Here is a 227,735-nt window from a genome sequence, read left to right on the forward strand (position 1 = left end):
CGATGCCCCAGAGCGCGGCCACGTGGTCGAGGTTCTCCTGGAACACGCCGTCGACGCCGGTCGCGACCCACCCGTCGGGGGGCTCGCGATCGGCGGGACAGAGGGAGTAGTTCCCCTCTCCATCCATGATGACCTTGAACGTACGGGGGGCCATATCTGCCCCTTTCCACCGACTGAGAGCGCTCTCTGTTCAGAAAACACCCGTTCCACTGGAACGTCAAGAGGTGTACGTTCAATCCCTGAACAAGGGAGATCGTTCGATGGCCAACTCCTTGACGGCCCTGCGGGAGACCAACCGCCGCCTGATCACGGAAACGGTGCGTAAGTCCGGCGCCCTCACCCAGGCTCAGCTGGCCCGTCAGACGGGCCTGTCCCCGGCCACCGTCTCGACCATCGTCAGGGAGCTGCGCGACGCGGGGCTGGTGGAGATCTCCCAGGCCGGCGGGCGTCGCCACCTCATCTCCCCGGCCCGCGAGACCGGGCTCGTGGTCGGCGTCGACTTCGGGCACTCGCACCTGCGGGTGGCGCTGGCCGAGCGGTCCCACCGCGTGCTGGCCGAGGAGGCGATGCCGTTCGACGTCGGGGCTCGCGCCCCCGAGGGCCTGGCGGCGGCCGAACGCCTGATCATCGGGCTGCTGGGACGGGCGGGCGTGAGCCGTGCCGAGATCAAGGCCGTGGGGCTCGGTTTACCCGGCCCGATCGACCCGGAGACGGGGATCATGGGGTCGAGCACCATACTGCCGGGCTGGGCCGGCGTCGATCCCGCCGCTGAGCTGGGACGACGTCTCGGCGTGCCGGTCGTGGTCGACAACGACGCCAACCTCGGGGCGCTCGCCGAGGCCACGTGGGGGGCGGCCAAGGGGCGGCGCGAGGTGGCGTACATGAAGATCGGCACGGGGGTCGGGGCGAGCATCCTGATCAACGGGCTGCTCTACCGGGGCGCCACCGGGACGGCCGGGGAGCTCGGCCACATCACCATCGACGAGAACGGCCGGTTGTGCCGGTGCGGCAACCGCGGCTGCCTGGAGACGCTGGCCGGCGGCCAGCAGCTGATCGACCTGGTCCGGCCCACCCACGGGCCGGTCACGGTGTCGCGGCTGGTCGAGCTGGCGCACGGCGGCGACATCGGCTGCCGCCGCGTGATCGCCGACGCGGGCCGGCACCTCGGGGTCGCGGTGGCGAGCCTGTGCAACATCCTCAACCCGGGCCTGGTGGTGATCGGCGGGGCGCTGGCCGAGGCCGGTCCGCTGCTGATCGAGCCGATCATGACCGTGGTCGGCCGGCTGGCCATCCCGAGCGCGGCCCGCGCGGTCAATGTGGTGAAGGGTGAACTGGGAGAGCGCGCCGGAGTACTCGGAGCCCTCGCGCGTGTTCAGACCCCGAACGTGGAGAGCGCTCTCTAAAACCTTCACCTTGGGCCTTGACGACGTGTGAAGCCGGGCGCACAGTAACGGCATTCTGCGACTTCCCACGTCCCGAAAGGTTCCGATGGCAACCTTACGAGTCGGCAAACGCTCTCTGATCGGGTGGATCGCCGCGTTGCTGGTCCCGGTCGTGTGCATCGGCGTCGCCCATGCCGCCGTCCCGGCGACCCCCTCCGGCTGGACCCTCGTCTGGTCCGACGACTTCAACGGCTCGGCTGGCACGCTGCCCTCGTCCACCAACTGGATCATCGACACCGGCCACGGCTACCCCGGCGGTCCCGCCAACTGGGGCACCGGAGAGATCCAGAACTACACGTCCAGCACGAGCAACCTCAGCCTCGACGGCAGCGGAAACCTGCGCATCACCCCGATCGGCAGCGGCCAGAACTGGACCTCCGCCCGCATCGAGAGCCGCCGCGCCGACTTCAAGCCCGCCTCCGGCCGCATCCTGCGCATCGAGGGCCGGATCCAGATGCCCAACGTGACCGGCAACGCGGCGCTCGGCTACTGGCCCGCCTTCTGGGCCCTCGGCGCGCCCTACCGGGGCAACTACTGGAACTGGCCCGGCATCGGCGAGTTCGACATCATGGAGAACGTCAACGGGATCAACCAGGTCTGGGCCGTGCTCCACTGCGGCGTCTCCCCGGGCGGCCCCTGCAACGAGACCAACGGGCTCGGCGCCGCCCGCGCCTGCCCCGGATCGTCGTGCCAGTCGGCCTTCCACACCTACCGCTTCGAGTGGGACCGCTCGATCACCCCGAACCAGTTCCGCTGGTACGTCGACGGCGTCAACTACCACACCCTCAGCCAGAACCAGTTCGACGCCACGACCTGGAACAACATGACCAGCCACGCGGGCTACTTCCTGCTGCTCAACGTGGCGATGGGCGGCGGCTTCCCGAACGGCGTCGCCGGGTTCGGCACCCCCACCTCCGCCACCGTCAGCGGCCGGCCCATGGTCGTCGACTACGTCGCCGTCTGGCAGAGCGGCGCCGGCACGACCCCGCCCCCGTCATCGCCGCCCCCGACCGGCGGCGTGATCCAGGCCGAGTCGTACAACGCCCAGCAGGGCACCCAGCTGGAGACCACGACCGACTCCGGCGGCGGCCAGAACGTCGCCTACATCTCCAACGGCGACTGGCTGCGCTACTCGGTCAACTTCACCGGTGAGACCCAGTTCAACGCCCGCGTCGCCTCCGGCGCGGCCGGCGGGGTCAGCGGGCTCGTGCAGGTCAGACTGGGCAGCCCCACGGGCACGGTGATCGGGCAGATGTCGGTCGGCAACACCGGCGGCTGGCAGTCGTGGCGGACCGTGCCCGCCAACATCTCGCCGGTCAGCGGCACGCAGACCGTCTACCTCACCTTCAGCAGCGGCCAGCCGGCCGACTTCGTCAACCTCAACTACTTCAGCTTCTCCCGGTAGAGGTCGCGCAGCAGCGCGATCTCCGCCGTGTGGTGGACGAACTCCCGGTTCAGCCACCAGACGATCGAGATGAACGGCACCGTGGGGTCGAGCCCGGCAGGGAACTGGCTGAACCCCACGGTGTCGAGCTGCCCCTCCGTCAGCCCGTCGACGTCCTCCTTCCACCGCTCGACGCTCTCGAAGAGCCGCTTCTGGGCGTCGTCGGCCGTGTGGGGGATCTCCAGGTCGTCGAAGAGCATGCGCCGGTTGCCGAACGTCCAGTCCCAGCGCATCTCGAAGCAGGCGAGCAGGTGCGCCATCCGCCAGCCGATGCTGGTGACGGGCGGCGGGATGGGCTCGTGGGGGCTGAAGTCGGCGATCCAGTCGCCCTTGCCGTAGACGTCCACGTCGCCGTCGAGCCTTCGCCGGACCGTCCAGGAGTTGCCCGGGGAGGGCTCCCAGAAGTACTCGTCGTCGGTCAGGCCCTGGAGGCGGTCGCGGGTGAAGGTGAGAGAGGTCTCCAGCTGGTCGAGCAGCAGGCCGACCCGGTCGGTGCGCAGTTCCATGCCCGGGGCACTACCCCCGGACCGTCCACTCATGAGCGTCGAGGAACGACCGGTCGCCGACGAGATAGAGCAGGACCATCCGCCGGACCTGCTCCTTGTCGGTCGTGGACGTCGTCCTGATCACGCCGTCCTCCTTGAAGTCGACCTCGTAGCCGGGGGCGACCTGGATGAAGTGCTGGCCGTAGACGACCAGCGCCAGGAAGGGGTTCTGGGCCGACAGGGTCTCGAGCACGTCGTTGACCAGGTTGAGATCGGGGTCGTGGGCGACCACGCCGTCGCCGGTGTGCAGCTGCACGTCCCGGTACGCGCCCAGCGGCTCCCGGTTGTGGATCAGGTGGCGGCGGACGTCGTAGCAGACGAGCCCGTGCTCGCGGGCGAACGTGAAGGCGGCGTTCCCGACCTCGTCGCCGGCCTCGTCGGGCGCCGACACGAGCGCGCCGTCGACGACGGCCCCCGGCAGGGCGGCGGCCAGCGCCCGGCTGACCTCCTCGGGAAGCTGGGCCTTCCGGTACCGGTCCCTGGCCTCCTCCTTGGAGATCGGTTCGGGTTCGTACCAGAGGGCCAGCTCGAAGGTCATGCCTAGACGATAGGGCTAGATCTCCTGCGACCGGCTCCGGGCCGCCAGCGCCAGGTCTCTGACGACCTGGATCAGCTCGGCCGGGTCGAACGGCTTGGTCAGGTAGGAGTCGACGCCGATGCCGAGCCCCCGGCGCTTGTCGTCCTCCTGCGCCCGCGCCGTGATCAGCACGACCTTGACGTGGGTGGTGCGCGGGTCGGTGCGCAGCTTGGTGGCCGTCTCCCAGCCGTCGAGCCGCGGCATCATGACGTCGAGGGTGATCACATCGGGATCGACCTCTCTGACCCGGTCGAGGCAGTCCTGCCCGTCGAAGGCTGTATAGACATCGAAGCCCTCCAAGGTCAGATTGACCGCGATGAGCTGCCGGATGACCTCGTCGTCGTCGACGACCAGTACGCGCCCCAAAACCTCACCCACGGCCGCGAGGCTACCCGGGAGGGGCGGCGGGCGCGGGGTTTTCGGGGGATGTGTGCCCGGGCGCGTCGCATAACGGTGTGCGAAGAGGGTGTGGAGTGCTGGTAACCTAGGCTTGTTCCTGAGCCCCCTTAGCTCAGGGGATAGAGCACCGGCCTCCGGAGCCGGGAGCGCAAGTTCGAATCTTGCAGGGGGCACCGAAAACCCGAACCCTCACGACCCCGGTCGTGGGGGTTTCCTCGTTCTCAGGCCACGTCCCGGCACAACTCCTCCAGCGCCTCCGCCGAGTGCCCGTCGTGCCCCGCCTGGAAGGTGATCAGGTACTGCCCCGGCGAGCCCGCCAGTGAGAACACCTCGCAGTTGACCTCCAGTTCCCCGACGAGTTCGTGCCGGAAGCGCCGGGTCCTGCTGGGTTCGATCTGGACGTCGTACCGCGCCCACGCGTCCCGGAACTCCGGGCTCTGGTCGGTCAGTTCCTCGATGAGGCCGGCCACGCGGGCGTCGTGCAGGTTCCGGCCGGCGGTGGCGCGGAAGTGGGCCACCTTGGAGCGCGCGGTCGACTCCCAGTCGCCGTAGAACTCGCGCGCGATGGGGTCGAGGAACGTCGCCCGCAGCGTGTTGTTGCCGATCTTGGGCCGGCGGCGGAGGCCGCGCTCGTAGAAGGCCGTGGCCGACGGGTTCAGGGCCAGCGTCTCCATGTACTGGTTGACCACGAAGGCGGGGGTGCGGGGCCAGCTGTCCATCAGGCGGATCAGGTGCGGGCTGACCTCGTCCGACGCGCCGTCGGGCGGGGAGGCGCCCCGGGCCAGGGCGTACAGGTGGGCGACGGCGTCGGCGCCGAGGGTGAAGACCTCCGTCAGGGCGGCGATGACCTGGTCGGAGGGGTTGCGTTCACGTCCTTGTTCGAGGCGGACGTAGTAGTCGGTGCTGACGCCGATCAGCATCGCGACCTCCTCCCGCCGCAGGCCGGGGGTGCGGCGGGCGCCGGCGTCCGGCAGGTCGACTCGGGCGGGAGGGGTGATCTCGCGCCGGGCCCGGAGGAACTCGCCGAGCTTTCTGTCGGTTTCCATATAGGCACCTTATGCGCCTTATGTCTGGTTTGCCTGGGTGTACCACGGCCACCCTGGTTCTCCGGTTCCGGCTTACGTTCGGTGGCATGAACAGCAGTTTCCCGTCCGATCCGGGCCTGCGGGGGCTCATGGACGACTGGCAGGACCTGGCCGTCCTGCTCTGCGACCCGTTGATGAACGTACGCGCGGCCAACGATCTGGGCGCCGCGCTGCTGGGCGGGCTGAGTCATGCCGACAACCTGTTCAGGCTGGTCTTCCTCGACCCGGCGGCGACCGAGTTCTTCACCGAGTGGACGCACATCGCCGCCGCCGCGACCGACGTCCTGCACACCATCGTCGCCGAAGGCGAACACCCCGGCCTCGACGACCTGCTCGGCGAGCTCACCGAGGGCAGCGGGGACTTCCGGCGGATCTACGCCGGGCACGACCTGTCGTCGGACGCCCGCCGGGTCAAGCGCCTGCGCCACCCCGTGGTCGGCGAACTCACGCTCTTCTGCGACGTCCTCGACGTCGTCCGGCTGCCGGGTTATCGCGTGCTCGCGCTCCAGGCCGAACCCGGCAGCCCGTCGGAACACACGCTCAGTCTCCTGGGCAGCCTGGCCGCGACGGCCAGTTGAACGAACGACCGGAGGTCAACGTGACCATCGTCCATCCGTCCCGATCCATCCGCACGCGGTGCACCACGGCCACCCTGCTGCTGGTCCTGACCGTCCTTGCCGTCCTGATCACGCTGGACGCGATCGTCATGCCCCTCCACCCCTCCCTGTCCGTCCGGGGGCACGACCTGGAACTGCTCCTGATCGGCTCGGGCCTGGTGCTGACCGCCGGCGCGGGGGTCGGGACCTGGTGGGCCGTCGGCCGGGCGTTGCGGCCCATCAGGGCCATCCGGGGCGACATCGACAAGATCACCGAGAGCGACCTGGGCCGGCGGTTGCCCGTTCCGCCGGGGGCCGACGAGTTCGCCGAGCTGGTCCGGGCCGCCAACCTCACCTTCGCCCGCCTGGAGGAGGCGGTCGCCCGGCAGCGCGGGTTCGCCGCCCTGGCCTCCCACGAGCTGCGCAACCCGCTGGCGGGCCTGCGCGCCGAACTCGAGGACGCCATCGACCATCCGGAGGACACCGATCCGCGGCGCAGCCTGCGCGCGGCACTGGCCTCCGTCGACCGGTTGGAGACCATCGTCACCGACCTGCTCGCCCAGTCGAGCGTGGACGCCGCCGACACCGCCGTCCCGAACGAGCTCGTCGACCTCACCGAACTCCTCGTCCAGGAGACCGCGCGAGTGAACCGGAGCGGCCACGGCGTCCCGGTCCGGCTCTACGTCGAGGGCCACATGTGGATCTGCGGGTCGCGCGTCCAGCTCATCCGCGGCCTGACCAACCTGCTCGGCAACGCCCGGCGGCACGCCGCCACCTCGGTCCGGCTCAGCCTCACCACGGTCGGCGACCAGGCGGCCGTCGCCGTCACCGACGACGGGCCGGGCATCCCGCCCGCCGACCGCCAGCGGGTCTTCGAGCGGTTCGTCCGGCTGGACGACGCCCGCCGCCTCGACGCCGGCGGCAGCGGCCTCGGCCTGACGATCACCCGCGACATCGCCCACCGCCACGGCGGCAAGCTGACCTTGGAGGACTCCGTGGCGGGCGCCCGGTTCGTCCTGTGGCTGCCGCTGTTCGGCGCCGTCGCCGACACGTGCAAGGACCCTTCTGCGGTAGCCGGCTGATTCGTACATATGGTGATGAAATGGACAACGGTAGCAACAATCTCCTCGGCGACTTCCTGCGCGCCCGGCGTGAGTCCACCAGTCCAGCCCAGGCGGGCTTCCTGCACGCCCCCTCGCGCCGCACACCGGGGCTGCGGCGCGAGGAGGTGGCGATGCTCGCCGGAGTGAGCAACTCCTACTACATCCGGCTGGAACAGGGCCGCGAGCGCAATCCCTCCGCCCAGGTGCTCAGCGCCCTGGCCCGGGTGCTGCGGCTGGATCCCGACGCCACCGAATACCTCTACTCGCTGGCCCACCCGTGGGCCCGGCCCCAGCTGGAGACCGGGGTGATGGACCAGGTCAGCCCGAGTCTGCTGCGCCTGGTCGACCTGTCCCGGCACGCGCCCGCGCTGGTGCTGGGCCGCCGCTTCGAGGTGCTGGCCCACAATCCTCTCCTCGAGGCCCTGTACGAGGGCATGACGCACATCGACCACTGCGTGCGCATGATCTACCTCAGCCCGGTCGCGGTCGACTTCTATCCCGACTGGGAGAAGGCCGCCCGCGCCAAGACGGCCCAGCTGCGCACCGCCGTGGCGGCCGACCCCGACGACCCCTACCTCCGTGCCCTGGTGGCGGAACTGACCGTCCAGAGCGCGGAGTTCCGCCGCATCTGGGCCCTGCACGAGGTCCAGGCGCGCGGCAACGAGATCAAGGAACTGCGCCATCCCCGGCTGGGCGACCTCAGCCTCTCGTGGGAGGTGCTGTCGGTCAGCGGCACCGGGCAGAAATTCGTCACGCTGGCCGCCGAGCCCGGCAGCCACTCCGAATGGGCGCTGCGGGAACTCGCCCGCGAGGCCGCTCCGGCATCGGCCGCGTAAACCGCGAGCTGTATAGAGAAGTCGTGCCGGAATTGGCCGGCCGGACTCCGCATGACGCCTCTGAGCAGGGGTTCCGTCACGCGATCCGGCCGGCTTCGGCTTGTCACGGAACGGTAACGACGATGCTTTGTCGAAATATCAACTAACCGTGTCAAGGTACTTGACTACTCTCGGGCCTGCCTGAATTGGTAGTAGTTCGGAATCGGAGAAAGTCCCGATGGAACCCCTGCACCCGTACCTCCGCCCAGAGTCAGTCCAATGAGCGCGTCACCCCAGCCGGAGCCGGCCATTCTCCGCGCACGCGCGTACGCCAGAACCCATCACCTGCCCAGTCCTTCTCTGCTCGTCGACCTGCCAACGGTCTCCGCGGCCTACCGCGCGTTATCCGGCGCGTTCCCCGGCGCCGGCATCCTCTACGCGGTCAAGGCCAACGCCGCCCCCGAAGTGATCTCCACGCTGTTCGACCTCGGCTCGGGGTTCGACGTCGCCAGCATCGGCGAGGTCGAGCGCTGCCTCTCCCGGGGCGTCCCCGGACGGTTCCTCAGCTACAGCAACCCGGTCAAGAAGGCCGCCGACATCGCCGCCGCCTACCGGCTCGGCGTCCGCACCTTCGCCTTCGACAACCCCCGCGACCTGGCCCACATCGCGCGGTGGGCGCCCCGGTCGAACGTCTTCTGCCGGATCGCGGTCGAGCCGCCCGACGCGGTGATGCCCTTCGGCGGCAAGTTCGGCTGCGACCCCGACGCCGCCGCCCAACTGCTCGCCGACGCCGCGGCGAACGGGCTCCGGCCGCTCGGCCTGACCTGGCACGTCGGCTCCCAGCAGTGCAACCCCGACGCCTGGGACGTCGGCATCGCGGCGGCGGCGAAGATCGCGCTCCAGCTGGAGCCGGCCGGCGTCAGGCTGCCGATGATCAACCTCGGCGGCGGCCTGCCGATCTCGTACAACCCCACCCCCGCTTTTGGGAACCGGCCGCTCATCGAGGTGTTCGGCGAGGCGGTCAACTCCTCGGTCAACCGTCACTTCGGCAGCCGCAACCGCCCGCGCCTGCTGCTGGAGCCGGGCCGCGCGATGGTCGGGGCGGCCGGTGTCATCCGCTCGGAGGTGGTGACCGTCAGGGAAGGGCGGGCCGCCGACCACCGTCGCTGGGTGTTCCTGGACGTCGGCCGCTACAACGGCCTCGTCGAGACCGAACGCGAGGCCATCGCCTACCGGCTGCGCACCCCCGGCGTGACCGGTCCCACCGGCCCCGTCGTGCTGGCCGGGCCGACCAGCGACGGCGACGACGTCATCTACCAGCGTGTCCAGTACGAACTCCCCCTGGCGCTGGCGCCCGGCGACGTGGTGGAGATCCTGGACGCCGGCGCGTACACCTCCAGCTACTCGTGCGCCGCCGTGAACGGGCTGCCCGCGCTCCCCACGTTCTGCGTGGAGGAGCGATGACCGTCGCGATCGGCGAGTTCGCCGGATGTCACGTGCTCGCCGAGCTCCGGGGGGTCGACGCCGGCCTCCTCGACGACCTCGCCCACCTGGAGGTCGCGCTCAAGCGGGCGCTGGCCGCGGCGGGGGCGACCATCCTGGAGATGAGCTCGCACCGGTTCATCCCCCAGGGGGTCACCATCCTGGCGCTGCTGGCCGAGTCCCACGCGTCGCTGCACACCTACCCGGAGCACGCCGCCGTGTTCGTCGACGTGTTCACCTGCGGCACGGCCGACCCGCGCACCGCGGTCGACCTGCTCACCCACGAGCTCCAGCCCGGCCAGGTCACCGTCCAGGTGATCCGCCGGGGCGACCCGCCTTCGTCGGAGGTATCCGCATGATCACCATCAACGGCACCACCTGGGTCGCCGAGCCCATCGCCGACGGCATGGAACGGCTCTGGCGCGTCGACGAGGTCATCCACAGCGAGATCACGCCCTTCCAGACGCTCGACTTCGCCCGCACCGCCCACGGCATCACCCTGTTCGCCAACGGCGAGCGGCAGAGCAGCGAACAGACCCAGGAGGTCTACCACGAGGCGCTGACCGTCCCGCCGGTGCTTCTGGCCGACCGGGTCGAGCGCTGCCTCGTCATCGGATCGAGCGAGGGCGTCGCCTGCCAGATGCTGGTGGCCTGCGGCGCGACCCGGGTCGACCACGTCGACATCGACGAACAGGCGGTCAAGCTCTGCGCGAGCCGCCTGCCCTACGGCTACACGGAGAAGGAACTGGCCGCCGCCGAGGGCGACGAGGGCCCGATCCACGTCCACTACGAGGACGGCTACGCCTTCGTCGAGGCCGCCGTCGCGGCCGGCCGGACGTGGGACGTCGTCATCGTCGACCTCCCCGACGAGACCGACGACGGCCAGGCCCAGCACGACCGCCTCTACAGCCCCACGTTCCTGAACCTGTGCGCCCAGGCGCTGGCCCCCGGCGGCGTCATCGCCACCCAGGCCGGCTGCCCGACCATGTGGCGCCAGACCACGTTGCGCCGCTCGTGGCACAACTTCATCGCGGCGTTCCCGACGGTCGTCTACTTCGGCTCGGCGGCCCACGAGTGGGCCTTCATCAGCGGCCGCCGCGACGTCGTCGACCGCCCCCACGCCGTGATGACCACCCGTCTCCGCACGTTGCCGTACCGCCCGGCCAGCATCGACGTGCGAACCCTGGACGCCGCCCTCGTCCCCCCGCTGGAGATCCGGGGAAAATACCCGAAGCCCTGGCGGCGCCGTCCTTTCGGGGGCCCGTCACCCCGATCGTGACGCTCACGGTCGGCGGGGTCAGCGCGGTTCTCTGGCTCCCCGAAGGCTGACCGCCGAAGGGCCCCGGACCACGTCCGGGGCCCTTCTTCCGCCGGTCGCCCCCAACCGGAAGAATCCCCAGCTGATCACCAGGGCCGGGACCACGCCCACGACGGCGAGGACGACGCCGCCCAGGCGCTCGCCCCCGCTCCACCCGGTGGCGCCGACGCTGACGACCGTGAACCACAACGCCAGCCAGGAGATCCACCGGTTCGTGTCGGCCCGCAGCCACACGAGCGACGCGAGAAGCGCGATGGCCCCGCCGATGGCCACCGGGGCCGCGTACACGGTCCAGTTGCCGGAGTACACGATCCCGGCGTAGGCGAACGGGAGCCAGGCCAGCCAGCCGGCCCCGATGGCCACGACGACGGCGGCACGCGAGGCCGCGAAAGTTCTCACCCCTTCACCGTCGGAGGTGGCGGGCCGGGGGGTCAAGGCGTCCGGAGGTCTCACCTTCGTCCCCTATATCCTGCGGACTCAGGTCGGCGTCGTGATGGGGGTTCGCTTTGTCTGATCACCTGCTTTTCTCCTACGGCACGCTGCGGCTCCCGCAGGTCCAGCGGGCCCGGTTCGGCCGTGAGCTCGACGGCCGTCCCGACGCCCTGGCCGGGTTCCGCCTGGAGACGGTGAAGATCACCGACGCGTCCGTGGTCGCCGACAGCGGCAGTGACGAGCACCCCGTCGCCGTCCCCTCGCCGGACCCCGGAGACTCCGTCGAGGGCATGGTCTTCACCCTCACCCCCGACGACCTCAAGGCCGCCGACGCCTACGAGGTCGACGACTACCTGCGGGTCAAGGCCGACCTGCGGTCGGGGGAGAAGGCGTGGGTGTACGTCGACGCCGCGAGCGCCGAGCGGTTCCGCGCCACCCGGCTGCTGACCGCGCAGGCCAACGCGGTCACGCTGTTCGACGAGATCGTCCGGCGGGAGCTCATCGCGCCGGGGCGGACCGAGAAGGACCTCAGCGACGCCGTCCGCGACCTGGCCAACGAGATGTTCGGCACCACCCGCCACTGGCACAAGCGGATCGTCCGGTCGGGGCCGAACACCCTGCTGCCCTACCGGGAGAACCCGCCGAACCGCGTCGTCGAGGCCGACGACATCCTCTTCTGCGACTTCGGGCCGATCTTCGAGGAGTTCGAGGCCGACCTCGGGCGCACCTACGTCCTGGGCGACGACCCCGTGAAGCACCGGCTGGCGGCCGATCTGCCGGTCGTCTTCGAGGCCGGGCGGCGGTTCTTCGCCGCCGACCCCGGGATGACGGGCGCGCGGCTGTTCGCCGAGGTCGACCGGCTGGCCCGGGAGCGCGGCTGGGTGCTCGGGCACGTGCACGCCGGGCATCTCGTCGGTGAGTTCCCGCACGAGAAGATCGACGCCGACGACATCGAGTCGTACATCGCCGAGGGCAACACGACGCCGATGCGGCGCACCGACAAGGCCGGCCGGGTCGCCCACTGGATCCTGGAGATCCACCTGGTCGACGCCGGGCGCGGCTTCGGCGGGTTCTACGAGCAGCTGCTCGACCTCTAGCGGCCGGCCGTGAGCGGCACCAGCTGGACCTATGCACTCGTGACGCCGGACGCGCTGGTCACCCAGGCGCTGTCCCGGCTGTTGCACGCCTTCCGCCCGGCCGGACTCGATCCGGTCGCCGCCGAGCTGATCCGCCTGGACGCGGAGACCATGGTGCGTCTCTACGACGAATCGGCGCGCGGTCGCCCCATCACGCTGCCGCCGCACCGCGCCTTCCAGTTGTGGTACGCCCTCGGCCCGGCCTGTCTCACGATCCTGCGACACGACGGAGCCGACGCGTGTGCGGCGATGGGCCTGCTCAAAGGGGCCACCGATCCGGCCTCGGCCCGGCCCGGTTCCATCCGGCACACCGGCGAGAACATCCTGATGAACCTGGTGCACTGCCCGGACGACGAACCTTCCGCACTCGCCGAGCTGCACCAGCTGGTCGGTCCCCGGCACGCCGAGGCGCTCCGGCGCCAGGCCGCCAGGCCCGACGACCGGGTCCGTCTGCTCACCGCCGGCACCGTCGAGGCGTCGGCGCCCCTGTTCGGCGGCCCGCTCGCCCTGTCACTGCCGTCGGCGGTGAACCGCCTCCGCCTGCGGGTCGTGCAGCGCCTGGCGATCACCGGGATCGCCGTGCCCGGCCTGCTGCCCCTGCTGGAGAAGGCGCGCCTCGCCCTGCTGGAGGAGCGCGACGAGCTCACCGGCATCGAAACGAGCCCTGCCCGGACGGCCGCCGCCCGGGCGCGCGACGGCCGGACACGGGCGCTGTTGCGGGAGGCCACCCGCGTTGCGCGGAGCCCGGCCATGGAGGACGCCGTGACCAGGCTCTCCGACGTGCTCATGGGGTCGTCCGAGCGCTGGGCGACTCTCCTGGAGGCCATCCGCGCCGCGGAGGTCTACCTGTCGGACATGGAGAGTGCCGTGCTGGAACAGAGCCACTACGTCTGAGAGCGGCCGGCCGCGATCGTGTCGTAGTCGGGGATGCGCGCGGCGATCGGGTCGCCGGTGAAGTCGCCGACCCAGCCGTCGTCGTCGTGGAAGAAGCGGATGGCGGTGAAGTGCGGCCGGGTGCCCATGTCGAACCAGTGGGTGGTCTGCTTCGGCACGCTCAGCAGGTCGCCGGGCTCGCAGAAGACGGCGTGCACCCTGCCGTCGACGTGCAGGTAGAAGATGCCCGACCCCGCCACGAAGAAGCGGACCTCGTCGTCGTCGTGGGTGTGCTCGTTGAGGAACTTGGCGCGGGCCGAGGCGGCGACGTCGGCGGGGGCGTCGGGGCCGAGCTGGGCGACGTCGACGAAGGTGTAGTTCTCTTCGGCGACGACGGCGGCGACCTGGTCGCGGTAGGCGGCGAGCACCTCGTCCTGGGTCGCGCCGTCGAGGCCGTCGACGATCTCCCAGTGGCGCAGGCGGACGCCGATCTCCTTCAGGCTGGTCGCGATCTCGGCCTGGTCTTCGGTCCGCAGGAGGGTCTCGGGGACCGGGCCGTCGGTGTACACGGTGAGGTAGGTCATGGGCTTCGTCCCTAATCAGCGGCTATCTGCGTAAATCCTACTTGAAAAGTGGACAATACTCCCAGGGGCTGCCTAGCATCCGAGTGTGATTCACGCACGACTTCTCGGCGCATCCCTTCTCCTCGGCGTCCTGGCGCTCGCGGGCTGCTCCCAGGGAACCTCCACCACGACCACCTCCGCGCCCTCGTCCGCCGCCCCGGCGGCCCCGGTCGCGTCGCCCACCGTTTCCGTTCCGGCGAAGTTCGCCGCCGGGGGAGTTCGGGTCGCTCTCGTACGTCAGCTCTCGTCCGGCGACTACTTCGAGCAGTGGCTCGCGGGGGCGCAGGCCGAGGCGCAGGCCCTCAAGATCACGCTGGAGGTCTCCAGCGGCGACGGCAACAACGACAAGCAGGCGCTCAACCTGGAGCAGGCCGTCCAGCAGAAGGCCGACGCGATCATCGTCGACCACGGGTTCGCCGACACCGTCCAGCCCGCCATCAAGAAGGCCGCCGACGCCGGCGTCCCGCTGGTCGCCTTCGACGTCGACCCCGGCACGCCCAAGGCCGTCGCGCTGACCCAGGACGACCACCAGATCGCCGAACTGGCCCTCGGCGCGCTGAAGGCCGACACCGGGGGGACCGGCGACGTCCTCTACGTGTACGTCTCGGGCTTCGCCCCCCTCGACCGCCGCAACGAGGTCTGGACCCAGTTCAAGAAGGACAACCCGGGCATCAAGGAGGTCGCCCAGATCGGCGTGGTCAACAACTCCACCGCCTCGGCCGTGGCCGACCAGGCCAAGGCCGCCCTCCAGGCCAACCCGGGCGTGAAGGCGATCTTCGCGCCGTACGACGAGTTCGCCAAGGGCGCCGCCATCGCGGTCAAGGAGCTCGGCCTCCAGGACCAGATCAAGATCTACGGCGCGGACATCTCCACCGCCGACATCGGCGTCATCACCGAGCCGAACAGCCCGTGGGTGGCGACCGCCACGACCGACCCGTCGAACGTCGGCCGGATCGCGGTCCGGGCCGCCGCGCTGCTGGTCGCCGGGGAGCAGGTCGGCGCCGAGATCAAGATCCCGCCCGCCCTGGTCACCCAGAAGCAGCTGCGCGACGGCGGCATCGCCAACATCGAGCAGCTCACCGGCGCCGTGCCCGAACTGACCACGCCCGACGTCGCCCGGGTGCCCTGGGCCGCTCCGTGACCCGTCTGCTCTACCGGTACGGCCTGCTCGTGATCCTGGCCGCCCTGCTGGTCGTCTTCGCGGTGCTCCGGCCCGCCTTCGCCTCGTACGCCAACGCGCTGATCATCCTTCAGTCGGTGGCGATCGTCGGGGTGGTGGCGCTCGGGGTGACCGTGTCGATGACCACGGGCGGCTTCGACCTGTCGGCGGGCGCGGCGGTCGGCGCGGTCGTCATGACGACCGCGCTGACGATGGTCCGGTTCAACCTCACCGGCGGCACCGCCATCGTCGTCGGCCTGCTCACCGGGCTGCTGGTCGCGGGGGTGAACGCGCTGCTCACCGTGGTCGCGAAGATCCCCGACCTGGTGGCCACGCTGGGCACGATGTTCCTGTTCCAGGGCCTGGCCCTGATCATCACCTCCGGCACGTCGGTCGCGCCGGGCATGACCGTCGACGGCGCCCCCGCGCCCGGCCGCTACACCGAGGGCTTCGCCTGGATCGGATCCGGCAAGATCGGCTCGGTGCCGGTCCCGGTCGTCGTGTTCACGCTGGTCGCGGTGGTCGTCTACCTGTTCCTCGAACGCACCCGCTGGGGCGTCGCCCTCTACGCCATCGGCGGCAACGCCGAGGCCGCGCGCCTGGCCGGCATCCGGGTGGCCCGCTACCGGGCGCTGGCCTACGCCGTGTCGGGGATCTGCGCGGCCATCGCCGGGATCATGTTGTCGGCCCGGCTCGGCCGGGGCGACGTGGGCGCGGGCGACCCCTACCTGCTCCAGTCGGTGGCGGCGGCGCTGATCGGCTACGCCGTGCTCGGCGCCAACCGCCCCAACACCGTCGGCACGGTCGTCGGCGCCGTCTTCATCGGCGTGGTGATCAACGGCATGACCATGCTGAACGCCCCCTACTACACCCAGACCTTCGTCCAGGGCGCCCTGCTGGCGGGCGCCCTCGTCGTGAGCTACACCCTCAGGAGTTCCGTTGAGCGCCTATGAGCTGCTGACCGTCGACAACGTGCCCGGCTACCTGGCGAGCCGCCCCGCGCTGGCGGCGTTCGCGAACCCGGTCTCGGTCCGGGAGATCGGCGACGGCAACATGAACACCGTGTTCGCCGTGGAGGTCGAGGGCGGCCCCGGCGTGGTGCTCAAGCAGTCGATGCCCTACGTCCGGGTCGACCCGGCCTGGCCGATCACCCCCGACCGCAACCGCATCGAGGCGGCCGTGCTGGCCGAGCACGGCCGGGTGGCCCCCGGGCTCGTGCCCGCCCTGCTCGACGCCGACCACGACCGGCACGTCGTCGCCCTGGAGGACCTCTCGGACCACCGGGTCTGGCGCGGGCTGCTCAACGAGGGCGTGCGCACCGACGGGGTCGCCGCCGATCTCGGCCGGTACGTCGCCAGGGTCGCCTTCGGCACCTCGGTGTTCGGCCTGGGCAACCACCGGCACAAGGCCGCCCTGGCCGCCGCCGTCAACCCCGAGTTGTGCGAGATCACCGAGGACCTGGTCTTCACCGAGCCGTACATCGAGCACGAGCACAACAAGATCCTGCCCGCCACCAAGGCCGACGTGGCCGCCTACGTGGGCGACCCCGACGTGCGGACCGCGATCGGGCTGGCCAAGCTGGCGTTCATGACGCGCGCCGAGGCGTTGATCCACGGCGACCTGCACACCGGCTCGGTGCTGGTGAAGCCGGGCTCGACCCGGGCGTTCGACGTCGAGTTCGCCTTCTACGGGCCGGTCGGCTTCGACCTGGGCGCCCTGTGGGGCAACTACGTGCTCGCGGCGGCGCGCGGCTTCGTCCAGGGAGACGACGACCATGCCCGATGGGTGCTGGGGCTGGCCGAGGAGACGTGGGCGGCCTTCGAGACCGAGTTCCGGGCCCTGTGGCCGGAGCGGGTGGACCCCCGGATCTACGGCGACGGGGTGCTGGAGGGGTACCTCGGGCAGGTCAGAGCCGATGCCGCCGTGTTCGGCGCGGCCAAGGCGGCCCGGCGGATCATCGGGTTCGCCCGGGTCAGCGACATCGAGACGCTGCCCGAGGCCGAGCGGGCCGTGGCGATCAGGCGGTCGCTGCGGGCGGCGCGGCACCTGCTGACCGCCGAACCCGGCCGGGACCTGTTCGACCGGGTCGGCGCGTATCTTGAGGCAGATTCCTGACGCGAGCCACAGCCGGCCTTCGGCCGTCCGCGGCTCGCTCTGTCTAGCGAATCGCGATCCGGTAGGCCAGCAGCCACTCGACGCACTCGGTGACGTGCCGGGCCCGGTGCAGGGTGGGCGCCCACGTGTAGAGGCCGTGGTTGGCGACGATCACGGCGGGCGTCGCCGGGTCGTACACGGCCTCGAAGCGGTCGCCGAGTTCGGCCATGTCCTGGCTGTTCTCGATGACGGGGATGACCACCTCGTCGTCGTGGGCCAGGCGGCCGATGCCCTTGAGGGTCTCGACGTCCTTCAGGAGCACCCCCTTCGGCCAGTGGTGGGCGGCCACCACGGCGTTCAGGGCGTGGACGTGCACGATCGCGTCGGCGCCGGTCACCGCCGCGACCCGCGCGTGCAGCCCGGCCTCGGCCGAGGGGGTCAGCGGCTCGACGCCCGCCACCTCGACCGGTTCGCCCCGCTCGCCGACGACCGCGACGTCGGAGGCGGTGAGCTCGCCCTTGTCGAGGCCGCTCGCGGTGACCGCGAGCCGCAGCGGGTCGCGCGTGAGCACCTCCGAGAGGTTGCCGGAGGTGCCGCGCATCCAGCCGATGCCGGTGTACCTCGCGGACTCCACCGCCAGCCGCCCCCCGGCGGCCAGCACGTTCTCCCTGTTCATACGATCTCCTCGAAGCTCGTGACCACCCGGTGGCCGCCGAAGTCGGCCCGCTCGCTGGGCTCGCCGGGCCGCCGCAGCCCGATCGCCTGCCATCCGGCCGCCGCCGCGGCGTCGAGTTCCGCCGGTACGTCCGACAGGAACAGCAGGTCGTCGCTGCCCAGCGTGGCGGCGATGCGCTCGTAGGAGGCGCTGTCGCGTTTGGGGCCCGCGTTGACGGTGTCGAAGTGGTGCTCGATCAGCACCGACAGGTCGCCGTCGGCGCTGTGCCGGAACCACGGCCGCTGGCTGGAGACCGACCCCGACGAGAAGACGGCCAGGCGGGTCCCCCGGGCGTGCCACCGGTGCAGCGCGGGCGCGACGTCGGGGAAGAAGTGGGAGGTCAGGTCGCCGCTCGCGAACCCGGCGGCCCAGATCTGCCCCTGGAGGGTCTTCAGCGGGGTCGCCTTGACGTCGCCGTCCATCCAGCCGTGCAGGATGGCGACGGTCTCCTCGGTCGTCGCGCCGCCGGTCTCCCGCACCGCCTGGGCGACCTCGGGGTCGTCGCGGTGGGCGTCGATCCACGGGCCGAGGCGCGAGCGGGCGTAGGAGTAGAGGCCCACGTGCACCGACTCGGTCGAGCTCGTGGTGCCTTCGATGTCCAGCACGATCCAGCTCATCGGGTCAGAACCTCCACGAAGTCGGCGACGAAGCGGGCCGCGTCCACCTCGGTGATCACCTTGGTGGGCGGGGCGGGCTGGTAGGGGAAGGCTGGCGGCAGGCCGTCGTGGGTCCGCATCAGCCTGGCCCTGGCCAGGAAACCGTCGGTCCGTACGTTAACCGGCCCGTCGACCGACGCGGTCGCGAACGTGGGGTCGAGCAGGATGCCGGCCGCCAGGGGGTCGTGCAGCGGGATGATCCGCCGGCCCCACTCGTTCTGGTAGAAGTCCAGGTAGGCGTCGAGGATCTCGGTCGCGAACCGGGCGACCGGGGTGCCGGCGGCCCGCAGGGCGTTGATGGCCACCTCGTCGAGGATCGTGGTGGCGGTGACGTTCACGCCGACCATGACCAGCTCGTTGCGCGGGGCCGAGAAGACCGCGCTCGCCGCCTCCGGGTCGTTGTTGATGTTGGCGTCCACCATCAGCAGCTCGCCGGGCGGGGCGTACGGGCCCGAGCCGCCCATCAGCACGACCGAGCGGTAGCGGGTGAACAGATCGGGGTCGAGGCGCAGCGCCTGGCCCAGGTTGGTCAGCGGGCCGAGGGCCAGCAGGTCGAGTTCGCCCGGCTGCTCCCGGCCCAGCCGCACCAGTAGTTCGGCGGCGCTCTCGCCGGTGGTCTCCGGCAGGGGGCGGTCGTAGCCGACGTCGCCGAGGCCGTCCTTGCCGTGGACGTACCCGGCGATGTGCGCCGTGCCGGTCAGCGGTTCGGCCGCGCCCCGGGCGATCGGCACGTCGAGGCCGAGCAGGCCGTTGACGTAGGCGATGTTGCGGGCGGCGTCGGGCTCGACGCAGTTGCCGAACACCGAGGTGACCGCCACGATCTCGGCGTCGGGGCGGCCGGCCAGGTAGAGCAGGGTGTGGGCGTCGTCGATGCCCGTGTCGGTGTCGACGACGATGCGCCTGGTCATAGTGCTTGTCTCACATTCTCCGGGCGGAAGGCGCCCTTTTCGGTGACGATCCGGGTGACCAGGTCAGGTGGTGTCGTGTCGAAGGCCGGGTAGTGGCCGGTGACGCCGTGGGCGGCGGTCCTGACCCCGAGGACGTGCAGCACCTCGTCGGGGTCGCGGTGCTCGATCACCACGTCGGCGGGGGTGGGGGCCTGCGGGTCGGGGCGCTGGACGAGCGCGTGGAAGGGCACGCCGAACCGGTGCGCGGCCAGGGCGACGCCGAGCGTGCCGACCTTGTTGATCACGTGGCCGTCGAGGGTGACGCGGTCGGCCGCGACCAGGGCGACATCGGCGACGCCGTTGGCCAGGGCCGCGGCGGCCATGCCGTCGGTGATCACCGTGGGTTCGTAGCCCATCTCGACCAGGGTCGCCGCGGTCAGCCGCGCGCCCTGCAGGTAGGGGCGCGTCTCGGTGCAGACGAACTCCAGGTACTTGCCCTGCTCCTGGGCGGCCTGGACGGTCGCGATCAGGTAGTAGTCGGCCCAGCAGTGGGTCAGCACGGTCGAGCCGTCGGGCAGCAGGCCGGCGGCGTGCCGGCCCAGGGCGGCCGACCGGTCGCGGTAGGCCCGGTCGTGCGCGGTGGCGGCCGCTTCGACCTGCTCGGCCAGGTCTCCCTCTCGCAGCTCCGCGAGGATCGCGGCGACGGCGTCGCGGATGTGGTTGTTGGTGGGACGGGTGGCGACGAGCCGGTCACCGGCGGCCTGGAGCTCCTTGACGGCCACGTCGTAGGGCTGGTGCCGGACCGAACGGGCGGCCAGCACCATCGCGGCCGTGGTCGCGAACAGGGGGCCCGAGCTCTGCGTGACCATGGCCCTGATCGCCTGGGCGACCTCGTCGCTGGTCGTGCAGCGCACCCATCTCCGCTCGAACGGGTAGACGCGCCGGTCGAGGATCTCCACCGCGTCACCGGTCAGCCGCACCGAATTGGCCAGTTCAGGCGTGTTCATAGGACCTCCTCCGCCGCCGCGTCACGGCGGCCAGCACCAGCGCGGCCAGGGTGATCACATAGGGGGCGGCGTCGGCCGCCTGCTGCGGCAGGCCCGCGCCCTGGAGCCGGAACCCGAACGCCTCGGCGACGCCGAACAGCAGGCAGGCCAGCAGCAGCCGCCCGGGGTAGACGCCGCTGAGCATGACCGCCACCACGGCGATCCAGCCGCGACCGGCGCTCATGCCCTCGCTGAAAAGCGTCACGTTGCCGAGCGAGAGCTGCGCCCCGGCCAGCCCGCACAGCGCGCCCGCGACCAGCGTCACGCCGTGCTGGTAGCCGGAGACGCGCAGGCCGACGGCCTGGGCGGCGTCGAGGTGCTGGCCCACGGCGCGCAGCCGCAGGCCCGACCGGGTACGGGTCAGCCACGTGGCCATCACGACCACCAGCAGCAGCGCGACCGGCACGAGCGGCGACTGCTCTCTCAGTACGGGGACGTCGACGCCGAGCTCGCCCAGGTCGGGCAGGCCGGCCAGGTCGGGGGAGCTGTAGGTGCCGCCGCTGCCGAAGATCTGCCGCATCAGGAACGCGGTCAGCCCGAGCGCGAGCAGGTTGAGCCCGACGGCGACCACGATCGGGTCGGCCCGCAGCGCCACCGCCGGCCCCGACAACAACGCCGAGAAGAGCACGGTCGCCGCGACCGCGCCCGCGACGCCGGTCCACGCGCTGCCGGTCAGGTCGCTGACCACGACGGCGACGAACGCGCCCCACAACAACTGGCCTTCGAGGGCGATGTTGAACACGCCCGCGACCTGGCAGAGCAGCCCGCCGAGCGCGGCCAGCAGCACCGGCGTGGTGGCGGTCAGCACCCCGGCCAGGAACGACCACTCGAAGACGTTCACCGCGCCCTCCTCGCCCGCAGGGTCGCCAGCACCGCCACGATCACGATGATCAGCCCCTGCACGATCTGGGTGAGCTGGCTCGGCACCCCGGCCTCCCGTTCCATCCCCTGGCCGCCGACCTGCAGGAACGTCAGCAGCGCCACGGTGAGCGGCACCACGACCGGGCGGGCGCCGGCCAGCAGCACCGCCGCGACGGCGGTGAAGGTGTAACCGGGCGCGGTCAGCGCGCCGTCGACGAACCGGTGCGGCGGCCCCAGCACGATCAGCGCCCCCGCGAGCCCGGCGAACGCGCCGCCGCCCGCCAGCGCGAGCGCGGCCACCCGGCCGACCCGGACGCCGCCGTAGCGGGCGAACTCCCGGTTCTGCCCGGTGGCCCGGATCTCGTAGCCGAGGACGGTCCGGCCGTCGGCGTAGAGCCACAGGGCGGTGAGCACGGCGACCAGCGGCAGGCCGATGGTGAGGTAGCCGCTGCCACCGAGGGCGGGCAGGTGGGCCGCCTCGGGCAGCGGCGGGGTCTGCGCGATGCCGGTGTTCGGTTCGGCCAGCGGGAACCGTACCAGGTAGGAGGCCAGCGAGACGGCCGGGGCGCTGATCAGCAGCGTGCTGACGATGGCCGGGATGCCGAGCCGGGTGCTGAGCGGCGCGGCGACCACGGCCACGACCCCGCCCGCGACCGCCCCCAGGACCAGCGGCAGCACCACGGCCACCCCCGGCGGCAACGGCGCCAGCAGCGCGACGGCCGCGGCGGTCACCCCGCCCAGCGCGAGCTGCCCGTCGCCGCCGAGGTTGAACTCACCCGCGCGCAGCGGCAGGGCGAACGCGAGCGCCATGCCGAGCGTGGGCACGAACGCGGCGATCGTGTATTCGAGGTTCCCGTCGAAGAGCGCGCCTCTGACCAGCGCGGGGTAGGCCAGCGTCGGATCGACGCCGACCACCACCATGACGAGGGTGGTGAGGAGGAGCGCCCCGGCCAGGGCCACGACGGGCGCGGAGGCCACCACGCGGCGGGCGACGGCGGGCGCGCTCATGCGAACCCCCCGATCGGGCGCGCGGACCTCGGGTGGCCAAGCATCATCCGGTCGCTCCCACCATGGCGCGGCCGAGTTCGGTCTCGGTGGCGTCGCCGGGGAACTCGGCGACCACGCGGCCCTCGTACAGGACCAGGATGCGGTCGGCGAGGTCGCGGAGCTCCGAGAGTTCGCTCGACTGGAGGAGGATGGCGGCGCCCTCGTCGCGGGCCGTGCGCAGCAGGTCGTGGACACGTTCGCGCACGCCCACGTCGACGCCCTGGGTCGGCTCCTCGGCGACCACCACCTGAGATGAGCGGGTGAGCTCGCGGGCCAGCACCGCCTTCTGGGCGTTGCCGCCCGACAGGGCGCCGATCGGGACGTCGACCGAGGCGGCGCTGATGGAGAAGCGGTCGACCAGGTCGCGGGCGCGGGCCCGGACCTTCGCGCGGGGGAGGCCCCCGCGGGAGGCCAGGTCGCGCTGGGCGCCCATCAAAACGTTCTCAGCGACCGACATCCCGGGCGCGGTGGCGCGGCCGTGGCGGTCCTCCGGCACGTAGGCGACGCGCGGGTCGCGGCCCGCCAGGACGGGGGTGCCGGCCAGGAACACGCCCGGGACGGCGCCGCGCAGGCCCGTCACCGAGTCGACGAGCTCGCGCTGGCCGCTGCCCGCGACCCCGGCGAGGCCGACGATCTCGCCGGGACGCACCGCGAAGGAGATCCCCGACAGGCGGGCCACGCCGTCGGCGTCGCGGACGGTCAGGTCGCGCACCTCCAGCAGCGGCTCGCCCTCCGGCACGCGGGCGCGGCGGGGCGCGGGCGGGGTCAGCGAGCGGCCGATCATGGCGTTGACCAGTTCGTCCGCGTCGGTCTCCGAGGCGGTGAACCGGCCGGTCACCCGGCCCTGGCGGAGCACGGTCACCCGGTCGCCGACGGCCAGCACCTCCGAGAGCTTGTGGGTGACCAGCAGGATCGAGACCCCGGTCGCGGCGACCGTGCGGAGCACCTCGAAGAGGCGGTCGGTCTCGCCCGGCGTCAGCACGGCCGTCGGCTCGTCGAGGATGAGCACTTCGGCGTGGCGGTAGAGGGCGCGCAGGATCTCCACCCGCTGGCGCACCCCCACCGGCAGGCCGCCGACCAGGGCCGACGGGTCGGCGCGCAGGCCGTAGCGCTCGGAGAGGGCGGCCACCGCCTCGTTCGCGGCGGCGCGGTCGAGACGGCCGCGCCGGACCGGCTCCGCCCCGATCACGATGTTCTCGGCCACGGTCAGGCCGGGGAACAGCCGGAACCGCTGGTGGACCATGCCGAGGCCGTGGCGGATGGCGTCGGTGGGGGAGCGCAGCACGATCCGGTTCCCGTCGCGGCGGACCTCTCCGGCGTCGGGGCGGTGCAGGCCGTACAGGATCGACATCAGAGTGGACTTGCCGGCCCCGTTCTCCCCGACCACGGCGTGCACCTCGCCCCTGGCGACCGCCAGGTCGATGCCGTCGTTGGCGAGGACGGGGCCGAACCGCTTCGTCACTCCGACGAGTTCGGCGGCGTACATCAGCTCTGGAGCGGGTCCGCGACGGTGATCTTCCCGGCGACGATGTCGTCGCGGGTCTGCTTGACCTTCGCCACCACGTCGGGGCTGGCCGCGACCGTGCAGCCGGAGGAGGCCAGGTCGTCGCCCAGGGCGGTCACGCCCACGCCGCCCTCGGCCAGGCCGTAGACCTTCACGCCGCCGGTCTTGCCGCCGAAGATCTCCTTGATGGCGGCGTGCTCGGCGACGTCCACGTTCTTGAGGACGTTGTCGACGACGTTGCCGGGGCTCAGCGCGCACTGGTTGACGTCGACGCCGAACGCCTTGCCGCCGGACGCGGCGACCGCCTCGAACACGCCCGGGTTGCCGCCGGAGGCCGCCGCCGCGATGAGGTCGACGCCGCGTCCGGTGAGGGTCTGGGCCTGCGACTTGGCCCTGGCCGGGTCGCTGAACGGGTTGCTGCCGCCGACGTAGAGCGGGGTGCCCTGGACGCCGGGCTTGACCGAGGCCGCCCCGGCGAAGAACGGCTCGATCCACCGGTGCACGAACGGGGTGTCGAGCGCGGCGACCACGCCGATCTGGCCGCTCTTGGACAGCAGGCCCGCCTCGACGCCGGCCAGGTAGGCGGCCTCGTGCTCCTTGAACGACACGCAGGCCAGGTTGGGCGCCTGGTCCTTGGCGCACGAGTCGACCTGGAGGAACTGCTGGTCCGGGTTGGCCTTCGGGACGGTGTTGAACACGTCGTCGAAGGAGAAGCTGATGCCCACGATCACGGTCGGCTTGGCCCGGACGGCCGCGTCGACGTTCTGCGCGATGGAGGTGGGGTCCTTGCTCTCGTACAGCTTGAAGGAGGCGCCGAGCTCCTCGGCGGCGGCCTCGGCGCCCTTGACGCCGAGCTGGAGGAAGCTGTTGGTGCCGACCGGGTTGGGGGTGATCAGGATGATCGACTTGGCCGGAACGGCCTCTGCTTCGGGGGTGTTCTCGCCGCCGCCACAGGCGGCGAGGCCGAAGAGGAGGAGGGCTGCGGCGGCGATCGTGGAGGTGCGTCTCATGGGTTCCCGGTTCCGAGCTGCGGAGATGGTGCATCGAGAGCATATCTACACAATTCCTACCGGAACAAGCGGGTATCTCCCCTCGTTGACGTGCCGAGATATTGCATGGTTTCTTAGTAGGAAATGTAGGTAGTTTCGGGAGCCTTCATGACCATCACCCCCGAACGTGTCGACCATCGTTCTCCCCTCGTCCGGCTGGACGCCCTCTTCGACGAGGGAAGCGCGGTCCGCGACGGCGACCCCGGCCGCAGCGGGGTCACCGTCGCGCACGGCCGCGTCGGCGGCTCGCCCGTGATCGCCTACTGCACCGACGCCACCGTCATGGGCGGCGCGCTCGGCATGGCGGGCGCGGTCAAGATCGCGGCGGCCATCGACGAGGCCGTGGTGCGCCGCCGGCCCGTCATCGGCCTGTGGCACTCGGGCGGCGCGCGGCTGGCCGACGGCGTCGAGTCGATGGACGGCGTCGGCCGCATGTTCCAGGCCATGATCCGGGCCTCCGGCCGGGTGCCGCAGATCTCCGTCGTGCTCGGCCCGGCGGCGGGCGCGGCGGCCTACGGGCCCGCCCTCACCGACGTCGTCATCATGTCGGCGGACGCCCGCGTGTTCGTCACCGGCCCCGACGTCGTGCACACCGTCACCGGCGAGCGCATCGACATGGCCGGGCTGGGCGGGCCCGACGTCCACGCCAGGAAGTCGGGCGTCGTGCACGTCGTCACCGAGTCGGAACCGGCCGCCTACCTGCGGGCCCGCCGCATCACCGGGCTGCTGGCCCGGCCGGGCGCCTTCGACGTCGGCGAGGCGGGCGACGACGACCCGGACCTGGCCGCGCTGCTCCCCGTCCAGGTGCGCCGCGCCTACGACGTGCGCCCGCTGCTGCGCCGCCTGCTCGACGGCGGCGGCGACGCGCTGGAGGAGCTCCAGCCCAAATGGGCGGCCAACATGGTGGTCGGCTTCGGCCGCCTCGGCGGCCGGACGGTCGGCGTGGTCGCCAACAACCCCATCCGCAAGGGCGGCTGCCTCGACTCCCTCAGCGCCGAGAAGGCCGCCCGGTTCGTCCGCACCTGCGATGCCTTCGGGGTGCCGCTGCTGGTCGTCGTCGACGTGCCCGGCTACTTACCGGGCGTCGGCCAGGAGTGGGACGGGGTGGTCCGCCGGGGCGCCAAGCTGCTGCACGCCTTCGGCGAGTCGGTCGTCCCACGCATCACCCTGGTCACCCGCAAGTCCTACGGCGGCGCCTACATCGCGATGAACTCCCGCTCCCTCGGCGCCGACGCGGTGTTCGCCTGGCCCGGCGCCGAGGTGGCGGTGATGGCGGCCGAGCCCGCCGTCAACGTGCTGCACCGCAAGGCCCTCGCGGCCGCCTCCGACGAGGAGCGTGAACCGTTGCGCGCGGCCCTGATCGAGGAGCACACGCGCATCGCGGGCGGCGTCGACCGGGCGCTCGGCCTGGGCGTCATCGACGAGGTCGTCGATCCGGCCCGCACCCGCCGCCGCCTCATCGAGGCGTTCGCCGGCCTTCCGGAGACCCGGGGGCGGCACGGCAACATCCCCCTCTAACCCGCCTTGTGCAGCGACGCCATGATCAACTTCGCGAACGCGTCGATGGTCGTGTATCCGGTCTTCGGGCCCGAGTAGTAGAGCCACATCTGCACGTTGGCCGTGCGGACCACCAGCCTGGTCTGGTTGTACGCCCCCGCGTCGCGCGTCCACCCGATGGTCGCGTCGCCGATGCGCGCGCCGAGCCGCAGCTTGGTCGTCGGGTCGCGTTTGGGCTCGTCCTCCTCGGTGGCGCGGCTGGTGTCGAAGGTGAGCCGCGCGGTGGTCTCGGAGTCGAGCTGGACCTTCTGGATCTGGAGGTACTCCCCGCCCGCGGCCATCCACTGGCAGGCGTCGTTCGTCATGAACTCCTGCTTGGCCGCCGTGCCGAGCAGCTTGCGGATCTGCGCCTGGCTGACCAGGGAACACGCCTCGGGGTTGCTGGTCAGCACCGCCTTGCTCGGCGGCGCCGCGGTGACCTTGGTCGCGGTGGTCGTCGTCGGTCCGGAGGGCGTGCCCACGGGGGTCTCGCCGGGCGAGTTCAGGTAGAGCACGCCCCCGCCGACGCCCACCACGAGCACCGCCAGCCCGGCGGCCGCGAACGCGGGCGTGCGGCTCTTCTTCGGCTTGCGCGCCGACACCACGGTCGGGCCGGTGCCGCCGGCCACGGCCCGCAACTGGGCGGCGGCGTGCGCGGCCGGGATGCGGCGGGCGGGATCCTTGTCGAGCATCGCCGCGAGCACCGGGCCGAGCGGCCCGGCCCGCCGCATCGGCGCCGGTTCGTGCATCAGCACGGCCGCCATCACCGCGGCCGGGTTGTCGCGATGGAACGGCGCGTTCCCCTCGACCGCCGTGTAGAGCGTCGCCGCGAGCGACCACAGGTCGGACGGCGGCCCGTCGGGCTCGCCGCGCAGCCGTTCGGGCGCGATGTAACCCGGCGAACCCGACACCAGGCCGGTCTGGGTCAGGTTGACGTCGCCCGCGACGCTGGCGATGCCGAAGTCGGTCAGCAGCACCTGCCCCTGGTCGGTGACCATGACGTTCCCGGGCTTCACGTCACGGTGCAGGATGCCCATCGTGTGGGCGGCGGAGAGGGCGTCGAGCACGGTCGCGCCGATGGCGGCGGCCCGCTGCGGCGGCAGCGGCCCCTCGTGCCGGACGAGCGCCTGCAGCGTGCGCCCCCGGACCAGTTCCATGATGATCCACGGCCGCCCGTCTTCGAGCACCACGTCGTGGACGGTCACGATCGATGGGTGGGAGCGCAGCCGCGCCGCGGCCCGTGCCTCGCGGAGGGTGCGCTCGCGCATCTCGGCGAGCTGGGGTTCGGCGAGTTCGCGGGGGAGCAGCACCTCTTTGACCGCGACCTCCTGGCGCAGGAGTTCGTCGACGGCGTGCCAGACGGCGCCCATGCCGCCCTGGCCGATGCGGGAGAGCAGCCGGTAACGGCCGGCCAGCAACGTCACGGCACAAACCGTACTTCATCCGGCCTGGCGGAGGCGTTCGAACCCGTCGAGGAGGAGGTCGAGGGCGTACTCGAACTCGAACTGGTCGTCGCAGCCCGACCCGACGACGGTCTTCTCGTCGTGAGCCACCCGCAGCGCCATCTCGGCCAGCCACGGGAACGTGGCCGCCATGGCGTGCGCCGCCTTCTCCTGGGCGTCGGGGTCGGCAGGGGTGTCGTCGAACAACTCCTGGCTGAAGCCGAGGATCCGGCTGCCCAGGGCGTGGATCGCGTGGTGGACCTCGTCGACGCCGAACCCGCCCGCCCGGAACAGGCCGATGATCGAGTCCATGTACGCCAGCACCGCCGGCGTCGGGTTGCGCCGCCCCTCGATGGCCCCCGACGCCCACGGGTGCCGCAGCAGCGCCTGACGGGCGGCCAGGATGCGGCTCCTGATCGCCGGTTTCCAGTCGCCCTCGGCCGGGCCGAGTTCGATCTCCGAGACGACCGCGTCGATGATGCCGTCGAGCAGCTCGTCCTTGTTGGCGACGTGCTTGTAGAGGGCCATCGGCACCACGCCGAGTTCGGTCGCGAGCCGGCGCATGCTCAGCCCGTCGAGCCCGGCCTCGTCGGCCAGGGCCACGGCGGCCTCCAGAACCCGTTCGCGGCTGAGTCGAGCCAATGTTTCGTCGCCTCCTTGACGGGTGTACAGCGTACACCTATGGTCTAGGTGTACGCCGTACACCCACAGAGAGGGGAACCCCCGTGAAGGCGATTGTGCAGGACCGTTACGGCCCGCCCGACATCCTGGAGTGCAGAGACGTCCCGGCGCCCACCCCCGGGCCGGGAGAGGTGCTGGTCAAGGTGATGGCCGCGTCCCTTAACGCCCGCGACTGGCACGTGCTGCGCGGCGACCCCTACCTGGCGCGGCTGAGCTTCGGGTTACGCAGGCCCAAGGCGCCGATCCTGGGCACCGACTTCGCGGGGGTCGTCGTGTCGGGGGAGGGCTTCGAGCCGGGCGAGGAGGTCTACGGCGAGTTCGGCGGCGCGTTCGCCGAGTACGTCGCCGTCCCGGCGGACCGCGTCGACCGCAAGCCCTCGAGCCTCACCTTCGCGCAGGCCGCCGCGATGCCGCTGGCCGCCAACACCGCGTTCCAGGGGCTGCGCACCCTGGAGAAGGGGCAGACGGTGCTGATCAACGGCGCGTCGGGCGGGGTCGGCACGTTCGCCGTCCAGATCGCCAAGGCGCGGGGCGCGCGGGTGACCGCGGTGTGCAGCGCCAGGAACACCGACCTGGTCGCCGGCCTGGGCGCCGACCGCGTCGTCGACTACCGCAAGGAGGACTTCGCCCTGACCGGCGACCGCCACGACCTGGTCTTCGACCTGGTCGGCAACCGGTCGCTGCGCGACCTGCGCAAGGCCCTCGTGCCGGGCGGCACGCTGGTCATCTCGGGCGGCGGGGTGTTCACCGGCGGCAGCCTCTTCGGGCCGATGGGGCTCATGATCCGGGCCCGGCTGGCCGCCCGGTTCGTCAAGGACAAGATCCTGATCCTGGACGCCGTGCAGAGCCGCGCCGCCCTGACCGCCCTGCGCGAACTGGCCGACGGCGGTTCCCTGGTCCCGGCCGTCGACCGCACCTACGCCCTCGCCGACGCCGCCGAGGCCATCCGCTACATGGAGGTCGAGCACGCGAGGGCCAACGTCGTCCTCACCGTTCATGCGGCACCTTGACCAATTCCGGCACGAAACGACGACCTCGCCTCCCCGTCCGGGCGGACCCGGCCTGAAGATCATGAGGGCATGTCCTCGATGCGTCTCCTGATCGCCGCCGGAGCACTCGCCGCCGCCGCCGTCACTCCGGTCCCCGCGTCGGCCGCCGCCGCGCCGGGCGCCGTCACCTGTACGGGCGGGGAGATCGCCGTCACCATCAGCCCCGGCCTCACCCTCACGCCCCGGGCCCAGTGGCTGAGCCTGGCCGGCCCCCTCGGCCACTGCGTCGCCCCCGGCCATCCGGCGATCAGCTCCGGCGTGCTGCGCGCCCACGGCGCGTTCGACGGCGCCTGCCCCGGCCCGTTCGCCCCGGCCGACCTGGAACTGAGCATCACCTGGAACGACGGCTCGGTCAGCACGGTCACCGGGGCCAGGCTCCACGGCGACGTCAAGCAGTGGGCGCTGCTGCCCGGCACGGTCACCTCCGGCCCGTTCACCGGCGACCGCCTCGCCGCCCTCGGCCGGAGCCGGGGGCTGCCTGACCCGTGGGTCATCCCCTGCGTCGCCGGCGGCCTCAACCACCTGGGGACGGCCGTCACGGCCTTCGCCATCGGCTGACCGGTCCGCGTGGCCTACGCTCGGCTGAGCCCGGCCAGGAAGCATCCCCCCATGGTGACCGCACCCGACGGAGTCGAGATCTCCGTCACCCGCACCGGCACGGGTCCCGCCCTCGTCGTCATCGACGCGGCGGGCAACTACAGCGGCTTCCGCCCGCTCGCGGCCCCCGTCGACCTCCTGGCGGAGCACTTCTCCGTCTACGTGTACGACCGGCGCGGGCGCGGCGCGAGCGGCGACGCCGCGACGTACACGGTCGAGAAGGAGGTCGGCGACCTGGCCGCGCTGATCGACGCGGTCGGCGGCTCGGCCTGCCTCTACGGCATGTCGTCGGGCTGCCTGCTGGCCGTGCACGCCGCCGCCGCGGGCCTTCCGGTCAGGAAGATGGCCCTGTTCGAGCCGCCGCTGTCGTTCGACCCCGACCCGGCCTTCACGGCGGCGGTCCGCGACGTGCTGACCACGCGGGGCCGCCGGGCGGCGGTCGAGTTCTTCAACCGGGCCATCGGCGTGCCCGACGACCTCATCGCCGGGTTGCCCGCGGAGGCGTGGTCGGTGGGCCACACGCTGGTCTACGAGTGCCTGCTCCTGGAGACGGCCTCACCCGAACTGCTCGGCGCGGCCGACGTGCCGGCGCTGGTGATCGACAGCACCGGCAGCGCGGGCCCGCTGGCCGACATGGCCCGGCTGGCGGCCGGCCACCTGCCGAAGGCGACCCGGCGCACGCTGCCAGGAGAGTGGCACGGGGTGGCCGGAGAGGTGCTCGCGCCGGTGCTGCGGGAGTACCTTCTGCACGACTGACGACTGATGGAGAGCACATGAAGCCCGAACGCGTCCGGGGTTGTCTCATCGGCGGCGCCATCGGCGACGCGCTCGGCGCCCCCGTCGAGTTCGACTCGCTGGCCCGGATCCGCGCCACCTACGGCCCCGGCGGCATCGCCGACCTGACCGACGGACTGGTCACCGACGACACCCAGATGACCCTGTTCACCGTCGAGGGCCTCATCCGAGGTTCGGTCCGCACCAGGGAACGCGGCCACGGCGACGTCCCCTCGACGGTCCGCCACGCCTACCTGCGCTGGCTCGACACCCAGGACCATCCGGGACCCCCTTCGGGCGACGCCCTGCACCGCACCGGCTGGTTACGCGAGCAGACCTGGCTCTACGCCCGCCGCGCCCCCGGCAACGCCTGCCTGTCGGGCCTGCGCGGCCACGTCGCCGCCGACTCCAAGGGCTGCGGGACGGTCATGCGCTCGGCCCCCTTCGGACTCGGCCCCTGGCCGGCCGGCCAGGCGTACGAGTGGGCGGCCGAATGTTCGCAGTTCACCCACGGCCACCCCACGGCCACCGCCTCGGCGGGCGCGCTGGCGGCGATCGTCTGCCACCTGGTCGACGACACCACGCTGGAGAACGCCGTCGCGGCCACGCTCCCGCTCGTCGACGACCCCGCCACGGCCGACGCGCTGCGGGCCGCCGTCGACCTCGCCCACGCCGGGCCGCCGTCGGCCGACAAGGTCGAGTCGCTCGGCGAGGCGTGGGTGGCCGAGGAGGCGCTGGCCATCGGCGTCTACTGCGCCATCGCCGGCCGGTCGTTCACCGAGGCGCTCGTCCTGGCCGCCAACCATTCGGGCGACAGCGACTCGACCGCCGCGATCTGCGGCAACCTGCTCGGTGCGGAGGGCGTGCGCATCCCGCCCGCGTGGATCGACCGGGTCGAGGGCCGCGACACGATCGAGCGGCTCGCCGACGACTTCGTGAACGAGATGACCCGGGGCGGCGCCCCGCGCGACCGCTACCCCGGCCACTGACCTAGTACGAGTACTGCTGCGGCACGGGCCGGGGAAGGGTCTGCAGCGAGGTGATCCGGTTGAGCACCACGATGGCGAGGATGCCCGACAGCAGCGTCAGCGGGAAGAACAGCATCTCGACGAGCGCCGCGTTCCGCAGGTCGGGCAGCTCGGCGGCCCCGATCAGGAACCGGGCGACCAGGTTGGAGCCGAACACCGCGAGCACCCAGGTGACCCACCAGGTCATCGCCAGCCCGCCGGGCTTGCGGTGCTGCGGGTCGGAGGCGGTCCAGACGTCGTCCACGATCTGCTTGGGGAACCAGAACGACACGATCGGGACGATCCACGCAAAAATCAGCCAGGGCTTCCCGAGCCGCTGCCTGACGTGCGGCGCCAGGATCTCGGCGTTGGCCCTGACCCGGAACAGCCAGATCCAGTAGAAGAGGCCGGCCAGCAGCAACGTGCCGGCCTGGAGGAGCCCGGTGAAGTCGTAAAGGCTCGCGCTGTCCATGACCTCGGCGACGTCGACGCCGAGCGGACTCGCGACGAACTCCCCGATCTTCTGGTAGAGGTCGAGGCTGACGAAGACGGCGGCGGCCTCGACGAGCAGGTTGAAGGCGATCGCGATCGTCGCGACGACGGCGAGCCCACGGGCGGGACGGACGGGTTGGGGATACATGCGCAATCCTTGGATCGGGGAGAGAAAGAGCGCATAACGCTAACTTTCCGGGGCCCGAATCCAGGATTGCGGACGCGGTAATCGCGGCTTAGTGGTTCATTCGCCAGCGCGGGCGGCAGCCGTAATGGGCCACTTCATCCGGCGGCAGCGGATGCCGCAATTCCCATCGGACCTGACCGGACGTTCGCCCTCGTCGGACGGGTAGGTCATCGGCCCGGCGTAGAGATGGGCGGCGCGCCCTGTTTCGTCTCCCGGATGAACAAATGCACGGTCGTCTCACCGGAACGATAACGGTCGGCCGCCGGAGTCCCGACTGCGATTCCCACTGGAACAGCGGGTCCGTGATGGCGCGGTCGGCGAATAATGCACGACGGATTTGTCGATGGTCACGAAGAACACGTCGGCCCGCGCGTCCCGCACGAAGGCCTCCCGCATGTGCTCCGGATCGGCCGGATCGAGATGGCGGGATTGTGCCAAATCGCCGTGGGCGGCCAGGTGCCGCTGCCATCCTTCCGTGACGAGTTTCTCGTAGACGCCGGGCGCGAGTTCCGTCATGGCCGGCACCGTACCCAACCGGGCCGGTCTGTTCGGTAGCTTTCCGGGCAGAGGAGGGATCATGGGTGTACGCGAGGCCGACGACCTCTGCCGGGTGGCCGAGGGCCTGGTGCGCAATGCCCGCACCCTCCTCGCCGACCACGCCGCCGTCCAGAAGCAGGCCCTGGCCGCCCTCGACACGCTGCGCAGGCACACCGTCCGCGACGACCTCGCGCGCATGCCCGTCGCCCGGCTCAAGGACGTCACCGGCGGGCGGTTGCGCACCGGCATGCTCGAACGGTCCGGCATCACCACCGTCCTCCAAGTCCACGACCTGTCGGCCTACCGTCTCCAGGAGCTCCCGGGCGTGGGGCCGCAGACGGCGCGGCAGATCAGGGCGGCCGCCGACCAGATCGAGGAGGCCGCCCGTCAGCTGGCGAGCGTGCGGATCGAGCGGGGCGACTGGATGTCCGAGGCGCTCGTCGTCGCGGTGAAGCGGCTGCTCGACGCCGGGACCGAGGTGCCGTTCCACGTCAGGGCCGCCCGTGACATCGACGCCACATTCCGGCCGCTGCTGAAGGCCGCGCATCCCGCCCGGTCCCGCTGGCGGCTGGTCACCTCCGGCAGGCGGCGGCGGGCCGAGGCCCGCGAGGCGGTCGGGACCATCGACGCGCTGCTCGACGGCGCGACCCAGGCGGGCCGAGAGTTTCCGCAGGTCATCACCGATCTGTTGCGGCCGCCGTCGACGGGTCCCGAGGCGTGGGCCGACTTCGAGTACCGGTCGGCCGACTACTACTCCCTGCTCGCCGACCTCGCGGGGGAACGGGTCACCGAGGGCGTGCTGCCCGACGACGTCCTGGCCCGGGTGAACGCGCAGCCGCTCGACGACGCCTTCCGGCGGGTCTCGCTGCGCGGCTACCAGTCGTTCGGGGCGCGGTTCGCGCTCGCGCAGAAGCGGGTGATCATCGGCGACGAGATGGGGCTCGGCAAGTCGATCGAGGCCATCGCGGCGCTGGCCCATCTCGCCGCCGAGGGGGCGACCCACTTCCTGGTCGTCTGCCCGGCCAGCGTCGTCGTCAACTGGGTGCGCGAGATCGAGGCGCGCAGCACGCTGAAGGCGCAGAAGGTGCACGGGCCGCGCCGTGAGGCCGCGCTCGACGAGTGGCGGCAGGAGGGCGGGGTCGCCGTCGTCACGCTCGACGGGCTCCACCGGCTGACGCCGACGCCGGAGGTCGCGATGCTGGTCGTCGACGAGGCCCACTACGTCAAGAACCCGGCCACCAAGCGGGCCAAGGCGGTCGGGGCGTGGTGCCGTACCGTCGAGCGGGTGCTGTTCCTGACCGGCACGCCGATGGAGAACCGGGTCGAGGAGTTCCGCGCGCTGGTCGCGCACGTCGATCCGGGGCTGGAGATCAGCCAGGGCGGGCCGCAGGCGTTCCGCAGGTCGGTCGCCGCGACCTACCTGCGCCGCAACCAGGAGGACGTGCTGCACGAGCTGCCCGACCGGGTCGAGGCCGACGAGTGGGTCGAGTTCTCCGGCGACGACCTCGACGCCTACCGGCAGGCGGTCGCCGACCGGCACTTCCCGCGGATGCGCCGGGCCGCGTTCGCCCATCCGGCGACCTCGGCCAAGCTGAAGCGGCTGACCGAGCTCGTCGAGGACGCCGAGGCCAACGGGCTGAAGGTGATCGTGTTCTCCTTCTTCCGCGACGTCCTGACCGCCGTCGGGGAGGCCCTGGGCACGCCGCACAAGCTGACCGGCGACCTCGATCCCGATCAGCGTCAGGAGCTCGTCGACGCCTTCTCGGCCACCCGGGGGCACGCCGTGCTGCTCAGCCAGATCGTGGCCGGCGGGGTCGGGCTGAACCTCCAGGCCGCCTCCGTGGTGATCATCTGTGAGCCGCAGCTAAAGCCGTCGACCGAGACCCAGGCCATCGCGCGCGCCCACCGCATGGGGCAGACCCGGAAGGTCCAGGTGCACCGGCTGCTGGCCGTCGACTCGGTCGACCAGCGGCTGCTGGAGATCCTCGCGGCCAAGACCCAGCGGTTCGACGAGTACGCCCGCCGCAGCGATCTGGCCGAGTCGAGCCCGGCCGCCGTCGACGTCTCGGAGCAGGCGCTCGCGCATCAGATCATCGAAGAGGAACAACGCCGCCTTTTGGGTTAATGTTCATGAGCGCTCCCAACGCCACTCCTCTCAGATGGGGTTCCTGGGATGCGTTCCTCGATCTATCTCTCCTACGCGGCGTTCGTGCTCGTCGGGATCGGCGCCGCGGTCGGCGGGGTGTTGTTACCCGCCCAGATCGCCGACTACGAGGTCGACAAAGCCCTGATCGGGCTCGGCTTCTTCACCAACTCGGCCGGCTTCCTGCTGGCCGGGCTCACCAACGGCGCGCTCATCGAGCGGCTCGGGCTACGGCTGGCCCTCGTCGCGGGCAGCGCCGTGTTCGTGCTCGCCGCCGTCGTCACGGCGGCGCGGCCCTCGTTCTGGGTGCTGATCGCCGCCCAGTTGTTCTGCGGGTACGGCGTCGGAGTGCTCGAATCGGTGCTGAACGTGCACCTGGCGGCGCTCCCGAACGCGGCCACCCTGCTCAACCGGCTGCACGCCTTCTTCGGCGTCGGCGCGCTGGCCGGCCCGGCCATCGCGGCCGTGACCCTCACCCACGCCCCTTGGACCGCGATCTGGTGGGGCCTGGCGGTCGCGACCGCCCTCATGGGCGTCGCCTTCTACGCGACGTTCCCGGCGAGGGTCGTCCAGGAGAAGGAGGAGAAGACGGCCGGCCTGCTGCCGACGGCCCTGCGCAACCGGACCGTGCTCCTCGCGTCGGTCTTCCTCACCGTCTACCTCGGGGTGGAGATCGGGGTGGGCAACTGGGCCTACTCCTACCTGCGCGAGGTCAACCTGGAGAGCCACCTGATCGCCGGGTACGCGGTCAGCGGCTACTGGGCGGGGCTCACCGCGGGCCGCTTCGTGATCAGCCCGATCGCCGGCCGGCTCCGGCTGACCCCGGCGCAGACGTCGCTCTGGTGCTGCGTCGGCGTCGCCGCCTGCACGGTCCTGATCTGGCTCGGCGTGGTGCCGGTCGCCGGGTTCGTGCTGCTCGGGTTCTTCCTCGGCCCGCTGTTCCCGACCACGATGGCGATCCTGCCCGAACTGCTCCCGGCCCGCCTGGTGCCGACCGCCATCGGGGTGCTCAACGGCGGCTCGGTCATCGGCGGCTCGCTGCTGCCGTGGACGGCCGGGGCGCTGGGCCAGGGCGTGGGCATGCAGGCGCTGATGCCCTTCGCCCTCGTGCTGGCCCTGGTCCAGCTCGGCGTCTGGTACTACTTGTCGGCCCCCTCGTTGGCGCCGCGCACGAAGTAACGCTGGAACACCACGAAGATGATCGCGACCGGGATCGTCGCCAGCACCGCCGCGCCCAGCTTGAGCGGATACTGGTTGCCCGACCCGAGCGATCCGCTCACCAGCACCGCCAGGCCTCGCGGCAGCGTGTAGAGATCGGGGCTCTGCACCGCCACGAGGCTGTGGGGGAGCTCGTTCCACGAGCTCTGGAACGAGATGATCGTCAACGTGATCAGGGCCGGGCGGCCCATCGGCAGCACGACCGACCAGAAGGTCCGCCACGTGCCCGCGCCGTCGATCCGGGCCGCCTCCTCCACGCTGCGGGGGATCGACTCGAAGAACTGCTTCATGATGAACACGCCGCCCGCGTCGGCGATGATCGGCAGGATCAGGGCCGTGTACGTGTCGTACATGCCGAACTGCTTCAGCACCAGGAACTTCGGGATGAACAACACGACGCCCGGCACCGCCAGGATGGCGATCACGGCCGAGAACAGCGCCTTGCGGCCCCGGAAGCGCAACCGCGCCAGGGCGTAGCCGGCCATCGAGTCGAGCAGCACCCGGCCGAGCGTGATCGCGACCGTCACGACCAGCGAGTTGCCCAGCCACAGCGGCATGTCGGTGCTGAGGAACACCTTGTGGTAGGCGTCGGTGACGAACGGGTCGGGCACCGGGTTCAGCGGGTTGAGCGCCGCGTTCGGCTCGGTCTTGAACGACGCCGACAGCTGGATGACGAACGGGTAGATGAAGACCAGCGCGAAGAAGATCAGGATGAAGTAGCCGACGAACGTCGACGCCACGGTCCGCGCGCCGTGGTTGCCCCTGACGGTGGCCATCAGGCGTTCCTTTCCCTCAGCAACCACCGCTGCACGATCGTGAACAGCACGATGATCGCGAACAGCACGAACGAGATGGCCGTCCCGGTGCCGTACTCGAAGTTGTCGAACGCCTGCGTGTACGACAGGTACGCCGGCGTCAGCGTCGTCTTGCCGGGGGCGCCCTGGCTCATCACGTAGACCTGGTCGAAGACCTGCCAGGTCGAGATGATGCCCATGGTCAGCACGAGGAACAGGGTCGGTTTCAGCATCGGCAGCGTGACGTACCGCAACCGCTTCCACCGGCCCGCGCCGTCGAGCATCGACGCCTCTTCGAGGGTGACCGGGATGTCCTGGAGGGCGGCCAGGAACATCAGCATGAACGTGCCGGAGGTCGTCCAGATGACCAGGAGCATGATCGTCGACATCGCCACCGACGGACCGGCCAGCCAGTCCCACCAGCTCAGCCCGAACGGGCCGCCGTCGAGCAGCCAGGCCGGCGGGTTGTCCACGTCGACCAGGCCGAGGCCGCCGAGGGCCAGGTGCAGCAGGCCGCGCGCGTCGGCGAACCACTGCGGGCCCTGGATCCCGAAGAACGCCAGCAGGTTGTTCACCGCGCCGGAGCTGGCGAAGATGAACAGGAAGACCACGCTGATCGCGACCGAGCTGGTCACCGACGGGAAGAAGAACGCGGCCCGGAAGAAGCCCTTGCCCTTCAGCATCCGCGCGTTGACCACCAGCGCCAGCCCCAGCGCGAGCACCGTCTGCACGGGCACGACGATGCCGACGTAGTAGATGTTGTTGCGCACGCTGGTCATGAAGTCCTGCCGCGTCAGCCCCTCGTCGGTGAACAACTTCGCGTAGTTGTCGACGCCGACGAACGGCACGCCCGCCTTGAACGGGCTGCCCTGGCCGTTCCAGTCGGTCAGGCTGACCCACATCGCCATCAGGATCGGCAGCAGCATGAACAGGCCCAGGATCACGATCACCGGGGCGACGAACAACCAGCCCGCGATGTTCTCCCTGGCCTTGGCCGAGAGCCGCATGGGCGGTACCTCCTCTTACGCGGGATGACCGCGCCCGGCGCCCTCCCCGATGAGTGCCGGACGCGGAGTCGTGCCTACTCGCCGAGCGCGGCCTGGGTGTTCTTCTGCACCCGCGCGAGCAGCGTCTTGGGCGCGAGGGAGGTGAGCTGCTGGATGCCGGTGTCGAAGTCGGCCAGCACGCTGTCCATCTTCGGCGCGTTCACCGGGCCCTGGGCGTACTCGGCGCCGTTCACGAACGGGGCGTCGTTGGGGAACTCGGCGGTGTAGGCGTCCTTGGCCGACTGGCGCGAGGGCATGACGCCGAACGCCTTGGCGTAGGTCATCTGCTGCTCGGCCGTGGTCATCGCCTCGACGAAGCTGATCGCCGCCTCCTTGTTCTTGGACTTGGCGGCGACGCCCCAGCAGGTGGTGAACGACAACGTGCCCTTGCCGGCCGGCCCGGCCGGGAGCTCGTGGACGCTGTACTTCACGTCGGGGAAGTCGTTGGTCAGCGCGCCCTTGATCCAGTTGCCCTCGATCGTCATGGCCGCGGCGCCCTTGCCGAACGCCTCGCCGCCCCAGCCCGCGCTCAGCTGCTTGGGGTACTGGGCGGTCTTGTCCTTGACCAGCTTCTGCACGTACGTCAGGGCTTCGAGGTTCTCGGGGGAGTCGGCCGTGGCGGTCTTCCCGTCGGCGCTGGTGATCCAGCCGCCCGCCTGCACCATGAACGCGCCCACCCGGTCGCGCGTGTCGCCCAGCGCCAGCGGCGTGATGTCCTTGGCCTTCAGCTTCTCGCCGACGGCGGTGAGCTGGTCCCACGTGGTGGGGATGTCGGCGTCGGTCAGCCCGGCCTTGCTCCACAGGTCGGTGTTGACGATGAGCGCCAGGGTCGAGAAGTCCTTGGGCGCGCAGTAGAACTTGCCGTCGAAGGTGAAGGTGGTGCGCAGGCTCTCGTAGAAGTCGGTCGGGTTGGTGATCTTGTCGCCGTACGGCTCCAGCGCGCCGACGCTGGCGTAGTCGGCGAAGCGGCCGGCGTCCACGTAGAACACGTCGGGCGGGGTGTCGCCCGCGAAGGCCTGGCCGAGCTGCTGGCCGAGGTCCTGGGCGGGGGTGACGGTCGCGGTGTTGCCGGTGGCCGCGCCCCACGCGGCGGCGGCGTCGGTCACCGCCTTGGTCTCGGCGTCGCCGGAGGAGCCGATGAGCACCTGCAGCTGGGCGGGGCCCGCCGAGACCTGGCTGGGCTGCGCGGCCGGGTCGTCGGTCTCCTCGAAACCACTGCCGCCGCAGGCTGCGGAGGACAACAGGACGGCGCCGACGGCCGTTGACAGGGCCGCCTTCCGGACGTTGCTGCGCTTCATCGCGATTTCCTTTGTTTCTGTTCTCAGGTGGAGGGGGTCAGCCCGACGCGCGGACGACCAGGGAGGGCGGAAGCAGGAGGTACTCCGGAGACGCCCCCGCGCCTCCGTCGAGCCGGTGGGTGAGCAGCCGCAGGCAGCTCGACGCCACCTCCGCCAGCGGCTGCCGGACGCTCGTGAGGCCGATCGCCTTGGCGACCGGGGTGTCGTCGAACCCGACGACGGCGACCGGGCGGTGCGGATGGCCGCCCGCGAGCCAGGCGGGGCCGGGGGCACGCGCCACGTGCAGGGCGCCGAGCGCGAGCGAGTCGCTCGCGCAGACCAGGGCGGTGATCTCGGGGTCGCGTTCGAGCAGGTCGCGGGCCGCGTGTTCGCCGGGGGCGACGTCGTCCTCGGTCTCGCGGTGCAGCCCGGAGACGCCGAGGCCGACCTCGGCCAGCGCCCGCCGCCAGCCCTCGCGCCGGTCGTCGCCGACGCCGGAGCCCGTGGGCCAGCCGAGGAAGCCGATCCGGCGGTGGCCCTGGGAGAGCAGGTGGCGGGTGGCCGCCTCGGTGCCGGCGGCGCCGTCGACGTCGACCCAGCAGTGGGGGGCGGCGGGCTCGCTCCACGCCCGGCCGAAGGTGACGAACGGCACGCCGCGCTCGGCCAGCCAGCTCGTGCGCTTGTCGTCGTGGTGGGTGGCCATCAGCACGAACGCGTCGGGTTCGTACGCGCCGAGCAGGTCGTCGAAGGCGGCGGTCTCGGCGTCGTCGCCGTCGGCGGTGTAGAGCAGCACCCGGTAGCCCTCACGGGCGGCCGTCTCGGTGAGGCCGTGCAGGAACCGGTCGCCGACCGAGCCGTTGATGCCGTCCTGCTCGGGGTCGATGCGGGCGGCGATCAGCCGCGACCGGCCGGTCCGCATCTGCCGGGCCGCCTGGTTGACCCGGTAGCCGAGCTCCTCGACGACGTCGAGGACCCGGCGGCGGGTCTCCGCGCGGACCACCTCGGGGGTGTTCAGAGCGTTGGAGACCGTCTGGCGAGATACGCCCGCAGCACGCGCCACGTCGGCGATCGTCACCTTGTCGGCCATCTGTGCACCTTTCGGGGGGTTGAACGATCAAACGGAAGTAATGCATGATTTGATCGTTCAAGTTAAGGAATTGTTTCGCAATCTGCACCCCTGCTCTTGATCTGTCAAGACACAACTTCGTGAAGGACCACCGCGTGCCTGCCGACTCCCCTTCTGCCGCCGACGTCCGGCTGCAGCCGCTCCTGCACGACCTGGTCAGCACCGTCATGGCGCCCACGAGCGCGCTGAGCGGGGCCGACGGCCAGATACGGGCGGCCGGGGTGCAGGGGACCTTCCACGCCGACCGGCGGGTGGTCTCGGAGGCGGTCCTGCTGATCGACGGCCGGGAGGCCGAGCCCATCGCGCACGCCGCCGCCGGCCCCGGCCGCAGCCGGTTCACCTCGCTGGCGCGCTGGCTCGGCGACGTGCAGCCCGACCCGGTGGTCCGCGTCGACCGGCTGCGCGAGATCCGCGCCTACGGCATGACCGAGGAGATCACCATCGCCTCCACGGCCACCATGCCGGTGACGATGACCGTGGCGATGCGGGTCGACTGCGACCTGGCGGCCATCGAGACCGTCAAGTCGGGCCACGACGCCGAACCGGTGACCCCGGTCGCCGGCGAGCTGACCTGGGCGTCCGGCGGCACGACCGTCGCGATGACGGGTGAGGGCGCGCAGGTGCACGGCCGCGAACTGCGCTGGCGGGTGACGCTCCAACCCGGCCAGACCACGACGTTGTGCTGGCGGGTGATGGTGACCGACCCGGCCGCCGTCGTGGCGGCGCCCTCGGGCCCGGTCGAGTGGTCTGCGCTCAGGGTCGTGGCGGCCGACCGCCGGATTCCGGCACTGCTCGCGCAGAGCCTCGACGACCTCGCCGGCCTGCGCCTCACCGAGACCGGCCACCCCGCCGACACCTTCCTGGGCGCGGGCGTGCCGTGGTTCCTGACCGTGTTCGGCCGCGACAGCCTGTGGGCCGCGCGCATGCTGCTGCCGCTCGGCACCGACCTGGCCCGGGGCACCCTTCGGGTGCTGGCCCGCCGCCAGGGCGTCAAGCACGACCCGCTGACCGGCGAGGCCCCCGGCAAGATCATGCACGAGCTCCGCAGGGGCGAGTTCGTGGTGCCGGTGAACGGCCTGCGGCTCCCGGCCGCCTACTACGGCACGATCGACGCCACCCCGCTGTGGATCAGCCTGCTGCACGACGCCTGGCGCTGGGGCCTGCCCGACGGCGAGGTCGAGGCGCTGCTCCCGGCCATGGAGGCGGCCCTGGGCTGGCTCGCCGGCGACGCCGACCCCGACGGCGACGGCTTCCTGGAGTACATCGACGTCAGCGGGCGCGGCCTGGCCAACCAGGGCTGGAAGGACTCCGGCGACTCGGTCAGGTTCCACGACGGACGCCTGGCCGACCCGCCCATCGCCCTGGCCGAGGTCCAGGGCTACGCCTACGAGGCCGCCGTCAAGGGCGCCGCGATCCTGGACGCCTTCGGCCGCCCCGGCGCCGACGTCTGGCGCGCCTACGCCGCCTCGATGGCCCGCCGATTCCGCGAGCGGTTCTGGGTCGAGGGCGGTTACCCCGCTCTCGCGCTCGACCGCGACAAGCGGCCGGTCGATGCGCTGACCAGCAACATCGGCCACCTGCTCGGGACCGGCCTCCTCAACCACGAGGAGTCGGCCCGGGTAGCCTCCCTGCTCGCCTCACCCGAGATGTCGGCCGGGTTCGGCCTGCGCACGATGTCGTCGGCCGACAAGGGCTTCAGCCCGCTGTCGTACCACTGCGGCTCGGTCTGGCCCCACGACACCGCCATCGTGATCGCCGGCCTGGCCCGCGACGGCTTCGGCGCCGAGGCCGCCGTCCTCGCCGAGGGGCTGCTGGCGGCGGCCGAGCCGTTCGAGAACCGGCTGCCCGAACTGCTCTCGGGCGACGCCCGCGACGCGGTCGGCCGCCCGGTGCCCTACCCCGCCTCCTGCCGTCCGCAGGCGTGGTCGGCGGCGGCCGCCGTGGTGATCACCCACGCGGCGCTCGGCCTCCACCCCGACGTGCCGGGCGGGACGGTCGAGCTGCGCCCGATGACCGGCGCGCCCCTCGGCGCGGTCGCCGCTGACGGGTTCGTGGTCGCCGGTATGCCGGTGTCCGTATCGGTCGACGCCGCCGGGACCGCCGAGATCGATCGGTTGCCCGACCGATTCAAGGTGGTAACCACGGGTTAACCGGCTGACCGCACACTGGGCTCTCCCGATCTTCGACGCGCCCAGGAGCGTTCCATATGGCCGAGCCGGTGCAGCCGCCGCGCCCCGCGATGTTCTCCCTGACCGACACGCGGGACGCGGAGGAGGTCTCGGTACGCGGCCTGGTGTTCACCGGCCTCCTGCTGGCGGCGCTGGTCGCCACGTCGTGGATCCTGCTCACCGTGCCGACCGTGCTCACCGAGCAGTGGATCGTCGGCGCGACCGTCACGCTGACCGGCATCGTCGCCTTCTTCGGCCTCTACGCGTCGGTCAGGAAGATGCGGGTCGCCCTGGCGGGCGCGCTGTTCGTGGCCTGGCTGCTGCTGAACACCTACGCGTTCGTCATCGGCCCGCTCGACGACCGCAAGGAGTTCTGGGACACGCTGCGCCAGTTCATGACGGTCGCCGTCGCGTTCTACTTCGGCTCGGAGACGATCGTGCAGGCCACGAAGGTCTTCCAGGCCGGGAAGATCACCTCGGAGACCATCCGCCGGACCGGCATGGCGCCCGATCCGGCGGGGGTGCGGGCCGCCCTCAACGTGGACGCCGAACGCGCCCGCCGCAAGGGTTAACGCAGCCCGCGGAACAGGTCGTCCTCGACTCCGTCGGCGGCCGGGACCGTCGACCTGACCAGCGTGTAGGCCTCGCCCGAGAACATCGCGCGCTGCGTCTCGGACGGCAGGCCCAGGAAGAACGCGCTATCACCCTGGCTGCCGTGGGCGGTGATCGCCTTGATCTTGTGCTCGACGTAGCCGGACGTGTCGAGGATCGCGCTGATCTCCTCGTCGGGGGTGGTCCAGCTCTCGTACTCGTCCCAGCCCTCGGTGTCCATGCCGGCGGCGACCATGCCGTCGTACATGGACTTCATCCAGCTGCGCGGGGTCGCGGTGTAGTAGAACTTCGCCGGCACGCCGCTCAGCTCGACCGCCCGCGCCGCCACCCGGTGGGCCTGGATGTGGTCGGGGTGGCCGTAGCCGCCGTTCTCGTCGTAGGTGAGCACCACCTGCGGCCGGTACTTGCGCATCAGCTCGGCCAGCCGTTCGGCCGCCTCGTCGACCGGCACGTTGGCGAACGCGCGCTCGTCGTTGTTGCCGTCCCAGCCGTCCATGCCCGAGTCGCGGTAACCCAGCAGCTCCACGTCGGAGATGCCGAGGTGGGCCGCCGACTCCTGCAGCTCGGCCAGCCGGACCTTCGCCACCGCCGCGTCGTCGTGGCCCGGCTCGCCCGGTTTCACCCCGTCGGGCCCGTCTCCCTGCTCCCCGTTGGTGCACGTCACCAGCACCGTCCGCACGCCCTGGGCGGCGTAATGGGCGAACGTGCCGCCCGTTCCCATCACCTCGTCATCGGGATGGGCGTGCACGGCCATCAGTGTGAACATCTCATTACCTCCACGAATTGCTAGAACATCCCGCCCCCATGGGCGATTCCAGTTGCGTCACGAGCATCGAGGGCCATGAACTTTGACCGTCATCGGCGAGTCTCACTCCCCGAGAGACGTTTTCAGGACGAACCGACCACCCCCGGGGGAAACCGAATGACCCGCCCGCTGATCGCCGCCGCCGTGACCGCCCTGGCCGCGACCACACTCGCGTCGACACTCATGGCCGCACCGGCCGCCGCCACCGCGAAGACCCAGACCATTTACGGCTACGCCTGGGCGGACGGTTCCAACCATCTGCGCATCACTCCGGCCAAGGCCAAGCTGGTGACCCAGCACGGGGTGCGCCGCTACAAGCTGACCACCGTGCCGGGCGCGAAGGAGCGCCGCGTCTTCACCGACGGGGTGCGCTTCCGGCGCATCACCACCGCCTGCGACCTGAAGGAGACCGAGGGCCGGATCAGGCAGGACAAGAAGGGCCTGGGCACCACCGACTGCGACGCCCTCGACCTGAAGTTCGTGCTCAGCCTCGGCCCCACCCCGGTGAAGATCACCATCACGCCGTCGCTGACCACGGTCGCCGAGTTCCTCGCCGTCCCGACCAACCCGGTCACCGCCTACGGTCAGCTCACCCGCGTCGACGACCGCACGGTGCTGTTCAAGCGCTCCGGCAGGGCCGCCGTCAAGCTCCGCTACACCCATCTCGGTTTCAACCGCGTGACGAAGAGCTGCTCCGACGGCTGGACCGCGAACGTGCCGAACGAGGAGGCCGGCATCGGCACCAAGCCGTGCAGCGCGACGGCCTTCCGCAAGGCCATCAGGCACGCGGGCCCGGTGACGGTGAAGGTCTACTACCAGCCGGTCAGCGGTCATCTGTGGGAGGTCTGGGAGGCCCTGGGCGACTGACCCGCCACCGCGAACACCTTCGGCCCGAGCACGCGCACCTCGGGCCGGAGGCCGTGGCGGGCGAACACCGCCGACAACCGGTCGCCCAGCTCGGCCGGCCGCTCGCCGGGGGTCTCGTAGAAGAGGGCGAGTGAGCCGCCCGGAGCCAGCAGCGCCAGCAGCCGCTCCATCTCGGCGGCCGGATCGTGTACCCAGAAGTGGTTGACGTTGACCGCGAAGACGACGTCGAACTCGCCCTCGACCGACAGCCGCTCCAGCGCCTCACACCGGAAGTCGGCCTCCGGCACCCTCTCGCGCGCCGTTCGGATCGCGGTCTCCGACCGGTCGACGCCCAGATAACGGCCGGTCGTCAGCTTCTCCGTCACCAGCCGCGCGGCGGCCCCGCGGCCGCACCCGATCTCCAGCACCCAGGCGTCGGGCCGCAGATCGAGCGCGTCGACCGCGAGGGTCAGTCGTCCGGGAACCGCCATGCGGCCACGCTAACGAGCGCCACCGACATTCTTCGCCTGCTGCCCGTGGGCGCCCGCGCCGGTGAGCGCCCGCACTGACAACTCCGAATAGCGACCCGGGTCGGCCTTCTCCCTGCTCAGCAGCGTGCCGGCGACCGCGCACAGGAACGCGAACGGGATCGACACCAGCCCGGGGTTCTCCAGCGGGAACACCTGGAAGTCGACCGGCGGCGGCAGCAGCGAACGCGGCCCGCCCGACACCACCGGCGACAGCGCCACGAGCACGATCGAGCCCAGCAGGCCGCCGTAGATGCCGCAGACCACGCCGGTCGAGTTGAAGCGCCGCCAGAACAACGACAACACGATCGCCGGCAGGTTGGCCGAGGCGGCCATCGCGAAGGCCAGCGCCACCAGGAACGCCACGTTCATGTCGCGCACCAGCACGGCCAGGAACACCGCGAACACCCCGATGACGAACGCCGAGAAGCGCGCCACCGCGACCTCTTGCGACTCCTTCGGCTTGCCGAACATCAGCACGTGCCCGAAGAAGTCGTGCGCCAGCGACGTCGAGGACGCCAGCACCAGGCCCGACACCACGGCCAGGATCGTCGCGAACGCCACCGCGCCGATGAAGGCGAGCAGGATCTCCCCGCCGACCGGCCCGGCCACCGACTCGCCGACCGCCCGCGCGAGTTGCAGCGCGGCGGTGTTGCCCGACGGGTCCTGCGCGGTGATGGCCTCCTGCCCGACCAGCGCGGTCGCCCCGAACCCGAGCGCGAGGGTCATCAGGTAGAACGCGCCGACCAGGCCGATCGCCCAGTTCACCGACGTGCGGGCGGCGCGCGCGTCGGGCACGGTGAAGAACCGGCCGACGATGTGCGGGAGCCCCGCCGTGCCCAGCACCAGCGCGACCGCCAGACTGACGAAGTCGAGCTTGCCGACGATGCCGTCGGCGTCCTTCGCGTAGCGCTGGCCGGGGTTGAGGAACTGGCCGGGACGGCCGCTGCGGGCGTCGGCCGCGCCCAGCATCTCGCTCAGGTTGAAGCCGAACCGGCTCAGCACCAGGACGGTCAGCGCGGTGGTCCCGGCCATCAGCAGCACGGCCTTGATGATCTGCACCCAGGTGGTGCCCTTCATGCCGCCGTAGCTGACGTAGAAGATCATCATCATGCCGACGACCAGGATCGTGATGACCTTCGCGGCCTCCGGCGAGATGCCCATGAACGTCTCGCCCGGGTGGATGCCGAGCAGCAGCGACACCAGCGCGCCCGCGCCGACCATCTGGGCGACCAGGTAGAACACCGACACGGTCACCGTCGAGACGGCGGCGGCGGTGCGCACCATCGGCCGCCTGCCGCCCCGGTAGGACAACACGTCGGCCATGGTGAACCGGCCCGCGTTGCGCATCAGCTCGACCAGCAGCAGCGTCAGCAACCACGCCACCAGGAAGCCGATCGAGTAGAGGAACCCGTCGTAGCCCGACAACGCGATGATCCCGGCGATGCCGAGGAACGACGCCGCCGACATGTAGTCGCCCGCCAGGGCCAGGCCGTTCTGCGCGCCGGAGAAGGTCCGGCCGCCGGCGTAGAAGTCGTCGGTGCCCTTGGTGTTGACGCGGGCCCAGATCGTCACCCCGAGGGTGATCACGATGAAGACGGCGAACAGCCCGATGGTCATCGGCGCGTCCAGTTCTCGATGCGGTGGCGCTCGGCCAGGATGCGGCGTTCGCGCTCGCGTTCGGCCTGGCGCTGGCCGGCCTCGTCGCGCAGCTCGGCCGACAGCGGGTCGAGCATGCGGCGGGCGTAGCGGGTGTAGCGCCAGGCCAGCGCGAACGTCGAGACGAACTGCAGCACGCCGAGCAGCAGCGCGACGTTGACGTTGCCGATCGCGGGCAGGGCCATGAAGTCGCGGGCGAAGGCCGACAGAGCGATGTACAGGAAGTACCAGCCCAGGAACGCTCCAACGATCGTCAGCGCCAGTCGCCGGAACCGTGCTTTGAGCAGGCGGAACCGCTCGTCGGTCGCCAGCCCGGCCAGGTCGTCCGCCTGCACGGGGCCTCCATCAGGGGAAAGATCTCTTGCGGTGACCGTCCGTACACGAGTCACTCCGCACCGAGACCTCACCATAAAGGGGGTTACGCCGATTTTCCGGGGAACGCGGGAAAGTGGGTCAGGGAGTTGGTCGAGGCGATCACCCGGCCGCCCACGACGACGTGCCGGGGCGGGTTGTGGCGGGTCAGCGCCTCCCTGATCGTGGTCCCGTCGAGGACGACGAAGTCGGCCGGGGCGCCCTCGGTGAGGCCGTCGGTCTCCCGGCCGATCACGCGGGCGGCGGTGGTGGTGACCATGTCGTACAGGTCGTCGAGGCGGTTCGGGCCGAGGACGTGCGCGGCCAGGAAGGCGACCTCCAGCAGGTTGTGGCGGCCGAAGGGGTAGTAGGCGTCCTCGATGTCGTCCTGGCCGAGCGCGACCGGCACCCCGGCGTCGGTCAGCGGGAAGACCGGCAGGTGCAGCGGGCCGGTGTGCGGGTCGCTGACCAGGCCGAGGCCGGCCCTCGTGATCAGCCCGGTCAGCCGGCGCAGGTAGGGCTCGGGGTAGAGGGCCATCGCGCGGGCGTGCTGGGCGCTGGCCCGGCCCGCCATGTCGTGGGCGAGCAGTTCGGCGGCCAGCGTCTCGGTGGTGCGCAGGCCGGGGTCGCCCGCGTCGTCCACGAGCATCGCGACCCGCCTGCCGGTGCGCCTGGCCAGCGCCACCATGCGCCGCACGTGCTCGGCGGCGGCGGCGTCGGTGAACTCGATCCACGGGATGCCGCCGACCACGTCGGCGCCCAGGGCGACGGCCTCCTCGACGAGTTCCTCGGTGCCGGGGGCCTTCAGCAGGCCGTCCTGCGGGAAGGCGACGACCCTGACGTCGACGAACTCCCGGAACTCCTCCTTCAGCGCCAGCAGCGCCCGCACCCCGGTGAGCCCGGCGGCCGGGTCGACGTCGGCGAACGCCTGCACCGCCCGCACCCCGTGCCGGACCGACTCGACCAGCGCCGCGCGGGCCCGGACGGTGACGGCCTCCTCGGTCTGGCCGGCCTTCACGGCCGCGGCGCCGTCGATGGCGTCCATGGCCGCGCCCATGGTCCCGTTCGTGTACGCCGCCAGCGGCCCCCCGCCCGCCAGGTCGAGCGTGTGGACCTTGCAGAGGTGGAGGTGGGCGTCGACGAAGGGCTCGGTGACCAGGTTGCCCTCGGCGTCGAGGCCGGAGGCGGCGCCGGAGTCGGGGGTGATCGAGGTGAGGCGGCCCCGCTCGGCGGTGAGCGTCCATCGTCCGGGGCGGCCGCGCAGGGCGGCGTTGTGCACGGTCAACATGAGGGGACGCTAGGCGGTTGTAGCGTCGGAGAAAAGTTCTTCCGCGCCGGTGTCCATCCGGCGCCGGCCCGTTCGTCGTCATCCCGTCAGACCACGGAACAGAGGAGCACAGGCTCGTGAAATACATGCTCTTGATCTACAGCGGCGGCGCGGCGGGCGACTTCGAGGCCTGGATGGACTACGACAAGTCGGTCAAGGAGGCCGGCGTCTACGTCTCCGGGGAGTCCCTCACCGACGTCGCCCAGGCCACCACCGTCCGCGTCGACGGCACTGAGCGCGTCGTGACCGACGGGCCGTTCGCGGAGGCGCGGGAGGTCCTCGGCGGCTACTACGTCCTCGACGTGCCCGACAGGGAGACCGCCCTCGACTGGGCGGCCCGCTGTCCCGGCTCCTGGGAGGGCGGCGCGGTCGTGCTGCGGGAATGCGAGGTCTTCTGATGAAGTACATGCTGCTGATCCACGGCGCCAGCGAGAAGTGCACAACCGACGACTGGGTGGCCTACGGCAGGGCCCTCCAGGACGCCGGCGTCTACGTCGGCAGCGCGCCGCTGGCCGACGACAGCCTCACCACGACGGTCCGGGTCTCCGACGGCGGCGAGACCGTCGTCACCGACGGCCCCTTCGCCGAGGCCCACGAGGTGCTCGGCGGCTACTACATCATCGACGTGCCCGATCTCGACGCGGCGAGCGACTGGGCCGCCCGCTGCCCGGGGGCGCGCTTCGGCGGCCGGATGGTGGTCCGCCCGATCGTCGAGTTCCCCTGACGCCCGTGACCGGCGACGTCAACGCGTCGGTCGAGGCGATCTTCCGTGAGGAGCGCGGCCGGTTGCTGGCCGCGCTCGTCCGGCGGTTCGGTGACCTCGACCTGGCCGAGGAGGTCACCTCGGAGGCGATCGAGGCCGCCCTGATCCGGTGGCCGGTCGACGGGGTGCCGGCCAGCCCGGGGGCCTGGCTGATGACCACCGCCCGCCGCCGCGCCGTCGACCGGTTGCGCCGCGACCAGACGTACGCCGCCCGGCTGGCCCTGCTGCAGGTCGAGGCCGACCGGGCGGGGCCGCCGGTGGTCGACGGCGTGCTGCCCGACGAGCGGCTGCGGCTGTTCTTCACCTGCTCCCACCCGGCGCTGCCCGAGGCCGACCGGGGCGCGCTCACCCTGCGCTACCTGGCCGGCCTGACGACCGCCGAGGTGGCGCGGGCCTACTTGGTCCCGGTGGAGACCATGGCGAAACGCCTGGTCAGGGCCAAGAAGAAGATCAGCGGGGCGCGCATCCCGTTCCGGGTGCCGGACGTGCGTGAACTCCCGGCCCGGCTGCCCGGCGTGCTGCGCGCGATCTACTCGATCTTCACCGAGGGCTACGCCGCCAGCGCCGGGCCCGATCTCGTCCGCCACGACCTGGCCGAGGAGGCGCTGCGCCTGGCCCGCATCCTGCACCGCCTGCTGCCCGGCGAACGCGAGGTCACCGGCCTGCTGGCGCTGATGCTGCTCACCCACGCCCGCCGCGCCGCCCGGACCGGCCCCGACGGCGGCCTGGTCCTGCTGGAAGACCAGGACCGCTCCCTCTGGGACCGCGCCATGATCGACGAAGGCGAGCCCCTGGTCGTCGCCGCCCTGACCGGCGGCCCTCCGGGCCCCTACGGCGTGCAGGCCGCCATCGCCGCCCTGCACGACGAGGAGCCGACCGACTGGCCCCAGATCGTCAGCCTGTACGACGTCCTCCGGTCGCTCACCCCCTCGCCGGTGGTCGACCTCAACCGCGCGGTCGCCGTCGCCATGCGCGACGGCCCGGAGGCGGGCCTGGCCCTGCTCGACGACCTGGCGGGGGAGCCCCGGCTGCGCGGCCTGCACGTCTTCCCGGCCGCCCGGGGCGAACTGCTGCGCCGGCTGGGCCGCCCGGCCGAGGCGGCGCACGCCTTCCGCGAGGCCCTGGAGCTGGTCGGCAGCGAACCCGAACGCCGCCACCTGCGAGCGCGGCTCGACGAGGTCGGCGGCTAGTCGACCTCGGCGCTCCCGTTGACCCGCAGTTTGCGCCGGGCCCGCTCGTAGAACGACGTCGTGCCCAGCCGCACCACCCGGGCCGCCGCCCGGACCGCCGTGACGGTGATCCGGTGGCCGGGAGACAGGTGCCCGGCGATCGTCCCGTCGACCTCGACCGCGATGTGCCCGCTGGTCGGCAGCACCTCCAGCGTCACCTCCTCGTCGGCCGAGAGCACCAGCGCCCGGTTGAACGTCGAGTGGGCCGCCGCCGGCACCACGAGGAAGCCCTCGACGTTGGGGGAGACGATCGGCCCGCCGGCCGAGAAGCTGTAGGCCGTCGACCCGGTCGAGGTCGCCACGATCACCGCGTCGGCCGCCAGCCGGACGAACGGGTGCCCCGCCACCGACACCGCCACGGCCGCCATCCCGTCGCCGGGGTGCCGGACCAGCGCGATGTCGTTGAACGCCAGCACCTCGCCGTCGCCGGGGAGCTGGGTCCGCACGGCCATCCGCGCCTCGACGAAGTGCTCGTGGCCGTCGATCGCGGTCAGCGCCGGGGGCAGTTCCTCGACGTCGATCTCGGCCAGGAACCCGAGCTTGCCCAGGTTGACCCCGAGCACCGGGGTCGGCAGCCCGGCGATCAGCCGCATCGCCCGCAACATGGTTCCGTCGCCGCCGAGGCTGACCATCAGGTCAGACCGCGCGGCCAGTTCGGCGGGCCCGACGGGCAGGGCGCTGCAGTCGATCCGCCCGACCTCCTCGGGCAGCCCGACCACCGTCACGCCGCGCCCGCGAGCCCACTCGATGATCGTGTCGATGGCCTCTTTGGAGTCGCGGCGCGGATGCAGGACCAGCCCGACCGTGTTCACCATGCCCATCCGCCCACTTTAGGGCGGCATGATGGCCTGATGGGTGTGCGGCCGGTCTCCGTCGAAAGGCTCGTCGCCGAGCTGGCCGGGCAGATCGCCGACCGGCCCGGCCGGCTGCGGGTGGCCGTCGACGGCGCCGACGCGGCAAGGCCGTGGGAACTGGCCGACCTGATCGCCGAGAAGCTGAAGGTGCATCGGCACGTGCTGCGGGTGTCGGCCCGGGACTTCCTCCGGGCCGCCTCGCTCCGCTACGAGTTCGGCAGGCAGGACCCCGACTCCTACTACGACGGCTGGCTCGACGTGAAGGGCCTGACCCGGGAGGTCCTCCAGCCGCTCGAACCCGGCGGCACCGGCCGGGTCGTGCCCTCGTTGTGGGACCCGGTCAGAGACCGCGCCACCCGCGCGCCCTACCAGGTGCTGCCCGAGAACGCGGTCGTCGTCCTCGACGGTCCGCTGCTCCTCGGGCAGGGTCTGCCCCTCGATTTCTCCGTTCACCTGAGCCTCTCGAAGAAGGCGCTGGAACGGCGTACCGGCGAACAGTGGACGCTGCCCGCCTTCGAACGCTACGCCGATGAGGTGAGGCCGCAGGATTGGGCGGATGTGGTGGTTCGGGTGGATGATTCCCGACACCCCGCACTGGTAGAAATTGATCCATGAAAATCGGTGAGCTCGTCGCGGACTTCGCGCTTCCGGACGAGAACGGGGAGACCCGTCGCCTTAGCGAGTTCCTCGAAGAAGGGCCCGTGGTGCTCTTCTTCTACCCGGCGGCGATGACCTCCGGATGCACCGCCGAGACCTGCTACTTCCGTGACCTCGCCGCCGAATTCAAGGCGGTTGGAGCGGTCCGGGTCGGGATCAGCAAAGACAAGGTGAAACGGCAGAAGTTGTTCGCCGAGACCAACTCGCTCGGCTACCCGCTGCTGTCCGACGAAGACGGCGTGGTGGCCAAGCAGATGGGGGTGCGCCGGTCGGTCGCCGTGGGGCCGTTCGTCACCCGCCGTGTCACCTTCGTCATCGACACCGACTTCACGGTGCTCGACGTCATCCACAACGAGGTGATGATGACCGACCACGCCGACCGCGCGCTGAAGACCCTCAGGGATAGAGGCTGACGCGGTCGTCGACCTCGTGGTCGAACCCGCCCTCCAGGCCGACGCCGTGGGCGAGCGTGACGGTCCACTGCTCGTAGTACCACTCCAGGCTGTGCCCGCTGAACCGGAAGTTGGCCCGGTAGCGGGCCCGCTGGCCGGGGGCCAGGGTGAACAGCTCGACCGGCCGCCGGTCGCGCGGGTGGGAGGCGAACACGGCGGCGCGCGACACCCGGCCGCCCGGCTCGACGCGCAGACCGGCCATGGTCGCGGGCAGGGTCAGTTCGCGGAGCGTCTCGGTGCGCGGTGAGAGCAGCACGTCGTGGAAGACGACCTCTCCCGTGCAGGCCGGCAGCGGCACCCGATCCGGCAGCGACCCCCGCAGCGTGGCCGCGGCCGCACCGCGGCCGGCCTTGGACCAGCGAGTCAGCACCCGCTGCACCACGAGCATGGTGGCATTTTAGAGAGCATGCGCGTTCCCGCCCAGGCCGGTCTCGGCGCCATCGCCGTGGCCGCCGCCGCCATCCTCACCCTCGAGTTCTCCTCGGGCCTCGACCTGACCCGCCGGACGATCAGCGAACACCAGCTGGGGGAGCACGCCTGGTTGTTCGGGATCTCGGTGGCCCTGATCGCGCTGGGTTCGCTCGGCATCGGGGCGACCCTCGTCGCGCAGCGCCGCGCCCGCCCACCGGGCCTCGTCGCACTGGCCGGGTGGAGCCTCGGGCTGCTGGTCGTGGCCGCCTTCCCCAAGCACGACTGGTCGGTCGGGCCGTCGTTCTCCGGGTCGGTCCACCGGGTCGGCAGCGTGGTGGCCTTCGTCTGCCTGCCGGTCGCCGTGTTGCTGCTGGCCCGGCCGTGGCGCGACACGATGGCGCGGGTGGCGGCGGCGCTCGGGCTCGGGGCCGTGGTGTGGATCGCCGGGATCGTGCTGGTCGGCTACACCGCCGCCCGTGACGGGATCCCGTGGTGGCGGGCGATGCCGGTCGGGCTCGGCGCGGTGGAACGCGGGCTGGTGTTCACCGAGATCGCGGCGCTGGCGGCGTTGGGGATTTGGGCCATTGCCCGACAGGGGCGTAGGGCATAAATGGACCTATTCCATGCGGAACCGCGCTGATAGATTCCTCGTTTGCAAGATGGGGGATAAACGTTGCGCGATTTCCTGGACGCCGCATTCGGCTTTCCGGCTGTCCTGTTCAGCTTCGCGCTGATTGTGGTGATCGGATACTGGCTGCTGGTGGGCTTCGGCGTGGTCGACCTCGACGGTCTTCCGGCGGCCGAGGTCTCCGGGTTCGTGACCGCCGGGTGGTTCGCCGCGCTGGCCGGATCCGTCCTGTCACCCGGGCTCGGCTGGGCCGTCCTGGCCGCCGCGCTCGTCGTGGGCCTCGGCGCCGCGTTGCTGGTCCGCCGCCTCACGCCCGCGCCCGAGAAGGTGCCCTCACGGCACGACTTCGTCGGGCAGATCTGCGTCATCAGAACCCAGTCGGTCTCCACCGACTTCGGTCAGGCCGAGATCCGCGCCGCCGACGGCTCGGCCTCGGTCATCCAGGTGCGCCAGACCGGCGCCGACGTCTTCCGCGCGGGCGGGGCCGCGCTGATCTTCCAATATGACGCGGAAGGCGAGTTCTTCTGGGTCATGCCTTACGAAGGGGGCCTGTAGTTCATGGACGTCATCTCGGCGGGAGCCGGCATATTCATCGCGGTCGTGCTGATCGTCGTCATCGCGCTGGTGATCGTGGTCAGCCGGCTGTTCCGCAAGGTCGAGCAGGGCAAGGCCCTGATCGTGTCGAAGGTGCGCCGGGTCGACGTCACCTTCACCGGCGCCGTGGTCTTACCGGTGCTGCACAAGGCCGAGTTCATGGACATCTCGGTGAAGACGATCGAGATCGAGCGCTCGGGCCACGAGGGCCTGATCTGCCGTGACAACATCCGCGCCGACATCAAGATCACCTTCTTCGTGCGGGTCAACAAGACCGCCGAGGACGTCGTGAAGGTCGCCCAGGCGATCGGCACCGCCCGCGCCAGCGACGAGTCGACCCTCCAGGCCCTGTTCAACGCCAAGTTCTCCGAGGCGCTCAAGACCGTCGGCAAGCAGCTCGACTTCGTCGACCTCTACACCCAGCGCGACGAGTTCCGCGACCAGATCATCCGCGTCATCGGCACCGACCTCAACGGCTACTCGCTGGAGGACGCGGCCATCGACTACCTGGAGCAGACCCCGCTGTCCAAGCTCGACCCGGCCAACATCCTCGACGCCCAGGGCATCCGCAAGATCACCGAGCTGACGGCGATCGAGCACGTGCGGACCAACGAGTTCCAGCGCAACGAGGAGAAGGAGATCACCCGGCAGAACGTCGACGCCCGGGAGGCCATCCTCGAACTGGAGCGCCGCCAGGCCGACGCCGAGATCAAGCAGAAGCGCGAGGTCGAGACCATGCGGGCCCGCGAGGAGGCCGAGATCTCCCGGGTCCGCGCCGAGGAGCGCCTCAAGGCCGAGGCCGCGTCCATCAGGACCGACGAGCAGATCGGCGTCCAGAGCGAGAACAAGGCCCGCGAGGTGGCCGTCGCCGAGAAGAACCGCGAGCGCGTGATCGCCATCGAGAGCGAGCGCATCGAGAAGGACCGGCTGCTGGAGGTCATCGCCCGCGAGCGGGAGACCGAGTTGTCGCGCATCGCCAAGGAGAAGGAGCTCGAGGTCGAGAAGCGCTCGATCGCCGAGGTCATGCGCGAGCGCATCGCGGTCGAGAAGACGGTGGCCGAGCAGGAGGAGCAGATCAAGCGCCTGCGGGTCATCGAGGAGGCCGAGCGCACCCGCCAGTCGGTCATCATCGCCGCCGAGGCCGAGGCGCAGGAGAACCTGGTCAAGGACATCAAGGCCGCCGAGGCCGCCGAGGCCGCGTCCAAGTTCAAGGCGCGCGAGGCGCTGGTGCTGGCCGAGTCGCGCCAGCAGGCCGCCGAGCTCGACGCCCGCGCCAAGATCCGGCTCGCCGAGGGCGTGCAGGCCGAGGCCGCCGCGACCGGGCTGGCCGAGGTGCAGGTCAAGGAGCGCGCCGCCGCCGCGATCGAGAAGGTCGGCAAGGCCGAGGCGATCGTCGAGCGCGAGAAGGCCCTGGCGTCCGCCGAGGGCACCCGCGAGCGGCTGAAGGCCGAGGCCGACGGCGAGCAGGCCAAGGCCGTGGCCGCCGCGATGATGGTCGGGGAGAAGCTGAAGGCCGAGGCCGAGGGTCTCACCGAGAAGGCCGCCGCGCTGGCCGCGATGTCCGACGCGAGCCGCGTCCACGAGGAGTACCGCCTGCGGCTGGAGGCCGAGAAGGAGATCCGCCTGGCCGGGGTCGAGGTGCACCGCAGGGTCGCCGAGGCGCAGGCCGAGGTGCTGTCGGCCGGCCTGTCGAAGGCCAACATCGACATCGTCGGCGGCGACAGCGTCTTCTTCGACAAGCTCGTCGGCGCGGTGACCATGGGCAAGAGCATCGACGGCTTCGTCGACAACTCCGAGGTGGCCCGCACCCTCGCCGAGCCCTACCTGAACGGCGACGCCAGCCTCAGCGCCGACGTCGCCAAGATCGTGTCCGGGGTCGACTCGGGCGCCGTGCGCGACATGACCGTGTCGGCGTTCCTCGCCACCCTGATGAAGAACGGGGCCGCCCCGGCGATCACCCCGGTCGAGAAGTGACGGCACTCGACGCCGGCACCTACGAGATCCTCCGCGCCCGGCTGGCCGAACAGGCCAAGGAGCTGGCCGGCCGGGCCGAGGAGCTCAACACCCGGCGCCTCGCGGTGTTCGGCGGCTCGGAGATGCGGCTGGTGGGGACCGAGCGCATCCGTACCGAGAACAACTGCGTGCCCCGGGACGTGGTCTCCGCCGGCGACACCATGATCTTCGGCTACAACGTGTTCATCGGCCTGCGGCCGCAGACCAGCGTCTCCGACGTCTTCTCCTTCCACCACTTCTCGCGCGACGGCGACGCGTTCACCTTCTCGGGCTCCGGGAGCGTGTTCGGCGACCCGGCCTTCGAGAAGGACTTCGGCGAGCTCTACCGCTACTACAAGGACACCCGGCTGCTGCAGCTGCGGAAGATCGAGGGCAAGCTCCTGGCGATCTTCCAGACCGGGCCGCAGGACGTCCGGGTGCTGCGGTGGACGATGACCGCCGACGGCGCGCTGACCTACCTCGACTCGCGGGGCGAGCGCGACCACGTGCTGCCGCCCTCCCACGACTTCGAGTGGATCGAGACGACCCGCGACGACCACGTGCTCGGACGGCACCCGCACATCTCCATCGGCGGCGAGCTGTTCGTCGAGACCGTCGGCGGCGACCTCACCATCAAGGTCGAGAACAACACCGAGTCGGGCGAGGGCGTCTACTCCGAGCCGGTCACCGAGCGGCTGCAGAGCCTCGCCGACGCCGACGTGTTCCACGCGCGGGTCGGGCCGCTGATCCTGCTGAAGATCCGGCCCTACAAGGAGACCGACTGGCGTCACCTGGTCTTCAACACCCGGACCAAGAGCGTGACCAGGCTCGACGGGATCGGCCAGGCCTGCCAGCGGCTCCCGGAAGACCAGGGCGTCATCTTCCCCGGCGGCTACTACCTGACGACCGGCGTGGCCAAGACGTTCGAGACCGACGTGGCCGCGCTGGAGTTCGAGCGGGTGATCCGGAGCGAGGAGGACGTGCTCTACGTCTTCCACGCGCGGGAGGAGGGGCGTTACCTCCTGCTTCCGTACAACGTGATCCGCAAGGAGGTCGCCAACCCGCTGCCCTGCCACGGCTACTCGTTGTTCGACGACGGCACGCTGGTGGTGTTCCGGGCGACCTCCGACGAGCCGTCGCGCGTCCACCCCATGCAGGTGTGGGACACCCCGTTCGCGGTCGAGCCGGCCGCCCCGGCCGGCACCGGCCCGCTGGAGCGCATCGGCAACGGCGAGCTGGTCAGAGGTGTCTCCGACTGCCTGTCGGTGGCCCGCATGGTCGACGAGATGGCCCCCGCGCAGGCCGTCTTCGAGGCGCTGATCGCCGCCTGCGACCGCATCTCCGACGCCTACCACTGGCTCGGCGAACACGCCCTCGCCGAGCCGCTGGCGGCCCTGCGGGGCACCGCCGAGCAGGTGCTCGACGAGTTCGAGAACGTCCAGCGTCTCACCGAGGACGCCGCCAAGGCGGTGGCCGAGGCGCGCGAGCGCCTCGCCGCGATCCGCTCGACCGGCGTGACCCGCCTGGCCGAACTGCGCCGCGCCCAGGGCCACCTGGTGACCCTGCGCGAACGCCGGTACGCCGACCTCCCGGCCCTCGACGCCCTCGCCTCGGCCGTCGAGCAGCAGGTGACCGAGACCGCCGCCCAGGTGGTCGCCGACCTGCAACGCGACGACGCGTTCGCCGACTTCCACGTCACGGTCGCCGCCCTCGCGGAGGAGGCCGAGGCGATCACGACCGTGGCCCACGCGGCCCCGGTGGCGGAGCGGCTGGCCGCCCAGTCGGACGGCCTGGAGGCGCTGATCGAGGTGGTCGGCACGCTGGAGGTCGAGGCGACCGCCCGCACCGTCATCCTGGAGAAGGTCGGCGCGGTCCTCGCCGAGATCAACCGCGTGCGCGCCACCCTCGACGCACGACGGCGCGAACTGCTCGCCGCCGAGGGCCGGGCCGAGTTCGCCGCCGAGTTCGGCCTCCTCGGCCAGGCCGTGACGGCCGGGCTGACCGGCGCCGACTCGCCCGAGAAGTGCGACGAGCGCCTCGGCCGGCTGCTGCTCCAGATCGAGGGCCTGGAGTCCCGCTTCGGCGAGTTCGACGACTTCCTCGGCCAGCTCGAACGCAAACGCGAGGAGGTCTACGAGGCGTTCTCGGCCCGCAAGCAGACCCTCCTCGACGACCGGGCCCGGCGCGCCGACCGGCTCGCCGACTCGGCCGACCGCATCCTCGGCACGGTCCGCCGCCGCTCCTCCACCCTGGCGACCCTCGACGAGGTGAACGCCTACTTCGCCGCCGACCCCATGGTCGCCAAGCTGCGCGCGGTCTCGGCCGACCTGCGGGACCTCGGCGACCCGGTCCGCGCCGACGAACTCGACGGCCGGGTGCGCGCCGCCCGCCAGGAGGCCGGCCGCGCCCTGAAGGACCGCACCGACCTGTTCGACGGCGACACCGTGAAGCTCGGCCGCCACCGCTTCGCCGTCAACACCCAGCCCCTCGACCTGACCCTGGTGCCCCACGACGGCGCGTTGTCGTACGCCGTCACCGGCACCGACTACCGCGCCCCCGTGACGGGCTTCACCGACACCCGGCACTTCTGGGACCAGCTGCTCGTCTCGGAGACGACGGAGGTCTACCGGGCCGAATACCTGGCGGCGTCGTTGTTCCCGGTCGAAGGCGACGTGGCCGAGGCGGTCCGCCGGGCCGCCGAGTCGCGCTACGACGAGGGCTACGAGCGGGGTGTGCACGACCACGACACCGTGCGCATCCTCGACGTCGTCACCCGCCTGCACGCCTCGGCCGGCCTGCTGCGTCACCTGCCCTCGGCCCGCGCGACCGCGCAGTTCTTCTGGGCGCACGGAAACCCGTCGCCGGCCTGGGAGGTCAGGGCCCAGTCCCTCACCCGGGCCCGGGAGTTGTTCGGCGGCGGTCCGGAGGCCCTCGACGCACTGGCGGCCGAACTGGCGTCGGCGATCGAGGCCCATGGCTGCCTCGAAGGCCCCGCCTCCCTGGCCGCCGACTACCTGGTCGAGGAGCTGGCCTCCGCACCCGCGGGCTTCGTCACCTCGACGGCGGCCCGCTCGTTCCTGGACGCCTTCACCACGGCCCTCGGCCCCGAACGTTTCACCGCCTTCACCGCCGAACTGGCGACCCTCGACCTGCCCGCCCGCATCCAGCTCGCCCGGGCCTGGCTGGCCGCCTTCGGCAAGGGCGACGTCTCACCCGAGGTCGTGGCGTTGTTGTTGTGCGACCTGCCCCGCTACGACTCCGCCGCGACGCTCGACGGGGTCGTCGAGGGTCTCCTGGGCGCCCACCCGCGCATCCAGGGCCGCTCCCTGCCGCTGCGCCTCGACGAGTTCCTCGCCAGGACGCGGATCTTCCGGTCGGAGCGGGTGCCGGCGTACCGGGACTACCAGCGCAGACGCGCCGAACTGGTGGCCGGCGAGAAGAAGCGCCTGCGCCTGGACGAATACCGGCCCAAGGTCATGGACTCCTTCGTCCGCAACGGGTTGATCGACCAGGTCTACCTGCCGCTGATCGGCGACAACCTGGCCAAGCAGCTCGACCACGGGATGGGATTGCTGCTGCTCATCTCCCCGCCCGGCTATGGGAAGACGACCCTGATGGAGTACGTCGCCAGCCGCCTCGGCCTGGTGTTCGTCAAGGTCAACGGCCCCGCCCTCGGACACGAGGTGACCTCGGTCGACCCCGCCGACGCGCCCGACGCGACCTCCCGGTCGGAGGTCGAGAAGATCTCGTTCGCGCTGGAGATGGGCAGCAACGTGCTGCTCTACCTGGACGACATCCAGCACACCTCGCCCGAACTGCTGCAGAAGTTCATCTCCCTGTGCGACGCGCAGCGGCGGATGGAAGGCGTGTGGAACGGGACGGCGCGCACCTACGACCTGCGCGGGAAACGCTTCGCGGTCTGCATGGCCGGCAACCCCTACACCGAGTCGGGCCAGGTGTTCCGGGTGCCCGACATGCTGGCCAACCGGGCCGACGTGTGGAACCTCGGTGAGGTGCTGAGCGGGAAGGACGACCTGTTCGCGCTGAGCTACATCGAGAACGCGCTCACCGCCAACTCCGTGCTGGCTCCCGTCTCCGACCACGGAGAGGTCGAGAAGCTGGTGCGGCTGGCCCGCGGGGAGGGCAGCGCCGACCAGCTCGCGCACCCCTACAGCACGGTCGAGCTCGACCAGATCCTCAGCGTGTTGCGGAAGATGCTGCGGCTGCAGGAGGTGGTGCTGGCCAACAACCGGGCCTACATCGCGTCCGCCGCCCAATCCGACGCCAGCCGGACCGAACCTCCGTTCCTGCTGCAGGGGTCGTACCGGAACATGAACAAGCTCGCGCAGCGGGTGGTGCCGGTGCTGACCGACGCCGAACTGGAAGCCATCATCGACGACCACTACCTGGGCGAGGCGCAGACCCTCACCTCCGGCGCGGAGGCGAACCTGCTGAAGCTGGCGGAGTTGCGCGGGATGCTGACCGACCCGCAGAAGGTGCGGTGGGAAGAGGTCAAGGCGGCCTACCGGCGAGCCCGGGCGATGGGCGGCGAAGACGACGACCCGACCACCCGAACGGTCTCCGCCATCACCCACCTGGCCGACCGCCTCGGCGGCGCGATCACCTCCCTGAAGGACCGATGACCCCGCGCTCGGCCGAAGAGATCCGCGGCTACCTCGTCGCCCAGCTCAACGACGCGCTGCGCCGACCCGGCCTGTACGGCAACGAGATCGCCCTCCACGTCTTGTTCGACCACTACGCCTACGTGGAAGGCCGGGAGGACGTGTGGAAAGCGGAGATCGAAGCGATGCGCGAGCGGGGGGCCTTCGCGCCGACCGGCGTGCAGGGAGCGATCAGGTACGTCTTCGGCATCCCTGACGGAGAGCCCGCGGATGAGCACGCGGTGGCCTCGGTCTACGCGGAGTTCGCGAGATCCCAGGGGTGGTTGCGGACGGATCGGTCGCTGACCGCCGACGAGTACGCGTCGATGCGCGACGACCTGGCGGTCGTGTGCGACGGCGACCGGACGTTCACCGAGGTGCGGGACAGGTTCGGCGTGCCTTCGGTGTTCATCGGCGGAAGCAATTCCCGTTTCGGGAAGACCCTCGGCTATTGCTCCGAAGACGTTGCCGACCCCATGGTCTTCTTCCACTTCTGGAACGGACGCGGCCCCGCAGGCGAATGGGCCATGTATGAGGAACCGGCCCTGTTGGCGGCCCGCTGCGGCACCGGCAGGTTCGGCGACACCTTCACCTTCACCCCGATCGGCGCAAGCCGGACGAACCTGAAACTCTCCTGACGGCACCCCCGAACGCGCCCTACTTCTTTCCTTTCGGCGGACGACGCTTGCCCGCCTTTCCTCCGCCGAACAGGAAAGCTTTGATGCGCTCCTTGATGCCCTTCTGTTCTCCGCTCAGATTGCTCGGCGGTTCTTTGGACAACCAGGACAAGTACTGAAGGATGATCGCCTTCTGCGCGTTCGCTTCATGAGGTGAGGAGAAGACGGAGGCCAACTCCATCGCCATCTTCGACGTCAGCGGGTTCTTCTTGCCGTGGGCGCGCAGGCTGATCTCCAGGGCCTCTCGAAGCAGCAAGCGGGCATCAGCCGTCTCTTCCAGAGCATTGAGGGTGGAGGCGAGGTTGACAATCGCGTTGAGGGTGTCGGGGTGTTCGTCGCCGAGGATGCGTTTGCGGGCGGTGAGGACGTGTTCTTGGATGGTGCGGGCTTCGCCGAATTCGCCCAATGCGCGGAGGGTGGCGGCGAGTTGGCTGTTTGCGCTGATGGTGTGGGGGTGTTCGTCGCCGAGGATGCGTTTGCGGGCGGTGAGGACCTGTTCTTCGATGGTGCGGGCTTCGCGGAATTCGCCCAATGCGCGGAGGGTGGCGGCGAGGTGGGCGTTCGCGTTGAGGGTGTCGGGGTGTTCGTCGCCGAGGATGCGCTTGCAGGCGGTGAGGACCTGTTCTTCGATGGTGCGGGCTTCGCGGAATTCGCCCAATGCGCGGAGGGTGGCGGCGAGGTGGCCGTTTGCGTTGATAGTTAAGGGGTGTTGGTCGCCGAGGATGCGCTGACTTGCGGCGAGGACGTGTTCTTGCATGGTGCGGGCTTCGCGGAACTCGCCCAATGCGCGGAGGGCGGAGGCGAGGTTGGCGTTCGCGTTGAGGGTGTCGGGGTGTTCGTCGCCGAGGATGCGTTTGCGGGTGGTGAGGACGTCTTCTTCCATGGTGCGGGCTTCGTGCAACTCGCCCAATGCGCGGAGGGTGATGGCGAGATCGGCCTTGGCGATGAGGGTGTGGTGGTGTTCCTCGCCGAGGATGCGTTTGCGGGCGGTGAGGACGTGTTCTTGGATGGTGCGGGCTTCGCCGAATTCGCCCAATGCGAGGAGCGTGGCGGCAAGGTTGGCGTTCGCGTTGAGGGTGTCGGGGTGTTCGTCGCCGAGGAGTCGGCAGCGTGTCTCCACAACACGTTCTTCCAGAGCGCGGGTCTTTCGGTATAGCCCGGCCGCACGTATTAGCGTCCCCTGATAGGCCACGGCAGTGACGGTTTCCAGGTCCTCTTCTCCGAGTATCGCAGTGAAGGCGTCGACAAGTTCGTTCTGCACTTCGGTGGCCTGTGCCCAGTGGCCTTGCAGATAGAGCGCCTCGACGAAATCGCGGCCGGCTCGCAGGGTGTCCACATCATGCGCCCCGAGCTGCTCAATCCTGGCTCGATAGACTTCTTCTTGCGCTTGCCGCGCCCCGTGAACGTCGCCTCGGGCCAGCAGGATCAGACCTTGCGTGTTACGGCAGCGAAGATAGTCGGGAAGCCGCCTGGCCGAGGTCAGAGCATCCTCGACGACCGATGCCGCACGCTCCAGTCGCCCGCGAGCGAGGAGATAGCGGGCGATCCGATCCAGCAGGTCACTTGTTTTAGTGATATCGGCTTCGAACCGCTGAGCGTGCCCGGCACTGGCGAGCGCGTGGGCGAGCATCGTCTCGCAGGCAGGCCAGGAAGCAGGGATGCCGACCTCGCTGGGGAACATGGTGTTCATCGCGTCGAGGGCGATTTCCGCCCAGCGTGGTTGGTCGGCACCGAGTTCGGTTCGGGTGACGGCTTGCACCATCCGATGTATAGACATCAGGCCGTCGCCGGTCTTGGCCAGGGAGTATTCGCCGAGAGCCTTCGTCGCCGCGAGTCGCTTGAACGGATCCTCCAGTACCTCCGTCAACTCGGCAGGCATGCCCCCTACTGGGACGAGTTGGTCGAGCGGGATCGCTTCTGCCCCGAGGAAGGCGGCAAGGCGGAAGAGAGCTACGGCGGCCGGTGAGCGATCTGCCAGGCGGTCGAAGGACACCCGCCACGTCGAAGCGATCGTCTCTTGGTGATTGCCCGCCGCGAAGAGGGCCGGTGACTCCTTGCGGAGGTGGTCGAGGTATTCGGCAGCCGACATCCCGTCGGCGATGACACTCGCCGCCTGAGCCAAGGCCAGCGGAAGACACCCCAGAGCCTCCGCCAGCTCCGCCGCGGTGTCCGGGTCGGACACCCGGCCCCACTGCCTCAGATACTCCACCGCTGCGGGAACGGTCACCACGTCGAGGTGTCGCGCCTGCGCATGAGGCCACTCCGGCCTTCGGGAAGTTATGAGCACATGGCCGGTCAACTTGTCCGGAAGGAGTGGAAGCAGTTCCTTCGGGTCCTCGGCGTTGTCGAAGATCAATAACCAGTTCTTCCGCCCCCGCAGCGATTGGCGCAGGGCCGCGATGGCCTGGTCGTCGGTGTCGAACGGCAGGCCCAGTTCCTTCGCCAGCTCGACGTAGTCGCCCCGCAGCGTGGCCGGGTCTTCGGCGCGGATCCACCAGACCAGGTCATAAGACCCGCCATGCCGGAACGCGTATTCGATGGCCACCTGGGTCTTCCCCAGCCCGCCCAACCCGGTGATCGCCTGGATGGCCGACGCCCTCAGGTCCCGATGCAGATCCGCGAGGAGTTCGTCGCGCCCGGTGAAACGCGGGTCGGAGCGATGCCCCCGGAGTTCCCACACCTCCTGCTCCGCACCGGGAAAACGCACCGGCTTCGCCGACTTGTTGGGAAAGCCGGCCCGTGCGACCCGTTCCACCTGACTTTCCACGCCGCCGAGCAGCCGTCGCCGGGCCTCGTTCTCGTCGACGTCGCAGAGGTCGATCGGCTGCAGCGCGGCGACGGACCCCGCCACATCACCGTCGCGCAGCCGGATGGGTATCAGGGCCCGTTCCTTGCCCGCCAGTCCCTGGTGCTGAGCCGCCGTGCGCACGAGCGCTTCCGCGTCCTGCTCGGAGGACAGGAGGTGGAGGGTGTGGCGGCTGGTGGCCAGCGCCTTGTCGATCTCTTCTAGGCGGTTGTGGCCCGGCCGGATGTCCCACGCGGTCAGGATCACCCCGTATCCCGCCTTCTCCAGTTCGCACGCGATCCATTCCGCCCAGGCCACGTCGTCGTCGGCGTGGTGGATGAAGAAGTCTCGGGTGTACTCCGGGTCAGGCAAGGGGGCTCCCGGGGAATCTCGGATCACGTCGTTCTCGGGGCACGGAATCGGCCACGCCCGCGAGCAGCCGGCGGCGGGCCTCGTCTTCGTCCACGCCCGCCACGTCGATGTAGACCACCGGACCGAGCAGCGGCCCCGGGTCGCATTCGGCCACCCTGACCGGGATGAACGAGCGCGGCCGGCCGAGCAGCGTCTGGCGGTAGGCCGCCGTCCATTCGGCGCGGGTGAAGAGGGAGGCCAGGTAGTGGGGGGACAACACGCCCAGGGTCCGGCGACAGGTCGACAGGGCGTCGTCCATGGCCGCCATGAAGTTGTCTCCGGGCAGGAAGTTCCACGCCTGGATGACGGTCGTGTGGCCGGCCTTCTCCAGGGTTTCGGCGACCCAGGTCGCCCAAGCCTCGTCCTTGTGGTTGTACGTGATGAAGAAATCCCGCTGCTCCACCATCGGACCGATCCTCCACTGACGATGAGATGATCCCTGGGCAACATACCGTGACGTACCACGCGGTTCAGGCACGTTGACGGGGGCAGCCGACGTCCATGCGCTTTCACGCACTGGCATGTGACTACGACGGCACCCTCGCCGCCGACGGCCGCGTCGACGACGGCGTCGTCGAGGCGCTCGACCGGCTGGCCCGCTCGGGCCGGCGGCTGATCCTGGCGACCGGACGTCACCTCGACGACCTGCTCGACGTCTTCCCCCGCCTCGACCTGTTCGACCGCGTCGTCGCCGAGAACGGCGCGCTGCTCTACCGGCCGGAGGAGCGGGAACGGGTGCTGCTCGCCGAGCCGCCGCCGACCGCGTTCGTCGAGCGGCTGCGTGCGGCCGGGGTCGAGCCGCTGCACGTCGGCGAGGGTGTCGTCGCCACGTGGCAGCCGCACGAGGGCACCGTGCTCGACGTCATCCGGGACCTCGGGCTGGAGTTGCAGATCGTCTTCAACAAGGGCGCCGTCATGGTGCTGCCGCCCGGCGTCAACAAGGCGACCGGGCTCGCCGTCGCGCTCGCGGAGCTCGGGCTGTCGGCGCACAGCGTCGCCGGGGTGGGGGACGCCGAGAACGACCACGCCTTCCTCGCCGTCTGCGAGTGCGCGGTCGCCGTCGACGGCGCGCTCCCCGCGCTGAAGGAGAGGTGCGATCTGGTCGTCGGCGACGTGCCCGAACTCGTCCGGCTGATGGTGGACGAGGACCTCGCGCACGTCCCGCTCGACCGGCACGACATCCTGCTCGGCGACGACGTCACGGTCAGGGCCCACGGCGAGCGCATCCTGATCGCCGGGCCCTCGCACAGCGGGAAGTCGACCGTCGCGGCGGCGCTGGTCGAGCGCATCCATGAGGCGGGCTACCAGATCTGCCTCGTCGACCCCGAGGGCGACTACGCCGAAGGGCTCGGCGACGCCGTCGTCCTCGGCGACCCGCGGCGTGCCCCTACGCACGACGAGGTGCTGCAGATCGTCGGTGACGCCTCCAGGAGCGTCGTGGTCAACCTGCTCGGCGTGCCCATCGACGACCGGCCCGGTTACTTCGAGGAGCTGGTCATGCGGGTCGGGGCCGTGTGGGGGCGGGCCGGGCGGCCGCACTGGCTGGTGATCGACGAGGCGCACCACCTGCTGCCCGACGGCTTCGACCCGCAGTCGACGGCCGCGCTGGGGGCTCTGCTGGCCATCACCGTGCATCCCGATTCGCTCAGCGCGCCGGTGCTGGGGGAGTTCACCGCCGTCATCGCCGTGGGGGCCGAGCCCGGGGGCGTCCTGGACGCCTTCAGCCGGGCCGAGCGTCCCGGCGTCCCGGACGAACTGGAGACCGGTGAACTGCTGCTCTGGCGGCCGGGCGAGGATCCCGTCCAGGTGCGGCTGACCCCGTCGCGGAACGAACGCCGCCGCCACATCCGGAAGTACGCCGCCGGCACACTGGGCGATGACTCCAGCTTCTACTTCCGCGGGCCCGGCGACCGGCTCGATCTCAAGGCCGACAACCTCGACCTGTTCCTCCGGCTGGGCGAGGGCGTCGACGAGGACACCTGGCAGTTCCACCGCCGGCAGGGCGACTACTCGCGCTGGATGGCCGAGTGCGTCAAGGACGAGGAACTCGCCGCCGCCGTCGCCGAGGTCGAGCGGTCGGACGACGGCGTGGACGCCGGCCGGACGCGCATCAGAGAACTGGTCGAGGAGCGCTACACGGCCCCCGAATGACCCCGGGTCATGATGATCACATGGCATTGACGACGAGTTTCACGCAGTTGGTCGGGGTGCGGCAGCCGATCGTGTCCGCGCCGATGGCCTTCTCGGCCGGTGGCGAGCTGGCGGCGGCCGTCTCACGCGGGGGCGGGTTCGGGTTGGTGGGCGGCGGGTTCGGCGCGCGCGACTGGCTGGAGCGGGAGCTGCCGATCGTCGCCCACAGCACCCGCGAGCCGTGGGGCGTCGGCTTCGTCTGCTGGGCCGCCGAGGTCGCCGGGGTCGAGTACGCCCTGGAGTACAACCCTGCCGCGGTCCTGCTGTCGTTCGGCGACCCCACCCCGTTCCTGCAGCCGATCAGGCGGGCCGGGGCGCTGCTGATGATCCAGGTCACCGACCTGGCCGAGGCCCGCCAGGCCCTCGACGCCGGGGCCGACGTCATCGTCGTCCAGGGCACCGAGAGCGGCGGTCACGGCGCGCGGCGGGGCCGGTCGACGTTCCCCTTCGTGCCGGCGGTGGCCGACCTGGCGGGCGACACGCCGGTGCTGGCCGCCGGGGGCATCGCCGACGGGCGCGGGGTGGCCGCCGCGCTGGTGCTCGGCGCGTCCGGGGCGCTGCTGGGCACCCGCTTCCAGGCCACCGCCGAGGCGATCGTCGACCCGGCGATCACCCGGGCGATCGTGGAGAGCCACGGCGGCCAGACGGCGCGCAGCAGCGTGCTCGACATCGTCAAGGGCATCGACTGGCCCGAGAAGTACGACGGCCGGAGCCTCGCGCACCCGTACATCGACCGATGGCACGGCCGAGAGGACGAGCTCACCGGAGAGACGAGGCAGACGGCCCGGGACGAGATGGCCCGGGGCGCCGCGCCTCCGGCGGTCTGGGCGGGCGAGGCGGTCGACCTGATCGGCGACCTGCCCTCGGCCGAGGACCTCGTCGCCGCCCTGGCCGCGCAGGCCGAACAGGCGCTGGACCGGGTCGGGCGCTAAACCGGCGCGGCCCGCCACGACTCCAGGACCGCGTCGATGCGGTCGCGGATCTGGGCGCGGGCCGTCATCCGGGGCACGCCCTTCATCAGCAGTTCGTCGTAGGCCGTGTCCCTGTGCCGGACCGACGCCACCACCGCCAGCGTGATCACCGACTCGTCGAGGACCTTGGCCGCCGACGTGCGGCCCACGCGGCCGCTGCCGCGCACCGCCGCGTGGGCGGCGATCTCGTCGGCGCGGGGGCAGCCGGGGAACAGCCGCCGGATCTCGGCCGCCATCCGGCCCTGGAACTCGACGTCCTGGTGGGCGCGGCGGTCGGCGTCGCGGTCGCGGCGGCGGGCGCGCAGTTCCTCGTCCTCCAGGCAGAGGTCTTCGGCGCGGGCGAGCGCGGCCTCCTCGATGAGGACGCCGCGGCGTTCGAAGCGCTTGCGCCGGGAGTTGTACTCGACGACCACGGCCGACAGGCCGCTCTCCTTCTTGGCCCGGCGGCTGAGGGCCGCATTGCCGGCCGGGAGCATCACCAGATGGTCCATGTCGGCGCAGGTCAGGCAGTAGGGGGAGGCGTCTTCCATGATCAGGTAGGGGCCGGTGTCGCGGCAGCCGGCGCAGCGCCACGGCTCCTGGGGGACCAGCACCCGCAGGTCGGGCGGGCGGTTCTGGGTCTCGGTCAGGCGGCGGCGGCGCGCGTCGGACATCGCCGGGCTGATCCACTGCCGGTGGAAGCTGCGCTCCTGCTCCTCCGAGCCGTCGCGGGTGAAGCGCAGCGCCGAGCGGTCGCGGCTGCCCGAGACGTACGCGGTCTCCCCGGCGATCAGGCCCTTGTCGCCCGCCCACTCGGCCAGCAGCGCCGCCGCGTCGGTCATGCGGGCGGCGTCGACGGCGGCGAGTTCCTCCAGGGAGCCGGCCCGCCCCTGCCGCCAGCTCTCGACGTGGCGGTGGTGCACCCACCGCAGGCCCGTCAGCACGTCGACGACCGTCACGTATTTGCGGGTCGCCAGTGCGATCTCGGCCGCTTCCGCGACCCGTCGTCCGAGTCTCATCTAGCGAGGGCCGCCCGGTGGACGTCCCGGGCCAGCCGGGTGATCTTCGTGACGGAGTCGGACCAGCGGGAGGTCTGGGTGGTCAGGATGACCTCGATGTAGCGGTCGCCCGCGCCGACGACGCCGGTGGTGTGCAACACGGCGTTGGCGAAGTCGACGGGAGCCGGGGCCCGGTAGGAGGCCGCCGCGCCGTTGCCCTTGCAGCGGACCGGCGGGACCGAGCCGTAGCCCGACCAGCCCTGCTTGACCGCCCACGGCTTGGCGACGCCGCGCGGGATGCCGAAGTACTGGTCGAAGCCGTCGCTGCCGCACGGCCCGGCCTGACGGAGCTGGCCCATGATCGTGTTCCGGACGGCGGGGGAGGCCTGTTCGAGGATGTACTTGTAGACCTTGGCGATGTCGAGCGCGCTGATCGCGGTGTAGCCCCAGAAGCCGGGCTTGCCGGCCGGGGGCGGGCCCGAGTCGGTGAGCTTCAGCTTCTTCGCCACCCGCTGGATGATCTTCCCCTGGCCGCCGAGCGACCACAACTTCGTCGCGGCGTCGTCGTCGCTGACCCGCAACATCGGCTTGAGCAGGGCCAGGTTCGGCTTCTTCACCCGCTCCAGGTGGTCGATGGCGATCATCAGCTTCACGACCGACGCCGAGCGGAACCGCTTGTGGACGTTGCGGCTGACCGTCACCTTCTTCTGCAGCCGGTCGTACACGACATAGCCGGTCGTGACGCCGGAGGGCACGCTGACCGGCTTCGGCGCGAGCTCCGCGGTTTTCGCGGGGGCCGCCTTTTCGACGGCCGTCTTCACGACGGTCGTCCTCCCGACGGCCGCGTCGCCGCCGGGGGCGGCGGAACAGGCGGTCAGTAAGAGCAGGGATACGAGTAGCAGGCGCGGCACCCGGCCTACGCTAGCCGACCCCGGCCACGGCGATCGTCGCTTTCCCGCCAGGCGGCCACCCGGGGCGGCAGCGTCGGCACCACCCTGCGGGGGCGGTCGGCCGGGTTGGCGGTGTGGGCGGGGTCGCGGCCGAGGGAGTCGAGGGCGATCTCGACGGCCCGCTCCAGCTGGGCGTCGACGCCCATCGCGTACTCCTGCGGGGTGATGTCGACCTCCACGTCGGGGTCGGCGCCGTAGTTCTCCACCCGCCAGCCGACGTCGTCGAACGCGAAGGAGAACTCCGGTTGGGTGGTCAGCGTGCCGTCGGCCAGGCGGTGCCGGGGCCAGACGCCGACCACGCCTCCCCAGGTGCGTCTGCCGACCAGCGTGCCGAGGCCGAGCAGCTTGAAGGTGTGGCAGAAGATGTCGCCGTCCGATCCGGCCCACTCGTTCGTCAGGCCCACGATCGGGCCGCGCGGCGACTCGTCGGGGTAGGGGGCCGGGACGCCCCAGCGCGGGAAGTCGTAGCCGAGCCGCCGCCGCGACAACTTCTCCAGCAGCAGCGCCGACACGTTCCCGCCGCCGTTGAAGCGCACGTCGACGATGAGGGCCTCGCGGTCGTACTCGGTCAGGAAGCCCCGGTGGAACTCGGCGAAGCCCTCGGGGCCCATGTCGGGGACGTGGACGTAGCCGACCCGGCCCCCGGTGTGCTCGTGGACGAGCAGGCGGTTGGCGTTCACCCAGTCGCGGTAGCGGGCCGGCTGCTCGTCGCACAGGGCCCGCACGACCACCAGGTGGTATTCGTCGTCGCGTTCGATGGTCAGCTCGACCTCCTCGTCGGCGAGGTTGACCAGCAGCCGGCCGGGTGAGGCGTCGGGGCCGACGGGCATGCCGTTGATGGCGGTCACGACGTCGCCGGGGGCGACGTCCACCCCCAGGCGGTTCAGCGGCGAGGTGGCGAGCGGGTCCCACGGGTCGCCGGTGACGATGCGGCCGACGATGTAGCGGCCGTCCTCGTAGAGCCAGTCGACGCCGAGTTTGCCCTGCCAGTAGTGGGGGCGGTCGCGGTACTCGCCGCCCGACTCGAAGGCGTGGGAGGTGCCGAGCTCGCCCAGCAGCTCCCACAGCAGGTCGGAGAACTCGCCCCGGGTGCCGACCCGGTCGACCAGCGGCAGGTAGCGGGCGTAGACGCCGTCCCAGTCGATGCCGGCCATGTCCTCGTCCCAGAAGTTCTCGCGCTGGAGCCGCCACGCCTCGCGGAACATCTGCCGCCACTCCGCCTCGGGCGCGACCGACACCTTCACCCGGTCGAGGTCGATCCAGCCGTCGTTGCGGTCGGTCTCGTCGTCCTCCGACGGGCTCTCCCCGGCCTTGACGACGCGCAGCCGGTCGCCCGACCGGTAGAGCAGGGTCGAGTGGTCGCGGCCGAGGCTGAAGTCGGCGACGTCGGAGACGAGCTCCTCGGCCTTCTGCTTGGCGAACTCGTAGCAGTGCAGGGTCGAGCCGTGGTCGCCGACCACCGGGGTCGTGGTGTAGATGACCTTGCCCTTGAGCCCGGCGACCCGCTGGTAGCGGTTCTCGTCGACGGGGAAGGCGACGATCCGGTGGGTGAGGCCCTCGGTGTGGATCTCGAAGTCGGGTTCCTCGGTGTCCTCGTGGTCGAGCGGCCGGGGTTCCGGTACGAACGGCGACCCGATCCCCTCGCGCAGCGCCACGGCGTAGGGGCGGGTGCCCATCGGGAAACCCAGGTCGAACTGGAGCTCGTCGTAGACGGGGTTGAACACCCGCTGCCCGATGAAGTAGAGGTAGCGGCCCTCGGGGTCGAAGGCGGGCCGCCGGTCGACCAGCACCGGGTCGGTCGCCGGGGCGATCTCGCCGGTCTCGGCGTTGAACAGCTTGATGACGGTCGTCTGCCGGGCGACCGGGCACGCGTAGGCGAGCCAGGTTCCGTCGGGCGACCACGCCGGGTCCTCGATGGCGCCGAACGGGCTGGCCTCCACCTCGGTCACCGTCGCCCCGTCGTCGTGCAGTTCGACGACCAGCAGCTCGTTGCGGTGGTTGGTGACGGCGAACCGGTCGCCCCTGGGAGAGACCTCCAGCTCGGTGATGCGGCCGGTGTCGGCGTCGTCGAGCCGAATCGGGTCCTCGTGCGACAACACGACCAGCACCTCGCGGTCGGCGTCGTCGCTGGCCGCCGCGACCAGCCGGTCGCCGTCGTCGTCGAGCCAGGTCAGGAACCGGTAACGGACGCCGTCGGGCTCGCCGTGCTGGAGCACCGGGCCCTCCCAGCAGGCGAACGAGAACGCCTTCCCCCGGGTGGTGACGGCCAGCCGCGAGCCGTCGGGGCTGAGGGTCGCGCTGTCGAGGTAGCCCGCCGCCGGCACGAACCGGCGGTTGCGCTGGGTCAGCGAACTGCCGAGCCGCACGTCGACGCGGCGCGGCTCGTCGGCGTCCGGGTCGAGCAGGAACAACTCGGCGCCGCAGTGGTAGACCAGCCGCCGCCCGTCGGACGACAGGTTGCGGGCGTAGTAGTCGCCGTGGTCGGTGTGCCGGCGCAGGTCGCCGCCGTCGGGGGAGCACGAGTAGACGTTGCCGACGCCCTCGTGGTCGGACAGGAAGAAGACGCGGTCGTCCACCCAGCACGGCGAGGCGAGGTTGCCGGGCAGGGCGATCAGGCGGCGGAAGCGGCGCGTGCCGATCCACAGGTCGCCGACCGTGCCGCCCCGGTAGCGCTTCCAGCGGGCCGGGTCGGAGGTGTTGCGGCCGAGCACGATCCCGCCGGGCCCGTAGGTGATGGCGGAGGCGGGGCCGTAGGGCAGCGGCTCCGGCACTTCGCCCGGCACGACCCGGTGCAGCCAGCGGTAGCCGTGGAAGGGCTGGCCCTCGTCGCTGGTGTAGACGATCGCGCCGTGCGGGTCCCAGCCGGTGACCTGGCAGTCGGCGCCGTGGAAGGTGAGGCGTTCGGCGGCGCCGCCGTCCGCCGGCATGACGTACACCTCCTCTGGGCCTTCTTCGCGGCCGACGAAGGCGATCTGGGTGCCGTCGGGGGACAGGCGGGGGTAGGCGGCCTCGGCGACCCCGGCGGTCAGCCGGAAGGCGCGGCCGCCGTCGGCGTGCACCATCCAGAGGTCGTCTTCGGCGGCGAACACCACGACGTCGCGGAAGATCGTGGGAAAGCGCAGATAGCCGGCCATCCGTCCCTTCCTCGCACACGGGAACGGGCTCGGGGAACGGGTCGCCCCCTTCCCCGAGCCCTCACCTCAGACCCCCACTAGGCAGGTCAGTGGTGCTGACCACCCTGGCGCTGCTGATGCTGCTGCTGCGAGGAGTGCCCCGGCTGCCGGCTCTCCCCGCCGCCCATGCGGTTGCCCATCGAACCGCCGCCCATGCCCTCACGCTCGGGACGGTTCTCGCCGCCCTCGCGCTTGTCCTGCTTGGCCGCACGCTGATCCTTGATCGTGGCGCGCTTGGCCTTGCCCGAGACCTTGGGCTGGCGCTTCTGAGGCATTTCAGCCATTTTTTCCCCCGAAAGTGGCTTTGATGACGCTCTGTGTGCCATCGGTGACATTCATACCCATATGGGCGAAAGTAATCACACATGCGGTTTGTGTGAGAATGGTCGCCGACGATTGTTCTGGACTATTGTTCTGGAGGACGTGCGGTGACCCAGTTCGACCTGGCCACGCTGCATGAGGCGATCGCGGCGGCCGTTCCCGACCGGGAGTGCCTGGTGTGGCGCGACCGGCGCCACTCGTGGCGGGAGGTGACCGACCGCACCCGGCGGCTGGGTGGCCTGCTGCACTCCCGGGGGCTCGGGCCCGGCGCGCGGATGGCCGTCTACCTGCACAACGGCCCCGAATACCTGGAGGCCCTGCTCGGCGCCCACAAGGCCCGGGTGACCCCGTTCAACATCAACTACCGCTACACCGCCGACGAACTCGCCTACTTGTTCGCCGACGCCGGGCCGTCGGTCGTCGTCTTCCACGCCGCCTTCGCGCCGCTCGTCGCGAAGGTGGCGCCGCCGTCGGCTCTCCTGCTCCAGGTCATGGACGACACGGGCCTCCCCCTGGTGCCCGGAGCCCTCCCCTACGAGGAGGCGCTGGCCGCCGCGTCGCCCGATCCGGCGCCGGTCACCCCCTCACCCGACGACCACCACATCATCTACACGGGCGGCACGACCGGCATGCCCAAGGGCGTCGTCTGGCGCATCGGCGACCTGCTCGACGGCCCGGTCGGCGTGCGCCGCCGGGACGGCTCCGCGTTCCCGACCCTGTCCGCCCTGGTCGAGCACGCCGCCGCCAGCCGCCGCCGCATCCTCCCCGCCGCCCCGCTCATGCACGGCACCGGCGTCTGGTTCACCCTCAACGGTTGGTGCCTGGGCTCGACCGTCGTCATCGCCGACCGCGTCGACCGCTTCGACGCCCCGAGCCTGCTCGCCACCCTCGACCGCGAACGTGTCACCGGCACCGTCATCGTCGGCGACGCCTTCGCCCGCCCCCTGGTGGAAGAGCTCCAGAAGGGGGTGTACGACCTGCGCCTCGGCATGATCGGCACCAGCGGCGCCTTCCTGGGAGAGGCCCTGCGCGCCCGCCTGGCCGAACTGATCCCGGGGGTCCGGACCGTCGACACCCTCGGCTCCTCCGAGACCGGCAACTCGGCCGTGCGCATGGACGGCGGCCGGTTCGAGGCCGGCCCGTGGACGGTCGTGCTGAGCGCCGACCAGACCCGCGTCCTGTCCCCCGGCGACCCGGAGGAGGGCTGGCTGGCCCGCTCGGGCCCGATCCCGCTGGGCTACCTGGGCGACCCGGAGAAGACCGCCCGCACCTTCCGCACGATCGGCGGCGTGCGCTACGCCATCCCGGGCGACCGCGCGCGCTGGCGCGCCGACGGCACCGTCGACCTGCACGGCCGCGAGGCCACCGTGATCAACACGGCCGGGGAGAAGGTCTTCGCCGAGGAGGTGGAGGGCGTGCTGCGCGAGGTCGAGGGCGTGGTCGACGCCCTGGTGGTGGGCCGCCCCAGCGAGCGGTGGGGGCAGGAGGTCGTGGCGGTCGTCCAGACCGAGAAACCCGGCGAACCGGACGACGCGACGCTCAAGAGCGCGTGCGCCGCCCGGCTGGCGGGTTTCAAGGTGCCGAAGGAGTTCGTCAGGGCCGACGAGGTCCGCCGCCACGCCAACGGCAAGGCCGACTACGCCTGGGCGAGAGCACGGGTGTCGCCGTGACGTCGGCCGGATGGCGGTGTGCGCCGCCATCCGGCCTCGTTCACGCCTGGGCCCGGTCGGCGGGCTGCATGCTGAGCGGTTCGGCGATGTCCTCCAGGGACCGCCGGGCCGCCTCGACGCCGAGGAACCACTGCACCAGGCCGGCCGCGACCATCAGGCCCGCCCCGATCAGGTAGCCCACCGTCACCTGGCCGACCTGTTCGCTCTCCACGAGCCGGCCGAACAGCACCGGCCCGATGATGCCGCCGAGGCCCGTGCCGACCGCGTAGAACAGCGCGATCGCCAGCGCCCTCGTCTCCATCGGGAAGATCTCCGACACCGTCAGGTAGGCCGAGGAGGCCCCCGCCGAGGCGAAGAAGAAGACCACCATCCAGCAGACGGTCAGCGTCGTCGCGTTCAGGGCCCCGGCGTCGAACAGCAGGGCCGTGCCGACGAGCAACAGGCCCGACAGCACGTAGGTGCCCGCGATCAACGGCCGGCGGCCGATGGAGTCGAAGAAGTGGCCCAGCAGCAGCGGCCCCAGGAAGTTCCCGATCGCGATGGGGATCAGGTACCAGGGGGTCGAGCCGTCGGGAACGCCGAAGAAGGTGGCCAGCACCAGGGCGTAGGTGAAGAAGATGGAGTTGTACAGGAACGCCTGGCCGACGAACAGCGACAACCCGACGACGGTACGCCGCGGATAGCGCCGCACCAGCGTCATCGCGACCTCCGACAGCGGGGTGTGGTCGCGCTGGTTGACCGTGATCTGCCGGTCGGCCTTCGGGAGCTCCTGGTGCACCGACCGCTCGATGTCGGTGACGATCCTCTCGGCCTCCTCGTCCTTGCCGTGGATGAACAACCAGCGCGGGCTCTCGGGCACCAGCCTGCGGATCAGCAGGATGCCGATGCCCAGGATCGCGCCCAGCCCGAACAGCACACGCCACCCGATGTCCTCGGGCAGCACCTCCGGGTTGAGCAGCGGGATGGCCACCAGCGCCCCGAAGACGGTGCCCAGCCAGTAGGAGCCGTTGATGATCAGGTCGATCCGGCCCCGCAGCCGGGCCGGGATCAGCTCGTCGATGGCCGAGTTGATGGCGGCGTACTCACCCCCGATTCCGGCGCCGGTGAAGAACCGGCACAGGAAGAAGTACCAGGGCTCGAACGAGAACGCCGTCGCCACCGTGGCGGCCAGGTAGAGGGCCAGCGTCGCCAGGAACAGTTTCTTCCGCCCGAACCGGTCGGTCAGGTGGCCGAAGAACAGTGCGCCGACGCACGCGCCGAGCACGTAGACGCCCGCCGCGAGGCCCACTTCGGAATCGGTCAGGTTCAGCCCGCCGGCGTCGCTCGTCAGCCGGGGCCCGATCACTCCGACGATGGTGACCTCGAGACCGTCGAGCACCCACACGGTGCCCAGCCCGAGCAGCACGAGCCAGTGGAAACGCGACCATGGCAGTCGGTCTAACCGCGCGGGAATGTCAGTCGTGATCTGCTTCATGCAAGGCCAGCTACCCCAAGAAGGACTTGGGATTCTCCAGCGGTGCAGAAATGTCCACCGTCACTAATCGGCATTACCTGGAGTCCCTAACGCGGCGTGGCAGACTCCGTGGCACCGGCATTACCGGGAAATCGGCTGGGGGGTAATTAGCACAATGGGAACTGGGCGACTGCCGACGATCCGGTTACGCCGCCTCGCCGGAGAGCTGACCCGCCTGCGCACCGAATCCGGCTACAGCCGCGAGGAGGTCGCGAGCCACCTCGGTGTCGCGTTCTCGACCATCTACCGCATCGAGACCGGGCTCACCCGCCCCCGCGCCAAGACCCTTCGTGACCTGCTCGAACTCTACGACGTCGACCCCGCCCACCGGGCCGCCCTGGCCGACCTCGCCCGTGACGCGGGGGATCGTGGCTGGTGGCACGCCTACGGTGACGTCCTCCCCGGGCCCTACGTGGGGCTCGAATGGGAGGCCGTGTCGGTGCGCAACTACGAATCGGTGGTCATCCCCGGACTCCTCCAGACCGCCGACTACGCGCGGGCCGTCATCAGCGCCGCTCTCGAGGAGACCCCGAAGGCCACCGGCCGACGGGTCGCCCTGCGGCTCCAGCGGCAGCGCAAGCTCGACCAGCCGGACTTCGCGATGTGGGTGGTGCTCGACGAGGGCGTCGTCTGGCGCCGCGTCGGCGGTCCGCGGGTGATGGCCCACCAGCTCCGCCACCTGCACGAACTGGCCAACCGCCCCAACATCACGATTCAGGTGCTCTCTCTGCGCGGTGGCGCCTACCTCGGAATGGGCAGTCCGTTCAGCATCCTCAGCTTCGCCGGACCCGCCGACGGGGAGGTCGTGCTGCTCGAGAACCCGGGCGGCGAACTCTACCTGGAGGCGCCCGACCAGCTCAGGCGCTGCGCCCACATCTTCGACCACTTAAGGGCGGCGGCACTCAGCCCGGAACGGTCGTTGGAAGTACTCGAATCCGCAGAGAAGGAGATGACCTCGTGAAGTTCACCGACCTCGACGTTTCCGCCGCCACGTGGCGCAAGGCCGAGAAGTCCAACAGCCAGGGAGACCAGTGCGTGGAGGTGGCCCTGATGGGCCACGCCATCGCGCTGCGCGACTCCAAGAACCCGACCGGGCCCATCCTCGCGTTCACGCCGGGTGAATGGGACGCGTTCGTCCACGGGGTGAAGGGCGGCGAATTCGACCTTTAGTCGTCGACGAAGGCGGCGGAAAGGCATTTCTCGCCTTTCCGCCGCTTTCCGTCCGCCGGAATGGAAAAAGGTGGGGGGCCACGGGGGCCTCCCCACCTTCTTCGTCAGTTACGGACTAGATCTCGGAGAGAAGCCGGTTGGCGTCCCTTTCGAGGGCCGCGCGGAGCTCCGCGTCCTTGACATAGTCGCGCTGCGACAGCGTGCGGATGAAGCCGTTCAGCTCCGACCTGGCCGCCGACGGCTTGTTCAGGCTGAGGCTGTGCTGCGCGTCGCGCAGGTGGTTCAGCAGCGCGGTGGCGCCGTTGGCGGTGATCTTGCCCGCGTCGCGGAGCCTGGGGATCAGCGTCTCCAGGTCCTCGTACGACGTGGTCACCGTGAACTTGACCTGGGCGGTCGCGGTGCGGCCGGCCTTGTCCTTCACCGTGCCGACGAGCGTGTGCTCGCCCAGCGACAACTTCCACAACTCGACCGGCTGGCCGGGGGTGACCGGTTCGCCGTCGATGGTGGCGGTCATGGTGTCGATGCCCGAGCCCGCGTCGGCGCCGGTCACCACGGGGGTGACGACGTCGGCGGTGCCGTACTCGGTGGCGGTGACGCCGGTGATGCCGGCGGTCGGGTTGGTCTTGTCGATGCGCACCGTGAGCGTGCCGACCGGGGAGACGTTGCCGCCCGAGTCGGTGGCCCGGTAGAGGAACGTGGTCACGCCCTCGGTGGTGATGCTGACCGGGTTGTTGGCGTTCTGCCAGGTCTGGCCGCCGTTGATGGAGTACTGGCGGCTGGAGACGGTGCCGTTGTCGGTCGCCCCGACGGTGACGGTGACGTTGCCGTCGTTCCACCCGTTGGCGTTCGGCGCCGGGTTCGGCGTCGCGGTCACGGTCGGGGCGGTGGTGTCGGCCACGCCGCCGCCGACGTAGGTGAACGAGTCCACCTCGACGCCGCCGGTGGAGGTGACGTACAGCTGGCCGGTGCCGGTCGGGGCGTTGGCGAGGGAGGTGGTGACCTCCTGCCAGCCCGCGCCGGCCGGGATGGTGGCGGTGGCGAACGGCGCGGCCGTCGCCGAGTTCCAGCGCAGCGACAGGGTGCCGGCGCCGGAGGCGCGGACCTTCACGCTGTTGATGCCGGCGAAGTTCACCGGGTCGTAGGCGATCGAGTCACCCGGGTCGAGCGAGGTGATCTTGCCGAGGCCCGAGGCGTTCGGGTCGTCGGTGTCGACCGCGCCGGTGATGATGTCGGCGTGCTCGGCCTGCTGGAGCTTGGGGTTGAGGATGATGCTGGCCTCGCCCAGCGCCGGCGGGAGGCCGTTGGCCCCGTTGTCCCGGTAGGAGATCACGATGACGCCGAAGATGTTCTCGGTCTCACCGTGCTCGGGGGCGTTGGCCGGGGTCGGCCAGGCGCCGGTGCAGCCCGTGCCCAGGGTCTCCGGGTGGGCGTGGTTGTCGTGGCCGAGGCCGAAGTTCCACTGCATCCGGGAGCAGACCGCGTTCGGGCCGTCCTCGGCGTCGGTGGCCGACAGGTTGAACGGGATGGCCTGGCCCCAGTCGAAGAAGCCGCCGTTGCCGGGGGTGTTGACGCTGACCACGGGAGCGGTGTTGCCGACGGAGATCTCGACCGAGGCCAGCGCCGACTTGCCACCGGCGTCGGTGACCTTGAGGCGGGCGTAGTAGAGGCCGTTGGTCGCGTAGGTGTGGCTGACCTGGACGCCGGTCTTGTCGAAGGTGCCGTCGCCGTCCACGTCCCACTCGTAGGTGAGGGCGCCCGGCTCGGTGTCCGTCGAGCCCGAGGCGTCGAAGTTCACGGTCAGCGGCGGCGCGCTGGCCGAGGCCTTGTCGACCTTGATCTTGGGCTGCGGGGTCTTGTTGTCGGCCGCGTAGTCGATCCGGTAGAGACCGGAGTCGGGGTTGGCGCGGAAGAAGCCGTCGCCGTAGTCGAGGACGTAGAGCGCGCCGTCGGGGCCGAACTCGATGTCGATCGGGCTGTCGGTGATCGGCATGGCGGCCTGGGTCAGCGCCCTGTTCGGGAAGAACTGCTCGATCTTGGTGACGGGACCGTCGGGGCCGCTCAGGGTGAAGGCCGCGAGGTAGTCCTGCGAGAACTCGGCGAAGAACGCCTTGCCGTCCCAGTACTGCGGGAACTTGTAAGGCGAGGGGTTCGCGGCGTCGTAGTGGTAGATCGGGCCGCCCATCGGGCCCTGGCCACCCTGCGGGTCGAAGTCCGTCAGACCCGCCCACTCGGCCGGCTGGTGGGTGTTGTTGTCGCCGTAGTACAGGTCGGCCGGGACGGCCGGGGGCAGCTGCGCGATGCCGGTGTTGTGGCGCGAGCCGCTGATCGGGCCGGCGGCGCAGTCGAAGAACTCACGCGGCGTGTTGGTCGCGAAGTTCCAGTTGTTGTAGTTGAAGTTGTTGCCCGTGCAGTACGGCCAGCCCGCGTTGATCGGCTTGTTCGTCGGGGTGGTGTTCCACTCGACGTAGCCCATCGGGCCGCGGTCGGCGTTCGGCGCGCCGGCGTCGGGACCGTAGTCGGCCCACGACAGGGTGCCGGTCGACGGGTCGACGTCCAGGCGGAACGGGTTGCGCACGCCGGTCACGAAGACTTCCGGACGGGTCTTCTCCGTGCCGACCGGCCACAGGTTCCCGGCCGGGATCGTGTACGAGCCGTCGGCCTGGACCTTGATGCGCAGGATCTTGCCCCGCAGGTCGTTGCTGTTGCCGGCGCCGCGACGGGTGTCGTTGCCCGGGTTGACGCCGGGGGCGTCGTTGTTCGGGGCGTAGCCGTTGGCGCCCGGCGCGGAGGCCGGGGTGTTGTCGCCGGTGCCCAGGTAGAGGTTGCCGTCGGCGTCCCAGTCGATGTCACCGGCGACGTGGCAGCACTGGCCGCGCTGGGTCTCGACCTTGATGATGACCTGCTCGGTCGACAGGTCGAGCTTCTCGCCGTCCCACTTGAACCGGGAGAGCTGGTTGTAGCCCTTCCACTGGTCCCAGTAGGCGTCGGTCTGACCCGCCGGCAGCGTGTTCGGCGCCGAACCCGTCGGGGTGGTCGCGACGTAGGGCGGGGTCATCGTGCGCGGGGCGTAGTAGAGGTACACCCACTTGTTGGTCGCGAAGTCGGGGTCGAGCTCGACCGTCTGGAGGCCGTCCTCGGAGTTGTTGTACACCGGGATCGTGTTGATGATCTTGGTGATGCCGGTGCCCGGGTCGGTCAGGCGCAGGTCGCCGTTCCGGGCCGTGTGCAGGACGCGCAGGTCCGGGAGCACGGCCATGTCGACGGGCTCGCCGACGTTCTTGGTGAGGGTGATCTTCTCGTAGTTCGACCAGGTCACGGCCGGGTCGTCGGCGGCCTGCGCCGGGGCGCCGAGCATGCCTAACGGAAGCGCCAGGGCGGTCACGAGGACCCCCAGCGCCCTTCGGGTACGCTGCATGGAAGGTACTTCTCCTTGGACGAGGAGTATCGGTGACCGGACCGCCGTGCCCGCCGGGGCAACGGCGGATCCGCGCGGCGGTCCGGTAGAGAACAGGGCTGCGAAAACGGCGAACGGTTACTCGTAGTACCGGTCTTCGCGCATGTCGGCCCAGTTGTTCCAGCTCAGCTGGGCGAGCCCGAGAGACTGCGCCGGGTCGGCGCCGTTGGGGGCGTTGTCCTGCTCGTACATCGGGTGGTGCTTGTCGCGGATCTTGACCCGCTCGAAGAACTCCCGGTAGTTGATGTTGCCGGTGCCCAGCGGGACCATGTCGTAGCCGTTGGCGATCGCCGGGTTGACCTTGCCGTCCTTGATGTGGAAGAGCGGGTAGCGCTTCTGGTTGTCGCGGATCAGCGTGAACGGGTCGAAGATGTCCTGCACCACGGTGCCGTCGGCGGCGGTGTAGTTGCTGAACTTGTACTGGGCGACGTGGGCCCAGAACAGGTCCATCTCCAGGAAGACCAGGTGCTTGTCGGTCTGGCTGAGGAAGTACTCGAGCTTGCGGATGCCCGACGAACGGGTCGGCCGGCCGAGGGCGTCGAGCGGCCCGCTGTCGAGCAGGAAGTTGTAGGCGGCGTCGTGGTTGTGGGTGTAGAGCTTCAGGCCCGCCGCGGTCGCCAGCTCGCCCAGGGCGTGCCACTTGGCGATGGCGACGTCCCAGTCGGCCTTGTAGTTGCTGCCGGTCGGGTCGCTGCCCGTGCCGACGTGCTGCATGCCGAGGATGTTGGCGATCTCCAGCGTGCGCTTCCACCGGTCGAGGTCGGCGGTGCTGAGCGGCCACGAGCCGGGGATGAAGCCGTGGTTGCCCTGCGCCTTCAGCCCGTTGGCGTCGAGCCACGACCGCAGTAACGTCGCGCCGGCGACCGACTCGAGGTTGTTGCCGCCCTCGGAGTTGGCGTGCTGGGTGTAGCCGGCGAACTCGATCTGCTTGTAGCCGATCGCGGCGAGGGCCGCGAAGACCTCCTTGAAGCCCGAGGGGTGCGGGCTCGCGTTCGGGTCACGGCTGATGGCGTCGCGAACCGTGTAGAGGATGATGCCCCGCTGCGAGGCGGGAACCAGGGCGCTCCGGTCGTCGGGCAGCGCCGCGGCGGCGTCGGCCACGGGCACCTCCTCGGCCTGGGCGGTCGCGGGCAGGGCGAGCGGCAGCGCCGTGGCCGCGGCCACGCCGGTGGTCGCCGCCATGAACTGGCGCCGGTTCAGCCCCAGGTTGCGGCGCAGGGAGTCTTGTTGGGCATGCGTGTCGCTCACGCTTACTCCTCTTCGGTGAGGGACGCGTGCGCCGATCACGTCTCTGTGACTCTGTGTCGACCCGCAGGCTGCCACCGCCCTTGAGCTGATCGATGACATTGTTACTACGGGATATGAGGGGGGTCAACGGGCCCCGACCCCGGTTGTGATCCCCGCTCGGACCGTTCCCGATGTGTGTGGGAGCGTGTTCTTGCTGGCAGTCGCCGACAGTGCAACGTCACATGGGGCCCGGCGAGGCCAATTAATCTCGTCGATCGGCAGACTTCTGTTGACAAAAATCATAAGTCCCATCTATCGTCCCGAAACATGTAGGACATCTGTGGTTTCTCCTACAAAACGTCCGATGTATACCGGGTGACGGCTCCTCCAGAGCCGGGCTCCCTCCCCACCCCCCGCTATTCCGTGTCCTGGTGGATTCGGTTCGGTCCCTCCCGTCGTCGCGCCGAGTCGACGGGGTCGCCAGGGAATGCCACCCCGGCCTGGATCCCTCAGCCTGATTGTTCGGAAAACGCCGAGATCGCCGTACCTCTTCGTGAGGTACGGCGATCTCGGGTTGACCTGTGTGCTTACGTGCCCGACGACCCGCCGGTTGTTTCGCCGGCCGGTCGTCCGGCCGGATGTGTTCCCGCCGTGTTCTGGCCGGTGGGGCTCCGGGTGTGCCTGACCGTGTCTATTACCGGCCGGGGCGCCCGTCGATTTCGCCGCCCGGCCCGCGTTGCCTTTCCGCCTGTCCGTGCTGCCCGCGTCGCGGCGTGGAGCCGCGCGGCCGGTTGGCGCCGGGGGCGGTGCTCAGCCGTGGGCGGCGGGCGGCGCCGTGGTGGGCGGAGCCGTAACGGAGAGCGGTTGTCAGCCGCCGCAGGCGACGGCGAGTTCCTGGGTCGCCTCAGAGGTCTTGGTGGCGAACTCCGTGATCGCCGACGGGTTCGCCGGGTCGATCTTGAGGGTGGCCCACGTGTCGGCCATCTTGGTGAGCGACGACTTGAGGTCCCCGTCGGCCTTGCCGGCCAGGCCCTTCAGCTGGGTGGCGAGGGCCTGGGTCTCGGTGTTGATCCCGTCGAGGTTCCCGGCGGCCTGGCCGACCTTGGTGCTGTAGTCGGTGAACGCCTTCATGGCCTCGTTGCAGACCTCGGTCGTGTTGCCGCCGCTGCACGCGGTGACGCCCAGGAGAAGGGAGGTCGCACCGGCGACGAGGATGAGGCGAGCGGTCTTCATTGGGAGAGTGCCTTCCTAGTTGTCTTTGACGAGACGGGACACTAGGGAAGCCCGCTTGCGGCGGCCTTTCACGCCGCTTACAACTTTTACGCCCGCCTTATGCCCGAACTCTTACGCGGGCGGCCGCTCCGCCGCCGCCGGGGTCAGGTCGCTTGTGCAGAACGCACACCTGCGCGCCTCGATCGGTACGTCGCTCAGACACTCCGGGCACTTCTTCTCCGTGGCGACCTTGTCCTTCTCGAACATGGCGACCAGCCGGGTCATGGGGGTGACCACCAGCCAGTAGACGACCGCCGCGATGATCAGGAAGCTCAGCAGGGTGTTGAGGAAGTGGCCGTAGGCGAACTCGCTGCCGTTGACCGTGAACTTCAGCGCGCCGAAGCTCTCGCCGGCGCCGCCGGTGATCGCCTTGACCAGGGGAGTGATGAAGTCGGCGACCACGGCCTGGACGAGACCGCCGAAGGCGGCGCCGATGACCACGGCGACCGCCAGCTCCACGATGTTGCCGCGGAGGAGGAACTTTTTGAATCCGCTCATGGGCCCGCAGAGTACCCAATGAAAGGGCGCAGAATCCGTACGAAAGATTCGGCAGGCTTGCGGGAAGGTGAAGGGCGGGCCCGGCAACCGAGGCGATACGGGCATGAAACACATGCTTATTCTGGGAGCGCTCCCATTGACGGGAGCGCTCCCACGGGATATCGCGGGTTTTGCGCGGGGAGAAACGCGGATCGTGCGGACACGTGCGGGGGCCCGCACGATCGGTCTTTACCGTGCCGGGTCAGAACCGGAATTCGCCAGCCCGCGTTCCACGGAGTGGACCGCGGGGGGCTTTTCGCCGCTTTCCGCAAAGGTCGGATGGAATGGCCTCCCGCGCGGCCCTCAGGAGCCCGCTCAGGTCCCCTTGGCCGCGAAGGCGGCCGACAGCCGGTCGAGGGCCCTCTCCAGGCGGGTCTTGAAGGCGGGCGTGAGGACCTGCTCCCGCAGCCGGTCGTCGAGCTTCCTGCGGAGGTTGGCGACCGCGTTCGCGTCGTCGTTGGCGATCATGTTGCGCAGTTCCAGCCGCAGGTCGTCGGCCGCGTAGCCGGCGATGTGGCCGGTCTCGTCGCCTTCGGCCACCAGGCGGTCGAACTCCGCCGCCGCCGACGGCACGGTCGGGGCTCCGGGCGCGGGGCTGGCCAGCGGGATGGGGCCCAGCGTCGACCCGGGGCGCGGGGTGGGCCGCGGCGGCCGGGTCTTCGGCGGGGGTTTCGGCTCGTCCTCCGGGCCCGGCGGCGCGCCCGCGTCGGTCGCCTCGGGCTCGGCCGTCTCGGGGGCCGGGTCGAAAACGGGCACGCTGTGGTCGGCCGGAGCTCTGGCGGTGGCCTGGCTCGTGGGGGTGACGCTCAGGGTGATGTCGGCCGCCAGGCCCGCCGGGGTGCCCGGTTGCTGGACGAGCAGGACGCCCAGCGCCAGCACCCCCGCCACCGCCGCGCCCCATTTCACCCAGCCGGGCTCGCGTTCGGCCTCGCCGGGCATCAGGGCGGCGGCGACCTCGCGGGCACTGGGCCGTTCCGTCGGGTCAGGCGACAGACAGCGGCGGCAGAGGGCGGAGATCTCGTAGGGGAGGCCGGGCACGCCGTCGGGCCCCGGTGGGGGGCCGTCGCGGCGGGCCTGTTCGATGCCCTCCCAGGTCGTCTCGGGATAGGGCGGGCGGCCCTTGAGCATCTCGTACAGCAGAACGCCCAAGGAGTAGACGTCGACCGCGGGCGCGGCCGGTAACTCCTTGAGGCGTTCAGGGGCCACGTAGGGCGGGGTGCCGAAGTCCTTGACCAGCTCGTCGTCGGCCTCGCCGGCGAACGCGGCGATGCCGAAGTCGAGCAGCTTGGCGCCCTCGGGCGTGAGCAGGACGTTCTCCGGCGTCACGTCACGGTGCACGATGCCGCGTTCGTGGGCGGCGGCGAGCACCAGGGCCAGGCGGGCCGCGGTGGCGGCGGCCTCCTCCCAGGGGAGCGGGCCCTCGGCCAGGCGATCGGCCAGGGACCGGCCCTCCAGGAGGCGCATGACGACGTAGGCGGCCAGGCGTCCCCGGGGGGTGACCGTCTCGCCGTAGTCGTAGACCTCGATGGCGTCGGGGTGGATCAGCCGGGCGGTGGCCCTGGCCTCCCGGCGGATGAGTTCCCGGCCGGGGTTGTCGCCGTCGAGGGACGAGTCGAGCAGCTTGATGGCGACGGTCCGCTGGAGAGACTGGTCGAACGCCTTCCAGATGACCGACATGCCGCCCGTCGCTATCCGCTCCTGGAGCAGATAGCGACGGGTCAGGACATCGCCTTCGGCCAGCTCAGGTCGATTCACGGACGATCAGTTCCGTGGGCAGGACGGGGTTCCCCTTCGGCGACTCGCCTTCGGCGAGGGCCATGAGGAGCATCCGGGCGGCCAGGGCCGCCTGTTCCTCTACGGGCTGGCGGACCGTGGTGAGCGTCGGCGAGGTGTGCCGCGCGATGGGGGCGTCGTCGAACCCGACCACCGCGACGTCGTCGGGCACCTTGCGCCCGGCCCGCCGCAGCGCCTGGATCGCGCCGGCCGCCATCACGTCGGACGCGGCGAACACCGCGTCCAGCCGGGGCGCGCGTTGCAGCAGCCATTGCATGGCGTGCGCGCCCGAGGCGTGGGTGAAGTCGCCGTACGCGACGGGCATGTCGGTGACCCCCGCGTCGCGGAGGGTCTCCCGGAACCCGTCGAGCCGGTCTCTGGCCGCCGGGAGAGTCGGCGGCCCCGCGATCGTGGCGATCACCCGCCGGTTGCCCAGCAGCAGGTGCTCGGCGGCCTGGCGGCCTCCGTCGCGATTGTCCATGTCGACGTACGGGAGGTCCACGCCGTCCGGCGGACGCCCGGCACTGCGGACCGGGATCCCCGAGGCGGCGAGTGTCACGGCGAGCGGGTGGCGGGCCCGCGCCCCGATCAGGAGCACCCCGTCGACGGCCCCCGCCACGAGCGGCGGGGCGGCGATCGCGGCGGTCGCCGGAGTGGCCGTCATGACCACGAGGGGGACCCCGTGGCCGGCGAAGACCTCTTCGGCGGCCGACAGCAGCCGTGCGTAGTACGGCTCGGTGAACAACCGAGGCGTCTGCTCACAGACCACTGCGGCGACGATCTGGTCCGTACGGCGCGCGGTGGAACCCCGAGGGGCTCTCCGGCGGACGTACCCCAGGCGCGACATGGCGTCGTGGACCTGTCGCCTGGTGCTTGTTGTCACTCTGACCGAGCCCGTCAGGACTCGGGAAGCGGTTGCCGGGGAGACGCCAGCAGCGGCGGCTACCTCTGCGAGGGTGGGAAGATCGGCCATCCGGTCTCCTCAGGCCCGAAGTGTGTTACGCGGCGGCTTGGGAGCGCTCCCAAGAACGTATCACTGTTTCGTGCGTGTCAACAGAGGTTTCAAGTGGATGAAACCTTTCATCGATTTTCCGCCCACTTGCGCATGATCGCAGGCTAGAACACGTGCTCCGGAAGCGCATCATGGTTTGACCGAAAGAGTTAGGAGAGTTCGGTGAGTGGCAAGATACGGGCGTTCCGTAACCGTTCGCCCTTTAGCTGAACACTCCCTTATGCGGGTTTCGGTAGGGTCTCGCCCCATGACGACCTTCCGCCGGATCGCCGTGCCCGCCGTCGCGGCCATGGCGCTGATCTCCGGGTGTTCCTCCGAGAGCGGCACCGACGCCACGCCGCCCCCGGCCGCCACTTCCTCCGCCGCCGCCATCCCCACCGTGACGGCGTCGCAGGAGCCCCAGGCGAGTGAGCCGGTCGAGGAGCCGACGGCCACCGAGGAGCCCGAAGCCGTCGCCGAGACCGGTCCCAACGAGACCGACAAGACCTTCGCCGCCACCTTGATCACCCACAACCTGCAGGCTTACGACCTGACCGGCCTGGCCGGGACCGCCGCCGGCGACCAGTGGATCCGCGACTTCGCCGCCGAGATCCGGGCGGCGCGCGAGCCCGAGGTGGAGACCCTGAAGGGGTGGCTGGCCGACTGGAAGGTGGAGCCCCTTGAGCGCGGGAAGCCGATGCCGGGCCTGATCTCGGACAAGGACATGGCCGACCTGGCCGCGTCGGCGGGGGCGGTCTTCGACGAGCGTTTCGTGGCGTTGATGATCCAGCACCAGAAGGGGGCGCTGGCCCTGGCCGAGGAGGAGGCGACCGGCGGGGCCTACGGGCCGGGGGTGCAGATGGCCAACGCGATCATCGAGGCGGGGCAGAAGCACCTGAAGGAACTGCAGAAGTATCAGAAGTCGCTGAAGTAGCTTCTCGAATGGTGGAATGGGGCGGCTTTGGCCGCCCCTTTTTTTATGCTTTGTTGTTGTACGAGTAAGGAGGTCAGGTCTCGTAGGTGTCGAGCCTCGGGGGCAGGGCGTTCCAGGTGCAGAAGGCCGAGGACTCCTTGCCGTCCTTCAGGAACGTGATCCGCAACCAGTGGGGCTCCGTCCACGTCTGGAGTTCCCAGCCCTCCGCCGGGGTGGCCGACACGATCCGGCAGTCGGTCTCGCCCACGGCCACGGTCGCCCGGCCGCCTCTGAGGGTGAAGGTGTGCATCTTCTCCTCCGGTGCCCGATCCGCGGCCGGATTCGCGGCCGGGGTCTGCTGGGCGGGCCGCTCCGGGGCGCTCGGCGTCCGCGTCGCCGTCGGGCGGCTGCTCGTGGCCGGCTTCTTCCTCGGCCTGGGCGTTGGTTCGGATGTTGGGCCGGGCGTCGCGGTCGTGGAAGGGCGAGGTGAAGAGGGAGTCGGGGAGTCCTCCGGTGCGGGGGGACGGTCGCGCTGGACGCCCGACGCCAGGTCCGGGGCCGCGACCACCAGAGGGGTCAGCGGTTCTCCCTCTCCGAGGGCCGTGCGCAGGACGCCGCTCACGCCGAACCAGGCCACTCCCACGGCGAGGGCGGTGGCTCCGCACCAGGCCACGATGTACCCGATCGCACGCATATGGCGGCATTATCCCCGAAAGACCATTGATCCGTGTCGTAACGTGTGGGGCCATGGCGACGGTTCTGGTGGTGGAGGACGACGAGTTCGTCCGGTCGGCGATCATCCGCGATCTGGGAGGCCGCAGCCACGCCGTGCGCAGCGCCGGCGGCGCCCTCGACGCGCTGCGCGACATCGCGCACTTCCCGCCCGACGTGGTCGTGCTCGACCTGGGCTTACCCGACCTCGACGGGGCCGAGGCGCTGAAGATGTTGCGGGCCATCTCCGACGTGCCGGTCATCATCGCCACGGCGCGCGACGACGAGGCCGAGATCGTCCGGCTGCTGCAGGACGGCGCCGACGACTATCTCGTCAAGCCGTTCTCCGGCGACCACCTCAACGCCCGCATCGAGGCCGTGCTGCGGCGGGCGCGGACCGCCCCGGCGACGGCGGCGATCCGCGTCGGCGGGCTGACCGTCGACACGGCCCGGCGCGAGGCGGCGCTCGACGGGCGGCCGCTGGAGCTGACCCGCCGGGAGTTCGACCTGCTGGCCTACCTCGGGGCGCGGCCCGACCGGGTCGTCTCCCGCAAGGAACTGCTGACCGAGGTCTGGCGGCAGTCGTACGGCGACGACCAGACGATCGACGTCCACCTGTCGTGGTTGCGGCGCAAACTCGGGGAGAGCGCGTCGAGCCCCCGTTACCTGCACACGGTGCGGGGCGTCGGCGTCCGGCTGAGCGCGCCTCAGGATCGATGACCTTCAGGGTCGGAGCAGCGCCTCCACCAGGTCGGCGGCCTTCGCCGTGCCGCCACCGGCGTGCAGGTCCTCCTTGATGGCGGCCAGGCGCGCCGCGACCCCGGGATCGGAGGTCAGGTCGAGCAGAGCCTGGCGCAGCCGTTCCGGGGTGGCCTCGTCCGCCGGGACGTGCAGCCCGACGCCGAGCTCCTGGAGGCGGTCGGCGTTCTGGAACTGGTCGGCCGCCTGCGGCACCGCGATCATCGGCACGCCGTGGTAGAGCCCCTCCCTCGTGCCGCCCATGCCGGCGTGGGTGACGAACGCCGAGGCTCGGGCCAGGATCGCCAGTTGCGGCACCCACGGGTGCACCTCGACGTCGCCGGGCACCTCGCCGAGCACCGCGGGGTCGGTGCGGGCGCCGATCTGCAGCACGACGTGCCACCCGATCCCCGAGAACGCCTCGACGCAGTTCCGGTAGAACTCCGGCCGGTCGGTGAAGGCCGAACCGAGGGACACCAGCAGCACGGGCCTGTCGTCCGGCGGTGTCCAGTCGCCCTGGTGGGCGCGGTCGGCGAGGGTCGGCATGACGAAGGAGACCCGGTCGGAGACCCGGTCGGCGTTGGGCTGGAGCACCTTCGGGATCAGCGCGACGCAGCGTTCGGGACGGCCGGTGAACTGGTCGCAGGGGATCTCGACGCCGTTCGCGGCCAGCCACGACGTGAAGTCGGCGTAGTAGTCGTCGCCCCCGGGCACCGCGCGGACCATCGCCTCGACGCCGGCGGCGACCTCCTCCTCGTAGCCCTCCCAGGCGACGTAGGTGGGCGAGAGCTGGATGGCCGGGATGCCGTGCTTACGGGCCAGCACGTGCCCGGCGTAGCCGCCGATGTCGTACATGACGACGTCGGGCCGGTCGTCCTCGTAGAGCTTCTCCACCTGCGGGAGCACGTGGACGGCCTCGTCGAGGAAGCACCGGAAGGCCATCAGGAGGTCGTCGTCGGCGTAGGGCCACGGCCGGCCCGGCGGCGGGAAGACGGAGTCGTGCGGCAGCGGCTCCGCGCCGGAGGCCGCGACCGCCTCGGTGAAGTCGGCGGTGGTCGGGAAGGTCACCCGGTGACCGCGCCGGACCAGCTCGGCGATGACGGCCAGCGACGGGTTGACGTGGCCGTGCGCGGGCACGGCGAACATGGCGATGTGAGCCACGGTGAGGGCCTCCAGATGGGAATCGACGAGTTTACGGCACCACGCCGTATATTCCTGTCCCATGCGCAGGAGCCTGGCGCTCGTCGCCGTCGCCGTGACGGCCATGGTCGCGCTCGCGTTCCTGGTCCCGCTGGCCGCCGCCGTCCGGCAGGCCGCCGAGAGCCGGGCGCTGAACGACGCCGAACGCCAGGCCAGCATGATCGTCCCGGCGCTCGTCGTCACCACCGACCCCGAGCGCCTCGAACCGGCGCTGGCCAGCACCGCCGCCGGGGGCGCGAGCCGGCTGGCCGTGCATCTCGACGGCGGCTCGGTCGGCGTCAGCCGGGTCAGCGGGCTCGACCCCGCCACCGCCCGCGCCCAGACGATCCGGGTCGCGGGCGGGTTCGCGCTGCTCCGCCCGGTCGCGCTCGACCGGGGAGGCAGGGCGGTCATCGAGGTGTACGTCCCCGACGCCGCCCTCAGCAGGGGAGTGGCCGCCTCGTGGGCGGTGCTCACGGGGGTGGCCGTCGCGCTGGTCGCGGGCTCGGTGGTGGTGGCCGACCGGCTCGGGTCGCGGATGGTGCGGGCGACCCGGTCGCTGGGCGAGGCCGCGAGCGCCCTGGGCGCGGGCGACCTGTCGGTGCGCATCACCCCGGCGGGGCCGCCGGAGCTGGTCGCCGCCGGGCAGGCGTTCAACACCATGGCCGACCAGGTCGCCGGGCTGCTCGCGGCCGAGCGGGAACTCGCCGCCGACCTGTCCCACCGGCTGCGCACCCCGCTCACCGCCCTGCGCCTGCACGTCGGCAACCACGGCCCGGCCGCCGAGCAGGTCGACCGGCTCGAACGTGAGGTCGACGCCATCATCGAGACCGCACGCCGGCCCTCCCGCCCGGTGCAGGGCTGCGACGCCGCCGCGGTGCTGACGGAGCGGCTCGCCTTCTGGTCGGCGCTGGCCGAGGACCAGGGCCGGCCGTGGGATCTGCACGGCGCCGAGGAGCCCGCCAAGGTGCCCGTCGCGGCGGCCGACCTGAGCGCGGTCATCGACGCCACCCTCGGCAACGTGTTCCGGCACACCCCCGAACGCACCGCCTTCACCGTCACCCTCCACCAGGGCTCGGGCATGGTCGGCATCCTGGTCGCCGACGCCGGGCCGGGCATCGACGACCCGGCGGGCGCGCTGGAGCGCGGCCGCAGCGGCGCGGGGTCGACCGGTCTCGGGCTCGACATCGCCCGCCGGCTGGCCGAGTCGACGGGCGGCCACCTCAAGGTCGACCGGTCGCCGCTGGGCGGCGCGGCCATCCAGATCTGGCTCCGTACGACCGGCCCGCGACCGGCGCGCCGGTTGTTGCGCAGAGCCGGACATTAGCCCTTTTTCGGTAGCATCCCCCAATGGAATTCCGGGTGCTCGGGCCCATTTCGGTGATCGGCGCCGACGGCGTCGCCCTTGACATCGGACCGCTCCAACAGCGGTCGGTGCTGGCGCTCTGTCTGCTGGCCTCACCCCGGCCGGTGACGGTGACGCGCATCATCGACGCCCTGTGGGAGGAGGAGCCCCCGGTCAGCGCGGTCAACACCGTGCAGGCGTACATCTCGAAGTTGCGGCGGGTGCTCGAACCGGGCCGGTCGCGCCGGGGCGCCGCGGCCGTGCTGGTCGGGCGGGCCGGCGGCTACGCCCTCGACATCCCCGACGGCGACGTCGACCTGCGCCGGGTGAGCGCGCGGGTCGACGAGGGGCGGCGGCTGCTCGGGGCGGGCGACGCCGGGAAGGCGGCCCGGGAGTTCCGGCTGGCACTCAGTGAGTGGCGCGGCGACGCGCTGACCGGGTTCGAGAACCTCCCCTGGGCGCGCGAGGAGCGGGTGGCCCTCGACGAGCTGCGGCTGACCGTCGTCGAGGAGGCCAACGAGGCCGACCTCGCGCTCGGCCGGGGGTCCGAGCTGGTGCCGGAGCTGGTGCGGCTGGTGGCGGCGTACCCGACGAGAGAACGGGTCAGGAGACACGCCGCGCACGCCCTCTACCAGGCGGGCCGCCAGGCCGACGCGCTCGCCCTGCTGGCCGAGGGGCGGCGGCTGCTCGTCGACGAACTCGGCCTCGACCCCGACCCGCGCACCCGCGAGCTGGAGGCGCGCATCCTCGCCCAGGACGCCGCGCTCTCGCCGACGGTCGCGGTCAGGGTGGCCGCCCAGCCCCCGGCGGCGGAGATCCTGGGCCGCTCGGCCGAGCTGGCCCGGCTGGCCGCCGCCGTCGAGGCGCCGGGACACCGGATCGTGCTGGTCGCGGGGGAGCCCGGCATCGGCAAGACGAGCCTGGTGGAGGCCGCCGCCCATCGCGCGCCCGGCGCGCGGGCCGTCGTCGGGCGCTGCTGGGACGGCGGCGGCGCGCCGCCGTTCTGGCCGTGGGTGACGGCGCTGCGCGAACTGACCGGCCGCGACGGCGAGCTGGCCGAGATCACCGCCGCCACCGGCGAGTTCCCCCTGTACGAAGCCGTCGCCCGCCTGGTCAACGCGGCCGGCCCGGCGGTGGTCGTGCTCGACGACCTCCAGTGGGCCGACGCCGCCTCGTTGCGCCTGCTCGACTTCCTGGCCACCACCCGCTCGTGCCCGGGGCTGACCGTGCTGGCGACCTACCGCGACACCGAGGTCGGTGAGTCGCTGGCCCGCACGCTGGCGGCGCTGCGCCGCCTGCCCCACGTCGAGGGCGTGACCCTGGGCGGGCTGCCCGAGGACGCCGTGGCCGAGTACCTGGCCCGCTCGGGCGGCGACCCGCTGAAGGCCGGGGTGGAGTTGCGGCGGACCGGCGGCAACCCGTTCTTCCTCGGCCTGGGCGACACCCCGGGCGCGATGGCCGAGGTGCTGCGCGGACGGCTGGCCGCGCTGCCGCCGGGCGCCCACGACGTGCTGAGCGCCGCCGCGCTGATCGGCCGGGAGACCGAGCTGGGCGTGCTGCTCGACGTGCTCGACTTGCCGCAGGACCAGGTGCTCGACGTGCTCGACGCGGCGGTGCAGGCCCGGCTGCTGACCGAGCGGCAGCTGACCTATTCGTTCGGCCACGACATCGTGCGCGAGGTGCTGCGCGACGGGCTCGCCCCGCTGCGCCGCCGCCGCATGCACGCCCGGGTCGCGGCCGTGCTCGAAGGCCGCGGCACCCAGCCCGGGGAGCTGGCCTACCACTACCGCGAGGGCCTGGTCATCTCGGGCATGGCCGCCAAGGCCATCACCTACGCCCGCGCCGCCGCCCGGCACGCCGCCGGCCAGTTCGCCCACGAGGACGCCGCCGTCCACCTGGAGCACGCCGTGGCCCTCACGGGCCAGCTGCCCGTCACCGACCTGGCGCTCCGCTGCGACCTGCTCATCGAGCTAGCCGAGGCGCTGACCGTGGCGGGGCTCAACTCCCGCGTCCACCCGGTGCTGGACGAGGCCGTCGCCGTCGCCGACGACCTGGGCGACGGCGAACGCCTCGCCCGCGCGGCCCTGGGCTTCTCCGACCCGCTGGTCTGGGCCATGTACGAGGAGCTGAACGCCACCGCCGTCCTGGTCGAGCGCATCGACCGGGCGCTGAGCGGGGCGGGCGCCCGCTGGCGCTCCATGCTGCTGTCGGCCTCGGCGATCATCGGCGCCTTCACCCGCCCGATGGACGACAGCCGCGCCCTGGCCGCCCGGGCCATCGAGGAGGCCCCCGACGACCGCTCGCTGCTGCGGGCGCTGAGCGCGGCCGAACTCCTCTCGCGCGGCGTCGCCCCGGTCGAGGAGCGCGCGGCCCTGCTCGACCGGATGCGCGGCGTCGGCGTCGACCTGGTCGACGAGTGGCTGGTCCGGGAGGCCTGGTACGTCGAGCTGTTCACCCAGGGCCGCTTCGACGAGGGCCGGCCGATCCTCGACTGGCTGCGCCGGACCGCCGCCGAACTGCGCCGCCCCGCTCTGGTGGGCCTGGCGGCCTGGCAGGCGGCGATCAGGGCGTACATGCTCGGAGACCTGGCCCTGGCCGAGGCCGAGGCGGCGGAGGCCGCCCGCGCCCACCCGGAGGGCGGCCGGGGCCCGAAGTCGCGCGCCGACCTGATGCGCGCCCTGCGGCTGCGCGCCGAGGGCGACTCGGCGGCGGCCCTGGAGATCGTCCACCAGGAGCAGATGTGGACGGTCCTGCGCTGCGCCCTGCTGCTCGACGTCGGCCGGGAGGAGGAGTCGAGGGAGATCTTCGCCGCCCTGTCGCGCGACGGCTTCGCCGTGATGGTCGGCGACCTCGCCTACCGGATCGTCCCCGACCTGCTCACCGAGCTCATCGTGGCCTTCGGCGATCAGGAGGCGGCCCGGGCCCTCTACCCCCACCTGGAGGTCTGCGCCGGGCGCGTGCTCGGCTGGGCGGTGGCCGACCGCTGCCTGGCCCGCCTGGCCGACGTGCTGGGCCGCGACTCCGCCGCGCTGCGGAAGTCGGCCGACGAGTTCGCCCGGCGGGCCGGCCTGCCGCACTGACCGGCCCGGCGGCCAAGTGCCCGGCAAGAAACGGCCAAGCCGGAGCCGCGACGCTGGACCGCATGCTCGAACCGCATCGCATCGCCCCCGACACCGTGCTGGTCCCACGCCTCGTCCCGGCCGCCGACGGGTTCGGCTTCGTCAACACCATGGTGATCACGGGCCGGGAGCCGGTGCTGGTGGACACCGGCTCGGACGTGCACCGCGACCAGTGGCTGGAGGACGTCTTCTCCGTGGTCGAACCGGCGGACGTCCGCTGGATCTTCATCAGCCACGACGACCCCGACCACGTCGGCAACCTGACGACGACCCTGGACCTGTGCCCCCGCGCGACCCTGGTCACCGGCCGCCTGCGCCACCCTCCGCTCGATCCCCGGCGGCGCGTGCGCCACATCCGCGCCGACGAGTCGTTCCCGGCCGGCGACCGCACCCTCACCGCGATCCGCCCGCCGTTCTACGACGCCCCCGCCACCCTGGGCCTCTACGACACCCGGACGGGCGTCTACTGGGCGGCCGACTGCTTCGGCGCCGTGGTCCCCCACCCCACGGCCGACGCCGCCGACCTGCCCGCCGAGGAGCACCTGGAGTCGGTCGACCGCTTCGCCACGGCCCTCAGCCCATGGCGGGCCTGGCTGGACCCCGTGGTCTTCGGCGGGTACGTCGACCGGCTCGCCGCCATGGAACTCACCGCCCTCGCGACGGCCCACGGCCCGACGATCACCGACCGGCGGATCGGCCCCGCCTTCGACGTGCTGCGCTAGGTCGCCTGGCCAGTTGCGGACGCCTCCGTCCGCCACCTCGCCCTGGGTGATCCGCGCGTCGGCCTGTTCGTCCCGCACTTCCTGCCGCAGCCTCTCCCATCGCGGTACCGTCACCGCCCATGTAGTAGAGGTCTCTGGTGCTCTTCGGAGCGGTCTCGGGAATCCACGAGAAGAAACAGGTGAAAGTAAGACGGCCTAACTGCCACTCGAGGTCTCCGGGGGAAAGGTGTGGCCGGTGCGGAGGAACTCGCGCCACTTCTCCTGGTCGTACCGCTGGGGGTGGGTGCTCTTGACGAAGTCGACGACCGTCTCGACGAAGCGCTCGGGCTGGTCGTGGTGGGGGAAGTGGCCGGTCTGGGGGAAGACGGCCAGCCGGCTGCCGGGCATGGCCTGGTGGGCGACGGCCGCGTGGGCCGCGGGGATGACCGAGTCGTTGGCGCCCCAGATGATCAGGGTGGGCATGCCGGCCGTCAGGTAGCAGCGGTCGAGCATGGTGATCACCTGGCCGCTGAGGTCGACCCCGGCGCGCAGCGTCCGCATGAACGCCTGCCGGGCCGTCATGCTGGTCAGCCCCTGGTAGCGGGCCAGCACGTGGTCGAAGTCGGGGCCCATGCGCAGGCCTCGCTTCAGCAGCGGGGCGGCCAGGCGTACCAGGTGCTGGACGGGGGCCGAGGTGGCGACGGCGAGGCCGGTCTCGGCGGCGAGCGGGCCGGCGGCCAGCCGGAGCAGGGGGTGGACCTCGCGGCCGACGCCGCCGCTGCTCACCAGCACCATGCGCTCGCAGCGTTCGGGGAACTGGTAGGCGAACTGCATCGCGATGCCGCCGCCGAGGGAGTGGCCGACCACGGTCACCTCGTCGACGCCCAGAACGCCCAGCAGGTCGCGCATGCCGCAGGCGTAGGCGGCCACCGAGTAGTCGGCGCGGGGACGGTCGGAGTCGCCGTGGCCGAGGAGGTCGGGGGCGATCACGGTGTGGTGCTCGGCCAGCATGTCGATGACGGGCTTCCACGTCTCGGAGCTGTCGGCGATGCCGTGGATCAGCAGCAGAGGCGGCCCCGCCCCGGCTATCCGGTAGGCCCGCCTGTACCCGTGAACTTCGAGGAAGCGCACCTCGCTACTGTCCATACAAGATTGTTCTGCCAGGTTGTTGCTGGTTTGTAACGCGTCCGTTTCCCCACGAAACCGAGGTTTTCCCGGCCCGTGGGAGTAACTCGCGATATGCGGGCAAAGAGAGTCCCCGCGATGGAGCATATGAAGATGCGAGAGATCTGGCCGGGGGATCCTTATCCGCTCGGCGCGACATATGACGGCGCGGGCACCAACTTCGCGCTCTTCTCCGAGGTCGCCGACCGGGTGGACCTCTGCCTGTTCGACGACGAGGGCAATGAGGAGTGCGTGACCCTCTCCGAGGTGGAGGGCCACGTCTGGCACTGCTACCTGCCGGGCATCCAGCCGGGGCAGCGCTACGGCTACCGCGTGCACGGCCCCTACGACCCCAAGCAGGGGCAACGCTGCAACCCGCGCAAACTCCTGATCGACCCCTACGCCAAGGCCATCGAAGGCGCCGTGACCTGGGACCAGGCGGTCTACGGCTACACCTTCGGCGACCCGGCCAGCCGCGACGACAGCGACTCGGCCCCCTACGTGCCGCGCAGCATCGTCATCAACCCGTTCTTCGGCTGGGGCCACGACCGGCCGCCGCAGACGCCCTACCACGACACGGTGATCTACGAGGCCCACGTCAAGGGCCTGACGATCCGGCACCCCGGGGTGCCCGACCGGATCAAGGGCAGCTACGCCGCCATCGGCCACCCGGCGATCATCGACCACCTGACCTCGCTCGGGGTCACCGCGATCGAGCTGATGCCGATCCACCAGTTCGTCACCGACCACATCCTCGAGAAGCGCGGCCTGTCGAACTACTGGGGATACAACACCATCGGGTTCTTCGCCCCCCACAACGCCTACTCCTCCTCGGGGGAGCGCGGCGGGCAGGTCCTCGAGTTCAAGGCCATGGTCAAGGCGCTGCACGAGGCCGGCATCGAGGTCATCCTCGACGTCGTCTACAACCACACGGCCGAGGGCAACCACCTCGGGCCGACGCTCAGCATGCGGGGCATCGACAACGCCAACTACTACCGGCTGGTCGAGAGCGATAACCGCTACTACATGGACACCACGGGCACCGGCAACAGCCTGCTCATGCGCTCGCCCCACGCGCTCCAGCTGATCATGGACTCGCTGCGCTACTGGGTCACCGAGATGCACGTCGACGGGTTCCGGTTCGACCTGGCGTCCTCGCTCGCCCGTGAGCTGCACGACGTCGACCGCCTGTCGGCCTTCTTCGACCTCGTCCAGCAGGACCCGGTGCTCTCGCAGGTCAAGCTGATCGCCGAGCCCTGGGACGTCGGTCCCGGCGGCTACCAGGTCGGCAACTTCCCGGCCCGCTGGACCGAGTGGAACGGGCAGTACCGCGACACCATCCGCGACGTCTGGCGCGGCGAGCCCGCCCGGTTGCCCGAGTTCGCCTCCCGGCTCACCGGGTCGAGCGACCTCTACCAGCTCGACTCCCGCCGCCCGGCGGCCTCCATCAACTTCGTCACGTGCCACGACGGGTTCACGCTGGAGGACCTGGTCTCGTACAACGACAAGCACAACGAGGCCAACGGCGAGGAGAACCGCGACGGCGCGAACGACAACCGGTCGTGGAACTGCGGGGTCGAGGGCCCCGCCACCGGGCCGGTCGCGCAGCTGCGCGAGCAGCAGAAGCGCAACTTCCTGGCCACGCTGTTCCTGTCGCAGGGCGTGCCGATGCTCTCCCACGGCGACGAACTGGGCCGCACGCAGGGCGGCAACAACAACGCCTACTGCCAGGACAACGAGATCGCCTGGGTCGACTGGACCGAGAACTGGCTCTTCCTCGACTTCACCCGGCGCATCTCCAAGCTGCGCCGCGAGCACCCGGTGTTCCGGCGGCGGCGGTTCTTCTACGGGCGTCCGGTACGCGGCTCCGGCGACTCCCTGTCCGACATCGCCTGGCTGACCCCCTCGGGCACCGAGATGGAGGACCAGGACTGGAACAACGGCTACGCCAAGGCGCTGGCGGTGTTCCTGAACGGCGAGGCGATCACCGAGCCCGACAGCCGGGGCCGGCGGATCGTCGACGACTCGTTCCTGCTGCTCTTCAACGCCCACTACGAGGCGATCGAGTTCACCATCCCCAGCGACTACGGCGAGATGTGGGAGACCGAACTCGACACCGCGATGCCGATCGCGACCGGCACCCGGATGTGCCGGGCCGGCGAGGCGGTGCCGGTCGCCGGACGATCCGTGCGGGTTCTGCGCCGCTTGTGACGTTTCTGCCCGCTGAGGAGCGGGGTAAGGGGCCCATCGTGACGTCGACCTACCGTGTCCAGCTCACGCCTGAATTCGGCTTCGGCGAGCTGTCCGAGCTGACCGGTTACCTGCGCCGTCTCGGCGTCGGCGGTCTCTACCTGTCGCCGACGCTCCAGGCGGTCGCCGGGTCGCAGCACGGCTACGACGTCACCGACCACTCGCGCGTGCGCGCCGAGTTCGGCGGCGTCGACGGGCTGCGCAAGCTGGCCGGGCAGGGCTTCCGGATCATCGCCGACATCGTGCCCAACCACATGACGGTGCCGGTGCCCGAGTCGGGCAACGCCCAGCTCTGGTCGGTGCTGCGGCTGGGCCCCGAGTCGCCCTACGCCGCCTGGTTCGACCTGACCTTCCCGGTCGCGCTGCCGGTGCTGGGGGAGCACCCCGAGTTCACCGTCGACGGCGAGGTGCTGCGCTACTGGGACCACGAGTTCCCGCTGCGGCCGGGCACCGAGGGGCTGCCGCTCGGCGAGCTGCTGGCGGCCCAGCACTACCGCCTCGTCCCCTGGACCGAGCCGCCGGGCTACCGGCGGTTCTTCGACGTCTCGTCGCTCATCGGCCTCAGAGTCGAGGACAACGAGGTGTTCGAGGCCACCCACCGGGTCACCCTCGACCTGATCGACGAAGGGGTGATCGACGGGCTGCGGGTCGACCACCCCGACGGCCTGGCCGACCCCCGCGGCTACCTGCGACGGCTCCGACAGTTCACGTCGGTGCCGGTATGGGTGGAGAAGATCGTCATCGGCCGCGAGCGGCTGCCCGCCGACTGGCCCTGCGAGGGCACCACCGGCTACGAGGCCCTCAACGCGATCACCCGGCTGTTCGTCGACCCGGCCGGGGCCGAGAAACTGATCAAGACCTTCACGCTGCGCACCGGCGTCTCCGCCGACTACGACGCGGTCCGCTACGAGGCCAAGAAGCACGTGTTGTCGTTGTTCTTCACCGGCGAGGTCGACCGCCTCGAAAGCGCCCTGGGCGAGCCGGGCCTGCACGACGCGGTCGTCGAGATGCTGGCCGCGATGCCCGTCTACCGCGCCTACGTCAACCCCGGCGAACCCCCGTCGGCCGAGGCGGTCCGGCTCGTCGAGACGGCCGCCGCCGAGGCGGGCCGCCGCACCGACCCCGGCGCCGTCGCCCGGGTCGCCCACCAGGTCCTGTACGGCCCCGCCGAGGCCGTGACCCGCTTCCAGCAGACCTGCGGCCCCGTCATGGCCAAGGGCGTCGAAGACACCGCCCTCTACCGCTGGTTCCCGCTGGCCTGCCTCAACGAGGTCGGCGGCGAGCCCGACCACTTCTCGGTCACCCCCGAGGAGTTCCACGCCTTCTGCGCCGTGATGACCCCGACCACCATGACGACCCTGTCGACCCACGACACCAAACGCTCCGAAGACGTGCGGGCCCGGCTGGCCGTGTTGTCGGAGCTGCCCGACGTGTGGGCCGACGCGGTCGAGTCGTGGAGCGGCCAGGTCAGGTTCGACCCGGCCCTCGACTACCTGGCCTGGCAGTCGCTCATGGCGGCCTGGCCCATCGACGTCGACCGGTTCACGAACTACCTGCTCAAGGCGGCCCGCGAGGCGAAGACCGCGATCTCGTGGGTCGAGCCCGACCCGGTCTACGAGGCCGGGCTGCGCGACTTCTGCCGCAAGGCCGTCGAGGTCTGCGGCTTCTCGGTGGCCTCCTTCACCGCCGTGGTCGACCGCTACGCCCGCGCCAACTCGCTGGGCCAGAAGGTCGTCCAGCTGCTGATGCCGGGCGTGCCCGACCTCTACCAGGGCAACGAGACCACCGACTTCTCCCTCGTCGACCCCGACAACCGCCGGCCGGTCGACTACGCGTTCCGGCGCGCCCTGCTGGAGAACCCCGACGACAGCTGGGACGGGCAGAAACTCCAGACGGTGACCGCCTGCCTACGCGTGCGAAGTCGGTTTACGGCGAACGAGTCCTATACGCCGATCGAGGCCGGCGGTAACGCCATCGCCTTCGCGCGCGGTGACAAGGCGGTGGCCGTGGCGACGCGGCTGCCCGCCGCACTGGAGCGGCGTGGCGGGTTCGGCGGCGACACGATCATGTTGCCGCCCGGCCGATGGAGGTGCCTGCTGACCGGGGCCGAACACACCGGCCGGGTGCCCCTGGCCCACCTGCTCTCCCGATTCCCCGTCGCCGTCCTGGAAGGCAGCTGAAACATGTTCGAGGTGTGGGCCCCCACGGCGGAACGGGTCGAGATCGAGAGCGGCGGCAGCCGCCGCGACCTGACGGCCGACGGCGAGTGGTGGCGCGGCCCCGACCTGCCCCACGGCACCGACTACACCCTGTACGTCGACGGCGACGGCCCCTTCCCCGACCCGCGCACCCTCCGCCAGCCCTACGGCGTCGAAGGGGCGAGCCGGGCGTACGACCACGACCACTTCCTCTGGGGCGACCAGAACTGGCGCGGCCGCGACCTGCGCGGCGCGGTCGTCTACGAGCTGCACATCGGCACGTTCACCCCCGGCGGCACCTTCGAGGCCGCCGTCGCCAAGCTCGACCACCTGATCGACCTGGGCGTCGACTTCATCGAGATCATGCCGGTGGCGCCCGTACCGGGAAAGCGGAACTGGGGCTACGACGGCGTCGACCTGTGGGCGGTGCGGGAGGACTACGGCGGCCCCGACGGCCTGAAGACCCTCGTCGACGCCTGCCACCGCAACGGCATCGGCGTCATCCTCGACGTCGTCTACAACCACCTCGGCCCCTCGGGCAACTACCTGAGCAGGTTCGGGCCCTATTTACACGACTACAAGGGCTCCTACTGGGGCGACGCGGTCAACCTCGACGGGCCCCGCTCCGACGAGGTGCGCCGCTACTTCATCGGCAACGCCCTCCAGTGGCTGCGCGACTACCACATCGACGGCCTGCGGCTCGACGCCGTGCACGCCCTGCACGACAAGCGGGCCGTGCACTTCCTGGAGGAACTGGCCGCCGAGGTCGAAGTGCTGTCGGCCATCCAGGGCCGCCCGCTGACGCTGATCGCCGAGTCCGACCTCAACGACCCCGGCCTGGTCACCCGCTTCGGCCTGCACGCGACCTGGAACGACGACGTCCACCATGCCGTCCACGCCAACGTGACCGGCGAGACCCACGCCTACTACAGCGACTTCGGCGGGCCCGCCTCGCTGGCCAAGGTGCTGACCTCGGCCTACTTCCACGACGGCTCGTTCTCGTCGTTCCGCGGCCGCTCCCATGGCCGCCCGGCGACCGGGCTGCCCGGATGGCGGTTCGTGGTGTGCGCGCAGAACCACGACCAGATCGGCAACCGCCCGGCCGGCGACCGGATGACCGTCGACCAGCTGTGGGTCGCCTCGGGCCTGGTGCTGACCTCGCCCTTCACCCCGATGCTCTTCATGGGCGAGGAGTGGGGCGCCTCGACGCCGTTCTACTTCTTCACCGACCATTTCGACCCGGCCCTCTCCTCGACCGAGGGAGAACGCCGGGAGAAGGAGTTCGTCGATTTCGGCTACGACTGGAAGGCCCCCGATCCCCAGGACGAACAGACCTTCCTGCGCTCGAAACTCGACTGGTCGGAGAACACCGAGGAGGAACACGCCGCCCTGCTGGGCTGGTACCGCGACCTGATCGCCCTGCGCAAGTCCCACCCCGACCTGGCCGACCCGCGCTTCGAGCTGGTCAAAGTCGACTACGACGCCGACCGCCACTGGGTGGTGATCGAACGCGGCTCGATCCGCGTCGCGGCCAACCTGGGCGAGACCTCGGTCCCGGTCCGGGTCCCGCCGGGCCGCATCCTGCTGGCCTCGGACGAGGCGATCATCCTGACCGGCCGGGACCTCTATCTACCGCCGCTGTCCCTGGCCGTCATTCAGGTGTGACGATCGCGAACCCCGGGTCGGGGTCGTCGAGCAGGCTCAGCAGCCGGGTGAGCACGCCCAGGTCGCCCTCGTGGTCGCCCGGTTCCCGGCCGTTCAGGACCGCCAGGAACTCGGGCTTGGTCAGGCGGAGGCTGAGGTCGGCCGGGCCGCCGGGGCCGATGATCAGGGCGCCGTTCGACAACGTGGTGCGGCGCAGTTCGCCGGTGTCGGTGAGGTTCCAGTCGATCGACAGGGTCTCGTTCCACGCCTTCGGGCCGTTGACCCTGATCGCGACCGCTTCCAGGAGCTGGTCGAGGGAGAGCGCGGTCAGGACGTCGGCCGAGGCGGTCTCGGGGCCCGATCCGAGGGCCCGTTTGGCGGTCAGTTCCAGGGCGCCGGTCAGGTAGAAGTTGCGCCAGGTGCCGTTCTCGGCGCCCTGGCCCAGGCGGGTGTAGACCTCGGTCAGCCGGCGGCGGGCCTCGTGGTGGCCGGGCGCGGCGAAGACGGCGTGGTTGAGCAGGGTGGCGGCGAAGCGGAGGTCGCCGTCCTGGATGTAGCGGGTGGCCCTGGCGACCGTGGCGTCGGGGCCGCCGAGGCATTCGACGTAGCGTCTGGCCTGTTCGACGGGCGGGTGTTCCCACAGGTGGGCGGGGTTGCCGTCGAACCAGCCCAGGTAGCGCTGGTAGACGGCCTTCACGTTGTGGCTGACCGAGCCGTAGTAGCCGCGGGCGCTCCAGGTGGTCTCCAGGGCGGGCGGCAGTTCGATGCGTTCGGCGATCTCGGGGCCGGTGAGACCCTGGTTGATCATCCGCAGGGTCTGGTCGTGCAGGTACGCGTACAGGTCGCGCTGGGCGGTGAGGAAGGCGGCGATCTCGGCGCGGCCCCAGGTGGGCCAGTGGTGGGAGGCGAAGGCGACGTCGGCGTGGTCGCCGAACAGGTCGAGGGTCTGGGCGAGGTAGCGCGACCAGGCGCGGGCGTCGCGGACGGCCGCGCCGCGCAGGGTCAGGACGTTGTGCAGGTTGTGGGTGGCGTTCTCGGCCAGGCAGAGCGCCCGCTTCTCGGGGAACAGGAAGTTCATCTCGGCCGGGGCCTCGGTGCCGGGGGTGAGCTGGAAGACGATCCGGACGCCGTCGACCGTTTCGAGCTGGCCCGTCGCCGTGACGTCGATCGTCGGCGGGAGCAGGCTGACCGTGCCCTGCGAGGTGGTCAGGCCGAGGCCGCAGCCGATCTGGCCTTCGGGGGAGACGGGCAGCGGGGTGCCGTACATGTAGACGCTGCGCCGGGCCATGGCCGGGCCGGCGTACACGTTCTCGGCGACGGCGTGTTCCATGAACCCGGCCGGGGCGATGATCGGGAGGTCCCGGCCGTCGGTGACGCCGCGCACGCCGCCGTAGTGGTCGGCGTGGGAGTGGGTGTAGATCACGCCGGTGACCGGGCGGTCGCCCCGGTGGTCGCGGTAGAGGCCGAGGGCCGCCGCGGCGCATTCGGTGGAGATCAGCGGGTCGACGACGATCACGCCGCGTTCGCCCTCGACGAGGGTCATGTTCGACAGGTCGAGGCCGCGTACCTGGTAGACGCCGTCGGTGACCTCGTAGAGGCCCTGCTTGGCGCACAACCGGGCCTGCCGCCACAGGCTCGGGTTCGCGGAGTCGGGGGGTTCTCCGTCGAGGAAGCGGTAGGCGTCGGAGTTCCAGACGATCCGGCCGTCGGCGGACCTGATCACCCCGGGTTCGAGCCGGGCCACGAAGCCCCGGTCGGCGTTGTCGAAGTCGGTCTGGTCGTGGAAGGGAAGGTCGGCCATGAAACCGGCCATTCCCCGACAAAAGTAACGCTAGAGGCTCAATTCGGTACGTGGTTGCGGAGCCGCAGATCCGCCGGGAACGGTGCGAAGAAGGTCTGGTCGCGGACGTAGTCGGCGGCCTCGCCCTTGGCGTGGTGCAGCAGCAGCGTCATCGGCACGGTGATCGCCACCTGGTGCTCCTGGTAGGCCGCGATGACCTCCCGCAGGTCGGCCCGCCGGGCGTCGTCGAGCGCGTGGCCGACCATGCCCAGGCAGTGGTGCAGGGCGTTGACGTTGCGGCCGATCGACGACTTGCGGGCCAGGGTGCTCTGGAAGGCGATCGTGTAGTCGCGCTCCAGGTCCTCGCGCGGGGCGCTGCCCGCCTGCGAGACCACCCGCCCGGCCGCCCGGTAGCCCTCGGGGTCGTGGGCGAGCAGCTGCATCTTGTGGCACGAGTGGAAGGCGACCAGGTCGCGCGGTTTCCAGTCGGACTCGAACAGGGCGCGCAACCGGGCGTGGGCGAAGATCCGCTCGACGAACTGCTCGCGCAGCACGGCGTCGTTGAGGCGGCCCTCGTCCTCGATGGGCAGCAGGGGGTAGGCGTCGACGACCCGCTGCGCGAAGACGCCCTTGGTGCGGCGGACGGGGTGGTCGTTCTCGTACACGGGGATGCCGTGGATGCCGCAGGAGGGGCTCTTCGACTTGAAGACGTACCCGTCGACCTCAAGGGTGGCGATGCGCCGGTCGGCGACCTCGCGCATGGTGGCGGTCAGGTCGACGCGGCTCTTGCGGAGCATCAGCCGCTCGCTCTCCTCCGGGCGCTGCTCCAGGCGGAGCGTCTCGCGCGGGGTGCCCAGGCCCGCCTGGACCTCGGGGCAGAACGGCACCCAGTCGACGTGCTCGGTCAGCTCGCCGGCCAGGAAACGGTCGCGGCTGTGCCCGCCGTTGAACCGGACCGGCTCCCCGAGGAGACAACTCGACACGCCGACCCGGGGTCTCATGCGGCCTCGGTCAGCACGGACGAGAGCTTGTGCAGCGCCCGTGCGGTGCGGGCCTTGACGGTGCCCAGCGGCACGTCGAGGCGTTCGGCGATCTCGCGCTGCGTCAGGTCGCCGTAGTAGGCCAGCGTGATCGCCTCGCGCTGCACCTCGGGCAGGTGCCGCAGGGCGCGGCGCACCTGGTCGAGGTCGTCGAGCCGGCGGGCCGCGTCGACGTGGTCGCTCGGCTCGGGCACCCCGTCGAGCGGCACCGTCGCCGGGTGGCGGGCCCGCAGGTAGTCGATGGCCCGGTTGCGGGCGATGCCCAGCACCCAGCCTTCGAGGCTGCGGCTCGGGTCATAGCGCCGGCGCGACCGCCAGACCTCGCCGAACACCACCTGGAGCACGTCTTCGACGTCCTGCTGCGGGACGAAGTGCCGGAGATATCCGCGGACCAGCGGCGCGTGGCTTCGATAGCACTCCGTCACCGCCATCTCCTCGCCGTCCATGAGACCTCCCCGATCTGAGAACTTACTCAAAACCTATTCACACTCGGGCGTAGGTGCAAGTGGTTCGACGGGAATATGCCCTGCTCAGCGCAGGACAGCGCAGATCGACGCGATGGCGTCGTCAAGAGATCGCAGGTGGACGACACCTGCGGGGAGATCACGCCACCCCGGCCCGCCCGCGAAGAGGCTGCACGCGGGGCGTAGCCGGGGCAGGTCGGCCAGCGGCGCGGCGTCGCCGGTGTCGGCCTGCTGCGACCACAGGAACACCGCGACCGGGGCGAGCCGCCGGATGGCGTCGGCGAGGGCGTCGTAGGGCATCCGGGCCCCCATGACGCGGCACTCCACCTGGTGTTCGACCGTCAGCGCGGCGGCCAGCGCGAACAGCGGGAGGCTGTGCTGCTCCTCCTCGGCGCAGGCCAGCAGGACCGGGCGCGGGCAGACGGGCGCGGCGGGCCGCTCGACCAGCGGGGCCAGGGCGGCCAGCACCCGTTCGGAGAACAGGTGCTCCAGATCGATGCCGGCGCCGGTGTCGTCCTGGCGGCGGGAGATCGCGGCGAAGACCGGGATGACCAGGTGGTCCCAGGTGTCGGCGACGCCGCGTTCGCGCAGCCAGTTCTCCAGGGCGGCGGTGACGAACCAGGAGTCGAGGGTGAGCGCGGCCCGCGCGACTTGGGCGGCGGAGTAGAGGGGCTCGTCCCACCCGGCGGCCGATCGCCGGGTCTCCCGGCTCCTGGTCGTCGAGCCGGGCCGCAGGATCTTGAGCGCCACCTCGGCCGCCTCGGCCGCCGGCGCGCCCGACCGCACCAGGCGGTGCATCTCCTCGATCCGGCGCACGTCGAGCTCGGTGTAGCGCCGGTGGCCGCCCGCGGTGCGCAGGCTCGGCCCCAGGCCGTAGCGCTGGTCCCAGGTGCGCAGGGTGGGGGCGGGCAGGCCGAAGCGCCGGGCTACCGCGCCGATGCCGTAGCTCGGGGCTGTCGGTTCCCGTTCCGGCACAGTCCCGTACCTCCTCACCCGTGCTTTCGGGCGCGGTCGTCGATCGGATGCAACCGGTCACGCGGAGTTCACGAAGGTACGGTCGTGCCGGATGTCATCATTCTCCTCTTCAACCGGGATCTCCGGGTCACCGATCACCCCGCGCTGCAGCAGGCGTGCCAGGACGCGCGCCAGGTGGTGCCCCTGTTCGTGATCGACCCGGCCATCCCGCCGCGCGGACGGGCCGGCTTCCTCATCGAGTGCCTGGACGACCTGCGCGCGTCGCTGCGGGAGAGGGGTGCCGACCTGGTGGTCCGGCGCGGCAACGTGGTCGCCGAGACGATGCGGATCGCGGCCGAGACCGGCGCCACCGCGATCTACACCAGCGGCGACGTCAGCGCGCTGGCCCGCAAGAGGGAGGGCCGCTTCCGGCGCGAGAACATCGAGTTCCGCACCTTCCCCGGCATCACGATCGTCCCGCCCGCCCAGCTCAAGCCCGTCACGGGCGACCACTACAAGGTCTTCACCCCCTACTTCCGCGCCTGGTCGGAGATCCGCTGGCGGTCGATCGCGGAGACCCCCGACACGATCGCGATGCCCGAGGTGCGGCCCGGCGACATCCCCCGCCCGCGCCGCAGGCCCCATCTGCCCGGCGGCGAACGCGAGGTGCGCCGCCGCCTCGACCTGTGGCTGCGCCACTGCCTGCGCGACTACGCCGCCGGCCACGACGACCTGGCCGGCGACCACACCTCCCGGCTCAGCCCCTACCTGCGGTTCGGCTGCGTCTCGCCGCTGGAGCTGGCCACCCGGTCGGGCGCGTCGGAGGAGTTCGTCCGGCAGCTCTGCTGGCGCGACTTCTACGCCCAGGTCGCGCTCGCCTTCCCGGGCCTGCCGCGGGAGGACTACCGGCCCGGCCGGCGCGAGTGGCGGCACGACAAGGAGGCCGAGGACGCCTGGCGCGAGGGCATGACCGGCGTGCCCATCGTCGACGCCGGGATGCGCCAGCTCGCCGCCGAGGGCTGGATGCACAACCGGGCCCGCATGATCGTCGCCTCGTTCCTGACCAAGACGCTCGGCATCGACTGGCGCGTCGGGGCCGACCACTTCGAGGAACTGCTGCTGGACGCCGACGTCCCGAACAACTACGGGAACTGGCAGTGGGTGGCCGGCACCGGCAACGACACCCGGCCCAACCGGGTGCTCAACCCCGTCCGCCAGGCCAAGAGGTTCGACAAGGACGGCGAGTACATCCGCCGCTACGTGCCCGAGCTGGCGAACATCCCGACGACGATGCTGCACGAGCCCTGGCGGGCGCCGTCGCCGATCCTGGGGTACACCGCTCCGATCTGGCGCGGTTAACACCCGATGAATAATCGGTCATTGACTGTCTTTGACGCATAAACGGGTCGGCCCGACATATATGTCGGGTTATGACTGGTGACCTGATTCTCCTGATCGTGGTCGTGATCACCGCGTTGTCGTTCGACTTCACCAACGGCTTCCACGACACCGCGAACGCCATGGCCACTTCGATCGCCACCGGAGCGCTGAAACCCAAGATCGCGGTCGGGTTGTCGGCGGTGCTGAACTTCGTCGGCGCGTTCCTGTCGCTGAAGGTGGCGGCCACGATCGCCACCGGGATCGTCGAGAGCGGGGCGATCACCCTCACCGTCGTGTTCGCCGGGCTGGTCGGCGGCCTCGCGTGGAATCTGGTGACCTGGTACTACGGCATCCCGTCGAGCTCCTCGCACGCCCTGATCGGCGGCGTCGTCGGCGCCACCCTGCTCGCGTCGGGCGTGAACGCCGTCAAAGGGGAGGGGCTGGTCTCCCACGTCATCGTCCCGGCCGTGCTCGCCCCGATCGCCGCCATCCTCGTGGCCACCATCGGCACCTACCTCGTGTACGTCCTGACCAGGAAGGTCGACGAGAGGACCCGCACCAAGGGCTTCAAGATCGGGCAGATCGGCTCGGCGTCGCTGGTGTCGCTCGCCCACGGCACCAACGACGCCCAGAAGACCATGGGCATCATCACCCTGGCCCTGATCGCCAACGGCACCATCACCCAGGACGCCGGCACCCCCTTCTGGGTGATCGTGTGCAGCGCCACCGCCATCGCCGCCGGCACCTACATCGGCGGCTGGCGGGTCATCCGCACCCTCGGCAAGGGCCTGACCGAGATCGAGACCCCGCAGGGCTTCGCGGCCGAGGCGTCGTCGGCGACGGTCATCCTGACCTCGACCCACTTCGGCTTCCCGCTCTCCACCACCCAGGTCTGCACCGGCTCGGTGATCGGCGCCGGCCTCGGCAAACGCCTCGCCCAGGTGCGCTGGAGCGTCGCGGCCCGCATGGGGGTGGCCTGGCTGATCACCCTCCCGGCCGCCGCCCTCGTCGGCGCCATCGCCTTCGGCGCGGCCCAGCTCATCGGCGGCGCCCTCGGCGTGATCGTCGTCTTCACGGCGGCCGTCGTCTTCGCCGCCCTGCTCTACGTGGCGTCCAGGAAGACGGCCGTGCACGCCGGGAACGTCAACGACGAGTGGGTCGGGCGCGGCACGCCCACCCAGGTGGGGACCCCGGTATGAGCTACATCGACGTCGACGCCCTCTGGCGGGTGCTGGTGGCCTCGCTCATCGGCGGCGTGGGCATCGCCGCGCTGTTCTCGGTCGGGCTGATCGGCGTATCGTCCGGCAGGGTGGCGGGCCGCGTCGCGGGCGGCGTCTGCTTCCTGCTCGTGGTCGCCGGCGTCCTGCTCGGCGTGTACGTCATGCTCGACAAGTAACGGACATCAAGGGAAGGACGCCGGGTGGGTTCCATCGAAGCGGTCAGCAGATCGGCGCAGTACACCTTCAGCAAGCCCAGCGAGGGCGTCATCAGGCTGATCGCCGGGCTCGGCGTCGAAGGCGACGCCCACTACGGCGAGAAGGTGCGCCACCGCAGCCGGATGGCCCGCACCCCCGACGCGCCCAACCTGCGCCAGGTCCACCTCGTGCACGCCGAACTCTTCGAGGAGCTCGCGGGCCGCGGCTTCGCCGTGGCGCCCGGCCAGATCGGCGAGAACGTGACCACCCGCGGCGTCGACCTGCTCGGCCTGCCCACGGGCACGCTGCTGCAGCTCGGCCCGGAGGCGGTGGTGGAGGTGACGGGGCTGCGCAACCCGTGCGTCCAGCTCGACGGGTTCCAGCCGGGCCTCATGAAGGCGGTGCTCGACCGCGACGACGACGGCGGGCTGGTGCGCAAGGCGGGGATCATGGGCGTCGTCGTGACGGGCGGCGAGATCCGCCCGGGAGACGAGATCAGGGTGACCCTGCCCGACGGGCCCCACCGGAAGCTGGAGCCCGTCTGACAGGTCGTGGCTCACACGTGGTCGTGGTCGTGCTCGTCCTCTTCGTCTTCAAGGGCGCCGTCCGACGGCTCGACACCCAGCATCGCCTCACGCGGCTCGACCTCGTCGATGTGCTCGACGAGGCTGAGCACGTGGTCGGGCTCGATCAGCCACTGCAGGGCGGCGGCGCCGGTCTCGTCCGCGTTCACCAGGTCGATCTGCTCCTGGCGCTCGGACTCCTCGAGGTCGGACTCCGGGCTGCGGATCTCCTTCAGCGCGGCGGCCTGGAGGGCGCCGACATCGGTGACTTCAACCACGAGATCCACCGTGAGACGGAGATAGCGTGCGGTATCCGTAACATCGCTCATGGTCGCAGATCCTAGGGGAGTTTCCAGTCGACAGGGGTCGCGCCCTGCCGCTCCAGCATCTCGTTGGCCTTGCTGAACGGCTTGGAGCCGAAGAAGCCGCTCCGGGCCGACAGCGGGCTCGGGTGGGCCGACTCGATGCACGGGACCTGGCCCAGCATCGGGCGCAGGTTCCGGGCGTCGCGGCCCCACAGGATGGCCACCAGCGGGCCGCCGCGCTCGACGAGCGCCTTGATGGCCTGTTCGGTGACCTCCTCCCAGCCCTTGCCCCGGTGGGAGGCCGGCTTGCCCGGCATCACCGTCAGGACGCGGTTGAGGAGCAGGACCCCGTTCTCGGTCCACGGGGTCAGGTCGCCGTTGGAGGGCTTGGGCAGGCCCAGGTCCTCCATCAGCTCGGTGTAGATGTTGCGGAGGCTTCCCGGGATCGGCCGGACGTCTTCGGCCACCGAGAAGCTGAGCCCGATCGGGTGCCCGGGGGTCGGGTAGGGGTCCTGACCCATGATGAGCACCCGCACGTCGGCGAAGGGCTGTTTGAAGGCCCGCAGCACGTTCTCGCCCGCGGGCAGGTACTGCCTGCCTTCCGCGATCTCATTCCGGAGGAAGTCGCCCATCTCGGCGATCTTGTCCGCGACCGGTTCGAGGGCCTTCGCCCAACCGGGTTCCACCAACTCGTTTAAGGGACGGCCTGCCATGCCGCGAAAGCCTAGTCCTCCCGCTCGGTGAGCGAGAACCAGAAGAAGCCGTGGGAGGGCAGCGTCAGCAGGTAGGGCAGGTCGCCGATCACCGGGAACGGCACGCCGCCGCGGCACTCGACGGGGGTCAGGCCGGTGAACCGGCGCAGGTCGAGTTCGACCGGCTGCGGGTGGCGGGACATGTTGTTGACGCACAACACCCGGTCGTCGCCGTCTTCGCGCAGGAAGGCCAGGATGGCGGGGTTGTGCGACCAGAGCTCGATGTACTCGCCGGTGCCGAAGACGGGATGCTCGCGGCGGATCTGGAGCATGCGGCGGGTGAAGTGGAGCAGCGAACTGGGGTTCTTCAGCTGGGCCTCGACGTTGACGGCCTGGAAGCCGTAGATCGGGTCCATGACCGTCGGCAGGTAGAGGCGGCCCGGGTCGGCCTTGGAGAAGCCGGCGTTGCGGTCGGGGCTCCACTGCATGGGGGTGCGGACGGCGTCGCGGTCCTCCAGCCAGATGTTGTCGCCCATGCCGATCTCGTCGCCGTAGTACATGACCGGGCTGCCCGGCATCGACAACAGCAGGGCGGTGAACAGCTCGATCTGGTCGCGGTCGTTCTCCAGCAGCGGGGCGAGGCGGCGCCGGATGCCGAGGTAGGCCCGCATGCGCGGGTCCTTGGCGTATTCGGCGTGCATGTAGTCGCGCTCTTCCTCGGTGACCGTCTCGAGGGTGAGCTCGTCGTGGTTGCGGAGGAAGATGCCCCACTGGGCGGTCTCGGGCAGCTTGGGGGTGCGCGACATGATCTCGGAGATCGGCTCGCGCGACTCGCGCCGCACGGCCATGAAGATGCGCGGCATGAGCGGGAAGTGGAAGGCCATGTGGCACTCGTCGCCGCCGACCGACGGGTCGCCGAAGTACTCGACGACGTCTTCGGGCCAGCCGTTGGCCTCGGCCAGCAGCACCCGGTCGGGGTAGAGGCGGTCGACCTCGGCGCGCACCCGCTTGAGGTAGGCGTGGGTCTCGGGCAGGCCGGAGCACTGGGTGCCCTCGCGCTCGAACAGGTAGGGGACCGCGTCGAGCCGGAAGCCGTCGACGCCGAGGTCGAGCCAGAAGCGCAGGACCTCCAGCATGGCCTCCTGGACGGCCGGGTTGTCGTAGTTGAGGTCGGGCTGGTGGTGGAAGAAGCGGTGCCAGTAGTACTGGCCGCGGACCGGGTCGTAGGTCCAGTTCGACTCTTCCGCGCCGACGAAGATGATCGGCACGCCCTCGTACGTCGTCGGGTCGTCGGTCCAGACGTAGAAGTCGCCGTAGGGGCCCGCAGGGTCGTGGCGGGAGGCCTGGAACCAGGGGTGGCGGTCGCTGGTGTGGTTCATCACCAGGTCGGTGATGACGCGCAGGCCGCGCTCGTGGGCCGCCTCGATCATGGCCACGAAGTCGGACAGGTCGCCGAACTCCGGGAGGATCTTGAGGTAGTCGCTGATGTCGTAGCCGCCGTCGCGGAGCGGGGACTCGTACAGGGGAAGGAGCCACAGGCAGTCGACGCCGAGCCACTGGAGGTAGTCGAGCTTGCCGACCAGGCCGCGCAGATCGCCGGTCCCGTCGCCGTTGGAATCGTGGAAGCCGCGGACGAGGATCTCGTAGAAGACGGCCTTCTTGTACCAGGCGGGGTCCTGTACTTCGAATTCCTCGATGGGCTCTGACACGGGTTCAGGGCAGGGCGCAGCCGCAGTCATCAGACCTCGCTCCACGGAAAATGAAAATAGGGAATGTCCGCAGCTCAGCGCGGCCTTCCGGAGAAGGTACCACCCGGTAGCCCCTGACAAAGAACGGTTACGTAGCCCTTACTTCGGGCTTTCCGTCGGTTGTCGATCGACTACGCCCCGTGGTCTAACGGGCGCTCCACGGAGGCGTGAGGTCGCCCAGCACCTCGTCGTAGTCGGTGAGCCAGGCGCCGAAGAGGGCCAGCCCGCGCAGCCAGAAGCGCGAGTTCCACGACCCGAACGCGGCCAGCGCGTCGGGGCCGTCCTCGACCACCTCGGCCATCTGGGGCGACAGCAGCCCGGGCACCCGGGCCACCCGGCGGAGCATGGCGTGGTTCCACTCGCGGGCCCAGACCGAGGCCGAGCGCAGCGGCACGCGGCGGTGCGGCAGGCCGCCGTTGGTCGACGGCAACGAGGCGACGCGGGGGTTGGCGGCCCAGAGGATCTCGCGGTAGAACCTGCCGCCCTCCTTGCGGCCGACCGGCACCGACAGGGCGGCGTCGAAGAAGCCGGGGTGCAGGAACGGGAAGACCGGCGTGGCCTCGGGGCCGACGAGGTTGACGGGGGAGCGGGCGATGCCCCGGGCGGTGCGGGTGTGCAGCACGCTCAGGGCCAGTTCGCTGCGGTGGCCGTTCAGCATCGAGGTGGCCTGCGCGAACGTGGTCTCGACGACGTCGTCCATCCAGGCGAGCGCGCCCTCGCCGAGCACCGGGATGTGCGCGTCGCCGGTGGTCATCGACTTCAGCAGCGCCTGGCGGCGTTCCAGCGGGGTCGTGGCGGCCGCGGCGGCCGACATCAGGAAGTTCTTCATCAGCGGGCCGCCGGCCAGGCCGTCGACCACGGGACGGCCGCCCTCGTGGACCTCGCGGGCGAACGGCGAGTACCAGGCGTGGTGGCTGGTCAGGAACTCCAGCCTGCGGGCGGCCCACAGGGCCTCGGCCGGGAAGTCGGCCGCGTTCTGGTCGACGACCCGGTGGGGGATGCCGAGCTCGCGGGTGACCGCGACGGCGAAGTCGATGTCGTTGTCGAGGCCGTCGTCGGGGCTGGTCGTCCACGAGACGACGTCCTTGCCCTGCGCCACGGCCACGCTCGCCAGCAGCCGCGAGTCGTAGCCGCCGCTGACGGGCACCAGCACCTTCTCGTACGGCTTCAGCGACTCGTGCAGCAGGCTGACGATGTCGTGGGCGGTCACCCCGTGGTCGAAGGGCTCCTCGCGCACCCAGCGGGGGGCCCGCTTGTCGACCGACAACCGCCGCCGGTCGCGCGACCACGACAGGGCGGTCGCCCCCGGCAGGCGCCTGACCTCGGCGTAGGGGGTGTCTTCGAGCAGCGGGTACGTCAGCTTGAGGATCGCCGCCCAGGCGTTCCAGTTCACCACGTAGGGCTTGCGCGCCAGCGCCAGCAGCGGCTCGATCAGGCCGGAGAAGTAGACCGCGTCGCCGTCGGTCAGGTAGTAGACGTCGATCAGGCCGAACGCGCCGGTGTGCAGGGTGACCGACGCGGGTTCGTCGATGAAGCCGGGGGCCTCGTAGTGCTCGGCCACGTGGAGCCAGTCGCCGCCGGCGATCGGGGTGCGGTCGCCCCACGAGAAGGCGGCCATGGTGGGCGAGGAGTCGTACATGGTGAGCGGGCCCGACGACAACACGGCGGCGTCACGGGTGACGTAGGCGGTCTCCACGTGGGGGCCCGACCGGGCCAGCAGGTCGAGCCGCTCCTGGGAGAAGGGCCCGAAGGCGCCACACACGTACGGCCTGGCCCGGAACGACGGCCACTCTCCCTTGCGCACCTCAGGTCCCTCCCCGATCGGTGGTTTCCGACGAGTTTACGGACGTCAGATGGACTCTTGGTGCCTTAATGACGGTTTCGATGCAGGTAGACCATGATCTGAGATTATGGTGACTGTCGCCGTTACCTGGAGGAGTGGGCGTTTATGAGTGAGCTGGAGAGCCTGCGGCGGGCGCTGGCACAGGCGGTCGAGAAGGCCGAGGGCGCCGCCGAACTGGCCCGTCTGCTCGCCGACTACCAGGCCCGGCTGGACGAGGCCGCCCGCACCGAGGCCGAGGCCCTCACCCGGGCCCGCGACGCCGAGACGGCCCGCAAGGCGGCCGAGAAGCAGGCCGACCGCCAGATCACCCAGCTCGCCAAGCAACTGGCCGAGCAGAAGTACCAGACCGCGGTGGCCGAGTGGAAGCTGGCCAAGCTCCAGGGCAACCGCTGGATCAAGATAGGGGAGGCCGTCCAGGCCAAGAAGCCCGGTTCGGTGGCCCGCGCGGTGCGGGCCTCCTCCCCGAACGCGGGCAAGGCCCCCAAGCGCACCGACTTCCCGGTCGAGAAGCCCGCCGTCCCGGAGAAGCCGGCCGCCGAGAAGGCGCCGCCGGTCGAGCCCGACCCCCGCGCCCCCCTGTTCTCCACGCCCCTCACGGAGTACTTCGCCGTGCCGAAGGGGCCGCTGACCCGGCCGTACATGACGGTCGCGGCGATCGTCGACCGGCGCACCGAGGCCCTGCTCCGCTACGAATGGCGGCAGGTCACCAACTTCGGCCCCGACGACTGGCCGAAGATGCTCGACGCCTACCGGCCCTCGATGTTGTTCGTCGAGTCGGTGCACGCCGGGCCGCGCCAGGGCAACGGCGGGCGCTGGCTCGACTCGATGGCGGGCAGGGACCGGGCGCTGCGCGACCTGGTGGAGGCGTGCAAGAAACGCGGGATCAAGACCGTCTTCTGGCACTCCGGCGGCTCGGTCGGCAAGGCGGTCCCGGTCGCCGAGCTGTTCGACCTGGTGCTGGCCACCACCGAGCAGCGGGCCCGCGAGTGGCGGGCGGCGCTGCGGCACGACCGCGTCCTGGTGCTGCCGCACAGCGTGCAGCCCCGGGTGCACAACACCTTCCGCGCCGAGGGCGGCCGGACCGGGGGCGTGGCCACGCTCGGCACGGCCGAGGGCGGCGGCCCGCTGCCCGCCCAGGGCGACGACAAGACCAGCTACGACGACTTCCTGACCGCCGTGCGCAGGGTCGAGGTGGTCGTCGCCGGGCCCGACGCGAGCGACCGCGAGATCGCCGAGATCGAGGCGTGCGGCACCCCGGTCGTCGCCACCGGCGCGGCCGAGCTCGCCGCCGACCCGCAGGAGCGCGACCGCCGGGCCCACCTGGCCTGGCGGGCGACCGTCCCGGTCACCGCCCGGCTGGAGCCGGTGTTCTCCGCCGCCGGCCTGCCCGACGTGCGCAACACCCAGGTGGTGACGGCGCTGGTGGCCGTACGCGACCAGATGGAGCTCGACCAGGCGATCACCCAGGTCGTCGGCCAGCGCCGGCGGCCCGACCAGCTGGTCGTGGTGGCCGAGGGCGTCGACGCGGGGGTGGTCGAGAAGACGGCCCGGCAGGCCATCGGGGCCCGCGAGGAGGGCTACAACAAGGGCGTGCTGCCCGAGCTGGTGGTCCGGACCACGCGGATGTCGACCCGGGGGGCCGCGCTGGCCCGCGCGCTGCTGCTGGCCGACGGCGACTACGTGGCCGTGATCGACCCGCGCGACCTCTACGGCGAGCACTACCTGGCCGACTCGCTGCGCCGGTTCGCCGAGGTCGAGACCGAGATCGTCGGCAAGGCCGCGTTCTACGCCCACGCGGCCGGGGCGACCCTGCTGCGCCAGCCCGACGCCGAGTTCCGCTTCCTGCCCGAGCTCGGCGGCGGCACCATCGTGTCCCGCCGGTCGGTGCTGGTCGACCTCGGCATCGCCGACCTCAGCGAGGAGTGGGACGAGACGCTGATGCGGCAGTGCCGCTCCGGCGGGATCCGGGTCTACTCGGGCGACCGCTTCTCCTACGTGTGCGTGCGCGCCCGCGCGGAGGGCCGCCTGTTCGGCTCAGCTCGTCTGGAGGGGTACGTCCCCGCCGGTCCCCTCGCCCTGATCTAGCCCTTGATCGGCCGACGCCGACCCGACCATGATGGGATGTCCGTCGCCGTGCCCGCCCGCCACGACGTCGGCCACGACACAGGTGATGTTGTCGGGGCCGCCGCCCCGGTTGGCCAGGTCGACGAGGGTCGTGACCAGCTGGTCGAGGTCGGCGACGGAGGTGAGCAACTCGTGCAGCGTCTCGGGCGACACCACGCCCGCCAGGCCGTCGGAGCACAGCAGGTAGCGGTCGCCCGCGAAGGCGGCCCGGTGCGACACGTCGGGGCTCACGTTGCCGGTGCTCTCCAGGGCCCGCATCAGCATCGACCGGCGCGGGTGCTCGGCCGCCTGCTCGGGGGTCATCCGGCCGTCGTCGACGAGCGACTGCACCAGCGTGTGGTCGTGGGTGATCTGGTAGAGCACGCCGTCGCGCAGCATGTAGCCGCGCGAGTCGCCCACGTGGGCCAGGGCGAAGCCGCTGCCGTCCCACAACATCGCGGTCAGGGTGGTGCCCATGCCGTTGAGCGCCGGGTTGGCGTCGGCCATGCCCTTCAGGGTCTGCGCCGCCTGCTGGATGGCGCCTTCGAGCGCGACCACGGGGTCGCCGTCGAGGTGGGCGCCGGACAGCACGCGGATCGCGGTGGCGCTGGCCACCTGGCCGTAGTTGTGGCCGCCCATGCCGTCGGCGACGACCAGCAGGCGGGAGGAGGCGTAGGCGGCGTCCTCGTTCTCCGGGCGGCGCTGGCCGACGTCGGAACGGGCGGCGTACCGGAGGCTCAGCGTGCTGTGGTTCATGTCCACAGTAAAACATTGGTTGAAGCACTTCACAAGTGGACGCTTCGTGTAGAGTAACCACGTGACTTACGTGAACGCCGGTGACATCGCCCGCCTCGCCGACGTCGGCCGGGCCGCGGTGTCCAACTGGCGTCGCCGTCACGACGACTTCCCCCAGCCGGTCGGCGGAACCGCCGCCAGCCCGCTGTTCTCGCTGACCGAGGTCGAGGAATGGCTGCGCCGCAACGGCAAGCCGTTCTCGTTGTCGGCCGCCGACCTGGCCTGGCAGCGTCTCCGGGCCAGCGGCGATGACCTGAGGCTAGGGGAGCTGGTGGCGGCCGCGGGCGATTTCCTCGAAGGGCGTCCGTCGGCGTTGCCCCGCGAGGTCACCCAGCTGGTCGCCGGGCTGGCCGAGGAGCGCGGGCGGCTGGAGGCCTTCGAGTTCCTCTGCGAGCGCTACGTCGAGGCCCACTCGCGCCAGCTCGCGATCACCCCGCCCGACCTGGCCGACCTGATGGTGCGCCTGTCGGGCGGCGGGGTGCTGCTCGACCCCGCCTGCGGCCTGGGCACCCTGCTGCTGACGGCGAAGGCCGCGCGGGCCCAGGACGTCTCCGGTTCCGCGGCCCGGATCGCGGCCACGCGGCTGCGGATGCGGGGGGTGGCGGCGACCGTGCGGACCGGCGACTCGCTGCGGGCCAACGGGCTGCCCGGCGGCGCCGACGCGGTCGTCTGCGACCCGCCCTTCAACGAGCGGACCTGGGGCTACGAGGAGCTCACCGCCGACCCGCGCTGGGAGTTCGGCCTGCCGCCGCGCGGCGAGCCCGAGCTCGCCTGGGTGCAACACTGCCTCAGCCGGGTCCGGGCCGGGGGCACGGTGACCGTCCTGATGCCGCCCGCCGCCGCCGCCCGCCGCCCCGGCCGCCGGATCCGGTCGAACCTGCTGCGCGCCGGGGTGCTCCGGGCCGTGATCGCGGCCGGTTCCAGCGACATCTGGTTGCTGCGCCGCCCCGAGCCGGGGGAGCGCACCCCGTCGCGCGTGCTGCTCTACGACGCCGCCGGAGACCTCGCCACGGTCGAACCGGCCTGGCGCGACTTCCAGGAGTCCGGCCGGGGCGGCACCGAGGTCATCGACCTGCTCGACGACGAGGTCGACGTCAGCCCGCTGCGGTTCGGCGGCGCGGCCGGGCCGCCCGACTACTCCGGCGCCCGCGACCGCTTCACCGCCGCCGTCGACGGCCTGGCCGGCGCCCTGCCCGACCTCGCGCCCGCCGACCCGCCGCGCGACCCGCCGATGACGACCATCGCCGAACTGGCCCGGGGCGGCTCGGTGGCCATCCACCACTCCTCGGCCCGCCTCGGCTCGGGCGACCAGCCGGTCCTGACGGCCGACGACCTGGCCGGGGGCGGCCCGCCCACCGGCTGGGCCGAGCCCGGCCCCGCGCTGGTCATGATCGAGCCGGGTGACGTGGTCGCCACCCCGACCGGCCTGGTCCGCGTCGTGACCGAGATCGGCTGGGCCCTCGGCCCCCAGCTCACCCTCTACCGGGTCGACCCGGCCCGCCTGGACGCCGACTTCCTGGCCGGCTTCCTGCGCGCCGGTTCGAGCCTGTCGCGCGGCGCCAGCCGCCTCGACGCCCGCCGCACCAAGGTCCCCCGGCTGCCGCTGGCCGAACAGCGCGAATACGGCCGCTCCTTCCGCCGCCTCGCCGACCTCGACACCGCCCTCCACGAGGCCGGGAGAAGAGGCCAGGAACTCATCCGCCTGGCTCTGGACGGTTTGGCGGCCGGACATCTGCGATGAAAGCGGGAGCCGGGGTGGAGACGGGTCGACCGGCCGTACATCTGCAATAAAGTTGCGGCATGGTCATCGGTGACCGCTATGAACTGGACGACCTCCCGCTCGGCCAGGGCGGGATGGGCGCCGTCTACGGCGGCCACGACAGACATCTCGACCGCAAGGTGGCGGTCAAGTTCCTCCGTCCCCCCGGCGGGCCCGACCGGGAGCTGGAGCGCCGGTTCATCCGCGAGGCCCGCATCCTGGCCCGGCTCGACCATCCCGGCGCGCCGGTGCTCTACGACTTCGGCACCCACGAGCAGCGGCTCTTCCAGGTGATGCAGTTCATCGAGGGCGTCACCGTGGCCGACGTGGTCAGCGAGCACGGGCCGCTGCCGGTCCCGTGGGCCGCCGCCATCGCCGCCCAGGCGTGCGCCGTGTTGTCGGCCGCCCACACGTTGTCGATCTGCCACCGCGACCTCAAGCCGACCAACCTGATGCTCTGCCCCGACGGCACGGTCAAGGTGCTCGACTTCGGCCTGGCCATCCTGCGCGAGGCCGACGCCGGGCAGTTCACCCGGACCGGCCAGATCCTCGGCACCCCCGCCTACATGGCCCCCGAGCAGATCAAACGCGGCGTGGCCGACCCCCGCAGCGACCTCTACGCCCTCGGCTGCGTGCTGCACGAGATGCTCACCGGCCGCCAGCTCTTCACCGGCCCGACCGACTACGCCGTCTACGAACGCCAGGTCAAGGAGCGCCCGCCGAGGGTGCGCGACATCCCGGCCGGGCTGGCGGACCTGGTCGGGTCGCTGCTGGAGAAGTCGCCCGACCAGCGCCCGCAGACCGCCGACGCGCTCTACACCGACCTCCAGCGCTACGCCGTCGACCTCCCGGCCCTGCCGGGCTTCCTGACGGCCGCGGTCGCGCCGACCCGGATGTACGCTCGCGTGGTCGGCCGGGTGCCCGGATGATCCCGGTCGGCGACTGGGCGAACGAGGCGACCTACCTCGTCCGGGGCGAGCTGGTCATCGGGGAGTATCCCTGGGACCAAATCGCCAAGGTTCCGGAAAACCTGGCCGCCGAGACCTGGCCCGACTTCCCCCGCACCTGGGCCAACCCCGGTTTCGTGGTCCGCTACGCGTACGCCCGCGCCCGCTGGGCGCATCGGTGGGCGGAGGGCGCCGACCCCGAGTGGGAGTCGCTGCCCGCCGAGTGGAGGGCCGTGGTGCGGCTGCTCGCGGAACTGCCCAGTCGTTCGCGGAGCCGTAAAGGAAAGTGGAGGACCTTCGCCGAGCACCTCGCCGCGGGTTATCACGACGCGTTCGAGGCCGCGAACCCCCTGCCAAGGGGGGACGCGGCCTTCACGGGAACGTCGGCGGCGCGGGTCGCGACGGGCGACGCGGTCGCGGCGGTGCTCGCGGCGATCAGCGCGGAGCGGTTGCCCGAGAGGATCTAGGAGATCTTCCGGACATGATGGGACTGGACGACCGTATTTCCACTTTTCGTCACGTCTCGCTACGTGAGCACCTGTCTCGGGAGACACCCCGAGTCGGATAGCCTGCTTCGGGTGAGTCGATTCGCCCATCCCGCCGGTGACCGGCATGCCGAGGTGCTCCCGGAGGACCGTCCTCCCCATGCGCCCGCCGACCTGAACTCCATCGACCCGGTCATCTGGCCGCGAACGTCCGAGCGGATTGCGGGATCGCTCACGATCGGCGGGCTCGACGTCCGTGACCTGGCGAAAGAGTTCGGAACGCCGCTCTACGTCCTCGACGAGCACGACTTCCGGGCCCATGCCGTCGACTTCCGGCAGGCCTTCCACGACGGCGAGGTCCACTACGCCGGCAAGGCGTTCCTGTGCCGCGAGGTCGCCCGGTGGATCATGCAGGAGGGCCTCGGCCTCGACGTGTGCAGCGCCGGTGAGCTCGCCGTCGCGCTGAGCGTCGGCTTCCCGCCCGACCGCATCACCATGCACGGCAACAACAAGTCGATCGCCGAGCTCGAGAAGGCCGTCACCGTCGGGGTCGGCCACGTCGTCGTCGACTCCTTCGAGGAGATCGCCCGCCTCGGCTACCTGGCCGAGAAGCACGGCGCCCGGCCCAAGGTGCTGATCCGCGTCACGGTCGGCGTCGAGGCCCACACCCACGAGTTCATCGCCACCGCCCACGACGACCAGAAGTTCGGCCTGTCGCTGAGCAGCGGCGCCGCCGCCGAGGCCGCCCGCCGCATCCTCGCCATGCCGTCGCTGGAGCTCGTCGGCCTCCACAGCCACATCGGCTCCCAGATCACCGACACCGCCGGGTTCGAGGTCGCCGCCCGGCGGCTGGCCACCCTGCTGGTGCAGATCCGCGACGAACACGGCGTCGTGCTGCCCGAGCTCGACCTCGGCGGCGGCTACGGCATCCCCTACGTCGACGGCGACGAGTCGCCCGACATGAAGGTCATCGCCGACGCGCTGCGCGAGATCGTCACGACCGTCTGCCAGGGCAAGGGCCTGCCGGTCCCGCGCCTCACCGTCGAGCCCGGCCGCTCGATCGTCGGCACCGCCGGGGTGACGCTCTACGAGGTCGGCACGGTCAAGGACGTCGAAGGCCTGCGCACCTACGTCTCGGTCGACGGCGGCATGAGCGACAACGTCCGCACCGCCCTCTACGGCGCCGACTACACCGCCCGTCTGGCCTCCCGCGAGAGCACCGCCGGGCCGATGTTGTCGCGCCTGGTCGGCAAGCACTGCGAGAGCGGCGACATCGTGGTCCGCGATCTCTACCTGCCCGCCGACCTGGTGCCCGGCGACCTGATCGCGGTGGCCGGCACCGGCGCCTACTGCCGCTCGCTGGCCAGCAACTACAACTACCTGCCCAAGCCCGCGGTCGTCGCGGTCGCCGGCGGCAAGGCACGAGTCATCGTGGCGCGCGAGACCGAAGAAGATTTGCTCAGGGGGCAGTTGTGAGTAAACCCGTCAAAGTGGCGCTCCTGGGCTGCGGCGTCGTCGGCTCCCAGGTCGCCCGCCTGCTCCACGAGCAGGCCGACGACCTGGCCGCCCGGGTGGGCGCGCCGCTGGAGCTCGCCGGGGTGGCCGTCCGCAAGATGAGCCGCAAACGCGACGTCGACCTCGACCCCGCGCTGCTCACCACCGACGCCCACGCCCTGGTCACCCGCCCCGACGTCGACGTCGTCGTCGAGGTGATCGGCGGCATCGAGCCCGCCCGCAGCCTGATCCTGGCCGCCATGGCCGAGGGCAAGTCGATCGTCTCGGCCAACAAGGCCCTGCTCGCCGAAGACGGCGCGACCCTCCACGCCGCCAACCAGGCCGACCTCTACTTCGAGGCCGCCGTCGCCGGGGCGATCCCGCTGATCCGCCCGCTGCGCGAGTCGCTGGCCGGCGACCGGGTCCACCGGGTGCTCGGCATCGTCAACGGCACGACCAACTACATCCTCGACAAAATGGACTCCACCGGCGCCTCGTTCACCGACGCGCTGGAGGAGGCCCAGTCGCTCGGCTACGCCGAGGCCGACCCGACCGCCGACATCGAGGGCTTCGACGCCGCCGCCAAGGCCGCCATCCTGGCCGGGATCGCCTTCCACAGCCGGGTCACCGCGGCCGACGTCCACCGCGAGGGCATCACCGAGGTGTCCGCCTCCGACGTCGCCTCGGCCAAGGCCATGGGCTACGTGATCAAGCTGCTGGCGATCTGCGCCCGCTCCGACGACGGCCGGACCATCGGCGTGCGGGTGCATCCCGCGATGATCCCGCGCACCCACCCGCTGGCCGGGGTCCGCGAGGCGTACAACGCCGTGTTCGTCGAGGCCGAGTCGGCGGGCCGCCTCATGTTCTACGGCGCCGGCGCCGGTGGCGCGCCGACCGCCTCCGCGGTCCTGGGCGACATCGTCGCGGTCGCGCGCAACCGCATCGCCGGCACCCGGGGTCCGTCCGAGTCCGTGTACGCCGACCTGGCCGTCCACCCCATGGGCGAGACGGTGACCCGCTACCACGTGTCGCTCGACGTCGCCGACAAGCCGGGCGTGCTCGCGACCGTGGCCGAGATGTTCTCCCGCCACGACGTGTCGATCCAGACCGTCCGCCAGGAGGGCCGGGGCGACGACGCCCAGCTCGTGCTGGTCACCCACCGGGCCTCCGACGCGGCGTTGTCGTCGACGGTCGAGGGCCTGCGCGAGCTCGACATCGTGCGCGCGGTGGCCAGCGTCATGCGGGTCGAAGGCGACGAAGCGCCTTAACCGCTTCGACCAGCGCTTCTTCGGGGTCGCCGGCGTGATAGCGGCGTTCGGAGGGCTCGATGCCGTCCAGGAACTCCTGGTACCGCACGGCCTGCCCGAGCGCCGCCAGCGGCGCGGCGACCTCCAGCGCCCGTCGCGGGTCTGCCCCCGGCAGCGACCAGGCGTCGACCCATGCCTCGGCGTCGCCGGTCCACTCCTTCAGCCGCAACCCGTCGGCGGCCGGATGCCCGACATGCGCGTCGGCGAAGTCCAGCACCACGGCCGGGCCGCCGGGCACCGCTCGCCAGTTGCCCGGGTGGAAATCTCCATGAACCAGCGTGTACGGAATCCCGCAGGCCGCCAGCTCCTCCTCCAGGGCGGGAACCCGCTCCAGCAGTTCGTCTGACCCGGGGACGTGGGGGAGCCGCCCGGTGGCGGCGAGCATGCTCCGCCGATCGGTCAGCCCCGGCGGGGCCTGCCGTGAGCCGATCGCCTCGGGCCTGGACGCCTGCATTCCGGTGCTGATCTCCTGCTGGGCCCGCGCGAACCGGCGGACCGTCTCCCGCACCAGGCCGGGGGCCGCCTTCCAGCAGTCCTGGCCCGGGATGTGCTCCAGCAACATCCAGCCACGGGCGGGATCAGCGCCCAGCACCGTGGGGACCAGCGTGGGATCCACCTCGGCCAGGGCGGCGATGATCGACGCCTCGGGGGCGGCGAACGGGGGAGTGGTCTTCAGCCAGGCGTTGACGTTCGGCAGGTGGAAGAGCCCGGCCAGGTTCCAGGTCTTGACCTGCCGGATCTCGCTCGGCCCCGTGATGGCCAGCGCCCAGTCGAGGGCCGCGCGCAGCCCTTCACGGGTGGCCCACGATGCCCGGAGCGGTTCCTGGTTCCAAAGGCGACTCCGCACCTCGGCCGGAACGCCGGACATCGCGCCGCCGACGGAGTGTTCCCTCGACTCAGCGGCGGCCTTGAAGCGGTTCGGCGGGTTCGGGGGCTGGTGGGCCGGGGGCTCCTCCAGGAGTTCCGCATGATAGGTCGCGTGGCCGTCGCGCATCATGGCGCCGCCCTGCACGTCGAGCAGTCGCAGGACCACGACCGGCGCGCCCGCTTCGCCGGAGAGCCAGGCCGTCACGGGCGCGACGTCGTTCCACCACGGGGAGGGCATGTCGGCCGGGCCGAACCGGCCGTGCACCCTGTCGCCGCTGGTCACCACGGCGCTCGCCTGACGCATCCGGACAGTCTGCCATTTGCGCGGCTTGCGGGGCTTACGACAAGGTAAGACGGTGCTTGCCCGACCTGTCCCCCTGCTCGGCCTGGTCGCGCTGGGATATCTCGTGCTGCAGGCCCTGCTGGTCCCGGCGGACATGACGCTCGAATGGGACGAGGCCGTCTACACGAGCCAGGTCGCCCCGGGAGTGCCCGACGCCGTCTTCTCCGCCCCCCGCGCCAGGGGCGTGACCTGGCTGGTCGCGCCGATCGTCCAGGTCACCACCGATCCGGCGGCGATCCGCTGGTGGATGATGGTCCTCGCCGCGGCGGGGTTGTTCCTGGCCTTCCTGCCGTGGACGAAACTGCTCAGGCCGCCCGTGCTCGTCCTGGCCGCCGGGTTGTTCGCCACCCTGTGGGTGACGGTCTGGTACGGGCCCCAGGTCATGCCCAACCTCTACGTCGCCTACGGCGCGGTGCTGGCGATCGGGTCGCTGCTAGTCGTCCGGGAGTCGCCGTCGGCGTGGGCGTATGCCGGGCTCGCGGCCGGGTTCGCCGGGGTGGCGCTGCTGCGGCCGAGCGACGTGTTGTGGCTGGGGGTGGTCGGCGGGCCGGCCGCGCTGCTGTGGCGGAGGTGGGCCGCCGCCGCGACCATCCTCGTCGCGGCGGCGCTGGGGTCGGCGCCGTGGGTGGTGGAGGCGTACACGGGATTCGGGTCGCTGCTCCAGCGGTGGGCGGCGGCGGGTGAGGTGCAGGGCGGGATCGCGCCCGCGCCCGGGTTCTGGTACGAGTTCAAGGCCGCCAACGGGCCCGCCTTCTGCCGCCCGTGCGACATCCCGCTGGACCGGCCCTACCTGCTGATCTGGTGGCTGGCCCTCCCGGCGCTGGCGCTGGTGTCGGCCAGGCGGCATCCGGTCCCGCTGCTGGCGGGGCTGGCGATGGCCGCGCCCTATTTGTTCCTGGTCGACTACGCCGCCCCGCGTTTCCTGCTGCCGGCCTACGCCCTGCTGATGATCCCGGCCGCCGCGACGGCGGCGCGGTTCCGGCCGCCGTTCGCGGTGCTGCTGGCCGCCTACCTGGTCGTGCAGTTCGTGGCGTTCGACGGGGTGAAGGGGCAGGACTACCCGCTGCGCCAGTTCCAGGCCGCGTTCGTGCACAAGATGATCGACGCCGGGGTCACCCGGCCGTGCACCCTCGTGGGCGTCTCGGTCAACCCCGCCCACCAGTTCCTGACCGGCTGCGACGTCCTGATCGTGAAACGCGGGGAGTCGGTCGCCGAGGCGGCCGAGGGTGTCCCGGGCGTCGTCGCCACCCTCAGCCAGAAGACGCCGCCCACGGGCGCGGAGGGCTGGGACCGGCACGTCCTGGCCAGTAGTAAGGGAGAACCGACCTGGATCACCATGATCCGGCCGAGTCGATGAGCCGGACCGACGTCGCGATCCCCCTCGCGGCGGGCGCGATCGGCACGGCGGCGATGGTCGCGGGCATCTCGACGCCCTCGCTCTGGAACGACGAGCTGGCCACCTACAGCGCGATCACCCGGTCGCTCGGCGGGTTGTGGCAGCTGGCCCAGAACGTCGACGCCCACTTCCTGCCCTTCTACACGGTCATGCACTTCTGGGCGGAGCTCGGCGACGCCCTGTGGTGGTTGCGGCTGCCCGCCGCCCTCGCGATCGGGGCCACCGCCGGGCTGCTGGCCGATCTCGGCCGCCGCCTGGCCTCCCGGACGGCCGGGGTCTGGGCGGCGGCCGCCTTCCTGCTGCTGCCGTTCACCTCCTACCACGGGCAGAACGCCCGCCCCTACGCCTTCGCCGCCCTCGCGGCCGTGCTCTCCTGCTGGGCCCTCCACCGGGCGGTCGAGGGGAGGGGGCGGCGGCCGTGGTCGACGTACACGCTGACCGTGCTCTTTCTCGGCTGCACCCACCTGATGGCGGTGCTCGTGCTGCCGGCGCAGCTGCTGGTGGCCTGGCGCAGCGGGCTGCTCCGGCGGTTCCTGCCGCCCGTCGCGATCGGGCTTCTGCCGTGGGCGGGGCTGGCCGTGCTGGGCGTGCTGCAGAGCGAGGCGGTGAGCTGGATCGAACGCCCCGCCTGGACCGCGCTCACCGGCCTGCCGAGCGCGCTGACCGGGTCGGCCACGCTGTCGCTGCTGCTGATCGGCGCGGCCGTGGCCGGGGCGGGCGCGGTGCCCAGACCGTGGCTCGGCGGGCTCTGGACGTGGCTGCTGCTGCCCCCGCTGCTGCTGTTCGCGGTCTCCCTGGTGGCCATGCCCCTGTACGTCGACCGCTACTTCTTCGCCGCCGCGCCCGCCCTCGCCCTGCTGGCCGGGCTAGCCCTGGCCCGGGTCAGACCACCCGCCGCGCTGGCGTTGCTGCTCTTCGGCGGGGTGCTCGCGCTGCCGGAGCTCGCCCTCAACCGGTCGCAGGACGGCCGCCGGGAGAACTACCCGCTCGTCGTCGAGACCATCGCCCGCGAGTACCGGCCGGGCGACGTGCTCGTCTACGGCGCGGCCCCGCAGCGCGAGGGCGTGCTCTACTACCGGCGGACGCCCGACGGCTTCCCGCCCGACGTGCTGCGGCGCGGCGCCAGCCGGTTCCCCGGCACCTTCGGCTTCGTCGAACGCGGCGACCTCAACCACGTGCTGAGCCAGGCCACGCGGGTGTGGGCGGTCTGGCGCGGCAACCCCGCCCTGGGCGTCGACGACCTCGGCCGGGTCGCCCCGGCCAAGCTGAAGTCGCTGAGAGTGCTCGGCTTCGAACCGGTCCGGACGTGGGAGCCGGACCGGTCCCCGGGCCTGGTTCTGGTGCTGTTCGGCCGAAAGTGAGGCGTGTGTACCGATTGGGTCTAGCAGCCGGTTCCGTGGGCAATAGCCGCTAGCCTGGTCACCTTCCCCTCCACATGTGAAGACAGGAGTCGGTCATGCGGTCTTCGCTCCGGTTAGGAGCAGTGGGCGTCCTGTTGGGAACGCTCCTTCCGATGCTGCTGGTCACCGCGCCCGCGCAGGCCGCCCGCCCGAAAGCCAAGGTCAAGACGGTGGTCGCGCTCGGTTTCGACGACGGCGACGCCACCCACTTCACCGCCGCGAAGATCCTGAATTCACACGGCGTACGCGGAACGTTCTACATCAACAGCGGCGACCTGAACACCAGGGGAAAACTCAGCGTCGGCCAGGTCCGCACGCTCGCCCGGCAGGGTCACAAGATCGGCGGCCACACCCTTCACCACGTGCGGCTGACCGACCTGACCGCCATCGACCAGCGGGTCGACATCTGCGGCGACCGGGCCGCCCTGCTCAAGCTGAAGATCCCGGTCACCACGTTCGCCTACCCCTTCGGCGCGAACAACGGCGACTCCCAGAACGCCGCCCGCTTCTGCGGCTACAACGCCGCCCGCACCGTCGGCGGCCTGGCCCTCGGCAGCGCCCCCGTCGAGTCGATGCGGCCGGCCCTGCTCTACTCGGTCCGCACCTACGGCTCGGTCAACCACGACACCACCCTGAACGACCTCAAGAAGCAGGTCACCGCGGCCGAACGGGCCGGCGGGGGGCTGCTCCCGGTGGTGGTCCACAAGGTCTGCGTCCGCGTCTGCGGCGACTACTCGACCACAGAGAAGCTGCTCGACGAGTTCCTGACCTGGCTCGACTCCCGCAAGAAGCACGGCACGGCCGTCCGCCCGCTCGAAGACGTGATCGGCGGCCGGACGCGTCCGGTGCCCGACGAGTCGGCCTGGCAGGAGTTCTAGGCGATCCCCCCGGTCAGTTCGCCGGGCAGGTCGCCTGAGTCGGCCGCGCCTTCGAGTCCGGCCGCCGTCTCCTGAGCGGCCTCCGCGATGCGCCGCTCCCACCAATCCGGAGCGTGGCCGTTGGCCTGGGCGGCCTCGGCCACGGCCGTCCGTTCCGCTTCGGCCAGCGCCATGAGGTCGATCTGGCGCGGAGTGGGTTTGTGGCCGTTCGACTCGGCCGGAACGGTGGCGGGTTCGGGCAGCACCGGCGTGTCGGTCCGGGGCTTGGTCCGGGTCAGCACCGGCCAGACCGTCGGCGCCCGCCTGATGCGTTCGTTCGGGCCCAGCATGTCCGACCGTGCGCCGACCCAGTCGCGGATCGACGCGAGGATCGACGTGTGGTCGAACTCGGCGCCGGTGGTCAACGCCTCGGGCGCCAGGTGGTTGGCGCCCTTGCGCCGGAGTGCCACGCCGCGCATCGCTCCGGGAGGCCAGGTCAGCGGGTTGGTGTCCACGTCGAAGGTGGCCAGGCCGCCGCTCGCGGGCACGTGGTTGCCGTTCCAGTCGGTGTTCTCCAGCCATCGCGGATCGGAGCCGTCGGGGTTGGCGTGCTGGAGGGCCAGCGCGATGCGGTTCCCGGTCGACGGGTCGTGGCCAGGAGGCGCCTTCTGGCGGAAGGCCAGGCCGGTGACGACGCGGCCGGGCGGGCAGATCAGCGGGTTGGTGTCGGCGAGGAAGCCGCCCAGCCCGCCGTTCCCCGGCACGTATTGGCCGTTCCAGTCGGTGTTCTCCAGCCACTGGGGATCGGAGCCGTCGGGCCGGGAGTGCTGGAGCGACAGCGCGACCCGGTTGCCCTCGGAGCCGGGGGGCGCCTTCCGGCGCAGGGCCATGCCGGTGACGACGCGGCCGGGCGGGCACACCAGTTCGTTGGTGTCGGCGTAGAAGTCGGTGAGGCCGCCGCTCGCCGGGAAACGTTTGCCGTTGTCGTCGTCGTTGCGGAGCCAGGCTTCGGCCGGCGCCCGGAACACGGTGCCCGCCTCGATGTAGGGCGACACGAGGATGGCCGGCACCCTCGGTCCGTAGACCCGGAAGGGGTTGATCTCCCCGACGCAGAACTGGGGCACGTAGCCGTCCGGTGGCATGGCCGCGGGCGGGGGAACGTGGTCGTAGCAGCCGCCGTGCTCGTCGTGGGTGATGACGAACAGGATCCTGTTCCATCGGGGGCTGGTCGACAGCGCCCGGTAGATCGTGCCCACCAGCGCGTCGCCGCTGGACACCTTGTGCGGCGGATGCTGGTCGTTGTTCTCCAGCCAGTACGACGGCTCGACGAAGATGTATTCCGGCGGAAACTGGATCCGGAATCCCGGCTTGAGGTCGGGCGCGATGTACATCGCGTGGTGGGCCTGCCGTTTCAGCTTCTGCGGCACCGTCCAGAACTGGGCGCTGAGCAGCGTGCCGAGCACGGCGGCGTCCTGGTAGAGGCGCCAGCGGATGCCCAGTTCGTCGAGGGTGTCGAAGATGGTGCGCTTCCCGGCGTACGGGAAGAAGTTCGGGACGCAGTCCTCCTGGTCGGGGGCGTCGCAGTTGTTGAGCCGGCCGAACGAGGTGCCCGCGTGCAGGAAGGAACGGTTCGGCCAGGTCTCGCAGGGCGCCGAGCCGAACCAGCGGTCGCAGACGGCGAACTGTTTGGCCAGGGTGCTCATGTTCGGCACCTGGTCGGGAGTGAAGCAGTCCATGATGACCGACGGGTCGGGCGGCCGGGTGTGCGCATGGTAGTTGGCCAGGAACCCCCACATGTTGGGCTGCTGCCGTGCCCCGGGCATCGTGGTGCCGTACATCTGCTCCACGAACGACCAGCAGATCTCGCTGGGGTTCGGATCGGGGGTGGTGTCGGTCCGCGCCCCCTTCCGCGCGTAGACGCGGCCCTCCTCCGGGGCGGTGTCGTGCGCGGCGGCGGGGGAGGTGTTCCAGTACGCCTTCTCCTTGAGCCCCAGGAAGTAGGGCTTTCCGTCCGGCGGCGCCGGTACGTTCCGCGGCGGCACGTTGTCCGTGTCGGCGTAGAGCCAGCCGAGCAGGTTGTCGAACGACCGGTTCTCCAGCATCAGCACGACGAAGTGCTCGATCCGGTCCATCGGGGCGGGGTCGCCGAGATGGTTGTAGACGAAGCAGCCGTCGGAGTCCTGGTCGATCGAGATCTCGCTCGTCCGCAGCGAGCGCGGGACGTGCAGCATGTCGCCGAGGGCGCCGGTGTTCCAGAAGACCACCTGCTGCCGGTCGGCGGCCGGTGAGAACTCCTTCCGCTGGTGGGGCCCGAGTTTCTGGCGGGCGCCCCACGGAAACGTGGTGGCGAGGTAGGCCCTGTCCTGCAGGGTGTACAGCCCCAGCCAGACCGTACGGTCCGTCCTGTTCTCGACCAGCATGATGCGACCCCCCGAATCAATGCAGAACCCGACAAATGGCGTTTTCCCATGTCAGATAGCCACAAAACGGGCGCGGGTGATCTCAGGGCTTGCGCAGGACGACGAAGCCGCCCTCGTCGAAGACCGTCACGTAGCCGGTGGCGCGCAACCGCGCCACCTCGGCCACCTGGTCGTCGACGCCGTCGAACGGCGTGGTCTTCCAGCGGGTGAAGGCCACGATCCACGGCGGGTTCTCGTAGGCGGGCTCCGGCTGCCACAGGATCACCGGGTTGCGCGCCGTCAGGCTCGCCCCCACCGGCAGGGCCGCCGCGACCATCGGCCCCGGCGGCACCGCCGCGACCGCCCGGCGGGCGACCGCGACATAGGCCGGCTCGGGCCCGAGCTCGGTCTTCACGATCGTCCCGTACGCGAACACCGGCGCCGTGACCAGCCCGGTCGCCAGCACCCCGGCTGCCCAGGTGACCCGCGTGCGGGGCCCGAAGCGGGCGATCCCGTCGACGGCCGCCAGGAACAGCGGGATCGCCAGGAACGCGTTGTAGTGGAACGGCACCCCCCACCAGTGGGGATACGACGACAACATGCGCTCGGCCAGCAGCGGCAGCGACAGCAAGGCCAGCGGCGACAGCAGGCAGGCCCCCAGCACCATCAGCAGCAGCCAGCCCATCGTGACCAGCTTGTCCGGCGGGCTGCCGAACAGGGCCAGCGTCTGCACCGGATGGGTCAGCACGTGGACGAGCGCGGAGAACGGGCCGTCGCCGAGGTCCTCGTAGCGCCAGTAGAAGCCGTCGCGCCCGCCGAAGAACGGGATCAGCACCTTGGTCGCCACCAGCACGGCCGCCACCCCGCCGCCGGCCAGCAGCGCCCCGGCCCGGAACCGCCCCCTGGCCGCCAGGTAGAGGCCGAACCCCGCGACGACCAGGCCCATGTCCTCCTTGGTCAGCAGCAGCAGCCCGCCCATGACCAGCGCGGTGCGGACCCGGCCGGCGTCGTGCCGCTCGACCATCCACGCGATCAGCGGCGGCGCGAACGCCACCTCGTGGAAGTCGAACTCGACGGCCTGCGCGACCGGCCAGCAGACGACGTACGCCCCCGAGACCAGATACGCGGCGGCGGGCCCGAGGCGGCGGCGGGTGAACAACCACAGCGGCGGCACCGCCAGCGCGAACAGCACCCCCTGCGCGAACAGCAGCGACAACGGGCCGTCGTTGATCCAGTAGAGCGGCGCGAGCAGCGCCAGGATCGGCGACCAGTGGTCGCCCAGCAGCGAGAACCCCTCGTCGTGGAAGCCGTCGAGGTACTCCTTGGTCACCGACTCGGGCAGCCGGAACTCCGAGTAGCTCCGCACCCCCTGGTCGAAGATGGCCAGGTCGAGCACCCCGGCCCGCATGCCGCGCAGCTCCAGGTAGCCGACGAGGGTGTAACCGGCGGCCGCGACCGCGACTATCAGGCCGACCCAGAGGCCGTGAGAACGAGCGGCCTCCCTGACCGGGAGGCCGCGACGTGCGGTGAGGGTCATCAGCCCAGCAGCCGCCGGGCCTTGCGCAACGCCCGCTTGAACACCGTGCGCTCACCGCGTCGTTGCAACCGCACCGTCTGCACCCGCCAGTTCTCCGCCTTCGCCTGCCAGCGCGCCGTGTCGGCGGTGCCCTTGGCGGCCTTCTTCTCCAGGGCGCCGACCTGCCGTTCGAGCGCGTGGACCTGCTTCTCCAGCCGTCCGGCGGCGATCTTACGGTCGATGGCCAGCGCCCGCCAGTGGGCGGCCTCGGTGTTCCGGCTCACGATGGGCGGCTTGACGCCGGTGTCGACCCGGGCGAACCCGAGTTCCTCGCCGTCGAGCCATTCGGAGCCGTAGAGCTCGTGGACGACGTCGTCGAACTCCTCGCCGTCCTTGATCACGTGGTGGGCGCGGGCGATGGCGGCGGTGCGTTCGAGCCGGGCCGTGACGATGCCCTCGTGGGTCTCGGTCAGCGCGATGTGCAGCAGCCCGAGGTCGGCCTTGTCGGCCTTCTCGATGAGGGAGACCAGGGTCTCGGCGGCGATCGTCCAGCCGGGCGGGCAGACCAGCCGGAACGGGACCGGCGCCGAGGTCGGCCCGGCGTCCTCGACGAGGCGGACGCGGCCGTCGTGCTCGTAGCCGCCCTTGATCAGCCGGGCGTCGAGCCGGGGGTCGTCGAAGGCGGAGCGGCGGCCGTCGTGCAGCTGCGACCAGTCGCCCACCAGGGTCACCCGTACGTCGGGCAGCGTGCTGACCAGCGCCGCGTCGGCGCCGCCGCGCACGTTCTCATAGCTCGCGCCCCGGGTGTCGATCACCACGTCGACGTAGGGCACCAGCCACTGGCGGCCGCCCTCGGTGCGCAGGAATCGCCGGTAGGGGATGCGGTCGGCGACGAACGGCGCGTTGTAGCGCTTCACCTCGGTCTGCCGCCGCATTAAAGTCGACCGGCCCAGATGCCAGGCCGGCGCCTCCAGTTCGGGCACGAACACCGCGCCCGCCTGGGTGAGCCGGTAGCCGAGGTCGGTGTCCTCGGCCAGCACGAGCGAGGTGTCGATGCCGCCGGCCTGCGTCCACAGGTCGTGGTGCTGGGAGACGCTCGCCCCGACGTGGAGGCGGTGCAGCATCGGGCTGGGGGCCCGCCGGAGGCCGTCGTACTCGTCGACGAGCTTGTGCCACCAGGTGTGGCCCTCGCACTCCTCGAACAGCTCGGCCTCCCGCCCCTCGCGGACGGCCGCGCCGAGCGCCCGCACCGGCGGCAGGTCGGTCTCGGACGCGGTGAACCGCAAATCGCCCAGCACCACCAGGTAGTCGGCCGCGTGGTGCCAGCGCATGTGGGCGCTGACGTGGCCGCGCGAGGGCACCACGTCGGCGTCGAGCCGCAGCACGACCTCGCCGGTGGCGTGGCCGAACCCGGTGCGGACCGCCCACGCGATGCCCCAGCCCTCGTTGGGCACCAGGCGGACGCCCGGCGGCACCGTGAGCGGCCCGCCGTCGTCGACGACGATGATCTCCATGAGGTGGGCGGGGTAGTCCTGCTCGGCCAGCGCGGCCAGCGTCAGGTCGAGTTTGCGCTGGCAGTCGCGGGCCGGGATGACGACCGACACGGTCTTGCCGGGCCGCCAGGAGTCGGGACAGGGCGGCACCAGCACGCCGTAGTCGTTGCGGGGTACGCGAGCCGTCATGACCTGCCTCCCGGGAGCTCCATCAGCGCGTTGGGCCGGAACCCGCGCCACTGACGCTTGTTGCGTTTGAGGAAGGTGCCGATCGGCTCCCGCCAGGTGTGCTCGGTGGCCTTGCCCCGCCGCAGGATGTAGCCGAGGCCGTGACCCCGGTAGATGGTGCCCCCGGCGACCTGGACGGCGTGCTGGAACTGGGTGTCGACCGATCGGGGCAGCGGGCGGAAGCCGCCCACCGCGTCGAAGGCCGAGCGGGTGGCCAGGATCGTCCCGCCGGCGATGAAGTTGGTGACCTGCTCGGTGATCTGCTGGTGGTGGACGGTCACGTCGATGGCCGCGAGGTAGACGAACTCGGGCGAGGTGCCCATCACGTCGGCGCCGCTGTAGGAGTGGGCGAGCAGCAGGTCGGCCAGGAAGTCGGGGCCGTACCAGTCGTCGTCGTCCATCTTCAGCAACATCGACCCGGACGCCCGTTCGGCGGCGGCGTTCAGCACCGACCCGAACGCCTGGGCGTGCGGGGCCTGGTAGACGGTCAGCGGCCGGTCGAACTTCTCGATCGCCGCGGCGACCCCGGGATGCTCGCGGGGCACGCCGTGCAGCGCCAGCACCACTTCGAGGTCGGCCTCGCGCTGCCGGCCGGCCTGTTCGAGCGCGAACGCGACCTGGTCGGGCCGCCGCGTGGCCAGCAGGATCGAGGTCGTCGGCAGGTAGGAGCCGACCGCGCCGAGCCGCGCCCAGCGCTCCTTGACCCCGTGGTCGCGCAGGGCGCGCCGCCGCAGGCGGATGCTGTGCTCCTCGCGGGTGAGGTCGTCGTCGAGCACGCCTTCGGGGGCCTGGTCGAGCAGGGCGACCAGGCCGGGGCCGAGCGCCCCCGCCCACGCCGGGACGTGGTCGCACACCAGCGGCACCCCGGCCGCGGCCAGCCCGGCCACCACCCTGACGGCGGTCAGGGGGCCGGTGTGGCCGCGCCGCCAGTCGATCGTGACGCCGCGCAGCTTGCGGACCCGGGTGACGTCCATGACGGTCACCGCGCCCGACGCCGCGATCCGGGTGAGCACCGCGCCGTCGTACCGGATCACCCAGGCGTCGTCGACGACGGTGAGCTCGCCGACCCCCTGGGTCGGCACGCTGACGAACCCCATCGGGTTGACCGACCGGTCGTCGACCGGCGGCACCAGCGCGGGGTCGGTCAGCCCGGCCGCCAGCAGCTTCTCGCCGCCGGGACGCCCGATCTCCTCCCAACTCGGCGAGCCCGACCGGTCGACGGTCACGGCGTCGCCCGCCCAGGGGGCCGACGCGTCGGTGCGGACCACCAGGTCGCCCGCAGGCGCCCCGATGCGGATCGGCATCGGGCCCTTCGGGTCGGCGACGGCCGCGTTGGGGTCGCCCGGCCGCCAGTGGGCCGCGCCCGGACCGGCCACCACCGGCACCGGCGAGGCGATGGCCTCCAGCCGGTTCCCGGAGAACGCGCGGGCCACCGCCGTGACCACCCGGCCCGAGGGCGTGGGGGCGTTGAAGGTGACGTCGACCTGCCAGCCGGCGCCCTTCTTGAACGTGCGGACCTCGGTCAGCGCCCGCCACCGGTGGGCCGGGGTGAGCGACGGGTTCGGCGCGGTGAACCAGTAGGGGGCCTCGGCGACCACCACCGACACCTTCGACGCCTTGGGCAGCGTCGACTGCAAAGTCATCGCCCGGCGCAGGTCGGTGGGGGTCTTGGCGACCACCGTCACCTCGGCGACCTCGGCCTCGGGATCGAGGTGGAGCCCGCTGTCGAGGTCGTCCTCGCCGTCGTCGAAACCGATCCTGTACGTCGTCATCGGCCCCTCCACCGGCGCTTGGCCGGCGGCTGGGCGGCGAGCTTCTCGGCCTCCGCCTTCCACCGTTCGGCCTCCGCCTTGTGCTTGCGCGCCTCGGCCTTGTGCTTCTCGGCCAGCGCCCGCCAGGTCTGGGCGTCGCCCTTGAGGGGTTCGGCCTCCGCCAGGGGGACGATGCCGAACTCGGCCCCGTCGACCCAGTGGGCGCCGAAGAGCTCGTCGACCACGTCGTCGGGGTCTTCGCCGGGGAACAGCCGGGCCCGGTTGTAGGCGGCGGTCTTCTCCAGCCGGGCCGTCGCGACGCCGTCGTGGGTCTCGGCGAGGGCGGCGCACAGCAGGCCGTAGCCCTCGGTCTCGGCCAGCTTGACCAGCCGGGCGACGCTGTCGGCGCCGAGCGCCCAGCCGGCCGGGAGGGTCAGCCGGTAGGGGGCCTTCACCACCCGGTTGACGCGGGGTTCGCCGGCGTAGAGGTTGCCGAGCAGCCGCAGGTCGAGCAGCGGCTCGTCGAGCGAGGCCCGGCGGCCGGCCGGCAGGTCGCGCCAGGGGCCCTCGATGGTGACCGCGAGGTCGTGGATGGTCCCGGCCAGGGCGTTGTCGACGGTTCCCCGGGTCTCCTCGTAGGTGGTGGCGGCGACGACCACCTCGACGTACGGGACCGTGTAGACGCGCCGCGGATGGGTGCGCAACCAGCGCAGATCGGGGATGCGGTCGGCGAACAGGGTCCAGTTGTGCCGGTGCACCTCCTTCTCGCGCAGCATCACGGTCGACTTGCCGACGTGCCAGCTCAGCGCTTCGGCGTCGGGGATGAACACGGCCCCGGCCTGGGTCAGCCGATAGCCGAGCTCGGTGTCCTCGCCCATGTTCATCGTCACGTCGACGCCGCCCGCCCGCGCCAGCATGGTGGCCCGCACCGAGGTGGTCGCGCCGGAGTGCAGCCGCGACGGGTTCGACCGCGCGTCGCGCAGGCGCCGCGTCTCGGCGAGCGTCTTCTCCAGCCACACATGAGGATGGACGTCCGCCCCCGGGAACAGGTTGGCCGACCGGCCGGCGGCGACCTCGGCGTAGACGTGGCCGGGGGAGGGCTGCTCGGCCGAGACGAACCTGATCGTGCCGTGCACGACCACGTATCCGGCCAGGTGGTGCCAGCGCATGTGGGCCTCGACGTGCTCGCGGTCGAGCAGCATGTCGGCGTCGAGCCAGTGGATCACGTCGCCGGAGGCGGCCGAGGCCCCGGCCTGCCGGGCGGCGCCGCGCCCCCACGAACCGGCGGGCACCCGGACGATCCTGGTGTTGTGGGGGGCCAGCGGCGGCAGCCGCAGCGCGGGCGTGCTGCCGTCGTCGGCGACGACGACCTCGGTCAGGTCGGCCGGGTAGCTCTGCGCCGCGAGCGCGGCGAGGGTGCGGTCGAGCGCGTCCTGACACTGGTAGGCCGGGATGACCACGCTGACCGACAGGCGCGGGGTCCAGGCGCCCAGCGGGGCCGGGCGCAGGGAGCTCCAGTCGTTGTGCCTGATCCGCGCCGTCAACGCTCGCCCACATCGGTCCGCACCCGGGGCGGCGCCCCGGTGATGCGGCGGATCTCCTTGATCTCGGCCTCGACCTCGTTGCGCAGGAACATCGCGTTGACGCGGTCTTCGCCGAGGGCGGCCAGCACGGCGCGCAGGTCGTCGTCGCGGCGGGCCGCGCCCTCGGCCAGCAGCCGGGAGGCGCCCGCCAGCTCAGTGGAGACGGCGCCCAGCGTCTCGGTGACCCGGGCGAGGTTGGTCTCGAGCTTCTTCACCCGCGTGTCGATGCGCTGGGTCTTGCCGTCGAGCCGCCGCACGCTGAACAGCAGCAGCGCGAGCGCGGCCAGGCAGCCGCCCAGCAGCACCAGCACCAGGGCGTCGACCACGGGAAGCGCGCCCATTAGGACCAGGGCGGCGAGGGCGGCCAGCACGACCGTTCCGGCTGCTGCGCCGAGCATCGCCAGACGGCGGAGCGTGGGCATCTTTTGTCAGCCTCCGTGTCAACAAGGAATGGATCGGGATTCTATTGGAAGATCTCTCACGATTCGTTGGCCGGAATACTGAAATTTTGCCGTCGAATCGACATGTCATGACGTCAAACGGCGAAACAACCCTAGCCCTCGACGCTTCTCCTCAGGCACGTCGGAGCCGGGATCCGGGCCCGGCCAGAACAGCCCGGGGGAGGCCCGCCTGACCCCGTGTGTCTGGCGGATGACGTCGTGTGGACTTTCGCCCCGGCCGGCCAGCAACAGGGCGCGGGAAACCGCCTCGGTGCGTTCCATGACGGCCTCGGTCCCGGCCGGCGATTCGGTCACCAGCACGCCCAGCCGACCGTCAGTCATCGTCCGTGTCATGCGTTCGAGGGTCTCGGCGGCCAGCGGCGCGTGCACCGATCCCCGGTAGCGGAACGGGACGGGGAAGGCCGTCGCCGGGGCCTGGTCGGCCAGCTGGACCCGGGGGTCGCCGCGCATGCTCTCGCTGATCAGGCGCAGCTCGAACTCCTGGCCCGCCATGGCCTCGCCGCGCCCCCTTTTGACCGACGACCACGGGGCGGTGAGCAGCACCCGCACGTCGGTGATCGACCCGGTCAGCGCCGACTCGACGGCGTCGCGCACCTCCCGCTCGCTCGCCTTCGCCACGTCGAACACCACCTCTATGTACGGCGTGTGCCACGTACGCCCCCGCTGTTTGCGCAGGTCCCGGCGGAGCGGGATGCGCTGGGCGTGGTAGGGCTCCACGGCCTTCACGGTGGCCGCCCGGTTGCGCTTCTGGGCCGGCACCCCCATGTGGATCGCCCGCGCCGACAGGTCGGGCACGAACACCGCGCCGCCCTGGGCCAGCCGGTAGGCGAACTCGGTGTCCTCGCCCCGGTGCACCTCGGCGTCGAGGCCCCCGACCGCCTTCAGCAGGGAACGGTGCAACGACAGGGTCGGGCCGGTCACCACGTGGTAGGGGTTGCGGCTCTTCTTCATGCCGTCGAGCCGCAGGATGGTGCGCTCGGTGCTGCTCGGCGTCGCCGCCGACAGGTCGATCAGCTCGCCGAGCCGGTCGTTCGCCACGGCGTCGACGATCTGCTCGGGGGTGAGCGCGGGCGGCTCGACGAAGACCTTGGCGCCGATCGTGACCAGATAGTCGGTGAGGTGGTGCCAGCGCAGCAGCCGTTCGAGGTGGTCGCGGTAGACGACCATGTCGGCGTCGAGCCGCTGGACGACCGTGCCCTCGGTCGCGGCGACGCCGGCGTTCAGCGCGAAGGCGGGCCCCCAGCCGCCGGGCCCCGAGCGGATCACCCGCGTGTTCTCCGGCCTGATCCTCGGCAGCCGCAGCGGCGGCAGGCTGCCGTCGTCGACCACGACGACCTCGGTCAGATGGGCGGGATAGGTCTGCGCCGACAGGGCGGCCAGGGTGAGGTCGACGAGCGACTGGTTGCCGTGGGCGGGGATGACCACGCTGACCGGCAGGCGCGGCGTCCAGTGACCGGGCTCCGGCGGCGACAGCGGCGAGTAGTCGTTGTGGCGGATCCGGGGCCGGGCGGCGGTGCCCGTCACGATGCCTTCTCCTTCACACGATCGCCGGTCTTCTGCGGAACGGTGATCGACAATAGTCAACCTCCCTGGCAGATTCCTGAGAGCGTAATAGGCGGACAAAAAGGGCGTGCTACCCCGCATTCGGCGGTTCGTCCCATCTGGCGGACGCCGAATCCCGGATCTCGAACGTTTGCCCGTAGACTCGGTGCCCGATAACGCAGGTGACATGGAGGATCCGCATGTCCAGGGTTTGGCGTGGACTCATCGAGGAATACCGCGACCGGCTTCCCGTGAGCGCGACGACGCCCGTGGTCACCCTTCTCGAAGGTGGCACCCCGCTTGTTCCGGCGCCGAAGGTCTCCGCGCTGGTCGGCTGCGACGTGTTCCTCAAGGTCGAGGGCCTCAATCCGACGGGCAGCTTCAAAGACCGCGGCATGACCGTGGCCATCAGCAAGGCCGTCGAAGAGGGCGCCCAGGCCGTCATCTGCGCCTCGACCGGCAACACCTCGGCCTCGGCGGCGGCCTACGCCGTGCGCGCCGGGCTGACCTGCGCCGTGCTCGTGCCGCGCGGCAAGATCGCGATGGGCAAGCTGGCCCAGGCGCTCGTCCACGGCGCGAAGCTGCTCCAGGTCGAGGGGTCCTTCGACGACTGCCTCGAGATGACCAAGAAGCTCGCCGAGAACTACCCGATCGCGCTGGTCAACTCGGTCAACCCGCACCGCCTCCAGGGCCAGAAGACCGCCGCCTTCGAGATCGTCGACGCCCTGGGCTCCGCGCCCGACGTCCACTGCATCCCGGTCGGCAACGCGGGCAACATCTCCGCCTACTGGATGGGCTACCAGGAATACGCCGCCAAGCCGCCGAAGATGTTCGGCTTCCAGGCCAGCGGCTCCGCGCCGATCGTCAACGGCGCCCCGGTCACCCACCCCCACACCATCGCCACCGCGATCCGCATCGGCAACCCCGCGTCGTGGAAGCTCGCCGAGGCGGCCCGCGACGAGTCGGGCGGCGTCATCCAGGCGGTCACCGACCGCCAGATCGCCGCCGCCTACAAGCTGCTGGCCCAGGGCGAGGGCGTGTTCGTCGAGCTCGCCTCGGCCGCCAGCGTCGCCGGCCTGCTCCAGGCCCACGAGCAGGGCCTGCTCCAGCCGGGCCAGCGGGTGGTCTGCACGGTCACCGGCAACGGCCTCAAAGACCCTGACTGGGCGATCTCGGGCGCCCCGGCCCCCGTGACCATCCCGATCGACGCTTATGCGGCGGCGGCCGCACTCGAACTCGCCTGACCTGCGGGAGCACCCTTTGACCGTTCTGGTGCGCACACCGGCGACCAGCGCCAACCTCGGCCCCGGATTCGACACCCTGGGCCTGGCCCTCGACCTCCACGACGAGGTGACGGCCTCGATCGGCGGTCACCAGACGGTCGTCGAGGTCGACGGGGCGGGCGCCGGCGAGGTCGACACCGGCGAGGGGCATCTGATCGTGCGGACCATGCGCCGCACCTTCGACGAGATGGGCGTCGCGCAGCCCGAGGGCATCCGGCTGACCTGCGTCAACCGGATCCCCCACGCGCGCGGCCTGGGCTCGTCGTCGGCCGCGATCGTGGCCGGCATCCTGGCCGCGCGGGCCCTGTCGGGGGCCGCCTTCGACGACGACAAGGCGCTGGCCCTGGCGACGGCCATCGAGGGCCACCCCGACAACGTCGCGCCCTGCCTGCGCGGCGGGCTCACCATCTCGTGGGACTCCGGCGTGTGCCGGCTGCTGCCCCACGCCGACATCCGGCCGGTGGTCCTGATACCCCCGTTCCGGTTGTCCACAGAAGAGGCGCGGGGGTTGCTCCCCGGGTCGGTGCCCCATTCCGACGCCGCCGCGAACGCGGGCCGGGCCGCGCTGCTGGTCGCCGCGCTGACCGGAAGGCCGGAGACCTCGGTGCTGCTGGCCGCGACGGAAGATCGTCTCCACCAGCGGTACCGCGCGCCCGCCATGCCGCAGACCGCCGATCTGGTAGAACGTCTGCGGTCCAAGGGGGTGCCCGCGGTCGTTTCGGGAGCGGGCCCCACGGTTCTTGCGTTTTCCACGCCGGATACGCAGGATTTGATCGAGCCCGAAGTGGGTATCGACTGGCAAATCCAGCCACTGAACGTCGACCCTTCCGGTGCGACCGTTCAGTTTCCCGAGACACGCTGATGCCTCTTCGACCTTCAGGGAATAGCTGTGTGCGCCGGTGATGTTAGGCTGATAGCCGCACCAGGTGCCCCCGTGTTGGGTGCGTGCTTGTCATTCGTACATCGCGGTTCCTCGCACAGCCGAAGCCGCCGTGGCGATTTCCCTGAACCCACCTCCTCCATCCGCCGACGCGGCAGGGGGCGGCGTGTTCGGAGACATGCGCGTTCGAGCCACCTCGACATCTGGTCGGTCGTGGCATCCCAGGGGGTCTCCCCTGGAAGCCTGCCGCTCGTGATTCTCGGCACCCGGCTCGACCGCACGAGATCCACGAAGCCCGACCCGGTCTGTCCCGCCGGGTCGCATAACCGGGACGGCGGAATCAGACAGTCCGGCGCCCGACCCCTGGGAAGGACCCTTAGTTGAGCGACACCACCGAACTCCTCGCCGACGCACCCGTCGGCGACGCCCCCACGACCGCGCGCCGTCGCCGCTCCGGCACCGGCCTGTCGGCCATGGTGCTCCCCGAACTGCAGGCGATGGCCTCCGGTCTCGGCATCAGCGGCACCGGCCGGATGCGGAAGAGCCAGCTCATCGCGGCCATCCAGGAGAAGCAGGGGGCGGCGGCGCAGCCCGCCGCGGAGAGCAAGCCCGAGCCCAAGAGCGAGCCCAAGGCGGAAGCCGCCCCGGCTGAGCGGCCCACCAGAGCCCGCCGGGAACGTTCCTCCGCCCGCGCCGCCGCCGCGGCGCCCGCCGAGGCCCCGGCCGAGGCTCCCGCAGAGCGTGTCGAGTCCGCCCCGCCGGCAACCCTCGAGCCTACGGTGCAGACGACCCCGACCGTCGTGGAGCAGTCCGAGGCCCCGGCCGAAGGCCGTGAGCAGCGCGGCGACCGCCGCGAGCGCCGCGGCCGCGGTGAGCGTGGCGAGCGCGGCGAGCGCCGTGAGCGCGGCGACCGTCAAGACCGCGGCGACCGTCCCGACAACCGCCAGGACCGTCAGGACCGCGGCGACCGCAACGAGCGTGGCGACCGTGGGGGCCGCAACGACCGCCAGGACAACCGCCAGGACCGTCAGGACCGCCAGCAGGACAGCCGTCCCGACAACCAGGGCCAGAACCAGGGCGGTCCCGGCCAGGGCGGCCCGCAGGACGACGACCCGCGCGGCCGTCGTGGCCGCTTCCGCGAGCGCAACCGCCGCGGCCGCGACCGTTTCGGCGACGCCAACGAGCCCGTGGTCAGCGACGACGACGTCCTGATCCCGATCGCCGGCATCCTCGACATCCTCGACAACTACGCGTTCGTCCGCACCAGCGGCTACCTGCCCGGCGCCAACGACGTCTACGTCTCGCTGGCCCAGATCCGCCGCAACGGCCTGCGCAAGGGCGACGTCATCACCGGCGCCGTCCGCCAGCCGCGCGACGGCGAGCGCCGCGAGAAGTTCAACGCGCTGGTCCGCCTCGACACCGTCAACGGCATGGAGCCCGACCAGGCCCGCCAGCGCCCCGACTTCAACAAGCTCACCCCCCTCTACCCGCAGGAGCGCCTGCGGCTGGAGACCGAGCCCAACATCATGACCACGCGGATCATCGACCTGGTCAGCCCGATCGGCAAGGGCCAGCGCGGCCTCATCGTGTCGCCGCCCAAGGCCGGCAAGACGATGGTCCTCCAGGCCATCGCCAACGCGATCACCCGCAACAACCCCGAGTGCCACCTGATGGTCGTCCTGGTCGACGAGCGTCCGGAAGAGGTCACCGACATGCAGCGGTCGGTCAAGGGCGAGGTCATCCACTCGACCTTCGACCGTCCGGCCGAAGACCACACCACCGTCGCCGAGCTGGCCATCGAGCGCGCCAAGCGCCTCGTGGAGCTGGGCCACGACGTGGTCGTCCTGCTCGACTCGATCACCCGCCTGGGCCGCGCCTACAACCTGGCCGCCCCCGCGTCGGGCCGCATCCTGTCGGGTGGTGTCGACTCCACGGCCCTCTACCCGCCCAAGCGCTTCTTCGGCGCCGCCCGCAACATCGAGAACGGCGGCTCGCTGACGATCCTGGCGACGGCCCTGGTCGAGACCGGCTCGAAGATGGACGAGGTCATCTTCGAGGAGTTCAAGGGCACCGGCAACATGGAGCTCAAGCTCAACCGCTCCCTGGCCGACAAGCGCATCTTCCCCGCGGTCGACGTCGACGCGTCCGGCACCCGCAAGGAAGAGATCCTCATGGGCAAGGACGAACTCCAGGTCATCTGGAAGCTGCGCCGCGTGCTCCACGCACTCGACATGCAGCAGGCCCTGGAGCTCCTCCTGGAGAAGATGAAGGAGACCAAGAGCAACGTCGAGTTCCTGATGCAGGTCCAGAAGACCACCGTCAGCAACGACCGCGACTAGCACGTGATCTGAGCGGCGATCCTCGCGATCGCCGGGCGAAAGACCCCGGACGCCGTCCGGGGTCTTTTTCCGTTACGGCTCCCGCCTACATCGGCCCCGACCCCTGCTTCCGCCCCCCGCCGTATCCGGCGCCAACCGGCCGCGCCCGGCCCACGCCGCAACGGATCAGCAATTTCTGTCGGCCACCTGCTCCCGGAAGTCCTGCTCGGTTACGGTGTTCCGGCCGGTGTCCATGAAGACAGCGCTGTGCGCCCCCGCCCGGCGGACAAACGATCGCCGGCCACCCCGAGCCGACAGGCCGGGGAGACGACATCTACGGGCAAACCGGGGGGTTACCCCCACCCCGTCCGCTCCATACCCCCGCCACCCTGCCCTTTGGCATCCTCGAACCCATGGAGCGAAGGTTGCGGGACAGGGTCCCCTTCGGCCCGTGGGGCCCGCTGGGCATCGCGGTCGACCCGGTCACGTGGAAGGCGGCGCCCTACTTCATCGTCGCCCCCGCCCTCGGCACCGCCTGTTTCGTCGGCCTGGGCCTGGCGCTGCCGCTCTCGCTGGTCCTGGTCCTGATCTGGGTCGGTTTGCCCATGCTGGCGGTGCTGATCCTGCTCTGGCGGGCCGTCGCGTTCGCGGAGCGCCGGCTGGTGCGCTGGACGCTCGGCGTCGATGTCCCCGACCCCTACCGTCCCCGCCCCGACGGCGGCCTCTACGCCCACCTGAGGTGGCTGTTCGTCGACCCGGCCACCTGGAAGGACCTCGGCTACGTCCTGCTGCTCTGTCCCCTGGGCCTGCTGGAGTTCTTCGTCGTGTTCGGCCTGTGGTCGCTGGGCCTGGAACTCCTGGCCCTCCCGCTCCCGCTGGTGCTGACCGACCGCACGATGACGGCCTGGTTCGTCGAGGTCTCCACAGTCCCGGAGGCCGTGCTGGTCATGCTGGTCGGCGTGGTCTCCCTGGTCGCGTCCCTCTACGCCCTCAGGGCCGCCGCACTGGCCCACGGCTGGGTGGCGAGGGCGCTCCTGGGCACCGACGACCGCACGTGGCTGCTGGCCCGCAACGAGGACCTGAGGGCCAGCCGGGCCAGGGGCGTCAACGCCGCCGAGGCCGAACGCCGCCGCATCGAACGCGACCTCCACGACGGCGCCCAGCAGCGCCTCCTGGCGGTCGCCCTCGACCTGGGACGCGCCCAGGCCAAATTCGACGACGACCCCCAGCAGGCCAGGATCCTGGTCGAAAGCGCCGCAGCAGGGGCCAAGGCCGCGATAGCCGAGCTCAGAGACCTGGCCCGGGGCATCTACCCGGCGATCCTCACCGACCGGGGCCTCGACGCCGCCCTCTCGTCCCTGGCCGCCCGCGCCCCCGTGCGGGTCGAGGTGACCGTCGAGATCGCCGACCGCCCCCCGGCGGCCGTCGAGAGCATCGCCTACTTCGTCGTGGCCGAGGCCCTCACCAACATGGCCAAGTACTCCGAAGCCACCGAAGCCGGCGTGAGGGTGAGCAGAGCCGCCGACAGGGTCGTCGTCGAGATCGCCGACAACGGCGTCGGGGGAGCCGTCGTCCGACCGGGCGGGGGCCTCCACGGCCTGGCCGACCGGGCGGCCACCATCGACGGCGTCCTGACCGTCGACAGCCCGCCCGGCGGTCCCACGCTCATCAGGGCCGAGCTGCCCTGCGTATGGTGACGGCATGCGTGTCGTGATCGCCGAAGACTCGGTGCTGCTGCGCGAGGGCCTGTCCCGGCTGCTGGCCGACGGCGGAATCGAGACCGTCGCCGCGGTGGGCGACGGCCCCTCGCTGGTCGAAGCGGTCGACGTACACAACCCAGATTTGGCCGTCGTCGACGTGCGCATGCCCCCATCGCACACCGACGAGGGCCTGCGTGCCGCCCTGGAGATCAGGTCCCGCCGCCCGGGCTTCCCGATCCTGGTCCTGTCGCAGTACGTGGAGGAGCGCTACGCCACCGACCTGCTGGGCGCCGGCGCCCAGGCGGTCGGCTACCTGCTGAAGGAGCGCGTGGCCGAAGTGACCGAGTTCCTCGACGCGGTCCGCCGCGTCGCCTCCGGAGGCGCGGTGATCGACCCCGACGTGGTCGTGCAACTCCTGGGCCGCCGCCGGCTCCCGCACGAACGCCTGACCGCCCGCGAGACCGACGTCCTGGCCCTGATGGCCGAAGGCCGCTCCAACAGCGCCATCGCGGCGCGGCTGGTCGTCTCGGAGGGCGCCGTCGAGAAGCACATTTCGAGCATTTTCCTGAAGCTGGCCCTCGACCCGGCGCCCGACGACCACCGGCGCGTTCTCGCGGTTCTGGCCTATCTCGGGCATCGGCCCTGAAAATTCTTTCTTTCCGTTACGGCTCCGCCCACCCAGGCGCCGCCCGCCGTCCATGGCGCGGCCCGCACCCGGCGCCACCCGGCCGCGCGGAGTCCGCCCCGAAACGACGGGGAAGTTTGGCGCGAAACGGCAATACGGTCGGGCGTGGCTGAAGAAGCCCGGAACTGAGCCTCGACACAGGCGTATTCCAGTGCGGCGACCGAGATGGTTCACCGCGAACAAGTGTGGCGGACACGCACCGAGAAGCCCGGAGCTCCTGTGGCAGATGCGATCATGTGCGGCGACCGAGACGGTTCACCGCGAATAACTGTGGCGGGCACGGGTCGTGAGGCGAGTTGCCCGGAGTTCCTGTGGCAGAAGCGATCATGTGCGGCGACCCATCCGGAGCAGCTGTGGCGGGCACGGGCCATGCGCGCGACCCGCTGGGAATCTCTGCGATGGACCGGATCATGCGCGGCGACCCACCCGGTGCAGCTGTGGCGGGCACGGGCCGTGCGCGCGGCTCGCTGGGAATCTCTGCGGTGGACCGGATGATCTGCGGCGACTTGGGTGACCCGCTTGGAGTCTCCGCAGCGGACATGGTCATGCCCCGCCGCTGAGGCAGCCATCCCGTAGTTTCTGCGACACGGCCGTGTGCGACCGCTGAGGCGGCTCGCCCGAGCCCGCCCACCCGGGAGCCCGGCCAGCGTCGCACGCAGGACCGACGTTTCCAGCGCCGCACAACCAGCTCTGTGGAAACCGTTCGGCGCCGCCTCAGGCGCCACGCCACCCCACCGCACGGTCGCAGCCCCCCGCTGCTCCAGCACACCTCGCGTCTCGCCTGCCGGCGTGACCCGTCGAACCTCGGACACGGCGAAGGGGCGCCCCTTCCGGGACGCCCCTCCGTGTGCAGTCTCAGGTGCGGCTAGGACGACGTCAGCGGACGTCGACCAGCTTGTACGGCGACAGCGACGAGTTGGTCGCGCTGGTGCTGGTCGCCTGGAGACGCCAGTAGCCGTCGTACTTGGGCTTGACGGTCTTGCTGTACTTGCCCGTCGAGTTGGCGCCCACGTAGCCGACGAACTTCCAGGTCTTGGTGCCCTTCTTCTTGAAGTAGAGCTTGAGGATCTTCTTGGACCACGCGCCCCACTTGCTGGTGCCGCGGTAGACCTTGCCGTAGATCTTGACCGACTTGCCCTTCTTCACCTTCGAGGGCGAGACGGCGATCGTGATCTTCGACTTGGCCTTGGCGGCCTTGGTGAAGCCGTCGACCGAGAAGCCCTTGACGAAGCTGTAGCTCTTCGAGCCACGGGTCACGTTGACCTTGAGCTGCCAGCTGCCGGTCGGCGCCTGGTCGTCGAACGAGGCCGAGCCGTGGTAGCTGTCGTCGGCCTCGAGGCCGCTGTTCAGCGAGTAGTAGTCGCCCGAGGAGGCGTGCTCGAAGCGGACGCCGGTGACCTTCTCGTCGCCGTACTTCTCAAGCTTGAAGTTGGCGAAGACGTCGACCTCGTCGCCCTTCTTCAGCTTGACCGGGTCGGGGTCGACGTTCGCGGAGGTCACCCGGGTCGCCGTGGCGATGGTGATCTCGTTCCAGCCCAGGTAGGTGGGAGCGGTGGTGACGCCGTTCTCGGTGTAGCCGAGGCGGTACTTCCACTTGCCCGGCTTGTCGGACGACGAGACCGGGATGGAGGCGGCGACCTCAAGGGTGGTGGCCGGAGCGGGCGTGGCGTTGACGACCGGGATGTCGGCGGCGGTGCCCGCGTGGGCGTTGGCGTCGGTCTCGTCCGTCTTGAGGAACTGGACGTGCACCTTGCCCGGCTTGTCAGCGCCCTTCGCGTAGGGGTTGCTCACCTTCACCTTGAAGGGAATCTTGTCGCTGCCCGACGGGGGGATGAACAAGTCGGTGAGACCGATGCCGGCCGGGTCGACCGATCCGTCGGCCGCGAAAGCGGGCGTCGCGACGATCCCGCCGGTGGCGAAGAGCACCGCCCCCGTGGCGGCCGCAACCATGAGCCGCAGGCTCTTGCGCATGTAAGGCCCCTTACATGAGTGATTATTGGGAGAAATGTAGCTTGTGAGAATAACGTGACATGGGCCCACGTGTGCACACGTGGGCCCATTCGTCACCTATACGGCTTGCGTCAGGGGTTGGTGGCGCGAGCCGTACAGATCAGCGAACGTCGACGAGCTTGTACGGCGAGTACGAGGACTTCGTCGCGGACGTGGCGGTCGCCGCCATCCGGAAGTAGCCGTCGTACTTGGGCTTGATCGTCTTGCTGTACTTCCCGGAGTTGTTGGCACCGACGTAGCCGACGAACTTCCAGCTCTTGGTGCCCTTCTTCTTGAAGTAGAGCTTGAGGACCTTCTTCTTCCAGACGCCCCACGACTTAACGCCGCGGTAGACCTTGCCGTAGATCTTGATCGACTTGCCCTTCTTCACCTTGGTGGGTGCGATGGACATGGTGATCTTCGACTTGGCCTTCGCCGCCGGAGCGGAGGTCTTGCTGACGGTGAAGCCCTTGGTGAAGGCGTAGGTCTTCGTGCCGCGCGTGATCGTGAACTTGATCTGCCAGGCGCCGGCCGGAGCGTCGGTGCCCATGGTCACGAAGTTGTAGTAGCTCTTGTCGTCACCCTCGAGCGAGGTGCCGAGCGTGTAGTACTCGCCGCTCGACGGGTGCAGCGCGCGGACCTGCTTGAGCGTCTCGCCGCCGAACTTCTCGATCGTCGCGCTGAAGCCGACGTCGGTCGCGCCCTTGAGCACGACGGGGTTCGGGTCGATCCGCACGTTCGACACCCGGGTGGCCGGGGTGACCGTGAAGGTCTTCACGTCCTGCCAGGTGTCCGGCGCGGCCGTCGCGGTGGGAGAAGGCGACGGAGACGCCGTCGTCGGGGCTGCGATCGGCTCCGCCGAGATCTGCAGCCTCCAGCGGTCACCGGGCTTGTCGTTGTTCTGCACGGTGAAGTTGCCGGAGATCTTCGAGGTGGCGCCCGGCTGGGCGGTGACCTTGGCGAGCTGGGTGACCGTGGCGGTCCGCCAGTTCACCGTGACGCCCGCGCCGGGGTTGTAATCGGGAGTGACTCGCGCCCAGATCTTGTACTTGGGAGACCAGGAGTCGCCGAACTTCCCGTGATAGGCGTCTGCCACATCGAACGAGAACGACATGATGTCCTGGGAGACCGGCGGGATGAACGTGTCGTTGACGACGGCGTTCGACACCGTGACGGTCGCAGCTGAAGCGGGGGAAGCGGTGATGGCCACACCGCTGGCGAAGATTGCCACCCCGCTGGCGCCTGCAATGAGCAGTCGCAGGCCTTTCCTCATCGAATCCCCTAACTAAGGTAATTTTGAGGGAAAAGCTCGGGTTTGAGCAGGGCGAGCCTAGTGGGGCCCCTGTGACCAGTCCACATGCGCGGTGACCTTCTCACGGACTTCCCAGGCATCGTTCAGCGACGGCCCCGGGAATGCGCGATGGCCTGGGAGGGTTCTCCGATCTGGCACACTGGTAGCCGAACCGTTGCGGTTCCGGTTCCCGCCCCCCTGGTCTCCAGGCTGACTGAGGCGATCCGGCGACCGCGCCCCGGAGAGGAAAAAGGTATGAAGGCCGACATCCACCCCACGTACGTCGTCACCAATGTGACGTGTTCGTGCGGTAACACGTTCACCACGCGCAGCACCGCCAAGAACGGCACGATCCACGCCGACGTCTGCTCCGCGTGCCACCCGTTCTACACGGGCAAGCAGAAGATCCTCGACACGGGCGGCCGCGTGGCGCGCTTCGAGGCCCGGTTCGGCAAGAAGGCCGCGGGCAAGTAGCTCCTTCCCAGACGCCGGCTCGGAACCGTCCTCCTCACGCAGGGGGCGCGCCCGGGTCGGCGTTCGTGGTGAAAGGGCCTACTCGATTCGACCAGCAGGAGGGGACGCGCGGTGAACCTCGACGAGCTCATCAGCGAATACGCCGATCTCGAGCTGAAGCTCGCTGACCCGGCCGTGCACGCCGACCAGGCGAAGGCCAGGCAGTTCGGGAAGCGTTACGCCCAGCTCACGCCGATCATCGGCACCTACCGCGAGCTCGGCCAGGTGCGCGACGACATCAAGGCGGCCCGCGAACTCGCCGGCGAAGACCCCTCGTTCGCCGAGGAGGCGGCCGAGCTGGAGGCCCGCGTCCCCGCGCTGGAGGAGCGGCTGCGCCACCTGCTGGTGCCCCGCGACCCCAACGACGACAAAGACATCATCATGGAGATCAAGGCCGGCGAAGGCGGCCAGGAGTCCATGTTGTTCGCCGGCGACCTGCTGCGCATGTATCTCCGGTACGCCGAGCGCATCGGCTACAAGACCGAGATCATCGACGCCCAGCACTCTGATCTCGGCGGCTACAAAGACGTCACCGTCGCCATCAAGGGGCGCGAAGGCGCCTGGGGGCGGCTCAAGTTCGAGGGCGGCGTCCACCGCGTGCAGCGGGTGCCCGCGACCGAGTCGCAGGGACGCATCCACACCTCCGCCGCCGGGGTGCTCGTCTACCCCGAGGCCGAGGAGGTCGACGTCCAGATCGACCCCAACGACCTGCGGATCGACGTCTACCGCTCCAGCGGTCCCGGCGGCCAGAGCGTCAACACCACCGACTCCGCGGTGCGCATCACCCACCTCCCGACCGGCGTCGTGGTGTCGTGCCAGAACGAGAAGAGCCAGCTCCAGAACAAGGAGTCGGCGATGCGCATCCTCCGGGCCCGGCTGCAGGCCATCGCCGAGGAGGAGGCCAACGCAGCCGCGATGGCCGAGCGCAAGTCGCAGGTCCGCACCGTGGACCGGTCCGAACGGGTGCGCACCTACAACTACCCGGAGAACCGCATCTCCGACCACCGGGTCGGGTTCAAGGCCTACAACCTCGACCAGGTGCTCGACGGCGACCTCGACGCGGTGATCCAGGCCCTGCTCGACGCCGAGCTCGCGGAGAAGCTCGCCGCCGCCGCCACCTGAGCCCATGACCTTCCTCCTGGACGAGATAGCGCTGGCCACCGCCCGGCTCGCCGAGGCAGGTGTGCCGTCGCCGCGCGCCGACGCCGAGGAGATCGCGGCGTTCGTCCACGGCGTGACCCGCGGCACCCTCCACACGGTGAAGGACTCGGAGTTCGACGCCCTCTTCTGGGAGGGCGTCTCCCGGCGCGAGTCGCGCGAGCCGCTGCAGCACATCACCGGCCGCGCCTACTTCCGCTACCTGTCGCTCGAGGTCGGCCCCGGGGTGTTCATCCCCCGGCCCGAGACCGAGGTCGTCGTCCAGTGGGCGATCGACCGCCTCAACGAGATGGACGTCGCCTCGCCGATCGTCGTCGACCTCGGCACCGGCTCGGGCGCGATCGCGTTGTCGATCGCCCAGGAGGTCGCGCTCGCGCAGGTCCACGCCGTGGAGATCGACCCGGCCGCCTACCGCTGGGCCAAGCGCAACATCCTCGAACACGGCCAGGGCCGGACGTCGCTCCACCCGGAGGACCTCACCGACTGCCTGCCCGAGCTCGAAGGCCAGGTCGACCTGGTCATCAGCAACCCGCCCTACATCCCGCCGGGGGCGGTGCCCCGCGACCCCGAGGTGCGCGACTACGATCCTGGCCGTGCCCTCTACGGTTCGGGCGACGACGGCCTGGGCGAGGTCCGGGCGGTCGAGGCCACGGCCCGCCGGCTCCTGCGGCCGGGCGGCCTGGTCGCGGTGGAACACGCCGACGAGCAGGGCAACGCGGTCTACTGGCTGTTCCCCGAGGGCAACGGCTGGCGCGACGCCCGCCTGCGGCAGGATCTGACCGGCCGCGACCGCTTCGTGACGGCCAAGTTCGGCCTGGAGTGACAAGGGAGATCACATGACCCGCCGATACCTCTGTTCCAACCCCGGCGAGCGCGAGTCGGGCCTCATCGACGCCGCGTCGGTCATCAGAGCCGGCGACCTGATCGTCCTCCCGACCGACACCGTCTACGGCATCGGCGCCGACGCGTTCACGCCCTCGGCCGTCCGGGCCCTGCTGACCGCGAAGGGCCGCGGCCCCGACATGCCGGTGCCCGTTCTGGTCGGCACGGTCAGGGCCGCCGGCGCGCTGGTGGAGTCGCTCGGCACCCACGGGCAGGACCTGATCGACGCCTTCTGGCCGGGCCCGCTGACCCTCGTCTTCAAGGCCAACCGCTCGCTCAAGTGGGACCTCGGCGAGACCAAGGGCACCGTGGCCATCCGCATGCCGCTCCACCAGGTGGCCCTCGACCTGCTCAAGGAGACCGGCCCGATGGCCGTCTCCAGCGCCAACCGCTCGGGCAACCCGCCCGCCACCACGGCGGCCGACGCCGAGGAGCAGCTCGGCCAGTCGGTGGCGGTCTACCTCGACGCCGGACCGTGCACCGACAACACCCCGTCGACCATCCTCGACCTGACCACCTCGGTGCCCCGGGTGCTGCGCAAGGGCGGCGTCCCGGTCGACAAGATCCGGGGCGTCGTGGGGTACCTCGCGACCGAGGAGTAGATCCATACCGTCTGGCTATCGCACCGGGTCACCGGGGGCGTGGCGGCCTAGCGTGAGTCGAGGTTTTCGACCCCGGGAGGCTGGCGCATGCCCAAGATCGATGGGATGGACCCCAAACTGGTCCGCGATCTCCTGGCCGAGCTGCGAAGCGCGGCCAAGGAGATGGAGACCATCGAGGCCAAGGCGACCACCACGGTCCGCAACGCGGGCGTGCCCGCCGCGGTGACCTACCGGCCGTCGGCGGTCGCCGACGCCATCGCCGAGATGGACAAGGACGTCACCGCCCGTCTGGCCCTCCTGGAGAAGCGCGAACGCGAACCCGGCACCCGGCCGAACCCGACGACCTCCGGTGACGCCAACCCGGCCCCCAAACCGACCGCGGGCGACTCGGAACCACCACCGAAGAAACCGGCCGGCGAAACGGAACCCCCCAAGAAGGGCGACACCGAGTCGACCGCTCCGAACCGGAACGACGACTCGAACCCGCCGCCGAAGAAGAGCGACGGGGAGACCGAGCCTCCGAAGAAGGGCGACACCGAGTCGACCGCCCCCAACAGGAGCGACGATTCGAACCCGCCGCCGAAGAAGAGCGACGGGGAGACCGAGCCTCCGAAGAAGGGCGACACCGAGTCGACCGCCCCCGGCAGGAGCGACGATTCGAACCCGCCGCCCAAGAAGAGCGACGGCGAGACCCACCCCCCGATCGACACCCCGAAGAAAGACCATCCCGACGACATCGACCAGACCAAGGGCCGGGTCGAGCTCGACGTCGACGGGACGAAGGTGGTGTCCTACCCGCTCAACCAGGACCTCGACGTGGTCCGCCCGATCGACGACTCCGCCCAGCCCCCCAAGGGCCCCCAGCCCGACGGCAAACCGGGCTACGTCGAACCGCTGGAGCCGACGGTCAAACACCCGGCCCCCCAGCCCGGCCTCGACCCGGGCGACCCCATGGGCCCCTACGTGGGCACGGCGGCCGACAACGTCACCGAGGACCCCTTCCTCAAGAACAACCCCGCCGCCGCCCCGCCCGCCCCCGAGAAGGGCCTCGCTCCCGGCGACCCGATGGGCGCGTACGTGGGCACGGCGGCCGACAACGTGACCGAAGACCCTTATCTGAAGAACAACCCGGTCACCCAGCCGGCGCCGCAACCGGGTCTCGCCCCTGGCGACCCGATGGGCGCCTACGTCGGCACGGCCGCCGACAACGTGACCGAAGACCCCTATCTAAAGAACAACCCGGTCACCCAGCCTCCGCCGCAGCCGGGCCTGGCTCCGGGCGATCCCAACGGCGCGTATGTGGGCACCGCCGCCGACAACGTGACGGAGGACCCGTTCCTGGCCTCCGCGCCGCAGTTGCCCGCGGACACGACGCTGCTGGTGAACGGCGACCCCGTCGACCCGAAGGCCCTGGCCGCCGCCCAGCCCGGCGACGTGTTGTCCGCCCCGGCGAACCCGATCTCCGACCAGGCCCTCGGGTCGCTCCTCCAGAACGACTCGCAGATCGGCCCGCAGGGCATGCCCACGGTCACCGACGGAAGCGGTTCGCCAGGGGGCGCGGACGGCGGCGGCTCCCAGCAGCCGTCCGCCGGAGGAAACTCGGGCAACTCCCACAGCAGCGCGTTCACCGGCGCCGGGAGCGCAGCCGACGCCGCCCCCCAGCAGACCGGCGGCACGAACACACCCGCCGGAGGGAACGACGGCCAGTGCGGCCCGAAGGGCGACGGTTCGCCCTCCGGCCAGCAGGGCTCCACCGCCGGTCAGGCAGGGCTGACGACCGGCCCGACCATGGCCCACTACGGCCCGGCGGGCCTCACCGCCGACGGCCAGTACGGTGCCGGAACCCAGCCGGGGCTCGCCGATCAGGCCGGCTCCACAGGTCACGCCGGGCCCTCAGGTCATGCCGGGCCTTCAGGTCAGTCCGGATACGCGGGCCAGTTCTGGCCCGCCGACCAGGCTGGTTCGACGGGACAGGCCGGGCCCTCGGACCAATCCGGATACGCAAGCCAGTCCGGCCCCGCCGATCAGGCCGGGTCCGCAGGCCAGGCCGAATCCTCGGGCCAGGCCGGTGCGGAGATCGATCCCAAGAAGCTCGCCGCCGAGCAGCCCGGCGACGTCCTCTCCGCCCCCGCCAACCCGATCTCCGATCAAGCCCTCGGCGCGCTGCTGAACATCGACTCGCAGATCGGTCCGCAGGAGATGCCGTCCATGACCGACGGCGGCTCGGGTGCGGAGGGCGGGCCCGCTCAGGGCCCCTCGGGAAATGGTTCAGACCATTCCGCGTCAGGCCCCGCCTCGCAGGCACAGACGTCGAGCGGCGACCTCGATCCCAGGAGGTTGGCCGCCGAACAGCCCGGCGACGTCCTGTCCGCACCGGCCAACCCCCTGTCTGACCAGGCACTGGGCGCCCTGCTCGGGTTCGACGACCAGATCGGCCCGCAGGAGAACCCGTCCATGGCCGCCGCGGGGTCCGGCTCGGAGGGCGGTCCCGCCCAGGGCCCGGCGCAGAACGGTGGTCCAGACCAATCCGACCCCCGGAAGCTGGCCGCCGAGCAGGCCGGCGACGTCCTGTCCGCCCCGGCGAAACCGGTCTCAGATGAGGCGATTCTCGCTCTCATGGACGTCCACGCACAGATCGAGCCGGTCGACATGCCGAGTGTCTCCGTGCCGGCAGGGGAGTGGGGCACGGGCGCGTGGGTGCCCGAGGACATCGAGCCCGACGGCCCCGCCGGTTCCGTCGCTCCCGGTCAGCACGCGTAAGGAGATCCGATGAGTTATCTCGACCCGCCCGCGCCCCGGCCGTTGCAGCCGGGGGAGACCCCGCCCGCCGCGAACGGGAACGACCTGCTGATCCCGGGCGGCCAGGCGACGACCTGGGTGTTCAACCCCGAATACCAGCGTCTGGTCGACCTGTGGTTCCAGGTCATGCCGCTGATGGAGAAGATCTCGACGCTGCTCGACCGGCCGTACACGCTGGCACGCAGCACCGACACGTGGAACGCCGACGTCGCGAAACGGTACGTCCAGCAGATCTCCGAGTGGCGCACCCGCCTGGGGCTCTACCGCCAGGCCGTGCTCACGTCGATCAGCGACGAGGCCGCCGACACCCCCCGATGGGTGCCGAGCAAGGCCGGCGCGCCGCACGCCTACTCGTAAAGCTGCGCTAGCGTCGTCGTAAAGAGATGGTGTGTGTACTTCGCCCGTCTCAACTGGTCCGTTGATCCGGGAAACTGGTGCCGTGCGCGAATACTTCTTCGTGGGCCTTGTCACTGCCGTTGTCACCTACCTGCTGGTGCCTCCGGTCCGGGCCTTCGCGCTGCGCATCGGCGCCGCTCCCGAGGTCAGGGAGCGCGATGTGCACAAGGTGCCGACGCCCCGGCTGGGCGGCCTGGCCATGTTCGGCGGCATGGCCGCCGGGCTGCTGGCCGCCTCCCACCTGCCGTGGGTGGGCAGCGCCCTCAATCTCGAACAATCGGGTCAGACCACGCCCGCGCTGCTCGCCGCCGGCGGGCTGATCGTGGTGACCGGCTTCCTCGACGACTGGCTGGGCATGGACGCCCTGGTCAAGCTGGGCGGCCAGGTCGCGGCGGGTGGTCTGCTGGTCTACTACGGCGTGTCGCTGCGGTCGCTGCCGCTGCCCGAGAGCATGGGCGGCAACGTCTTCCTCGACACGAACCTCCAGGCCGTGATGACGATCCTGGTCGTGGTGGTGGCCATCAACGCGGTCAACTTCGTCGACGGGCTCGACGGCCTGGCGGCCGGCATCGTCGGCATCGCGGCCATGGCCACTCTGGTCTACTCCATGGTGTTGTCGCAGGACCAGCAGCAGACCCGCATCAACCTGACCGCCGTGGTCGCGGCCCTGCTGGTCGGCATGTGCCTGGGGTTCCTGCCCCACAACTTCAACCCGGCGAAGATCTTCATGGGCGACACCGGCTCGATGCTGATCGGGCTGGTCCTGGCCACCTCGCTGGTGACCATCACGTCGTCGGTGCCGACGACCGCGCTCGACGTCAACCGGTTCGCGCTGGTGTTGCCGCTGCTGCCGCTGGCGGTGGTCGTGTTGCCGCTGACCGACCTGATCATGGCCGTCATCCGGCGGACGAGTGAAGGTCTGTCGCCGTTCGCGCCCGACCGGGGGCACCTGCACCACCGGCTGCTCGACATCGGCCACTCCCACCGGCGGAGCGTCCTGATCATGTACGCGTGGACGTTCATCTTCGCGTTCACGATCGTGGGCCTGTCGCTCGAAGGGGTGCCGCTGATCCTGTTCCCGCTGATCAGCGTGGTGGCGGTGGCGGTGCTGGTGGTGTTGTCGAGGCCGAAGGGGCGCAAGGGCGCCCACGCCGCCGACCGGGCGGAGAACCCGCCGGCGAGTCATCACCGAGCGACAACCGGGTGAATTCGCCGCGAAAAGCCAGGTAAAGCCCGTGACGCGGAGCTTGTGATAGCTTTCACTAACAGCAACCCATAGCCTGGGCGAAGCAAACGCTCGGTTGACAACATGTTCTGGAGTCGTCCATGCAGGCCAACGACGTGCGCGTTCTCAAGGGCGCCGCCGTGCCAACGGTGGCGGTCGGGGTCATAGCGGTCATCGTGTCGGCGATCTTCGCCGGTTTCACGGGCGCGCTCGGCGCCGTCATCGCGCTGGGCCTGGTGGCCGCCTTCTTCACGATCGGGCTCATCGTGGTCACCTGGGCGGGCCGGATCTCGCCGATGGCCATGTTCGCCTCGGCGGTTTTGAGCTATCTCGTCAAGGTGATCGCTATCATGATCACCCTTAGGGCATTCGAGACGACCACCGTCTTCAACCCCAAAGCGTTCGCTTGGAGTGTGATCGTCCTCACCGTCGTGTGGACCTTCGGCGAGATGCGCGGCTTCATGAAGCTGAAGCTCCTGTACGTCGAACCAGACTCCAAAGTTCCCGGTCAGGGGAACTGATGGGGTCCGATATGACTAGTCCTTGCGGTGCCTGCTATCGTCGTGCCCGCGATGAGCGAGAAGCAGCGCAGGCCCGAGGACGACGGCCGCGACTTCGCCGACGCCGCCTGGTCAGTACCCAGCTATCTGCTGTCGGGAATGCTGCTTTGGGGTGGCCTCGGCTGGTTGCTGAGCCATTGGACGGGCGTGCACGCGTTCATCCCCATAGGTGTGGTTATCGGGGTCGGGCTGGCGTGCTGGCTGGTCTACCTCAAGCACGGCCGCTGAACGCGCCCGCACAAGCTCTGATTCTTCCAATGATGGTCCACGACGTTGAAGGGAACGCCGCGTGACTACGCTGACGCTCCTCGCCGCTGACGGAGAATTCCAGGCTCCCGGGCCGGAGATCTTCGATTTCCCTCCGCTTTACTCCGGGGCGCCCGTCTGGCTCAACAAGCCGGTCCTCCTCGCGGTAATCGGTGCCCTGATCATCTGCGTGCTCGCCTGGACCGCTTTCGCCAAGCCGAAGCTGGTGCCGCGCGGCATCCAGAACATCGGTGAATACGGCTACACGTTCGTGCGCGACCAGTGCGCCCGCCCGTTCCTGGGCAAGGACGCCGAGCGCTGGATGCCGCTGCTCCTCTCGCTGTTCCTGCTGATCCTGCTGTGGAACTTCTTCGGTGTGATCCCGGTGCTGCAGATTCCGGTGAACTCACACATCGCCTATCCGATCATCTTCGCGGTGACGATCTACGTCATCAAGATCTACCTGGGCATCAAGCACCAGGGCGGTCTCGGATACTTCAAGAACATGATGTTCCCGCCCGGCCTGCCGAAGGGCGTCTACGTCCTGATGGCGCCGCTGGAGCTGATCTCGAACCTGGTTCTCGCGCCGTTCACCCACGCGGTCCGACTGTTCGCGAACATGTTCGCCGGCCACCTCATCCTGGCCTTCTTCGCCAGTGTCGGCTTCCACTTCCTCTTCGAGCAGCTCACCCCGCTTGGTGCGCCGCTCGGTTTGGTCGGCTTCCTCATGACGACGCTGATGACCGGCTTCGAGATCTTCATCCAGTTCCTGCAGGCGTTCCTCTTCACCATGCTGGCCGCGATGTACATCGGCGGCTCGCTGCACGCGGACCACTGAACCACCCACTGACGTGACCAGACCGGTGAGCAGGAAAGCTCACCGGCCGACCAGTAAAGGAAACCGCAATGAGCGTTCTCGCTGAAGTCACCGGCAACATCGGCGCGATCGGTTACGGCCTCGCGGCGATCGGCCCCGGTGTCGGCGTGGGCATCATCTTCGGCCAGGGTGTGCAGGCCATCGCCCGCCAGCCCGAGGCCTACGGCCTCATCCGTCAGAACATGCTGCTCGGCTTCGTTCTGACCGAGGCTCTCGCCCTGATCGGTCTCGTCGCGCCGTTCATCTACCCGACCTCCTGACGCGTTATCCCATCTGACGGAAGGCTGCGCCCATGACTCTGGCAGCTACAGTTCTGGCGGCGGAGGAGAACAACCCGCTTCTCCCGCACACCTACGAGCTGGTCGTCGGCGGTCTCGCGTTCCTGCTCGTCTTCCTCGTCGTCGGTAAGATCCTCACCCCGCGCATCCAGAAGACTCTGGCCGAGCGCACCGAGGCGATCGAAGGCGGGATCCAGAAGGCGGAGAACGCCCAGGCCGAGGCCCAGGCCGTGCTCCAGCAGTACCGCGACCAGCTCAACGAGGCCCGCCAGGAGGCCGCCCGCCTCCGGGAAGAGGCTCGTGAGCAGGGCGCGCAGATCAAGGCCGAACTCCGCGAGGAGGCCCAGGCCGAGGCCCGGCGCATCGTCGAGGCCGCCCACGCCCAGATCGAGGCCGACAAGGCGCAGGCGCTCGCGCAGCTGCGTTCCGAGATCGGCCGCCTGTCGACCGACCTCGCCGGCCGCATCGTCGGCGAGTCGCTGGAGGACGAGGCCCGCCAGCGTCGCGTCGTCGACCGGTTCCTCGAGGAGCTCGAGGGCTCCGGGACGACGGCGGTCCGCTGATGCAGGGCCTGAGCAGGACCTCTCTGGTCGACGTCGAGGAGCGTTTCAACAGCGTGGCCGGGTCGGCCGACCTGGGCACGCTGGCCGATGAGCTCTTCGCGGTCGCCTCGCTCTTCGACCGGGAGCCCGGTCTGCGCCGTTCGCTCTCCGACCCGTCGCGTCCGGCCGAGCAGAAGGCGCAGACCATCCGCGCCCTTCTCGAGGGCAAGGTCTCGACGGCGGCGCTGGAGACGACGGTGGCCGCGGTCGAGGCCAAGTGGTCGCGCTCCGGTGACCTCGCCGACGCCGTGGAGCGGCTCGGCGTGATCGCCGCCGCGAGCGAGGCCGAAGCGGCCGGCCGTCTCGACGACGTCGAAGACGAGCTGTTCCGGTTCGGCCGCATCCTCGCCGCCAACCCGAACCTGCGCCGCGCGCTGGCCGACCCGGCCGCCATCGGCAAGGAGTCGCTCCTGGCCGACCTGCTCGGGGCCAAGGTCGCGCCGACCACCCTGCGCCTCGTCTCCCAGGTCGCCGCACACCCGCGCGGACGTAGCCTGGAACGAGGCCTGGAGGAGTTCGGCCGCCTCGTCGCCCTGCAGCGGCAGCGTCTGGTGGCGGTCGTCACCAGCGCGGTGCTGCTGTCCGACGCGCAGAAGCAGCGGCTGGCGAACTGGCTGCGGGCCACCTACGGCCGTGACGTCCACCTGAATGTCGAGGTGGACCCGAAGGTGCTCGGTGGGTTCTCGATCAAGATCGGGGACGAGATCATCGACACCACCATCGCCGCACGTATTGAAGAAGTCCGCCGCCGGTTGGCCGGCTAGGCGAATAGGGAGACAGGAAGAGATGGCGGAGCTGACGATCCGGCCGGACGAGATCCGGGACGCGCTTGAGCGCTTCGTCCAGGCGTACGAGCCGGAAGGCGCGGCACGTGAGGAGATCGGGACCGTCGTCGACTGTGGCGACGGTATCGCCCATGTCTCCGGCCTTCCCTCGACGATGGCGAACGAGCTGCTCGAGTTCGAGGACGGCACGCGTGGCCTGGCACTGAACCTGGACGTCCGGGAGATCGGTGTCGTTATTCTGGGCGACTTCAGCAAGATCGAAGAGGGCCAGTCGGTGCGCCGCACCGGCCAGGTCCTCTCGGTCCCGGTGGGCGACGGCTTCATGGGCCGCGTTGTCGACCCGCTGGGCAACCCCCTCGACGGCAAGGGCGCGATCGAGGCCGAGGGCCGTCGTGCCCTCGAGACCCAGGCGCCGTCCGTCGTTCAGCGGCAGCCGGTGAAGCAGCCGCTGCAGACCGGCCTCAAGGCGATCGACGCCATGACGCCGATCGGCCGCGGCCAGCGCCAGCTGATCATCGGCGACCGTGGCACGGGCAAGACGGCCATCGCGGTCGACACGATCCTGAACCAGAAGGAGAACTGGCTCTCCGGCGACCCCGAGAAGCAGGTCCGCTGCGTCTACGTCGCCGTCGGCCAGAAGGGTTCGACGATCGCCCAGGTGAAGGGCCGCCTCGAAGAGGCCGGCGCGATGGAGTACACCACCATCGTGGCCGCTCCGGCGTCCGACGCCGCGGGCTTCAAGTACCTCGCCCCCTACACCGGTTCGGCCATCGGCCAGCACTGGATGTACCAGGGCAAGCACGTCCTGATCATCTTCGACGACCTCACCAAGCAGGCCGACGCCTACCGCGCCGTGTCGCTGCTGCTGCGTCGTCCGCCGGGCCGTGAGGCGTTCCCCGGCGACGTCTTCTACTTGCACTCGCGTCTGCTCGAGCGCTGCGCCAAGCTCTCGGCCGACATGGGCGGCGGCTCGATGACCGGTCTGCCGATCATCGAGACCAAGGGCAACGACGTCTCGGCGTTCATCCCGACCAACGTCATCTCCATCACCGACGGCCAGTGCTTCCTGGAGACCGACCTGTTCAACGCCGGCGTCCGCCCGGCGATCAACGTCGGTGTCTCGGTCTCCCGAGTCGGCGGCTCGGCGCAGATCAAGGCGATGCGCAAGGTCGCCGGCACGCTCCGTCTGTCCCTGTCGCAGTACCGCGACCTGGAGGCGTTCGCCGCCTTCGCGTCCGACCTCGACGCGGCCTCCCGCGCGCAGCTGGAGCGCGGCGCCCGCCTCGTCGAGCTGCTCAAGCAGCCGCAGTTCTCGCCGTTCCCGGCCGAGAAGCAGGTCGTCTCGGTGTGGGCCGGCACCTCCGGTGAGCTCGACGAGGTCCCGCTGGAAGACATCCGCCGCTTCGAGTCGGAGTTCCTCGACTACGTCGGCAGCACCCAGAAGGGCGTCTTCGACGGCATCCGCGAGAGCGGCGAGCTGTCCGACGACACCGTCACCGTGCTGAAGGACTCGATCACCGAGTTCAAGAAGGGCTTCACCACCTCGTCCGGCGACCTGCTGGTCAAGGACGAGCCGGTGGCCCCGCTCGGCGCCGACGAGGTCGGCCAGGAGAAGATCGTCAAGCACGTGCGGAAGCCGGAGGCGAAGTAGCCGATGGGCGCCCAGCTTCGACTGCTGCGGCGGCGGATCAAGTCGGTCAAGTCCACGGCGAAGATCACCCGCGCGCAGGAGCTCATCGCCTCGTCGCGCATCGTCAAGGCTCAGCAGCGCATGCAGGCCGCGGTGCCCTACGAGCGGGAGATCACCCGCGCCGTCACCGGTGTCGTCAGCAACACCTCCTCCGTCGACCACCCGCTCACGGTGGCCAAGGAGAACCCGGCCCGCGCCGGCGTGCTGATCATCACCAGTGACAGCGGCTTCTGCGGCGGCTTCAACGCCAACCTGCTGCGCGAGGCCGAGGCCCTGCGCGGCCTGCTGGAGTCGCGCGGCATCCAGGTCACGCCCTTCGTCTCCGGACGCAAGGGCGTGGGCTGGCACGCGTTCCGCCAGCGCGAGATGGGCGGCCAGTGGGTGGGCTTCTCCCGTAAGCCGTCGTACAACGACGCCAAGGAGATCGCCGACACGCTGATCGGGTCGTTCAAGGCCGAAGACGGGATCGACGAGATCCACATCGTCTCGACCGAGTTCGTCTCGATGCTGACGCAGAACGTGGTGGTGAACCGCATCCTGCCGCTGGAGGTCGTCGAGACGACCGAGGCGCCGAAGGACGGCCCGCTGCCCTACTTCGAGTTCGAGCCCTCGGCCGGTGCCGTGCTCGACTCGCTGCTGCCGCGCTACGTGGAATCGCGCATCTTCTCCGCGCTGCTGCAGTCGGCCGCCTCCGAAGAGGCCGCCCGGCGCCGCGCGATGAAGTCCGCGACCGACAACGCCAACGAGCTCATCCGGGTTTTCACCCAGAAGATGAACCAGGTTCGTCAGGCGGAGATCACCCAGGAAATCAGCGAGATCGTCGGCGGCGCGAACGCGCTCGCCGACTCCGCCGCGGGGAAAGAGTGAAATGACCGCACAGACTGTTGAGACCGGCGTGGGCCGCGTCGCCCGTGTCACCGGTCCCGTCGTCGACGTGGAGTTCCCCGTCGAGGCGATGCCGGACATCTACAACGCGTTGAACGTCGACGTCACCCTCGAAGTCGACGGTGAGTCGCAGACCAAGACCCTGACGATGGAGGTCGCCCAGCACCTGGGTGACAACCTGGTCCGGGCCATCTCCATGCAGCCCACCGACGGCCTGGTCCGCGGTGCGGCGGTGTCCGACTCGGGCGCGCCGATCTCGGTGCCGGTCGGCGACGTCGTCAAGGGCCACGTGTGGAACGCCCTCGGCGAGTCGCTCGACGTGCCGACGTCGTCCATCAAGGTCACCGAGAAGTGGGGCATCCACCGCCCCTCTCCCGCCTTCGACCAGCTCGAGTCGCGCACCGAGATGCTGCCCACCGGCATCAAGGTCATCGACCTCCTCACCCCCTACGTGAAGGGTGGGAAGATCGGCCTGTTCGGCGGCGCGGGCGTCGGCAAGACGGTTCTGATCCAGGAGATGATCCGTCGAGTCGCGCTGAAGTTCTCGGGCACCTCGTGCTTCGCGGGCGTCGGCGAGCGCACCCGTGAGGGCAACGACCTCTGGCTCGAAATGGAGGAGGCCGGCGTCCTCAAGGACACCGCCCTCGTCTTCGGCCAGATGGACGAGCCCCCGGGCACCCGTCTGCGCGTGGCGCTGTCGGCGCTGACGATGGCGGAGTACTTCCGCGACGTGCAGAAGCAGGACGTGCTGCTCTTCATCGACAACATCTTCCGCTTCACCCAGGCCGGTTCCGAGGTCTCCACGCTGCTCGGCCGCATGCCCTCCGCCGTGGGTTACCAGCCGACGCTGGCCGACGAGATGGGAGTGCTCCAGGAGCGCATCACCTCGACGCGCGGTCACTCGATCACCTCGATGCAGGCGATCTACGTGCCCGCCGACGACATCACCGACCCGGCCCCGCACAACGCGTTCGCCCACCTCGACGCTCAGACGGTGCTGTCCCGTCCGATCTCCGAGAAGGGCATCTACCCGGCGGTCGACCCGCTCGACTCCACCTCCCGCATCCTCGACCCGACCGTGGTCGGCGAGGAGCACTACGCGGTGGCCCAGGAGACCAAGCGGATCCTGCAGAAGTACAAGGAACTGCAGGACATCATCGCCATCCTCGGCATCGACGAGCTCTCCGAAGAGGACAAGGTCACCGTTCAGCGGGCCCGCCGCATCGAGCGTTTCCTGTCCCACCCGATGTACGCCGCCGAGGCGTTCACCGGTCAGCCGGGCGAGTTCGTCCCGCTGGACGAGACCATCGCCTCCTTCAAGGGCCTGTGCGCCGGTGAGTACGACCACCTGCCCGAGCAGGCGTTCTTCATGGTCGGCGGCATCGAGCAGGCCATCGCCAAGGCGAAGGAACTGACCCGCTAATCATGCGGCGCCGGCGCGGCCTCCTGGCCGCGCCGGTGTTCTTGGAGGGAAGAGATGGCAAAGCTGCAGGTGGGCGTGGTCTCACCGGAGCGTGAGATCTGGTCTGGCGAAGCCGACATGGTGATTGCCAAGACCGTCGAGGGCGAGATCGGTATTATGCCGAATCACGCGCCCGTTATCGGCGTTCTCGTCGAGGGCGGCGTGCTTCGCGTCAAGCGTGACGGCAACGCCGACCTGGTCGCCGCCGTACACGGGGGCTTCATCTCGGTCGCCGCCAACGAAGTGTCGGTCCTGGCCGAAGCGGCCGAGCTCGGTTCCGAGGTCGACGTGGCCGCGGCCAAGGACGCTCTCCAGCGGGCCCAGGCCGCGATCGAGTCCAGCCAGGACGACGCGGACGCCCAGCTGGAGGCCAAGCGCAACGCGGCCCGCCTCCGGGCGGCCGGCGAAGAGGTCTGAGTTTCAGAAGGAGGGGCAGCGGTGGAGCTACTCATAGGGTTGGCTCTGCTCGCTGCCCTGTTCTGTATTCGTGTCATCGCCCTGGCCTCCCGCCGGGGAACGGTGGTCTGTTGTGTACGAACCGGCACCCGGAAATGGCAGAGCGGAGTAGCCCGCTACGCCGGAGGAGAGCTCCACTGGGTGCCTTTCGCCGGAATCCGTCTGAGGCCGCGCCACGCGATTGCGAGGCGCGGCCTCGTCGTTTCCCGCCGCCGCCCCCTCGAAGCGGGCGAGGGCCCCGAGGGCTACTGGACGGTCGAGGCCGGCGCGGTCAGCCTGGCGATGAGCGAAGACGCGCTCACGGGCTTCCTGGCCTGGCTGGAGTCAGCCCCCCCAAGCGCCCACCTCGACGCGGTCTAGCGGGTGCCGCCGGGTTTCCAGAGGATCTCGTTGCCGTCCGACGACACCCGGCACAGGATGAACAGCAGGTCGCTCAGTCGGTTCAGGTAGGTCGCCGTCAGCGGGTTCATGTCGTCGTGGACTTCCAAGGCCGCCCACGTCGAGCGTTCGGCGCGTCTCACGGCCGTGCGGGCCACGTGCAGCAGCGCGGTTCCGGGTGAGCCCCCCGGCAGGATGAACGACCGCAGCGGTTTCAGGCGGGCGTTGAACTCGTCGCACTGCGACTCCAGCCACTCCACGTAGGAGGCCTCGACCCGCAGCGGCGGGAACTCGGGGTCGGGCACGACCGGCGTGCACAGGTCGGCCCCCACGTCGAACATCTCGTTCTGGACGCGCAGTAGCACCGCCCCGATCTCCTCCGGCGGGTTGCCCATGGCGAGGGCGACGCCGATGGCCGCGTTGGCCTCCTCGACGTCGGCGTAGGCCGCCAGGCGGGGGTCGGTCTTCGCGGTGCGGGACATGTCGCCGAGGGCGGTCGTGCCGTCGTCGCCGGTCTTCGTGTAGATCTTCGACAGCACCACCGGCTGGTCGTTTCTGTCAGGCGTCATGCGGCCAAGCGTAGTCATGTGGCAAATGTCATCCCGATCGGCTGCGGAATCCCCGGCCGACCGTTGATTTCCACGTCTACAGGTCATGCGCGGACAAAGCCAGGATGGTGCCATGTTGGAGATCAGGGGATTGCGCAAGATATTCGGGGCGGGCAAGGTCGCCCTCGACGGGGTGAGCTTCGAGGTCCCGGCCGGGCAGATGTTCGGCTTCGTGGGCGCCAACGGAGCCGGCAAGACGACGACGATGCGCATCGTCATGGGGGTGCTGCAGGCCGACGAGGGCGAGGTGCTCTGGAACGGGCGTCCGCTGACGTTCGCCGAGCGGCGCACCTTCGGATACATGCCGGAGGAGCGCGGGCTCTACCAGAAGATGCGGGTCGGGGAGCAGATCGACTACTTCGGTCGGCTCCACGGGATCGACGCCGGGGCGGTCGGCAAGGCGCGTGACGCGCTCATCGGGCGGCTCGGGCTGACCGAGCGGGTCAACGACACCGTCGAGTCGCTCTCGCTGGGCAACCAGCAGCGAGTCCAGCTGGCCGTGGCCCTCATCCACGACCCGGAGCTGCTCATCCTCGACGAGCCGTTCTCGGGGCTCGACCCGATCGCGGTCGACGTGCTGGCCGAGGTGCTGCACGAGCGGGCGCGCGGGGGCGTTCCGGTCATCTTCTCCAGCCACCAGCTCGAACTGGTCGAGCGGTTGTGCGACTCGGTCGGGATCGTCGCGGGCGGGCGCATGATGGCGAGCGGGTCGGTCGAGGAGCTGCGCGACGCCGAGGGGCGGCGGCTCCGGGTGGTCGTCCGCGACCCCAAGCCGGGCTGGGCCGACGGCCTGCCGGGCGAGTTGAGCAAGGACGGCGACCGCGACGTGCTGACGGTCGTCGGCGGCGACGACCAGAGCGTGCTGCGGCGGGCCGTCGAAGCCGGGCACGTCGAGTCGTACGGCGTCGAGCGGCCCACGCTGGTCGAGATCTTCAGGGAGGCAGTGGCATGAACGGCCTTTTGATGGTGGCCGGGCGGGAGATCCGCACCCAGGTCAGGACGCGGGCGTTCGTGATCAGCCTGCTCGTGTCGGCGCTGCTCACCGGCGGCATCGCGTTCGCGCCCAAGCTCTTCGGCGGGCCCGACGAGTACAACCTCGGCCGGGTGGGGGGCCAGGAGCTGGCCGTCCAGGCGCTCGCCCCCGAGGCGAAGATCACCTGGAAGACCTATCCCGATGAGCCGGCCGCCACGACGGCGGTCCTCGACGGCGACGTCGACGTCGCGCTCGTCGACGGCACGCGGGTGTTGTCCAACGGCGAGATCGACGACGAGCTCGGGCTGCTGCTGCAGAGCGCGAACCGCGAGGCGCAGATCGGCGCGGCCGGGGTGACCGTGACGCCGCTGCAGGTCCAGTCGGTCGGGGCCGACACCCGCTACGAGTCGGCGCGGCAGGGCATCGCGACCGTGGTGGTGCTGCTCCTGTTCTTCATGATCATGAGCTCGGTCATGGTGGTCGCCATGGGCGTCGTCGAGGAGAAGGGCAGCCGAATCGTCGAGATCCTGCTCATCTCGATCCGGCCCTGGCAGTTGCTCGGCGGCAAGATCTTCGGGCTCGGGGTCGTCGGCTTCATCAACCTCACGGCGGTGGTGGCCGCCGGGCTCGTCGGGGCGTTCCTGTCCGGGTTCGCCACCGACTTCCCGCCCGGCATGGCCGGGATCGTGGTGAGCGCGGTGGCCTGGTGGATCCTCGGTTACGCCTTCTTCGCCGCCCTCGCCGGGTCGCTCGCCTCGCTGGTGTCGCGCCAGGAGGAGGTCGGCAACGTGCTGCAGCCGATGATGATGTTGTTCCTGATCTCGTACGGGGTGTCGTTCTTCGCCTCCGCCAGCCCCGACCACCCGGTGGCCGAGATCCTCTCGTTCGTGCCGCCGTTCTCCTCGATGATCATGCCGGTGCGGGTGGCCGCCTCGGAGGTGGCCCTCTGGGAGGTGCTGCTGTCGGGCGGCTTGATGGTCGTCGCGGTGGCGGCCACGCTGATGGTGGGCGGGCGCATCTACGAGCGCGCGGTGCTGCGTACCGGCAGGCGGCTGAAGGTCTCCGAGGTTCTTCGCACGAAGTGACCCACCTAAGATGGGCAGGCGATGATGGACAAAGCGATCAAAAGAGTCCGACGGGTCGTCCGGTGGACGCTCAACACGACTCTTGGGCTGGTCTGGTTCGTCGTCGCGCTCGGCCTGGTCAGCGGGCAGGAGAACGGGCCGTTCGACTGGTGGCGGCTCGGCCCCTCGCTCGCCCTCGTGGTCGTGTTCAGCGTGTTGTTCCTCCGCGTCACCAAGGCCATCCTCGACCGGCGCTACGCCCAGCGTGAGCTGATCGCCGGGGCCGTCATCGCGCTGGCGGTGGCGGTGATCGGCACCGGCGCCCCGACCTCGTGGTCGTTCGTGGCCTTCGCCTGGTTGTCGGTCGCCGCGATCGGGGTGCGGGTGCGCACCGCCTGGATCCTGTCGGTCGCCACCCTGGTGGTGATGGCGCCGCTCAACGGCTACCAGATGCTCCAGTTCACGGCCGAGGCCGACCCGGCCACCCAGGCCGGGATCCTCGTGGGCTCCTTCGCTTACACCGCGCTGATGTGCGCGACGCTGCCCTGGGCCAACCGCCTGTGGGTGTGGATCTGGCGCATCGCCGAGGAGGCCCACGAGGGCCGGGAGGCGCAGGCCCGCCTGGCGGTCGCCGAGGAGCGCCTGCGGTTCGCCCGCGACCTCCACGACCTGGTCGGCCACCAGCTCTCGGCCATCGCGGTCAAGAGCGAACTGGCCGTCCGGCTCGGCGGCGACACCCCGGCGAGCGCCGAGATGGCCGAGGTGCGCGGCCTGGCCCGCACCGCCCTGCGCGAGCTGCGCGAGGCCGTCAAGGGCTACCGCCAGCTCGACCTGACGGCCGAGCTGGCCAGCGTGCGGGGGGTGCTGGAGGCGGCCGGCATCGCCTGCGACCTCAAGCTGCCCTACCGCGAGGCCCCCGGCGACACCGCCCCGGTGTTCGCCTGGGTGGTCCGCGAGGCCGTCACCAACGTGTTGCGCCACAGCACCGCCACCACCTGCGAGATCACCCTGCGGCTCACGCCGGAGGAGACGATCCTCGAGGTGCGCAACAACGGCGTCCAGAAGGACGCCGTCAAGAACGGCGAGGGCAGTGGCCTGGCGGGGCTGGCCGAGCGGCTCGGCGCGGTCGGCGGGAAGCTGACGGCCGAGCCCGACCGGAAGGGCGGCTTCGTGTTGCGGGCGGCCGCCCCGGCGGCGCGCGAACCGGTGCTGGCGGGCCGGTCGTGATCAGGGTCCTGCTGGCCGACGATCAGCACCTCATCAGGCAGGCCATCGCCACCCTGCTCGACCTGGAGCCTGACATCACCGTCGTGGTGCAGGTCGGCAGGGGCGACCTGGTGGGGCCCGCCGTGGCCGAGCACGCGCCCGACGTGCTGGTGCTCGACGTCGAGATGCCCGGCCTCGACGGTCTGAGCGTCGCCGAGTCGATGCCCGGTCAGGCGATGCTGATCCTCACCAGCTTCGGCCGTCCCGGCTACCTGCGCCGCGCGCTGGCGGCGGGGGTGCGCGGCTTCGTCCCGAAGGACGCCTCCGCCGACGAACTGGCCGCCGCCATCCGCAAGGTGCACGCCGGCGGCCGTTACCTCGACCCCGAGATGGCCGCCTCGGCGATGATGGCCGGGGAGTCGCCGCTGACCGACCGCGAACGCGACGCCCTCGCGCTGGCCGCCTCGGGGGCCTCGGTCGGCGAGATCGCCGCGTCCCTGCACCTCAGCGAGGGCACGGTGCGCAACTACCTGTCCAACGCGATCGCCAAGCTGGGCGCGGTCAACCGCATCGGGGCGATCCGGACGGCTCAGGACATGGGCTGGATCTGACGGGTCGTTCCGGGCTCGTGACGGCTTTCTGTGTCATGGTGTGACTACGGAACGCGATCTCGTTTCGCCCGCTCCGGGGCGCCGGTCCCGGTGTTCACATATTTGCGGCCCCTGGCCTGTCGGGGCCAGGGGCCGCGGATGTGCGATCAGCTCTGGAACGACCGCCGGAACACGTGCACGGCGGTGGCGACCAGCAGATCCTTCTCCGGCCGGTCGTCCGACAGCACCCACTCGATGAGCAACTCGGTGAGCGCCCCTATCAAGGCCAGCGCGAGCAGGTGGAGCTCGGCGGGCAGCTCTTCCTGCAGCCCCTTCAGCGAGCTCTCGATCATGTGGGTGAACCCGGCGACCGCCTTCTGCCGCGACCCCGACAGGACGTCGCCGGCGCGGCGCACCTCTAAGTGCATGATGCGGGCGCGGCGGACGTCGAGCGTCACGAAGCGCACGTACTCCGTTATCCCGGCGACGATGCGCCCTTCGAGGGTGGGCGGGGCGTCCTCTATGGCGGCGCCCACCGCGTTGAGGGTGTCGTCGACGCAGCGTTCGTAGACGGCGCGCATCAGCTCCTCGCGGCCCGCGAAGCACTCGTAGAACGCGCGGTTGGAGATGTGCGCGGTCGAGCAGAGCCGTTCGATGGTCGTCGCGTGGAAGCCGGGATTGGCGAACAGGCCGTAAGCGGCGCTGATGAGCCGCTCCCGGCGGTCGGCGACCCGTTCGGCCGCCGACATCCCCCGATATTCTCGTCCCGTCACCGTTTCACCTCGCCGTCCTGGCCCCCCAGAAGGCACCATTATGGACGCAAGATCTTTTTAACGGAAGTATCGGGAAATTAGCTTCTTTTATGCAAGTTGGTTATCGGATGTCACTAAAGCAGACCGCGGTTGAGCGCGGTGGTGACGGCGGCGGTGCGATCGGAGACGCCCAGCTTCCCGAACACCCGCAGCAGGTGGGTCTTCACGGTCGTCTCGCTGATGAACAACTCCCGCCCGATTTCCGCGTTGGTCAGCCCGCGCGCCACCAAAGACAGTACCTCGGTCTCCCGGGGTGACAGCGACTCGATTACGGGCGCCCTCATTCGGGTGACCAGCCGGGTCGCCACACTGGGGGAGAGCACCGTCTCGCCGCGCGCCGCCGCCTTGATCGCGCCCAGCAGGTCGGCCCGCGAGGTGTCCTTCAGCAGATAGCCGGCCGCGCCCGCCTCGACCGCCCGCACGATGTCCTGGTCGGTCTCGTACGTGGTCAGCACGATGACCCGGGCGCCCGGTTGCCCCGCGAGGATCCGGCTGGTCGCGCCCACGCCGTCGCCGCCGGGCATGCGCAGGTCCATCAGCACCACGTCGGGCGTGAGTTCGCGGGCCCGGACGACCGCCTCGTCGCCCGAGCCGGCCTCGCCGACCACGGTGATGCCCTCGTTGCCGTCGATCATCCCGCGCAGGCCCTCGCGGACCACCGGGTGATCGTCCACGATCATGAGCCGGATCATCTCTCTCCCATCGGCAGGGTCACGTGGACCGTGGCCCCTTCGCCGGGCGCGCTCACGAGGTCGAGGCGGCCGCCCTGCTGTTCGATTCTGGCGCGCATCCCGCGCAGCCCGAACCCGGTTCCGGCGGCGGGGTCGAAGCCGACGCCGTCGTCCGCGACGGTCAAAGTGACGTCATTACGGCCATAGCCGAGCGTCACCCGGACCGAGGAGGCCCCGGCGTGCTTGCGGACGTTGGCCAGCGCCTCCTGGGTGGTCCGGATCAGCACCACCTCGCTGCTCGGCGGCAGCTTGCGCGACTCGCCCTCGACCGAGTGCGCCACCGCGACGCCGAGCTCCTCGGCCAGCCGCAGCGAGAGCCGCCGCAGCGCGTCGTCGAGGGTCGAGCCGTCGAGCGGCGCCGGGCTGAGCGCCGCGACCAGCGCGCGGGCCTCGGCCAGGTTCTCCCGGGCCGTCTGTACGGCCAGATGGAGGTGCCGCGCCGGATCGCGCCCGGACTGGGCGGCCTGGATCAGCATGATGATGCTGGTGAACCCCTGGGCGATCGTGTCGTGGATCTCCCCGGCGAGCCGCTCGCGCTCGGCCAGCGCGCCCTTCTCGACGGAGAGCCGCGTCACCTCGGCCTCGCTCGCCTCCAGCTGCCTGATCAGGTCGGCCCGCTCGGCGCTCTGGCGGATGATGCGGGTTATCCACGGCCCGAACACCAGCGAGAAGGTCAGCGCGATCAGGGTGGTGCCGGTGAACCGGACCAGGTCGGGGAACTCCAGATCGGTCTGCCCGATGAACCACGCCACGGGCGACACGTTGAGCAGCACCACCGTCGCGGCCGCCAGCCGGCCGCTGAGCAGCATGAACACCTGCGGGCACAGGGTGAACAACCCGAACGACGCGTTCGGCACGATCAGCGTCGCCGGGATGAACGCCAGGCAGAGCAGGGCGACGTAGAGGATCGCCCGGGGGCTGTCCTCCTGGTCGCCGATGATCAGGCTCCGGCCCATGAGGAGGTAGGCCGCCGCGCACAGGAGCATCAGCCCGATGGTGACGGCCCGCTTCACGGGGGTGGCCTCCTCGTCGTACACGACGAAGAGCACGGCCGTCGTCCAGGCCAGGCCGAAGAGGATCTCCCAGCCCCGGAACGACTCCCACGCGTTGGTCTCCTCGGGGAAGGCGGCCCGCACCTCGGGCCGCCTGCCCATGAAGGCCCTCAGCTTTCGCCGCGGTTGGTCCACCGGAACGTCGCCAGGCAGAGCACCAGCCCGCCGACCAGCCACAGCCCCAGCACCAGCGCCACCTTCGGCAGCTCGTACGACCCCGTCAGCTCCAGGGCCGCCCCCGCGTCGCCCAGGAACACCGACCGCAGGCCCTGGCACATCCACTTCAGCGGGAAGAGCGCCGCGACGTCGTTCAGCCATGAGGGAAGCTCCGTGAAGGGGATGTAGACACCGGAGATGAACTGGAGCAGCACGTAGGGCATGGAGACCACGGCGGCGGCGCTCTTGGCGTTGCGGGGCAGGCTGCTGACCGCGATGCCCAGGAGAGCCGCGCCCGCCAGGCCGAGCGTGAGCACCCAGACCAGTGTCGCCCATCGGGTGACATCGGTGGGAAGTTCGAGGTCGAACAGCAGCACCGCGACCGCCAGCAGCAGCGCCACCTCGATCGCCGAGAGCACCAGCGAGCTGACCAGCTTGCCCACGAAGTAGGCCGCGCGCGGCATCGGGGTGCCGGCCAGGCGCTTCAGCGTGCCGTCGTCGCGGTCGATGGCGATGCCGATCGCGAGGTTCTGGAACGCCACGCCCATCACGCCGGCGCCGATCAGGCCGGCCGAGTAGAGCTGGGCGACCGTGATGCCGGTGCCCTCCAGGTCGCCTTCGAAGATCGAGCCGAACAGGACCAGCAGGATGATCGGGAAGGAGAAGGTGAAGATGACGGCGTCGCGCTGGCGGAAGAAGAGCTTGGTCTCCAGCGACGCGCGGGCGAGGCCGATGGTCAGGGTGGCGGTCACTGGGCGTCCCCGATCAGGTCCAGGTAGATGTCTTCGAGTGAGGGCCGCACGACCTGCAGGCCCGGGATCTCGCCGTCGTACTTGTCGGCGAGGGTGCGCACCAGCGCGGTGGGGGTGTCGGTCTCGGCGTGCCCGTCCGCCCAGGTGACCCGGGCGCTCGCGGTGGCGCGCCCGCCCAGCGTGCCGGGGGTGCCCTCGGCCACGATGCGCCCCTTCGCGATGACCGCCACGCGGTCGGCGAGCGCCTCGGCCTCGTCGAGGTAGTGGGTGGTCAGCACGATCGTGGTGCCCTCGGCGGACAACGACCTGATGAGGTCCCAGAACTGCCGGCGGGCCTCCGGGTCGAAGCCGGTCGTGGGCTCGTCGAGGAAGAGCAGCTCGGGGCGGCCGACGATGCCGAGGGCGACGTCCACCCTCCGGCGCTGGCCGCCGGAGAGCTGGCGGATCCGGGCGCCGGCCTTCTCGCTCAGCCCGACCTTGTCGATGACCTCGTCGGGGTCCTTGCTGTCGGGGTAGTAGCGGGCGAAGTGGCGGACCGTCTCGCGGACGGTGAGCTCGGCGGCGTCGTTGGCGGTCTGCAGCACGATGCCGACCCGGGCCCGCCACGCCGTCGTCGCCTGCCCCGGGTCGACGCCGAGGACGGAGACCTCGCCGGCGTCGCGCTTGCGGTAACCCTCGAGGATCTCGACCGTGGTGGACTTCCCGGCGCCGTTGGGGCCGAGGATGGCGAACACCTCGCCGGTGTGTATGTCGAGGTCCAGGCCCCCGACGGCCTGGACCTCACCGTAACGCTTGGTCAGGCCGCGAACGTGGATCGTTGTCGTCATGGGTAAAGCGTCGGCGAATCGCCGCGTCCCGGGGACCTCCTCCCGGTCGACCGGGATGTCCTCCGAACGATGGACATCTAGGGTGGCGGGGTGACGAAGTCGGAGATCTGGCCACTGGTGCACGCGGAGCGGGCCGCCCTCGCCGGCGATCTCGCCGGCCTCGACGACGCCCGCTGGGCGACCCCGTCGTTGTGCGCCGGCCTGACCGTACGCGAGGTGCTCGCCCACCTCACCGCCGGGGCGAGCCTCGGCCCGGTCCGGTGGATGGCCGGGGTGCTCCGCAAGCGGTTCGACTTCGACGCGATGGTCGCCTACCGGCTGGCCCAGCAGCTCGGCGCCTCACCGCAGGAGACGCTCGACCGGTTCCGCCGGGTGGTGACCAGCACCGTCAAGGCGCCGATCCCGGTCGAGGCGGTGCTGGGGGAGGCGATCGTGCACGGCGCCGACATCCGCCGCCCCCTCGGCCTCGGCCATGAGAGCCCGATCGCGACCCTGACGCTGGTGGCCGACTACTACGCGGGCAGCGACATGGTCGTCGAGGCCAAGGGACGCATCGGCGGCCTGCGGTTGCAGGCGGACGACGGCGGCTTCGCCACCGGCTCGGGCGCGCTCGTCACCGGGCCGACCCTGGCGCTCATCATGGCCATGACCGGCCGCGCGGCCTTCCTCGACGACCTCGACGGCCCCGGCGTCGCCACCCTGCGCGACCGCTCGGGCTGAGGCGTCAGAAGAGCGTGGGGTTCTCGGGCTCGATGCCGCGCAGGCCGTCGTAGTCGAGGGTCACGCAGTCGATGCCCCGGTCCATGGCCAGCACCTTGGCCTGGGGCTTGATCTCCTGGGCGGCGAAGACGCCGCGTACCGGCGCGAGCAGGGGATCGCGGTTGAGCAGTTCGAGGTAGCGGGTGAGCTGCTCGACGCCGTCGATCTCGCCCCGGCGCTTGATCTCGACGGCGACCGTCGCGCCGCTCTGGTCGCGGCAGAGGATGTCGACCGGGCCGATCGCGGTCATGTATTCACGCCGGACCAGCGTGTAGCCCGCGCCCAGGGTGGTGATGTGCTCGGCGAGGAGCTCCTGCAGGTGGGCCTCCACGCCGTCTTTCTGCAGGCCGGGGTCGACGCCGAGCTCGTGCTTGGAGTCGTGCATGATCTCGTCCATCGTGAGGATCAGCTTCTCGCCGGTCTTGCTGTGGGTGACCGTCCAGAGGCCCTCGTCCTCGCGGATCTTGCAAGGCGGGTTCATCCAGTTCAGGGGCTTGAAGGCGCGGTCGTCGCAGTGGATCGACACGCTGCCGTCGGCCTTGATGAGGATGAGCCTGGGCGCCATCGGCAGGTGTGCCGTCAACCGTCCCACGTAATCCACGCTGCATCGCGCGATGACCAGCCGCATGCCCGAACCTTACCGGCGAACGCGGCTCTGGGAGACTCGGAGCCGGAGGTGGTCTCGTGGAGACGGTTGGCGTGGCCGGGCTCGGCACGATGGGGGCGGGCATCGCCGAGGTGTTCGCCCGCGCGGGGCTCGCGGTCGTCGGCGTGGAGGCCGACGAGGCGGCGCTGGCGCGGGGGCGCGGGCACCTGGAGAGCTCGACCGGGAAGGCCGTCGCCAAGGGCCGGCTCACCGCCGAGGAGCGGGAGGCGATCCTCGGGCGCGTCACCCTGTCGACCGACCGGGCCGCCTTCGCCGGGGCCGACCTGGTCGTCGAGGCGATCCCCGAGCTCATCGAGCTCAAGCTGCCGCTGTTCGCCGACCTCGACCGGATCTGCGAGCCGTCGGCGATCCTGGCCACCAACACCTCCTCGTTGCCGGTCACCGAGCTCGCGGCCGCGACCGGCCGGCCGTCGCGGGTGGTGGGCCTGCACTTCTTCAACCCCGCGCCGGTCATGCGGCTGGTCGAGGTCGTAGGCACGCCCCACAGCACCGTCACCGGCGAGGTCGCCGACCTCGCCCGCCGGATCGGCAAACGCCCGGTGGTCGTCGGCGACCAGCCCGGTTTCGTGGTCAACCGGCTGCTGCTCGGCTACCTCAACCACGCCTGTCAGCTGCTCGACCAGGGGGTGGCCTCCAAGGAGGCGATCGACACCGCGATGGTCGTCCAGGCCGGGCTGCCGATGGGGCCCTTCGCCCTGCTCGACCTGATCGGGCTCGACACGGCGTACGAGATCTGCGGCGTGCTGTACCGCGACGGCGGCGACCCTCGTCACGAGCCCGCGCGGTCGCTCAGGAAGCTCGTCGAGCAGGGCCGCCTGGGCCGCAAGACGGGCGGCGGCTTCTACGACGGGAAACCGGGCACCGAGGAGGGCTTCGACGCCATGGTGCTACTGCGGCCCTATCTGGTCGACGCCATCGAGATGGCGAACAGCGGCTACGCCTCCCACGACGACATCGACGAGGCCATGAAGCTCGGCTGCGGCTATCGGTCGGGGCCGTTCGAGACCATCGCGGCCCTGCGGATGCGCTCGCTCGACAGTTTTCCCGAGCTGGAAGAATAGGACGTATGAGCCCCCGCCGCGCCCGCCGCGCCGACGAGTCCCCCAAAGGGCCGATCCGCCCTGCCGGGATCGACCGCGTCGAAGAGGCGGCCGATGGCGACTGGGTGGTGCGCACGGTCACCGGCGGTTCCGCCGACCGGCCCTACCGCTGCCCGGGCTGCGACCAGTCGATCCGCCCGGGCATGCCCCACATCGTGAGCTGGCCCCATTGGGCCGGCGGCGAGGAGGAGCGCCGTCACTGGCACACCGCCTGCTGGCGCAACCGCCTCAACCGCGGCCCCGGCCGCACCCGCTACTGAGAAGGAGACGACCACAGTGGAGATCCGGGCGTCGACGGTGCTGCCGGCCCGCCGCACCGACATCGAGCTGCAGACCGCCGACGAGCTGACCCTGGTCGGTGAGCTGGCGCTGCCCGAGAGCGCGCCGCCGGTCGCCACGCTGATCTGCCTCCACCCGCTGCCGACCCACGGCGGCATGATGGACAGCCACGTGCTGCGCAAGGCGTCGTTCCGGCTGCCTGCCCTCGCCGACATCGCGGTGTTGCGGTTCAACACCCGCGGCACCTCTTCGGAGCGCGGCGCCTCCCAGGGCGAGTTCGAAGACGGCGTGGGGGAGCGGCTCGACGTCGCCGCCGCGCTGGAGTACGCCGAGTTCAACGACCTGCCCCGGCCGTGGTTGCTCGGCTGGTCGTTCGGCACCGAACTGGCGCTGCGCTGGGGCCGCGACCCGCTGGTCGAGGGCGCGATCCTGCTGTCGCCGCCGCTCAAGCGGGCCGGCGACGCCGACCTCGACGCCTGGGCCGAGTTCGGCCGGCCGCTGGTCGCCCTGGTGCCCGAGTTCGACGACTACCTGCGCCCCGCCGAGGCGGCCGACCGCTTCAAGCGGGTGCCGCAGGCCGAGGTCGTCGGCGTCGACGGCGCCAAACACCTGTGGGTGGGCGAGCCGTACGTCCGGATCGTGCTGAACCACATCGTCGAGAGGCTCAACCCGGCGGCGGCGCCCCTCGCCACCGAAGTACCGTGACGACGTGAAGTTGTACACCCGGACGGCCGGAACGGGCCTCCCCCTCGTGCTGCTGCACGCCTTCCCGCTGTCGTCGGCCATGTGGCTGGCCCAGCGCGGCGGCCTGGCCGCCGGCTGCCAGGTCGTCACGCCCGACCTGCGCGGCTTCGGCGGCTCCCGGCTCGGCGACGACGAACCGTCGCTCGACGCCATGGCCGACGACGTGGCCGAACTCCTCGACACCTTTGGCTTGGAGAAGGCCGTCGTCGGCGGCCTGTCGATGGGCGGCTACGTGACGATGGCCCTGGCCCGCCGCCACCCGTCGCGCCTCGCCGGGGTGATCCTGGCCAACACCAAGGCCGCTCCCGACACCCCGGAGGCCGCCGCCAACCGCGAGACGGTCGCCCGCCGCCTCCTCGACGGCGGCGACCTCCTCGACACGGTGCCCAACCTGCTGGGCGCGACGTCGCTGGAGCGCCGCGCCATGGTCGTCGGCCGGGTCCGCGGCCTCGTCGGCGCCGCCCCGGCACAGGCGGCGGCCTGGGCCCAGCGCGCGATGGCCGCCCGCCCCGACTCCTTCGACACTCTGCGCGGCCTGACGGTCCCGGCCCTGGTCATCGCGGGCGACGAAGACCAGATCATCCCCACCGCCGAGGTCGAGGCCATGACCAAGGCGATCCCCGACGCCCGTCTGGTGGTGATCGGCAACGCGGGCCACCTGTCGGCGATCGAAACTCCGGAGACCTTCAACCGCGCCGTGACGTCCTTCCTCACCGACCTGTCGTGAGGTTCGGCTCCTTCGCCGCCGGAGTGGTCGTCGGGGGCCTGTGCGTGGGCGCGGTGGCGGTGCTGCGTCCGTTCCACGTCCAGGAGATCCAGCCGAGGTACGTCGTCGACGGCCGCGACCAGCGGCGGCTCGCCGGAATCGCCGACCACGTCTTCCGCGGCCGGGTGGTGGCCAGAGAGGGGCAGATCATTGCCGACATGCCAGTGACGCTGTGGACGGTCGAAGTGCTCGCCGACTACAAGGGCGACCTTCCGGCCATGGTCACCGTCGGCCAGCGAGGCGGTTACGAACCCTTCTCCAACACCCTGAAACTGGTCGAGGACGACGCCCTCCTCACTGTCGGGCACGAATACGTGCTCGCCGTGATGCGGGCCGACGGCCACCACCTGATCGCCACCCCCTACGGCGACATCGCGGTCGAGCCCGGCGCCATCGTCGACGCCCACTGGCGGAAAGTGGTCGCCGAGCAGATCCCGTTCAGCGTCTCAGGACCATGACGTCGGCCAGCATCGTGTCGGGGGCCGGGCGGCAGGTGCCCGCCACCTTCCAGCCCCAGTGCTCGTAGATGTCGTGGGCGGCCGCCTCGGGCAGCGACAACAACGTCGCGTAAGGCTCCGTGCGCCCGTCGAGCAGTTCGGCGAGGAGGCGTCGGCCGATTCCCCGGCCGCGATATTCCACCCGCAGGTTCAGTTCGATGACCGCGAACTTGTCGGCCGCGACGACCTCCGGCGGGCCCGGTGTCGTGTCGCCGCCCCACCAGCGCCCCGCGGGCATGGTGAAACCGAACGCGAATCCGGCGAGTGTCTGTCCGTCTTCGACCGCGACGAGCGTGAATCCGGGCCGGTCGAGCTGGTTGCCGGTGCGGTCGCGATAGCGGTCGGGGTGGTAGAGGGGGCCCGAGTTGTACGGGGGTTCGGCCCTGATGAGGGTGTAGACGGCGGTGTAGTCGTCGTCGACGACGACGGCCGCGTCGGGGCCGGTCAGGTGGGTGAAGATGACGTTCACGAGATGCCTCCGCGTAAGCCGGCGACCCGGTCGCGGAAGGAGTGCAGTGCCTCGTGTCCGGCGGGGGCCTGATCCGCGACCATAGTCGCCAGTTGCCCCACATAGTGGGAATATCCGGCAGATTGCGCGACGGCCAGTGCCCGCTCCGCGTGGGCGAGGCCGGCCTCGACCTCGCCGCCGCGTACCGCCGACATCGCCTCGTGCAGCCTGATCTGGGCGACCGGCCTGATCACGCCCGAAGGGTAGGCCGCGACGGCCTCGGCCTGGGCGTCGGCGGCGCCGGGGTGGCCGGCCAGGGTGTAGACGAGGGAGCGGCTGTGCAGCAGGCGGGTGACCGGCCAGCCCTCGGCCGAGGCGGCGTCGCCGGTCACGTCGGCGGGCAAGCGGTCGAAGACCCGGGCCTGCTCGTCGAGGTCGGCGTAGGCCGCCGCGAGGTCGCCCAGCAGCACGTTCGCGTGCGCCCGCGCGCCCAGGGCGCGGGCTCTCGCCACCGACGGCCGGTCGTCGGCGAGAGCCTCTCCGGCCCGCGAGAGCACCAGGGTGAGGGGCCGCTTCTCGTACAGGGCCTGGATGGCCTCCTGCGCGGCGACGAACCTGCGCATGTCGTCGCCGGCGTCGACGGCGGCGCGGCGGGCGGCGGCCCACCAGTGCCGCGACTCGTGCTCCCGCCCGGCCGAGCCGAGCGCGTAGGCCAGCAGGTAGAGCAGCCGGGTGCGCACCCGGGCCCAGGCGGGCGGGGTGCCCTTGACGTGGGTCAGCGCCGTCTCCAGCGCCAGGACGTCGGCCGACAGACGCCCTATTCCGTCGGTGGCCGGGTGGGCGCCGACGCCGTGGGCGTGTTCCCACGCGACCTCTTCCCAGAACCCCAGGTCGGGGCCGCCCAGACGGCGTTCGACCAGCATCCGGATCCGTTCCAGCCCGTCGGTCGCCGGAAGGGCCCCGGACGCGCCCCCCAGCACGATTCCGATCAGGCCGAGCGCCTCTCGTCGTTCCGTCGGACCCACCTCCATGTCGTGCAGCCTGATCAGTTCACCGCCGGCTCCCAGTGCGGCGTCCAATGCCGACACCACAGATGAACTCGGGATGTTCTTCCCGAATTCGAGCGCGGAAATGTAACTGGGAGAACAGTTGGCCCGGCGGGCGAGGCCACGAATGGAGAGGTCGCCTCTCAGGCGGCGAAGCGCCTCCCCGAATGACTCCATAGTGCGCACGGCTCCCTGCCCTCAGGGGGGAACGCTGTCCTGTCCTTGACCGGACACGACTGGACAGCCGGTGAATGGACGCTGACCCCGAGTGTAGGGATGCTTACGCTCAGGCATATGGCAAGCGGCGGAATGTAATTCTCGAGGCAAATGTCGTAGAACGAGGCTTACGACGGGCGGGCGGTATGCGCACATGGCACTCGAAGTCGCGACGCGATACGAACTGTTCCCCGCGCAACCGAGATCGGCCGCCCTGGCCCGCGACCGGGTCCGCGCCCTGCTCGCCGACTGGGGCCTCGACGACCTGGCCGAGACGACCGAGCTGGTCACGGCCGAACTGATCTCCAACGCGGTGAAGGTGAGCGAGCCCGGCGGCCAGGTCGGCTTGGGCGTCTACCGGGCCGGCGACGCGGTCGTCGTGGAGGTCTGGGACGGCGAGCGCCTGCCGCCGCGCCTGCTCGAACCGGGCCCCGACGACATCGGCGGCCGGGGGCTCATGCTCGTCGGGGTGCTGACCCGGCGCTGGGGCTACCGCTGGCCCGTGACCGGCGGCAAGGTCGTCTACGCGGTGGTCGACGCGCCCATGTGAGGCCCGGCGCCCGCCGATAAAAAGAACGGCCGGCGCCTCCCTCAACGCCGGCCGAACCTGTCTTCCTCCCTCTAGGACCGGCGCCACCGGTCTGAAGACGCTTCAACGATGACGCGAAATCCGCGCGGAATGCGCGAAATGCGGTGGCCGGTACCGGTCAGTGACCGGAATCTGCCAAGGTTGTCCCATGTGGGAAGCCATCGGCCTGAGCTCCCTCGAAGAGCGCCTCTACCGGCTCCTCCTGCGTGATCCGAAGATCACGCCGGACGAGGCGGCGCGCCGCCTGGAGTCCTCCCCCGAGACCGTCGGGGCCGCGCTGGCGCGTCTGCAGGAGACCGGCCTCATGGAGTCCGACCCCCTCTCGGGGTTCCGCCCCGCCGATCCCCGCATGGCCATCGGGTCGGCGATCAGGCGCCGCCGGGCCGAACTCGACCGGCTCGCCGTCGAGGCCGACGAACTGGCCACCGACTTCCAGGAGGGCCTGCTGCGGGCCGATCCCGGGCGGGTCATCGAGGTCGTCGAAGGGGCCGCGGCCGCCGGGCGCAAGGTCGCCGAACTGCTCGCGCAGGCGCAGGAGGAGATCCTCGCCATCGACACCCCGCCCTACGCCACCAGCGGCACGTCGATCGCCGCCGAGTCGGCCGCGCTCGCCCGCGGCGTGCGGGTGCGGGCGCTCTACTCCTCGCTGGTGCTCGACATTCCCAAGAAGCTCGACGAGATCCGCCAGGTGACGGCGGTGGGGGAGCAGGCCCGGATCCTGGCCGAGGTGCCCATCAAGCTCATCCTGGTCGACCGCTCCACCGCCCTGCTGCCGCTCACCGACCGGGAGGAAGGGGTCCGGTTCACCTCGGTCGTGGTCGGACGCAGCGCCCTGACCAACGCCCTGGTCGCCCTCTTCGAGACCCTGTGGCGCGAGGCGTCCCCGGTGTGGGGCAACGGCACGGGCGCGATCGACGGCGTCGACCAGCAGATCCTCGAACTGCTCGCGGTCGGCATGAAGGACGAGGCGATCCTCCGCCAGCTCGGCATGTCCGAGCGCACCCTGCGCCGCCGCATCGCCACCCTCCTGAGCAGGCTGGGCGCGACGGGCCGCTTCCAGGCGGGGGTGCAGGCCGCGCGCAAGGGCTGGATCTAGGTCTTCCGTTACGGCTCCGCCCGGCCGGCGCCGACCGCCGTTGACGGTGCCCGCCGCAGCCGGCGCCAAGCGGCCGCGCCGCCCGGTCGTACCGACGAGAAAAGGCCCGGCGGAAATCCGCCGGGCCCTTCTCATGTCCTGCAGCCGTTCGCCCCGAGTCGATGCCGAGTGGTTACTCCTGCCACCACTCCGCGTCGTCGTCGGCCTTGGCGGCCGCAACGGGCTCGGCCGGCTTCGGCACGGGCTTGTGCTCGACCGGCGGGGCCGCCGACAGGGCGGGCTTGACCGGGGCGGCCACGACGGGCGCGGGCTCCGGCTCCATGCCCGGGAGGGCGGCGCCGCCGAGCAGCTGACGCAGCTGGGCGAGGTGGCTGGTGATGCTGTCGCGCTGACGGGTCAGCTCGTCGACCTGGCGCTGCATCGCGGTGCGGGTGCGCTCGGCCTCGTTCTTGGCGTCGGTCGTTATCGACTCGGCGCTCGTCTTGGCCTCGGCGACCAGCTGGTCGGCGTTCTTGCGGGCGTTGGCGAGCAGCTGCTTGGCGTGGGTGTCGGCCTCGCGCCGGGTCTGCTCGGCCTGCTGGGTGGCCTTGGTGGCGCGCTGCTCGGCGGTGGCGGCGCGCTGCTCGGCCTCGGCGACCAGCTTCTGGGTGTTGGCCTGCGCGGTGGCGTGGCGCTCGGCCTCCTGGCGCTCGGCCTCCTCGCGGCGGCTGGCGAGCTGGATCTCGAACTCGGCCTCGTCCTGGGCGCGCTTGGCCTCGGACTCCTCGAGCACCCGCTGGGCCTGGGCGCGCATCTCGTCGGCCTGGCGCTTGGCGGTGGTGAGGATCTCGTCGCGCTCGCGCTTGGTGCTGGCGCGCAGCTGGGCGACCTCACGCTCGGTGGTGGTGCGCAGCTTGGCGATCTCACGCTCGGCGTCGGCGCGCTTCTCGGCGACCTCGTGGTCGGCCGTGGCGCGCTGCTTGGCGACCTCGCGCTCGGTGGTGTTGGTCAGCTCGTCGGCCTCACGCTTGGCCGTGCCCCGGATCTCCTCGGCGTCGCGCTCGGCGGCCGTGCGCATCTCGTCGGCCTCACGCGTCGCGAGCGCCCGCTTCTCGGCGGCCTCGTTCTCGGCGGCGGCCCGGGTGTCGGCGGCGTCGACCTTGGCGGCGGCCTTGATCTCGTTGGCCTCCGACCGCGCCGCCTGCACCAGTTCGGTGGCCTGCTCTTCCGCGAGACGAAGGAGCTGCTCGATCCGGGCGCCGAGGCCCGAGTAGGTCGGACGCTCCTGCTCCTGCAGCTGACGCTGCGAGTCGGACAACTCGCGCTGAAGCGAGCCGACCTGCTCGCGTGCCTGCCGCAAATCGGTGTCGAGCTGCTTCAAGTGGTCGTGGACCTGGTGCCGGTCATAGCCGCGAAGCACCACGTCGAATTCCCGGGAGGGGGCGTCTTCGAAGAAATTGTTGAGCTGGGCATCGATGTCGGACTGCATGAGGCTCGATCCTGGGTTGTCGAGACGGCTACACGGGCCGGACGGGGGGTTTGGGACATCCGAGGCGAGGAGCCCAATAGGGTGGGATCCACGTCCGGTGGAAGGCCAGCGTACTCCGAGCGTGCGCCGTTGGAGGCCTCCACGGACTTTCTGCGCGACTTGTTACGTATGAACCTTTCTTACGTTCCATTACTGCCTCGGAGCCTCGACCAGCTCTGTCAGCACTCCTCCCACATCCTTGGGGTGGAGAAACGCGATTGCGGCACCCATAGAGCCATGACGTGGGCGTTCGTCAATCAACCTGACACCATTTGCGGCGATTTCCGCCATTGCCTTGCTGACGTCCTCCACTCCGTAACCGATGTGGTGTACGCCCTCGCCGCGCTTGGCCAGGAACTTGCCGACGGCCGTCTCGGGGCTCAGCGGTTCGAGCAGCTGCACGTAGCTCGTGCCGCCCTCGCCGTCGGCCACGTGGAGCATGGCCTCGCGGACCCCCTGCGCCTCGTTGACCTCGCGGCTCACCACGACGAGGCCGAACGTCGACTCGTAGAAGGCGATCTTCTCCTCGAGGTTGTGACACGCGATGCCCACGTGGTCGATCCGCAGAAACATTGCCCGGCCCTCCTTGACTATCCGCTGAAGCCTGCTGGGTATGGTGACACCGTCGCCCCCATATCGCGTAGGAGGCCCTCCAATGTCCGGTTCCGTCATCGTCGCCGGAGCTCGCACGCCGATCGGCCGCTTGCTCGGCGCCCTCTCCGGTCTGTCCGCCGTCGAGCTGGGCGGCGTAGCGATCAAGGCCGCACTTCAGCGGGCCGGTGTCGCCCCCTCAGACGTACAGTACGTGATCATGGGGCAGGTCCTCCAGGCAGGCGCGGGGCAGCTTCCGTCCCGTCAGGCCGCCGTGAAGGCGGGCGTCCCGATGAGCGTGCCGTCCCTCACGATCAACAAGGTCTGCCTGTCGGGCCTCGACGCGATCGCGCTGGCCGACCAGCTCATCCGCGCCGGCGAGTTTGACATCGTCGTCGCCGGCGGCATGGAATCGATGTCCAACGCGCCGCACCTCCTGCCGGGTCTGCGCAAGGGCGTCAAGTACGGCTCCGCCGAGATCCTCGACTCGATGGCCTTCGACGGCCTCACCGACGCCTACGACCAGATCGCGATGGGCGAGTCGACCGAGCGCCACAACGCCCGCCTCCAGATCTCCCGCGAGGACCAGGACGCCTACGCCGCCCGGTCCCACCAGCTGGCCGCCGCCGCCATCAAGAACGGCGTCTTCGACGACGAGATCGTCGCGGTCTCCCTCAAGAACGACGAGTTCACCACCGACGAGGGCGTGCGCCCCGACACCACGGCCGAGAAACTGGCCCGGCTGCGTCCCGCGTTCACCGCGGACGGCACCATCACCGCCGGTTCGGCGTCGCAGATCTCCGACGGCGCGTGCGCGGTCGTCGTCATGTCGAAGGCCAAGGCCGAGGAGCTGGGCCTGACCTGGCTGGCCGAGATCGGCGCCCACGGCAACGTCGCGGGCCCCGACAACTCGCTGCAGTCGCAGCCCGCCAACGCCATCGCGCAGGCGCTGGCCAAGCAGGGGCGCACCGCCGCCGAGCTCGACCTCGTCGAGATCAACGAGGCGTTCGCCCAGGTCGTGCTCCAGTCGGCCAAGGAACTCGGCCTCTCCCTCGACAAGGTGAACGTCAACGGCGGCGGCATCGCGCTCGGCCACCCGATCGGCGCGTCGGGCGCCCGGATCGTGCTGGCCCTCGCCCACGAGCTGCGCCGCCGGGGCGGCGGCCTCGGCGCGGCGGGCCTGTGCGGCGGCGGCGGGCAGGGCGACGCCCTGATCATCAACGTCCCCGCGTGAACGACCTCGTCGACAAGGCGCGCGCCGGCAACGTCCGTGCGGTCGCGCGCCTCATCTCGCTGGTCGAGAGCGGCTCCGACGCCGAGTTGCGCGAGGCGGCGAAGCTGCTGAGGGCGCCGGGCCGGGCCCGGGTCGTCGGGCTGACCGGCTCGCCGGGCGTCGGCAAGTCGACCTCGACGGCCACGCTGGTCAAGGCGCTGCGCGCACGGGGCGACCGGGTGGGCGTGCTGGCCGTCGACCCGTCGTCGCCCTTCACCGGCGGCGCGCTGCTCGGCGACCGGGTGCGCATGCAGGACCACGCGCTCGACGACGGCGTCTTCATCCGGTCGATGGCGACGCGCGGTCACCTGGGCGGCCTGTCGTGGGCGGTGCCGCAGGCGCTGCGGGTGCTCGACGCGGCCGGGTTCGACGTCGTCCTCGTCGAGACCGTGGGGGTCGGGCAGGCCGAGGTCGACGTCCGGGCCCTGGCCGACACCACGATCGTGCTGCTGGCCCCCGGCATGGGCGACGGCGTGCAGGCCGCCAAGGCGGGCATCCTGGAGATCGCCGACGTGTTCGTGGTCAACAAGGCCGACCGCGACGGCGCCCAGTCGACGGTGCGCGACCTGCGCAACATGATCGCGCTCGGCGGCGGCGCGTGGCGGCCTCCGGTGGTGCCGACGGTGGCCGTGCGCGAGGAGGGAATCGGCGACCTTCTGAAAGCGCTCGACGACCACGCGCGTCATCTGCGCGAAACCGGAGAGGGAAGGGCCAGACGCCTTGTGCGGGCCCGTGACGAAATCACCGCGATCGCCTTGCGCGCATTGCGGGACAGATTCGGCGATCCGGCCCGTGACCTGCGGCTATATCGCCTCGCCCAAGACGTGTTGGACGGCCTTGCCGACCCTTATACTGCGGCTGACGATTTGATTGCGGAGCTTTGACGTCTTCGAGGTTTCCCAGTCGAAGTTAACCCTCGATTAACTTGGTGTCCCTACGTTGCCAGCCATGAAGTGGAAGCAAGTGGTCAATACGACCCTTGAGGGCGTGACCGGTTATACGATCCAGCGCCAGAAGTTGCCCGTGCGGCCGACTCCGCCGCCGAAGCCGATGGCGCCCCCGATGCCGGCCCGACTCGAGGGCGACGTCGCGCGTCCCCCCGCCGACCTGGAATCAGACCGGTTGTTGCGCGCGCCGGTGTTCATCCTGTCGCCGCCCCGCTCGGGGTCGACCCTGCTGCGGTCGATGATGAACAGCCACTCCCAATTGCACTCGCCCATCGAGACCCACTTCCGGCGCATCTCGACCAACCTGAACACCGACCCGGTCCGCCAGGCCGTCGTGGCGCTCGGCCACAACCAGAGTGACGTCGAGCATCTGCTGTGGGACCGGCTGCTGCACCGGGAGCTGATCCGCTCGGGCAAGCCGACCCTGGTGGAGAAGACCCCCAGCAACGTGTTCGCGTGGAAGCGCCTGTCGATCTGCTGGCCCGACGCGCGGTTCGTCTTCCTGTTGCGCCACCCGCTCTCGATCGCCCGGTCGTGGCACGAGGCCGACCCGGTCAAGCGGCCGATGCACGAGGCGGTGCGGCACACCTTCCAGTACATGAAGTATCTGGAGGAGGCCCGTCACCGCCTGCCCGGCCATGAGATCACCTACGAGAAGCTGACCACCGACCCCGAGAACGAGCTGCGGGCGCTCTGCGCGAGCCTGCGCATCCCGTTCGAGGACGGCATGCTCGACTACGGCCGCCACAACAAGCCGACCGACTTCACCAAGGGCATCGGCGACTGGCGCGACAAGATCCAGAGCGGCCGGGTGCAGCCGGGCCGCGAGCTGCCGGCTCCGGAGGAGATCCCCGAGATGCTCCGCGACGTCGCCGAGAAGTGGGGCTACGTCTAGCACTCGTGGAAAAGGCCCCCGATCGATCGGGGGCCTTTTCGTGTCTCTACGGCTGCGGGCCGTACTTCACCGTGACGTTGGTGAAGCCGAGGGCCTTGAGCATGCCCTCGATGGCCGCCTTGGTGTTCTGGTCGGCGCGGTTGCGCAGGTCGCTGGCCGTGGCCGCCTCGGTGATCTTCTTCTCGGCCAGCAGGTAGAGCTCCTTCTGGTCGGGCGGGTTCGACGACAGGAAGTCCTGGGCGCGGTCGATGAGGCCGCGCTCCTGCGCGTAGACGTAGGAGCGGCTGTTGTCGAGGCTGGGCTTCTCCAGCGCCGCGTGCGGCAGGGTCACGGTGACCGACTTGCGGTCTTCCGAGACCGACACGGCCTCGCCGGTGAGGCCGCCGAACTCGACGTAGGCGTCGACCGTGCCGGCGCCGACGAACAGGGTGCGGGTGCCCTTGACGGCGTCGGGCAGGAAGGCGGCGTCCTTCTCCAGGTCGACGATGACCTGGAAGTTGCCGGTGGCCGCCTGGTAGCGGCTCATGTTCTGGATCGACTGCAGCAGCGCGGGCTGGCTGCGGTCGATGGTCTGCTCCCCGAACGGGTCGAGCCACGTCCAGGCCAGCCGGCCGCCCACCACGAGGAGCAGCGCGACGAACAACAACCCGGCGAGCCAGCGCCAGGCGCGGCGGGGGCCGCGCCTCACGGGGGCCGGGTGAGCGAGCGGTGCGCGAGTCTGTCCGGTCACGGTGGGACATCTTCCCGCAAAGCCCGCCGTTTCACCTCGCCTGTGGGCCAGACATCACCGTGGGGCTCGGCACGGGATGGGTGTACGCCGCCGCGCCGAAGTGGGCGGCCTGCAGGCGGCAGTTGGCGAAGTCGGCGTAGTACATGCGCAACCACTCGCGGCGCTGCTGCTCGGTGAGCACCGCGAACCAGGCCGAGGCGGTCTGGTGTTCGGGGTAGTCGCCCGGCGGGAGCGGCTCGCCGCGCAACCAGGCCAGCACGATCTCGCGGTAGCCGGCCGAGCGTTGCGCCGGGCACGGCCGCGACAGGCGTTCGACGAACTCGCGGGCCGCGCGGTCGGCGTAGCCGGTGTCGAGGTCGTCGACGTGGATCGGCACCACCCCGCCCTGGAGGGTCTCGCCGGTCTTGCGGGAGTGCTGCTCGACCCGGTTGAACGCCGCCGGGGTGCCGCTCAGCCGGGCCGCGATGCCGGTGAAGGTGGTGCCCAGCTCGGGCAGGCCCTCTTTCATGCCGGGGTGGACGCACACCGTGATCGGCCAGTCCTGGCACGAGTAGGCCACCTGGCCGGGGTGGGGACGGTGGTCGGACACCAGCCGGGCCACCCCGATCCCGGCCGTCAGCACCGCCGCCATCGCCGCCGCCAGCGCCACCGAGTGGCGGGTGACGGCGGCCGTCCAGCCCAGGAGCAGGGCCACGCTGAGGCCCAGCAGCCAGAGGGTCTGGTCGACGAAGGCGGTGGTGCTCAGGCCCTCGAACAGGTCGTAGGGCTCGCGGGTGCCCGGCGCGAGCCGGTCGGCCCAGGTGGTGCGGCCGGAGATCCACGTGAAGACGGCGTAGACGGTGAACCCGGCGAGCATCGGCGTGATCGAGTAGGGGATCAGCCAGCCGATGACCCAGCCGAGCACGACGTACAGCACCAGACCGGCCGCGCCCATGGTCAGGCCGCTGGGCAGCAGCTTGCCGGCCTGCTCGTCGGCGACGGCCCGCAACGACAACACCAGCACGGTCGCCCCGAACGAGCCGGTCACGACCGCGAGGATCGCCAGCGGGGCCTTCAGCACCCGCCACGACTCGGGGCGGTTCTTCGACCGGCGTTTGCGCACCGCCACCCAGGCCGCGAACGCGCACGCCACCGGGCCGGTCAGCCGGACCGAGCCGATCACCGCGATCACGATGTTGTCCCAGGCCATCACCCCGGGGATGAGCACCGTCCAGGCCGTCACCAGACCGAGGGCGAGCAGCACGGTGACCGTCACGACCGCGCTCTGCTTCAGCTCCTCGCGTGACACGCCCCTGTGCTCACGCCCCATGTAGGACCCCCCGTCGAACCCCGATAACCATAACGGAGCGTAATGTTTGGGGGGTGCTTCTTCTGGTCAAGGACTGAGTTTGGTCACGGTGCGTGAAGTCCCAAAGCGGACTATCGCCGCGCTACGGTAGGCGCGTGCCCCTCAACCTGCCGTTCGACCCCATCGAGCGGGCCGCCGAGACCTGGCGAGAGCGGTTCGGTCCGTCGTCCGCCATGGCCGCGGTCACCTCGATCATGAGAGCCCACCAGATCCTGATCGCGCAACTTGACGCGCTGCTCAAGCCCTATGACTTGACCTTCGCCCGCTACGAGGCGCTGGTGCTGCTCACCTTCAGCCGGACCGGCGCGCTGCCGCTGTCGAAGATCGGCGAGCGCCTCATGGTCCACCCGACGAGCGTGACCAACACCGTCGACCGGCTGGAGAAGGCGGGCCTGGTCCGGCGCATGCGCAACCCCCACGACGGGCGCGGCGTGCTGGCCGAGATCACCGACGCCGGGCGCGCGGCCGTGCGCGGGGCCACGGCCGACCTGATGGGGGCCGAGTTCGGTCTCGGCATGTACGACGAGACGGCCCTCAAGGAGATGTTCGCCAACCTGCGCACCCTGCGCGTGGCGGCCGGCGACTTCCACGAGTGAGAAAGGCCCGCCCCGCGGTGGCGGGACGGGCCTTTCAGGCAGGGCTGACGGGCTTAGTGGCCCACGGCCCTCAGCGCGTTCACGATGCCCGAACCGTAGAAGCCGTTCCGGAGGGTGTTGCCCTCACAGGTGTGCGTCGCGGTCACGGTGTTGCCCGCCGGCAGGTGGCGGGTGTAGGTGTAGCTGCCGCCGGGCGGGCACGGCGTCTTGACCGCGGTCGCCTTCAGGCGGGCCTCCACCACGTCGGGGTCGAGGCCGAAGCCGCCGCCCCACGTCGGGCGGCCGTACTTGCTGACGATCAGGGCGGCGACGCCGGCGGCGCGCGGCGAGGCCATCGAGGTGCCCTGGAGGTACTGGTAGTAGGCGCAGGTCGAGCCCTTGCAGTCGCGCACCACGTAGTCGACCGTCGGCACGCCGTTCGCGTCGATCTCCTCGTTGGCGCGGGCCAGCGACTCGGGGTAGGCCGACAGGGTCGCCTTCGTCACGTCACGGGTGTTGCCCGGCGTGTCGTAGGTGTCGCCGCCGGGGGCCGCGACGTCGATGTACCCGTTGCCGTAGCTGGAGTAGTACGACTTGCGCTTGCTGATGCCCGTCGAGGCGACGGAGATCACGTGCTCGCCCTCACCCGGCATCGAGATGCAGCTCGGCGGGATGGTGCGGTCGTAGGCGACCTCTCCCGGCTCGCTGGCGAAGTCGGGGCTGCCCGAGTCGACGTTGGTCTTGGTGTAGTCGATCGCCTCGTTGCCGGCCGCGCCCACCAGGGTGACGCCCTTGCGGTGCGCGTAGTTCAGCGCCCGCTGGGTGGCCTTGATGATGGTCGCCTGCTCCGCCTGCGCGGCGGGGGAGTCGGCCGGGTTGTCGACGCAGTTGAACAGCCACGGGTCGATGTAGTAGCTCATGTTGACGACGTCGACGCCGATGTCGCCGGCGTAGGTGAGGGCGTCGACCGAGGGCTGCAGGAAGAAGTAGCCCGAGTCCTGGCCGGCCCGGATGTTGACGATCGTCACGTTCGGCGCGACGCCCGCGATGCCCAGCTTGTTCAGCGGCGAGGCGATCGACGAGGCGACGTGGGTGCCGTGGCCGTCTTCGTCGACGTTCGCGGGGTCGTTGCACGACTGGTCGGGCTCGTCCTCACACGGACCGTCGATCGGGTCGCCGTTGGCGTCGACCGGGACGTCGGTGGTGAAGTTGCGGCTCAGCCGGTTGCTGAAGTTCGGGGCGATGTCGGGGTGGGTGCCGTCGACGCCGGTGTCGAGGATGCCGACGAGGACCCGCTTGTCGCCGGTCTCGTACTTGTGCGCCTCGTTGGCCTTCATCTGGTCGAGGTCCCACTGGGCCTCGTCGAGCGGCTCGGCGGAGGGCTTCTTGCCCCACTTCTTGTTGATCTGGCCGCCGTGGTTGCGGCCTTCCTTCTCAAGGGCGCGCGACTCGACGACCTTCTTGAGCGCGGCCTTGGCGCGCGCGTTGACCTCGGGGGCATGGCCGATCACCCGGTTGTGGGCGACCCCCTCGATCAGCGGGCTGGCCGAGACGGCGGCCGCGAAGCCGGCGTTCGTGGTGCTCACCGTGGCGACGCCGACGGCGGTGTTGACCTTCACGACGGAGCCGCCGGCCGCCTGGACGGCCTTCTGGGCCTCGGCGGTGTTGGCGCCCTCCTTGTAAAGGACGACGTACTCGCTAGCGGTGTCGGCCGCGACGGTCGGCACCTGGGCCTGCGCCGTCGTGGCGGGCGCCGTCAGCGCCGCCGCGGTTAACACCACAGCGGACGCGATGACGATGCTGCGCTTCACTGCCACCTCCCTGTAGGCAGATCTGGGACGCAGCTCATATTTCGGGATGCGGGCTCCCCGTCAAAGCTCTGAGGAATTTCGCTACCAATGTGTGACATTGGGGTGTTGATCTACCTAACTCTGGCCATAACTAGTAGGACGTCCTAGTATCTGGGCGGGAGGTCACATGGACGAGATCAACTCCGGCCGGGCGCGGTGGCAGGCGAGATTCGACGCGGCGCCCAAACGCGACCGCGAATTCCGCACCCTGTCGGGGCTGCCGGTCGACCCGGTCTACGGGCCGACCGCCCCCGATCCGAGGTTCGAGCGCATCGGCTGGCCGGGGGAGTTCCCCTTCACCCGCGGCCTCCACCCCACCGGCTACCGGGGCCGCCCCTGGACCATCCGCCAGTTCGCCGGCTTCGGCAACGCCCAGCAGACCAACGAGCGCTACAAGATGATCCTCGGCGCGGGCGGCGGCGGCCTGTCGGTCGCCTTCGACATGCCGACCCTGATGGGCCGCGACTCCGACGACGCCCGCTCGCTCGGCGAGGTCGGCCACTGCGGCGTCGCGATCGACAGCGCCCTCGACATGGACCTGCTGTTCGACGGCATCCCGCTCGGCGACGTCACCACCTCGATGACCATCAGCGGCCCGGCGGTGCCCATCTTCTGCATGTACGTCGTCGCCGCCGAACGCCAGGGAGTGCCCGCCCGCGCCCTCAACGGCACCCTGCAGACCGACATCTTCAAGGAGTACATCGCGCAGAAGGAGTGGCTGTTCGCCCCCGAACCCCACCTGCGCCTCATCGGCGACCTGATGGAGTACTGCGCCGCCGAGATCCCCGCCTACAAGCCGCTGTCGGTCTCCGGCTACCACATCCGCGAGGCCGGCTCCACGGCCGCCCAGGAGCTGGCGTTCACCCTCGCCGACGGGTTCGGCTACGTCGAGCTGGGCCTGTCGCGCGGGCTCGACGTCGACGTGTTCGCCCCCGGCCTGTCGTTCTTCTTCGACGCCCACATCGACTTCTTCGAGGAGATCGCCAAATTCCGGGCCGCCCGCCGCATCTGGGCCCGCTGGATGCGCGACGTCTACGGCGCGACGACCGAGAAGGCGCAGTGGCTGCGCTTCCACACCCAGACGGCCGGGGTGTCGCTGACCGCCCAGCAGCCCGACAACAACATCGTCCGGACCGCCATCGAGGCGCTGTCGGCCGTGCTCGGCGGCACCCAGTCGCTGCACACCAACGCCCTCGACGAGGTGCTCGCCCTGCCGTCGGCCAAGGCCGCCGAGATCGCGCTGCGCACCCAGCAGGTGATCATGGAGGAGACCGAGGTCGTCAACGTGGCCGACCCGCTCGGCGGCTCCTGGTACGTCGAGGCGCTCACCGACCGCCTGGAGGAGGAGGCCGAGGCGATCTTCGCCAAGATCCGCGAGATGGGGCCCGACGGCACCATGACCGGCGGCATCCTGCGGGGCATCGAAGACGGCTGGTTCATGTCGGAGATCGCCGAGGCGGCCTTCGACTACCAGCGGAAGCTGGAGAAGGGCGAGAAGAAGATCGTGGGGGTCAACTGCCACACCGCCACGACCGAGGAGCCGCTGGAGATCCTGCGGATCAGCCACGAGGTGGAGAAGGAGCAGAACCGGGTGCTGGCCGCCCGGCGCGCCTCACGTGACCAGGCCGCCGTCGACGCCTCCCTCCGCGAGCTCGTCGAGGTCGCGCGGGGGACCGGGAACATGGTTCCGGCCATGCTCGAATGCGCCCGCCGCGAGGCCACCCTCGGGGAGATCTGCGACGTGCTCCGTGACGAGTGGGGCACCTACACCGAACCGCCGCGGTTCTAGTCGTCACGGCGGGAGATCCAGCGGCGCTGAGCGCCATGGACGGCGGGCGCCCGGGGCGGCGGGAGGAGGCCGGAGTAGGCGGAGCCGTAACGGAGCGAAGGTTTTCCGGGGTGCGGAGTGGGAGCCCTCGCCGATGCGGCAGGATTGGGCTTATGGCAGCGGACTTCTCTCGACCCGGATCGCTCTACGGCGCCATCGACCTCGGCGCCCGTAAGCAGGCCCTCGACGCGCAGGCCCGGCGGGAGGCCGCCGCGCAGAACCCGGCCGCCCCCGGCGCGGCGCCCGAGATCATCGACGCTACGGCCGCGACCTTCACGACCGAGGTCGTGGAACGGTCGATGGGGGTGCCGATCGTCGTCGAGGCGACGGTGCCGCGGGCCGCCCAGGTGCAGGAGTTCAGCCGCGCGCTCGAACAGCTCGCCGGCGAGGCCAAGGGCGCCTGGCTGCTGGCCAGGGTCGACGTCGAGGCCAACCCCGAGCTCGCCCAGGCGCTGCGCATGCGCGCCATCCCCACCGTCTACCTGGCCTTCCAGGGGCAGCTCATGCCCCTGTTCGAGGGCCCGCTGTCCGAACCGCAGCTGCGCCAGGCCATCGCGCAGGTCTTCGAGCAGCTCGGCGTGGCGCTGCCGCCGCCCGGCGAGGGCGACGACGAGGCGACCCCGCAGGAACCGGCCGTCGACCCCGACCTGCTCGCCGCCGACATGGCCATCGAAGACGGCGACCTCGACGCCGCCGCCCAGGCGTTCCAGCGGCTGCTCGCCCGCCAGCCCGGCAACGAGGAGGCCAAGATCGGCCTCGCCGGGGTGGGCCTGCTCAGCCGCACCCTCGACCTCGACCCCGCCGACGTGCTGAAGCGGGCTGCCGCCGCGCCCGCCGACGTGGCCCTCCAGCTCCAGGCCGCCGACGTCGAACTGCTCGGCGGTCAGGTCGACGCCGCCTTCGACCGGCTCATCGCCGCGGTCCGCCGGAGCGCCGGAGACGACCGCGACAAGGCCCGCGTCCACCTGTTGAGCCTGTTCGAGACCCTGCCCGCCGACGACCCCTCGGTGGCCAAGGCACGCCGGGGTCTCGCCTCCGCGCTCTTCTGAACCGGGCATATCACCTGCTGGATGGTGGCACGATTGGACGCACACCCAATGCGCAAAGGAGCGGATTGACGTGGCTACCGTGCCCAGCGTGTCCTATTCGATCACCGTCCGTCTGGAAGTGCCCGCAGGGGGCAAGGCGGTGAGCCAGCTCACCCATGCGGTCGAGAACGCCGGCGGCGTCGTCACCGCCCTCGACGTGACCAACGCCGGACATGAGAAGCTGCGCATCGACGTGACCTGCGCCGCCCGTGACACCGACCACGCCCAGGCGATCGTCGACCGCCTGGGCGAGGTCGAGGACGTGGCGATCCACAAGGTCTCCGACCGGACCTTCCTGATGCACCTCGGCGGCAAGATCGAGATGAAGTCGAAGGTGCCGCTGCGCAACCGCGACGAACTCTCGATGGCCTACACGCCGGGTGTCGCGCGGGTCTCCATGGCGATCGCCCGCAACCCCGAAGACGCCCGCCGCCTGACGATCAAACGGAACTCGGTCGCCGTCGTGACCGACGGGTCCGCCGTCCTCGGCCTCGGCAACATCGGCCCCGCCGCCGCCCTCCCCGTGATGGAGGGCAAGGCGGCCCTGTTCAAGCGGTTCGCCGGCATCGACGCGTGGCCCATCTGCCTCGACACCCAGGACGCCGACCAGATCGTCGAGATCGTCCGGGCCATCTCGCCCGGCTTCGGCGGCATCAACCTCGAAGACATCTCGGCGCCCCGCTGCTTCGAGATCGAGCGCCGCCTGCGCGAACTCGTCGACATCCCCGTTTTCCACGACGACCAGCACGGCACCGCGATCGTCGTGCTCGCCGCGCTCACCAACGCGCTGCGGGTCGTGAAGAAGGAACTGCCCGACGTCCGCATCACCCTGGCCGGCGCCGGCGCGGCCGGCACCGCCGTGTTGCGGCTGCTGCTCGCGGCCGGGGCGAAGAACGTCATCGTGTGCGACTACCTCGGCGCCGTCCACCGCGGCCGCGACGACCTCGACGAGTCGCTGCGCTGGATCGCCGAGCACACCAACGCCGAGGGCTACAGCGAAGACCTGCGCGGCGCGGTCAAGGGCGCCGACGTGTTCATCGGCGTGTCCGCGCCCGGCATCCTGACCGGCGACGACATCGCGACGATGAACTCCGACGCGGTCGTCTTCGCCCTGGCGAACCCCGAGCCCGAGGTCTCCCCCGACGACGCCCGCGAACACGCGGCCGTGGTGGCGACCGGCCGGTCCGACTACCCCAACCAGATCAACAACGTGCTGGCCTTCCCCGGCGTCTTCCGCGGCCTCCTCGACGCCCAGGCCGACGGGGTCACCCAGGAGATGCTCCTGGCGGCGGCCCGCGCCCTGGCGGCGGTGGTGTCACCGGAGGAACTCGGCCCCAACTACATCGTGCCCAGCGTCTTCCACCCTGACGTGGCGGGCGCGGTCGCGGCGGCGGTCCGCGAATCGGCGGGCGGCAAGGCCCGCGGCTTCACCGAGGCGTAGGTTCCGGCACGACCCGGGCTTCGCGCAGGCGGCTCGCAGCCTGATTTTGGGCGGTGAGGCTTGGGCGTGACCGCCTCGGGGCGGCTGGGTGTAACGAGACGTTCGGCCCGGTCTGGAATCCAGTCCGGGCCGTCTTCGTTCAGGGCGGGCCGTCTCCGTATAGTCCGGTCGTTTCGTCTAGCGCGGGGTCACCGGGAAGGTGCGGCGGGGCCAGATTCGGGCCAGCCACCAGAAGACGCCGCCCATGATGACCAGGCCGCCCGCTGTGGCGACCTTGCCCCACAGGTCGGCGGGTGGGCCCGTGTAGGGGAGCACGTCCTCGTCGTGGACGCGGTCGCGGTTCCACCAGCCGATGCTCTCGGCCTCGCGCTCCGGGCGGTGGTCGTCTTCCCGGTCCCACCAGTTGTCGTGGCCGCCGTCCCACCAGCCGCCGTGGTGGTCGCCGTGGCGGTGGTGGTCGTCGCGGCCCCACCAGTCGTTGTCGTGGTGATGGTGGTGGTCGCGGTTCCACCAGTTGTGCTCCTCGCGGTTCCACCAGCCGCCGCCGTGGTGGTCGCCGTGGTGATCGCCCCGGTCCCACCAGCCGCCGCCGTGGTGGGCTCCCTGGCCCCATTTGCCGAAGTCGAACAGCCCGTGGTGGCGCTCGCCGCCTTCGCCGCGGTCCTGACCCCATTTGCCGAAGTCGAACAGGCCGTGCTGGCGCTCGCCGCCCTCCTCGCGGTCCTGACCCCACTTGCCGAAGTCGAACAGGCCGCCGCCCTCGCCTCGGTCGTTCTGGTTCTCCTCCCGGTTCTGGCCCCATTTGCCGGGGTCGAACAGGCCGCCGCCTTCGCTGCGGTCGTTCTGGTTCTCCTCGCGGTCCTGGCCCCACTTGCCGAAGTCGAACAGGCCGTGGTGGACGTCGTCGGCGCCCTGGTCGTTTCTGTTCTGGAGGCCGGCCGTGCGGGTGGTGGTGACGGGGCGGCAGGCGTCGATCCAGCGTTCGGAGACCTGTTCGCCGTCGCCGTGGACCTTCAGGCGGGCGCTCCGGGTGATCCGGACCGACTCCTCGACGGTCTCGTTGGCGGCCGACCGGCCGCGGGCGATGACGTCGTTGTCGCGGTAGAGGGTGAACTCGTGGGCGTCGGGGCCCGGGTTGGTGATGCTGACCAGGACGTCACCGGAGGCGCAGTCGATCTTCTCGTACTTCACCTGGAGCGGAGGCGGGGCCGCGGCGGCCTGGGCGGGCAGCAGCAGCGCCGCCATCGGTGTGGCGAGCAGCGCGAACGCCCTGCGTGCCGGTCTCGTCTGTCCCACGGGTCCCCCTCGCCCAAGATCCTTCTGGTACGGAGAGTTCCCATGTCATCCAATTTCGTAACTCAGAGTAACGGGGTGGGGTGACGTGCGCGAATCGGCCTTCCTGCCGCATCATGGAGGGTATGGCGGAGTCGATCTACGTCGGTGGGCTGTTGGTGGCGACGCCACTGCTCGACGACCCGAACTTCCGGCGTAGTGTCGTCCTCATCCTGGAGCACGACGAAGACGGCGGCACGCTCGGTGTGGTGATCAACAGGCCCAGCGACATCAGCGTCACGTCGGTACTCCCCACCTGGGATCCTCTGGTGACCGGCCCCTCGGTCCTCTTCGAGGGAGGGCCCGTCCAGACCGACAGCGCCCTGGCCCTCGCCGTCGTCATGAGCGGCGCCGAACCCCTCGGCTGGCGCCGCCTCCACACCGGCCGCCGGGGCGTCTCCCGCCTCGGCACCGTCGACCTCGACGCGCCCCCCGAGATCCTGGCCGGCGAGATCTCCCAGATGCGGATCTTCGCCGGCTACGCCGGCTGGACTCAGGGACAACTGGCGGGCGAGGTCGCCCAGGGCGCCTGGTACATCATCGACTCTGAACCGGGCGACACCTTCCACCCGGACCCGTCGTCGTTGTGGCGCACCGTCCTCAGAAGACAACCGGGCGAACTGGCCTTCGTCGCCAGCTACCCCGACGACCCGTCACAGAACTGACCACCGAAGCGATCCGTCGCGGAGCTGGCCACCGAAGCGACCCGTCGCGGAACTGGACGAAGCGTGGTGCCCGAACCGACGGCCCGCCCGCCCTGGGTGCACGCATCATCGTTCACCTGACCGACGTTTTCCGGGGCCCGCGCCGCGACGTGTGAAAAGCGTCAGCGGTCCCGGCCCGCCATCATGAGTTCGTTGACCAGTGCGAAAGGTGTCTTCCGGGCGTCTGGTCATGCCGTCGATGTCGTTCAGCTCTTCGAGCGTGCAGTTCTCCAGGCCGACTCGATCGTGCTGGTGAACGTCGCGGTGACGGGTGAAGGCGTCAGTGGTCCCAGCCGGCCACCATGAGTTCGTTGACCAGTGCGAAAGGTGTCTTCCGGGCGTCTGGTCATGCCGTCGATGTCGTTCAGCTCTTCGAGCGTGCAGTTCTCCTGGCCGACTCGATCGTGCTGGTGGACGTCGCGGTGGCGGGTGGAAGGCGTCAGCGGTCCCAGCCGGCCACCATCAGTTCGTCGACCAGTGCGAAGGTGTCCTCCAGGCGTCTGGTCAAGCCGTCGATGTCGCTCAGTTCCTCCAGCGTGCAGTTCTCCAGGCCGACCCTGATCGTGCTGGTGAACGTCGCCGTCACGAACTGGCTGCGCAGGTCGTCGGCGCCGCGGCGGCGGGCGACCTCTTCTAAGATGCGCTGCTCGTTGGCGAGCATCAGCCGCATCTGGCCCGCGAAGATGGTCGGGGTCGCCTCGACGACCTGCCGGGCCTTGAGGAAACGTCGCTTGTCCTCCGGCTCGCCGTCGCGCAGCACCGCCACCGCCCCCCGCATGGCCTGGGCGAGCGCGGTAAAGGGGGACTCGGTTCCGGGACGGTCGTGGAGCTCCGATAGAAATACGTCCTGCGCGTCGGTGGCGGGGGCCAGCGCCACCTCTTCCTTCGAGCCGAAGTAGCGGAAGAACGTGCGGGGCGACACGTCGACCGCCGCGGCGATCTGGTCGATCGTCGTCGATTCGTAGCCCTGCTCCAGGAACAGGTCGAGGGCCGCGTCGATGAGCGCGACGCGTGTCTTGAGCTTCTTGCGCTCACGCAGACCCATCCCTGTCACCTCCTCGAAACATTCAGTTCACCAGCTGCCAGTTGTCAGGATATGTCGGATAAAACACTTTGTCATCTGTCATGGACTGACATAATCTACGTCGCGTTGACTTTCTATCCGGGGGAGAACCCGTTATGTCACAGACCACCGCCCTGCCGAAGGAGGCGCAAGGCGAAGCCGGTCCAACTCGGCCGTGGCTGACCCTGCTGGCCGTCTCGCTCGGCGTGATCATGGTGATGCTCGACGGCACCGTCGTCGCCATCGCCAACCCGGTCATCGGGGCTGAGCTCCAGGCCTCGCTCGCCGACCTCCAGTGGGTCACCAGCGGATATCTGCTGGCCCTGGCGGTCTTCCTCATCACCGCCGGCAAGCTCGGTGACATCTTCGGGCACAAGCGGGTGTTCCTGATCGGCGTCGTCGGCTTCGCGCTGACCTCGCTGGCGATCGGCCTCACCTCCTCGATCGGCCCCCTGATCGCCTTCCGCGTGCTCCAGGGCCTCTTCGGCGCGCTGCTCCAGCCCGCCGCGCTGGCGCTGCTGCGCATGGCCTTCCCCGGTGACCGGCTGAACATGGCGATGGGCGCGTGGGGCGGCATCATCGGCCTGTCGTCGGCGGCCGGCCCGATCGTGGGCGGTCTGCTGGTCGAGCACGTCAGCTGGCAGTCGGTGTTCTTCATCAACGTGCCCGTCGGCGTCATCGCCCTCGCGGTCGGCTGGTGGGCGCTGAGCGAGAGCAAGGCCAAGTTCCTCTCGAAGGTCGACTGGCTGGGCGTCGTACTGCTGTCGATCATGATGTTCTCGCTGGTCTGGGCGATCATCAAGGCCCCCGAGTGGGGTTGGGGCGACACCGGTACGCTGATCTCCCTCGCCGTCGCCGTCGTGTTCCTCGCCGGGTTCCTCTGGTGGCAGACCCGGGTCTCCCAGCCGCTGCTGCCGCTGGGCCTGTTCCGCAACGCGTCGTTCTCCGTCGGTACGACGCTGATGATCCTCACCGCGTTCTCGATGTTCGGCGCGATGTTCTTCCTGACCTTCTTCTTCCAGGGCGTGCACGGCCTGTCGCCGCTGGAGTCGGGGCTGCGCATGTTGCCGATGAGCGCCGGCATGATCGTCGCCTCGCCGCTGGCCGGGTTCCTGATCGGCAAGCTCGGGCCGCGCGTCATGATCTCGGGCGGCATGCTCATCACCGCCGTCGCGATGTTCCTGATGTCGCGCCTGTCGATCGACGCGACGTTCGTCGACAGCGCCATCCCGTTCGTGCTGCTGGCCTTCGGCCTGTCGCCCGTCTTCGTCGGCGCGACCGAGATCATCGTCGGCAACGCCCCCGAGGAGCTGTCGGGTGTCGCGGGCGGCCTCCAGCAGTCGGCCATGCAGGTCGGCGGCGCGCTGGGCACCGCGATCCTCGGCGCCATCGTCGCGGCGAAGGTCTCGTCCGTGTACGAGGGCTACCTCGGCCCCGCCGCCCAGGCGTTCCCCCCGGAGCAGCTCGCGGGCCTCAAGGACGCCGCCTCCTATGGCGCCGCCCCCCAGGGCCTGCCCGAGCAGATCGCCGGCGCGGTCACCAACGCCTCCCACCTGTCGTTCATGGACGGCCTCCACCTCGGCTTCGAGGTCAGCGCCGGCGTGGCGGTCTTCGCGGCGATCATCGCCCTGCTCGTGAGGGCCGGCCGCAAGACCGAGGGCGCCGCGGTGCACATCGGCTGAGAAACTCCCAAACGGTGGCTCCCATCCCTTTTTGGGGCGGGAGCCATCTGAGTTTGTAGACTCGGTTCCCGTGAGCAGTACGAAGATTCTTCCCGACCAGAAGACCGAGGTCGTCCCGCGCACGTCCCACGGCGGCGACGGCGACCACGAGCGGTTCAGCCACTACGCCGACCGGAACAAGGTCACCGAGAGCTACATCACGGGTGCGCCGGTTCGGGCGATCTGCGGCAAGGTGTGGGTGCCCAGCCGCGATCCGAAGAAGTATCCCGTCTGCCCCGAATGCAAGGAGATCTACGAGGGTCTCCCCAAGGGCGAGTCGGGCGACGACAAGTGACGGGTGTCACTACAGCTTGATCGACTCCGATGCGGCTAGCGTTCGAACCCTGGTCCGGACCGGTCGCATCGGGGGAATCGAATGGCCCGGCGTCTTCTCGCCGTCTCTTTGGCATGCCTTTTTTCACTGACGGCCCCGCCCGCCGAAGGCGCCGATCACTCGCACTCACCCGGTCATGACCACGACTGCCCGGCGCCCGGCCGCGCGTCCGGCCGCGCCGAGCCCCGGCCGCTGACGGCGACCGAGTTCGCCCAGATGAACGCGGCCCTGCGCAACCACCCCGGGCCGATCCCGGCGACGGTGACCGTGCCGCTGTGGATCCACGTGCTCACCGACGGCCAGACCGGCGCGCCCGACGCGGCGGTCCGCGAGCAGGTCAACGTGCTCAACCGGGCCTACTCGGGCGGCTACGGCGGCGCCGACACCGGCGTGCGGTTCGCGCTGCGCGGCATCACCCGCACCGACAACCGCGACTGGTTCCGCAACCCGCTCGGCCTGGAAGACCCCATGAAGGCGACCCTGCGCCGGGGCGGCTCGGAGACCCTCAACCTGTACGTCTCCCAGCTCAGCGAACTGGTGCTCGGCTACGCGACCTATCCCAACTGGTACGTCGGCAGCCCCAGCCAGGACGGCGTGGTGATCGACTGGCGCACCCTGCCCGGTGGGGCGCTGCGCAACTTCAACTTCGGCTTCACCGGCGTGCACGAGATCGGCCACTGGCTCGGCCTCGTGCACACCTTCGAGAACGGCTGCACCGAACCGGGCGACTCCGTCGACGACACCCCGTTCCAGGCGACGCCCACCGAGGGTTGCCCCGACCGGCGCGACTCGTGCACGGCGGCCGGGGAGGACCCGATCCACAACTTCATGGACTACGCCCACGACCGCTGCATGAACCAGTTCACCGCCGGACAGGGGCTGCGCATGCGGCAGGCGTGGGTGACCTACCGCGGCGGCCTCGCGGGGCTCCAGTCGCGGTCGAGCATGGTGTCCGGGCTGCTCGGCACCCAGGCGGGCCAGGTGCCGATCGCGCCCCCTCGGCCCTACACGTCCTCGGTGTTCCTGCCTCGTGGGTGGGGCTGAGCCGTCGCGACCGGGTGGCGCCGGATGCGGCGCCCGCCGGGGGCGGCGGGCGGTGCCGGGGTGGGCGGAGCCGTAACGGAAGGAAGGCTCCTCCCTCATAGCGAATGCGTGATCTTTGTTGACGGCTGGGGCTCCGGCGTGACTGACTTGGCGGCATGGACGAGCGGAGGGTCTGGCCGCCCACCGACCACGCCGACGATCTGCCTCCTTCGGCCCGCTGGTACGGCACGCCCGCCCCGCCGCCGCGCCGCGTGCCGCGCTGGTTGCGCCGTCTCCTGCTGATCGCGCTGGTGTCGCTCGGCGCGGGGGCGCTCATCGGGGGCGTGGTGTTCTTCGTGCTGAGCCGCCCCGAGGCGCCGGTCGAGACGGTGCTGGTCACCGACGAACTGGCCGGGCTCACCTACCCGATCCCGCCGGGGTGGCACGAGGGCGCGCTCGCGCCGGTCACCGGGTTCACCTCCGTCGCCGTCAACGACGACCGCGCCACCGTGATGGCCCGGCCGGGGGAGAAGCTCGACGCGGCCGATCCCCGGCCCGCGCTGCTGAAACTGGCCGAGACCTACTCGCGGCTGCTGCTCCAGGGCGACACCGTCGACGTCATCGAGGACGAGAAGGTCGAGATCGGCGGACGCACCGGACACACCCGGGCGATGCGGGCCGAATACCGCGACGTGGTGAACCAGCCGGCCTTCCTGCGGGTCACCGTGCTCACCGCCGAAGAGGGGCGCAGCGTGGTCCTGCTGGGTCTCGCGCACCCCGACGACCCGGTCTCGCGGCGCGAGATAGACACGATCATGGCGGGCGCGCGATAGCACTTACCAGGCACGATGGCGAGGATCTCGCGGCCTCGGCACGTCTTGTCGGTGGGTCCGGCTAGTCTGTGGCCACGTGAGGGGAACCGATAGATACGGCAATGTCCGAGTGACCGGCGGGAGGCGCGCGTGAGCACGTCGGCCGCGTCCCACCTGTCGCCGTCATATCCCGACCGCGCCGCATGGGGCACCGCCCCGAAGCTGCGCGCGTGGCAGCAGGAGGCGTTCGACCTCTACTTCACCCGCGAACCGCGCGACTTCCTGACGGTCGCGACGCCGGGCGCCGGTAAGACCACCTACGCGCTGCGCATCGCGAGCGAACTGCTGAGCCGGGGCGTCATCAAGGCCGTGACGATCGTCACGCCGACCGAACACCTCAAGCGCCAGTGGGCCGACGCCGCGGGCCGGGTCGGCATCGGCATCGACCCCGAGTTCAAGAACAGCCAGGGCGCCACCTCGCGCGACTACACGGGCGTCGCGGTCACCTACGCCCAGGTCGCGATGCACCCCGCGCTCCACCGTGCCCGCACCGAGGGCCGCAAGACGCTCGTCATCTTCGACGAGATCCACCACGCGGGCGACGCGAAGTCGTGGGGCGACGGCGTCCGCGAGGCGTTCGAACCGGCCACCCGCCGCCTCCAGCTGACCGGCACCCCGTTCCGCTCCGACGACAACCCGATCCCGTTCGTCGGCTACACCGAAGACGCCGAGGGCGCGCTGCGCAGCGTCTCCGACTACAGCTACGGCTACGGTCCGGCGCTGGCCGACGGCGTCGTGCGGCCGGTCATCTTCCTCGCCTACAGCGGCGAGATGAAGTGGCGCACCCGCGCCGGCGACGAGATCACCGCCACGCTCGGCACCCCGCTGACCAAAGACCAGCTCGGCCAGGCCTGGCGGGCCGCCCTCGACCCGAAGGGCGACTGGATCCGCCAGGTCATCCAGGCCGCCGACCGCCGCCTCACCGAGGTCCGGCGGGGCATGCCCGACGCGGGCGGCCTCATCATCGCCACCGACCACGAGGCGGCCCGCGCCTACGCCAAGCACCTGCGCGCGGTGACGGGCGAGGGCGCGACGGTCGTGTTGTCCGACGACCCCGGCGCGTCCTCGAAGATCAAGGAGTTCGGCGCGTCGCAGCAGCGCTGGCTCGTCGCGGTCCGCATGGTGTCCGAAGGCGTCGACATCCCGCGCCTGGCCGTCGGCATCTACGCCACCAGCATCTCCACGCCGCTGTTCTTCGCCCAGGCCATCGGCCGTTTCGTGCGTATGCGCAAACGCGGCGAGACGGCGTCGGTGTTCGTCCCGTCGGTGCCGTTGCTGCTCAGCTTCGCGGCCGAGATGGAGGCCGAGCGCGACCACGTCCTCAACCGCAAACGCGACGAAGACGGCCTCGACGACCTGCTCCTGGAACAGGCCCAGCGCGAGCAGAAGCAGCCCGACGTGCTCGGCGACGAACTGCCCTTCCAGACGCTGGAGGCGTCGGCGACCTTCGACCGCGTCCTCTACGACGGCGGCGAGTTCGGCACGGCCGCCGCCGCGGGTTCGCCAGAAGAAGAAGACTTCCTCGGCCTTCCCGGTCTCCTGGAGCCCGAACAGGTGGCGTCGCTGCTGCGCAAACGCCAGGCCGACCAGCAGGCGGCGGCGAGGAAGAAGCCGAAGGCCGCGCCGCCCGAGCTGGCCCCCCACGAGCAGATCGCCGAACTGCGCAAGGAGCTCAACGGGCTGGTCGGGGCGTGGAACCACCGCACCGGGCAGCCCCACGGGGTCATCCATGCGGAACTGCGACGGTCGTGCGGCGGGCCGGCCATCGCGCAGGCCACCGCCGACCAGATCCGCGAGCGCATCGCGACGATCCGCAAGTGGGCGGCCGCGCGTAAATGACGATCGAGATCGGAGTGGCGCGGCCCTCCGACGGTGACGCGCTGGGGGAGATCCATGCTGCGGCGTGGATTGCCTACGAGCCGTTCTTCGAGCCGGCCTTCTACGAGAAGGCGGTGGCGCACCGGCGGGAGAAGTGGCACGCGGTGCTGGCCGAAGGGGCCGAGACGGTTCTCCTCGCACGTCTTGACGAGCGGCCCCTGGCTTTCGCCTGCTACGGGGCTTCCGCCGATCGGGCTTCGGCGGCCGAGGTCTACGACTTCTTCGGGCATCCTGACGGGTGGGGGTCGGGGATCGCGGCGGCGTTGATGGCGGCGACGTCGTCACGGATGGAGCGGGACGGGTTCGGGTCGGTTCATCTGTGGACGTTCCGGGATACGGCGCGGTCGCGGCGGTTCTATACGAAGACCGGGTTTGTCGAGTCGGGGGAGACGCGGCGCTACGACTTCGCCGAGGGCGGGCTCATCGACCAGGTCGAGTATGTGCGGAAGGTGCCCTAGCGGGTCGGCATCGGCAGGCGGATGTCTTTGCAGTAGGCGATGGTGGCGTCGTCTGGTTTCACCGCGTGACGTTGCTCCGCCTGCCGGACCTGGTGGATGACGGCGTCGGGGCCGCTCGTGGCCAGGATGGCGAGTGTCTCTGGCCAGTCGGTGAGAGCGAAGTGGTCCACGATTCGGCTGGCTCCGTTGCTGAGCAGGGCGGCGGCGCACAGGTCCGAGATCGGGTGGCGGCCGGTGACCGCCTCGTCGGCCGCTCGCGGGTCGTCTTTGGCCACCCAGAAGCCGCCGGGTTGATTTCGGTGGGCGCGCAGGTCACCGAGGAGGCGGCGGTATTCGTCGCTTTCCGGTGTGGTGGCTGCCAGCCTGGGTTCGTAGGTGCGGCTGATGGCCACTTCGCGGGGGTCGGTGGCGACGATCGGCGGGCCGCCGCGTTTGTCGAGGGCGATGATCGCGTCACCCAGGACCAAGTGGTCGAGGTCGCCGCCTGACACGCGCAGGATGGCCACCGCCGCTGACGGGCTGATGGGGTTGGCCACGTCGCAGGTGTGCCGGTGGAGGTCCGTCACCCGGGTGATCGCCTCGGCCAGGAGTGCGGGAAGGGTCGGTGTCGCGGCACCCAGCTCGAGTAGGGCGAGAAGGGTGCCGCCCAGTGTGTGGGCATACCAGGCCACGCCGTGGTGGCAGGTCGGTTCGGCGCCGGGGATGCCGGCGCCGTCGACCAGGACCGCTGCCGTTGCGGTGGCTCCGGTGAAGTCCTCGTTCGTCCGGCCGGGGTGCGCTGCGGCGCTCGCCATCGTCACCTGCACGCTCCGGCCGCCTGCTGCTACCCGTGGGTGATCGTCGGGATGCGTTTGCCGCTGCGGCCGTCGACCGCGACCCAGTGGTGGCGGGCCAGTTTGCGGGCGACGTCGACGAAGGCCGTCGAGCCGTCGATGTTGACCGGGACGACCGATGCGCGGTGGTTGCCGACCAGGGCGCCCTCGTGGACCCACACCCGCAGCCGGTTGCCCTTCTCGCCGAGGACGACCGCCGCCGTGTCGCACTCGCCGATGACGGCGGGCCAGAGGATGGTGACGTGGGTGCGGGAGAGGCGTACCTCGTCGGGGTGCGGAAGCCGGACCGGGCAGGGCGTGTTCGTCGGCGACGGGACCGGGCGGGGAGGCATGACCGCCGCCACGGGCGGGGGCGCGGGATGGTGGCCGGTGGTGGCCAGGAAGATCGTCGCGCCTTCGAGGGCGAAGATCGTCGCGACGGCGCCCAGGCGGTTGCGAAGCGGCTGGCCGATTCCGAAGAGCAGCCAGACGCAGACGGGCGCCAGCAACAACCACGACACACCAAGAGCAAGAGCAAACATGATCAGCCGCCGACCTAGAGGATATGACGCTAGGTAAGCGTATCCCTACGTTGGGCAATGGCAACTCGAAGCGCGGAACAGCGCGTGTGGCTCGTTTGAAGGGGTGGATCGGAGTGCTGATATGCCGAAATTTCGGGCGGCCCGGCCGCCCGGCCCGGAGTTGGCCACAGTGGCCGTTCGCTAGGCGGGTAACTGGTGCCGGGTAGTGAGCCGGGCCGGTCGCGAGTGGCTGAGGTCTCCGCCACATCGGCGTCAGTCTGAGGCCGGGCCGGTCGTCGACGTCCGAAGGTGTCAGGCAAAGGGCGGTTGTGAGCCGCCGGGGCGGTGTCAGTCTTCCGCGTCGTCCGCCACGATCGGGCGGCCCGCGAGTTCCACTCCCGCCGCCGCCATCTCCGTCATCGCGACTTCCGTCGTGATCGGCATCACGCCCGCCGTCAGGTCGAGCAGCACCCGTACGTCGAACCCCTGCGCCCGGGCGTCGATCGCCGTCGCCCGCACGCAGTGGTCGGTCGCGATCCCCACCACGTCCACCTTGGAGACCCCTCGCGAGCGCAGCCAGGAAGCAAGACCGACCCCGTCGGAGGAGTGCCCCTCGAACCCGCTGTAGGCCCCCGCGTGGGCGCCCTTGCTGAAGATCTCCTCGATCGGCTCGGTGTCGAGGTTCTCGTGGAACTCCGCCCCCGACGTCCCCACCACGCAGTGGGCCGGCCAGGTCGTCATGAAGTCGGGGTCGAGGGCGAAGTGGGTTCCGGGGTCGACGTGGTAGTCGCGGGTGGCCACCACGTGGTCGTAGTCGCCCCGTGCCACGTGGACGCTGATGGCCGCGGCCACGCCCGCGCCGCCGGTCACGGGCAGGCTGCCGCCCTCGCAGAAGTCGTTCTGCACGTCGACGATCACAAGCGCGGTGGTCATGCGTCCCAATCTAGAAGATCGCGGGAGACCGGCGTCGTCCTCATGCGCCGCTCTCCCGCGATCAGGAGAAAATAGTAGGCACAGCCGGGTCGCCGGGCGAGAGGCTATGAGCGATTTGCGGCAATTCGCGCATCGACTGCTGATGGCGGGAGCGGGCGTCGTCCAGGGGCTCCCGGCCGACGATCTCGCCGTCGCGCACCAACTGCGCGAGCAAAGGGCGGCCCAGGGAGTCGTCGGGGCGGTTGGTGACGATCTCCTCGACCGCGATCCCGTCGGACAGGGAACGGTAGGCCCACTTGCGGCCGCCCCGGCTCGGCTTGCCGACCGAGGTCTTGGCGACCGGCTTCATGGTGCCGGTCGAGTCCTCCCTGTCGACGAGTTTGTAGACCAGGTTGGCCGTCGGGGCGCCCGAGCCCGTCACCAGTTTCGTGCCGACGCCGTAGCCGTCGACGGGGGCCGCGGCCAGGGCCGCGATGGCGTGTTCGTCGAGGTCGCCGGTCACCACGATCCGGGTGCGGTCGGCGCCGAGGGAGTCGAGCTGGCGCCTGACCTCGATGGCGACCACGCCCAGGTCGCCCGAGTCGATGCGGACCGCGCCCAGGTCGCCGCCGGCCAGCTTCACGGCGGTGCGCACGGCCTCCTCGACGGAGTAGGTGTCGACCAGCAGCGTCGTCGAGAGGCCGAGGGCGTCGATCTGGGCGCGGAAGGCCGCCTCCTCCGAGTCGTGGAGCAGGGTGAAGGCGTGCGCGCTGGTGCCGGCCGTGGGGAGGCCGTACTCCCGGCCGGCCTGGAGGTTCGAGGTGGTCGCGAAGCCGCACAGGTAGGCGGCGCGGGCGGCGGCGACGGCCGCCCTCTCGTGGGTGCGGCGGGAGCCCATCTCGATCAGCGGGCGGCCCTTGGCCGCGTACGTCATGCGGGAGGCGGCCGAGGCGATCGCGCAGTCGTGGTTCAGGATCGACAGGACGATCGTCTCCAGGACCACCGCCTCGGCGAAGGCGCCCTCGACGACCATGATCGGAGAGCCCGGGTAGTACGTCTCACCTTCGCGGTAGCCGTACACATCCCCCGAGAAACGGAAGTCGGCGAGGAAGGACAGGGTCGGCGGGTCGACGACCTGCTCCAGGAACTCCAGCTCCGGCTCACCGAAGCGGAATGTCTCTATTGCGGAGAGCACCCGGTCTGTACCTGCGACGACGCCGTAGCGGCGGCCTGCGGGGAGGCGGCGGGCGAAGACCTCGAACACCGCCCGGCGATGGGCGGTGCCGCCGGCCAGCGCCGCCCGCAACATGGTCAACTCATACATGTCTGTTAGCAAGGCCGAGCTCATGGACGTTTGCACGAGTCGAGAGTACGACCGCGGTGAGGCAGGATTGGGGATGTGGGTAGCACCGCTCCGATCGAGGTTGAGCGTCCGATAGCTGACGTTCGCCCAGATTTGCCGTGGGTGACCATCGTCTGGAATGACCCGGTCAACCTCATGTCCTATGTGACCTATGTCTTCCAGAGCGTCTTCGGCTACGCCCGGGAGAAGGCCGAGAAGCTCATGCTCGACGTCCACCACAAGGGCCGGGCCGTCGTGTCGAGCGGCACGCGGGAGGAGATGGAGCGCGACGTCCAGACCCTCCACTCCTACGGCCTCTGGGCCACCCTGCAGAAGGACGGCTGATGGGCCACGGCTTCAAGGCGACGCGCGAGGGCGTGTCCGTCCACCTCGACACGGCCGAGGCCAGTGTGCTCCGGTCGCTGGTCGCCTCGATGGTGCTCGACGTGGTCGAGCCGGGGGAGACCGGCGACGACCCGCTGGAGCGGGCGCTGCGCATCGGGCCGGCCACCGAGCCGACCGATCCGGTGCTGGCCCGCCTGTTCCCGTCGGCCTACGCCGACGACGACGCCGCCTCCGCCGAGTTCCGCCGCTACACCGAGGGCGACCTGCGCGACGCCAAGCGGGCCGACGCGCTCACGCTGATCGAGACCGCCGCCGGCGGCAAGGTGACCCTGACCCCCGAGCAGGCCCAGGCCTGGTTGCGCGCCCTCAACGACCTGCGGCTGGTGCTGGGTGTACGTCTGGAGGTCACCGAGGAGATCCACGAGGAGATCGCCGAGATGGGCGACGACGACCCGCGTTACCCGGCCTTCGTCACCTACGACTGGCTGACCTACCTGCAGGACACCCTCGTTCAGGCCCTTTGGTAGGTTCGCGGGCATGCTGACGATCTCGCGCGAACTGGTCGACCAGATCATCGCCCACGCGACGGCCGACCACCCCGACGAGGCCTGCGGCGTCATCGCCGGGCGGGCCGGGGTGCCCGAGCGGTTCGTCCCGATGGAGAACGCCGAGCGCTCGCCCACGTTCTACCGGTTCGACTCGATGGAGCAGTTCCGCGTCTGGCGTGACATGGACGACAACGACGAAGAGCCCGTCGTGATCTACCACTCCCACACGGCCACCGAGGCCTACCCCTCGCGCACCGACGTCTCCTACGCCTCCGAGCCCCACGCCCACTACGTCCTCTACTCCACCGCGCTCGAACAGTTCCGGTCGTTCCGGATCGTCGACGGCGTGATCGAGGAGGAGGACGTAAAGATCCTGGAACCGGGCGTTTAAAATGGATGACATGTCCCTGGGCGTGCAACCGTACCTCTTCGCGCACTCTCCTTCCGTCGTGGTCTACGACTGTCATTGACGTTCACATTTCCCCGTACACCACAGACCTGAAGACAAGAAGAGAGAACGAGACATGGCCATCGAGGTCCGCATCCCGACCATCCTGCGCACCTACACCGACGGCGCCAAGGCCGTCGACGCCTCCGGCGCCACGATCGAAGAGCTGATCGGCGATCTTGAGGCCCGGCACCCGGGGATCAAGGCCCGGCTGGTCGAGAACGACAAGCTCCGCCGGTTCGTGAACGTCTACCTCAACGACGAGGACGTCCGGTTCCTCGGCGGGCTCGGCACCCCCGTCTCCGACGGCGACACGGTCACCGTGCTGCCCGCCGTCGCCGGTGGCTGATCACCGATGCGTTTCGACTCGCTGATCGAGTCGGTCGGCCGCACCCCGCTCGTCGGGCTGCCCCGCCTCTCGCCGTCGGCCGACGTGCGGATCTGGGCCAAGCTCGAAGACCGCAACCCGACCGGCTCGATCAAAGACCGGCCCGCCCTGTGGATGATCGAACAGGCCGAGAAGGACGGGGTGCTCAGCCCCGGCTGCACGATCCTCGAACCGACGTCCGGCAACACCGGCATCTCGCTGGCGATGTCGGCCCGGCTCAAGGGTTACAAGCTGATCTGCGTCATGCCCGAGAACACCTCCGAGGAGCGCCGCCAGCTGCTCCGCATGTACGGCGCCGAGATCATCTCGTCGCCCGCGGCGGGTGGCTCCAACGAGGCGGTCCGGGTGGCCAAGGGCCTGGCGGCCGAACACCCCGACTGGATCATGCTCTACCAGTACGGCAACCCGGCCAACTGGCGCTCCCACTACGAGTCGACCGGTCCCGAGATCCTCGACGACCTGCCGACCGTCACCCACTTCGTCGCGGGCCTGGGCACGACCGGCACCCTCATGGGCGTCGGGCGTTACCTGCGGGAGCACAAGCCCGACGTGAGGATCGTGGCCGCCGAGCCCCGCTACGGCGAGCTCGTCTACGGCCTGCGCAACGTCGACGAGGGCTTCATCCCGGAGATCTACGACGAGTCGGTGCTGACCACCCGCTACTCGGTGACCTCGGCCGACGCGCTGAAGCGCACCCGTGAGCTGCTGGCCACCGAGGGCATCTTCGCCGGCATCTCCACCGGCTGCGCCCTCCACGCGGCCGTCGGCATGGCCCGCAAGACCGTGCAGGAGGGTGAGCGGGCCGACATCGTGTTCGTGGTCGCCGACGGCGGCTGGAAGTACCTGTCGACCGGCGCCTACGAGGGCACCCTCGACGAGGCGGAAGACCGCCTCGAAGGGCAACTCTGGGCGTAAGGCCGGAAAACGGAGAAGGACCCCGCCTCCCTGAGAGTTGAGGCGGGGTCCTTCCCGTATGTCAATTGAACAGCACGCGCAGAGAGAAGTTCGCGTCGCTCCCCGAAGTTCCGCCGCTCATGCCCACCGCGCGGAGCACCTGGAGGTTGGCCTTGTCCTCGTCCGACATGCCCTGCAGGTAGAGGTTCTCGATCTTGTCGAGGTCGACGAACAGTCCGAACCCGGCCGAGTCGGCGTTCGGGACCGCCGTCTGGAAGGTCTCGCTGTCGGCCAGCGTGCCGCCCGCGGCGAGCTTGTTCGCGTAGTCCTGGTTGGTCGCCACGACCAGCTTGCCGTCACCGGGGGCCTTGGCCAGCTGGAGCGGCGTGCCGGCCACGGCGAGCGCCTGCTCGACCTTGGTCAGCACCTCGCCGGCCTTGGCCGGGTCGGTGGCCAGCACCGCGCCGGCGTTCGGCATGTTGCCGTCGAGGCCCTGCGAGTCGATCGCGACGGTGATGCTGTCGCCGAGCAGGGTGGCCAGGTCGTCGGGCAGGTTCAGGCCGAACTGCTGCTGGGCCTGGGTGACGAACTGGCTGAACTGGGCGCCGCCGCCGGTGCTCTCGACCGACTTGAGGATCTGGTCCCAGCCGCCCTTGACGCCCGCGCCGAGGCCCGAGATGGCCAGCGCCCCGGCGGTGGTGTCGGGCAGCTCGCCCAGCTTCACCGGGCTGGTCTGCACGGTGACCGGGCTCTGCACGCCGCGGGTGATGGCGGCGAGTTCCGCGTACGAGCCGTCGAACCGCAGCGCCCCCGCGAAGCGGCCGTTCTTCAGCTGGTCGGTCAGGGCCGGGTCGGCGACCGCGGCGCCGCCCATCGCGGCGAGCTGGCCCAGGTCGCCCCAGAAGGAGAGCACGCCGGGCTCGCCGAGGGCCTCCATGTCGGCGGAGAAGCTGGCCGACTCGGCCAGGGTGGGGCCGGTGGCGTACTTGTCGGCCTCCTCCTGGGTGGGGGAGACGATGGCGTAGTCGCCCCGGATGGCCACGCCGGTCTTGGTGTCGGAGCCGGCGTCGAGCTTGGCGATGCCGGCGCGGGCGGCGTCGGCGTCCTTCACCTGGATCGCGACGGCGAAGCCGGGCTGGTCGGCGTCCTTGCCGGGCATGACCGCGAAGCCGATGCGGTCGCCGAGCCAGGGCTCGATGTCGGTCGCGTAGTTGATGTCCTTGAAGTTCTCGTTGTCCGACGAGATCGCCTTGAAGAAGGCCTCACGCGGGTCGTCGCCCGAGAAGGCGTCCTGGGTGACGGTGAACTTGCGGGCGATGTTGAACAGGGCCAGCTTCTGGTTGGCGGCCGGGTCGAGGTCGATCCGGGCGTAGGCGAGGGCGCCGGCCGGGAGCGCCTCGGCGGGCTGCGCGCCGCCGCCGCTCAGGGCGGAGAAGGCCCAGACGCCGCCGCCTCCGACGAGGCCGACGACCACGGCGACGATCACCGCGATGATGGCGCCCTTGGGGCCGCGCTTCTGGACCGGCGCGTGCACCACGGGGGGCAGGTCGTAACCCAGTTCCTCGGGCTGGCGCCACTGGCCGGGCTGCGGGGGCTGCTGGGGGGCGTACATCTGCTGGGTGCCGCCGAAGTCGATCCGGGTCGGCTCTACGTGCGGCTGCGGCTGCTGCTGCGGCGTGCGGTAGTTGATGGTCCGGTCCGGGTCTCCGCCGCTGATGTCGTAGGGGAAACCGGGGGGGTTCTCGGCAGGCATGGGGTCAACTCGCAAAGTGGGGTGATCTCCGACGAGTCTGAAAGTATGCCGTGCCGGTAGCGAATCGCTTGCAGCCTTCTTGACTATTGGCGCTTAAGGACATCTTTCGGCTCTTTGAGGTGCACTTCCCCGGTATCGCTGGTTTCGACCAGATCCCACGGGACGACCAGACTGCGGGCGTACAGGAGCCGGGTGAGTTGCTGCAGCGTGCCGTTGACGTGGCCGTTGGCGTCGCGGTGCACGCCGAGCAGGAACTGGGCCCGGGTGGCCGAAACGACCAGCCCGGCGGTCTCGGGTTCGGCGCCCTTCTTGAACGGGTTGCGGCTGCCGGTGACCATGCGCACGTCGACCACGTGGCCGACCCACACCCCGCGCACGTCCCAAACGCACTGACCGATCAGTTCCCGTCCCGTCATGGCCGGTGAATGCCCGGATCTCCCTGTACGGACGGCTATGGACCAGTCAAGATACAGTGTTCCAGAACAACATTCGGGAGGGTGCGTTGAGCGGTTTCGGGGAGGCGACCCGGGCGGTCCGGGTCGGCGAGGGTGTCTACGACGTGCGCCTCGACGACGGCTACTCGATCGGGGGCCCGCTGAACGGCGGATACCTGATGGCCGTGCTGCTGCGGGCGGCGGTCGACGACTCGCCGCACGAGCACCCGGTCTCGACCAGCGCCCAGTTCCTGCGGGCCGGCCGGGCCGGGCCGGCGCGGGTCACGGTCGAGCAGGTGAAGACCGGCAAGACGACCACGATCAGCCGGGCCTCGCTGGTGGGCGCCGACGGCCCGGTCCTGGAGACGTTGGTCACCACCGCGACCCTCGACCCGCTGGCCGAGCCCGTCTACACGGGCGAGCCGGCCCACACGATGCCGCCGCCCGAGGCGTGCCTGCCGCTGCCCGAGCCGAAGCCCGAGTCGAACATGAACCTGAACGGGCGGATGGAGCTGCTGTTCGACCCGCCCACGGTGGGCTGGTTCACCGGTGAGCCGACCGGCCGCCCCGAGTCGCGCGCCTACTTCCGGCTGCGGCACGGCCAGGAGCCCGACCCGTTCGTGCTGGCCCTGGCGGTCGACGCGCTGCCCCCGGTGGTGTTCAGCGCGGGCCTGCGCGGCTGGGCCCCGACCGTCGAGCTCACCTGGCACCTGCGCGCCCTGCCGGCCCCGGGCTGGCTGACCGTGGTCGCCGCCGGGCGGCTGGTCGCCGACGGCTGGTTCGACGAGGACGTCGAGGTGTGGGACTCCGCCGGCCGCCTCGTCGCGCAGTCGCGGCAGCTCGCGAGGGTCGGACGCGGCTGAAGAGTGTGCTCGGTGTCACGGGGACGGGCGGCATGATCGGCCATAAGCTGACTCCGTGGTGGAGAGTTATGGTCAGGGGTCCATCGGGATCTTCGACAGTGGATTCGGGGGGCTGACCGTAGCCCGCGCGATCATCGACCAGTTGCCCAACGAACCGGTCTTCTACGTCGCCGACACGGCCCGCCAGCCCTACGGCCCCAAGCGCATCGCCGAGGTCCGGTCCTACGCCCTCGAACTGCTCGACCATCTGGTGTCCCACGACGTCAAGATGCTCGTGATCGCGTGCAACACGGCCAGCGCGGCGGTGCTGCGCGACGCCCGCGAGCGCTACCGGGTGCCGGTCGTCGAGGTCATCCAGCCGGCCACCCGGCGGGCGGCGTCGGCGACCCGCAACGGGAAGGTCGGGGTCATCGGCACCCAGGCCACCATCGCGTCGATGGCCTACCAGGACGCCTTCGCCGCCGCGCCGCACGTCGAACTCGTCGGGGTCGCCGCACCGCGGCTGGTCGAGTTCGTCGAACGCGGCGAGACCGAGAGCGAGGCCGTCATCGAGGCGGTGCGCGAATACCTGACGCCCATCCTCGACGCCGGCTGCGACACCCTGATCCTCGGCTGCACCCACTATCCCCTGCTGCTCGGCGCGATCTCCTACGTCGCCGGCGACGGCGTCACGCTCGTCTCGAGCGCCGAGGAGACCGCCAAGGACGTCTTCCGGGTGCTGCGCGACCGGGGCCTGGTGCGGGCCTCGGGCGTGCCCGCCCACCGGTTCGGCACGACCGGCGACACGCTGCTGTTCGAGACCCTCGGGCGGCGGTTCCTCGGGCCGGAGATCCAAGCGGTCGAACTGGCCGCGCCCGTGTTCGGAGGCACAGCGTGAAACTGACCGTCGTCGGCTGCTCCGGCAGCTTCCCCGGCCCCGACAGCCCGTCGTCCTGCTATCTGTACGAGGCCGAGGGCTTCCGGATGCTCGTCGACTTCGGCAACGGGTCGCTGGGGGCCCTGCAGCGGCACGTCAGCCCGTTCGAGATCGACGCGATCTGCCTGTCCCACCTGCACGCCGACCACTGCCTCGACATGTGCAGCTACCACGTCGTCCGCAGCTACGGCCCCGGCGCCCCCCACCCCAAGATCCCCGTGTACGCCCCCTCGACGGCCCCCGCCCGGCTGAACGCCGCCTACGGGATGCCGCAGGAGCCCACGATGGAGACCGCCTTCGACTTCACGGCCCTGTCGCCGGGCGCCTTCGAGATCGGCCCCTTCCAGATCACCGCCGCCCGGGTCAACCACCCCGTCGAGACCTACGGCTTCCGCGTCGCCCACGGCGGCCGCTCGGTCACCTACTCGGCCGACACCGGCGAGTGCGACGCCCTGGTCGGCCTGGCCGGCGACACCGACCTGCTGCTCTGCGAGGCCTCGTTCCTCGACGAGCCCGGCAACCCGCCCGACCTCCACCTGACCGGCCGCCAGGCGGCCGAGCACGCCGCCAAGGCCGGGGCCGGGAAGCTGGTCCTCACCCACCTGGTGCCCTGGCACGACGCCGCCCGCGTCCGCGCCGACGCCGACCGGGGCGGCTATTCGGGCGAGATCGAGTTGGCCCGATCAGGTGCGGTCTATGACCTAGGGTGAGGCCCATGGCTCGCACTGATGGACGTTCGCCCGACCAGCTCCGGCCGGTGACGATCACGCGGAACTGGCTGGCCCACGCCGAGGGGTCGGTCCTGGTCGAATTCGGCGGCACGAAGGTGCTGTGCGCCGCCTCCGTCGAGAGCGGGGTGCCGCGCTGGCGCAAGGGCAGCGGCCTCGGCTGGGTCACCGCCGAGTACGCCATGCTCCCGCGCGCCACCAACACCCGGGGCGACCGCGAGTCGGTGCGCGGCAAGATCGGCGGCCGGACCCACGAGATCTCCCGGCTCATCGGCCGGTCCCTGCGGGCCTGCGTCGACTACAAGGCGCTCGGCGAGAACTCGATCGTGCTCGACTGCGACGTGCTCCAGGCCGACGGCGGCACCCGCACCGCCGCGATCACCGGCGCCTACGTGGCGCTGGCCGACGCGATCGCCTGGATGCGCAAGAAGCGCATGTGCCCCGGCGACCCGCTGGTCGACTCGGTGGCCGCCGTCTCGGTCGGCATCGTCGGCACCACCCCGCTGCTCGACCTCTGCTACGTCGAGGACGTCAAGGCCGAGACCGACATGAATGTCGTGATGACCGGCAAGGGCGCGTTCGTCGAGGTGCAGGGCACCGCCGAAGGGGCGCCGTTCGACCGGGGCACCCTCAACGACCTGCTCGACCTGGCCGCGCTCGGCTGCGCCGAGCTGACCGAACTCCAGAAGGCCGCGCTCGCATGACCAAGCTGCTGCTCGCCACCCGCAACCAGGGCAAGATCGTCGAGCTGCGGCGCATCCTCGAAGAGGCCGCGCTGCCGATCGAGCTGGTCGGCCTCGAGACCTTCCCCGAGATCGGCGACGTCGCCGAGACCGGCCTCACCTTCGCCGAGAACGCCCTGCTCAAGGCTCACACCGTGGCCCGGCAGAGCGGCCTGCCCTGCGTCGCCGACGACTCGGGCCTCTGCGTCGACGCCCTCAACGGCATGCCCGGCATCTTCTCTGCCCGCTGGTCGGGCGGCCACGGCGACGACCGGGCCAACCTCGACCTGCTGCTGGCCCAGATCAACGACGTGCCCGACGACCGCCGCCAGGCCCACTTCGCCTGCGTGGCCGCCCTCGCCCTGCCCTCGGGCGAGGAGCGTGTGGTCGAGGGGGTCATGCACGGCCACGTGATCCGGGCGCCCCGGGGCACGATGGGGTTCGGCTACGACCCGATCTTCGTCCCCGACGGCGAGACCCGCACGACCGCCGAGATGCCCCCCGCCGAGAAGGACGCGATCTCCCATCGCGGCATCTCGATGCGGGCGATGGTGCCGGTCCTGGCCGAGGTGTTCTCGGTTTCGTAAGAACTTGGGGCTCCCTTACGAGCAGGGCGTTCGTAGGATCCTTGTGTGACCTCTCGCTCGACCGCGCCCGCCTGGGCAGCGGCTCTCGCCGGGCTGACCGCCGCGGCCGTGGCCGTCGGCGTCGGCCAGCTCGCGGCCGGCGTCATCGGCGGCGACTCCTCGCCCGTCGTGGCGGTCGGCAACGCGGCCGTCGACCTCTCGCCCGCCTGGCTCAAGAACTGGGCCATCGCGACGTTCGGCGAGAACGACAAGACGGTCCTCATCGGCGGCATCTTCGTGGTGATCGCCCTGCTGGCGGCCGGTTTCGGGGTGCTGGCCCGGATCCGGCTCGGCTACGGCCGGCTGGCCCTGCTGGCGTTCGGCGTCCTCGGCGCGTGGGCGGCGGCGACCCGGCCCGACGCGGGCATGATCGACGTGCTGCCCTCCCTGCTCGCCGCCTGGGCCGGAGCGGCCACGCTGTCCCGGATCTTCCGTCGGCTCGAACCGGTGGAGATCGCGGCACCGGCCGTCGGCGCGCGGGACGCCGCCGGAGAAGGGGCAGCCTCGGACCCGCCGTCCGCCCCGCTTGAGCAGCCGCCCGTCATGCTGGCCGGTGATCGGCTTCGGACCATCGACCGGCGAAAGCTCTTCACCGGGATCGCCACCGGCGCGGGGGTCGCCGCCGTCACCGGGGCGGCCGGGGTGTGGATCGGCGACCGCAACAACGTCTCCGCCGAGCGGGCGCAGGTCGCGGCCGAGTTGCCGAAACCGGCCAAGCCGCTGCCGCCGCTGCCCGCCGGGGTCGACTTCAAGGTGCCGAACCTGTCGCCGTTCGTCACCCCCAACCACGACTTCTACCGGGTCGACACCGCGCTCGCGCTGCCCAACGTCGACCCGAACACGTGGACGCTGAAGATCCACGGCATGGTCGACCGGCCCATCGAGCTCACCTTCGCCGAGCTGCTGAAACGCCCCATCGTCGAGGCCGACGTCACGCTCGCGTGCGTCTCCAACCCGGTCGGCGGCCCCTACGTCGGCAACGCCCGCTGGCTCGGCGTGGCCATGGCCGGGATCCTGCGCGAGGCCGGGATCAAGGCCGGCGCCGACATGCTGCTGTCGACCAGCGCCGACGGCTGGACCGCAGGCACCCCGGTCGAGGTCGTCATGGACGGCCGCGACGCCCTGTTCGCGTTCGCCATGAACGGCGAGCCGCTCCCGGTCTCCCACGGCTTCCCGGTCAGGCAGGTCGTGCCGGGCCTCTACGGCTACGTCTCGGCCACCAAGTGGGTCGTCGACGTCAAGCTCACCCGGTTCGACGAGGAGACGGCGTACTGGACCGACCGGGGCTGGGACGCCAAGGGGCCCATCAAGACGCAGTCGCGCATCGACACCCCGCGCAACAAGACCAAGCCGGGCCGCAACGTGATCGCCGGGGTCGCCTGGGCGCAGACCAAGGGCATCGCGAAGGTCGAGGTCAAGGTCGACGACGGGCCGTGGCAGGTGGCGAAGCTGGCCGAGGTGCCGGGCCTGGACACCTGGCGGCAGTGGTCGATCGAGGTCGACCTCGCGAGTGGCCTGCACAACCTGTCGTGCCGGGCCACCGACGAGACCGGCGAGACGCAGACCGATCGCGGCGCGCCGCCCGAGCCGAACGGCGCCACCGGTTACCACCAGGTTCTCATCGAGACCACCTAGACGGCAGGATTCGGGAAAGCCGGTCGCTCATCGGAGTCACCCCCTTACCATCGGTAACATCGAAGGGAAGGGGTCGATGGCCGAGCGTCAGTCCCGGTGGCGGTTGCCGACCGGCGTCTACAATCCCGTCGTCACCGGTGACGGGCGCAGGTGGCGTGACTACGAGAAGGCCGCCGAGACCCCCGCGCCGTCCCTCGATCCGTGGCCGTCCCAGCTGCCGGGCCGGTTGCCGCCGACGGGCGACGACTGGTTCGACCGGGCGACCCGGCCGCGCCCGCTGGAGGAGTCGCGGCCCTACGGGGTGCCGGGCGGGCTGGCGAGACCCGACCCGGAGGCGCAACGAGATCTCGCCGAGGCGTTGAGCAGCAGGTTCCCCGATCCGCGCGGCACCTGGATCCGGTTGATCAACGCCGAAGGGCCGACCGACGATCCGTTCCGGTCGACCAACGCCATCGACTGCGCCCTGTCGGTCATGTCGTCGTGGCACGGCGAACCCGTCGTGGCGGCGGCCCGGCAGCCCGAATACGACCGGGTCGGCAAACCCGTGCTCTCGGGGGAGGCGGGCGGGGTGGCCAGGGCCGAGCAGTGGCTCGGCCATCGTTTCGAGTACGTCGGGCAGGGCCGCCGCGCCTACGGGGTGGTGGCCGGGCGGTTGCGGTCGGCCGGGCACGGCGCCGCGACCGTGCTCATCACGCGCTGGCCCCAGGGGGGCAGCCACGCGTGGAACGCGGTGAACTCACTGGGGGAGGTGCTGTGGATCGACGCACAGCGGGGACACATGGCCATCGAGCCGCCGTACGAGAACGTGACGGGGGTCTTCTGCGTGGTCCTCGACCGCGCGGGGCAGCGGGTGTGAGCCCGGACACCGCCCGCGCGCTGGCCGAGGAGTGGTTCAACGGGGGGCGGGCCCGCTCGGCCGAGGTCGTCGTCTACGCCTTCGACGACGGGTTCGTGGCCTGGGTGCGCGACGACGAGCCCGACGACCCGAGCGTCCTGCCGTCGACCGTGGGGGGCGGCTGCATCGTCATCGACCGGCGTACCGGCGAGCTGGCCGTCCGCCCCCTGCTGGGGCCGGAGTTCGTGGCCGAGCAGTGGCCCGACCACGTGCCCCGTTAACTGGCCGCGAGCGATCCGACGATCGAGGCGTTGGCCGCGCGGCGGGCGGGCAGCACCGCCGCGAGCACCCCGGCCAGCGCCGACAGGACCAGGTAGAGCAATACCTGCCCGACCGGCACGACGAACACGGTGTCGTTCGGGATCGTCTGCAGCGCCGCCCATCCGAAGGCGACGCCGATGACGACGCCGACCAGCGCCCCGACCAGGCCCAGCACCAGCGCCTCGATCGAGAGCATGCCGCGCAGTTGCGGCCGGGTCAGGCCGAGGGCGCGCAGCAGCGCCGACTCGCGGGTGCGTTCGTGCACCGACAACGACAGGGTGTTGGCGATGCCGAGCAGCGAGATCAGGATCGCCAGCCCGAGCAGCGCGGCGAAGATCGTGAACATCATGTCGAAGGCGTCGTCGAACTCGCCGCGCACGTCGGCCGCGCTGACCAGCTGCGCGGTCGGGTAAGCGGTCAGCGCCGCCTCGACGGCCCGCCGGGAGACGTCGGCGGCGGTGCCGTCCTTGACCTTGACGTAGACGCGGACCGGGCCGATGGCGCCGAAGTACTTGTCGAAGTCGGCCGCCGGGACCGTGTAGGGCATGGTCCCGTTCAGGCTGTCCTGCCCGAGGAGGGCGGCCACCTTCACCTCGACCTTCCCGGCCTTGGTGGTGGTGAGGGGAACGTCGTCGCCCACCTTCGCGCCCAGATTCTTGGCCTGGGTCTCCGACAACGCCACGGTGCCGGTGGTCAGCGCGGCCAGGGAGCCCGAGACGACCTCCGGCCGGAACACGGCGCGGTCGGGCAGGCTGGCGATCTCGCCGGTGTCGTCCTGCCGCATCTCGGCGACCAGCCCGACCTCGGGCAGCGCGCGCAGCGTGGCGGGCACCTCGGCGGGCACCAAGGGCATGCCGTCCTCGCGGCCGTACTGGGCGGTGATCATGAAGTCGACGGGGAACTGCTCGTCGAGGCTGCTGACGACCGTCTCCCGGGTGCTGGCGGTGATCACCGAGATGAGGGTCATCAGGGTGACGCCGATGGTCAGCGCGACGGTCGTGGTGGCGGCCCGCTTCGGGTTGCGGCGGGAGTTGTCGACGGCCAGCCGTCCCGGCACGCCGAAGACCTTGCGCGGCACCCACCCGGCGAACGCGCCCAGCGGGCTCATCAGCACCGGCCCGATCACGATCACACCGAGGAAGAACACCGCGCCGCCGCCCATCGCGACCAGCAGCCCGGTGTTGCCGTCGAGCACCCAGATCGCCACGGCGGTGAGCGCGAGCCCGCCCGCCAGCAGCAGCCCGGCGCCGATCGAGCGGGCCAGCCCGGCGCGGAACGTCTGCTCCTCGACCTGGCTGCGCAGCGCCGCGATCGGCGCCACCCGGGTCGCCCCGCGGGCCGGCAGCACCGCCGCGACCACGGTCACCAGCAGCCCGACGACCAGCCCGAGCACGATCGTGCGCGGCGTCAGCGCGACGCTCGCCCCGGTCGGGACGGGCGCGTCGAAGCGGCCCAGCGCGGCGAGGCCCAGCGCCCCCAGCCCGAGCCCGACCAGCAGCCCCAGCACCGACGACACCAGCCCGACGACCGCCGACTCCAGCAGGATCGACCGGAACACCTGCCCTCGCGTCGCCCCGATGCAGCGCAGCAGCGCCATCTCCCGGGTCCGCTGCGCGACCAGGATGTTGAACGTGTTGTAGATGACCAGCGCCGCCACGAACATGGCCACACACCCGAACAGCAGCAGCACGAGCACCAGGTAGTCGAGCTCCACGTTGCTGTCGAGGGCCAGCTTCCTGGCCAGCTCCTCCCCGGTCTTGATCGTGTACGTCTGCCCGAGCGCCTCCGAGACGGTCTTCTTGAGCGTCTCGGGGGAGACCCCGGCCGAGGCGGCCAGGTCGATCTCGCGGTAGCCCTTCGCGCCGGTCATCTCCAGCGCGGTGGCGGTGTCGAACCCGACCGCGCCGGTGTAGGCGAGGTTCTGGTCGACGCCCACGTCGATGAGGCCGACCAGGGTGAACTGGCGGCGCTTCTCGGCCAGGTCGAGCACGGTGATGGTGTCGCCGACCGCGAACTGCCGCGTGCGCGCGGTGTTCTCGTCGAGCACCGCCTCGCCGGGGCCGCCCGGGGCCGTGCCGGCGACGTAGCTGGTCCGGTCGAGCGGCCCGGCGGCGACGGAGATCCCGCTGGTCGCGGTGCTGCCGGCGGCCCGGCCCGACTTGTCGAGCAGCGGCGCGGTGCCGCGTACGAGCCCCTGCGCGCCGGACACCCCGGGCAGGGCGGTGAGCTCGTCCAGCACCTTCGCCGGGATGAGCTCGTCCTTCGGGGTGACGGCGACCGCGACCTTGGCGGCGTCGGCCGTGAAGAGCTGGCGGAAACCCTGCTCGATGGTGTCGGTCAGCACGAACGTGCCCGCGATGAAGCCGACGCCGAGGGTGATGGCCAGCGAGGTGAGCAGCAGCCGGAGCCGGTGTGCCACCAGCCCGGCCAGCGTGGTGCGCAGCACGGCTCAGGCCTCCAGCTTCAGCAGCATGTCGTGCACGCTCTGCGGGGTCGGCTGGGTCACTTCGCTGACCAGCAGCCCGTCGCGGAGGAACACCACGCGGTCGGCGTAGGAGGCGGCGACCGGGTCGTGGGTGACCATCACGATGGTCTGGCCGAGTTCGCGTACCGACCGCCGCAGGAACGCCAGGACCTCGGCCCCGCTGCGGGAGTCGAGGTTGCCGGTGGGTTCGTCGGCGAAGATCACCTGGGGCTTGCTGATGAGGGCGCGGGCCACCGCCACCCGCTGCTGCTGGCCGCCCGAGAGCTGGCTCGGCTTGTGGGACAGGCGGTCGCGCAGCCCCACGGTCTCGACCACGCGGTCCATCAGGACCTGGTCGGCCTGCCGTCCGGCGATCTCCAGCGGCAGGCGGATGTTCTGCTCCGCGGTCAGGGTGGGCAGCAGGTTGAACGCCTGGAACACGAACCCGATGCGCTCGCGGCGCAGCAGCGTGAGCTGCTTGTCGGACAGGGTCGTGATGTCGGCGTCGCCGATGTGCACGTGCCCCGAGCTGACCGTGTCGAGCCCGGCCAGGCAGTGCATCAGGGTGGACTTGCCCGACCCCGACGGCCCCATGATCGCCGTGAACGCCCCGGTGGCGAAGCTCACGTCGATGCCGCGCAACGCGTGGACGGCGGCGTCGCCCTGGCCGTATGTCTTGCTGAGCCCCCGTGCCACGACGGCGGCGCGGACGTCGGTAGTCATCGTCATGGTCAGCAACGCTATTGACGCGCGCGTGACCTTTCTTCGGTCGCCCGGAGGGCTTTCGGCTGGTTCTCCGGTCGCCCCGGGGACCGGTGTCGCTACCGGGGAGGTAGCCGGGGGTCAGACTTTCGGCCGACCATGCCGGTCTCGTACGCGTAGACCACCACCTGCGCCCGGTCGCGCAGCTCCAGCTTGGCCAGGATCCGGCCCAGGTGGGTCTTCACGGTGGCCTCGGCGAGGGTGAGCCGGGTCGCGATCTCGGCGTTGGACAGCCCCCGCGCCACGTGGACGAGCACCTCGCGCTCGCGCGCGGTCAGGCTGTCGGGTTCGGGGGCGGTGGGCGCCTCGGGCAGGTAGGCGGAGACGAGGTCGAGCAGCCGCCGCGTGGTCGAGGGGGCCACCACGGCGTCGCCGTCGTGCACCGACCTGATGGCGCTCAGCAGGTCGGCCGGGGGCACGTCTTTCAGCAGGAAGCCCGACGCGCCGGACCTGATCGCCGCGAAGGCGTACTCGTCGAGGTCGAACGTGGTGAGGATGAGCACCTTGGGCGGGCTGGGCAGCGAGGTGATCAGCCGGGTGGCCTCGACCCCGTCCATGCGCGGCATCCGGACGTCCATCAGCACGACGTCGGCGGTCAGGCCGCCCTTGACCAGCTCGACGGCGGCGGCCCCGTCGGCGGCCTCGCCGGCCACCTCGATGTCGGGCTGCGCGCCCAGGACCATGCGGAAACCGGCCCTGACCAGTTCCTGGTCGTCGACCAGGATGACCCGGATCATCGCGGGCCCCCGGCCGGGATGCGCGCGACCACGAGGAAGCCGCCGCCGGGCTTGGGGGCGGCGTGCACGTCTCCGGCGTACATGGAGACCCGTTCGCGCATGCCGATGAGGCCGTGGCCGCCCTCGCCCGTGGCCGAGGCGGCGCCCCGGCCGTCGTCGGCGATGCGCAGCAGCACGTCGCGGGGGCCGTAGACGACCTGGACCGTGGCGCTCACCCCGGGCCCGCCGTGTTTGAGGGTGTTGGTCAGCGCCTCCTGGACGATCCGGTAGATCACCAGCTGTAGTCCTTCCGCGAGATGGTCGGGTGTGCCGTCCACCCGGATGTCCACCGGCAGCCCGGACGCGCGCACCTGGCGTACGAGGTCGTCGAGCTGGCCGAGCCCCGGCTGGGGCGCGTACTCCTCCGACTGCGCCTCGTCGTCGCGCAGCACCCCGACCAGCCGCCGCATCTCGGCCAGCGCCTGCCGCCCGGTCGCCGAGATCGCCTCGACCGCCCGTTTGGCCTGGTCGGGGTCGCTGTCGATGGCGAACCCGGCCCCGTCGGCCTGGACGACGATGACGCTGACGTTGTGGGCGACGACGTCGTGCAGCTCCCGCGCGATCCGGGCGCGCTCGGCGGCCGTGGCGATGAGCGCCTGCTGGTCGCGTTCCTTCTCGGCCCGTTCGGCGCGGTCGACCAGGTTGGCCACGAAGCGCCGGCGCATGTTGACGTAGATGCCGCCGATCCAGATGGCGATGACGAACACGGACGCGCTGACGAAGAGCTCAAGGTCGAGCTCGCCCCACGACTGCAGCACCATCGCGGTCCCGACCTCGGCGATGAGGCCGGCGCAGATCGCCCACGGCAGCGCACACGACGCGGCGACCGTGAACATGGCGATCAGCACGGCCTGGTTGGCCGGCAGGGCGCCGAGCCCGGTCACCCACTGCAGGAGGCTGACCGCCGAGATGAACGCCATGACGTGCAGCGGGAAGCGCCGCCGCCAGAACAGCGGCCCGACGAGCACCACCGAGAGCCCGAGCACCCCCCAGAGCCCGATGGCCCTGCCGCCGCCCATGTAGGAGCCGTTCGCGAACTCCGGGGCGCTCAGCAGGCAGTAGAACACCAGCGGCGACACCAGCAGCGCGTCTATCCACGCGGGGTGTCGCCGCCGAAGGGCGCGTAGCTTGCCGAGCACGCCTCAAGAGTACGTATGCGCAGTTCCCGGCACGGTCCGCCTAGCGGCGGATTCGGCCCTACGACCCAGGTCGCAGACCGGACGGTGCTTACGCGCCTCTTACGGCCGATAAGGCAGTATCAATCCCGGGAGCTGCATCCTTGGGGTGTTAAAGGGAGAAAAGATTCGCGATGACGGATCACGACGCCGGGTTGCGCGGCACTGAGGACACGAACACCGCGCCGCGCGACCCGGCCGACTCTCCGACCAGGGAGATCCCGGCCGTGACGCCTCCGGCCACCGGCGCCTTCGCCTCTCATGGCACCGACTCCGTCGTCCCCGACCCGGCCCGCGCGGGCGCTTTCGGCGCGCCCCCGCACGTCGCCGAACCTGCCGGCCCGGATCCGGTCCCGGCCGCCGCCGCTTCACCCGGCACGGGCGCCTTCGCCTCGCCCCCGCCGCCCCGTTATCGCTTCGGCGGCTCCGCCGCCGCGAAGAAGGCGCCCGCCGGATACGCCTTCGGACCCGGCGGGGCCGGCTGGGACGCCCCCGGGTGGCGTACCGTCTCCGCTTCCGAACCGGCCCCCCGCCGCCGGTTCGGCGTGTTCGCCCTGCTGGCCGCGGGCCTGGTGGGCGTCGTCATCGGCGCCCTCCTGGTGGTCGCGGTCGATCCGCCGTGGCGCGACGAGCGGCCCAGGTTCGGGGTGGTCGTCGACCAGCCCGGCCCGCGGCAGAACGTCCCCCGGTTCTGCGAGCGGACCGACACCGGTTTCCGCTGCGAGTTCCCCCGCTCGTAAGGCGCTCAGGCGGCCACGCCCGCGCGCACCTGACGCAGCGCGCCCGCCCACGACTCGAGCTGGTCGAACAGGGTGTCGGCCGAGGCGTCGTGGATCTGCGACGGCTGGAAGCGGGTGAAGTTCTCGAAGTCGTGG

214 protein-coding genes and 1 tRNA gene (2 of these 215 only partly in view) are annotated in these 227,735 nt (G+C 70.8%); 123 read left to right on the plus strand and 92 right to left on the minus strand.

What is annotated here, in order from left to right:
• A protein-coding gene (locus AW271_RS38390) for an MbtH family NRPS accessory protein (protein WP_083975055.1) crosses the window boundary here: on the minus strand, positions 1–154 show its 5' portion. It extends 17 nt beyond the left edge of the window; 154 of the gene's 171 nt are visible here — the first part of the coding sequence; it begins with the start codon at positions 152–154; its stop codon lies beyond the left edge, outside the window.
• Between the two features lie 106 nt (positions 155–260).
• Between AW271_RS38390 and AW271_RS11025 the strand changes: the two genes are divergently transcribed.
• Positions 261–1,403, plus strand: coding sequence for an ROK family transcriptional regulator (locus AW271_RS11025; protein ID WP_063817950.1), 1,143 nt, complete (start codon positions 261–263; stop codon positions 1,401–1,403).
• Between the two features lie 85 nt (positions 1,404–1,488).
• Positions 1,489–2,847 (plus strand): glycoside hydrolase family 16 protein, encoded by a 1,359-nt coding sequence (locus AW271_RS11030; protein ID WP_062335561.1) that lies wholly within the window; start codon positions 1,489–1,491, stop codon positions 2,845–2,847.
• Here AW271_RS11030 and AW271_RS11035 read toward each other — a convergent pair.
• From AW271_RS11035 to AW271_RS11045, 3 genes are read right to left on the minus strand one after another with little or no spacing between them, the layout of a single operon-like run.
• The gene (locus AW271_RS11035; protein ID WP_062335563.1) at positions 2,826–3,392 is read right to left on the minus strand and encodes a DinB family protein; all 567 of its coding nucleotides are present in this window, start codon (positions 3,390–3,392) and stop codon (positions 2,826–2,828) included. The two genes, AW271_RS11030 and AW271_RS11035, sit on opposite strands and share 22 nt — an antisense overlap.
• 10 nt (positions 3,393–3,402) lie before the next feature.
• Positions 3,403–3,969 (minus strand): hypothetical protein, encoded by a 567-nt coding sequence (locus tag AW271_RS11040; RefSeq protein ID WP_062335566.1) that lies wholly within the window; start codon positions 3,967–3,969, stop codon positions 3,403–3,405.
• 15 nt (positions 3,970–3,984) lie between these two features.
• Positions 3,985–4,386 (minus strand): response regulator transcription factor, encoded by a 402-nt coding sequence (locus tag AW271_RS11045; RefSeq protein ID WP_245653026.1) that lies wholly within the window; start codon positions 4,384–4,386, stop codon positions 3,985–3,987.
• Positions 4,387–4,508: 122 nt separating this feature from the next.
• On the opposite strand from AW271_RS11045, the gene AW271_RS11050 reads away from it, so the two are divergent.
• A tRNA-Arg gene (locus AW271_RS11050) sits at positions 4,509–4,580 on the plus strand.
• A 48-nt stretch (positions 4,581–4,628) separates the two neighbouring features.
• Here the strand turns inward: AW271_RS11050 and AW271_RS11055 are convergent.
• Positions 4,629–5,453, minus strand: coding sequence for a helix-turn-helix domain-containing protein (locus AW271_RS11055; protein ID WP_062335571.1), 825 nt, complete (start codon positions 5,451–5,453; stop codon positions 4,629–4,631).
• Between the two features lie 86 nt (positions 5,454–5,539).
• On the opposite strand from AW271_RS11055, the gene AW271_RS11060 reads away from it, so the two are divergent.
• The 6 genes from AW271_RS11060 (at position 5,540) to AW271_RS11085 (ending at position 10,767) form a co-directional block, all read left to right on the plus strand.
• Complete coding sequence (locus tag AW271_RS11060) at positions 5,540–6,070, plus strand: MmyB family transcriptional regulator (protein WP_157554024.1); 531 nt, start codon at positions 5,540–5,542, stop codon at positions 6,068–6,070.
• Between the two features lie 20 nt (positions 6,071–6,090).
• Entirely contained in the window at positions 6,091–7,170 is a 1,080-nt protein-coding gene (locus tag AW271_RS11065; protein ID WP_062335575.1) for a sensor histidine kinase, read from the plus strand.
• Between the two features lie 20 nt (positions 7,171–7,190).
• The gene (locus AW271_RS11070) at positions 7,191–8,027 is read left to right on the plus strand and encodes a helix-turn-helix domain-containing protein (protein ID WP_062335578.1); all 837 of its coding nucleotides are present in this window, start codon (positions 7,191–7,193) and stop codon (positions 8,025–8,027) included.
• A 258-nt stretch (positions 8,028–8,285) separates the two neighbouring features.
• Positions 8,286–9,470 (plus strand): type III PLP-dependent enzyme, encoded by a 1,185-nt coding sequence (locus tag AW271_RS11075; protein ID WP_062335580.1) that lies wholly within the window; start codon positions 8,286–8,288, stop codon positions 9,468–9,470.
• Complete coding sequence (speD, locus tag AW271_RS11080; protein ID WP_062335581.1) at positions 9,467–9,847, plus strand: adenosylmethionine decarboxylase; 381 nt, start codon at positions 9,467–9,469, stop codon at positions 9,845–9,847. Before AW271_RS11075 ends, speD begins: the two co-directional genes overlap by 4 nt.
• Positions 9,844–10,767, plus strand: coding sequence for a spermidine synthase (locus tag AW271_RS11085; RefSeq protein ID WP_062335583.1), 924 nt, complete (start codon positions 9,844–9,846; stop codon positions 10,765–10,767). The genes speD and AW271_RS11085 overlap by 4 nt, the downstream gene beginning before the upstream one ends.
• An 18-nt stretch (positions 10,768–10,785) precedes the next feature.
• Here AW271_RS11085 and AW271_RS11090 read toward each other — a convergent pair whose 3' ends face one another.
• A complete protein-coding gene (locus tag AW271_RS11090) occupies positions 10,786–11,205 on the minus strand; it encodes a hypothetical protein (protein ID WP_157554025.1) in 420 nt (139 codons plus the stop codon).
• A 107-nt stretch (positions 11,206–11,312) separates the two neighbouring features.
• Between AW271_RS11090 and AW271_RS11095 the strand changes: the two genes are divergently transcribed.
• Positions 11,313–12,335 (plus strand): M24 family metallopeptidase, encoded by a 1,023-nt coding sequence (locus AW271_RS11095; RefSeq protein ID WP_083976461.1) that lies wholly within the window; start codon positions 11,313–11,315, stop codon positions 12,333–12,335.
• Between the two features lie 9 nt (positions 12,336–12,344).
• Positions 12,345–13,268 (plus strand): nucleoside-diphosphate kinase, encoded by a 924-nt coding sequence (locus AW271_RS11100; protein WP_083976462.1) that lies wholly within the window; start codon positions 12,345–12,347, stop codon positions 13,266–13,268.
• On the opposite strand, the gene AW271_RS11105 is transcribed toward AW271_RS11100, so the two are convergent.
• Entirely contained in the window at positions 13,259–13,831 is a 573-nt protein-coding gene (locus AW271_RS11105) for a 1,2-dihydroxy-3-keto-5-methylthiopentene dioxygenase (RefSeq protein WP_062335589.1), read from the minus strand. The genes AW271_RS11100 and AW271_RS11105 overlap by 10 nt on opposite strands.
• Before the next feature lie 85 nt (positions 13,832–13,916).
• Here AW271_RS11105 and AW271_RS11110 point away from each other — a divergent pair, with 85 nt between their 5' ends.
• Genes AW271_RS11110 through mtnK form a run of 3 tightly spaced genes read left to right on the plus strand, consistent with a single transcriptional unit; the run spans position 13,917 to position 17,144 of the window.
• Positions 13,917–15,011, plus strand: coding sequence for a substrate-binding domain-containing protein (locus AW271_RS11110; protein WP_062335591.1), 1,095 nt, complete (start codon positions 13,917–13,919; stop codon positions 15,009–15,011).
• Complete coding sequence (locus tag AW271_RS11115) at positions 15,008–15,982, plus strand: ABC transporter permease (RefSeq protein WP_218008027.1); 975 nt, start codon at positions 15,008–15,010, stop codon at positions 15,980–15,982. The genes AW271_RS11110 and AW271_RS11115 overlap by 4 nt, the downstream gene beginning before the upstream one ends.
• Positions 15,969–17,144 carry an S-methyl-5-thioribose kinase gene (mtnK, locus tag AW271_RS11120; RefSeq protein ID WP_062335593.1) on the plus strand — a complete coding sequence of 392 codons (1,176 nt, stop codon included), beginning with the start codon at positions 15,969–15,971 and terminating at the stop codon, positions 17,142–17,144. Before AW271_RS11115 ends, mtnK begins: the two co-directional genes overlap by 14 nt.
• A gap of 43 nt (positions 17,145–17,187) precedes the next feature.
• On the opposite strand, the gene mtnB is transcribed toward mtnK, so the two are convergent.
• The 8 genes from mtnB to AW271_RS11160 are packed head-to-tail and all read right to left on the minus strand — an operon-like array spanning position 17,188 to position 24,849.
• Positions 17,188–17,799, minus strand: coding sequence for a methylthioribulose 1-phosphate dehydratase (mtnB, locus tag AW271_RS11125; protein WP_062335595.1), 612 nt, complete (start codon positions 17,797–17,799; stop codon positions 17,188–17,190).
• Positions 17,796–18,455, minus strand: a complete 660-nt coding sequence (gene mtnC, locus AW271_RS11130; protein ID WP_062335597.1) for an acireductone synthase — start codon at positions 18,453–18,455, stop codon at positions 17,796–17,798. Before mtnC ends, mtnB begins: the two co-directional genes overlap by 4 nt.
• Positions 18,452–19,402: a nucleoside hydrolase gene (locus AW271_RS11135; protein WP_062335599.1), complete on the minus strand. Its 951-nt coding sequence runs from the start codon at positions 19,400–19,402 to the stop codon at positions 18,452–18,454. The genes mtnC and AW271_RS11135 overlap by 4 nt, the downstream gene beginning before the upstream one ends.
• The gene (locus AW271_RS11140) at positions 19,399–20,388 is read right to left on the minus strand and encodes a s-methyl-5-thioribose-1-phosphate isomerase (protein ID WP_062335602.1); all 990 of its coding nucleotides are present in this window, start codon (positions 20,386–20,388) and stop codon (positions 19,399–19,401) included. Before AW271_RS11140 ends, AW271_RS11135 begins: the two co-directional genes overlap by 4 nt.
• Positions 20,375–21,268, minus strand: coding sequence for an ABC transporter permease (locus tag AW271_RS11145; RefSeq protein WP_062335604.1), 894 nt, complete (start codon positions 21,266–21,268; stop codon positions 20,375–20,377). Before AW271_RS11145 ends, AW271_RS11140 begins: the two co-directional genes overlap by 14 nt.
• Positions 21,265–22,296 carry an ABC transporter permease gene (locus AW271_RS11150; RefSeq protein WP_062335606.1) on the minus strand — a complete coding sequence of 344 codons (1,032 nt, stop codon included), beginning with the start codon at positions 22,294–22,296 and terminating at the stop codon, positions 21,265–21,267. Before AW271_RS11150 ends, AW271_RS11145 begins: the two co-directional genes overlap by 4 nt.
• Before the next feature lie 43 nt (positions 22,297–22,339).
• Positions 22,340–23,797 carry an ABC transporter ATP-binding protein gene (locus AW271_RS11155; RefSeq protein ID WP_218008028.1) on the minus strand — a complete coding sequence of 486 codons (1,458 nt, stop codon included), beginning with the start codon at positions 23,795–23,797 and terminating at the stop codon, positions 22,340–22,342.
• A 23-nt stretch (positions 23,798–23,820) separates the two neighbouring features.
• Positions 23,821–24,849: a BMP family ABC transporter substrate-binding protein gene (locus AW271_RS11160; protein ID WP_062335609.1), complete on the minus strand. Its 1,029-nt coding sequence runs from the start codon at positions 24,847–24,849 to the stop codon at positions 23,821–23,823.
• Positions 24,850–24,996: 147 nt separating this feature from the next.
• On the opposite strand from AW271_RS11160, the gene AW271_RS11165 reads away from it, so the two are divergent.
• The gene (locus AW271_RS11165) at positions 24,997–26,406 is read left to right on the plus strand and encodes an acyl-CoA carboxylase subunit beta (protein ID WP_062335611.1); all 1,410 of its coding nucleotides are present in this window, start codon (positions 24,997–24,999) and stop codon (positions 26,404–26,406) included.
• Here AW271_RS11165 and AW271_RS41455 read toward each other — a convergent pair.
• A complete protein-coding gene (locus AW271_RS41455) occupies positions 26,403–27,848 on the minus strand; it encodes a serine/threonine-protein kinase (protein ID WP_062335613.1) in 1,446 nt (481 codons plus the stop codon). The two genes, AW271_RS11165 and AW271_RS41455, sit on opposite strands and share 4 nt — an antisense overlap.
• A gap of 15 nt (positions 27,849–27,863) precedes the next feature.
• Positions 27,864–28,508: a TetR/AcrR family transcriptional regulator C-terminal domain-containing protein gene (locus tag AW271_RS11175; protein ID WP_218008029.1), complete on the minus strand. Its 645-nt coding sequence runs from the start codon at positions 28,506–28,508 to the stop codon at positions 27,864–27,866.
• Between the two features lie 83 nt (positions 28,509–28,591).
• Here AW271_RS11175 and AW271_RS11180 point away from each other — a divergent pair, with 83 nt between their 5' ends.
• The 4 genes from AW271_RS11180 (at position 28,592) to AW271_RS11195 (ending at position 31,956) form a co-directional block, all read left to right on the plus strand.
• Positions 28,592–29,557 carry an NAD(P)-dependent alcohol dehydrogenase gene (locus tag AW271_RS11180; RefSeq protein WP_062335615.1) on the plus strand — a complete coding sequence of 322 codons (966 nt, stop codon included), beginning with the start codon at positions 28,592–28,594 and terminating at the stop codon, positions 29,555–29,557.
• 69 nt (positions 29,558–29,626) lie between these two features.
• Positions 29,627–30,154: a hypothetical protein gene (locus tag AW271_RS11185; RefSeq protein ID WP_062335617.1), complete on the plus strand. Its 528-nt coding sequence runs from the start codon at positions 29,627–29,629 to the stop codon at positions 30,152–30,154.
• 51 nt (positions 30,155–30,205) lie between these two features.
• A complete protein-coding gene (locus AW271_RS11190; RefSeq protein WP_062335619.1) occupies positions 30,206–30,949 on the plus strand; it encodes an alpha/beta fold hydrolase in 744 nt (247 codons plus the stop codon).
• Between the two features lie 17 nt (positions 30,950–30,966).
• Complete coding sequence (locus AW271_RS11195) at positions 30,967–31,956, plus strand: ADP-ribosylglycohydrolase family protein (protein ID WP_062335621.1); 990 nt, start codon at positions 30,967–30,969, stop codon at positions 31,954–31,956.
• Position 31,957: 1 nt separating this feature from the next.
• Here the strand turns inward: AW271_RS11195 and AW271_RS11200 are convergent, their stop codons facing one another.
• Complete coding sequence (locus AW271_RS11200; RefSeq protein ID WP_062335623.1) at positions 31,958–32,614, minus strand: DUF4328 domain-containing protein; 657 nt, start codon at positions 32,612–32,614, stop codon at positions 31,958–31,960.
• A 276-nt stretch (positions 32,615–32,890) separates the two neighbouring features.
• Positions 32,891–33,169 carry a hypothetical protein gene (locus AW271_RS39605; protein WP_157554026.1) on the minus strand — a complete coding sequence of 93 codons (279 nt, stop codon included), beginning with the start codon at positions 33,167–33,169 and terminating at the stop codon, positions 32,891–32,893.
• A 61-nt stretch (positions 33,170–33,230) separates the two neighbouring features.
• Between AW271_RS39605 and AW271_RS11205 the strand changes: the two genes are divergently transcribed.
• Both AW271_RS11205 and AW271_RS11210 read left to right on the plus strand, forming a co-directional pair.
• Complete coding sequence (locus tag AW271_RS11205) at positions 33,231–35,315, plus strand: DEAD/DEAH box helicase (protein ID WP_062335625.1); 2,085 nt, start codon at positions 33,231–33,233, stop codon at positions 35,313–35,315.
• A 48-nt stretch (positions 35,316–35,363) separates the two neighbouring features.
• Entirely contained in the window at positions 35,364–36,512 is a 1,149-nt protein-coding gene (locus AW271_RS11210; RefSeq protein WP_062335628.1) for an MFS transporter, read from the plus strand.
• Here AW271_RS11210 and AW271_RS11215 read toward each other — a convergent pair.
• From AW271_RS11215 to AW271_RS11230, 4 genes are all read right to left on the minus strand, one after another.
• Entirely contained in the window at positions 36,473–37,327 is an 855-nt protein-coding gene (locus tag AW271_RS11215; protein WP_062335630.1) for a carbohydrate ABC transporter permease, read from the minus strand. The two genes, AW271_RS11210 and AW271_RS11215, sit on opposite strands and share 40 nt — an antisense overlap.
• Positions 37,327–38,352: a carbohydrate ABC transporter permease gene (locus AW271_RS11220; protein ID WP_062335632.1), complete on the minus strand. Its 1,026-nt coding sequence runs from the start codon at positions 38,350–38,352 to the stop codon at positions 37,327–37,329. The genes AW271_RS11215 and AW271_RS11220 overlap by 1 nt, the downstream gene beginning before the upstream one ends.
• Positions 38,353–38,426: 74 nt before the next feature.
• A complete protein-coding gene (locus AW271_RS11225) occupies positions 38,427–39,689 on the minus strand; it encodes a sugar ABC transporter substrate-binding protein (RefSeq protein WP_062335634.1) in 1,263 nt (420 codons plus the stop codon).
• 37 nt (positions 39,690–39,726) lie between these two features.
• Positions 39,727–40,755 (minus strand): LacI family DNA-binding transcriptional regulator, encoded by a 1,029-nt coding sequence (locus AW271_RS11230; protein ID WP_062335636.1) that lies wholly within the window; start codon positions 40,753–40,755, stop codon positions 39,727–39,729.
• Between the two features lie 134 nt (positions 40,756–40,889).
• Between AW271_RS11230 and AW271_RS11235 the strand changes: the two genes are divergently transcribed.
• Positions 40,890–42,944, plus strand: coding sequence for an amylo-alpha-1,6-glucosidase (locus AW271_RS11235; RefSeq protein WP_245653027.1), 2,055 nt, complete (start codon positions 40,890–40,892; stop codon positions 42,942–42,944).
• Positions 42,945–43,000: 56 nt separating this feature from the next.
• Positions 43,001–43,534 (plus strand): hypothetical protein, encoded by a 534-nt coding sequence (locus AW271_RS11240; protein WP_062335638.1) that lies wholly within the window; start codon positions 43,001–43,003, stop codon positions 43,532–43,534.
• On the opposite strand, the gene AW271_RS11245 is transcribed toward AW271_RS11240, so the two are convergent.
• Positions 43,531–44,340, minus strand: a complete 810-nt coding sequence (locus AW271_RS11245; RefSeq protein ID WP_062335640.1) for a PIG-L family deacetylase — start codon at positions 44,338–44,340, stop codon at positions 43,531–43,533. The genes AW271_RS11240 and AW271_RS11245 overlap by 4 nt on opposite strands.
• Positions 44,341–44,496: 156 nt before the next feature.
• Between AW271_RS11245 and AW271_RS11250 the strand changes: the two genes are divergently transcribed.
• Positions 44,497–45,246: a hypothetical protein gene (locus AW271_RS11250; RefSeq protein ID WP_062335642.1), complete on the plus strand. Its 750-nt coding sequence runs from the start codon at positions 44,497–44,499 to the stop codon at positions 45,244–45,246.
• On the opposite strand, the gene AW271_RS11255 is transcribed toward AW271_RS11250, so the two are convergent.
• From AW271_RS11255 to AW271_RS11270, 4 genes are all read right to left on the minus strand, one after another.
• Complete coding sequence (locus AW271_RS11255; RefSeq protein ID WP_062335645.1) at positions 45,210–45,716, minus strand: class I SAM-dependent methyltransferase; 507 nt, start codon at positions 45,714–45,716, stop codon at positions 45,210–45,212. The genes AW271_RS11250 and AW271_RS11255 overlap by 37 nt on opposite strands.
• A gap of 9 nt (positions 45,717–45,725) precedes the next feature.
• Positions 45,726–47,372 carry a monocarboxylic acid transporter gene (locus AW271_RS11260; RefSeq protein WP_062335647.1) on the minus strand — a complete coding sequence of 549 codons (1,647 nt, stop codon included), beginning with the start codon at positions 47,370–47,372 and terminating at the stop codon, positions 45,726–45,728.
• A complete protein-coding gene (locus tag AW271_RS11265; protein WP_063817951.1) occupies positions 47,369–47,746 on the minus strand; it encodes a DUF485 domain-containing protein in 378 nt (125 codons plus the stop codon). Before AW271_RS11265 ends, AW271_RS11260 begins: the two co-directional genes overlap by 4 nt.
• Positions 47,747–47,829: 83 nt before the next feature.
• The gene (locus AW271_RS11270) at positions 47,830–49,050 is read right to left on the minus strand and encodes an amidohydrolase family protein (RefSeq protein ID WP_062335649.1); all 1,221 of its coding nucleotides are present in this window, start codon (positions 49,048–49,050) and stop codon (positions 47,830–47,832) included.
• Positions 49,051–49,175: 125 nt separating this feature from the next.
• Here AW271_RS11270 and AW271_RS11275 point away from each other — a divergent pair, with 125 nt between their 5' ends.
• From AW271_RS11275 to AW271_RS11285, 3 genes are read left to right on the plus strand one after another with little or no spacing between them, the layout of a single operon-like run.
• On the plus strand, positions 49,176–49,487 hold the full coding sequence (locus AW271_RS11275; protein WP_245653046.1) for a YciI family protein: 312 nt from the start codon (positions 49,176–49,178) through the stop codon (positions 49,485–49,487).
• Complete coding sequence (locus AW271_RS11280) at positions 49,487–49,813, plus strand: YciI family protein (RefSeq protein WP_062335653.1); 327 nt, start codon at positions 49,487–49,489, stop codon at positions 49,811–49,813. Before AW271_RS11275 ends, AW271_RS11280 begins: the two co-directional genes overlap by 1 nt.
• Before the next feature lie 5 nt (positions 49,814–49,818).
• Positions 49,819–51,042, plus strand: coding sequence for an RNA polymerase sigma factor (locus AW271_RS11285; RefSeq protein ID WP_218008031.1), 1,224 nt, complete (start codon positions 49,819–49,821; stop codon positions 51,040–51,042).
• Here AW271_RS11285 and AW271_RS11290 read toward each other — a convergent pair.
• Positions 51,039–51,902, minus strand: a complete 864-nt coding sequence (locus AW271_RS11290; protein ID WP_245653028.1) for an NAD(+)/NADH kinase — start codon at positions 51,900–51,902, stop codon at positions 51,039–51,041. The genes AW271_RS11285 and AW271_RS11290 overlap by 4 nt on opposite strands.
• A gap of 30 nt (positions 51,903–51,932) precedes the next feature.
• Between AW271_RS11290 and AW271_RS11295 the strand changes: the two genes are divergently transcribed.
• Entirely contained in the window at positions 51,933–52,550 is a 618-nt protein-coding gene (locus tag AW271_RS11295) for a nucleoside/nucleotide kinase family protein (protein ID WP_062335655.1), read from the plus strand.
• Positions 52,547–53,005 carry a peroxiredoxin gene (locus tag AW271_RS11300; protein WP_062335657.1) on the plus strand — a complete coding sequence of 153 codons (459 nt, stop codon included), beginning with the start codon at positions 52,547–52,549 and terminating at the stop codon, positions 53,003–53,005. The genes AW271_RS11295 and AW271_RS11300 overlap by 4 nt, the downstream gene beginning before the upstream one ends.
• Here the strand turns inward: AW271_RS11300 and AW271_RS11305 are convergent.
• Positions 52,989–53,432 carry a hypothetical protein gene (locus tag AW271_RS11305; RefSeq protein ID WP_062335659.1) on the minus strand — a complete coding sequence of 148 codons (444 nt, stop codon included), beginning with the start codon at positions 53,430–53,432 and terminating at the stop codon, positions 52,989–52,991. The genes AW271_RS11300 and AW271_RS11305 overlap by 17 nt on opposite strands.
• 18 nt (positions 53,433–53,450) lie before the next feature.
• On the opposite strand from AW271_RS11305, the gene AW271_RS11310 reads away from it, so the two are divergent.
• From AW271_RS11310 to AW271_RS11330, 5 genes are all read left to right on the plus strand, one after another.
• Complete coding sequence (locus AW271_RS11310) at positions 53,451–54,065, plus strand: DUF998 domain-containing protein (RefSeq protein WP_062335662.1); 615 nt, start codon at positions 53,451–53,453, stop codon at positions 54,063–54,065.
• Positions 54,066–54,128: 63 nt separating this feature from the next.
• A complete protein-coding gene (locus AW271_RS11315) occupies positions 54,129–54,638 on the plus strand; it encodes a hypothetical protein (protein ID WP_062335664.1) in 510 nt (169 codons plus the stop codon).
• A 3-nt stretch (positions 54,639–54,641) separates the two neighbouring features.
• The gene (locus tag AW271_RS11320) at positions 54,642–56,651 is read left to right on the plus strand and encodes a flotillin family protein (protein WP_062335666.1); all 2,010 of its coding nucleotides are present in this window, start codon (positions 54,642–54,644) and stop codon (positions 56,649–56,651) included.
• Entirely contained in the window at positions 56,648–61,312 is a 4,665-nt protein-coding gene (locus AW271_RS11325) for a DNA repair ATPase (protein WP_062335669.1), read from the plus strand. The genes AW271_RS11320 and AW271_RS11325 overlap by 4 nt, the downstream gene beginning before the upstream one ends.
• The gene (locus tag AW271_RS11330) at positions 61,309–61,968 is read left to right on the plus strand and encodes a hypothetical protein (RefSeq protein WP_062335671.1); all 660 of its coding nucleotides are present in this window, start codon (positions 61,309–61,311) and stop codon (positions 61,966–61,968) included. The genes AW271_RS11325 and AW271_RS11330 overlap by 4 nt, the downstream gene beginning before the upstream one ends.
• A 19-nt stretch (positions 61,969–61,987) precedes the next feature.
• Here the strand turns inward: AW271_RS11330 and fxsT are convergent, their stop codons facing one another.
• Positions 61,988–65,164: an FxSxx-COOH system tetratricopeptide repeat protein gene (fxsT, locus tag AW271_RS11335; RefSeq protein WP_062335673.1), complete on the minus strand. Its 3,177-nt coding sequence runs from the start codon at positions 65,162–65,164 to the stop codon at positions 61,988–61,990.
• Positions 65,157–65,609 carry a toll/interleukin-1 receptor domain-containing protein gene (locus tag AW271_RS40645; RefSeq protein WP_169806316.1) on the minus strand — a complete coding sequence of 151 codons (453 nt, stop codon included), beginning with the start codon at positions 65,607–65,609 and terminating at the stop codon, positions 65,157–65,159. Before AW271_RS40645 ends, fxsT begins: the two co-directional genes overlap by 8 nt.
• 95 nt (positions 65,610–65,704) lie before the next feature.
• On the opposite strand from AW271_RS40645, the gene AW271_RS11345 reads away from it, so the two are divergent.
• Both AW271_RS11345 and AW271_RS11350 read left to right on the plus strand, forming a co-directional pair.
• Positions 65,705–67,354 carry an HAD family hydrolase gene (locus tag AW271_RS11345; protein ID WP_062335675.1) on the plus strand — a complete coding sequence of 550 codons (1,650 nt, stop codon included), beginning with the start codon at positions 65,705–65,707 and terminating at the stop codon, positions 67,352–67,354.
• Between the two features lie 20 nt (positions 67,355–67,374).
• Positions 67,375–68,325 carry a nitronate monooxygenase gene (locus AW271_RS11350; protein ID WP_062335677.1) on the plus strand — a complete coding sequence of 317 codons (951 nt, stop codon included), beginning with the start codon at positions 67,375–67,377 and terminating at the stop codon, positions 68,323–68,325.
• Here AW271_RS11350 and AW271_RS11355 read toward each other — a convergent pair.
• The 4 genes from AW271_RS11355 to AW271_RS11370 all read right to left on the minus strand — a co-directional run bounded on the left by AW271_RS11355 (position 68,322) and on the right by AW271_RS11370 (position 73,739).
• Complete coding sequence (locus tag AW271_RS11355; protein WP_062335679.1) at positions 68,322–69,362, minus strand: DUF2293 domain-containing protein; 1,041 nt, start codon at positions 69,360–69,362, stop codon at positions 68,322–68,324. The two genes, AW271_RS11350 and AW271_RS11355, sit on opposite strands and share 4 nt — an antisense overlap.
• Entirely contained in the window at positions 69,359–70,252 is an 894-nt protein-coding gene (locus AW271_RS11360) for a serine hydrolase (RefSeq protein ID WP_157554027.1), read from the minus strand. The genes AW271_RS11355 and AW271_RS11360 overlap by 4 nt, the downstream gene beginning before the upstream one ends.
• Positions 70,253–70,257: 5 nt before the next feature.
• Positions 70,258–73,425: a S41 family peptidase gene (locus AW271_RS11365; protein ID WP_062335683.1), complete on the minus strand. Its 3,168-nt coding sequence runs from the start codon at positions 73,423–73,425 to the stop codon at positions 70,258–70,260.
• A gap of 86 nt (positions 73,426–73,511) precedes the next feature.
• On the minus strand, positions 73,512–73,739 hold the full coding sequence (locus AW271_RS11370; protein WP_062335685.1) for a hypothetical protein: 228 nt from the start codon (positions 73,737–73,739) through the stop codon (positions 73,512–73,514).
• A gap of 153 nt (positions 73,740–73,892) precedes the next feature.
• Here AW271_RS11370 and AW271_RS11375 point away from each other — a divergent pair, with 153 nt between their 5' ends.
• On the plus strand, positions 73,893–75,455 hold the full coding sequence (locus tag AW271_RS11375) for an AMP-binding protein (protein ID WP_062335687.1): 1,563 nt from the start codon (positions 73,893–73,895) through the stop codon (positions 75,453–75,455).
• Between the two features lie 40 nt (positions 75,456–75,495).
• On the opposite strand, the gene AW271_RS11380 is transcribed toward AW271_RS11375, so the two are convergent.
• The gene (locus AW271_RS11380; RefSeq protein ID WP_245653029.1) at positions 75,496–76,860 is read right to left on the minus strand and encodes an MFS transporter; all 1,365 of its coding nucleotides are present in this window, start codon (positions 76,858–76,860) and stop codon (positions 75,496–75,498) included.
• Between the two features lie 223 nt (positions 76,861–77,083).
• Here AW271_RS11380 and AW271_RS42300 point away from each other — a divergent pair, with 223 nt between their 5' ends.
• Together AW271_RS42300 and AW271_RS42305 are read left to right on the plus strand one after the other, a co-directional pair.
• Entirely contained in the window at positions 77,084–77,929 is an 846-nt protein-coding gene (locus AW271_RS42300; RefSeq protein ID WP_062335691.1) for a helix-turn-helix domain-containing protein, read from the plus strand.
• Entirely contained in the window at positions 77,926–78,138 is a 213-nt protein-coding gene (locus AW271_RS42305; protein ID WP_062335698.1) for a DUF397 domain-containing protein, read from the plus strand. Before AW271_RS42300 ends, AW271_RS42305 begins: the two co-directional genes overlap by 4 nt.
• 115 nt (positions 78,139–78,253) lie before the next feature.
• On the opposite strand, the gene AW271_RS11395 is transcribed toward AW271_RS42305, so the two are convergent.
• From AW271_RS11395 to AW271_RS11420, 6 genes are all read right to left on the minus strand, one after another.
• The gene (locus AW271_RS11395) at positions 78,254–81,553 is read right to left on the minus strand and encodes a PQQ-dependent sugar dehydrogenase (protein WP_062335701.1); all 3,300 of its coding nucleotides are present in this window, start codon (positions 81,551–81,553) and stop codon (positions 78,254–78,256) included.
• 117 nt (positions 81,554–81,670) lie between these two features.
• Positions 81,671–82,840: a sugar phosphate isomerase/epimerase family protein gene (locus AW271_RS11400; protein WP_062335703.1), complete on the minus strand. Its 1,170-nt coding sequence runs from the start codon at positions 82,838–82,840 to the stop codon at positions 81,671–81,673.
• Positions 82,841–83,686: 846 nt separating this feature from the next.
• On the minus strand, positions 83,687–84,052 hold the full coding sequence (locus AW271_RS11405) for a DUF8711 family protein (protein ID WP_062335706.1): 366 nt from the start codon (positions 84,050–84,052) through the stop codon (positions 83,687–83,689).
• A 111-nt stretch (positions 84,053–84,163) separates the two neighbouring features.
• The gene (mscL, locus tag AW271_RS11410) at positions 84,164–84,589 is read right to left on the minus strand and encodes a large conductance mechanosensitive channel protein MscL (protein ID WP_062335708.1); all 426 of its coding nucleotides are present in this window, start codon (positions 84,587–84,589) and stop codon (positions 84,164–84,166) included.
• A 354-nt stretch (positions 84,590–84,943) separates the two neighbouring features.
• Positions 84,944–86,383, minus strand: a complete 1,440-nt coding sequence (locus AW271_RS11415; protein ID WP_157554028.1) for a serine/threonine-protein kinase — start codon at positions 86,381–86,383, stop codon at positions 84,944–84,946.
• The gene (locus tag AW271_RS11420; protein ID WP_062335711.1) at positions 86,370–87,374 is read right to left on the minus strand and encodes a LacI family DNA-binding transcriptional regulator; all 1,005 of its coding nucleotides are present in this window, start codon (positions 87,372–87,374) and stop codon (positions 86,370–86,372) included. The genes AW271_RS11415 and AW271_RS11420 overlap by 14 nt, the downstream gene beginning before the upstream one ends.
• Positions 87,375–87,660: 286 nt before the next feature.
• Between AW271_RS11420 and AW271_RS11425 the strand changes: the two genes are divergently transcribed.
• Positions 87,661–88,326 carry a DUF305 domain-containing protein gene (locus AW271_RS11425; protein ID WP_062335713.1) on the plus strand — a complete coding sequence of 222 codons (666 nt, stop codon included), beginning with the start codon at positions 87,661–87,663 and terminating at the stop codon, positions 88,324–88,326.
• A gap of 73 nt (positions 88,327–88,399) precedes the next feature.
• Here AW271_RS11425 and AW271_RS39610 read toward each other — a convergent pair whose 3' ends face one another.
• Positions 88,400–88,999: a hypothetical protein gene (locus tag AW271_RS39610; protein ID WP_157554029.1), complete on the minus strand. Its 600-nt coding sequence runs from the start codon at positions 88,997–88,999 to the stop codon at positions 88,400–88,402.
• A gap of 53 nt (positions 89,000–89,052) precedes the next feature.
• On the opposite strand from AW271_RS39610, the gene AW271_RS11435 reads away from it, so the two are divergent.
• Positions 89,053–89,736, plus strand: a complete 684-nt coding sequence (locus tag AW271_RS11435) for a response regulator transcription factor (RefSeq protein ID WP_062335716.1) — start codon at positions 89,053–89,055, stop codon at positions 89,734–89,736.
• Positions 89,737–89,739: 3 nt separating this feature from the next.
• Here AW271_RS11435 and AW271_RS11440 read toward each other — a convergent pair whose 3' ends face one another.
• On the minus strand, positions 89,740–90,978 hold the full coding sequence (locus tag AW271_RS11440) for a macrolide family glycosyltransferase (protein WP_218008032.1): 1,239 nt from the start codon (positions 90,976–90,978) through the stop codon (positions 89,740–89,742).
• On the opposite strand from AW271_RS11440, the gene AW271_RS11445 reads away from it, so the two are divergent.
• From AW271_RS11445 to AW271_RS11455, 3 genes are all read left to right on the plus strand, one after another.
• A complete protein-coding gene (locus AW271_RS11445; protein WP_062335718.1) occupies positions 90,977–92,260 on the plus strand; it encodes a HAMP domain-containing sensor histidine kinase in 1,284 nt (427 codons plus the stop codon). The genes AW271_RS11440 and AW271_RS11445 overlap by 2 nt on opposite strands.
• A 23-nt stretch (positions 92,261–92,283) precedes the next feature.
• Complete coding sequence (locus AW271_RS11450; protein ID WP_062335720.1) at positions 92,284–95,358, plus strand: ATP-binding protein; 3,075 nt, start codon at positions 92,284–92,286, stop codon at positions 95,356–95,358.
• A 62-nt stretch (positions 95,359–95,420) separates the two neighbouring features.
• Positions 95,421–96,119 (plus strand): oxygen-binding di-iron domain-containing protein, encoded by a 699-nt coding sequence (locus AW271_RS11455; RefSeq protein ID WP_062335722.1) that lies wholly within the window; start codon positions 95,421–95,423, stop codon positions 96,117–96,119.
• Between the two features lie 195 nt (positions 96,120–96,314).
• On the opposite strand, the gene AW271_RS11460 is transcribed toward AW271_RS11455, so the two are convergent.
• Complete coding sequence (locus AW271_RS11460) at positions 96,315–97,244, minus strand: alpha/beta fold hydrolase (protein WP_062335724.1); 930 nt, start codon at positions 97,242–97,244, stop codon at positions 96,315–96,317.
• 132 nt (positions 97,245–97,376) lie between these two features.
• Between AW271_RS11460 and glgX the strand changes: the two genes are divergently transcribed.
• The 3 genes from glgX to treZ are packed head-to-tail and all read left to right on the plus strand — an operon-like array spanning position 97,377 to position 103,375.
• Complete coding sequence (gene glgX / locus AW271_RS11465; protein ID WP_062336418.1) at positions 97,377–99,473, plus strand: glycogen debranching protein GlgX; 2,097 nt, start codon at positions 97,377–97,379, stop codon at positions 99,471–99,473.
• 38 nt (positions 99,474–99,511) lie between these two features.
• Positions 99,512–101,692 (plus strand): malto-oligosyltrehalose synthase, encoded by a 2,181-nt coding sequence (treY, locus tag AW271_RS11470; protein WP_245653030.1) that lies wholly within the window; start codon positions 99,512–99,514, stop codon positions 101,690–101,692.
• 3 nt (positions 101,693–101,695) lie between these two features.
• The gene (gene treZ / locus AW271_RS11475) at positions 101,696–103,375 is read left to right on the plus strand and encodes a malto-oligosyltrehalose trehalohydrolase (protein ID WP_062335726.1); all 1,680 of its coding nucleotides are present in this window, start codon (positions 101,696–101,698) and stop codon (positions 103,373–103,375) included.
• Here treZ and AW271_RS11480 read toward each other — a convergent pair.
• The 4 genes from AW271_RS11480 to AW271_RS11495 all read right to left on the minus strand — a co-directional run bounded on the left by AW271_RS11480 (position 103,362) and on the right by AW271_RS11495 (position 107,613).
• Positions 103,362–105,155 carry an alkyl/aryl-sulfatase gene (locus AW271_RS11480; protein WP_062336422.1) on the minus strand — a complete coding sequence of 598 codons (1,794 nt, stop codon included), beginning with the start codon at positions 105,153–105,155 and terminating at the stop codon, positions 103,362–103,364. The genes treZ and AW271_RS11480 overlap by 14 nt on opposite strands.
• A 38-nt stretch (positions 105,156–105,193) precedes the next feature.
• Positions 105,194–106,135 (minus strand): YbgA family protein, encoded by a 942-nt coding sequence (locus AW271_RS11485; protein WP_062335727.1) that lies wholly within the window; start codon positions 106,133–106,135, stop codon positions 105,194–105,196.
• Positions 106,132–106,620 carry an RNA polymerase sigma factor gene (locus tag AW271_RS11490; RefSeq protein WP_062335729.1) on the minus strand — a complete coding sequence of 163 codons (489 nt, stop codon included), beginning with the start codon at positions 106,618–106,620 and terminating at the stop codon, positions 106,132–106,134. Before AW271_RS11490 ends, AW271_RS11485 begins: the two co-directional genes overlap by 4 nt.
• Before the next feature lie 84 nt (positions 106,621–106,704).
• Complete coding sequence (locus AW271_RS11495) at positions 106,705–107,613, minus strand: MerR family transcriptional regulator (protein WP_062335731.1); 909 nt, start codon at positions 107,611–107,613, stop codon at positions 106,705–106,707.
• 84 nt (positions 107,614–107,697) lie between these two features.
• On the opposite strand from AW271_RS11495, the gene AW271_RS11500 reads away from it, so the two are divergent.
• From AW271_RS11500 to AW271_RS11515, 4 genes are all read left to right on the plus strand, one after another.
• Complete coding sequence (locus AW271_RS11500) at positions 107,698–108,951, plus strand: cryptochrome/photolyase family protein (protein WP_062335733.1); 1,254 nt, start codon at positions 107,698–107,700, stop codon at positions 108,949–108,951.
• 71 nt (positions 108,952–109,022) lie between these two features.
• Entirely contained in the window at positions 109,023–110,171 is a 1,149-nt protein-coding gene (locus tag AW271_RS11505; RefSeq protein WP_062335735.1) for an inorganic phosphate transporter, read from the plus strand.
• Positions 110,168–110,368, plus strand: coding sequence for a hypothetical protein (locus AW271_RS11510; protein ID WP_062335737.1), 201 nt, complete (start codon positions 110,168–110,170; stop codon positions 110,366–110,368). Before AW271_RS11505 ends, AW271_RS11510 begins: the two co-directional genes overlap by 4 nt.
• Before the next feature lie 24 nt (positions 110,369–110,392).
• The gene (locus AW271_RS11515) at positions 110,393–110,932 is read left to right on the plus strand and encodes an MOSC domain-containing protein (protein ID WP_062335739.1); all 540 of its coding nucleotides are present in this window, start codon (positions 110,393–110,395) and stop codon (positions 110,930–110,932) included.
• Positions 110,933–110,943: 11 nt separating this feature from the next.
• On the opposite strand, the gene AW271_RS11520 is transcribed toward AW271_RS11515, so the two are convergent.
• The 4 genes from AW271_RS11520 to AW271_RS11535 all read right to left on the minus strand — a co-directional run bounded on the left by AW271_RS11520 (position 110,944) and on the right by AW271_RS11535 (position 115,499).
• On the minus strand, positions 110,944–111,228 hold the full coding sequence (locus AW271_RS11520) for a hypothetical protein (protein ID WP_245653031.1): 285 nt from the start codon (positions 111,226–111,228) through the stop codon (positions 110,944–110,946).
• Between the two features lie 62 nt (positions 111,229–111,290).
• Positions 111,291–111,968 carry a uracil-DNA glycosylase gene (locus AW271_RS11525; protein WP_062335744.1) on the minus strand — a complete coding sequence of 226 codons (678 nt, stop codon included), beginning with the start codon at positions 111,966–111,968 and terminating at the stop codon, positions 111,291–111,293.
• Positions 111,969–111,979: 11 nt separating this feature from the next.
• The gene (treS, locus tag AW271_RS11530) at positions 111,980–113,686 is read right to left on the minus strand and encodes a maltose alpha-D-glucosyltransferase (RefSeq protein WP_062335746.1); all 1,707 of its coding nucleotides are present in this window, start codon (positions 113,684–113,686) and stop codon (positions 111,980–111,982) included.
• A 154-nt stretch (positions 113,687–113,840) separates the two neighbouring features.
• The gene (locus tag AW271_RS11535) at positions 113,841–115,499 is read right to left on the minus strand and encodes an asparagine synthetase B family protein (protein ID WP_062335748.1); all 1,659 of its coding nucleotides are present in this window, start codon (positions 115,497–115,499) and stop codon (positions 113,841–113,843) included.
• Positions 115,500–115,643: 144 nt separating this feature from the next.
• Between AW271_RS11535 and AW271_RS11540 the strand changes: the two genes are divergently transcribed.
• On the plus strand, positions 115,644–117,623 hold the full coding sequence (locus AW271_RS11540; protein WP_062335750.1) for a hypothetical protein: 1,980 nt from the start codon (positions 115,644–115,646) through the stop codon (positions 117,621–117,623).
• Here the strand turns inward: AW271_RS11540 and AW271_RS11545 are convergent.
• On the minus strand, positions 117,573–118,397 hold the full coding sequence (locus AW271_RS11545; protein ID WP_083976530.1) for a PP2C family protein-serine/threonine phosphatase: 825 nt from the start codon (positions 118,395–118,397) through the stop codon (positions 117,573–117,575). The two genes, AW271_RS11540 and AW271_RS11545, sit on opposite strands and share 51 nt — an antisense overlap.
• Positions 118,398–118,458: 61 nt before the next feature.
• Between AW271_RS11545 and AW271_RS11550 the strand changes: the two genes are divergently transcribed.
• The 5 genes from AW271_RS11550 (at position 118,459) to AW271_RS11570 (ending at position 124,389) form a co-directional block, all read left to right on the plus strand.
• Positions 118,459–120,177: an HsdM family class I SAM-dependent methyltransferase gene (locus AW271_RS11550; protein WP_062335751.1), complete on the plus strand. Its 1,719-nt coding sequence runs from the start codon at positions 118,459–118,461 to the stop codon at positions 120,175–120,177.
• Between the two features lie 59 nt (positions 120,178–120,236).
• Complete coding sequence (locus tag AW271_RS11555) at positions 120,237–121,124, plus strand: serine/threonine-protein kinase (protein ID WP_062335754.1); 888 nt, start codon at positions 120,237–120,239, stop codon at positions 121,122–121,124.
• Entirely contained in the window at positions 121,121–121,609 is a 489-nt protein-coding gene (locus AW271_RS11560; protein WP_062335756.1) for a hypothetical protein, read from the plus strand. Before AW271_RS11555 ends, AW271_RS11560 begins: the two co-directional genes overlap by 4 nt.
• 111 nt (positions 121,610–121,720) lie before the next feature.
• Entirely contained in the window at positions 121,721–123,103 is a 1,383-nt protein-coding gene (lysA, locus tag AW271_RS11565) for a diaminopimelate decarboxylase (protein WP_062335758.1), read from the plus strand.
• Positions 123,100–124,389, plus strand: a complete 1,290-nt coding sequence (locus tag AW271_RS11570) for a homoserine dehydrogenase (RefSeq protein WP_062335760.1) — start codon at positions 123,100–123,102, stop codon at positions 124,387–124,389. Before lysA ends, AW271_RS11570 begins: the two co-directional genes overlap by 4 nt.
• On the opposite strand, the gene AW271_RS11575 is transcribed toward AW271_RS11570, so the two are convergent.
• On the minus strand, positions 124,358–125,599 hold the full coding sequence (locus AW271_RS11575) for an aminoglycoside phosphotransferase family protein (RefSeq protein WP_062335761.1): 1,242 nt from the start codon (positions 125,597–125,599) through the stop codon (positions 124,358–124,360). The two genes, AW271_RS11570 and AW271_RS11575, sit on opposite strands and share 32 nt — an antisense overlap.
• A 52-nt stretch (positions 125,600–125,651) precedes the next feature.
• Here AW271_RS11575 and AW271_RS11580 point away from each other — a divergent pair, with 52 nt between their 5' ends.
• The 3 genes from AW271_RS11580 (at position 125,652) to AW271_RS11590 (ending at position 129,312) form a co-directional block, all read left to right on the plus strand.
• A complete protein-coding gene (locus AW271_RS11580) occupies positions 125,652–126,995 on the plus strand; it encodes a glycosyltransferase family protein (RefSeq protein WP_062335764.1) in 1,344 nt (447 codons plus the stop codon).
• Entirely contained in the window at positions 126,992–128,395 is a 1,404-nt protein-coding gene (locus AW271_RS11585; protein WP_062335765.1) for a glycosyltransferase family 39 protein, read from the plus strand. Before AW271_RS11580 ends, AW271_RS11585 begins: the two co-directional genes overlap by 4 nt.
• A gap of 152 nt (positions 128,396–128,547) precedes the next feature.
• Complete coding sequence (locus AW271_RS11590; RefSeq protein WP_062335767.1) at positions 128,548–129,312, plus strand: polysaccharide deacetylase family protein; 765 nt, start codon at positions 128,548–128,550, stop codon at positions 129,310–129,312.
• Here the strand turns inward: AW271_RS11590 and AW271_RS11595 are convergent.
• The 7 genes from AW271_RS11595 to AW271_RS11625 all read right to left on the minus strand — a co-directional run bounded on the left by AW271_RS11595 (position 129,309) and on the right by AW271_RS11625 (position 140,246).
• On the minus strand, positions 129,309–131,711 hold the full coding sequence (locus tag AW271_RS11595; protein ID WP_062335769.1) for an alkaline phosphatase family protein: 2,403 nt from the start codon (positions 131,709–131,711) through the stop codon (positions 129,309–129,311). The two genes, AW271_RS11590 and AW271_RS11595, sit on opposite strands and share 4 nt — an antisense overlap.
• 82 nt (positions 131,712–131,793) lie before the next feature.
• Entirely contained in the window at positions 131,794–133,227 is a 1,434-nt protein-coding gene (locus tag AW271_RS11600; protein WP_062335771.1) for a DUF2079 domain-containing protein, read from the minus strand.
• Positions 133,227–134,888, minus strand: coding sequence for a glycosyltransferase family 2 protein (locus tag AW271_RS11605; protein ID WP_062335773.1), 1,662 nt, complete (start codon positions 134,886–134,888; stop codon positions 133,227–133,229). Before AW271_RS11605 ends, AW271_RS11600 begins: the two co-directional genes overlap by 1 nt.
• Positions 134,885–136,699 carry a glycosyltransferase family 2 protein gene (locus AW271_RS11610; protein ID WP_157554030.1) on the minus strand — a complete coding sequence of 605 codons (1,815 nt, stop codon included), beginning with the start codon at positions 136,697–136,699 and terminating at the stop codon, positions 134,885–134,887. The genes AW271_RS11605 and AW271_RS11610 overlap by 4 nt, the downstream gene beginning before the upstream one ends.
• A complete protein-coding gene (locus tag AW271_RS11615) occupies positions 136,696–138,222 on the minus strand; it encodes a glycosyltransferase (RefSeq protein ID WP_062335778.1) in 1,527 nt (508 codons plus the stop codon). Before AW271_RS11615 ends, AW271_RS11610 begins: the two co-directional genes overlap by 4 nt.
• On the minus strand, positions 138,219–138,683 hold the full coding sequence (locus AW271_RS11620) for a hypothetical protein (protein ID WP_062335780.1): 465 nt from the start codon (positions 138,681–138,683) through the stop codon (positions 138,219–138,221). The genes AW271_RS11615 and AW271_RS11620 overlap by 4 nt, the downstream gene beginning before the upstream one ends.
• Before the next feature lie 105 nt (positions 138,684–138,788).
• Positions 138,789–140,246: a glycosyltransferase family 2 protein gene (locus AW271_RS11625; RefSeq protein WP_062335782.1), complete on the minus strand. Its 1,458-nt coding sequence runs from the start codon at positions 140,244–140,246 to the stop codon at positions 138,789–138,791.
• A gap of 218 nt (positions 140,247–140,464) precedes the next feature.
• Between AW271_RS11625 and thrC the strand changes: the two genes are divergently transcribed.
• The 5 genes from thrC (at position 140,465) to AW271_RS11650 (ending at position 147,091) form a co-directional block, all read left to right on the plus strand.
• Positions 140,465–141,508, plus strand: coding sequence for a threonine synthase (gene thrC / locus AW271_RS11630; protein WP_062335784.1), 1,044 nt, complete (start codon positions 140,465–140,467; stop codon positions 141,506–141,508).
• Positions 141,477–142,409, plus strand: coding sequence for a homoserine kinase (gene thrB / locus AW271_RS11635; protein WP_062335786.1), 933 nt, complete (start codon positions 141,477–141,479; stop codon positions 142,407–142,409). The genes thrC and thrB overlap by 32 nt, the downstream gene beginning before the upstream one ends.
• Before the next feature lie 398 nt (positions 142,410–142,807).
• The gene (rho, locus tag AW271_RS11640) at positions 142,808–144,766 is read left to right on the plus strand and encodes a transcription termination factor Rho (RefSeq protein WP_062335788.1); all 1,959 of its coding nucleotides are present in this window, start codon (positions 142,808–142,810) and stop codon (positions 144,764–144,766) included.
• 392 nt (positions 144,767–145,158) lie between these two features.
• Positions 145,159–146,442 (plus strand): sensor histidine kinase, encoded by a 1,284-nt coding sequence (locus tag AW271_RS11645; RefSeq protein WP_062335790.1) that lies wholly within the window; start codon positions 145,159–145,161, stop codon positions 146,440–146,442.
• A 4-nt stretch (positions 146,443–146,446) separates the two neighbouring features.
• Positions 146,447–147,091 carry a response regulator transcription factor gene (locus AW271_RS11650; protein WP_062335792.1) on the plus strand — a complete coding sequence of 215 codons (645 nt, stop codon included), beginning with the start codon at positions 146,447–146,449 and terminating at the stop codon, positions 147,089–147,091.
• A 915-nt stretch (positions 147,092–148,006) separates the two neighbouring features.
• On the opposite strand, the gene AW271_RS11655 is transcribed toward AW271_RS11650, so the two are convergent.
• Both AW271_RS11655 and AW271_RS11660 read right to left on the minus strand, forming a co-directional pair.
• Positions 148,007–149,101 carry a hypothetical protein gene (locus AW271_RS11655; protein WP_062335795.1) on the minus strand — a complete coding sequence of 365 codons (1,095 nt, stop codon included), beginning with the start codon at positions 149,099–149,101 and terminating at the stop codon, positions 148,007–148,009.
• Between the two features lie 139 nt (positions 149,102–149,240).
• Positions 149,241–150,350, minus strand: coding sequence for a hypothetical protein (locus AW271_RS11660; RefSeq protein ID WP_157554031.1), 1,110 nt, complete (start codon positions 150,348–150,350; stop codon positions 149,241–149,243).
• A gap of 315 nt (positions 150,351–150,665) precedes the next feature.
• On the opposite strand from AW271_RS11660, the gene rpmE reads away from it, so the two are divergent.
• The 18 genes from rpmE (at position 150,666) to AW271_RS11750 (ending at position 166,186) form a co-directional block, all read left to right on the plus strand.
• Positions 150,666–150,884: a 50S ribosomal protein L31 gene (rpmE, locus tag AW271_RS11665; RefSeq protein ID WP_062335800.1), complete on the plus strand. Its 219-nt coding sequence runs from the start codon at positions 150,666–150,668 to the stop codon at positions 150,882–150,884.
• Between the two features lie 111 nt (positions 150,885–150,995).
• On the plus strand, positions 150,996–152,045 hold the full coding sequence (gene prfA, locus AW271_RS11670) for a peptide chain release factor 1 (RefSeq protein ID WP_062335802.1): 1,050 nt from the start codon (positions 150,996–150,998) through the stop codon (positions 152,043–152,045).
• A gap of 4 nt (positions 152,046–152,049) precedes the next feature.
• The gene (prmC, locus tag AW271_RS11675) at positions 152,050–152,904 is read left to right on the plus strand and encodes a peptide chain release factor N(5)-glutamine methyltransferase (RefSeq protein WP_062335804.1); all 855 of its coding nucleotides are present in this window, start codon (positions 152,050–152,052) and stop codon (positions 152,902–152,904) included.
• 13 nt (positions 152,905–152,917) lie between these two features.
• Positions 152,918–153,565 carry an L-threonylcarbamoyladenylate synthase gene (locus tag AW271_RS11680; protein WP_062335806.1) on the plus strand — a complete coding sequence of 216 codons (648 nt, stop codon included), beginning with the start codon at positions 152,918–152,920 and terminating at the stop codon, positions 153,563–153,565.
• Between the two features lie 87 nt (positions 153,566–153,652).
• Positions 153,653–156,325 (plus strand): hypothetical protein, encoded by a 2,673-nt coding sequence (locus AW271_RS11685; RefSeq protein ID WP_157554032.1) that lies wholly within the window; start codon positions 153,653–153,655, stop codon positions 156,323–156,325.
• A gap of 9 nt (positions 156,326–156,334) precedes the next feature.
• The gene (locus AW271_RS11690; RefSeq protein ID WP_062335810.1) at positions 156,335–156,721 is read left to right on the plus strand and encodes a hypothetical protein; all 387 of its coding nucleotides are present in this window, start codon (positions 156,335–156,337) and stop codon (positions 156,719–156,721) included.
• 82 nt (positions 156,722–156,803) lie between these two features.
• Positions 156,804–157,967: a glycosyltransferase family 4 protein gene (locus AW271_RS11695; protein WP_062335812.1), complete on the plus strand. Its 1,164-nt coding sequence runs from the start codon at positions 156,804–156,806 to the stop codon at positions 157,965–157,967.
• Between the two features lie 119 nt (positions 157,968–158,086).
• Positions 158,087–158,506, plus strand: coding sequence for a Cg1360 family ATP-synthase-associated protein (locus AW271_RS11700; protein WP_062335814.1), 420 nt, complete (start codon positions 158,087–158,089; stop codon positions 158,504–158,506).
• Between the two features lie 51 nt (positions 158,507–158,557).
• On the plus strand, positions 158,558–158,773 hold the full coding sequence (locus AW271_RS11705) for a hypothetical protein (protein WP_051759411.1): 216 nt from the start codon (positions 158,558–158,560) through the stop codon (positions 158,771–158,773).
• Positions 158,774–158,834: 61 nt separating this feature from the next.
• Positions 158,835–159,629 carry a F0F1 ATP synthase subunit A gene (atpB, locus tag AW271_RS11710; protein ID WP_062335816.1) on the plus strand — a complete coding sequence of 265 codons (795 nt, stop codon included), beginning with the start codon at positions 158,835–158,837 and terminating at the stop codon, positions 159,627–159,629.
• 68 nt (positions 159,630–159,697) lie between these two features.
• Positions 159,698–159,928, plus strand: a complete 231-nt coding sequence (gene atpE, locus AW271_RS11715) for an ATP synthase F0 subunit C (RefSeq protein WP_062335818.1) — start codon at positions 159,698–159,700, stop codon at positions 159,926–159,928.
• Between the two features lie 32 nt (positions 159,929–159,960).
• Positions 159,961–160,509, plus strand: coding sequence for a F0F1 ATP synthase subunit B (locus tag AW271_RS11720; protein WP_062335820.1), 549 nt, complete (start codon positions 159,961–159,963; stop codon positions 160,507–160,509).
• On the plus strand, positions 160,509–161,312 hold the full coding sequence (locus tag AW271_RS11725; protein WP_062335822.1) for a F0F1 ATP synthase subunit delta: 804 nt from the start codon (positions 160,509–160,511) through the stop codon (positions 161,310–161,312). Before AW271_RS11720 ends, AW271_RS11725 begins: the two co-directional genes overlap by 1 nt.
• Positions 161,313–161,334: 22 nt before the next feature.
• On the plus strand, positions 161,335–162,984 hold the full coding sequence (gene atpA / locus AW271_RS11730) for a F0F1 ATP synthase subunit alpha (RefSeq protein ID WP_062335825.1): 1,650 nt from the start codon (positions 161,335–161,337) through the stop codon (positions 162,982–162,984).
• 3 nt (positions 162,985–162,987) lie between these two features.
• Positions 162,988–163,890 carry a F0F1 ATP synthase subunit gamma gene (locus tag AW271_RS11735; RefSeq protein WP_062335827.1) on the plus strand — a complete coding sequence of 301 codons (903 nt, stop codon included), beginning with the start codon at positions 162,988–162,990 and terminating at the stop codon, positions 163,888–163,890.
• Between the two features lies 1 nt (position 163,891).
• Entirely contained in the window at positions 163,892–165,331 is a 1,440-nt protein-coding gene (gene atpD, locus AW271_RS11740) for a F0F1 ATP synthase subunit beta (RefSeq protein ID WP_062335829.1), read from the plus strand.
• Positions 165,332–165,385: 54 nt separating this feature from the next.
• Entirely contained in the window at positions 165,386–165,787 is a 402-nt protein-coding gene (locus tag AW271_RS11745) for a F0F1 ATP synthase subunit epsilon (RefSeq protein WP_030450992.1), read from the plus strand.
• 21 nt (positions 165,788–165,808) lie between these two features.
• Positions 165,809–166,186 (plus strand): DUF2550 domain-containing protein, encoded by a 378-nt coding sequence (locus AW271_RS11750; protein ID WP_062335831.1) that lies wholly within the window; start codon positions 165,809–165,811, stop codon positions 166,184–166,186.
• Here AW271_RS11750 and AW271_RS11755 read toward each other — a convergent pair.
• On the minus strand, positions 166,183–166,773 hold the full coding sequence (locus AW271_RS11755; protein WP_062335833.1) for a cob(I)yrinic acid a,c-diamide adenosyltransferase: 591 nt from the start codon (positions 166,771–166,773) through the stop codon (positions 166,183–166,185). The two genes, AW271_RS11750 and AW271_RS11755, sit on opposite strands and share 4 nt — an antisense overlap.
• A gap of 112 nt (positions 166,774–166,885) precedes the next feature.
• Here AW271_RS11755 and AW271_RS11760 point away from each other — a divergent pair, with 112 nt between their 5' ends.
• Genes AW271_RS11760 through AW271_RS11775 form a run of 4 tightly spaced genes read left to right on the plus strand, consistent with a single transcriptional unit; the run spans position 166,886 to position 170,666 of the window.
• The gene (locus tag AW271_RS11760) at positions 166,886–167,764 is read left to right on the plus strand and encodes an ABC transporter ATP-binding protein (protein WP_062335835.1); all 879 of its coding nucleotides are present in this window, start codon (positions 166,886–166,888) and stop codon (positions 167,762–167,764) included.
• The gene (locus AW271_RS11765) at positions 167,761–168,870 is read left to right on the plus strand and encodes an ABC transporter permease (RefSeq protein WP_062335837.1); all 1,110 of its coding nucleotides are present in this window, start codon (positions 167,761–167,763) and stop codon (positions 168,868–168,870) included. Before AW271_RS11760 ends, AW271_RS11765 begins: the two co-directional genes overlap by 4 nt.
• Before the next feature lie 24 nt (positions 168,871–168,894).
• A complete protein-coding gene (locus AW271_RS11770; protein WP_169806317.1) occupies positions 168,895–170,076 on the plus strand; it encodes a sensor histidine kinase in 1,182 nt (393 codons plus the stop codon).
• Positions 170,073–170,666 carry a response regulator transcription factor gene (locus tag AW271_RS11775; RefSeq protein WP_062335841.1) on the plus strand — a complete coding sequence of 198 codons (594 nt, stop codon included), beginning with the start codon at positions 170,073–170,075 and terminating at the stop codon, positions 170,664–170,666. Before AW271_RS11770 ends, AW271_RS11775 begins: the two co-directional genes overlap by 4 nt.
• Before the next feature lie 146 nt (positions 170,667–170,812).
• Here the strand turns inward: AW271_RS11775 and AW271_RS11780 are convergent, their stop codons facing one another.
• The 5 genes from AW271_RS11780 to AW271_RS11800 form a co-directional block, all read right to left on the minus strand.
• Positions 170,813–171,418, minus strand: a complete 606-nt coding sequence (locus AW271_RS11780) for a TetR/AcrR family transcriptional regulator (RefSeq protein ID WP_245653033.1) — start codon at positions 171,416–171,418, stop codon at positions 170,813–170,815.
• A gap of 113 nt (positions 171,419–171,531) precedes the next feature.
• On the minus strand, positions 171,532–172,149 hold the full coding sequence (locus tag AW271_RS11785) for a response regulator (RefSeq protein ID WP_062335845.1): 618 nt from the start codon (positions 172,147–172,149) through the stop codon (positions 171,532–171,534).
• Entirely contained in the window at positions 172,146–173,342 is a 1,197-nt protein-coding gene (locus AW271_RS11790; RefSeq protein ID WP_062335847.1) for a sensor histidine kinase, read from the minus strand. The genes AW271_RS11785 and AW271_RS11790 overlap by 4 nt, the downstream gene beginning before the upstream one ends.
• A gap of 8 nt (positions 173,343–173,350) precedes the next feature.
• The gene (locus tag AW271_RS11795; RefSeq protein WP_062335849.1) at positions 173,351–174,148 is read right to left on the minus strand and encodes an ABC transporter permease; all 798 of its coding nucleotides are present in this window, start codon (positions 174,146–174,148) and stop codon (positions 173,351–173,353) included.
• Positions 174,145–174,975: an ABC transporter ATP-binding protein gene (locus AW271_RS11800; RefSeq protein ID WP_083976476.1), complete on the minus strand. Its 831-nt coding sequence runs from the start codon at positions 174,973–174,975 to the stop codon at positions 174,145–174,147. Before AW271_RS11800 ends, AW271_RS11795 begins: the two co-directional genes overlap by 4 nt.
• 90 nt (positions 174,976–175,065) lie before the next feature.
• Here AW271_RS11800 and AW271_RS11805 point away from each other — a divergent pair, with 90 nt between their 5' ends.
• Entirely contained in the window at positions 175,066–175,695 is a 630-nt protein-coding gene (locus AW271_RS11805) for a maleylpyruvate isomerase family mycothiol-dependent enzyme (protein WP_062335851.1), read from the plus strand.
• Between the two features lie 4 nt (positions 175,696–175,699).
• Here AW271_RS11805 and nucS read toward each other — a convergent pair whose 3' ends face one another.
• The gene (gene nucS / locus AW271_RS11810; protein ID WP_062335853.1) at positions 175,700–176,362 is read right to left on the minus strand and encodes an endonuclease NucS; all 663 of its coding nucleotides are present in this window, start codon (positions 176,360–176,362) and stop codon (positions 175,700–175,702) included.
• Between the two features lie 56 nt (positions 176,363–176,418).
• Between nucS and AW271_RS11815 the strand changes: the two genes are divergently transcribed.
• The 5 genes from AW271_RS11815 to AW271_RS11835 are packed head-to-tail and all read left to right on the plus strand — an operon-like array spanning position 176,419 to position 179,748.
• Positions 176,419–177,462, plus strand: coding sequence for a 3-hydroxyacyl-CoA dehydrogenase (locus tag AW271_RS11815; RefSeq protein WP_062335857.1), 1,044 nt, complete (start codon positions 176,419–176,421; stop codon positions 177,460–177,462).
• 5 nt (positions 177,463–177,467) lie between these two features.
• Positions 177,468–177,761, plus strand: coding sequence for an Rv1322 family protein (locus tag AW271_RS11820; RefSeq protein WP_062335859.1), 294 nt, complete (start codon positions 177,468–177,470; stop codon positions 177,759–177,761).
• Positions 177,762–177,777: 16 nt separating this feature from the next.
• Positions 177,778–178,485 (plus strand): alpha/beta hydrolase, encoded by a 708-nt coding sequence (locus AW271_RS11825; protein ID WP_062335861.1) that lies wholly within the window; start codon positions 177,778–177,780, stop codon positions 178,483–178,485.
• Between the two features lie 4 nt (positions 178,486–178,489).
• Positions 178,490–179,251: an alpha/beta fold hydrolase gene (locus tag AW271_RS11830; protein WP_062335864.1), complete on the plus strand. Its 762-nt coding sequence runs from the start codon at positions 178,490–178,492 to the stop codon at positions 179,249–179,251.
• The gene (locus AW271_RS11835) at positions 179,248–179,748 is read left to right on the plus strand and encodes a hypothetical protein (protein ID WP_062335865.1); all 501 of its coding nucleotides are present in this window, start codon (positions 179,248–179,250) and stop codon (positions 179,746–179,748) included. The genes AW271_RS11830 and AW271_RS11835 overlap by 4 nt, the downstream gene beginning before the upstream one ends.
• On the opposite strand, the gene AW271_RS38400 is transcribed toward AW271_RS11835, so the two are convergent.
• Positions 179,729–180,256 carry a GNAT family N-acetyltransferase gene (locus AW271_RS38400; protein WP_062335867.1) on the minus strand — a complete coding sequence of 176 codons (528 nt, stop codon included), beginning with the start codon at positions 180,254–180,256 and terminating at the stop codon, positions 179,729–179,731. The genes AW271_RS11835 and AW271_RS38400 overlap by 20 nt on opposite strands.
• Positions 180,253–181,458 (minus strand): helix-turn-helix domain-containing protein, encoded by a 1,206-nt coding sequence (locus AW271_RS11845; RefSeq protein ID WP_083976478.1) that lies wholly within the window; start codon positions 181,456–181,458, stop codon positions 180,253–180,255. The genes AW271_RS38400 and AW271_RS11845 overlap by 4 nt, the downstream gene beginning before the upstream one ends.
• A 193-nt stretch (positions 181,459–181,651) precedes the next feature.
• On the opposite strand from AW271_RS11845, the gene AW271_RS11850 reads away from it, so the two are divergent.
• Positions 181,652–182,047 carry an ATP-binding protein gene (locus tag AW271_RS11850; protein ID WP_062335871.1) on the plus strand — a complete coding sequence of 132 codons (396 nt, stop codon included), beginning with the start codon at positions 181,652–181,654 and terminating at the stop codon, positions 182,045–182,047.
• A gap of 187 nt (positions 182,048–182,234) precedes the next feature.
• Entirely contained in the window at positions 182,235–183,182 is a 948-nt protein-coding gene (locus AW271_RS11855) for a winged helix-turn-helix transcriptional regulator (RefSeq protein ID WP_062335873.1), read from the plus strand.
• A gap of 172 nt (positions 183,183–183,354) precedes the next feature.
• Here AW271_RS11855 and AW271_RS11860 read toward each other — a convergent pair whose 3' ends face one another.
• Entirely contained in the window at positions 183,355–184,650 is a 1,296-nt protein-coding gene (locus tag AW271_RS11860; protein ID WP_062335875.1) for a DivIVA domain-containing protein, read from the minus strand.
• Positions 184,651–184,839: 189 nt separating this feature from the next.
• Positions 184,840–185,262, minus strand: coding sequence for a methylmalonyl-CoA epimerase (mce, locus tag AW271_RS11865; RefSeq protein WP_062335878.1), 423 nt, complete (start codon positions 185,260–185,262; stop codon positions 184,840–184,842).
• An 82-nt stretch (positions 185,263–185,344) separates the two neighbouring features.
• Here mce and AW271_RS11870 point away from each other — a divergent pair, with 82 nt between their 5' ends.
• The 3 genes from AW271_RS11870 (at position 185,345) to AW271_RS11880 (ending at position 188,395) form a co-directional block, all read left to right on the plus strand.
• Complete coding sequence (locus tag AW271_RS11870) at positions 185,345–186,514, plus strand: acetyl-CoA C-acetyltransferase (RefSeq protein ID WP_062335880.1); 1,170 nt, start codon at positions 185,345–185,347, stop codon at positions 186,512–186,514.
• Complete coding sequence (gene meaB, locus AW271_RS11875) at positions 186,511–187,437, plus strand: methylmalonyl Co-A mutase-associated GTPase MeaB (RefSeq protein WP_062335883.1); 927 nt, start codon at positions 186,511–186,513, stop codon at positions 187,435–187,437. The genes AW271_RS11870 and meaB overlap by 4 nt, the downstream gene beginning before the upstream one ends.
• 64 nt (positions 187,438–187,501) lie before the next feature.
• Positions 187,502–188,395, plus strand: a complete 894-nt coding sequence (locus AW271_RS11880) for a sulfotransferase family protein (RefSeq protein ID WP_062335885.1) — start codon at positions 187,502–187,504, stop codon at positions 188,393–188,395.
• Positions 188,396–188,441: 46 nt separating this feature from the next.
• On the opposite strand, the gene AW271_RS11885 is transcribed toward AW271_RS11880, so the two are convergent.
• Together AW271_RS11885 and AW271_RS11890 are read right to left on the minus strand one after the other, a co-directional pair.
• A complete protein-coding gene (locus AW271_RS11885; RefSeq protein WP_062335887.1) occupies positions 188,442–189,083 on the minus strand; it encodes a DUF4230 domain-containing protein in 642 nt (213 codons plus the stop codon).
• 73 nt (positions 189,084–189,156) lie between these two features.
• Positions 189,157–190,434, minus strand: a complete 1,278-nt coding sequence (locus tag AW271_RS11890; protein WP_062335890.1) for a hypothetical protein — start codon at positions 190,432–190,434, stop codon at positions 189,157–189,159.
• 134 nt (positions 190,435–190,568) lie between these two features.
• Here AW271_RS11890 and AW271_RS11895 point away from each other — a divergent pair, with 134 nt between their 5' ends.
• The gene (locus AW271_RS11895; protein ID WP_062335892.1) at positions 190,569–191,069 is read left to right on the plus strand and encodes a MarR family winged helix-turn-helix transcriptional regulator; all 501 of its coding nucleotides are present in this window, start codon (positions 190,569–190,571) and stop codon (positions 191,067–191,069) included.
• Positions 191,070–191,122: 53 nt separating this feature from the next.
• On the opposite strand, the gene AW271_RS11900 is transcribed toward AW271_RS11895, so the two are convergent.
• Complete coding sequence (locus AW271_RS11900; RefSeq protein WP_062335895.1) at positions 191,123–192,859, minus strand: S8 family serine peptidase; 1,737 nt, start codon at positions 192,857–192,859, stop codon at positions 191,123–191,125.
• Positions 192,860–193,025: 166 nt separating this feature from the next.
• On the opposite strand from AW271_RS11900, the gene icmA reads away from it, so the two are divergent.
• The 3 genes from icmA to AW271_RS11915 all read left to right on the plus strand — a co-directional run bounded on the left by icmA (position 193,026) and on the right by AW271_RS11915 (position 197,255).
• Positions 193,026–194,687 carry a coenzyme B12-dependent isobutyryl-CoA mutase large subunit gene (gene icmA, locus AW271_RS11905; protein ID WP_062335896.1) on the plus strand — a complete coding sequence of 554 codons (1,662 nt, stop codon included), beginning with the start codon at positions 193,026–193,028 and terminating at the stop codon, positions 194,685–194,687.
• Positions 194,688–194,839: 152 nt separating this feature from the next.
• Positions 194,840–195,775, plus strand: a complete 936-nt coding sequence (locus AW271_RS11910; RefSeq protein ID WP_062335899.1) for a tetratricopeptide repeat protein — start codon at positions 194,840–194,842, stop codon at positions 195,773–195,775.
• Between the two features lie 70 nt (positions 195,776–195,845).
• On the plus strand, positions 195,846–197,255 hold the full coding sequence (locus AW271_RS11915; protein WP_062335901.1) for an NAD-dependent malic enzyme: 1,410 nt from the start codon (positions 195,846–195,848) through the stop codon (positions 197,253–197,255).
• 177 nt (positions 197,256–197,432) lie between these two features.
• Here the strand turns inward: AW271_RS11915 and AW271_RS11920 are convergent, their stop codons facing one another.
• Entirely contained in the window at positions 197,433–198,551 is a 1,119-nt protein-coding gene (locus AW271_RS11920) for a hypothetical protein (protein ID WP_062335902.1), read from the minus strand.
• Positions 198,552–198,673: 122 nt separating this feature from the next.
• Here AW271_RS11920 and AW271_RS11925 point away from each other — a divergent pair, with 122 nt between their 5' ends.
• Positions 198,674–199,252 (plus strand): YqgE/AlgH family protein, encoded by a 579-nt coding sequence (locus AW271_RS11925; protein ID WP_062335905.1) that lies wholly within the window; start codon positions 198,674–198,676, stop codon positions 199,250–199,252.
• Positions 199,253–199,730: 478 nt separating this feature from the next.
• Here the strand turns inward: AW271_RS11925 and AW271_RS40650 are convergent, their stop codons facing one another.
• Positions 199,731–200,336, minus strand: a complete 606-nt coding sequence (locus AW271_RS40650; protein WP_062335907.1) for a TetR/AcrR family transcriptional regulator — start codon at positions 200,334–200,336, stop codon at positions 199,731–199,733.
• A 134-nt stretch (positions 200,337–200,470) separates the two neighbouring features.
• On the opposite strand from AW271_RS40650, the gene AW271_RS11935 reads away from it, so the two are divergent.
• The 6 genes from AW271_RS11935 to AW271_RS11960 all read left to right on the plus strand — a co-directional run bounded on the left by AW271_RS11935 (position 200,471) and on the right by AW271_RS11960 (position 206,640).
• Positions 200,471–202,036: a DHA2 family efflux MFS transporter permease subunit gene (locus tag AW271_RS11935; protein ID WP_062335909.1), complete on the plus strand. Its 1,566-nt coding sequence runs from the start codon at positions 200,471–200,473 to the stop codon at positions 202,034–202,036.
• 70 nt (positions 202,037–202,106) lie between these two features.
• On the plus strand, positions 202,107–202,370 hold the full coding sequence (locus AW271_RS11940; protein WP_030455569.1) for a DUF3039 domain-containing protein: 264 nt from the start codon (positions 202,107–202,109) through the stop codon (positions 202,368–202,370).
• Between the two features lie 81 nt (positions 202,371–202,451).
• The gene (locus tag AW271_RS11945) at positions 202,452–203,453 is read left to right on the plus strand and encodes a zinc metalloprotease (RefSeq protein ID WP_083976484.1); all 1,002 of its coding nucleotides are present in this window, start codon (positions 202,452–202,454) and stop codon (positions 203,451–203,453) included.
• 155 nt (positions 203,454–203,608) lie between these two features.
• The gene (locus tag AW271_RS11950; protein ID WP_062335914.1) at positions 203,609–204,265 is read left to right on the plus strand and encodes a hypothetical protein; all 657 of its coding nucleotides are present in this window, start codon (positions 203,609–203,611) and stop codon (positions 204,263–204,265) included.
• Positions 204,266–204,394: 129 nt separating this feature from the next.
• Positions 204,395–206,143 carry a DEAD/DEAH box helicase gene (locus AW271_RS11955; protein ID WP_083976486.1) on the plus strand — a complete coding sequence of 583 codons (1,749 nt, stop codon included), beginning with the start codon at positions 204,395–204,397 and terminating at the stop codon, positions 206,141–206,143.
• Positions 206,140–206,640 carry a GNAT family N-acetyltransferase gene (locus AW271_RS11960; RefSeq protein WP_062335915.1) on the plus strand — a complete coding sequence of 167 codons (501 nt, stop codon included), beginning with the start codon at positions 206,140–206,142 and terminating at the stop codon, positions 206,638–206,640. Before AW271_RS11955 ends, AW271_RS11960 begins: the two co-directional genes overlap by 4 nt.
• On the opposite strand, the gene AW271_RS11965 is transcribed toward AW271_RS11960, so the two are convergent.
• The 4 genes from AW271_RS11965 to AW271_RS11980 form a co-directional block, all read right to left on the minus strand.
• Positions 206,637–207,446, minus strand: a complete 810-nt coding sequence (locus AW271_RS11965) for an integrase (RefSeq protein WP_218008033.1) — start codon at positions 207,444–207,446, stop codon at positions 206,637–206,639. The genes AW271_RS11960 and AW271_RS11965 overlap by 4 nt on opposite strands.
• A gap of 17 nt (positions 207,447–207,463) precedes the next feature.
• Complete coding sequence (locus AW271_RS11970) at positions 207,464–207,994, minus strand: hypothetical protein (protein ID WP_157554033.1); 531 nt, start codon at positions 207,992–207,994, stop codon at positions 207,464–207,466.
• A 327-nt stretch (positions 207,995–208,321) separates the two neighbouring features.
• Positions 208,322–208,906, minus strand: coding sequence for a nicotinamidase (locus AW271_RS11975; protein ID WP_062335919.1), 585 nt, complete (start codon positions 208,904–208,906; stop codon positions 208,322–208,324).
• A 61-nt stretch (positions 208,907–208,967) separates the two neighbouring features.
• A complete protein-coding gene (locus tag AW271_RS11980; RefSeq protein ID WP_439648977.1) occupies positions 208,968–210,245 on the minus strand; it encodes a nicotinate phosphoribosyltransferase in 1,278 nt (425 codons plus the stop codon).
• Positions 210,246–210,284: 39 nt separating this feature from the next.
• Between AW271_RS11980 and clpS the strand changes: the two genes are divergently transcribed.
• The 5 genes from clpS to AW271_RS12005 all read left to right on the plus strand — a co-directional run bounded on the left by clpS (position 210,285) and on the right by AW271_RS12005 (position 212,871).
• Positions 210,285–210,572, plus strand: a complete 288-nt coding sequence (gene clpS / locus AW271_RS11985; RefSeq protein WP_062335922.1) for an ATP-dependent Clp protease adapter ClpS — start codon at positions 210,285–210,287, stop codon at positions 210,570–210,572.
• Positions 210,572–211,099 (plus strand): DUF2017 domain-containing protein, encoded by a 528-nt coding sequence (locus tag AW271_RS11990; RefSeq protein WP_062335924.1) that lies wholly within the window; start codon positions 210,572–210,574, stop codon positions 211,097–211,099. The genes clpS and AW271_RS11990 overlap by 1 nt, the downstream gene beginning before the upstream one ends.
• A gap of 10 nt (positions 211,100–211,109) precedes the next feature.
• Entirely contained in the window at positions 211,110–211,511 is a 402-nt protein-coding gene (locus AW271_RS11995) for a M67 family metallopeptidase (protein ID WP_062335926.1), read from the plus strand.
• Between the two features lie 133 nt (positions 211,512–211,644).
• Positions 211,645–211,917, plus strand: coding sequence for a MoaD/ThiS family protein (locus tag AW271_RS12000; protein ID WP_030455581.1), 273 nt, complete (start codon positions 211,645–211,647; stop codon positions 211,915–211,917).
• 6 nt (positions 211,918–211,923) lie between these two features.
• Complete coding sequence (locus AW271_RS12005) at positions 211,924–212,871, plus strand: PLP-dependent cysteine synthase family protein (RefSeq protein ID WP_062335928.1); 948 nt, start codon at positions 211,924–211,926, stop codon at positions 212,869–212,871.
• Positions 212,872–212,932: 61 nt separating this feature from the next.
• Here AW271_RS12005 and AW271_RS12010 read toward each other — a convergent pair whose 3' ends face one another.
• Positions 212,933–214,603 carry a DUF3352 domain-containing protein gene (locus AW271_RS12010; RefSeq protein ID WP_062335930.1) on the minus strand — a complete coding sequence of 557 codons (1,671 nt, stop codon included), beginning with the start codon at positions 214,601–214,603 and terminating at the stop codon, positions 212,933–212,935.
• Between the two features lie 83 nt (positions 214,604–214,686).
• Positions 214,687–215,019, minus strand: a complete 333-nt coding sequence (locus AW271_RS12015) for a hypothetical protein (RefSeq protein WP_157554034.1) — start codon at positions 215,017–215,019, stop codon at positions 214,687–214,689.
• Positions 215,020–215,105: 86 nt separating this feature from the next.
• Here AW271_RS12015 and AW271_RS12020 point away from each other — a divergent pair, with 86 nt between their 5' ends.
• From AW271_RS12020 to AW271_RS12055, 8 genes are all read left to right on the plus strand, one after another.
• Entirely contained in the window at positions 215,106–215,900 is a 795-nt protein-coding gene (locus AW271_RS12020; protein ID WP_062335934.1) for a thioesterase family protein, read from the plus strand.
• A gap of 55 nt (positions 215,901–215,955) precedes the next feature.
• A complete protein-coding gene (gene murI / locus AW271_RS12025) occupies positions 215,956–216,777 on the plus strand; it encodes a glutamate racemase (RefSeq protein WP_232320494.1) in 822 nt (273 codons plus the stop codon).
• The gene (locus AW271_RS12030; protein WP_062335938.1) at positions 216,774–217,526 is read left to right on the plus strand and encodes an MBL fold metallo-hydrolase; all 753 of its coding nucleotides are present in this window, start codon (positions 216,774–216,776) and stop codon (positions 217,524–217,526) included. Before murI ends, AW271_RS12030 begins: the two co-directional genes overlap by 4 nt.
• A 5-nt stretch (positions 217,527–217,531) precedes the next feature.
• Positions 217,532–218,248, plus strand: a complete 717-nt coding sequence (rph, locus tag AW271_RS12035; RefSeq protein ID WP_062335940.1) for a ribonuclease PH — start codon at positions 217,532–217,534, stop codon at positions 218,246–218,248.
• Complete coding sequence (gene rdgB, locus AW271_RS12040; RefSeq protein WP_062335942.1) at positions 218,245–218,853, plus strand: RdgB/HAM1 family non-canonical purine NTP pyrophosphatase; 609 nt, start codon at positions 218,245–218,247, stop codon at positions 218,851–218,853. Before rph ends, rdgB begins: the two co-directional genes overlap by 4 nt.
• 45 nt (positions 218,854–218,898) lie before the next feature.
• A complete protein-coding gene (locus AW271_RS12045) occupies positions 218,899–220,527 on the plus strand; it encodes a molybdopterin-dependent oxidoreductase (protein WP_062335944.1) in 1,629 nt (542 codons plus the stop codon).
• Positions 220,528–220,603: 76 nt separating this feature from the next.
• Positions 220,604–221,383, plus strand: coding sequence for a toxin glutamine deamidase domain-containing protein (locus tag AW271_RS12050; protein ID WP_062335946.1), 780 nt, complete (start codon positions 220,604–220,606; stop codon positions 221,381–221,383).
• Entirely contained in the window at positions 221,380–221,643 is a 264-nt protein-coding gene (locus AW271_RS12055; RefSeq protein WP_062335948.1) for an SUKH-4 family immunity protein, read from the plus strand. The genes AW271_RS12050 and AW271_RS12055 overlap by 4 nt, the downstream gene beginning before the upstream one ends.
• Here AW271_RS12055 and AW271_RS12060 read toward each other — a convergent pair.
• The 4 genes from AW271_RS12060 to AW271_RS12075 form a co-directional block, all read right to left on the minus strand.
• On the minus strand, positions 221,640–224,129 hold the full coding sequence (locus AW271_RS12060) for an ABC transporter permease (protein ID WP_062335951.1): 2,490 nt from the start codon (positions 224,127–224,129) through the stop codon (positions 221,640–221,642). The two genes, AW271_RS12055 and AW271_RS12060, sit on opposite strands and share 4 nt — an antisense overlap.
• Before the next feature lie 3 nt (positions 224,130–224,132).
• Positions 224,133–224,876: an ABC transporter ATP-binding protein gene (locus tag AW271_RS12065; protein WP_062335953.1), complete on the minus strand. Its 744-nt coding sequence runs from the start codon at positions 224,874–224,876 to the stop codon at positions 224,133–224,135.
• A gap of 92 nt (positions 224,877–224,968) precedes the next feature.
• Positions 224,969–225,646, minus strand: coding sequence for a response regulator transcription factor (locus tag AW271_RS12070; protein ID WP_062335955.1), 678 nt, complete (start codon positions 225,644–225,646; stop codon positions 224,969–224,971).
• The gene (locus AW271_RS12075; protein ID WP_062335957.1) at positions 225,643–226,824 is read right to left on the minus strand and encodes a sensor histidine kinase; all 1,182 of its coding nucleotides are present in this window, start codon (positions 226,822–226,824) and stop codon (positions 225,643–225,645) included. The genes AW271_RS12070 and AW271_RS12075 overlap by 4 nt, the downstream gene beginning before the upstream one ends.
• Before the next feature lie 170 nt (positions 226,825–226,994).
• Here AW271_RS12075 and AW271_RS12080 point away from each other — a divergent pair, with 170 nt between their 5' ends.
• Positions 226,995–227,600, plus strand: a complete 606-nt coding sequence (locus AW271_RS12080) for a hypothetical protein (RefSeq protein ID WP_062335959.1) — start codon at positions 226,995–226,997, stop codon at positions 227,598–227,600.
• 5 nt (positions 227,601–227,605) lie between these two features.
• On the opposite strand, the gene AW271_RS12085 is transcribed toward AW271_RS12080, so the two are convergent.
• Positions 227,606–227,735, minus strand: partial view of an NADPH-dependent FMN reductase gene (locus AW271_RS12085; RefSeq protein ID WP_062335961.1) — the 3' portion only. It continues 446 nt past the right edge of the window; 130 of the gene's 576 nt are visible here — the last part of the coding sequence; the start codon falls outside the window, past its right edge — the gene reads right to left on this strand; it ends in the stop codon at positions 227,606–227,608.

This window comes from Herbidospora sakaeratensis (assembly GCF_001570525.1).
In the GTDB taxonomy this organism is placed as follows: domain Bacteria; phylum Actinomycetota; class Actinomycetes; order Streptosporangiales; family Streptosporangiaceae; genus Herbidospora; species Herbidospora sakaeratensis.

Coding starts and splice junctions, on each gene's coding strand:
- AW271_RS11225 (WP_062335634.1), bottom strand. CDS start 39,689: ATGAAGCGCAGCAACGTCCGGAAGGCGGCCCTGTCAACGGCCGTCGGC.
- AW271_RS11260 (WP_062335647.1), bottom strand. CDS start 47,372: ATGACCATCGGGCTGTTCGCCGTCTTCATCGTGATCACCCTCGGGGTG.
- AW271_RS11485 (WP_062335727.1), bottom strand. CDS start 106,135: ATGAGACCCCGGGTCGGCGTGTCGAGTTGTCTCCTCGGGGAGCCGGTC.
- atpA (WP_062335825.1), top strand. CDS start 161,335: ATGGCGGAGCTGACGATCCGGCCGGACGAGATCCGGGACGCGCTTGAG.
- AW271_RS42300 (WP_062335691.1), top strand. CDS start 77,084: ATGGGAACTGGGCGACTGCCGACGATCCGGTTACGCCGCCTCGCCGGA.
- AW271_RS12065 (WP_062335953.1), bottom strand. CDS start 224,876: ATGACGATGACTACCGACGTCCGCGCCGCCGTCGTGGCACGGGGGCTC.
- AW271_RS11040 (WP_062335566.1), bottom strand. CDS start 3,969: ATGACCTTCGAGCTGGCCCTCTGGTACGAACCCGAACCGATCTCCAAG.
- AW271_RS11800 (WP_083976476.1), bottom strand. CDS start 174,975: ATGACGACAACGATCCACGTTCGCGGCCTGACCAAGCGTTACGGTGAG.
- AW271_RS11060 (WP_157554024.1), top strand. CDS start 5,540: ATGAACAGCAGTTTCCCGTCCGATCCGGGCCTGCGGGGGCTCATGGAC.
- treZ (WP_062335726.1), top strand. CDS start 101,696: ATGTTCGAGGTGTGGGCCCCCACGGCGGAACGGGTCGAGATCGAGAGC.
- AW271_RS11165 (WP_062335611.1), top strand. CDS start 24,997: ATGACCATCACCCCCGAACGTGTCGACCATCGTTCTCCCCTCGTCCGG.
- AW271_RS11560 (WP_062335756.1), top strand. CDS start 121,121: ATGATCCCGGTCGGCGACTGGGCGAACGAGGCGACCTACCTCGTCCGG.
- AW271_RS11440 (WP_218008032.1), bottom strand. CDS start 90,978: ATGGGACAGGAATATACGGCGTGGTGCCGTAAACTCGTCGATTCCCAT.
- atpE (WP_062335818.1), top strand. CDS start 159,698: ATGAGCGTTCTCGCTGAAGTCACCGGCAACATCGGCGCGATCGGTTAC.
- AW271_RS11480 (WP_062336422.1), bottom strand. CDS start 105,155: ATGGCCGACCTTCCCTTCCACGACCAGACCGACTTCGACAACGCCGAC.
- AW271_RS11685 (WP_157554032.1), top strand. CDS start 153,653: ATGCCCAAGATCGATGGGATGGACCCCAAACTGGTCCGCGATCTCCTG.
- AW271_RS12050 (WP_062335946.1), top strand. CDS start 220,604: ATGGCCGAGCGTCAGTCCCGGTGGCGGTTGCCGACCGGCGTCTACAAT.
- AW271_RS11765 (WP_062335837.1), top strand. CDS start 167,761: ATGAACGGCCTTTTGATGGTGGCCGGGCGGGAGATCCGCACCCAGGTC.
- AW271_RS11240 (WP_062335638.1), top strand. CDS start 43,001: ATGGCCGAGCCGGTGCAGCCGCCGCGCCCCGCGATGTTCTCCCTGACC.
- AW271_RS11425 (WP_062335713.1), top strand. CDS start 87,661: ATGACGACCTTCCGCCGGATCGCCGTGCCCGCCGTCGCGGCCATGGCG.
- AW271_RS11575 (WP_062335761.1), bottom strand. CDS start 125,599: ATGCGTCAGGCGAGCGCCGTGGTGACCAGCGGCGACAGGGTGCACGGC.
- AW271_RS11210 (WP_062335628.1), top strand. CDS start 35,364: ATGCGTTCCTCGATCTATCTCTCCTACGCGGCGTTCGTGCTCGTCGGG.
- AW271_RS11995 (WP_062335926.1), top strand. CDS start 211,110: ATGCTGACGATCTCGCGCGAACTGGTCGACCAGATCATCGCCCACGCG.
- AW271_RS11585 (WP_062335765.1), top strand. CDS start 126,992: ATGAGCCGGACCGACGTCGCGATCCCCCTCGCGGCGGGCGCGATCGGC.
- mce (WP_062335878.1), bottom strand. CDS start 185,262: ATGTTTCTGCGGATCGACCACGTGGGCATCGCGTGTCACAACCTCGAG.
- nucS (WP_062335853.1), bottom strand. CDS start 176,362: ATGCGGCTGGTCATCGCGCGATGCAGCGTGGATTACGTGGGACGGTTG.
- AW271_RS11250 (WP_062335642.1), top strand. CDS start 44,497: ATGACCCGCCCGCTGATCGCCGCCGCCGTGACCGCCCTGGCCGCGACC.
- AW271_RS11295 (WP_062335655.1), top strand. CDS start 51,933: ATGGGTGTGCGGCCGGTCTCCGTCGAAAGGCTCGTCGCCGAGCTGGCC.
- AW271_RS12000 (WP_030455581.1), top strand. CDS start 211,645: ATGGCCATCGAGGTCCGCATCCCGACCATCCTGCGCACCTACACCGAC.
- AW271_RS11755 (WP_062335833.1), bottom strand. CDS start 166,773: ATGACGCCTGACAGAAACGACCAGCCGGTGGTGCTGTCGAAGATCTAC.
- AW271_RS11025 (WP_063817950.1), top strand. CDS start 261: ATGGCCAACTCCTTGACGGCCCTGCGGGAGACCAACCGCCGCCTGATC.
- prmC (WP_062335804.1), top strand. CDS start 152,050: ATGACCTTCCTCCTGGACGAGATAGCGCTGGCCACCGCCCGGCTCGCC.
- AW271_RS11910 (WP_062335899.1), top strand. CDS start 194,840: ATGGCAGCGGACTTCTCTCGACCCGGATCGCTCTACGGCGCCATCGAC.
- AW271_RS11545 (WP_083976530.1), bottom strand. CDS start 118,397: ATGAACCACAGCACGCTGAGCCTCCGGTACGCCGCCCGTTCCGACGTC.
- AW271_RS11245 (WP_062335640.1), bottom strand. CDS start 44,340: ATGTTCACACTGATGGCCGTGCACGCCCATCCCGATGACGAGGTGATG.
- AW271_RS11600 (WP_062335771.1), bottom strand. CDS start 133,227: ATGACCCTCACCGCACGTCGCGGCCTCCCGGTCAGGGAGGCCGCTCGT.
- AW271_RS11725 (WP_062335822.1), top strand. CDS start 160,509: ATGCAGGGCCTGAGCAGGACCTCTCTGGTCGACGTCGAGGAGCGTTTC.
- AW271_RS11420 (WP_062335711.1), bottom strand. CDS start 87,374: ATGGCCGATCTTCCCACCCTCGCAGAGGTAGCCGCCGCTGCTGGCGTC.
- treS (WP_062335746.1), bottom strand. CDS start 113,686: ATGACTGCGGCTGCGCCCTGCCCTGAACCCGTGTCAGAGCCCATCGAG.
- AW271_RS11645 (WP_062335790.1), top strand. CDS start 145,159: ATGGAGCGAAGGTTGCGGGACAGGGTCCCCTTCGGCCCGTGGGGCCCG.
- AW271_RS11370 (WP_062335685.1), bottom strand. CDS start 73,739: ATGCCTCAGAAGCGCCAGCCCAAGGTCTCGGGCAAGGCCAAGCGCGCC.
- AW271_RS11590 (WP_062335767.1), top strand. CDS start 128,548: ATGCTGCTGGTCACCGCGCCCGCGCAGGCCGCCCGCCCGAAAGCCAAG.
- AW271_RS11310 (WP_062335662.1), top strand. CDS start 53,451: ATGCGCGTTCCCGCCCAGGCCGGTCTCGGCGCCATCGCCGTGGCCGCC.
- AW271_RS11890 (WP_062335890.1), bottom strand. CDS start 190,434: ATGGGGCGTGAGCACAGGGGCGTGTCACGCGAGGAGCTGAAGCAGAGC.
- AW271_RS11305 (WP_062335659.1), bottom strand. CDS start 53,432: ATGCTCGTGGTGCAGCGGGTGCTGACTCGCTGGTCCAAGGCCGGCCGC.
- AW271_RS11255 (WP_062335645.1), bottom strand. CDS start 45,716: ATGGCGGTTCCCGGACGACTGACCCTCGCGGTCGACGCGCTCGATCTG.
- AW271_RS11105 (WP_062335589.1), bottom strand. CDS start 13,831: ATGACCTACCTCACCGTGTACACCGACGGCCCGGTCCCCGAGACCCTC.
- AW271_RS11275 (WP_245653046.1), top strand. CDS start 49,176: ATGCTCTTGATCTACAGCGGCGGCGCGGCGGGCGACTTCGAGGCCTGG.
- AW271_RS11215 (WP_062335630.1), bottom strand. CDS start 37,327: ATGGCCACCGTCAGGGGCAACCACGGCGCGCGGACCGTGGCGTCGACG.
- AW271_RS11735 (WP_062335827.1), top strand. CDS start 162,988: ATGGGCGCCCAGCTTCGACTGCTGCGGCGGCGGATCAAGTCGGTCAAG.
- AW271_RS39605 (WP_157554026.1), bottom strand. CDS start 33,169: ATGACGGAACTCGCGCCCGGCGTCTACGAGAAACTCGTCACGGAAGGA.
- AW271_RS11680 (WP_062335806.1), top strand. CDS start 152,918: ATGACCCGCCGATACCTCTGTTCCAACCCCGGCGAGCGCGAGTCGGGC.
- mtnB (WP_062335595.1), bottom strand. CDS start 17,799: ATGAACAGGGAGAACGTGCTGGCCGCCGGGGGGCGGCTGGCGGTGGAG.
- AW271_RS11490 (WP_062335729.1), bottom strand. CDS start 106,620: ATGGACGGCGAGGAGATGGCGGTGACGGAGTGCTATCGAAGCCACGCG.
- thrB (WP_062335786.1), top strand. CDS start 141,477: ATGCGGCGGCGGCCGCACTCGAACTCGCCTGACCTGCGGGAGCACCCT.
- AW271_RS11150 (WP_062335606.1), bottom strand. CDS start 22,296: ATGAGCGCGCCCGCCGTCGCCCGCCGCGTGGTGGCCTCCGCGCCCGTC.
- AW271_RS11205 (WP_062335625.1), top strand. CDS start 33,231: ATGGGTGTACGCGAGGCCGACGACCTCTGCCGGGTGGCCGAGGGCCTG.
- AW271_RS11455 (WP_062335722.1), top strand. CDS start 95,421: ATGCTCGAACCGCATCGCATCGCCCCCGACACCGTGCTGGTCCCACGC.
- AW271_RS11185 (WP_062335617.1), top strand. CDS start 29,627: ATGTCCTCGATGCGTCTCCTGATCGCCGCCGGAGCACTCGCCGCCGCC.
- AW271_RS11075 (WP_062335580.1), top strand. CDS start 8,286: ATGAGCGCGTCACCCCAGCCGGAGCCGGCCATTCTCCGCGCACGCGCG.
- AW271_RS11365 (WP_062335683.1), bottom strand. CDS start 73,425: ATGGCCGGCTATCTGCGCTTTCCCACGATCTTCCGCGACGTCGTGGTG.
- AW271_RS11610 (WP_157554030.1), bottom strand. CDS start 136,699: ATGACGACGTACAGGATCGGTTTCGACGACGGCGAGGACGACCTCGAC.
- AW271_RS11690 (WP_062335810.1), top strand. CDS start 156,335: ATGAGTTATCTCGACCCGCCCGCGCCCCGGCCGTTGCAGCCGGGGGAG.
- AW271_RS40650 (WP_062335907.1), bottom strand. CDS start 200,336: ATGGGTCTGCGTGAGCGCAAGAAGCTCAAGACACGCGTCGCGCTCATC.
- AW271_RS11300 (WP_062335657.1), top strand. CDS start 52,547: ATGAAAATCGGTGAGCTCGTCGCGGACTTCGCGCTTCCGGACGAGAAC.
- rdgB (WP_062335942.1), top strand. CDS start 218,245: ATGACCAAGCTGCTGCTCGCCACCCGCAACCAGGGCAAGATCGTCGAG.
- rpmE (WP_062335800.1), top strand. CDS start 150,666: ATGAAGGCCGACATCCACCCCACGTACGTCGTCACCAATGTGACGTGT.
- AW271_RS11605 (WP_062335773.1), bottom strand. CDS start 134,888: ATGACGGCTCGCGTACCCCGCAACGACTACGGCGTGCTGGTGCCGCCC.
- mtnC (WP_062335597.1), bottom strand. CDS start 18,455: ATGAGCTGGATCGTGCTGGACATCGAAGGCACCACGAGCTCGACCGAG.
- AW271_RS11230 (WP_062335636.1), bottom strand. CDS start 40,755: ATGGCCGACAAGGTGACGATCGCCGACGTGGCGCGTGCTGCGGGCGTA.
- speD (WP_062335581.1), top strand. CDS start 9,467: ATGACCGTCGCGATCGGCGAGTTCGCCGGATGTCACGTGCTCGCCGAG.
- icmA (WP_062335896.1), top strand. CDS start 193,026: ATGGACGAGATCAACTCCGGCCGGGCGCGGTGGCAGGCGAGATTCGAC.
- AW271_RS11320 (WP_062335666.1), top strand. CDS start 54,642: ATGGACGTCATCTCGGCGGGAGCCGGCATATTCATCGCGGTCGTGCTG.
- AW271_RS11200 (WP_062335623.1), bottom strand. CDS start 32,614: ATGTATCCCCAACCCGTCCGTCCCGCCCGTGGGCTCGCCGTCGTCGCG.
- AW271_RS11510 (WP_062335737.1), top strand. CDS start 110,168: ATGAGCTACATCGACGTCGACGCCCTCTGGCGGGTGCTGGTGGCCTCG.
- AW271_RS11355 (WP_062335679.1), bottom strand. CDS start 69,362: ATGAGACTCGGACGACGGGTCGCGGAAGCGGCCGAGATCGCACTGGCG.
- AW271_RS11525 (WP_062335744.1), bottom strand. CDS start 111,968: ATGGCAGGCCGTCCCTTAAACGAGTTGGTGGAACCCGGTTGGGCGAAG.
- AW271_RS11140 (WP_062335602.1), bottom strand. CDS start 20,388: ATGAACACGCCTGAACTGGCCAATTCGGTGCGGCTGACCGGTGACGCG.
- AW271_RS11330 (WP_062335671.1), top strand. CDS start 61,309: ATGACCCCGCGCTCGGCCGAAGAGATCCGCGGCTACCTCGTCGCCCAG.
- AW271_RS11855 (WP_062335873.1), top strand. CDS start 182,235: ATGTGGGAAGCCATCGGCCTGAGCTCCCTCGAAGAGCGCCTCTACCGG.
- AW271_RS11555 (WP_062335754.1), top strand. CDS start 120,237: ATGGTCATCGGTGACCGCTATGAACTGGACGACCTCCCGCTCGGCCAG.
- AW271_RS11960 (WP_062335915.1), top strand. CDS start 206,140: ATGACGATCGAGATCGGAGTGGCGCGGCCCTCCGACGGTGACGCGCTG.
- AW271_RS11945 (WP_083976484.1), top strand. CDS start 202,452: ATGGCCCGGCGTCTTCTCGCCGTCTCTTTGGCATGCCTTTTTTCACTG.
- AW271_RS11925 (WP_062335905.1), top strand. CDS start 198,674: ATGGCGGAGTCGATCTACGTCGGTGGGCTGTTGGTGGCGACGCCACTG.
- AW271_RS11770 (WP_169806317.1), top strand. CDS start 168,895: ATGGACAAAGCGATCAAAAGAGTCCGACGGGTCGTCCGGTGGACGCTC.
- AW271_RS11655 (WP_062335795.1), bottom strand. CDS start 149,101: ATGCGCAAGAGCCTGCGGCTCATGGTTGCGGCCGCCACGGGGGCGGTG.
- atpD (WP_062335829.1), top strand. CDS start 163,892: ATGACCGCACAGACTGTTGAGACCGGCGTGGGCCGCGTCGCCCGTGTC.
- AW271_RS39610 (WP_157554029.1), bottom strand. CDS start 88,999: ATGCGTGCGATCGGGTACATCGTGGCCTGGTGCGGAGCCACCGCCCTC.
- AW271_RS11445 (WP_062335718.1), top strand. CDS start 90,977: ATGCGCAGGAGCCTGGCGCTCGTCGCCGTCGCCGTGACGGCCATGGTC.
- mscL (WP_062335708.1), bottom strand. CDS start 84,589: ATGAGCGGATTCAAAAAGTTCCTCCTCCGCGGCAACATCGTGGAGCTG.
- AW271_RS11345 (WP_062335675.1), top strand. CDS start 65,705: ATGCGCTTTCACGCACTGGCATGTGACTACGACGGCACCCTCGCCGCC.
- AW271_RS12070 (WP_062335955.1), bottom strand. CDS start 225,646: ATGATCCGGGTCATCCTGGTCGACGACCAGGAACTGGTCAGGGCCGGT.
- AW271_RS11705 (WP_051759411.1), top strand. CDS start 158,558: ATGAGCGAGAAGCAGCGCAGGCCCGAGGACGACGGCCGCGACTTCGCC.
- AW271_RS11880 (WP_062335885.1), top strand. CDS start 187,502: ATGAAGTGGAAGCAAGTGGTCAATACGACCCTTGAGGGCGTGACCGGT.
- AW271_RS11650 (WP_062335792.1), top strand. CDS start 146,447: ATGCGTGTCGTGATCGCCGAAGACTCGGTGCTGCTGCGCGAGGGCCTG.
- AW271_RS11505 (WP_062335735.1), top strand. CDS start 109,023: ATGACTGGTGACCTGATTCTCCTGATCGTGGTCGTGATCACCGCGTTG.
- AW271_RS12080 (WP_062335959.1), top strand. CDS start 226,995: ATGACGGATCACGACGCCGGGTTGCGCGGCACTGAGGACACGAACACC.
- AW271_RS11860 (WP_062335875.1), bottom strand. CDS start 184,650: ATGCAGTCCGACATCGATGCCCAGCTCAACAATTTCTTCGAAGACGCC.
- AW271_RS11850 (WP_062335871.1), top strand. CDS start 181,652: ATGGCACTCGAAGTCGCGACGCGATACGAACTGTTCCCCGCGCAACCG.
- AW271_RS11460 (WP_062335724.1), bottom strand. CDS start 97,244: ATGGACAGTAGCGAGGTGCGCTTCCTCGAAGTTCACGGGTACAGGCGG.
- AW271_RS11280 (WP_062335653.1), top strand. CDS start 49,487: ATGAAGTACATGCTGCTGATCCACGGCGCCAGCGAGAAGTGCACAACC.
- AW271_RS11160 (WP_062335609.1), bottom strand. CDS start 24,849: ATGAGACGCACCTCCACGATCGCCGCCGCAGCCCTCCTCCTCTTCGGC.
- AW271_RS11845 (WP_083976478.1), bottom strand. CDS start 181,458: ATGGAGTCATTCGGGGAGGCGCTTCGCCGCCTGAGAGGCGACCTCTCC.
- AW271_RS11085 (WP_062335583.1), top strand. CDS start 9,844: ATGATCACCATCAACGGCACCACCTGGGTCGCCGAGCCCATCGCCGAC.
- AW271_RS12015 (WP_157554034.1), bottom strand. CDS start 215,019: ATGACGGGACGGGAACTGATCGGTCAGTGCGTTTGGGACGTGCGCGGG.
- AW271_RS11035 (WP_062335563.1), bottom strand. CDS start 3,392: ATGGAACTGCGCACCGACCGGGTCGGCCTGCTGCTCGACCAGCTGGAG.
- AW271_RS11270 (WP_062335649.1), bottom strand. CDS start 49,050: ATGTTGACCGTGCACAACGCCGCCCTGCGCGGCCGCCCCGGACGATGG.
- AW271_RS11540 (WP_062335750.1), top strand. CDS start 115,644: ATGAGTGAGCTGGAGAGCCTGCGGCGGGCGCTGGCACAGGCGGTCGAG.
- AW271_RS11935 (WP_062335909.1), top strand. CDS start 200,471: ATGTCACAGACCACCGCCCTGCCGAAGGAGGCGCAAGGCGAAGCCGGT.
- AW271_RS11070 (WP_062335578.1), top strand. CDS start 7,191: ATGGACAACGGTAGCAACAATCTCCTCGGCGACTTCCTGCGCGCCCGG.
- thrC (WP_062335784.1), top strand. CDS start 140,465: ATGTCCAGGGTTTGGCGTGGACTCATCGAGGAATACCGCGACCGGCTT.
- AW271_RS11870 (WP_062335880.1), top strand. CDS start 185,345: ATGTCCGGTTCCGTCATCGTCGCCGGAGCTCGCACGCCGATCGGCCGC.
- AW271_RS11700 (WP_062335814.1), top strand. CDS start 158,087: ATGCAGGCCAACGACGTGCGCGTTCTCAAGGGCGCCGCCGTGCCAACG.
- AW271_RS11785 (WP_062335845.1), bottom strand. CDS start 172,149: ATGATCCGGCTCATGATCGTGGACGATCACCCGGTGGTCCGCGAGGGC.
- AW271_RS11195 (WP_062335621.1), top strand. CDS start 30,967: ATGAAGCCCGAACGCGTCCGGGGTTGTCTCATCGGCGGCGCCATCGGC.
- AW271_RS11970 (WP_157554033.1), bottom strand. CDS start 207,994: ATGTTTGCTCTTGCTCTTGGTGTGTCGTGGTTGTTGCTGGCGCCCGTC.
- AW271_RS11055 (WP_062335571.1), bottom strand. CDS start 5,453: ATGGAAACCGACAGAAAGCTCGGCGAGTTCCTCCGGGCCCGGCGCGAG.
- AW271_RS11760 (WP_062335835.1), top strand. CDS start 166,886: ATGTTGGAGATCAGGGGATTGCGCAAGATATTCGGGGCGGGCAAGGTC.
- AW271_RS11435 (WP_062335716.1), top strand. CDS start 89,053: ATGGCGACGGTTCTGGTGGTGGAGGACGACGAGTTCGTCCGGTCGGCG.
- AW271_RS11450 (WP_062335720.1), top strand. CDS start 92,284: ATGGAATTCCGGGTGCTCGGGCCCATTTCGGTGATCGGCGCCGACGGC.
- AW271_RS11990 (WP_062335924.1), top strand. CDS start 210,572: ATGGGCCACGGCTTCAAGGCGACGCGCGAGGGCGTGTCCGTCCACCTC.
- AW271_RS11395 (WP_062335701.1), bottom strand. CDS start 81,553: ATGCAGCGTACCCGAAGGGCGCTGGGGGTCCTCGTGACCGCCCTGGCG.
- AW271_RS12005 (WP_062335928.1), top strand. CDS start 211,924: ATGCGTTTCGACTCGCTGATCGAGTCGGTCGGCCGCACCCCGCTCGTC.
- AW271_RS12010 (WP_062335930.1), bottom strand. CDS start 214,603: ATGCCTGCCGAGAACCCCCCCGGTTTCCCCTACGACATCAGCGGCGGA.
- AW271_RS11190 (WP_062335619.1), top strand. CDS start 30,206: ATGGTGACCGCACCCGACGGAGTCGAGATCTCCGTCACCCGCACCGGC.
- AW271_RS11405 (WP_062335706.1), bottom strand. CDS start 84,052: ATGAAGACCGCTCGCCTCATCCTCGTCGCCGGTGCGACCTCCCTTCTC.
- AW271_RS11030 (WP_062335561.1), top strand. CDS start 1,489: ATGGCAACCTTACGAGTCGGCAAACGCTCTCTGATCGGGTGGATCGCC.
- AW271_RS11790 (WP_062335847.1), bottom strand. CDS start 173,342: ATGGGCAGGCGGCCCGAGGTGCGGGCCGCCTTCCCCGAGGAGACCAAC.
- AW271_RS11745 (WP_030450992.1), top strand. CDS start 165,386: ATGGCAAAGCTGCAGGTGGGCGTGGTCTCACCGGAGCGTGAGATCTGG.
- AW271_RS11220 (WP_062335632.1), bottom strand. CDS start 38,352: ATGCGGCTCTCGGCCAAGGCCAGGGAGAACATCGCGGGCTGGTTGTTC.
- AW271_RS11950 (WP_062335914.1), top strand. CDS start 203,609: ATGGACGAGCGGAGGGTCTGGCCGCCCACCGACCACGCCGACGATCTG.
- AW271_RS11350 (WP_062335677.1), top strand. CDS start 67,375: ATGGCATTGACGACGAGTTTCACGCAGTTGGTCGGGGTGCGGCAGCCG.
- AW271_RS11620 (WP_062335780.1), bottom strand. CDS start 138,683: ATGCCCACGCTCCGCCGTCTGGCGATGCTCGGCGCAGCAGCCGGAACG.
- AW271_RS40645 (WP_169806316.1), bottom strand. CDS start 65,609: ATGGTGGAGCAGCGGGATTTCTTCATCACGTACAACCACAAGGACGAG.
- AW271_RS11595 (WP_062335769.1), bottom strand. CDS start 131,711: ATGCTGGTCGAGAACAGGACGGACCGTACGGTCTGGCTGGGGCTGTAC.
- AW271_RS11975 (WP_062335919.1), bottom strand. CDS start 208,906: ATGACCACCGCGCTTGTGATCGTCGACGTGCAGAACGACTTCTGCGAG.
- AW271_RS11820 (WP_062335859.1), top strand. CDS start 177,468: ATGAGCCCCCGCCGCGCCCGCCGCGCCGACGAGTCCCCCAAAGGGCCG.
- AW271_RS11135 (WP_062335599.1), bottom strand. CDS start 19,402: ATGACCAGGCGCATCGTCGTCGACACCGACACGGGCATCGACGACGCC.
- glgX (WP_062336418.1), top strand. CDS start 97,377: ATGCGAGAGATCTGGCCGGGGGATCCTTATCCGCTCGGCGCGACATAT.
- rph (WP_062335940.1), top strand. CDS start 217,532: ATGGCTCGCACTGATGGACGTTCGCCCGACCAGCTCCGGCCGGTGACG.
- AW271_RS11290 (WP_245653028.1), bottom strand. CDS start 51,902: ATGGGCATGGTGAACACGGTCGGGCTGGTCCTGCATCCGCGCCGCGAC.
- AW271_RS11720 (WP_062335820.1), top strand. CDS start 159,961: ATGACTCTGGCAGCTACAGTTCTGGCGGCGGAGGAGAACAACCCGCTT.